Below are 222,494 nucleotides of genomic sequence, written 5' to 3' on the forward strand. Positions count from 1 at the left end.
GCCGCCAAAATCCTGCACGCCGCTGCCCGGCACGGTGCCGAAAAACCGGTCCATCCTGCCGCTGCTGCGCGCAGTGCCGAAATCGACATCCAGCTGCGCATCCCCGATCAGCACCAGCTGTTGCGCGCCTTCCACGCGCAGGGTGGCGAAACCGGCAAATTGCACGCCGCCCGCCACCGGCAGCGCGCCCGCGGTGGGGGCCATGCCCATGGCCCCAGCCTCTGGATCGCCCAGCACCCTGATGCGTTGGGATTCATAGATATCCAGCCGCGCCAATCGCGGGTCAATGCCGCTGCCCGGATTATCGCCCCCGCCCCCGCCGCCACCGCCACAGCCCGACAGGATCACGCAGATCGTCCACCATCCTGCCCTGAAACCCATTGCGCCGCCTTTCCGCACCATCCTAGCGCGCAATCGTTTATCTTGCGTCAAGACAGGCCGACACATTGCCCTTTCGCAGCGAAACGCCTAAAGCGTGACGCCATGACAAACCGCCCCGCCTTGCCGCCTGAAATCGCCCGCCGTCGCACCTTTGCGATCATCTCGCATCCCGATGCGGGCAAGACGACGCTGACCGAAAAATTCCTGCTTTATGGTGGCGCGATCCAGATGGCCGGACAGGTCCGCGCCAAGGGCGAGGCGCGGCGCACGCGGTCCGATTTCATGCAGATGGAAAAGGATCGTGGCATTTCGGTCTCGGCCTCGGCCATGTCATTCGATTTTGGCAAATACCGCTTTAACCTTGTCGATACGCCGGGCCATTCGGACTTTTCCGAAGACACCTATCGCACGCTGACGGCCGTTGACGCCGCCGTGATGGTGATTGACGGGGCCAAGGGCGTCGAAAGCCAGACCCGCAAATTATTCGAGGTCTGCCGCTTGCGCGACCTGCCGATCTTGACGTTTTGCAACAAGATGGACCGCGAAAGCCGCGATACTTTCGATATTATTGACGAAATTCAGGAAAATCTGGCCATCGACGTGACCCCTGCGTCATGGCCCATCGGGGTGGGCCGCGATTTCATCGGCTGTTATGATATCCTGCGCGACCGGCTGGAATTGATGGACCGCGCCGACCGCAACAAGGTCGCTGACAGTATCCAGATCAACGGGCTGGATGATCCCAAACTGGCGCAGCATGTGCCTGCCGACCTCTTGGCCAAATTTCGCGAAGAGATCGAGATGGCCAAGGCATTGCTGCCCGCGCTTGACCCTGACAGCGTGCTGAACGGGTCGATGACGCCGATCTGGTTCGGCTCTGCGATGAATTCTTTCGGGGTCAAGGAATTGATGGAAGGTCTGGCAAGCTATGGGCCGGAACCGCAGGTCCAATCGGCCCAGCCCCGCAATGTCGCCCCAGAAGAGACGACCGTCGCCGGTTTCGTCTTCAAGGTGCAGGCCAATATGGACCCCAAACACCGCGACCGCGTGGCCTTTGTGCGGCTGGCCTCGGGGCATTTCGAACGCGGTATGAAACTGACCCATGTGCGCAGCAAGAAACAGATGGCGATCACCAATCCGGTGCTGTTTCTGGCCGCCGACCGCGAATTGGCCGAAGAGGCCTGGGCCGGCGATATCATCGGCATCCCCAACCACGGCCAGTTGCGTATCGGCGACACATTGACCGAGGGCGAGGCGATCCGCGTCACCGGCATCCCGTCATTCGCACCCGAATTGCTGCAGACCTGCCGCGCGGGTGATCCGATGAAAGCCAAGCATCTGGAAAAAGCCCTGATGCAATTCGCCGAAGAAGGTGCCGCCAAAGTGTTCAAACCGACGTTCGGGTCGGGGTTCATCGTCGGCGTCGTGGGGGCCTTGCAATTCGAGGTGCTGGCCAGCCGGATCGAGCTGGAATACGGCCTGCCCGTGCGGTTCGAAAGCTCGCAATTCACCTCTGCCCGCTGGGTCGCGGGGGACAAAATGGCGGTGGATGCCTTTGTCGCGGCCAATAAACAGCATATCGCAACCGATAACGACGGCGACACCGTGTTCCTGACCCGCCTGCAATGGGACATCGACCGCGTCGGCCGCGATTATCCCGCCATCACCCTGACCGCGACCAAGGAAATGATGGTCTGAACGGCGGCGGCGTTAACGCGATCTTTACGATACCGCGCTGACATGCGGCATGATGTGGCGCGCGTTGATCTTATGTTTTCTGCTCGGCGCCTGCACCGCGCCACAGGCGGTCGTCAGTTTCCATGACGATTGGACCGGGATCAACATGATCACCACCCGGGAACAAGAGATTTTCCGCGATCGCCAAGGGGTCATGCTCGTGCGGCCCGCGATCACCTCGCGCGGGGGACAATACGCTTTTGGCATCGTGACCCGCATATATCGGCGCGTGCCGAACGGACCAATCATTGAAAAAATTGAAAGCAATGGCACGCCGCTGCGCTATAAAAGGACGGACCGGCTGCTGACGCAATGCACCGACGCCTGCCGTCGCACGGAAATTGGGGTCATTCACCTGACCGAGGCAGAGTTTCGGAACGCAGCCAGATCGGGCCTGCCGCTGCGGGTCTTTGGCAGGCGCGGGCGCTACGCGGGCTTTGTGCCGCCAGAGCCGTTGCAAAGGCTTTTGGCGCAAAGTGATGCAGCCAAGGCGCTTGCCACGCCATGATCCCCGACCTTGACGATCAGCCGCATTTCCCTAAGCTGCGCTGCAAGGCCAGATCGCGCCTTGGTTGTGCATGATAAAGAATAAGCGATTGGTCATGATATCCCCCAAGATCTTAGGCCCGCTGGTCGCCTGCCTGTGCTGCAAGGCGCACAAAGGATGATCGACAGGCCCGCCACCCGCTGTCCTGCGCTTTGCACAAACGGGATGTGACAGCATGAAACCCGCAACATCGGCCACGCTGATCACCTGCCTGCGCGACGAGGGGCCATTTTTGATCGAATGGCTGGCCTATCACCGGGCCATCGGGTTTGACCGTTTCATCATCGGTGCGAATGATTGCACCGATGGGTCGCATGAGATGCTGACGCGTCTGGCCGCGATGGGCGAGGTGATCTATCTGCCCTTTTCGCGCGACCCCGCAGGCAAAGGGCCGCAATATCAATTCGCTGATCTGTTGGCGGCCACAGGCCAGATCAAGGATGGCGACTGGCTGGCATGGCTGGATCTGGATGAATTCCTGCTGGTCCATCGCGGGGATGGCAGCGTGCAAAGGCTGATCCACGATCTGGGCAAGGCGGACGGGATCCGGATCAATTGGCGGTATTTTGGCGTGCCGCCCGGCGTGGCTTGGCCCGGACGGCAAATCCACCCCGCGCTGTGCCGCTGCGCGCCCGCAGATTTTACGCGAGAGGTGGGGCTGGATCACCGGACGTTCAAATCCCTTTACAGGCATCGTGATGGTCTTGCCTTCTTTGCGCATGGGCCGATTTACACTGCCGCATCTCTTGAACGGCAACCTGACTGGCGCGACGGCAAGGGCAAAACCCAACGTCGCCGCGCATGGCCGCGCAAACGCTTGAAAATCCCGGCGGGTGTGGAATTGGTCACGACAAGCCTGATCCAGCATGATTGGGCGCAGATCAACCATTACGCCACGCGCCATCCGGCATTCGCGCAGATGCGCCGCCAGCGCGGCCGTGGCAGCGCCTTTGTCCCCACAGACCCGACCGATCCCTTTTATCAGGATTTCGCCGCCCGCCATTCCGACGCTTATTTCGCCACCTACAACCAGCACAGCGACCATGACCCACGGATCCTGCGGCACCTGCCGGCCATTGATGCACAGATGGGGCGGCTTCTGGCGGATCAGACGCTGCGGCACTGGCATGACCATGCGCTGCGCCAGCTGCCGCCAGAAGCGTTGGCCAAAGCGCTGGCCAAAGCGCTGGCCGCGCCTTTGCCTTGACGATCAGCCGTATTTCCGATACCCGCCCCACAAGGGCTTGATCGGCCCATGACGCCGGGACGCCGGAAATTCGCGTCCTTTCATTTCTTGCGGACCGATCCGCAACCACAGGACGCATATGACAAAATTCTCCGATTTGAACCTTGACCCCAAGGTTCTTCAGGCGGTGGCCGAAACCGGCTATGACACCCCGACGCCCATTCAGGCCGGCGCAATCGCCCCCGCGCTCGAAGGGCGCGACGTGCTGGGGATCGCCCAGACCGGCACCGGCAAGACCGCGGCCTTTACCCTGCCGATGATCACGCTGTTGGGCCGTGGCCGCGCGCGCGCACGGATGCCGCGGTCCTTGGTGCTGGCCCCGACCCGCGAATTGGCGGCACAGGTGGCCGAAAACTTTGACACCTATGCCAAATATACGAAATTGACCAAGGCGCTGCTGATCGGCGGCACCTCTTTCAAGGATCAGGACAAGCTGATCGACAAAGGCGTCGATGTGCTGATCGCGACCCCCGGTCGCCTGCTGGACCATCTCGAACGCGGCAAGCTGATCCTGACGGATGTCAAGATCATGGTGGTGGACGAAGCCGACCGCATGCTCGACATGGGGTTCATCCCCGATATCGAGGAAATCTTCAAACGCACGCCTTTCACCCGCCAGACGCTGTTTTTCAGCGCCACGATGGCCCCCGAGATCGAACGGATCACCAACACCTTCCTGTCGAACCCCGCCAAGGTCGAAGTCGCCCGCGCCGCCACCACCAATGTGAATATCAAGCAAGGCGTCGTGATGTTCCGCGCCAGCGCCAAGCCGCGCGAGGCGACCGAGAAACGCGCCCTGTTGCGCGCGCTGATCAGTGCCGAGGGTGACGCCTGTTCCAATGCGATCATCTTTTGCAACCGCAAGGCCGATGTCGATGTCGTGGCCAAATCGCTGAATAAATACGGCTATGACGCGGCCCCGATCCATGGCGATCTGGACCAAAGCCACCGCACGCGGACGCTGGAATCCTTTCGCGACAACAAGCTGCGCTTTCTTGTGGCCTCTGACGTGGCCGCGCGCGGGCTTGATATTCCTGCCGTGACCCATGTGTTCAACTTCGACGTGCCCAGCCATGCCGAGGATTACGTCCACCGGATCGGGCGCACTGGGCGCGCGGGCCGGTCGGGCGTGGCGATCATGATCTGTTCGGGCCGCGATGAAAAGAACCTCGAAGATGTCGAACGGCTGGTGCAAAATCCGATCCCGCGTCTGGATAATCCGCTGGGCGTGACCGCCCCCCAGCCCGCAGAAGAGGCCAGCACCACCGACGCGGCCCCCAAGCGCAGCCGCAGCCGCAGCCGCCGTGGTGCGGCCAAGGACATGCCCGCCGCCAACACCCCGGCCCCGGTCGCGGAACAAGACGTGCAAAGCCCCGAAGCTGTGGCCACTGCACCAACGCCCGCGACACAGAAGGCCGCCGAGAAGGCCCCAGATCAAGTTGCTGATAAAGCCGCTGATAAAGCCGCGCCGCGCCCGGCCCGCCAGCCGCGCGAGACAGCCAAGCCCGCGCGCGACGATCAGCCAGCGCGCCCGCGCTATCAGGACCGCCGCGACAATGGCCCGCGCATCATCGGCATGGGCGATGATACGCCCAGCTTTATCGCGAAAAGCTTTGAAGAACGCGCCAAAGGCTAGGGCTCATCGGGCGGAAACCCGACCGAGGCAATGCAAAAGGCCCCTGCGCATGCAGGGGCCTTTTGCATAGGGCGGGCTTCAGCCCGCCCCCCCCTGAATTCACGCCAGCCGGCTGATGATCACGGTGACTTCGGGCTTTTTGCCGATCTCGCCCTGTGCGGATTTGCGCGCGATCATCTTGATCTCTTTTTCCAGCTTGTCATCATCGGCCAATGTCTTGGCATGGGCGCGCCCGATGAATTGGGCCAGATCCTCTTCGACGACATCGACCAGCGGCACAGCGTTGCGCCCTACCTCTGGCAGGCCCATGATCTCGACCCAGGGATCGCCCAGCATATCGCCCTCTTCATCGATGATCAGCGTCACGATCATATGGCCGTTCAGCGCCATGCGGATCCGGTCCCGCACCACGCCATCCAGCGCGCCGACCTGCACCGACCCGTCCAGATAGGTGCGGCCGGTCTCGATATATTCGGCGACCTTGGGGCGGTTGCCCGACAGATCAAGCATCATGCCATTGACCGCGACAATGCCGGTCATGCCGCTGGCCTCGGCCAATTTGGCATGTTCGCGCAGATGGCGGTGTTCGCCATGCATCGGGATCAGCACCTGCGCCTTGATGATCTGATGCATCCGCACCAAATCGGGGCGGTTGGCATGGCCGGACACATGATATTTGCCGCCCGCATCATCCACGACATCGACGCCCAATTCGGACAGCTGGTTCATGATCTTGATCACGCCGCGTTCATTGCCCGGAATGGTTTTCGAGGAAAACAGGAACGTATCGCCTTCCTTCAGCTTCATCCCCAGATAGGACCCCTGCGCCAGCTGCGCCGAGGCCGCACGCCGTTCGCCTTGCGATCCGGTGACCAGCAGCATCAGGTTCTGGCGCGGCACCGACAGCGCATCCTCGACCGAGATGACGGCGGGGAAATCAATCAGCAGCCCTTCTTTTTGGGCGGCATCCACCATCGCGCGCATCGCGCGCCCCAGCAGCACGACCGACCGGCCCGCGGCCTTGGCGGCCGTGGCCAGCGTCTGCAACCGCGCCACGTTGGACGCGAAAGTCGTCGCCACCACCATGCCGGTTGCGGCCTGCATCATCTCGGTGATCGCGGGGGCCAGCGTGCTTTCGGACCGGCCCTCGTTTTCGGAAAAGACATTGGTGCTGTCACAGATCAGCGCCTTGACGCCGGGCTTGGCCACCTCTTCCCAGAGCGCGGCATTCCACGGATCGCCCACCACGGGGTTTTCGTCGATCTTGAAATCGCCGGTATGCACCAGCCGCCCATCCGGCGTGTCGATCAGCAGACCGGCACTTTCGGGGATCGAATGGCTGATCGGCAGATAGGACACTTTGAACGGCCCACAGCTGATGACATGCGGATAGGGGTCCACGACCTTGACCACATTGGGTGAGCCACCATGTTCTTCGAGTTTGCGCCGCGCGATATTGGCGGTGAAAGGGCGCGCATAGACCGGTGCGCCCAGCTGCTGCCAGCAATGGCCGACAGCGCCGACATGGTCTTCATGCGCATGGGTGATGAAAATCCCGTCGATCTGGTTGCGCCGCGCGATCAGCCACGAAATATCGGGCAGGATCAAATCCACCCCCGGCGTGCCATCCATATCGGGAAAGGTGACGCCCAGATCGACCACGATCAACCGCTCTTTGCCGGCAGGCCCATAGCCATAGACATAGGCGTTCATGCCGATTTCACCGGCACCCCCAAGGGGCAAATAGATCAGGCGGTTGGCGGTCTTGGCGTTGCTCATGCAATTTCCTTGTTATGGCGGTGGATGACGGTCAGGCCGTGCATCGTCAAATCATCTTCGAACGCGTCAAACAGGGTCTCGGTCTGCTGAAACAGGGCCGCGAGGCCACCTGTTGCGATCACCGACATGTCACTGCCGCGTTCTGCTTTTATCCTTGCGCATATCTCACGGACCAGACCGATGTAACCCCAAAAGACGCCCGATTGCATGCAGGCGACAGTGTTGGTGCCGACCACGGATTGCGGCTTGGTGATATCGACATGCGGCAGGGCGGCGGCGGCATTATGCAACGCCTCTAGGCTGAGGTTCACCCCCGGCGCGATCACCCCGCCGACATAGGCGCCATCGGTTTCGACCACATCAAAAGTGGTCGCAGTGCCGAAATCCACCACGATCAGATTGCCGCCATGCCGGTGATAGGCCCCTGCGGTATTGACCAGACGGTCCGGCCCGACCTGGGTGCCGATATCGACGCGCGGCGGCACCGGCAGCGCGCAATCGGGCTTGCCCACCACCAGCGGGCGGCAGTTGAAATAGCGATCCGCCAGAACCCGCAGATTGAACACCACCCGCGGCACGGTGGAACTGATGATCACCGCATCGATGCTGACATCGACATTCTGCAACCGCATCAACGTGGTCAGCCAGACGTAATATTGATCTGCCGTGCGCTGCCATTCGGTGCTGGTGCGCCATGTGGCCAGAAATGTATCGCCGTCCCAGATCGCAAAGACGGTATTGGTATTGCCGCAATCAATCGCCAAAAGCATGGCCTTCCCCCCCCTAGAAATAGATATCCGCCGCCGCGATCACGCATCGGCCCGTGCCCGTGATCAGCACCAGATTGCCATCATCGTCGATCGTGTCAAAGGTGCCGGTGATCTCGTCGCGCATGGTGCGGGCGGTGATGATTTCGCCCAAACGCGCGGCATGGGCCAGCCAATCGGCCCTGATCTGGGCAAAGCCCATCTGGGCCAGCCGCTGTTCCTGGGCGGCATAGGCCGTGGCCAGCGTGGTCAGGAAATCCAGCGGATCGACCTGCCAGCCGCCCATCTGTGTCAGGCTGACCGGGGCAAAGGCCGCATCGGTCACACCCTCTGGCGCATGGCGCAGGTTCACGCCCAGGCCGATGGACAGCCAATCGATCCGCCCCCCCTGCCCGCTGCTTTCCAGCAGGATGCCCGCCACCTTGCCCCCCGACAACAGCACATCATTGGGCCATTTCAGCGCCAGCTGTTGCGCAGGCACATAGATCGACAAGGCCGCAAACAGCGCATTGGCCGCCAGAAAGGACCGGCGCGCGGCCGCGGCGGGGCTGGCGTCAGGTTTGAAGATCAGCGTCGCATTCAGATTGCCCGCAGGCGCCTGCCAGACGCGGCCGCGCCGCCCGCGCGCGGCGGTCTGGGTCTGCGCGATGATCCATGTCGGCCTGTCGATCTGTGGCGCGCGGCGCGCGGCCTCGGCCATGGTGCTGTCCACGCGGTCAAGCATGATCCGGTCATAGCCTGCGGGCCAAGGCCCGTGGCTGCTGGCGTCAGTTGACAAGCGTCGCAGCCGCCGCAGCCGCCATCGGGTTCAACCCGAAGAGGTTGACACCCGGCACCCAAGCCAGCCCCACGATCACCGCCGCAACCACCGCTGTCAGCCACAAGACCGGCGGCATCCGCCCGTCCAGCGCCTGCGTATCTTCGCCGAAATACATGTAATAGACGATGCGCAGGTAATAAAACGCGCTGATCACCGAGGCGATCACACCCGCCACCGCCAGCCAGGCCAAACCGCCTTCATAGGCGGCCAGCAGCACGGCATATTTGCCAAAGAACCCCAGCATCGGCGGCACGCCTGCAAGGCTGAACATCATCACCAGCATCACCAGCGCCATCAGCGGCTGGCGCTTGGCATGGGATTTCAGCGCCGTGACATCGGTGACGGGCCGTCCATCCTTTTCCATCGACAGGATCAGGGCAAAGGTGCCGATATTCATCGTCACATAGATCACCATATAGATCAGCATCGCCTGCACGCCGCCAACGGTGCCCGCAGCCAGCCCCATCAGCGCGAAACCCATATGCGAGATCGAGGAATAGGCCATCAGCCGCTTGATATTATTCTGCCCGATAGCCGCAATCGCCCCCAGAAACATCGAGACCAGCGCAAGGAAGGCCACGATCTGCTGCCAATCCCCGACGATCCCGCCAAAAGCGTCATGCACCACGCGGGCAAACAGCACGACCGCTGCCACCTTGGGCGCTGTCGCCATAAAGGCGGTGATCGGGGTTGGCGCGCCTTCGTAAACATCGGGCGTCCACATGTGGAACGGTGCGGCCGAGACTTTGAACGCGAAACCCGCGATCAAAAAGACCATGCCGAACAACAGCCCCAGCGATGCCCCACCTTCGGCCGCCGCGATGATGCCCGCGAAAAGCGTCGTGCCAGCAAAGCCATAGGTCAGCGAGGCGCCATAAAGCAGCAGACCCGATGACAGCGCGCCCAGCACGAAATATTTCAGACCGGCCTCGGTCGATTTGGCGCTGTCGCGACGCAGCGATGCGATGACATACATCGCCAGCGATTGCAGTTCCAACCCCATGTAAAGCGCCATCAGATCGCCCGCGCTGACCATGACCATCATGCCCACGACGGCCAGCGTGATCAGCACCGGATATTCAAAGCGCAACAGCCCGCGCCGCAGCATATAGCCTTCGCTGATCAGCAGCACGACAGCGGCCGAGATCAGGATGGTGATCTTGGCGAAACGGGCGAAACCGTCATCGACGAACATGCCGCCAAAGGCGATATGCGTGCCCTGCCCGTTCACCCCGATGGCGATGGCGACCAGCACGAACAGGCCCGCCGTCATCCATGTCAGCAAGGATGCGGCCCCGTCCTTGGTCGTATAGACCGCCCCCAGCAGGGCCGCCATCGCATAGACCGACAGCACGACCTCGGGCATCAGGATCTGGATATCAGCGCCAATCATGGTCAGCTTCCCTCATTCGCAGCGACTTGGCTGGCAGCGTCAAAAGCCGCCAAGGCCGCGTCATAATTGTCAATCAGCGCCGCAACGCTTGGCCCGATCATATCCAGCACCAGCGCGGGATAGACCCCCAACAGCAGCGTCATCACCACCAGCGGCGCAAAGATCATGCGTTCGCGCCCTGTCATATCGGTGATGGAACGCAGGCTTTCCTTGATCAGATCGCCCAGCACCACGCGGCGATAAAGCCACAGCGCATAGGCGGCCGAAAAGATCACGCCCGATGTCGCCACCAGCGCCACCCAGGTATTGACCTGGAACACGCCAAGCAGCGTCAGGAATTCACCCACGAACCCAGATGTGCCGGGCAGGCCCACATTGGCCATGGTGAAGAACAGGAAAATCAGCGCATAGGCGGGCATCCGGTTCACCAGACCGCCATAGGCATCAATCTCGCGCGTATGCATCCGATCATAGATCACACCGACACAGAGAAACAGCGCGCCAGAGATGAAACCGTGGCTGATCATCTGGAAAATCGCCCCGTCCAGACCCTGCTGGTTAAAGGTGAAAATCCCCATGGTCACGAACCCCATATGGGCGACGGATGAATAGGCGATCAGCTTTTTCATATCGGCCTGCACCAGCGCCACCAAGGATGTATAGACAATCGCAATGGCCGACAGCCACAGCACCAGCGGGGCCATGACCTCTGACCCGACGGGGAACATCGGCAGGCTGAAGCGCAGGAAACCGTAACCGCCCATTTTCAGCAGGATCGCCGCCAGCACGACAGACCCGGCCGTCGGCGCCTGCACATGGGCGTCAGGCAACCAGGTATGGACCGGCCACATCGGCATCTTGACCGCGAAACTGGCGAAGAACGCCAGCCACAGCAGCGTCTGCATCCCGCCCAGGATCTGCACGCCCAGCAGGCTGAACGTCTCGGTGCCGAATGTATGGGTCATCAGTACCGGGATATCAGTGGTCCCCGCTTCGCTGAACATCGCCACCATGGCGACCAGCATCAGCACAGAGCCAAGGAAGGTATAAAGGAAGAATTTGAAGGACGCGTAGATCCTATCCTTGCCGCCCCAGATGCCGATGATCAGGAACATCGGGATCAGACCGGCCTCGAAGAACAGGTAGAACAGCACCAGATCCAGCGCCAGGAACACGCCCAGCATCAGCGTTTCCAGGATCAGGAAGGCGATCATATATTCCTTCACCCGTGTGGTGACGGTCCAGCAGGACGCGATCACCAGCGGCATCAGGAAGGTCGTCAGCATCACGAACAGGATCGAAATCCCGTCCACGCCCATCTTGTATTGCAGCCCCATGATCCAATCGGCGGTTTCCACCATCTGGAAATCGGTGTTGTTGGGGTCGAAATTCGTCAGGATGAACAAAGAACAGATAAAGGTGACGATTGTCGTGACCAGCGCCACCCATTTGGCATTGCGCTGGGCCGCCGCATCATCGCCGCGCAGCCCAAGTGCCAGAATGACCGCGCCCAGCACGGGCAGAAAGGTCGTCAGCGTCAGGATATTGCCCATCAGTTCCACCCTCCGCTGAGGGTGACAATGGTCAGCAGCACCGTGATCCCCAGCACCATGGCGAAAGCATAGGTGAACAGATAGCCCGATTGCGCCCGCCCCGCGAGCCGGGTGAAGAACGGGATGATCCCCATGGCGATGCCATTGATCCCGCCGTCAATCGTTTTGGTATCGCCCTGTTTCCACAAGAAGCGGCCAAGCGCCAGCGCGGGCCTTACAAAGATGACCTGATACAATTCGTCAAAATACCATTTGTTGAGCAGGAAGTTATAAAGCGGGGCCTGTTGCCGCGCCAGCTGTGCGGGCCATTCGGGCCGCCGGATATACATCTGCCAAGCCAAAGCCAGCCCGCCCAGCATTGCAAAGAACGGGGCCAGACGGACCCATGTGGCAACCTCATGCGCATCATTGAGCACATGATTGCCCTCGCGCGCATGGATCGCACCCTCGCCCGGCGCGCCGACCAGGTTGTAATGCGGATAGGCATGCGGATCAGCGCTTTCCTCGGCGGCATAGGGCACGCCGAAAAAGGCCCCGACCTTGGCATTCGAGCCAAAGAAACCGCCATACCAGACCATGCCGCTGAAGATCGCCCCAATGGCCAGCACATAAAGCGGCACCAGCATGCTGCGGGGCGCGTCATGCGCATGGTCATGCGTATGTTTATCGCCGCGCGGCGTGCCGAAAAAGGTCAGGAACATCAGCCGCCAGCTGTAGAAACTGGTCATTGCCGCGGCCATCACCAGCATCCAGAACGCATAGCCGCCCGCGGTGCCGGCATAGGCGCTCTCGATAATCGCATCCTTGGACACGAAACCGGCAAAGCCGATGGGAAAGCCCACATAAAGCAGCGGAATCCCCACGCCGGTGATCGCCAAAGTGCCGACCATCATCATCCAGAAAGTCTGCGGGATCTTGTGCCGCAGCCCGCCATAATTGCGCATATCCTGTTCATGATGCATCGCATGAATGACCGACCCGGCCCCAAGAAACAGCATCGCCTTGAAAAACGCATGGGTCAGCAGGTGGAACATCGCGACCGAATAGACGCCAAGGCCTGCGGCGACAAACATATAGCCCAGCTGCGAACAGGTCGAATAGGCGATGACGCGTTTGATGTCATTCTGCACCAGACCCACGGTCGCGGCAAAAAACGCGGTCGTGGCACCCAGGAAAACAACGAAAGACATCGCCTCGGGCGCATATTCCATCAACGGCGACATGCGGCAGACAAGGAACACCCCCGCCGTGACCATGGTCGCGGCATGGATCAGCGCGGAGACAGGCGTCGGCCCTTCCATCGCATCGGGCAGCCAGGTGTGCAGGAACAATTGCGCCGATTTGCCCATCGCGCCGATGAACAGCAAGAAAGCGATCAGATTGGCGGCATTCCAATCCCGCCACAGAAAGGTGATCGTGGTGTCGGCAATCGTTGGCACGGCGGCGAAAATATCGTCAAACTTGATACTGTCAGCCAGCAGATACAGCCCGAAAATCCCCAACAGAAAGCCGAAATCCCCCACCCGGTTGACCACGAAAGCCTTGATCGCGGCGGCATTGGCGCTGGGTTTGCGGTAATAGAACCCGATCAGCAGGTAAGACGCGACGCCCACACCTTCCCAGCCGAAAAACAGCTGCAACAGATTGTCCGCCGTCACCAGCATCAGCATCGCAAAGGTGAAGAACGACAGATAGGCAAAGAACCGTGGGCGATAGCTTTCGTGTTCTTTGAAATTCTCGTCATGGGCCATGTAGCCGAAGGAATACAGATGCACGAGCGCCGATACCGTCGTGATCACGACCAGCATGATCGCGGTCAGCCGGTCCATGCGGATCGCCCAATCCGATGTCAGCGTGCCACTGTCGATCCAGCGCAGGATCGACACGCTATAGCGGCCATTGTCATGCAGCGACGGATCGAAGGTCAGGAACAGGACCCAGGACAGGATCGCGGCCAGAAACAACAGGCTGGTGGCGGTCCATTGGGCGGTGGTTTCGCCAATGATCTTCCAGCCAAAGCCGCAAAGGATCGCACCGACCAGCGGGGCAAAAAGAATGATACTTTCCATCTGGTCAGCCCTTCATCACGTTGACGTCTTCAACGTCGATGGTCCCGCGGTTGCGGAAGAAACACACAAGGATCGCAAGCCCGATCGCAGCCTCGGCGGCCGCAACGGTCAGCACGAAAAGCGTAAAGACCTGCCCCACCAGATCACCCAGAAAGCTGGAAAAGGCGACAAGGTTGATATTCACCGCCAGCAGCATCAATTCGATGCTCATCAGCAGGATGATCACATTCTTGCGGTTCAGAAACAGCCCGAAAATGCCGATGATGAACAGCGCCGCCGCCACCGTCAGATAATGTTCAAGTCCGATCATGCCGTCACCTTTGCCGCAGCGTCAGGGACAAGAAATTTTGACAAAATTTCTTGTCGCGCCAAAATTTTTCGCGAAAAATTTTTCATCACAGCCCCTGTCCCGGCTTGACGTCGCGCAATTCCATCGCCTTGGCGGGATCGCGGTACATCTGGTTCAGCACATTCTGGCGCTTGATATCGACGCGGTGGCGCAGGGTCAGCACGATCGCCCCGATCATCGCCACCAGCAGGATCAGCCCCGACAGCTGGAACAGCAGGAAATACTGGTCATAAAGCAGCATCCCCAAGGCGCGGGTATTATCCAAATCGCCCGCAGGGGCGGCGATCCGGCCTTCGACGCCTTCGGAAAAGCCCCAGACCCCCAGCGCCATCGCCAGCTGCATCAGGATCACAACGCCGATCAGCAGCGCCAAGGGCAGGTATTTCGTCATTTCCGCCTTCAACCCGGCGAAATCCACATCCAGCATCATCACCACAAAGAGGAACAGCACCGCGACCGCGCCGACATAGACGATGATCATCAGCATGGCGACGAATTCCGCCCCCAGCGTCACGAACAGCCCCGCCGATGATAGAAACGCCAGGATCAGCCACAGCACCGAATGCACCGGATTGCGGCTGATCACGGTGAACAGCCCGCCGGTGACGGTGCTGATCGCGAAAAGGTAAAAGGTGAAGGCGAACACACTCATGCGTCATCGTCCTTTTGCAAGACTTCATTGGCCAGTTCCATGGCCTTGGTCATCGCCGGCACGCCCGCGAACATGCCCATCTGCGCGATGGCTTCGGCGATTTCCTGTTTGGTGGCCCCGGCCTCGACCAGATGGCGCACGGTCAGGCGGATCTGCGCCTCGGCCTGCGCGCCCAGCACGATCAGCCCCGCCAGCGTCAGCAACAGCCGCGTCTTGGCGTCCAATCCATCGGGGTTGATACCTTTGCCAAAGAACATCTCCATCGCGTCCTTGGGCATGGTGGGCCAGAGATTTTCAAAGCCTTTGGGGGTAAAGGCCTCCATGTCGAAATTCATCGACTTGGCCCAATCCTGGCTCATCTTCATCATCGCTTCAAAAGGGTTCTGATCGCTCATCTGTAGGGCGCGTCCAAGGCGAGGTTGCGCGCGATCTCTGATTCCCAGCGGTCGCCATTTTCCAAAAGCTTGGCCTTGTCGTAATACAATTCTTCACGGGTTTCCGTGCTGAATTCGAAATTCGGCCCTTCGACGATGGCATCCACGGGGCAGGCCTCTTGGCAGAAACCGCAATAGATGCATTTGGTCATATCGATGTCATAGCGCGTCGTGCGGCGCGATCCGTCATCGCGCGGTTCAGCGTCGATGGTGATCGCCTGCGCGGGGCAGACAGCCTCGCAGAGCTTGCAGGCGATGCAGCGTTCTTCACCATTGGGATAGCGGCGCAGCGCATGTTCCCCGCGAAAGCGCGGCGATAGCGGGCCTTTTTCATGCGGATAGTTCAGCGTCGCCTTGGGCGCGAAAAAGTATTTCATCCCCAGCTTGAAGCCGACCCAGAAATCCTGCAGCAGGAAATACTTGGCCGCGCGGGTGTAATCCATATTGGTCTTGGACATATCTTAGCCTCCGATCGTCCAGCGGGCCCAAAAGCCCCCCAGCACTTCGTATTTCGCCAGAAACGACACCAGCACCACCCAGCCCAGCGACAAGGGCAGGAACACTTTCCAACCGATCCGCATCAACTGGTCATAGCGGTAACGCGGGGTGATCGCCTTGACCATGGCAAAGGCGAAGAACACCAGCATCATCTTGCCCACCATCCACAGGATGCCATCGGGCAGGCCGGGGATCGGTGACAGCCAGCCGCCAAGGAACAACAATGTGACCAGCGCGCACATCAGCACCACGGCCATCAATTCGCCGATCATGAACAAAAGGAACGGGGTGGATGAATATTCGACCTGATAACCTGCCACCAGTTCGGATTCAGCCTCTGGCAAATCGAACGGCGGGCGGTTGGTTTCGGCTAGCGCCGAAATGAAGAACAAAAACAGCATCGGGAAATGCGCGATCAGATACCAGTTGAACAGCCCCGCATTGCCGCGCTGCGCATTCACGATATCGGTCAGGTTCATTGATCCGGTGGAAATGATCACGCCAATGATGATCAGGCCGATCGACACCTCATAGGAAATCATCTGTGCCGCAGACCGCAACGACCCAAGGAACGGATATTTGGAGTTGGACGCCCAACCACCCATGATGATGCCGTAGACACCCAAGGACGAGATCGCGAGGATATAGAAAATCGCGATATTGATATCGGCCAGCACCCAGCCATCGTTGAACGGGATCACCGCCCAGGAAATCACCGCCACGACGAAGGTGATCATCGGGGCGAGGAAAAACACGAACTTATCCGCCCCCGCAGGGACCACGATTTCCTTGACGATATATTTCAGGAAATCCGCAAAGGATTGCAGCAACCCGAACGGCCCCACGATATTCGGCCCCCGCCGCATCTGGACCGCGGCCCAGACCTTGCGGTCGGCATACATCAGGAACGCCAGCGCCAAAAGCAGCGGGATCAGCACCAGCAGCGATTGCCCAAGGATCAGCAGGACAATCCCAAGGTTGGTATTGGTGAAGAATTCGACCATGGTGTCGTCCTTATTCACACATAAATGTGGGTTCGCGGAAGCCATCCACAATCCAGTCGTCACCAGATCTCGTTGCAGTGAGTGTGTACAGACATGACTGTGAATACGGTGTGTAGGTTGTGGTATTTGTCGTAATTGTTGCCCAACCACCAGACCCGTAAATATTGGACGTTGTTGGCGTAGTCATCGGTATTACACCGGAGGTGTTCATTTGCCATTGAAACGCTCTTCGATCCGGCCCCAGATCAAAAACATTTGTGGGCCTGCCGTAATCAAGCATCGGCTCCGTGATTGACTTACCAACATAGCTTTCAAGGATCGCTGAAGCGCATCCCGCAAGTATCACAAGAGCTCCAAGAACGAAATTTTTCATCACGAGCTCCTTATTCCGCAGCCAGCGGTGTGGTTTTGCGTGCCTTGGCATTGGCGCTGAGTTCGGCCATCAGGCTGGACGCACGCGCAATCGGGTTGGTCAGATAGAAATCACTGACAGCCAGCACAAAATCGGCCTTGCCGGGTTTGGCAATCGGCAGTGGTTGCCAATCGTTTTCGGCAACCTCGTCGATATTTGCCAGATGCGGATGCGCCGCAACCAACGCCTGCCGCAATTGCGCGATGCTGTCATAGGGCAGTGTCGCCCCCAGTTCGGCGGACAAGGCCCGAAGGATCGCCCAGTTTTCCTTGGCATCGCCCGGTGGGAAACTGGCGCGCAGCGCAAGCTGTGGGCGCCCTTCGGTGTTGACGAACAATCCGCCTTCTTCGGTATAGGCGGCGGCGGGCAGAATGATATCGGCGCGATGCGCACCACGGTCGCCATGGCTGCCCTGATAGATCACGAAAGCGCCCGGTTTGATCTCAACCTCATCGGCACCCATGTTATAGATGACCTCGGCCCCATCCAATGCAGCGTCCATGCCACCATCCGTGACAGCGCCCACATCCATCGCACCGACACGCCCAGCGGCGGTGTGCAGCACAAGGAAACGCGATTTGGTCTTGTCGGCCAGCGCCATCGCTTGGGATAGCACCGCCTCACCATCAGCTTCGCGCAGCGCACCCATGCCGATGATGACGAGGCTGTCGTGATCCGCGACCTTGGCCTTGGCGGCCGCATCGATCAGCGCCTGACGGTCACTGCCAAGATGGGTCACATCATAGGTCAGATCGACATGCGGCCCGATCAGCCCGACATTGGCACCGCGCGCCCAGGCCTTGCGAATCCGCGCATTCAGCACGGGGGCTTCATTGCGCGGATCGGTGCCGATCAGATGGATCATCTGCGCGCTGTCGATATCTTCAATCGCCGCCGTGCCGACATAGGCCGACCGGTTGCCAATGGGCAGTTTCGCGCCATCGGTGCGGCATTCGACGCGTCCGCCCTGCCCTTCGATCAGCTGTTTGAGGGCAAAGGCGGCCTCGACCGGGGCCAGATCACCGACCAGGCCTGCAACCTTCTTGCCCTTCATCGCGGCGGCGGCGGCGGCCAATGCTTCGGGCCAGGTGGCTTTGCGCAGCTTGCCAGCCTCGCGGATATAGGGCGTGTCCAGACGCTGCTTGCGCAGGCCGTCCCAGACGAAACGGGTCTTGTCGGAAATCCATTCCTCGTTCACGCCATCATGGTTGCGCGGCAGGAAACGCATGACTTCGCGGCCCTTGGTATCGACGCGGATATTGGACCCCAGCGCATCCATCACGTCGATGGATTCGGTCTTGGTCAATTCCCAAGGCCGCGCGGTAAAGGAATAAGGCTTGGAGACCAGCGCCCCGACAGGACACAGATCAATGATATTGCCCTGCAAATTGCTGTCGAGCGTTTCGCCCAGATAGCTGGTGATCTCTGCATCCTCGCCCCGGCCGGTCTGGCCCATCTGGGAAATGCCCGCGACCTCGGTGGTGAAACGCACGCAGCGGGTGCAGGAAATGCAGCGCGTCATATGGGTTTCGACCAGCGGGCCAAGGTTCAGATCCTCGGTCGCGCGCTTGGGTTCGCGGTAGCGCGAAAAATCCACGCCATAAGCCATCGCCTGATCCTGCAGATCGCATTCGCCGCCCTGGTCGCAGATCGGGCAATCCAGCGGGTGGTTGATCAGCAGGAATTCCATCACGCCTTCGCGGGCCTTTTTGACCATCGGGCTGTTGGTTTTCACCACGGGGGGCTGGCCTTCGGGGCCGGGGCGCAAATCCTTGACCTGCATCGCGCAGGATGCGGCGGGTTTCGGCGGGCCGCCCACCACCTCGACCAGACACATGCGGCAATTGCCCGCGATGGTCAGACGTTCGTGATAGCAAAAGCGCGGGATTTCGATACCCGCGATTTCACAGGCCTGGATCAGGGTCATTGCCCCGTCGACCTCGACCTCGGTTCCATCGATGATGACTTTGCGCAGATCAGACATGGCGTGCCTTCTTGTTCCCGTCGCGCCATGTGCCGCATTAGGGGTAGGCGCGTTCAGGGCGTTCTAACCCGCAAGCGACCACGACGCCAGTGCGATCGGTAAAAAAGACGCCAATTTGTGATCCATGTCGATCCGTTAGCGTAGAAGCCAGCCAACCCTTGTATTTGCGGCGATTTGGGCCTGCCCGACACGGCAGTAACTGGCCGGATCGGCCACAACAGCCCCCAAAGCGGCCAGCTGCGCGCGCGCGATATCTTCGAGCCGCTGCTTTTCTGCGCGGTCGTCGATATAGGCGTCGATTTCGGCCTCGCTATAGCCCAGGTTGCGCGCCGTATTGCGCAAAGATTGCAGATAGGTCAGGCCACGCAATGTCCGGGCGCGGATATTGTCGCATTTTTGAGCAATCTCATAGGCCATGCCGACATAGATGATGCCGTCGCGCACCCTGGGTTCATCGCGCAGCTGCGCTTGCGCCGATAGCGACCCTGCCAGACCGATCGTGGCCAGCAACACCACCATGATCGCGATTGTTGTTCTTGTCATCTTGTGCCTCTTTTGCGGATGCTCGGGGCGGCATCCTTGCATCCCAGATTGCGACGACAGGCTGGTTATACAATATCACCCGCGCCAGAGCGGGGATTTTCCGCCCATCGCCGCCATCATCGCAGCAAAAAACCCCGCGCCAAGGCCGGCAATTTTTCAAAAGCGTCACAAATTGTCAGCAGATCGTCAGAGAGGCACCAGCAGCGCGCCAAGCGCCGAGCCTTGCAGGATTTCCGCATCAGCGGCGGGGCAAAGATCCGCGCCCTGCAAGGTGACCCCGTGTTTGGCCATGAAACTGCGCTGGCTGACATCAGTTTCGACGGTGATCGCGCTGCGCTGTGCATGGGCCGATAATGACCCGTGCCCCAAAGCATTGCGCCGTTCGTTCATCAGGGAATCAAGTTCCGCATCATAGCGGTAGCGCGCGCAATTCTGCGCCACCTGCGCGGCAAGCGTCAGCGTTGCGTAATATGCGGGCGTTGGCATGATCAGCAGGCGCTGCACGGAAGGATCAGCCAGATCACGCGCGGGGCCCTTGCCTGTTGCACAGGCGGCCAGTGCCAGCGCGCAAACCAGCGCCCCGCTGCGGATCATCATTCCGCGGCCAGCCCCGCAAGGCGTTTATGCTTGATCCGGTCTTCGATCTCGTCGCGGAAATTCTTGATCAGCCCCTGGATCGGCCAGGCGGCCGCATCGCCCAGGGCGCAGATCGTATGACCCTCGACCTGTTTGGTCACATCCAGCAGCATGTCGATTTCCTCGACGCTTGCATTGCCTTCGACCAGCCGCGCCATCACCCGCATCATCCAGCCGGTGCCTTCGCGGCAGGGCGTGCATTGGCCGCAGCTTTCGTGTTTGTAGAATTTCGACAGCCGCCAGATCGCCTTGATCATATCGGTGGAATTATCCATCACGATCACGGCTGCGGTGCCAAGGGATGATCCTTTTTCCTTCAAAGCATCAAAATCCATGATCGCATCGCGCATGTTTTCACCGCGCACACAGGGCACGGAGGACCCGCCGGGGATCACCGCCTTGAGGTTATCCCAGCCGCCACGGATGCCGCCGCAATGCTTGTCGATCAATTCCTCGAAGGGAATCGACATTTCTTCTTCAACCACACAGGGGTTGTTCACATGGCCCGAGATCGCGAACAGCTTGGTGCCCGCATTATTGGGCCGGCCAAAGCCGCTGAACCAGGCGCCGCCACGGCGCAGGATCGTCGGCACCACGGCGATGGATTCGACGTTGTTCACCGTCGTCGGGCAGCCATAAAGCCCGGCACCTGCGGGAAACGGCGGTTTCATCCGCGGCATGCCCTTTTTGCCTTCGAGGCTTTCCAGCAGCGCGGTTTCTTCACCGCAGATATAGGCCCCCGCCCCATGGGTCAGGTAGATGTCGAAATCCCAGCCCGATTTGGCGGCGTTCTTGCCGACCAGACCGGCGGCATAAGCCTCGTCAATGGCGGCCTGCAAAGCCTCTTTTTCGCGGATATATTCGCCGCGGATATAGATATAGCAGGCATGGGCATTCATCGCGAAAGACGCGATCAGGCAGCCTTCGACCAGCGTATGCGGATCGTGGCGCATGATTTCGCGGTCTTTGCAGGTGCCCGGTTCGGATTCGTCGGCATTGACCACCAGATAGGCCGGGCGACCATCGCTTTCCTTGGGCATAAAGGACCATTTCAGACCGGTGGGGAACCCTGCCCCGCCGCGCCCGCGCAGACCAGAGGCTTTCATCTCGGTGATGATCCAGTCGCGGCCTTTCTTGATGATATCAGCCGTGCCATCCCAATGACCGCGCGCCTGCGCGCCTTTCAGACTGCGGTCATGCATCCCGTAAAGGTTGGTGAAAATCCGGTCTTGATCCTTGAGCATCAGTTCTCGCCCTTGTCATTCCGGCGCATACGCCAGAGTTGAAACGTCTTCCACAGCGCAAAGCCGAAACCGGCCAGCGCTGCAAGGTCAAATATGAAACGGGTCCGGTTGGACCAGCCATATTCGGACCCGATCATCGTGACCAGCGCCCACAAGCCACCAACGGCGGCGACCGTCAACGCGACGCGTTGTCCGGCCTTTGCCTGTGCTGTGTCGCCGTGCCGGGCCATGCTGTCCTATGCGCCTTCGGCCAATGCCTTGGCCTGCGCGACCCAGCCATCACGGCTGGCGCGGCCTTTGAACCCTTGCAGATTGGCATCCATCCAGGCCAGTTCCTGCGGCCCCCAGGCTGCGATCTGGTCAAAATGAAAGATCCCCATGCCATGCAGGGTCTGTTCCAGCTTGGGGCCAACACCGCTAAGTTGCTTGAGATTGTCAGGCTGGCCATTCCTTGCGGCAGCCAGCATCTCGGGCTTTTTGCCCTCGGCGGGGGATGCGACAGGTGCTGCGGGTGTGGCAGGTGCAACCGCTGCAGCAGGTGCCGCAGGTGCAACCGGTGTGGCCGGAGCAGCGGGTGCCGCCGCCGCGTCATTGCGCGCCGGACGCCAGCCAAGCGCCAGCGCCAGTCCCGCGCCGCCCGCCACGATAACGGCCACGAAAACCGCGCCATTCAGGCCCAGATCAAAGAGGATATAGGCCACGCCAAGCGCAATCACGAAGACAAGGCCCGCAATCGCGGCAATCCCCATCCAGATCGGTGCAGTATTGTTCATCTTTTCAAATCTCCTCTCAGCTGGTCGGCCATGCGATCGCGCATCGGGTTGGTCCGGTTTTGCGTCACATGATCACGGCATGGCCCCGCCTGCAACTTTTACCCTCAAATGGCGGCTTTGCGTCAATATTTTGTGCTGAATGCCGCTGAATGCCCCGGCTTGCCCGCCCAAAACGCCTAGGTCTTGGGCTTTTTCGGGGCGCGTGTGGCGCGCGGCTTCGGTGCCACGGCCTTTTCCTCGGCTCCGGCGGGTTCGGGGTTGGATTTCGACACCGGCCGGCCCTTGGAGGCGGCGCGGGCTTCTTGTTTGGTCACGCCGCTGGAATCAGGGGGCACATCGGCCGAAGGTTTGGGGTCTTTGCGCGGCTTGGCGGCGGCGGGTTTCTTGGGCTTTGGCGGCTGTTGGATCCAGGGCGTCAGCAAGGGCACCTCGGTGCCATCGATCCGCTTGACCGTGTCGCCGATATCGACGGCGGCCTGCGCGCTGGCGTTATATTGCGCCTTGCCAGAGGTGAAATCCTTCAGCGTGGTCAGCCCGCTTTTGGGTTCCGCCGCGAAACGGCCATTCTGCGGCCCCGGCGTCGGCACCCGGCCTGCGGCCAATTCGTCGATGATTTCGCCCAGCCGTTCGGCGGTCAGGTCTTCATAATAATCCTTGCCGATCTGGGCCATCGGCGCATTGGCGCAAGACCCCAGGCATTCGACCTCTTCCCAGGAAAACTTGCCATCCGCCGACAGCACATGCGCCTTGGGGGCGATCTTGTCCTTGCAGACAGCGATCAGGTCTTCGGCGCCGCAGATCATGCAGGACAGCGTGCCACAGACCTGGATATGGGCGACCGCGCCCACCGGCTGCAATTGGAACATGAAATAGAATGACGCGACTTCAAGCGCGCGCATATAGGCCATATCCAGCATCTGCGCGACATATTCGATGGCGGGCCGTGTCAGCCAGCCTTCTTGTTCCTGCGCGCGCCACAGCAGCGGAATGATCGCCGAGGCCTGACGCCCTTCGGGGAATTTTTTCATCTGCGCCTCGGCCCAAGCCAGATTGGCATCGGTAAAGGCAAAGGTCGCGGGCTGGTCGTGGTAAAGGCGGCGTAGCATCAGGTCATCCCGGTCATCATGACAGCGCCGGTTCGCGGCGCAAACAAAGCGGCGGAACGGATCCCGCCAAGGTTCAGCCCAGTCATTAGCACACGCACGCTTGCGAGCAAGCCGATTGACATCACAAACAGGCCCCCGTCGTCAGGCGGAAGGACCGGCCATCGGCCCCGATCTCGCCGCGGCCCTCGGCGCGCAATTCGGTCATGATCCGGGCCATATCCTGTTGCGACAGGGTCGCGCTGGCCAGCACAAGCTGGGTATTGGCGCTGGTCAATTCGCAGCCATTGGCCGTGACAGAGGCGATGAACCGATCCTTGGAAGACCCCGGATTGACCGCAGGCGGCGGGGTTTGCGGCGCGATTGTCGTGGTCGGGTAAGGTGCCGGTGTCATCATCGGATAGGCACATGCGGATAATGCGACAAAGGCGATCAAGGGCAGCTGGCGGATCATAATGTCTCTTTCTGGTCAGGGGTCGCGGCAGGCGAGGCCCGGAATCATTGGGCCATCACCGCCGTATCGCGACCGGCCACTTCGGTCAGCCCATAGCTTAATATTGCGACGGATAAAGCAATCCCCGCCACGCCACCAAAGATGATACCGGCAACAGGCCGCCGAAACCAGCGCGACACGGCCGCCGACAGGAAGAACCCCACCGCGACCGCCGCCCCAAGAACGACCTGGTCCATGGTCATCTGTCGATTTCCCCGAACACGACATCCATCGTCCCGATAATCGCCGCCACATCGGCCAGCTGATGGCCCGAGGCCAGATAATCCATCGCCTGCAGATGCAGATAGCCCGGCGCGCGCAGCTTGGCGCGATAAGGCTTGTTGGTGCCATCGGCCACCAGATAGACGCCGAATTCGCCCTTGGGCGCCTCGACCGCGGCGTAAACCTCGCCTGCGGGGACGTGGAAGCCTTCGGTATAAAGCTTGAAATGATGGATCAAGGCTTCCATCGAGGTTTTCATCTCGCCACGCGTCGGCGGGGTCATCTTGCCGCGCGCCATGACATCGCCCTTTTCCACGCGCAGTTTTTCGCAGGCCTGGCGGATGATATGGGTGGATTGGCGCATTTCCTCCATCCGGCACAGATAGCGGTCGTAACAATCGCCATTCTTGCCGACAGGCACCTGGAAGTCGAATTCGTCATAGCATTCATAAGGCTGCGCGCGGCGCAGATCCCAGGCCAGACCCGACCCGCGCACCATCACACCGCTGAAACCCCAATCCTGGATATCCTGTTCGGTGACCACGCCGATATCGCAATTGCGCTGTTTGAAGATCCGGTTCTCGGTCAGCAGGCTGTCGATATCGTCAAGCACTTTGGGGAAAGTCACGGCCCAGGCGTCGATATCCTCGACCAAGGCATCGGGCAGGTCCTGATGCACACCGCCGGGGCGGAAATAGGCCGCATGCAGCCGCGCCCCGCAGGCGCGTTCGTAAAAGACCATCAGCTTTTCGCGTTCCTCGAACCCCCACAGCGGCGGGGTCAGTGCGCCGACATCCATCGCCTGGGTGGTCACGTTCAGCAGATGCGACAGGATGCGCCCGATTTCGGAATAAAGCACGCGGATCAGCTGCGCGCGGCGCGGCACCAATGTGCCGGTCAGCCGTTCAATCGCCAGGCACCAGGCATGTTCCTGGTTCATCGGGGCGACATAATCCAGCCGGTCGAAATAGGGCAGGTTTTGCAGATAGGTCCGGCTTTCCATCAGCTTTTCGGTGCCACGGTGCAGCAGGCCGATATGCGGATCGCAACGTTCGACGATCTCGCCGTCCAGTTCCAGCACCAGCCGCAACACGCCATGCGCTGCAGGGTGCTGCGGGCCAAAGTTGATGTTGAAATTGCGGATCTTCTGTTCGCCGGTCAGCGCGTCGGATGACCCGTCGTCATAGGCGCTTGGCCTGATATCACCGTCCATCATGCTGTCATCCTTACACAATTGTCCTGCCAGTTCTGCGGCAAGGGGCCGACATTGCGTGCGACCCAATCATATTGTTCAAAAACCAGTTTCTGCGCCCGCGGGCGTAGTTTTTCAAGCATCAACACCGGCCTGCCGTCATGCACGGCCTGGGCGGGCACATCAACCGGCGCGATCCCCAGAAAGGCGCAGACCCGCGCCAGCCCTTCGGGCGTCAGCAGGGTTTCGGCAAAGGCCACCATCAGCCTGTCCGCCGGCACGACGCGGCGCAGCTTTTCGATCACGCCCGCATAATCGCCGCGTGCAAGGATATGCGTTTCCTGCCCCCGGTTCAACATGCGGAACAGGATGTTATTGGCCTTCTTTTCATAGATCTCGTGGCTTTGGCGCTGCCGATGCGCCTGCATGCGGATATGCGACCAAAGCCGGTCGAGCGGGTCGCGGATCAGATAGATCACCTTGGTCAGAGGCGATGCCGTGACCATCCGTTCCAGCTGCGCATCTGGCAAAGTCGCGTAATTGGGGGTCATATCGGCATAAAGCCGCGCTGTGCCGCGCCCTTGCGTCAACCAGTCCAGATAGGCCACATCATCGCGCCGGTCCCCCGCCAGCACCGCGATCAGCCCGGTCATATCGGCGATCCGGCGGTCCAGATTGCGGATCTGCCAGCCCCGATCCGCCGCCACAGCCTCGGCCCTGGCGGCGCGCAGCTCTTGCAGGCGCAGATCGAAAGCGGCCAATTGCTTGGCACGATCCGCGGCGGCGAATGTGTCCCAATAATGCGCCTCTTTCACGGCGGGCAGCGCGCAATCGGGATGATCATGCAGCAGCCGGTAAAACCACGAGGTCCCCGCCTTGGTCGCGCCGACGCAATAGAGAATGGCCGGGTCCGGCACTAGCCCTTCGCCTCTGGCTTGGTCTTTTCATCGCCGGGCAGGACGTATTTCGCGCCTTCCCAAGGCGACATGAAATCGAATTGCCGGTATTCCTGCACAAGGCTGACCGGTTCATAGACGACGCGTTTCTGCACCTCGTCATAGCGGACCTCGGTATAGCCGGTGGTCGGGAAATCCTTGCGCAACGGATGCCCACGAAAACCGTAATCCGTCAGGATGCGGCGCAGGTCGGGATGGCCCGAAAACAGGATGCCGAACATGTCAAAAACTTCACGCTCGAACCAGTTGGCAGAAGGATGCACAGCGATGATCGAGGGCATCATATCCTCTTCACGGGCCTGCACCCGCACGCGGATACGCTGGTTTTGATACATGCTCAGGAAATGATAGATGACATCAAAGCGCTTGGCGCGGCTGGGGTAATCCACCGCCGTGATATCGACCAGCGACGAGAACAGGCAATTGGCATCACTCTTGAGGAATTCGACAAAACTGACCAGTGACGATGGCGCGACCGTCACGGTCAATTCACCATGGGCGACATCCCAGGACTGCACGCAATCGGTGCGCTTAAGGTCCAGATGCGCGCCCAATTCTTGCAAGGCTTCGGTCATGTCTTGTTCCTTCAGCGCGTGATGGTGCCGGTGCGGCGCATTTTGCGCTGCAATTGCAGGATGCCGTAAAGCAGCGCCTCGGCGGTGGGGGGGCAGCCGGGGACATAGATATCCACGGGCACGATCCGGTCACAGCCGCGCACCACCGAATAGCTGTAATGATAATAGCCGCCGCCATTCGCACAGGACCCCATAGAGATCACATAGCGCGGTTCAGGCATCTGGTCGTAGACCTTGCGCAAGGCCGGCGCCATCTTATTGGTCAGCGTGCCGGCGACGATCATCAGATCCGACTGGCGCGGGGATGCGCGCGGTGCGGTGCCGAACCGTTCCAGATCATAGCGCGGCATTGAGGTATGCATCATTTCAACCGCGCAACAGGCCAGCCCGAAGGTCATCCAATGCAGGCTGCCGGTGCGCGCCCAATTGATGATATCGGCGGTGCTGGTCACAAGGAAGCCCTTGTCCTGCAATTCCGCATTCAGCAATTGCGCGCCATGTTCCTTGTCGGCCCCGACGGCCGTGCCGGTCATCACTCCCATTCCAGCGCCCCTTTCTTCCATTCATAGGCAAAGCCGATGGTCAGCACGCCCAGGAAAATCATCATCGACCAAAAGGCCGTCATGCTGATGTCCCCAAAGGCCACGGCCCAGGGGAACAGGAACGCCACTTCCAGATCGAAGATGATGAACAGGATCGAGACCAGATAGAACCGCACGTCGAATTTCATCCGCGCATCATCGAAAGCATTGAACCCGCATTCATAGGCCGAGACTTTTTCAGGGTCCGGGTTGCGCACGGCCACGATGGCCGCCGCCAGGATCAGGATCAGGCCAAGCGCGATGGCCAGCCCCAGGAAAATCATGATCGGCAGATAATTGGACAGGATATCAGGCAAGATGCGTTCCTTTCAAAAAGCCGCGCAGCCCGGCGCGCCCTTTGGTGGCTTGCCTCCACATACCGCCGCACCCTGCAAGGGTCAACCGAATGCGGTGTCGCAACCGCGTGACAAGACCCATTTTCCCCGCGTCAGCCCAGCCCCGGCCAATGCGGCGGGCGCTTGTCGAAAAAGGCGGCGATCCCCTCGGCCGCCTCGGGGCCATCCCAACAGGCCAACAGCGCCGCGACGGATTGCGCGATCACGCTGTCGTCGATCACTGGCCCCAAGGACCGGGCATAGCGCTTGGCCGCCGCAACCGCCGCTGGTCCGCAAGACAGATAGGGGGTGATTTCGGCGTCAACCGCCTCGTCCAGCGCGGCAGGCGGCACAGCGCGCGCCAACAGATCCAGCGCCACGGCCTCTGACGCGTCAAAGACCCGCCCCGACATGAAAACGCGGCGCGCCTTGGCCTCGCCCATCCGGGCCAGCACATAGGGGCCGATGGTCGCAGGGATAAGCCCCAGCCGTGTCTCGGTCAGGCCAAAGCGCGCGCCCTGCACGCCAATCGCCACGTCACAGATACAGGCCAGCCCGATGCCGCCGCCAAAAGCATTGCCCTGGATACGCCCGATCACCGGCTGCGGCAGCTGGTTCAGCGCGCCCAACATCCGCGCCAGCGAAAAAGCGGCCGCGCGCCGCGTCTGGCGATCCGCCGCCATCTGGTCGCGCATCCAACCCAGATCGCCACCGGCGCAAAATGTCGGCCCCTCCGCCGCCAGCACGACAACACGGATGCGGCTATCGGCGGCGATAGTTGCGGCGGCCTGCGTCAGCGCGTCGATCATCGCCTGCGACAGCGCATTATGCTTGTCTGCGCGCGCCAGCGTCAGCCGCGCCACCCCGCGCCCATCCACCACCAGATCAATCATCGCATCCCCCTTGCCAATATTGCGGCCTCGGCAATGACCGCGGGGTCAATACCGGTCTCAAACCCCGCGCCCTGCAACAGCGCCAGCACCTTTTCAGTCGCCACATTGCCCGGCGCGCCCGGCGCATAGGGGCAACCGCCAAGCCCGCCCACAGCCGAATCAAAGGCGCGCAGACCTTTGTCCAGCGCGGTCTCGATATTCGCCAGCGCCTGCCCGCCGGTGTCATGGAAATGGCCAGCCAGCTGATCGGCCGGGACAACCTGCAAGATCGCATCCAGCATCGCCGCAACCCGCGCGGGCGTGGCTTTGCCAATCGTATCGCCCAGCGACAAAGGCATCGGCGCCAGCGCGCGCAACAGGGCGGCCACCTTGGCCACCGCCTCGGGTGCTATCGGCCCGTCAAAGGGGCAATCGGTCACGCAGGAAATATAGCCGCGCAACGCCACCCCCGCCGCCTGCGCCGCCGCCACGACCGGGCGCAGCTGTGCAATCGACTCCGCGACCGTGCAATTGAGATTGCTGCGCGAAAACCCCTCGGAGGCGGCAACGAAGACCGCCACCTCATAACAGACCCCCGGCACACGGGCCGCCATGAACCTTTCCCAGCCGCGCAGATTGGGCACCAGCACGCCATAGCGCAGCCCCGGCACAGCTGCGATCTGCGCCATGACCTGCGGCGTGTCGGCCATCTGCGGCACCCATTTGGGGCTGACAAAACTGCCGATCTCGATATCGCGCAGGCCGGACCGGCCCAGAAGGTCGATCAAGGCCACTTTGGCGGCCACCGGAATGACGCGCTTTTCATTCTGCAACCCGTCACGCGGGCCGACGTCATGCAGCCTTACAAATGGCACGGCCTCCTCCTCATCTTCCGAGCCCAAATATCCCGGGGTCGGGGGCAGCGCCCCCTGCCTCAGATCGGGGCAAGGGCCACCATCAGATCGCCTGCCGCGACCTGATCGCCGGAGGCGACGGACACATCGGCCACCAGGCCATCGCGCGGCGCGCGCAGCACATGTTCCATCTTCATCGCCTCCAGCACCAGCATCCGGTCGCCCTGCGCAACCTTGTCGCCTTGCTGCACCGCAACCGCGCGCACCAGCCCCGGCATCGGGGCCAGCACCACATCGCCCCCGGCCGTGACAGAGCCGCGATCAAGCGGATCGACAATGCGAAAAGTCACCGTCTGCGCGCCAAAGACGCTGACCTGCCGCAGCCCGTGGCGCAGCGCCCGCAGGCCCCAATCGCCCCCCTGCCGGTGCAAATTTATCTGCACCCCGGCCACATCGGCGCTAACATGATCGGGGCCAAGCATCTGCAAGATCACCCGATGCACCACCTCGCCCTGCGCCAGCAGGACCTGCCGCGCCAGCGGCTGCCATAGGGTGAACCCCACCAGCGGGCCCGCCGGAATATCAGCGGCAACCAGCGCCGCCACGGCGATCACCTGCGCATCCGGCACAGGCAGAGCGCAGAGCCTGCCCTGCCCGCGCGCGATCAGACCGGTATCGACCTCGCCCGCAATAAAATCCGCATCCCGCGCCAAAAGCCGCAGGAAATCAAGGTTCGTCACCGTGCCGGCCACTTCGGTCGCATCCAGCGCCGCCTGAAGCTTGCGCAAGGCGCTGGCGCGGTCGGGGCCATGGAGCGTGATCTTGGCGATCATCGGATCATACCAGGGCGAAATCTCGGATCCTGCCACCACGCCGCTGTCGATACGCGCGCCATGCGGAAAGGCCAGGTGATCCAGCCTGCCGGTGGCGGGCAAAAACCCTGCCGGCACATCCTCGGCATAAAGCCGGGCCTCGAAAGCATGGCCCGTGATCGCCAGCTGGTCCTGCCGCAAAGGCAAAGCCTCTCCCGCCGCGACACGCAGCTGCCATGCCACCAGATCGACGCCGGTGATCGCCTCGGTCACCGGATGTTCGACTTGCAAGCGGGTGTTCATTTCCATGAACCAGAACCCATCCGCGCGCAGCCCGCCCGCGCCATCGACGATGAATTCCACCGTGCCCGCACCGGCATAGCCGATGGCCTTGGCCGCTGTCACCGCCGCCTGCCCCATGGCCGCGCGCAATTCAGCGGTCATGCCGGGGGCGGGCGCTTCCTCGATCACCTTCTGGTGGCGGCGTTGTAGCGAACAATCCCTCTCGAACAGATGCACGGCATCGGTGCCATCCCCGAACACCTGCACCTCGATATGGCGCGGGGTGGTGATATATTTCTCGATCAGCACGGCGGGATTGCCAAAGGCATTGCGCGCCTCGGCCTGGGCCGATGCCAGATGTTCGGCAAAATCGGCAGGGTTTTCGACCAACCGCATCCCCTTGCCGCCGCCGCCCGCCACCGCCTTGATCAGCACCGGATAGCCGATCTTTGCGGCCTCGGACGCCAGTTGCGCGGCATCCTGATCCGCGCCGTGATAGCCCGGCACCACCGGCACACCGGCCTTGACCATCAGCGCCTTGGCGGCGTCTTTCAGCCCCATGGCGCGGATCGCAGCCGCATTTGGCCCGATGAACACCAGCCCCGCCTGCGTCACCTGATCCACGAAATCGGGGTTTTCCGACAAAAATCCGTAACCCGGATGGATCGCCTGCGCGCCCGTATCCAAGGCGGCCTGAATGATCAGATCACCGCGCAAATAACTGTCGGCGACAGGCGCAGGGCCAAGCCTGACCGCCTGATCCGCCTGCTGCACATGCAAGGCACCGGCATCGGCATCCGAATAGACCGCGACACTGCGCACACCCATCGCGCGGGCGGTGCGGATGATCCGGCAGGCAATCTCGCCCCTGTTGGCAATGAGGATCTTGGTGAACATCACATCCGGAACACGCCGAAGCGTGTCTCCTCTATGGGCGCATTGCAGGCGGCGGCGAGTGACAGCGCCAGCACCTCGCGGGATTTGCGCGGGTCGATGATACCGTCGTCCCAAAGCCGGGCGCTGGCATAAAGCGGGTGTGACTGCTGCGTGAACATATCGATCGTCGGCTGTTTGAAGGCGGCTTCCTCCTCGGCTGACCATTCGCCGCCGCTGCGTTCAATCGCATCGCGTTTCACCGTCGCCAGCACACCTGCGGCCTGTTCGCCGCCCATCACCGAAATCCGCGACGTGGGCCATGACCACATGAAATGCGGGCTGTAAGCCCTTCCGCCCATGCCATAATTCCCCGCACCAAAGGATCCGCCCACGACCATCGTGATCTTGGGGACTTTCGTTGTGGCCACCGCTGTCACCATCTTGGCGCCATGCCGCGCGATGCCTTCGTTTTCATATTTCTGGCCCACCATGAAACCGGTGATATTCTGCAAGAACACCAAGGGGATACGGCGTTGGCTGCAGAGTTCCACGAAATGCGCGCCTTTCTGGGCGCTTTCCGAAAACAGCACCCCGTTATTGGCGATGATCCCGCAGGGCCAGCCGTCGATATGGGCAAAGCCGGTGACCAAGGTTTCGCCAAAGCGCGCCTTGAATTCGTCAAAGCGTGATCCGTCCACGATGCGGCGGATCACCTCGCGGATATCGTAGGGCGTGCGCAGATCGGCGGGGATCACGTCAAACAGGCTCGCCGGGTCCAGCGCCGGAGGTTCGGCAGGCAAGCGTTTGACGTTGCAGGCATTTCGTACCGCGCAGGATGCCACTGCCTGCCGCGCCAGCGCCAGCGCATGGGCATCATCCTCGGCCAGATAATCGGCGACACCAGATAGGCGGGTATGCACATCGCCGCCGCCCAAAGCCTCGGCTGTCACCACCTCGCCGGTTGCGGCCTTGACCAGGGGTGGCCCCGCCAGAAAGATCGTGCCTTGATCCTTCACAATGATCGAGACATCGGCCATCGCTGGCACATAGGCCCCACCGGCGGTGCAGGACCCCATCACCACGGCGATCTGCGGGATGCCAAGCGCCGACATCTGCGCTTGGTTATAAAAGATGCGTCCGAAATGGTCGCGGTCGGGGAAAACCTCGTCCTGATTGGGCAGGTTCGCGCCGCCGCTATCGACCAGATAGACACATGGCAGGCGGCAGGCTTGGGCGATTTCCTGCGCGCGCAAATGTTTCTTGACGGTCATCGGGTAATAGGTGCCGCCCTTCACGGTGGCGTCGTTGCACACGACCATGACCTGCACACCGCCCACCAGCCCCACGCCCGCGATCACGCCCGCGCAGGGGGCGGCCCCGTCATAAAGCCCATGCGCCGCTGTCGCCCCGATTTCCAGAAAGGGCGATCCGGGATCAAGCAGCCCGGCCACCCGGTCACGCGGCAGCATCTTGCCCCGCGCGATATGGCGGTCGCGCGCAACCTGCCCGCCACCAAGGGCGGCAGCGGCGGCCGCGTCGCGGACCTGTGCAAGGGCCGCTTCATGCAAGGCGCGGTCGGTCATGTGGCGGGTCCTTGAGGTGGGGGCAGCGCCTCTCCGCGCGGGCCGACGTAGAACGTCGTGGTCAGCCCGCTGGGGTTGGCGCAATTGATGACCATGCGAATGGCCGGATCGGGATGAATGGTGGCGGCGCAATCGGTCGGCGCAGCCCCGTCACCGGCCATGGCGACATAGGTGGCGGCATAGCGGGTGATGATCTCGGTCTCGCCGGGGACCTGCCCCATGCGATAGCCGATGATCCCTGCCACCACGACCAGCCCCGCAACGGGGATGAAGAACATCCAGCGCATCATGGCAGGCTATGGTAATCGCGCAGGACAAAGCTTTGCGCGGCGGTCATCTGCAACAGGCAATCTGCCGCTGCGATCCGGCGCATGGAACCCGCCCCCCAAAGACCATGTTGCATGGCGCAATTGGCATCACGAAAGGCGATCCATGCGCGTTGCGCCGCCTGCACCTGATCGGCACGCTGGGCATATTCGGGGAAAAGCGTGGCATCATCGGCATCCATCGCGCGGGCAAAGTCGCGGGCGGCGGCATATTCCGTATTCAGCAGCACATCCCAAGCACCGGCTTCGCCTGCCAGACAATCCGAGATGCCCATCGTCGTATCGCCTTGGGGTTCCTCGGCCATGCAAAGCGATGCAGCCTCGCCGATACAGGCCTGCGTGCCGCTGTCCAGACAGCGGGCGACCATGGGCGCGTAAAGCCAATCGTCCTGCGCGATTGCTGCACAGGGCAGCAGCAGCGCAATGGCCGCGATCTTCATCCCATGGCCCCCATCAATTCGCGGCCCACCAGCATGCGGCGGATTTCCGACGTGCCGGCGCCGATCTCCATCAGCTTGGCGTCGCGGAACAGGCGTGCTGTGGGCGCATCGGCCAGAAACCCTGCCCCGCCCATCGCCTGCACGGCCTGATGGGCCTGCTTCATCGCCTCTTCAGAGGCATAAAGACAGCAGGCCGCCGCATCCTGACGGGTGACCGTGCCGCTGTCGCAGGCTTTTGCCACCGCATAGACATAGGCGCGCGCGGAATTCATCGCCGTATACATATCGGCAATCTTGCCCTGCATCAGTTGGAAATTGCCGATGGGCTGGCCGAATTGTTTGCGGCTGGCCAGATAGGGCATGATTTCATCCAGACAGGCGGCCATGATCCCCAGCCCGATCCCCGCCAGCACGACGCGTTCGTAATCAAGGCCGGACATCAGGACCGCGACGCCGCGCCCTTCCTCGCCCAGCACATTGTCAAACGGGACCGCGACATCGTCAAAGATCAGCTCGGCGGTATTGGACCCGCGCATCCCCAGCTTGTCGAAATGGGGCGAGGTGCTGAAGCCTTTCATGTCCTTTTCGATCAGAAAGGCGGTGATGCCTTTGGACCCCGCGTCAGGATCGGTCTTGGCATAGACCACCAGCGTATCGGCGTCAGGGCCATTGGTGATCCAGTATTTATTGCCGTTCAGGCGGTAATGATCATTGCGCTTTTCGGCGCGCAGCGACATCGACACCACGTCGGACCCGGCGCCTGCCTCTGACATGGCCAAAGCACCGACATGATCGCCCGAAATCAGGCGCGGCAGGTATTTCGCTTTTTGCGCCTCTGTTCCGTTCAGCTTGATCTGGTTGACGCAAAGGTTGGAATGCGCGCCATAAGACAGGCTGACCGAGGCGCTGGCGCGCGCGATTTCCTCGATCGCGACGGTATGGGCCAGATAGGACATGCCCGCGCCGCCATAGGATTCGTCCACCGTGACGCCCAGCAACCCCAGATCGCCCATTTCGCGCCAAAGGGCGGCGGGAAACAGGTTGTCACGGTCGATTTGCGCGGCCATCGGTTTGACACGGGCCTGCGCCCAATCATGGACCATGTCGCGCAGGGCGTTCACATCCTCGCCCAGATCGAATGTCATGGAGGCGTGAAACATTGGCCTGCTCCTGCGGTTAATTGAACGCTTGTTCAGTTGTAGCCATGGCAGACCCGCCCTGTCGAGTCATTTCTGCACATATAAAAGGCGCTATCCGATCAGCCGTGCCACAACACCGGGCAGGTCCGCGAAATCGTCAATGATCGCGTCGGCCTGCAACGCCAGCACCGTTTCTCTGCCCTGCCCGAAGCTGACCAGCACCGATGGCACGCCCGCATTGCGCGCCGTGTCGCGATCGGTGACCGTATCGCCCACCAGCAAGGATCGCGCGGGGTCGCCACCTGCGCGCAAAACCGCCTCGATATGATGCGCGGGGTCAGGTTTGCGCACTTTGAGCGTATCGGCCCCGATCAGCGATGCGAAATGGTCGCGCACGCCCAGACTGCGCATCAGCGCCTCGGCCAGGGCGGCGGGTTTATTGGTGGCGATGCCGACGGCGTAACCGCTGGATTTCAGGGCCATCACCGCCTCCATCGCGCCGGGATACAGCACAGTATGGATGTCGATGGCCTGGGTATAAGCCTCTAGCAGCAGGGGATATTGGCGATCCACCTCGTCTTCGTCGATGCCTTGCAGCCGCGAAAACCCCAGCCGCAGCATGGCCCGCCCACCGCAAAGGGCGGTCGCGGCATCGGTCGCGGGGTCAAGCATGTCACCCAGTCCCAGATCGCGGAAACAGGTATTGGCGGCGGCGATCAGGTCGCCGCTGGTATCGGCAAGCGTGCCGTCGAGGTCGAAAATCACACTGCGCATGGGCGGCCTTTCGTGCTGCGGTGCCGCCATCTGTAACGCGCTGTAAACTGATGTGAAGCCCCTGCCCTTGTGATAATCGAAAAGGCCAGTAGAACGCAGGCAACAATGAATGGGGCAAAGATGGCAAACGCAGTGATTATTCTTGGCGCGGGGCTTGGCACGCGGATGAATTCGGACCTGCCCAAGGTGCTGCACCCGATCGCGGGCGCGCCGATGCTGGTGCATGCGATGCAGGCCGCGATGGTGCTGGACCCCCTGCGCTGCGTGGTTGTGGCGGGGTATGAGGCCGCACAGGTCGAAAAGGCCGCGTTGGCCCATGATCCCGATGTGACGGTCGTGGTGCAGGGTGAACAGCTGGGCACGGGCCATGCGGTGGCGCAGGCGCAGGCAGCGCTGGCGGATTTCGACGGCGATGCGCTGGTGCTTTATGGCGACACGCCCTTCATCCGCCCCGATACGCTGGAAGCGATGATCGAGGCGCGCCAGAGTCATGACATCGTCGTGCTGGGCTTCGAGGCGGAAGAGCCGGGGCGCTATGGCCGCTTGATCGTGAAAGATGGCCAGCTGGACCGGATCGTCGAATACAAAGACGCGAGTGAGGATGAACGCGCCGTGACCCTGTGCAATTCGGGTGTCATCGCCGCCGATTGTGCCACGCTGTTCGATCTGGTCGCCGCTATCGGCAATGACAATGCGGCGGGCGAATATTACCTGACCGATATCATCGCCATCGCGCGGGCGCGCGGATTGACCGCTACCGTGGTCGAATGCGCCGAGGCGGAAACGCTTGGCATCAATTCGCGGTTTGAACTCGCACAGGCAGAGGCCGTTTTCCAAAACGCAGCCCGGATGACAGCGCTTGACGATGGCGTCACGCTCGTGGCCCCCGAAACCGTCTATTTCGCCTATGACACCGTGATCGGGCGTGATGCGGTGATTGAACCCAATGTGGTCTTTGGCCCCGGTGTAACGGTCGAATCCGGTGCCATGATCCGCGCCTTTTCGCATCTCGAAGGGTGCCATGTATCGCGCGGGGCCATCGTCGGCCCCTATGCCCGCCTGCGCCCCGGTGCGGAACTGGCCGAAAACACCCGCATCGGCAATTTCGTCGAGGTCAAGAATGCCGTGATTGCCGAAGGGGCCAAGGTCAACCACCTATCCTATATCGGCGATGCCGAGATCGGGCCGCGCAGCAATATCGGCGCGGGCACGATCACCTGCAATTATGACGGGGTCTCCAAGCATCAGACCAGCATTGGCGCGGATGTCTTCATCGGATCGAACACAATGCTCGTTGCCCCCGTCAATGTGGGCGACGCGGCGATGACCGCCAGCGGATCGGTCATCACCCGCGATGTGCCGCCGGGCGATCTGGCGGTGGCACGCGCGCGGCAGGACAATAAGGCAGGATTTGCCCTGCGGCTGTTCGAAAAGCTGCGCGCGCAAAAGACGAAGGGTCAGTAAGATGTGCGGTATTGTTGGCGTTCTGGGCAATCATGAAGCCGCCCCCCTGCTGGTCGAGGCGCTGAAGCGGCTGGAATATCGCGGCTATGACAGCGCGGGCATCGCCACAATCAACGGCGCAACGCTGGACCGCCGCCGGGCCGTGGGCAAGCTGGTGAACTTGTCCGATCTGCTGGTCCATGACCCGCTGGCGGGCAAGGCGGGCATCGGCCATACCCGCTGGGCCACCCATGGCGCGCCGAACGCAGGCAATGCGCATCCGCATAAATCGGGCGCTGTCGCGGTCGTGCATAACGGGATCATCGAGAATTTCCGCGAACTCCGCGCCGATCTGGCCGCCCATGGCATCGCGCATGAAACCGATACCGATACCGAAACCGTGGCCTTGCTGGCCAATCATTATATCAGCGAGGGTCTGTCGCCCGCCGATGCCGCCAAGGCCACCATCGCGCGGCTGCACGGGGCCTATGCTTTGTGTTTCCTGTTCGAAGGCCATGACGATCTGCTGATCGCCGCGCGCAAAGGATCGCCGCTTGCCATCGGGCATGGTGATGGCGAGATGTTCGTGGGATCAGATGCCATTGCGCTGGCACCGATGACCGACCGGATCACCTATCTCGAAGAAGGCGATTTTGCCATCGTCACGCGCGCCAGCCTGGAAATCCGCGATGCGGCGGGCAAGCTTGCCAATCGTGACCTGCGCCAGATCCATATCGACGCGGCACAGGTGGACAAGGGCGGCTATAAGCATTTCATGGCCAAGGAAATCGCCGAACAGCCACAAGTGCTGCAAGGCGCGTTGAACCATTACATCAACGCCGATGCGACCGCCATGACCCTGCCCCAAGGCTTGGATTTCACCGCCGTGAACCGGCTGACCATGGTCGCCTGCGGCACGGCCTTTTACGCCTGTATGGTGGCGAAATATTGGTTCGAGCAGCTGGCGGGCCTGCCGGTCGAGGTCGATGTCGCCTCCGAATTCCGCTATCGCGAACCGCCGGTGACGGATGGCACCATGGCGATCTTTGTCAGCCAATCGGGGGAAACGGCGGATACGCTTGCCGCGCTGCGCTATATGGCGGGCAAGGCGATGCAAATCGTCTCGGTCGTCAATGTCCCCGAAAGCAGCATCGCGCGCGAAAGCGATGTCGCGCTGCCGATCCTTGCGGGGGTGGAAATCGGCGTCGCCTCGACCAAGGCGTTCACCTGCCAGCTGACGACGCTGGCCACGCTGGTGCTGCATGCCGCGCGTCAGCGGGGCCGGATCGACGATGCCGCCCTTGCGGATAAACTGGCCGCTTTGCGTGCCTTGCCGGGGTTGATGAATACCGCGCTTGGGATCGAGGATCGCACCGTCGCACTGTCCCGCGATCTGGCCGAGGCGCGCGATATCCTGTTTCTGGGGCGCGGGGCGATGTATCCGCTTGCGCTGGAAGGCGCGTTAAAACTGAAAGAAATCAGTTATATACATGCCGAAGCTTATGCATCGGGAGAGTTGAAACACGGCCCCATCGCGCTGGTCGATCCGCATGTGCCGGTGATCGTCATGGCGCCGCGCGACAGCCTGTTCGAAAAGACCGTGTCGAATATGCAAGAAGTCATGGCGCGCGGCGGCAAGGTCTTGTTGATCACCGACAGCCAAGGCGCGGCAGAGGCAGGCGACGGCGTCTGGCAGGTGCTGTTGATGCCCAGCATCGACCCTTTCCTTGCGCCGATCCTTTATGCGCTGCCTGCGCAGCTGCTGGCCTATCACACGGCCATCGCCAAGGGGACGGATGTGGACCAACCGCGCAACCTTGCGAAATCGGTGACAGTGGAATGACAAAGACTGATCTTGGAACAGGCGCAAAGACGGGCATGACAGTGGACGACGCATTGGCCGCCCTTGGCAGTGACCCTGACAAAGCCGCCGAAATGGCGCGGCATCACAAGGTGGGCCGCGCCTATCTGGGCGTGACCACTCCCGCGATCGAGGCTGTCGCCAAAACCTGGCGCGAGACACTGGATCTGGATGCGCGGCTGGCGCTGGCGGCTGACTTATGGGCCAGCGATGTGCATGAAGGCCGGATCGCGGCGGCGAGACTGCTCACGCAAGCGCGGATCAGGCCCGATGACAGCGCCGCATGGGACATGATCACCGCGTGGGTGCCTGCATGTGACGGGGCGGCGATTGCCGAACAGGTCGCCATCGCGGGCCAGAAACGGCTGGTGGCAGAGCCTGCCCGGTTTGATGCGCTGGCCGATTGGGTCACAGCGGATCATCTATGGACACGCGCCGCGGTGCTGGCCTTTACCCTGCCCTGGACCAAGCAGAACAACCCCAAACCCGCCGATCTGGCGCTGCGCGACAGGGCGCTGGATTGGGCGGGCAGATTGGCCGGTGATCCGCATAAGGTGATCCAGACCGCGCTGGTGGATTGGCTGGCCAGCCTTGCCAAACATGACCCCGCCATCGCGCAGGCCTTTGTTGACCGGTACGGGGCGGCGATGAAACCCTATGCGCTGAAATCCGCACGCCACAGGCTGGGCTGATCAGGTGTCGCCCCGCCACCTGCGCAAAGCGCCGGATCACGCTTGCGCAAGGCGTCGCCCATCTTTAGCGTGGCGCGCATGATGACACCATTGATCGACCCATTCGCCCGCGCCATTTCTTATCTGCGGGTTTCTGTGACGGACCGCTGCGATTTTCGCTGCGTCTATTGCATGTCCGAGAACATGACCTTTTTGCCCAAAAAGGACCTGCTGACGCTGGAAGAGCTGGACCGGCTCTGTTCGGCCTTTGTGCGGCTGGGTGTGAAAAAGCTGCGCATCACCGGTGGTGAACCGCTGGTCCGGCGCGATATCTTGACATTTTTCAACGCCATGGGCCGGCATCTAGACAGCGGTGCGTTGCAGGAACTGACGCTGACCACCAATGGCAGCCAGCTGGAAAAATACGCCACAGACCTTTATGCCGCCGGTGTGCGGCGGATCAATGTCTCGCTCGATACGCTGGACGAGGCGAAATTCGCGCAGATCACCCGCTGGGGGAAATTGCCCCAGGTCCTGCGCGGGATCGACGCGGCCCAGGCGGCGGGGCTGCGGGTCAAGATCAACACCGTGGCGCTGAAAGGCTTTAACGAGGACGAACTTTTCACCCTGACCGATTGGTGCGCCAGCCGCGACATGGACCTGACCTTTATCGAGGTCATGCCGATGGGCGATATCGGCAATGAGGACCGGATCGGCCAATATTGGTCGCTGAACGATCTGCGCGCGCGGCTGGCGGAACGCGGCACGCTGACCGATCTGCCCGACCGCACCGGCGGCCCTGCCCGTTACCTGCGCGTGGATGCCACCGGCCAGAAGATCGGGCTGATCACGCCGCTGAGCCATAATTTCTGCGAAAGCTGCAACCGTGTGCGGATCACCTGCACCGGCGAGATCTATACCTGTCTGGGCCAGGAAGGCCATTCCGACCTGCGCGCGCCGCTGCGCGGATCAGAGGCGGATCTGGATCTCGAAAATGCGATCAGGGCCGCGATCGCGCTGAAACCCAAGGGCCATGATTTCGATTATTCGCGCCAAAAGGTCGATGGCCAGGTCAGCCGCCATATGAGCCATACCGGCGGCTGACCCACAGGCCGCCCAGATCAGACCGCCCAGATCAGGCCGCAGTGATCAGACGGGTGGCGATGGCTGCGGTTTGGTGGCGATGAAATCGATCAGCGCGGCAGGGCCGACATGGCCACTGCCCGCCTGCTGGTCGCGTTCATAGGCGGCGCAACGCGCGATATGCCAGCCTGCAAAGGCCGTGCGCAGCATATCCTCGGTATACATGTTTTCCACGAAGGGCGGCCCACCCGTGCCGCGCCCGACCTGTTCGGGGCGGTAGCCATGCAGCACCAGCCGCCCGCCGGGGCGCAGGGCGCGGGCCATATCGGCGAATTGACGCGCGCGCAGATCGGGATCGGCGAATTGGATAAAGATCCCGGCGATCATGTCGAAAGGCTGCGACCAATCCCAATCATCCCAGCCCGCAACATGGGTCTGCACCGCGACACCGGCCTGCTGCGCCAGCGCTTGCGCGCGCGACACGGCGGTGGGCGACAGATCAAAAGCGGTCACATCCATCCCCAGCTTGGCCAGATGCACCGCATTGCGCCCCTCGCCATCGGCCACGCACAGCACGCGCTGTCCGGGCAGGGCCAGCCAGGGATTATCCGCCAGCACCGCCGCAGGGGCAGTGCCGAACAGGTAATCATCGCTGGCGCTGTAACGGTCTTCCCACATCAGGCGGCGGGCATGCGTTGTTCGACGATCCCCGCCCACCAGGAACAACCGGCCGGGATGACATCATCGTTGAAATTATATTCCGGATGGTGGACCGAGGCCCCGTCCCCATTGCCGACAAGGATATAAGCGCCGGGGCGTTCTTCGAGCATGAAGGCGAAATCCTCGCCGCCCATGATCAAGGGGGCTTCGGCGCAATCGCCCGCGACCGACCGCGCGACCTCGGCTGCGAAATCAGTCTGTTCGGCATGATTGACCATGCAAGGATAGCCCCGGTAATAGGTCACCTCGGCCACAGCACCAAAGGCGCCTGCCGTGCCGGTGCTGATCGCGCGCAGCCGCGCCTCGGCCAGATCGCGCATCTCTTTGGACATGGTGCGCACAGTGCCTTTCATATGCACGCGCTGTGCGATGACATTGAACGCCTTGGAAGAGGATTCAATCGCCGTGACCGAGACCACGACCTGATCGACAGGGTCGGCATTGCGGCTGGCGATGGATTGCAGCGCGGTGATGACATGGGCCGCAACCAGCGTGCTGTCCACGGTTTCCTGCGGCTTGGCGGCATGGCCACCCTTGCCTTCGATCACGATCTCGAACTGGTCGGTGGCGGCGAAAAACGCGCCCGGCCGGATCGCAAAGCTGCCCGCCGGACGGCCCGGCCAGTTGTGCATGCCGTAAACTTCGTCGATCTGCCAGCGGTCCATCATGCCATCGGCGCACATCTCGCGGCCGCCGCCGCCGCCTTCTTCGGCGGGCTGGAAGATCACGACGACCGTGCCGTCGAAATTGCGCGTCTCGGCCAGATATTGCGCCGCCCCCAGCAGCATCGCCGTATGGCCGTCATGGCCGCAAGCATGCATCGCGCCGGGGGTTTTCGACGCATAGGGCAGCCCTGTCGCCTCATGGATCGGCAGCGCATCCATATCGGCGCGCAGGCCGATCACCTTGCCCGATGTCGCCGCCTTGCCCTTGATCACGCCGACAACGCCGGTGCGCCCGATGCCGGTGACGACCTCGTCACAGCCAAAGGCGCGCAGCTTTTCCGCGACCAGCGCCGCGGTGCGGTGGGTCTCGAACAGGATTTCGGGGTTTTCATGCAGATCACGCCGCCATGCGGTGATTTCGGGCAGCAATTCGGCAAACCGGTTCTTGACGGGCATTATCTTCTCCACATGTGTGTCGGCCAGCAGCGCGGCGCGCGGGGGGCGGAATGGCAGCCACTGCCAGCGCAGTCGGCAGCGCCATCTTTCCCCGATTTGCGCCCATGTGCAACGTCGCCCATGCGGTCGCCAATGACAATCTGTCACAAGGCGGGCTGTCACAAGGCGGGATCAGGGCTTCGTGATCGGGGGATGATTGACATAGCTGATAAAAATAATCAGTTATTGTCCGACATCCAAGAGTATCGCGCCATGGCCAAAACCCCATCCCCCTGTATCGACGTCTGCAAATTCCGGCGTGAAGGCCATTGCATCGGCTGTTCGATGACCAAGGCGCAGAAATCCATGTTCAAGGCGCTGAAAAAGCCCGCCCAGAAATCGGCCTTTGTGACCATGCTGATGGCGCAGCAGGCGGTCATGGGCAAATATAGCCATTGGCGGCGCGCCTACGAAAAAAAATGCGCCAAGAAAGGCGCATCTTTTCCCGCAGAGGCCGGTTGATCACGCCAGATGCGCGCGCAGCATCCAGGCAAATTTTTCATGGGTCTGACCGCGCGCGATGCACAGATCCTCGGTCAAGGCATCGCCATGTTCGGCGGCCAGTTCGCCCGCAGCGGCCAGCGTGGCGGCCAGCGTTTCCTCGGCCTGTTGCAGCGTCTTGATCATCATGCGGTCATCGGCCTCACCTTCGAATTCGGCGACCTTGGACCGTTTGATCATGCCGGCCAGCGTGCCTTCGGCATGGCTGTCCAGCGCCCTGATCCGTTCGGCCAGATCGTCCTGACCGGTGAAATGATCCTCATAGATGGTCTGGAACAAAGCATGCAAAGAGCCAAAGGCCATGCCTGTCACGTTCCAGTGGAAATTCTGCGCCAGCATTGTGGTCACCGCGGTTTCGGCAACGCATTGGTTCAGCGCATCGGCGATGGCGGCTTGGGCGGTTGGGCTTAGGTCTGTGGCAGTCTGTGTCATATCAATTCTCCTTTGACGTGTAACCTATGCATTCCGCCCGACAATTCAACCGGACGGCTGCGACATATGGGCGGCTTTGCAGACAAGAAAATGCAGCGCCGAGGCTTTTTCCCGCGACATCCGGCTGAGCAGCGCAAAGCGGTAACGCGCCGCATCGCCCTGACGCACGGCATCGAACAGGTTTTCCAGCCAGATTTCGTCAAAGGACTTTTCGGCGGCCATGGGTTCATGGAACCGCAGGCGTCGCCCCAGCGCCTTGGGCAGGGCAGATAGCAGGTCTTGCATCGGATCGCCCGTGGTCACACCGCTGAGCCGGGCCTTGCGGCCTGCTTTGCGCAGGGCCTGCGGCACCGGGGCTGGGGCTGGGGCTGGGGGCGTCTGGATACGGGCGGCGGATGCGGACATGAATGACCTCCTATTCCCGACAAATATAGTAAGTCAAATCGCATTTGGCAAGCCGGACCCGCGCGCCCGCCTGCCCCCAAATGCAAAAGGCCCGCCGTGATGGCGGGCCTTTTCCTGTCTGGCGGCAAGATCACTCGATCTTGGGCAGCAATTCATCCAGCGACTTTTTCGCATCGCCATAAAACATCCGCGTGTTTTCTTTGTAGAACAGCGGGTTCTCGATCCCGGAATAGCCGGTGCCCTGCCCGCGCTTGGACACGAAAACCTGCTTGGCCTTCCAGCATTCCAGCACCGGCATACCGGCGATGGGGCTGTTGGGGTCGTCTTGGGCTGCGGGGTTCACGATATCGTTGGACCCGATCACGATGGCCACATCGGTGGTGGGGAAATCCTCGTTGATCTCGTCCATTTCCATGACGATATCATAAGGCACCTTCGCCTCGGCCAGCAGCACGTTCATATGGCCCGGCAGACGGCCTGCCACGGGGTGAATGGCAAAACGCACATTCTTACCCTTGGCGCGCAGCTTGCGGGTCAGTTCGGCCACGGTCGCTTGCGCCTGCGCCACCGCCATGCCGTAGCCGGGGATGATGATGATGCTATCAGCCTCGTTCAAAGCCGCCGCGACACCGTCGCTGTCGATGGCGATCTGTTCACCCTCGACCGCCATCTGTTCACCGGCAGGGCCGCCAAAACCGCCCAGGATCACCGACACGAAGCTGCGGTTCATCGCCTTGCACATGATATAGGACAGGATCGCGCCAGAAGACCCGACCAGCGCGCCGACCACGATCAGCAGGTCATTGCCAAGGCTGAACCCGATGGCCGCCGCAGCCCAGCCTGAATAGCTGTTCAGCATCGACACGACGACAGGCATATCCGCCCCGCCGATCCCCATGATCAGATGATAGCCGATGAAAAGCGCCGCCAGCGTCATGATGAACAGCGGCACAAAGCCCCCGGTGCTGAAATACCAGATCAGGCAAAGCACCGAAATTGCGGCAGCCGCCGCATTCAGCATATGCCCGCCCGGCAGTTTCGCAGCGGCGGTATTCACCTTGCCCGCCAGCTTGCCATAGGCGATGACCGATCCGGTAAAGGTGATCGCACCGATGAAGATGCCCAAGAACAGCTCGACCCGCAGGATATTGATCTCGACCGGCGTCTTATAGGCCAGCAGGGCGGCGAAACCGTCAAGGCTGGCGCGGGCGATGGCATCCATCTGCGCCACGCGGCCCAGTTCGAAATGCGCGATGAACCCGACCAGAACGGCGGCCAGACCCACAAGGCTGTGCATCGCCGCGACCAGTTCGGGCATCTGCGTCATCTGCACTTTGGTCGCCAGTTGATAGCCGATGATCCCGCCCGAGCCGATCAGCACCAGCGACAGCAGCCAAAGCCCGGCCCCCGGACCAACCAGCGTGGCGCAGACGGCCAGTGCCATCCCCGCCATGCCATACCAGACCGCGCGTTTCGCGCTTTCCTGTCCCGACAGACCGCCAAGCGACAGGATAAAGAGAATTGCCGCGACGACGTAAGCCGCTGTTGTGAAACCGTATTCCATGTCTCTTGACCCCTTTACGACTTCTGGAACATGGCAAGCATGCGCCGTGTCACCAGAAAGCCGCCGAAAATATTGATGCCGGTCATGAATACCGCCAATGCGGCCAGCCCCACGACAAGCCATGACCCCGACCCGATCTGCGTCAGCGCCCCCAGAATGATGATGCTCGAAATCGCATTGGTCACCGCCATCAGCGGCGTATGCAGGCTATGCGCCACGCCCCAGATGACCTGAAAGCCCACGAAAACCGCCAGCACGAAAACGATGAAATGCTGCATGAAACTGGCAGGCGCCACCAGACCGACGCCCAAAAGCAGCACCGCACCAACCGTCAGCAAGGTCACCTGATTGCGGGTCTGCGCCTTGAAATCTGCGGTTTCCTTGGCGCGCTTTTCCTCGGCGGTCAATTCCTTGGGCTGGTTCTTTTTGGCAACCTGCGCGATGGCATTGATCTTGGGCGGCGGCGGCGGGAATGTGACCGCCCCCTGATGGGTCGCCGTCGCCCCGCGGATCACGTCATCTTCCATATTATGGACCGGCTGGCCATCCTTGGCGGGGGTCAGATCGGTCATCATATGGCGGATATTGGTGGCATAAAGCGTCGAGGCCTGCGCCGCCATCCGGCTGGGGAAATCGGTATAGCCGATGATCGTCACGCCATTATCGGTGACGATCTTTTCATCCTTGACCGTCAGCTTGCAATTGCCGCCGCGTTCAGCGGCAAGGTCGATGATCACCGATCCGGGCTTCATCGCGGCGACCATATCGGGGGTCCACAGTTCCGGCGCATCGCGGCCAGGGATCAGCGCCGTGGTGATGACGATATCCATCTCGGGCGCGATCTCGCGGAATTTGGCCAGCTGGGCCGCCGCGAATTCGGGGCTGGAAACCGAGGCATAGCCTCCGGTTTTGGCGCCATCCTGCTGTTCTTCCTCGAAATCAAGGAAGACGAATTGCGCCCCCATCGATTCGACCTGTTCGGCAACCTCGGGGCGCACGTCAAACGCATAGGTGATCGCACCCAGCGATGTGGCGGTCCCGATCGCGGCCAGACCGGCAACCCCGGCCCCCACGACCAGCACCTTGGCGGGCGGCACTTTGCCAGCGGCGGTGATCTGGCCGGTGAAGAAGCGCCCGAAATTATTGCCCGCCTCGATCACCGCGCGGTAACCCGCGATATTGGCCATCGAGGACAGCGCATCCATCTTTTGCGCGCGGCTGATGCGCGGCACCATATCCATGGCGATCACGGTGGCGCCCTTGGCGTTGGCGGCCTCCATCAGATCCTTGTTCTGCGCCGGATAGAAGAAGGAAATCAGCGTCTGCCCCTCGCGCAGGCGCTTGACCTCGGCCTCTTCGGGGGGGCGGACCTTGGCGATGATATCGGCGGCCTTGTAAAGGGCGGCCGCGGTCTTGACGACCTCGACACCGGCCTCTTTATAGGCCTGATCCGTGAAACCCGCCGCCACGCCCGCGCCGGTTTCGATCACGCAATCATAGCCCAGTTTTTGCAGGTCTTTCGCCGAAGCAGGCGTCATTGCGACGCGGTCTTCGCCAGCAAATATCTCTTTTGGTGTGCCGATTTTCACGGACCATCCCCCATATTTGTGTCAGCAGTCACAGCGGACTTATCCTGCGAAAGATTGTTTCACAAGACAACGGCTGCAAAGTCCTTTCCTGTCGTGCGCTAACAGTCACAGCCAGCGGCGGGTCTTTTCGCAATAGCGCGCAAAATCGGCGCGGAACTTGCGGCGCAGGCGGTCTTCTTCGGGCAGGATGAACCGCTGGGTGATCGTCGCCATGAACAAAGGCACCAAGAGCAGCGCAACAGGCGCATCCCAGCGCAGCGCCAGCCCCGCAAGGATCAAGGCATCGCCCAGATAGATCGGATTGCGGCTGCGTGAAAACACCCCCGTGGTGACCAGCGCATCAGCCTCGCGGTGGGGAATGAACGTGGTCTTGCGGCGGCGCATCTCGGCCAGGGCCAGCAGCATCAGCACCAGACCAGCGCCCACCAGCAGCCCGCCCAGCAGATCCAGCGCCGGATGGCTGATCGCCAATGCCGCCGGTTGCAGCCGGCTGATCTGCCAGGCCATCACCAGCGCCAGCGCCAGCCAGACAGGGGGAAGATCGATCCATTTCATGCCAGGTCTTGTGCCGTGCCGCTTTGCGCTTGTCCATGCCTGCCTTGCAGGTAGCATGGGCGCAAGGATCGGAGGGGCATCATGGAACATGCAGGCAAACACGCGCTGGTCACGGGCGGCGGATCAGGGATCGGCAAAGGCATTGCGCTGGCCCTGGCCGCGGCGGGCGCCGAGGTCACCATCACCGGGCGCAATGGCGACCGGCTGGCGCAGGTCGCAGCCAGCCATCCGCGCCTGCATGTGTTGATCATGGATGTGGATGACGAATCCTCCATCCGCGCGGGCATCGCCGCTGCCGCCGCCGCGCGCGGGCCGGTGCAGATTTGCGTCGCCAATGCGGGCATCGCCCTTGGCGGGCCTTTCGCGCAAACCTCGCTGGCGGCCTGGCGGCAGACGATGACCACCAATCTGGACGGCGTGTTCCTGACCTTTCAGGCGGCGCTGGAAACCCTGCCCGCCGACCTGCCCGCGCGAATGATCGTCGTCAGCTCTATCGCCGGTCTGCGGGGGCTGAAAAACGCGGTGCCCTATACGGTCAGCAAACATGGCGTGATCGGCTTGATCCGTGGCTTGTCCGAAGAATATATGCGCCGCCCCATCACCTTTAACGCGCTTTGTCCGGGCTATGTGGACACGGCCATCGTGCGCAACCAATTGCCCGGCCTGATGCAACGCTTTGATCTGGATGAGGCCGGTGCCGTGGAGCTGATCGCCAAGGGCAACCGGCACCGCCGCCTGCTGGAGGTGGATGAAACCACCGCCGCCGCGCTCTGGCTCTGTTCGGATGGCGCGCGCAGCGTGAACGGGCAGACGATCCAGATTTCAGGAGGCCAGGTATGACCAAGACCATGATCCGCGACTTTTCCCAGACCAAGGCGATGTTCCAGATGCCCGCCGACATGATCTATCTGGACGGCAATTCTCTTGGCCCGCTACCGCGCGCCGCCGCCGCAAGAATCGCTGATTGCGTGACCCGCGAATGGGGCGAAATGGTCATCACCGGCTGGAACCGCGCAGGCTGGATGGCGCAGCCCACGACCTATGCCGACCGGATCGGGCGGCTGATCGGGGCGGAGCCGGGGCATATCGTTCTGGGCGATACGCTCTCGGTCAAGGTCTATCAGGCGCTGGCCGCCGCCCTTGACCTGGTGCCCGACCGGCGGGTGATCCTGACCGATAGCGGCAATTTCCCCTCCGATATCTACATGGCCGAAGGGCTGATCCGGTCACTGGACCGCGGCTATGAATTGCGCGTGGTCGCCCCCGAGGATGTCGCCGATCACATCGACAGCGATCTGGCCGTGCTGATGCTGACGCAGGTCGATTACCGCACCGGGCGGATGCATGACATGGCGGCGCTGACGCAAAAGGCGCATGATGCCGGGGCCATCGCGATCTGGGATCTGGCGCATTCCGCAGGTGCCCTGCCCGTGGATGTAGCAGGCTGCGGTGCCGATTTCGCGGTGGGTTGCACCTATAAATACCTCAACGGCGGACCGGGCGCGCCCGCCTTCATCTATGTGGCCCCCCGCCATATCGCCCGCTGCCAACCTGCGCTGTCGGGCTGGCTCGGCCATGCCGCGCCTTTCGCGTTTGAACCCGGCTACCGCCCCGGCACCGGGATCGAACGGATGCGCGTCGGCACGCCGCCGGTGCTGCAACTCGCCGCCCTTGATGCCGCGCTCAATATCTGGGACCAGGTTGATCTGCATGACATCCGTGCAGCCTCTGTCGCGCTGACAGACCAATTCATCGCAGGGATAGAGGCCAGCTGCCCGATGCTGATACTGGCCAGCCCCCGCGATCCCGCAGCGCGCGGGTCACAGGTCTCGTTCCGTTTCGCCGATGGCTATGCCGCGATGCAGGCCTGTATCGCGCAAGGCGTGGTCGGCGATTTCCGCGCCCCCGATATCATGCGCTTTGGCTTCACGCCGCTGTTCATCGACGCAGGCGATGTGGCCCGCGCGGTGGCGATCATCGCCAAAGTGATGAATGACCGGCTCTGGGACAGGGCGGAATTCCAACAAAAGGCGGCCGTGACGTGACACCCTCTTCCGAGTAAAAATATCCCCGCCGGAGGCACCGAGGCCCGCAAGGGCCCGGTCCGCTAATCCGCCGCAGGCGCTTGGGCGGGATTGCCATGCACATGCATATTCAGCGCCGCGCCCAGCAGGATCAGATAGGCGCTGACATAAAGCCACAGCATCATCCCGATCACCGCCCCGATGGATCCGTAAACCTCGTTATAGCTTGCGAAATTGGTCAGGTAGAACGACAGCCCCGCCGAGGCCGCGATCCAGAGCACGATCACCACCAGCGCCCCCACCGTCACCCAGCGCCCACGGCTTTCAATCCGCACCGGGCCAAAGCGGTAAAGCAAGCCCAGCGCCGCCAGCAAGACCCCCAGCGCCACCAGCCAGCGCAGCCCTTCCAACAGCCAGGCGGTGCCAGCGGGGACCTGGAACACAGCCATCACGATCGGCAGCACGATCACGACATTGACCGCGACAATCGCCAGAAACACCAGCGCAAAGGTCAAAAGCAGCGCCACGATCACCTGCCGCAGCCCGCTGCGCTGTTCCTGTCCGGCAATGGCGTTCAACCCGCCGATCAAGGCACCCACAGCCGCCCGGCAGGACCAGAGCGCGACAAGGATCGACACCACGCTGGCCCAGCCCAGCGCCTGCGAGGGCGCATTGACCAGCCCGTTCACCTGCGTTTGCAACAGGCGGAACGCATCCGCAGGAATGATATCTTCCATCAGCGTCAATTGCTCTGCGATCACTGCCGGATCCGCCATCAGCCCGAAAATCGCGATGATCGCCGCCAGCCCCGGAAAAATCCCGAACATGCCGAAAAACGCCACCCCCGCCGCGATCAGCCCAAGATGCGTCTCGCTGGCTGTCTGCAGCACGGCGCTGCCTTTCTGCCAGATTGTCCTGAACGCGGCCATGACCCTTTTCCCCCGGATGATTGCCGATTTGCAGCGCGCGGCGCAGATCGGCCTGTCACGCTAACATAGCGTTTGCCAAAGGCAAAGGTTCCGCCGCCTGCCCGGCTCAGGGGGAAATCGGGGGCGGTTTGCGCCTTTTGCCCGATAGCGCATTGCCCGCAATCGCCGCCAGCAGGACCGCGCCGCCAAGCAAGGTATTGCGCCCCGCCGCCTCGCCCAGAAACAGCCAGACCCAGAACGGGCCCAGCAGGACCTCGGCCAGTGACAGCAGGGTCAATTCGGCGGCAGGCAGGCTTTTTGATCCCAGCGTGTAAAGGATCAGCCCGGCGCCGACCTGAAACACCCCCATCCCCATGGCCAGCCCGCCATCGCGCGGCGACAGCACCAGCGGCAGGCCTAGCGCGAGGCAGATCACCCCCATCACCGCGATCCCCAGCAGCCCCGAGACGAATACCGCCGGCAACATCTCGGCCGCCCTGCCCCGGCGCAGCGCCACGGTAAAGACCGCAAAGCCCAGCGCGGACCCCAAGGCCGCCAGCGATCCATGCAGCGTGACATCGCCGGTCTGATCCGCGACCATCACCGCGATCCCGATCAGCGCCACGCCGATCGCGCCCCATGTCGCGCGGCGCACGGTCTCGCCCAGAACCAGCCGCCCCAGCACCGCCGCCATGAAAGGGGATGTGGCAAACAGCAGCATCGCATTGGCCACCGATGTGGCCTGAATGGCATAGATCCCCCCCGCATAGGCCGCCACCAGCGCCAGCCCGCCGATGGCTCCGGCCCAACCGCAGGCCCTGACCTGCGCCCAAACGCCCTGCGGGCTGCGCCAGCGGATCACCAGATAAAGGAACACAGACAGGCTGACAGACCGGTAAAACAGGATCTGCCAGACCAGCGCATCCTCGATCAACCGCACGCCAAGGCCGACGGTGGACCAGAGCACGCCAGCGGCAAAGACCAGCAGCACACCTTGGCGATGCGCGGCCAGATCGCGGGCAAGCGGCGGGGCGACAGACAAAGGGCAATCCTTGATGATCAACGACAGGCCCAGCCTAGCGCCCGCCCCGGCCCCCAGATCGCCCGTTTGCGACGCTTTCACGGCGCTGCTGGCACCGGTCCTAGCGCGCTTTGGGGCCTTGTTGCGCTGCGCGTGGTCGCCGCCGGGACAGCAGCACCCAGACCCCCGGCAGGCTTGCCACCAAGATCACAAGACCAAAGGCGATGCTGGCCGCGATCCCGGCCTCTGCTGGGGCGGCCAGCACCGGCCAAAGTGCTGCGGCGGCCCCCTCGCGCAGCCCCCAGCCACCCACCGACAGCGGGATCATCATCGCGGTCAGGATCAGCGGCAGGATCGTCACCGCCGCGACAAAGCCCAGATCAGAGCCGGTGGCCGCCGCACAAAAGGCAAAGCTGCCCAGATTGCAGGCCAGGATCGCGATACTCAGCCCCATTTGCCGCGGCCAGACTCCGCGCGCCAGAACCGCGCGCCGCAGCGCCGCCAGAAACCCCGCCGCCGCGCGCGCCACCGGCCCGCGCAGCTGCATCAGACCCGCGCCAAGCCCCGCCAGCGCGATGACACACAGCGCCAGACAGCCGACAAGATCATTGACCCAGCCCGGCAGATAAAGCCCGCCCGGCACGATGACCGCCCCGATCACCCCGCAGAACATCACCGCGAAAAGCGTCATCTGCCCGACCAGCCGTTCCAGCACCACCGCCTGGGCCGCGCGCAGCATCCCGGCCTGATGGCGCTGGCGCAGGGCGCGGCCCGCATCGCCCAGCACGCCGCCCGGCACCGCCAGATTGATGAATTGCGACAGGTAATATTCGCCGATCGCATCCGCTTTGCGCAGCGGCTGGTCCAGCTGCGCCGCTGTCAGCCGCCAGCGCAACGCCGATAGCAGCACCTGCCCATGCGCCATGGCCAAAGCCGCCAGCAACCAGGGCCATTCCACCTGCGCCAGCAAGGCCAGCACCTGCGGCCCATCGGTCAGATGCCACAGCAGCCCAAGCAGGACCAAGGTGACGCAGATCCGCAGCGCAGCCCAGACATGCCTGCGGGGCGGCGCAGGATCGGGAACGCGATCAGGATCAGGGCGTTGGGACATGGGGCGCGAGATATCCGCCGCTTGCATGCAATTGCAAGCGCTTGTCTGCGCGCCCCGGCCTGTCGCTGGACCTCGGCGCTGCGGCCCCTATGTTTACTGGATGCCCGATGTCTAAAGGATCAATGTGACCATCGCAGAGCCGCAACCCGCCCCAAGACAAGCCACCCCGCCGCAAGGGGCAAGGCTGCGCCTGTCTGGCCGGTTCGTCCCATCTGTCCGCCCCCGACACCCGACCCCCGAACACCCGACCCCCGAACACCCGACCCCCGAACACCCGACCCCCGCCCCCGCCAATGCCCCCGCCAATGCCCCCGCCAATGCCCATCGCGTCCTCGTGGCGCTTGGCCTGCGTCTGGTCTGATCACTTACCAAAAGGAGTTTTCCCAATGCGTCGCACCCTTGCCTTTCCTTTATCCGCCGCCCTTGCGCTGACCGGCGCGGCGGCTGTCGCGCAGGATCTGATCACCCGCGACCGTGTCGGCCCTGCGGATGCGCCCAATGTCATGACCTTCCGGCTGACGGGCTTTGATCTTTATTCGTCTGACCCTGCCACGCGCGCCTTTTTCGAGACGCAATTTCTGGACCTGATGGCCGATTACCCCGATTGGCGGATCGCGACGCAGCTGCAGACCGACAATATCGGGCAGGAACAGGCGCGGATGCTGGAACAGGTGCGCGCCGGGCGCGGCCCCGATTGCGCGATGATCGACAGCTCTCAGCTGGGGCTGTTCAAATCAGCGGGGGTTCTGTCGCCGATGAACGCGCATTTCAGCCAGGACCAGATCGCCGATCTGTTTCCCTTCGTGCGCGACGCTGTGACCGATGCGGATGGCAATCTGCTGGCCTGGTGGTGGTTCACCAGCTTGCAGGTGCTGTATCGCGACACATCCCTGGTGCCTGACGCCCCCGCCACCTGGGACGATCTGCAAGCCGCCGCCTTGACCACGGTCGCGGCTGGCCGCGAAGGCGTGCTGTTCAACGGCGGCCGCTGGGAAGGCACGGCCTTTGACTGGCTGCCGAATTTCTGGGCGCAGGGTGGCGAATTGGTCGATGCCGAGGGCCGGCCGGTGTTCAACCAAGGTGACAACCGCGCCAAGATGCTGGCCGCGATCACTTATTACAAAGACCTGGTCGAGAGCGGGGCCGCCCCCTCGCGGGTGGTCACGATCATCAATTACGATGAATTCAACGCCGCCGCGGCCGCTGGCACCGCCGGTCTGTTCATCGGCGGCAATTGGCAATATGGCCAGCTGCGCGGCACGCTGCCTGCGGATCAATTCGCCAATTGGGAACTGAGCGAACTGCCCGGCCCGACGCCTGACCAGCGCGCGACCGGCACCGGCGGCTGGACCATCGGGGCGTTCAGCGATGATCCGACCGCGGTCGAGATCTGCGCCCGCATCGCCTATGAGATCTACGCGACCGAGGGCAATGCTTTCCAAGGGCTGCTGCCCACCTCGGCCGGTATCTATGACGCCTATGATGCCTTTGACGGGCCGGAATATGATGCTTTTGCCGCAGCTTTGGTGAACGGTGTCGCCCGCCCCGGTGCCGCGATCTACCCCGAGATCAGCAATCAATTGCAGATCCTGCTGGGTGATGTGCTGTCGGGGGCCGCCACGCCCGAGGATGCGCTGGACGCTGCGGCTGCCGCCGTCGATGCGGCCTATGCGCGCCAATAGCGGATGACCGGCGACCGGCGCATCTGGCTGTGGTTCATGCCGGTCCTTGTGGTGCTGGGCCTGGTCTTCGCGGTGCCCGTCGCGGATGTGATCCGGCTCAGCTTTAGCGATGCGACGCTGCTGCGCCCGGTCACGGGTTACGGGTTGGGCGGGTATCGCGCGGCCTATGGCGACAGCAGCCTGCCTGCGATCCTGCGCAATACGGCGCTGTTCACCCTGCTGAGCGTGATCAGCCTGCAAGCCGTGGGCTTGGCCATCGCGCTGCTGTTAATGCGCGGCGACAGGCGCGGGCTATGGGGGATGGGCCTTTTGCGGACCATCGTGCTGGCGGCTTGGGTGATCCCCGGCATCGCCAATGGGCTGATCTGGCAGATGCTGTTCTCAGAGGCTCCGTTCGGTGCCATCAATTCCGCCCTGCGCCTGATCGGGCTGGCCCCTGTCGCCTGGCTGTCGGACCCTGCCAATGCCATGGCCTCTGCGGTGATCGCCAATGTCTGGCAAGGTGCCGCCTTTTCGATGATCGTCTTCTATGCCGCGCGGCGCGCCATTGATCCGGTGCTTTACGAGGCCGCCGCCCTGGACGGGGCCAGCGCGCCTGCGCAATTGCTGTTCATCACCTTGCCGCAGATGCGCGGGGCGATCTTGGTGAATACGGTGCTTGTGACGATCCAGACGCTGAACACATTCGACACGATCCTTGTGCTGACCGGCGGCGGGCCGGGCCGGGCGACCGAAGTGCTGTCGCTCAATATCTTCAACCGCGTGTTCTATAGCTATGATCTGGGCGGCGGCGCGGCGCTGGCGGTGCTGTTGCTGGCGATCAGCATGATCCTCACACTGGTCTATCTGGCGATCCTGATGCGGCGGGGCGCGCGATGAGCCCGCGCATCGGTGATCTGCTGACCTATCTGGCGGGCATCGCGCTGGCGGCCTTGTTCCTGATGCCGCTTTTGTGGCTGGTGTCGCTGTCGCTGCGCACCCCGGCAGAGGTTTATCTGGGCGCTGCGCGTTTCATCCCCGAGGCCCCGACCCTGGCCAATTTCCGCCAGATCCTGACCGATGGAGCGTTCGGCATCTATCTGTGGAACGCGGTCAAGCTTTGCGCGCTGGGGGCTTTGGGGGCGGTGGTTGTCGCCACCCCTGCGGCCTATGCCGCGTCACGGTTCACATTCCACGGCAAGGGGCCGCTGATGGTCGGCATCTTGATGGTGCAGATGATTTCGCCCTTGGTCGTGATCATCCCGCTTTACCGCTATCTGGACCGGCTGGGGCTGTTGGAAAGCCATGCATCGGTGATCGCGGTCTATATGGCCATCGGCCTGCCTTTGTCGGTCTGGCTGATCAAGGTCGGCTTTGATGCGATCCCGCAAGCATTGGAAGAGGCCGCCGCCATCGACGGCTGCAACCGCGCGCAAATCCTGTGGCGGATCACCCTGCCGCTCGCGGCACCGGCACTGGCCTCGGCCTTTATCCTGAACATGATCATGGGCTGGTCGCAGTTTCTGGTGCCTTTCATCCTGCTGACCCGCGACGGGCAATTGCCCATCGCCGTGGCGATCTATAATTTCGCGGGGTCAAGCTCGGCCTCGACCACGCAGCTGCTGGCGGCGGCCTGTCTGGTGGCGGTGGTGCCCGCGCTGGCCGCGTTTCTGGCGCTGCAACGGCTGATCCTGCGGGCGATCATGGCGGGGGCGGTCAAAGGCTAGCGCGCGGCAGAGAGGGCCCGAATCACGGCGCGCGACGCTATCTTAAGATATCACGCAGTCGTGCGCTTCACCATGCGACATTGTGCTGATATCAAATGCGCTGCGTGATTGCATCGGCAAGCGCGCGGCGCAGCGAGGTTGCGAATATGACGGCAAAATCCCCCTTTTCGATCACTGGACGCATCTGCCTTGCGGTGACCGGCCTGGCGCTGCTGTCGGCCTGTATGGGCGGTGGCGCAGCGCAAAGCACAATGCCGCCTGCGGGTGGGGCTGCCGGGGTCACCGGATCGAACGCCGGGGTCTATTACAGCTGGATACAGCCCGAGATTCAGGCGGCATGGGATCAGGGCTATCTTGGCCAGGGCGCGCAGATCACCATCATTGATGATTTCACCTCTGGAGATAAGACATTCGGGCGGCTGACAGATGAAAGACAGCGCCTGCGGCATGGTGAATGGGTTGATCTGCAAACCGCGCTGATGGCGCCTGATGCCACACGCGTCACGCAGGATTTCACCGCGACCCAATCGGTGCAGCTGGGCGCGGGCATGCTGAATGTGCTGAACCTGAGCTATGGGATGTTCGCCCCCTCTGGTCTGAGCGATGCGCAGATCGATTGGACCGCACGCGAAAGCTCTGTCATCGACCATGCAGAAAACGGGGCGGCGGTTGTCGTCAAATCCGCAGGCAATCATGCGATCGCGATGGGCGGCGTCAATTCCAGCGGCGAGGTTGATTACCTCGACCGGGCCTTGATCGGGGCTGATACGGCGATTTTCGTCGGCGCGCTGGTGGGGCATGGGACCGAGGCAAACCCTGTCAGCCTTGCCTCTTTTTCGAATTTCGCGGGCAGCGATCCCGTGGTGCAGAACCAATATCTGGCGGTCGGGCTGCGCTCTGACCTGACCAGCCTGAACGGCACATCCTTTGCCGCCCCCATCGTCAGCGGCTATGCCGCCGTGCTTGGCAGCAAATTCACCACGGCAACGCCGCGCCAGATTACCAGTCAATTGCTGCAAAGCGCGCGCACGGATACGATCCTGAATTACGACCCCGCCCTGCATGGCCGGGGCGAGGCCAGCATTGCACGGGCGCTTGCGCCTGCCTCTATCAGATAGCCACCGCTAAAAGCGGATTTCATAGCGCAGCGAAAAAGTCGTTTCGATGCTCCCCGGTTCATTGACCAGAAATTGCAGCGTGTCCTGGGGCGGCAATGTGGATGCGGCAAGCCGGCAATTCACCTGGGTGAACGCGTCCAGAATGGTGTAAAAGGCCACGCAGGGCCGTTCCTGCATCGCCCCGCCCAGAAGGGTCCGGGCGGCGAAGGTCAGAACCTGATTTTCCGCCAGCTCGGCGCGGTAGAAGACCCCCAGCCAAAGCCCCGGATCAATGCGGTATTTCTGGCCGGTCTCGCCGGTGCTGATCCCCCAGATAAGGGCAAAAGAAGGCTCTAGCTCGGTCAGGAACAGGATGTTCAGATCGGTGACCCGTGGCCGGTACCAGTCGAACAGATCAACCATTGTGCCGTCTTCAAGCGCATAACGCCCCGCCGATAGATCGCGCGCAAGATCGGACCGGACCGATCCGGCGCGCAGATCCAGCAAAGAGGTTCTTTCCCACAGCCCCTGCCCCCAGGCGGCTGTCGCGGGGATCAGGCCCTGAAGGACCAGCAGGATCAGCCCGACCCAGCTTTGCAGATGATGAAAACGCTTAATCGCGGGCATCCTTGCGTTCATGCCATCCTGCCGCTGGGCAGATGGCGAAATTCTACGACCAGATTACTCGGGAACAAAACCGACAATGCGGCGGCGCCAGCGGGCGCGTGCAGATCACGGCGCGGCATGTCTTGGGCCAGACATAACATGCATCGGCGCGGCGTCCATATCTGTGGCCATTTGCACAGGATCAGCTGCCCCAGACCGGGACTGCACCCTCGCCAAGCCGGACCGGATCGGCTATAGCGCGCAAAGAGCCTGACAGGATAGCGCGTGGACCATTCGCCCCCAGCATCAGCGACGCCGGATCAGACCGCCTTTGGCGATGAGGATCCGCAGATCGGGTATAACCGGTTGTTTTTCGCGCTGATGCGGGTCAATCGCACGCTGGTGCCGCCGATTGCCAAATCGCTGCGCCGCATCGGGATCGCGGATCCGATCTGGTATGAAATCCTGCTGGCCACCGAAGAGGCCGGGCCAGAGGGGCTTCAGATGATCGCGCTGGAACGGCGTTTGTGCCTGCCGCAATATGCGCTGTCGCGCCATGTCAGCCGGATTGAAAAGGCCGGGCTGATCCGCCGTGACGCGCTGGCCGGTCCGGGGCGCGGTGCCGGACGCGCGCAGGTCTTGCGCGTGACCGACAAGGGCAAGGGCCTGCATCAACAGGTCTGGCAGATCTATGTCGCCGAGATCCAGTCATCGCTGTCCGGACGGCTGAGCCCGCAAGAGGCCTATGCGCTGACGCGGATGCTGAACCGGCTTTACGACTGACCCGCTGCCCCCCGGATCACCGCCGCCGCAGGCCTAAAAGCTCAGGCCCGCCGTCACCGCCAAGGTCCGCCCCGGTTCATAAAGCGGGGTCAGGCTTGCGAAATCGGCCCCATAGGTCGCGCGGTCGGTATAGCTGGCGTCAAAGACGTTATCGACAGCGGCGCGCACCACCAGCCCGTCGATGCCGGCGGGGCGATATTCAGTGAACAGGTTCAAGACCGCATAGCCCGCAAGCGTCTGATCCGCGAAACCCTCTGTCTTGGTGTAATCCTGCGCCGCCGCGACGCTGCCGCCATAGGTGAAGGCGCTGCCAAGCGGGGTATGCTGCGCCTCGAGCGCCAGCACACCGCCCAAAGGCGTGCCCAGATCCAAGGCAGTGAAACTATCCGCCCCGGCCCCGTTCACCTCTAATGCGCTATAGGCATAGCTGGCGCGCAGGAAACCGCCCTGCCAGCCATAGCCCAGACCAAGGTTGAACCCTTTGGTTTCAAGATCGCCATTGGCATTGGCGGCATAGCTGCTGACACGGGCATCGTCGATCTGCGTCAAAAAGATCTCGGCCTCCAGCTGCAAGGCGCCGCTGTCATGCGTGGCCCCCAAGGTGTAATTCGTGGCCCGTGCCGGTTCCAGCGCCTCATAGGCCCAGCCGGGGTTGAAGATGAAATTATCCTCGATGCTTAACCCGCCAAAGACCGATGACACCCCTGCCCGCAGGGTCAGCCTGTCGGTGACGTCATAGGCCACCGATATATTGCCGCTGGCACCTTCGTAATCCTGCGCAAACCCGGAGGTGCCGGTAAAATCCTGCTGGTCCCAGCGCATCCCGAATGACAGCGACAGCGCCGTGGTCGGGTCCAGCCGTGCTTGGGCATAAAGACCCAGATTGCGCGCGCTTTCGGTGATGGCGGCGGTGCTATCGTCGCGGTAACGGCTGGTGCGGTCATAGAAATCCAGCCCTGCGGTCACCGTATCGGTCGCGCCCAGATGGAACCGGTTCTCGATCTTGCCGGATTGGGTTTCGGTGGTGCCCCGGCTGACCCCCAACGCCGGAGAGGTCGGCTGATCCACGCCGATCCTGACATCGGATTGCCCAAAGACGATACGCGGGTCCCAAAACCCGCTGGCTTGGGTGTTTTCATAGCTGAACCCGGCGCTGCGCCGCTGGGTATCATAGCGGCGCAGCGGGCGCGCGGCACCATCGGCGATGAAATTCGCCCGGAACGGCCGCAGCGCATCATCCAGCATCTGCTGGCCCGAGAGCGTAAAGCGGTGCCCGGTATCGGATTCATAGGCCAGTTTCAACAGGGAAGTGGCCAGATCGGCCGCACTGCCTTGGACGACAAGCCCCGCACCGGTTTCGTAATCCGCGCCGGTGACGCGCTTGCCATAGGCCAGCAGCTCGAACCCCTCATGCTGGGTGGCCAGGGTCAGCGACCGCCCAAAGTTTTCGCCGTTATCGCCATAAGACAGCCGCGCATTGCCGCCGGTTTGCTGCCCCGGCGCAAGGATATCGCGCGCATCGACGGTTTGCATCACCACTGCACCTGCCAGCGCATTCGGCCCCGCATCGGCCGGGGCAGCACCCGCATCGACACGCACGGATTTCAGCAGCCCCGGATCAAAAGCATTGGCAGAAACATGGTGGAACAGCCGGTTATTCTGCGCCACCCCATCGACGCTAACCGCAAGGTTCAGCATATCCACGCCATTGACAAAGATCTTCTGCGCAATCGGGATGCTGCCCCCGACCGAGACCGAGGCGATGCCGCTGAACAGATCCTTCAGATCCCCCATCCGCGCGCGGTCCAGCTCGGCCTCGGCGACATATTGGCTATTGCCCCGATCCGCCGCATTGCCGTCGGGATCAAGCGCGCGCATCACGGCCGGGTCCAGCAGCAAAGTGCCCAGCAAGGCCGGATCGCCGCTTTCTTGCGCGAAAAGCGGGGGCGCCAGGCACAGCGCCAGCGCAGTGCTGCAAAACAGGCAAGACAAGGACAAAGAGGGGCGCGCATGCGCAGACAGGACAGCCATTTTCTACTCCGGGCAGTGATTTCTGGCTGAGAGATCGTCCTGGCTATGCGCGGCAGATAGCATGGCAGCACTAAACATGCAACTGCATGAATTATGCCGCCAGCAGCACCGGTGCTGGCGGCAGGGTCTGGGTCAAAAGAGTATCGCCCGGATGATCAGCGCGACGATGGTCAGCGTGCCGACACCCGCCAGCCAGAACCCCACGAACCACAGCGATTTGCGCAAGACCGGCGGCATCAGTGATAGCCTCCGGCCGGATCGACCTTGCCGCGAAACACCCAATAGGCATAGCCGGTATAGGCCAGGATCATCGGCACCAGCACCAAAGCCCCCGCCAGCAGGAACCACAGGCTTTCATCCGGCGCCGCGACATCCCAGATCGTCAGCGAGGGTGGCACCATATAGGGATAAAAGCTGATCCCCAGCCCGATGAAGGACAGCACGAATAGCGCAACCGTGGCCAGAAACGGCCAGGCGTCGCGATTGTCCCGCAGGCCTTTGATAAAGACCAGCATCGCCGCCAGGATCGCCGCAGGCACAAAGACGCTGAACAGCACATTGGGAAAGCCGAACCAGCGGTCCAGGTAAAGCGGGTTCAGGAAAGGCGTGATCAGGCTGACCAGCCCGACCAGCGCGATGGTCACCGCACCGGTCCAGACCGCCATCCGCCGGGCCGCCGCGCGCAGCGGGCCATCGGTTTTCATCACCAGCCAGCTGGCCCCCATCAGCGCATAGCCCGCCACCAGCGCCACGCCGGTCAGGATGGAAAAGGGCGTCAGCCAATCCCAATTGCCCCCGGCATAGGCGCGGCCCTCGACCGCGATCCCCTGCACCAGCGCGCCCAGCGCGATCCCCTGCGCAAAGGCGGCCATGATGCTGCCAAAGGCAAAAGAGATATCCCACAGGAACTTGCCCCGCTGCGTGCGCCAGCGGAATTCAAAGGCGACGCCGCGAAAGACCAGCGCCAGCAACATCACGATGATCGGCACATAAAGCGCGGGCATCACCACCGCATAGGCCAGCGGAAACACCGCGAACAAGCCGCCACCGCCCAGCACCAGCCAGGTCTCATTGCCATCCCAGACCGGGGCGACCGTGTTCATCGCAAGGTCTTTGTCGGCAGTGCTGCGCAGGAAGGGAAACAGGATCCCGACACCAAGGTCGAACCCGTCAAGGATGACATAGGCCAGCACCGCAAAGGCGATCAGCCCGGCCCAGATGAATGCAAGATCAAGGATCATAATGGTTACTCCACCGGAATGAATTTATCATCGACCGCCGGGGCCGGGGTGATCCCTGCCGTGCGGATCGGGCCGATGGATGTCAGCGGGATACGATCCGCCAGCCGCTTGTTCATCAGCCGCAGGATGTAATAGGTCCCCGCACCGAACAGCATGAAATAGACCAGGATAAACGCCACCAAAGAGGATGCGACCGCCGCCGCCTCGACCGGTGCGACGCTGTCATTGGTCGACAGCAGGCCATAGACCGTCCAGGGCTGGCGGCCGACCTCGGTGGTGATCCAGCCCGCCAGCACGGCAACAAAACCGCTTGGCCCCATCACGATCGCGGCGCGGTGCAGCCATTTGCGGTCATAAAGATTGCCGCGCATCCGCGCCACCAGCGCCCAGATCCCCAGCCCCAGCATCGCAAAGCCCAGCGCCACCATGATCCGGAACGACCAGAACACGATTGCCACGGGCGGGCGTTCATCGACGGGGAAATCCGCCAGCCCTGGCAAGGGCGATGTCAGGTCATGCGTCAGGATCAGCGAGGACAGATAGGGGATCTGGACTGCGTAATCGACGGTCTCGGTGGCGGCATTGGGCAGGCCGAACAGGATCAGCGGCGCGCCGCCCTCGGGGTGGCTTTCGAAATGCCCTTCCATCGCGGCGATCTTGGCGGGCTGGTGTTCGAGCGTGTTCAGCCCGTGGAAATCCCCTGCCAGGATCTGCAAGGGGGCGACGACGATCAGCATCCCCATCGCCATGGCAAACATCACCCGCGCGCCCTGGTCCATCCGGTCGCGCAACAGATGCAGCCCGCCCACAGCCCCCACCACCAGCGCCGTGGTCAGATAGGCCGCCAGCACCATATGCACCAGCCGGTAAGGGAAGGACGGGTTGAACACGATTGCCCACCAATCCAGCGGGATGAACTGGCCGACCTCGTTGATGCCATGCCCCTGCGGGGTCTGCATCCAACTGTTGACCGACAGAATCCAGAACGCCGAGCCCAGCGTGCCAATCGCCACCATCAGCGTGGCAAAGAAATGCGCGCGCGCCCCGACCTTTTCGCGGCCAAAGAGCATCACGCCCAGAAAGCCCGCCTCGAGAAAGAATGCCGAGAGCACCTCATAGCCCATCAGCGGGCCGATGACCGGGCCGGCCTTGTCCGAAAACACCGACCAATTGGTGCCGAATTGATAGGACATCACGATGCCGGACACCACGCCCATGCCAAAAGCCACCGCAAAGATGGTTTTCCAATAGTTGAACAGCCGCAGATAGATGTCCTTGCCGGTCCATAGGTGCAACCCGTTCAGCACCGCCAGATAGCTGGCCAGCCCGATTGAGAAGGCTGGAAAGATGATGTGGAACGATACGGTAAAGGCAAACTGGATGCGCGCCAGCTCTATCGCGTCAAGACCCAACATGGATTGACCTCATTCATATTGATACATTACAAATATATCTTTAGCGATGGTTTTGCATTCTTGCAAGATCGGATTAGGTGGCGTGATGCCACATCCTGCCGGAGATACCCGTGAAGCTGACGAATTATACCAATTATGCGCTGCGCACCTTGCAGATGGCCGCGATCCGCGCGCCGCATCTGGTGCGCATCGACGAGGTCGCCAAGGCCCATCGCATCAACCGCGCGCATCTGACCAAAGTGGTGCATCAGCTGGCGCAGGCAGGCTTTATCGAAACGGTGCGCGGCCCCAAGGGCGGGTTGCGGCTGGCGCGTGCGGATAGCAAGATCATCGTGGGCGATGTGGTCCGCCTGACCGAAGGGCCGCTGGATCTGGTGGAATGTTTCAACCCCGTGACCAATAGCTGCAAGCTGCGCGGCATCTGCAAATTATCCGCCGCGCTGCATCAGGCGACAGCGGCGTTCATGGCGGTGCTGGATGATCTGACCGTGGCTGATATCGCGGTCAACCGCGCCGATCTGCTGGCCCGGCTTGGCCTGCCCGCCGTGGCCCCCGCCCCCGTGCCTGCCCCAGTGCCAGCCCCTGCGCCCTTGCCCCAAGACAGCTATAGCTGACCAGAACAGATCAGGCGATCAGCGCGCCACCACCACCGGCCTGCCCGCATGGGTCAGCACATCAAAGGGCGTATCAAAGACCCCGCCCAGGATCTGCGGGGTCAGCAGCGCGGCGGTGCGGTCATGCGCCAGGATGCGCCCATCCTTGAGCGCGACAATCCGGTCGGCCCAGCCCGCAGCGGCATTGATATCATGCAGCACGATGACAACGCTGCGCGCGGCATTGCGCGACAATCCATGCAGCCGCGCCATCAGATCGCGCGCATGGCGCGGGTCAAGCGCGTTCAGCGGCTCATCCAGCAGCAGCCAGGGCGTGTCCTGCGCCCAGGTCATCGCGATAAAGGCGCGCTGGCGCTGGCCGCCCGAAAGGGTCTCTATCTGGCGGGTGGCCAGATCCTCCAGCGCGAAGGCCGCCAGCGCCTCGGCGACGATCTCGGCGTCGCGCGCCGTTGCCCGGCCGCGGTGATGCGGCCAGCGGCCAAAAGCGACCAGCTCGCGCACGCTTAACCGGCTGACGACCATCGGGGATTGCTGCAACAAGGCGACACTGCGCGCGCGCTGGACGCCGGGCGCGCGCAACGGGTCCAGCCCGTCGATGCGCACCTGCCCCGCATGCGGGCGCAACAGCCCCGCGATACAATGCAACAAGCTGGATTTGCCCGCGCCATTCGGCCCGATCAGCGCGGTGATCCCGCCTTTTTCAAGCCGCAGATCGATGTCATGCAGGATCGGCGTGGCACCGGCGCGCAGGCTGAGTTTAGCGATCTCGATCATGCACGGACCTTTCGTAGAACAAGTGCCAGGAACAACAGCCCGCCCAAAAACTCGACCACCACGGCCAGCGCCGATTGCTGGCCCAGCAGCCGCTCGAAGATGAATTGCCCCGCGACCAGGATCAGCGCCCCGATCAGCGCCGCCGCCGGGATCAGCACGGCATGGCGGTGGGTATCGGTGATCTGGCGCGCCAGGCTTGCCGCCAGCAGCCCAAGAAAGCTGATTGGCCCGACCAGCGCGGTCGAGACCGCCACCAGCACCGCGATCAGCATCAGCGTCACCCTGACCAGGCGGTCATGATCAAGCCCCAGCCCCCGCGCAGCCCCGCGCCCCAGCCCCGCGACATCCAGCGCCGGTGCCATGCGCAGCGCAACGAAAAGCGCGCCCCCAAGGCACAATATGGCGGCCGTCAGCTGGTCGGCGGGCACCCGCCCGAAAGAGGCGAACATCGCCTGTTGCACCACGGCGAATTCCGATGGATCCAGCAGGCGCTGCACCATGCTGGCCAGCCCGCGCAGCAACACGCCAAGGATCACGCCGGTCAGGATCATCCGGGTGATATCACCCGCATCGCGCCGCAGCAAAATGCCGAAGAGCGCGCTGGCCGCCCCGACCAGCACGGCAGCTTCCAGCCCAAAGCGGATTGTGCCGGGGATCTGCGCCAGCCCGACACCGCCCAGCGCGGCCACCAGCAGCGTCTGCATCAGCACGAACAAAGCGTCGAAACCGACGATGCCGGGCGTCAGCAACCGGTTCATCGCGATGGTCTGGAACAGCACTGTCGCTGCCCCCGTCGCCGCCCCCACACAGATCAGCGCCAAAAGCTTTTGACCGCGCAGCACCAGGATCACATCCTGCGGCGCGCGCAATTGCCAGGCCAGAAACCCCGCAGAGACCAGCCCAAGCGCCAGCCAAAGCCACAAGTTGCGCCGGTCAGCCATGTGGCGCGCGCTCTGCTGCTTTGCGCAGCAGCCACAAAAAGACCCCCGCCCCCAGCACCGCAAAGACCGTCGCGGCCGGTATCTCGAACGGATAGCGGATCACCCGCCCGATCACATCGGCCCCCAGCACCAGCATCGCCCCCAAAAGCGCCACAACAGGCAGGTTGGCGCGCAGGTTGTCGCCACGCCAGCGCGATACAAGGTTCGGCGCGACCAGCCCGACGAAAGGAAAGGCCCCGACCGTCACCAGCACCAAGGCCGTCAGCGCCGCCACGATCACCAGCCCCAGCGCGCGGGTCTGGCCATAATCCAGCCCCAGCGCGCGCGCCTGCGTCTGGCCCAGCCCCAGCAGCGTGATCCGGTCCGCCAGCACATAAAGCAGCCCCGCCAGCAAGGCCACCGACCAGAGCCATTCATAGCGCCCGATCATCACCCCCGAAAACTCGCCCAGCATCCAGATCCCCAGATATTGCATCAGATCCGCAGACCAGGCGAACCAGGTCGCCACCGCCCCCAGAATGCCGCCATAGACAAGCCCGACAATCGGCAACAGCATCGGGTCCTGTCGCGGCACCCGGTCCGCCAGCATCAAGAACCCGCCCATCCCCACCAGCGCCGATGCCGCCGCCACCAGCATCTTGCCCGCCACCGCCATGCCCGGCGCGATCAGGGTGACCACCAAAAGACCCAGCATACAGGCCTCGGGCGTGCCGGTCAGCGAAGGTTCGACCAGCCGGTTCTGCACCGCCTGCTGCACCACGACCCCCGCCAGCGCCAAGCCCGCCCCCGCCAAAAGCGCCGCCAGCGTGCGCGGGATGCGGCTGACCATCAACAGCCAGCCCGCATCCTGCGACAGCGAGGCCGCACCCAGCGCCAGGCTGATCAGGATCAGCCCCGCCAGGATCGGGATCAGCCAGAGGCGGGACAAGCGCTTTAGCCTTCGACCTCGGCGGCGAAGGCCGCGATGATCTCGTCCAGCGTCTGCATTACCGCATTGGCCCCGCCCCCCGCGATATAAAGCGGCGTTGCATCCAGATAGATGATGCGCCCGTTCTGCGCCGCCGCCGTCCGCGCGATCAGCGGGTTATCAAGCGTCGCAACCGCCGCTTCGGCCTGCGCGCCAATGGCCGCGCCGCGATCCACCACCACCAGCCAATCAGGATCGGCCTCGGCGACGAATTCAAAAGACACCGATTGGCCATGGGTTTCATCATCCAGCCCCGCGACCGCCTCTGGCAGGCCGATCTCTGTATGAAGCCAGCCAAAGCGGCTTTGGGATCCATAGGCCGAGATCTTGCCGCCATTGGTCAGCAGGATCAGCGCATTGCCCTTGCCTGCAACCGCAGCGCGTGCGGCGGCGATCTTGGCCTCCAGCGTCTGGGTCAGCCCCTGCGCGGCCTCTTGGGCGGAAAAGAGCAGCCCATAGGCCGCGATCCGCGCGCGCGCCTGATCCAGCAGCCCTGCGCCCCAGATCGTCATATCGATGGTGGGCGCGATCTCCGACAGTGCCGCAACCTGCGTGGACGACCGCCCACCCGCGATGATCAGATCGGGCTGCATCACGACAAGCGCCTCGAAATCGGGTTCGAACAAAGTGCCGATCACCTGCGCCTTTGCCGCGACAGGGGCGAGGCTTGGCAGATAGACCTTGTCGGTCACCCCAGCAACGTCGATCCCCAGCGCGGTCAACGTGTCCAAGGCGGCAATATCGAAAACCGCGATCTTCTGCGGATTGGCCGCAAGCGGGACCGGGCCAATGGCCGTGTCAATCGTCACTGTCTGGGCCGCAAGAGGCGCGGCGAGGGCGAGGGCCAACAGGCCGCCGAGAAAGGTTTTGCGCATGAGGGGCTCCTTGGTGGTCACAAGCGTGGGTGTTCACAGGCGTGGGTGGTCACAGGCGTGGGTGTTCACAGGCGTGGGTGGTCACAGGCGTGGCTGGCCCTCATGGCGTGGCTGCGCGGCATCAGGCGGGACATACGGATTGCATCCCCTGCGCGCAAGCCTTATTCTGACTAAAACGCTCAGAAAGAATCCCCCCTGCAAAGGAAAACCCGATGCCGATGATTGCAAAGGCCCGTTTCGAGACCGCGCATGGATCAAAATACCTGCAACAGCTTTGCAAGCATTTTGCCCATAAGCTGGCGGTCGAGTTTGACGAATGCGCAGGCCGGATCGCGCTGCCCACCGGCCCTGCGGTGCTGAGCGCCAGCCCTGCGGCTTTGTCGATCACCATCACCGCCGATGACGCGGCTGGCGTGATCCGCGCGCGCCAGATCATCGACGACCATCTGCGGCGTTTCGCCTTTCGCGAAGGGTTCGACACGATGGATTGGCAGCCCGCCTGACAGCCTTTCAGCGGGGGTTTTTTCGCGGGGCCGCCCGGCACGCGATCGTCAGCCGGTTATTGCTGGCCTGCTTCCTGCAGGAACATCACCGCATTGGCGACGGATCGCGCGCTGCTCTCGGGGCGCCACAGGCAGCCAAGCGGCGCCAGCGGCTGGGTCAGCGCGCTGTCGATCTCGACCAAGACACCGCTTTGCAGCCACGGCAGCATGACAGAGCGCGGCATCAGTGACAGCCGCGTGCCAGCCATCAGCAATTCGCGTGTCAGTTCGGGGATATGCGCATTGATCCGGCATAGCGTCAGCTGCGGCCAGCCATGGCGTGTTGCGGCATCTTCCAGCCGCGCGCGCGCCACCGATCCGACCCGGTGCGACAGCCAGACCGCATCGCCCAAGGCCGCAACCGGCACCCGGCCGCCCTGCGCCAGCGGATGCGACGGATGGCAGATCACCGTCAAACGGTCAGCGACACAATCGTGAAACTGCCATCCCGCAGGCACCACAGCCGGCTTGCGGGTGCAATGGATGTCATAATCCCCAAGAGCGCCGCCCGCCGCGACCATATCGGGGCTGGGATCGACGATATGCAGATGGGTATCGGGGAACCGCTGGTGGAAATCATCCAGCCGCCCCTGCAACAAGGCACCCGCCGCCGCCGGGCTGGCGGCGATGCGGATGACGCCTGCGCCATATTGCAACCGGCTTGACATCCGCTCGGCGGCATCATCGAGGCTGGCGAGGATGGATTGCGCTGCGGGCAACAGCTCGCTTGCGGCGGCGGTCAGCGTCACGCCGCGCGCATGGCGCTGGAACAGCGCGGTTTCGACAAGGCGTTCCAGCTCGGCCACCATCTGGGAAATCGCAGGCTGCGTCATGCCCAGCGCACTGGCCGCGCGGCGCATGCTGCCCAGCTCTGCCAGCGCGATCAGCACCTGCATATGGCGGAACTTGGCCCGCAGGGTAAAGCGGTTGCGCAAGATGGTGGCGCTTAGGGGCAAGACATGCAACTTTCTTATCGAGTGTTTTTATAAGTAATCGGCAAAACCCCATCCTGCAATGGTGCAGTTTCGGCAGATCCGCTATCGCTGGGCCAGATAGCAGCCAAGGGACGAACGCCAGATGATACGCCGGGGAATTGCGCCTTTCGTTGCGGCCTGTCTCGCCGCAGCCCCGCTGCAGGCCCAGGATATGGCCGAGGCCGAGGCCCAAGCGCGCATCGGGCTGGCGGCGGCGGCGGATTTTCCGGGCTATGCCAGTCTGTGTGATCTGCAGGCGCGTATCCGCGACGTCAACGCCCCGCGCGCGCCACGGCCTGCCACTGCGACCGGCGCGGCCCAGCAACAGCGTCAGGGCAATGCACCACAGCCGATTCCGCCGACGCAGCTCTTTGACAATCTTTGGGTGCTGGGCACCGAATCGGTGACGGCCTTTCTTTATGGCACGCCCGCTGGCTATATCCTGATCGACGGGCTGAACACCGATGCCGAAGCCCAGAAATTCGTGTTTGACGGGCTGACGGCAGTAGGGATCGACCCGCGCGCGATTACGGCGGTGCTGGTCACGCATGGGCATGGTGATCATTACGGCGGCGCCGATCTGGTTGCCGAAAGGCTGGGTATTGATGTGCTGATGACGCAGGAAGATTGGGATCTGGTCGCCAGCCTGGGAACCCATCCGCGTTTCGGCCCGCCACCGCAGCCCGGCGGCACCGTCACCGATGGCCAGGTGCTGCGCTTTGGCGAGTCGACGCTGCGCATCTTTGTCACGCCGGGGCATACGCCCGGCACGATCTCGCCAATCCTGGATCTGCGTGACGGGGACAGCGTACACCGGGCGCTGCTGTGGGGGGGAACCGGGTTCAATTTCGGCCGGTTTCCCGGCATTTTCCGGCAATATGCGGCCTCGGCGCGCCGGGCGGGGGCGCTGGCAGATGCCGAAGGGGTCGATGTGCTGCTATCGGCCCATCCGCGCCGCGACGGCACGCTGGACAAACTGGCCGCGCTGGCCAGCCGTGCGCCCGGTGCGCCGCATCCTTTTGTGGCAGGCGACAGCGGGCATGCGCTGTTCACCGTGCTGGAACATTGCGCGCTGGCCCAGGCTGCGCGGATCACGGCCGCCGTGCAAAGCGATAAGCAAAACCCATGATCTGGCATGGCAATTAATAGATCAGACCGGCGCTTGCGCTTGATATGGCGCGCGCCGCTGCGCTAGGCAGCGCGCAACCGTCCAGGCACCGCCCTTTGCGCGCATCACCCAGACATCTCATGCCTTATCAAGGGATCTCTTATGCGCATTGCCACCATCTCTACCTGCAAAACCCTGGCCAGCCTGCTGCTGTGCCCCCTGCCCTATGCCGCGCTGGCGCAAGAGCCTGCGCCCTTCGATCTGGGGTCCTTGATCCTGTCAGCGGCCGGCATCGCGGTTGATCCGCTGACCGCGCCCGCCAGCGTGACCGTCGTCACCGGCGCAGAGCTGGAAACAGCCGGGGTCAGCGATCTGACCGATGCGCTGCGCGGCGTGCCCGGTGTGGCGGTCGCGGGTGGCACCGATGCCGAGAATATCCTGATCCGCGGGATGCCCGCAGAATACACGCTGCTGCTGGTCGATGGGCAAAGGCTGAATTCGCGCCAGTCGCGCACCAATGGCAGCGGCGGTGTGGACCAATATTTCATCCCGCCCGTCGCCGCGATCGCGCGGATCGAAATCCTGCGCGGCCCGATGTCGGCGCTTTATGGCTCTGATGCGATTGGCGGTGTGATCAATATCATCACCAAGCCCGTGGCCCCGGTCTGGACCGGCTCTGTCACGGTCGAAACCATGGCCCCGGTCGAATCCGACGACAGCGCCCAGACCCAAGGGACCTATTACCTCAGCGGGCCATTGGCGGGCGAGACGCTGGGCCTGCAGCTTTGGGGGCGCAGGCTGGACCGTGCCGGATCAAGCCGGCTGGAAAACGGGTCTGTCGTCGGGGCGGATGATCGCGATGTCACCGATCACACCGCACGGCTGACATGGGCGCCTTGGGCCACAGAGACGTTTTTCCTGCAATTTGGCGGCACCGATATGCGCCGATCCGGCGATGCGACCGAATTCGACGACCGCCGCCGGACCGCCGCGCTGGGATATGAGGGCGCACGGGGCGGCTGGGATCTGACAACGCTGCTGGCGCAGGAAGAGGCCCAGCGCGAAACATCGACCTCGCGCACCGGACGCGCGCCCGAGATCACCACCACCAGCTTTGATTTCAAGGCATCCGGCACCGCCGGGGCGCAGGGCAACCACGGCTTGACGCTGGGGCTGCAAATCCTGGACACGGCGATCCGCGACCAGAACCTGGGCCTGGGCGAGACCGAGACGACCCGGTTCGACAACCGCCAATGGGCCGTCTTTGCCGAAGATGTCTGGGATCTGACCGACCGCGTCACGCTGACCTTGGGGGCGCGCTATACCGATGACGCCACTTTCGGCGGCGCGCTGACGCCGCGGGCCTATGCGACCTATGCGATCACCGATCATCTGGTGCTGGCGGGTGGGGTCTCGACCGGCTATAAAACGCCAGAGCTGCGCGAGACCACGCAAAGCTATTATTCCTGCACCGGCGGCAGCTGCGCGCGCGCTGTCGTGCCCGGCAATCCCGACCTGGAACCAGAGGAAAGCACCAGCTATGAGCTGGGCCTGCGTTATGAAACCGGCCTGACCACGGCGGCGATCACCGCCTATAAGACCGATTTTCGCAACCGGATCGACAGCCGTGACACCGGCACGCAATTCAGCGGCACCACCGATCTTTATGAATGGTTCAACATCGGCAAGGCCGAGACCGCAGGCGTCGAAATCACCGCCAGCCATTTTGTCACAGCACGCGTCAAGATCGGCGGCAGCTATAGCTATACCCATTCCGAACAGCTGACCGGTGATCTGCAAGGCGAGCCGTTTTCGCGCACGCCCAGCCATCAGGCCAGCCTGCGGTTTGACTGGCAGACTGCGCGGCCAGGTCTCGATCTCTGGGCGGCGGCCAATTACATCGGTGACAGCAGCACCGCCAGCATCTCGCGCGGGGCCAAGGTCGTCACCGAATATGACGGCTATGCCACGCTGGATATCGGGCTCAGCTATCCGCTCAATGACCAGCTGACCCTGCGCGGTGCGGTCTTCAACCTCACAGACACCGCGATCACCCAAGAGGATCAGGGCACAGCCAAGAACGGGCAGACCCTGCAGCTGGGCCTGACCGCCACATTCTAGCCCCGTGATAGGCGCTTGGCTTGGCCATAGATCAGCGATCTTACCCGGCCCTGTCTGATCCTGTCTGGCAATGCTGTTTTCCGCTTGTGCTATGTAATGTTATAACATAACGATCCGTGCCAGACAGAACGCCCCGGCGGGGGCGGATCACTCTTTCACCTATGACGGGAAACACCATGACATTGTTCAAATCCACCGTGATGACCGGCCTTATGGCCCTGGCACTGGCTGCACCGGTGCGGGCGGATAACGTGCTGGATGTCGTGGCCCCGTTTGAAATCCAATCGCCCGAACCCGCGACCAGCGGCCATATCTTTACCCGTATGGGGATTGCCGAAACCTTGGTGGATGTCGATGATCAGGGCCGGTTGCGGCCGGGGCTTGCGACGGCTTGGGCGGTGTCGGACGACGGGCGCAGCTGGCGTTTCGTGCTGCGCCAAGGCGTGCGCTTTCACGATGGCAGCCCGATGACCGCCGCAGCGGTGGCCCATGCGCTTGAGATTGCCCAAGGCAAACCCGGCCCTGTCGCGGATCTGCCGATCGCGGCCATCAGCGCCGAGGAGGATGCGCTTGTCATCACCTTGACCGAACCGCGCGCCGCCCTGCCCGCCTTTCTGGCCGAAAGCCGCACGCAGATCCTGGCGCCGGCCGCTTATGGCGCGGATGGGCAGGCGCTGGCGGTGATCGGCACCGGCCCTTATCAGCTGACCGCATTGGTCCCGCCGCTCAGCCTGCGCGCCAGCGCCTTTGCCGATTACTGGGGCCAGCCTGCGCATGTGCCAGAGGTCACCTATACCGCCATCGGCCGGGCGGAAACGCGGGCCTTGATGGCGGAATCGGGCGATGCGGATATCGTGTTCAATCTTGACCCCGCCAGCGTCACCCGGCTGTCGCAATCGGCGGCGGTGCAGGTGCTGTCGGTGGCGATTCCGCGCGCCCTGCTGGTCAAGGTCAATGCCGCGCATCCCTTTATGGACACAGCCGAGGCCCGCCAGGCCCTGAGCCTTGCGATTGACCGCGCGGGCATCGCGCAGGCGGTGCTGCGCTATCCGCAAGGGGCTGACCAGCTCTTTGCGCCCGCCATCAACGGCTGGCATAACAGCGCGCTTGCACCGCTGGCCTATGATCCGGCGGCAGCAAGGGCGCTTTTGGCGGCGCAGGGCTGGGAGGCCGGACCCGATGGCATCTTGATGCGCGCAGGCCAGCGGTTCGCGCTGACGCTGACCACCTATCCCGACCGGCCCGAACTGCCGCTGGTGGCGGCGGTGCTGGAACAGCAATTCCGCGCCATCGGGGTCGCGGTCACGATCAATAGCACCAATTCCTCGGAAATCCCCGCAGGGCATCAGGCCGGCACGCTGGACCTGGGCCTGCTGGCGCGGAATTTCGCGCTGATCCCCGACCCGATCGGCACGGTGCTGTCCGATTACGCGCCGACCGGCGATTGGGGCGCGATGGGCTGGGACAATCCCGAGATCGTGGCGCTGGCACAGGCGCTTGCACGCGGTGACGCCAGCGTCAGTGAGGATGACGGCGATGCCGCGCGCGCAAGGATCAGCGCGATCCTGCAGGCCGAGCTGCCGGTGATACCCATCGCCTGGTACCGGCAGACGCTGGCCGTGGCGGCCGGGATCGACGGCGCGACCATCGACCCATGGGAGCGTGATTTCGGGCTGGCGCAGCTGCGGTTCGCCGAATGAACATGCTGGTCGCGCGTCTGGTGCAGGCGCTGGCGGTGGCGCTGCTGGTGGGCGCGGCCACATTCGCGATGATGCGCAGCCTGCCCGGCGATGCCGCCTGGCGGATCGCTGCGGGGCGCTATGGCTATGACAATGTCACGGCCGCCGCCGCCGATGCGGTGCACGCCGAATTGGGGCTGGGCGGGCCATGGCTGCCCGCCTTCGCGCAATGGATGGGCGATCTGCTACGGCTTGATTTCGGGGTGTCGCTGGTCTCTGGCCAGCCGGTGCTGCAAGAGATCGCGCATCAATTGGGCGCATCGCTTTGGCTGGCGCTGGCGGCTGTGGGGCTGTCATTGCTGATCGGGCCGCCTTTGGGCATTCTGGCGGGGCTACGTCCGGGGGGCTGGCTGGACCAGAGCCTGCTGCTGGTCTCGACCGCGCTGAAGGCTGTGCCACAATTCCTGATGGCGCTGATCTTGATCCTTGTGCTGTCGGTGCAATGGGGCTGGCTGCCTGCGGCGGGCTATGGCACGGCGCGGCATTTCATCCTGCCCGCATTGGCGCTGGGGCTGGGGCTGGCGGCGGTCAATGCACGGATTGCGCGCGATGCGATGGCCCGTATCGCGGCGATGCCTTTCTATCATTTCGCCCGGTGGAAAGGGCTTAGCCGCCGTCAGGTGCTTTGGCGGCACGGGCTGCGCAATGTCGCGGTGCCGCTGCTGACCTATCTGGGGCTGCAATTCGTCCTGCTGGTCGAAGGCGTCGTGGTGATCGAATCCATCGTCGGCTGGCCGGGGATCGGGCATGCGCTGGTCCATGCCGTCTTTTCGCGTGATGTGCCGATGGTGCAGGGCACGGCCTTGGTGCTGGGGCTGGGCTTTGTGCTGGTCAATGCGCTGATTGATCTGGCCCTCGTGCGGATCGACCCGAGGAAAGCGCAATGACACAGAGCCCAAGACATCGCTGGCCGCACTGGCCGCTTGGGCGCAGCATCGGGGCGGTTCTTTTGGTGATGATCGCGCTTTTCGCCATTTGGGGGCCAAAGCTGGTGCCGGGCGATCCTTTCGCGCAATCCTTGATGGCATCGCTGGCCGGGCCTGACGCGGGCGCGCCTTTCGGCCATGACCATCTGGGGCGGTCGCTCTGGCACCGGCTGGCCGCCGCCCTGCGGCTGTCGCCCTTGATCGCGCTGGCCGCAGTGGCGACGGCGGCTATGGCGGGGCTGGGGCTTGGCATGCTGGCCGCCGCCTGTGGCGGCTGGACCGAGCGCGCGCTGGTGATCCTGGCCGATGCGCTGATGGCGCTGCCGGGGCTTTTGCTGGTGCTGATCGTGCTGGCGATCATGCCGGGCACGGCGACAGGGTTCTGGGCCGGGCTATCGCTGGTTTTATGGGTGGAATTCTTCCGCCTGACCCGCGCCAGCGCCCGCAGCGTCCTGGCCAGCCCCGCGGTGCAGGCGGCGCGGCTTTTGGGATTTGGCTGGGCCTATATCTTTCGCACCCATCTCTGGCCGGAAATGGCCCCCATGATGCTGACCACCGCCGCCTTTGGCACGGCAACCGCGATCATGGCGATTGCGGCATTGGGCTTTGTCAGCGTCGGAATGACCGCGCCGACACCGGAACTGGGGCTGATGATGGTCGAATTGCTGCCCTATTGGCGCGAGGCCCCGCTGGCCTTGCTGACCCCGGTGCTGGCCAGTTTTGCGCTGCTGCTGGGCCTGACCTTGCTGGCGGGGGGGCATCGCGCATGAGCCTGTTGCAGGCCGAGGATATCGCCGTTTTCGATGGCCAGACCCGGCTGGTCGCGCCGGTCTCGTTGCGGCTGGACCCCGGCGCGCCGCTGATCATCCTGGGCGAGACCGGATCGGGCAAAAGCCTTTTGGCGCAGGCGATCATGGGCATTCTGCCCGCGCCCTTGCGCGCCGAAGGGCAGGTCCGGATCGCGGGGCTGACCCTGCGCGCGCGCGACCCCGCGGGGTTTCGCGGGCTGTGGGGCCGCCAGATCGCAGTGCTGCCGCAAGAACCCTGGCTGTCGCTTGATCCGCTGATGCGCGCAGCCCCCCAGGTGGCCGAGGCGCATCAGCTGGTGGGCGGCCTGCCCCCTGCCGCCGCCCGCCTGCAAACGGCGGTCGATCTGGCCGCGCTTGGGCTGACAGATGCCCAGGCGCATTATCCGCATCATTTGTCCGGCGGTATGGCGCAGCGTGTGGCCATTGCCGCAGCGCGCGCAGGCGGCGCGCCCGTGGTGATCGCGGATGAACCGACCAAGGGGCTTGATGCGGCCCGCCGCGATGATGTGGCGGCGCTGCTGCTTGCGGCCATGGCGCAAGGCGGCGGATTGCTGGTGATCACCCATGACCTTGCGCTGGCCCGCAAGATCGGCGGCCAACTGATCGTGCTGCGCGCAGGCGCGGTGGTGGAAACCGGCAGGACGGCGGATGTTTTCGCAGCCCCCCAAGCCGCCTATACAAAAGCTTTGATCGCAGCCGACCCCGCCTTCTGGCCCAAAGCCGCGCGCAGGACGACCCCCCAAGCCAGCAGCGGCGAGATATTGTTGCAGGCGCAGGATTGCAGCTTGTCGCGCGGCACCAAGAACCTGATGCAGGGGGTCAACCTGATGCTGCGCGCGGGGCAGATCCTTGGCATCACCGGCCCGTCGGGCTGTGGCAAATCCAGCCTTGGCGATGCGCTGCTGGGGCTGTTGGCACCCGATCAGGGCCGGATCATCCGCGCGCCGGACCTGGCCCGCACGGCATTTCAGAAATTATATCAAGACCCTGTTGCGGCCTTTGCGCGCAAACGGCTGTTGGGCCAGACGCTCGCCGATGTCGCGCGGTTGCATCACGCGCCTGCGGGGCAGATCGACGCTCTTTTGGCGCGGCTCAGGCTTGATCCGGTCTTGCTGACGCGCAGGCCGGATGCGGTCTCGGGCGGCGAGCTGCAACGCCTTGCGCTGTTGCGCGCGATGCTGGCCCGGCCCCGCGCGCTTTTCGCGGACGAGCCGACCTCGCGGCTGGATCCGATCACCCAGCGCGATGTCATGGCGCTGATCTGCGATCTGGCGCGCCGTGACGGCCTTGCGCTGGCGCTGGTCAGCCATGACGCCGCCCTGATCAATGCCGTGGCCGATGATGTGTTGGCGCTGCCTGCGGCGGTGCAGCCGTCCGGCCCGCCCGCTTTTGCCAGATCAGCAGCGCCGCCGCGACCGCCAGCCCGCCAAGATCGGTCAGCAGACCGGCCTTGAGCATGCCCAGCGCGCTGGCCACCAGCAGCACACGCGCGGGCCAAGCGGCCTTGCCAAAGAACCAGCCGATCACGCCGCAGGACAACAGATAGATCCCCAGCAGCGCAGAGGCCACGACATGGATCGTCGCAACCGGCCCGCCCTGCAACAGCAAAGCATCCGAGAAAAAGAACATATAAGGCACCACGAAAGCCGCCAGCCCGATGCGGAACGCCTCGACGCTGGTCTTCATCGGGTCCGATTGCGCCAGCGCCGCACCGGCATAAGCCGCCAGCGCCACCGGCGGCGTGATGGCGGACATGACCGCAAAGTAAAAGATAAAGAAATGCGCGGTCAGCGGTGCGATCCCCAGATTGATCAGGCCGGGCGCGATCACGCTGGCGGCCACCGCATAGGCCGCCGTGGTCGGCATGCCCATCCCCAGCACGATGGCAACCAGCATGGAAAACACCATCGCCAGCAATTGCGATTGATCCGCAATACCCAGCAAAAGCGCCGAAAACCGCGTGCCGATGCCGGTCAGCGCGATCACCCCCACGATAATCCCCGCCGCCGCGCAAACCGCGACCAGCTGAAAGGTCATCCTTGCGCCGGTATCTAGCGCGTTGAACAATTGCCGTGGCCCCATCCGATGCGGTGTCAACCAAGAGACGACAGCCGCCGTCATCATCGCCAGAGTGCCGCAGCGGATCACCGAATAGCCCATGTAAAGCGCGCCGATCAGCACGATGATCGGGGAAAACAGATAGGCTTGTTTCATCAGCCCCGCCAGATTGGGCAACGCCGATCTGGGCAGGCCCATCATCGCGAATTTCTGCGCCATCAGATCGACCATGAAATAGATCGATGCGAAATAAAGCACCGCCGGGATCAGCGCGGCCCAGACGATATCCATATAGGGGATGCCGGTGATCTCGGCCATGATAAAGGCCCCTGCCCCCATGATCGGCGGCATGATCTGCCCGCCCGTAGAGGCCGCAGCCTCGATTGCCGCGGCGGTCTGGCGCCGATAGCCGACCTTTTGCATCAGCGGGATGGTCAGGCTGCCGGTCGCGACCACATTGCCCGCCGAAGTGCCGTTGATCATGCCCATCAGCCCCGAGGAAAATACCGCCACCTTGGCCGGGCCGCCGCGCCTATGGCCCGCCATGGCAAAGGCCACATTGACGAAATAGGCCCCGACCCGCGTGGTCTGCAAAAAGGCGGCAAAGACCACGAACAAGATGATATAGGTCGAGGAAATCGCGATTGGCGCGCCAAGGATGCCGTTATCGGTGAACAGATAGGAAAAGAACCGCTTGGGCGCGTAACCGCTATGCGCCAGTATCCCCGGCAGCCAAGGCCCTGCAAAAGCATAGCCGACAAAGACCCCCGCGATCACCACCAGCGCCAGCCCCGCCATCCGGCGCACCGCTTCGAAAATCAGGATGATCGCGGTGATCGCCGCCCACATATCCGAGGGCAGCGCCATCGGCATGCCGGCGCGCATCTGCAAGGCGCGCACGAAAAAGATAAGATAGGCCATCGCCGCCACTGTCGCCAAGGCCAGCAGCACATCGGACCGGGCAAAGCGGTCATTGCGCCGGGCGCGGAATATCCAGCCATGCAGCACCGCCAGCGCAGTGCCGATGGTCAGCGGCAGACCGAAACTGGTCATCGCCCAGCCCGGTGCGGCGGCACTGCCGAAAATCCACCAATTCCCCCAGATCGCCGCAATCGCGGCCAGCCCGTAAAACACGCCCGCCCCCGCCAGACCAAGCAGCGCAAGATCGCCCGCCCCGCGCCTTTTGCCAGGGATCGTTCCGGGGATCGTTCCGGGGATCGTTCCGGGGACCGGATGCGCGCCGAACAGCAAAAAGCCCAGCGCCAGCCCGCCGGCCAGATGCAACAGCCGGTAGGTCCAGCTTTCCAGCGGATAAAGGTTCATCACCGCCAGGTGAAACAGCGTATAGCCCGCGCAGGCGGCGGCAAAGACAAGGTGCCGGCTGCCGGTGAAACTGCGCTGATTGCTGGCCGGCAGATCCTCATCCACCGCGACGGCGACAATCGGCGCATCGCTGTCGCCTTGGGCCTGCGCTGGGGGCATGTCACCGCGAACGGGTTGTGTCATGGGATCACCGGCAAAGAGAGGATAAGACAGCAGCGGGCAGCGGCATGCTGCCCGCCTGATCAGCGCGCCACTGCGGGGTTAGCGCAGGTTTTCGGGGATATTGATGCCGATTTCGGTGTAATATTGCACCGCACCGGGATGGAACGGCATGAAATTGTTCCGGTCCCAGTTTTCCGCCAGCGTCTCGATCGCCGAGGCGTGGATCTGCACCATGCGGGCGTTATCCTCGAGCGCCAGCTTGGTGATCTCATAGGCCAGACTGTCGGGAAGCGTCGCATTGGCAATGGCGAAATTCCACATCGACACCGTGGCGACATCATTGTCCTGACCGCTGTAGGTGCCTGCCGGAATGGTAAAGCGCGCCATTGACGGCACCGCATCCAGAAAGGTCTGGATGTTGTCATCGCTCATCGACAAAAAGACCACATCCTGTTCCACGGCCAGCTGGCTGAAAGCACCGGTCGGCAGGCCCGCGGCAAAAACGAACGCATCGATCAACCCGTCGCCCAATTGCCCTGCCGCATCGGATGCGCCTGCAAAGCTTGCATTGACGTTCATCCCGGTGGCGTCGAAATAGCGCTGCCAATAGGTGGCAGAGGTCCCCGCCGCAGGGCCCATATTGACCCGCTTACCGGCCAGATCCTCAAAGCTGGTGATCCCGGATGCGGTCAGCACCGCAGCCTGCAACGGGGTCTGATACATCGGGAACAGCGCGCGCAGCTGATCCGCCGCAACGCCGGGCATCAATTCGCTTTCGCCATTCATGATTTCTTGGGCGGGGCCGGTGGTGGTGAACCCCAAAAGCGTCTCGCCGGTCTCGACCAGCACGACATTCTGACCGGGGCCGCCGGTGACTTCGACGCTGGTCGACAGGCCCAGCCTTTCGCCGATCATCGCCCCCAGCCCCGAGCCCCAGACGAAATAGGCCCCGCCCTGCGATCCGGTGGAAATGCTGAGGCTGTTGGGCCAGCCGTCACGGTCCTGGGCGGCGGCAGGAAGTGCCAGCATGGCACCGGCGACAAAGGTTGCGGCAGCGTTCAGTTTCATGGTGTTTCTCCTCCCATGGGTTCCTCGGGCATCGCATTCCTCGTTTTGCGATGGCCGTTGATGAACCTTGCAAGCTGCCGCCAGACCGCTCAATGCGCCGAAAATTATATTCAATTTCGTTATGATCAGGCGCTGTCTTCGATCTCTTTCAAATGATCATCCAACGTGGCCAGCAAGGCGTCGCGCTGCGCATCCCTTGTGCCACGGGTCCAGGCCGCCGCCAGGATCAGTTTCGACAATGTCCGCCCCGGTGCCACCTCGAGCGGCACAAAGCTGACGCCCGGCACCGAGATCCGCGCCGTCCAGCGCGGCACGATGGCAAGGCCGGTGCCGGTCGCGACCAGATTGACAATCGTGTGTTTTTCTTCCGCCACCTGCGCGATCCGCGCGGTCAGCCCGGCATCAAGGAACAATTTGATCGTCAGGTCATGCGAATGCGGCCGCGACCGGCGGTCCGGCACGATCAGGGGCGCATCCGCCAGATCGGTGATCGCGATCCGGGGTTGGCGCGCCAGCGGATGATCGGTTGGCAAGGCGACCACGGCCGTTTCAAAGAACAATGTGCGAAAGGTGATGCGCGGGTCGCGGATATCGGGGGGCCTGCAAAACACGATATCCAGGCTGCCGCTAAGCAGTTTCGGCAAAAGATGGATGGTCTTTTGTTCGACAAGCTGCACCTCGATCGCGGGATGCGCCGCGCGCAGATGCTGCAACAGCTGCGGCATCAGCCCTGCCGCCGCGCTGTCGATGGCCCCGACTTTCAGCACCGGCGTCTGGCGTCGGCGCAGCCCGCGCAAACGCGCGTCCAGCCGGTCGGCCTGCGCCACCAGCGCGCGCGCATCCTCGAGGATGGCGGCCCCCGCCTCGGTCAAAGCGACCGACCGCGTGGTGCGCAGGAACAGCCGCGTTTCCAGCCGGTCTTCGAGAATGCGGATCTGGCGACCCAGCGAGGCGGGCAGCATATCCAGCGATTGCGCCGCGCGCCCGAAATGCAGCAGATCGGCGACAGCCAGAAAGCAGCGCAATTGATGCGTATCCATGATGCGGGTCCTTCCCCTTGGCGCATTATTTCATTTCTGTATATAATTCATTGCAAATTGAGCCGTCCAGCCCCTTGCCCCTAATCTGGCGCTGTGACTGCCGGACGGCATCGCGGGGGGACAGCAGGCAAGGGGCAAGCGCACCGCCTGGGGTCTGCGCTGCGGCCGGCTGGAAAACGCGACGGGAAACGGGCCGCAAAAGGATATGATCGCCATGAAACATTACAAGATAGCTGCCATCCCCGCCGATGGCATCGGCCCCGAAGTGATCGCCGCCGGTCTTCAGGCGCTTGACGCCTTGGCGCGGCGCGATGGCGGTTTTGCGCTGGATGTCACCCAGTTTGACTGGGGGTCAGAACGCTATCGCCAGACCGGCGCGATGATGCCTGCGGATGGGACCGCGCAGCTGCGCGCGTTTGATGCGATCTTTTTCGGCGCGGTGGGCGCGCCCGATGTGCCTGATCACATCACGCTATGGGGCCTGCGCCTGCCGATCTGCCAGGGCTTTGACCAATATGCCAATGTCCGCCCCACCCGTATCTTGCCGGGGATCGTGTCACCGCTGGCCAATATCGGGCCGGGCGATCTGGATTGGGTGATCGTGCGCGAAAATTCTGAAGGCGAATATTCCGGCCATGGCGGGCGCGCCCATAAGGGCCTGCCCGAAGAGGTCGGCACCGAAGTCGCGATCTTTACCCGTGTCGGCGTGACCCGAATCATGCGCTATGCATTCCAGCTGGCCCAATCGCGCCCGCGCAAATTTCTGACCGTGGTCACGAAATCCAATGCGCAAAGGTTTGGCATGGTCATGTGGGATGAAATCGCCGCCGAAGTCGCGCAGGATTTTCCCGATGTGACCTGGGACAAGATGCTGGTCGATGCGATGACGGTGCGGATGGTGAAAAACCCGCGCAGTCTGGACACGATCGTGGCGACCAATCTGCATGCGGATATCCTGTCCGATCTTGCCGGTGCGCTGGCCGGCAGCCTGGGGGTCGCGCCCACGGCCAATATCGACCCCGAACGCCGCTATCCGTCGATGTTCGAACCGATCCATGGCTCGGCTTTCGATATCACCGGCAAAGGCATTGCCAATCCGGTGGCGACTTTCTGGACGGCAGCGCAGATGCTGGATCACCTGGGCGAACCCGCCGCCGCCCAAAGGATGATGCGGGCGGTCGAAAAGGTCTGCGCCGAGAGCGTGATGACCCCCGATGTCGGCGGCACCGCCACAACGCAAGAGGTCACCGACGCCGTCTGCGAAGCGATCCGCGCCGAGAATATCTGACGCGGTGATGCCCGCCTGCCGCCGGGGATGACGATTCGACCGGGCGGGGATCAGAGCCGTATCACGGGCGCGCATGATGCGCGGCCCGCCGCGATGTCATGAATGCCACCGCCACCGGGCAGATGCTGGCAGGCCCTTGTTTTCAGGGGGTTTCAGCCCGTATTCGGCGCGTTTATGACCCTCGCGGCAGGGCCGAAAAAACAGGCAAATGGCCGCTTTGTCATATTGCTGTTACAAAACTGAAACAAGAGCGTCACCTGAGAAGATTAGGCACCGGCCCAGGGCAACGCATGTCCTAGCTAAATTTCAGGAGAAGCCATGTTCAATCTCAAAGTTTCCGCGTCGGTCCTTGCGATCGCCGCCGTTTCCGCCACTGCAGCGGCCGCCCGTGACGAAATCCGCGTTGTTGGTTCGTCCACAGTATTTCCTTACAGCCAAGCCGTTGCTGAACAATTTTCCAATATGATCGGCGCGCCATCGCCCATCGTCGAATCCACCGGCACCGGTGGCGGCATGCAGATTTTCTGCGGCGGTATCGGTGAACAGCATGCTGACATGACCGGCGCATCGCGCGCCATGAAATCGGGTGAATTCGAATTGTGCCAGACCAATGGCGTGACCGATATCACCGAGATCTATTTCGGCTCTGACGGCCTGTCGATTGCCATGTCGCGCGCGGCAGATTTTGACTGGGACCTGACCCTGACAGAAATCTTCCTGGCGCTGGCAGCGCAGGTTCCCGTTGATGGCGCATGGGCCGATAACCCCTATACCACATGGAACCAGATCAACCCCGATCTGCCCGAAGTCAGCATTCTGGCCTATGGCCCCCCACCAACATCGGGCACCCGTGACGCCTTTGTCGAACTGGCGATGCATGCCGGTTGCGAAGAGCTGGATTTCGTCAAGGACGGCGGTTTCGACAGTGATTGGGTCAGCGCAAATTGTTCGCGCATGCGCACCGACGGGCCATTCGTCGAAGCCGGCGAAAACGATAACCTGATCGTGCAGCGCCTGCAGGCGGATGCCAATGCCATGGGTATCTTTGGTTATTCCTTCCTGTTCGAAAACACCGATACGCTGAAAGCTGTCCAGATCGGCGGCGTCGAGCCTTCGGTGGATACAATCGCATCGGGTGATTACCCCGTGTCGCGGCCGCTGTTCGTTTACGTCAAGAACGCCCATCGCGGCGTGATCCCGAACCTGCAGGAATTCGTCGAAGAATTCGTGTCGGAAGATGCAATCGGTTTTGGTGGTTACCTGTCCGAGCGTGGCCTGGTGCCATTGGCCGATGCCCGCCGCGAACAGACCCGCGACGACTCGATCAATGCCGTGACCTTCACGATGGAATAAACGCCATCTGGCGACAGACTGCCCGGCCAAGGTCGGGCAGTTTTTACTTTGACTTCGGGTGATACCATGACCTTGACCGCCTTTGTGATCCTTTTCGTGCTTGCCGCTCTGGCCTATGTGCTGAACCGCCGCGCGGCTGCTGCGATCGTCTCTGGGGGGCAAAGGTTACATTCGTTAACCCAATTCCACGGGCTTTATGCCCTGCTGACCGTGCTGGTGCCGGTCTTTGTTATTTTGTGCCTTTTCATCGCGCTGAAAACCACGGCCATCAATGCGATGGTGATGGGCGGTTTGCCCGATGGCGTGCTGGACGGTCTGGATACCGGCGGCGTGCAATTGGTGCTGGCAGAGATCCGGTCCGTGTCGCGCGGCCAGATCTTTGGCACGCCCGAAGCCTGGAAAATCGCCGCGGCGGACCGGCTGGTCGCTTTGTCCTATAACGCCGATATCTTGCTGGTCGTGCTGGTGGGGGCAACCGCGCTGGGCTTGTTGCTTTTCGCGCGCTGGCGCGTCAGCGCAGAATTCCGCGCCCGCCAGGCCAGCGAAGGCATCGTGCTGGGGCTGATGATCGCCTGTTCGCTGGTGGCCATCCTGACCACGATCGGGATCGTTTTCGCGCTGGTCTTCGAGGCCTATCGGTTTTTCCAGATGGTCTCTTTCACCGAATTCCTGTTCGGCGTGAATTGGGAACCGCAAATCCCGATCCGCGCCGATCAGATCGCGGCCGAGGGTGCTTTTGGCTGGTTGCCGGTGATCGTCGGCACGATGGTCGTGGGCACGGTGGCCATGGTGCTGGCAACGCCGGTCGGGCTGTTGTCGGCGATCTATCTGAATGAATTCGCGCCGCGCAAAGTGCGGTCCGTGGTCAAGCCTTTGTTGGAAATCCTCGCCGGGATCCCCACCGTGGTCTACGGCTTTTTCGCGATCCTTGTGGTGGCGCCTGCGCTGCGCAGCGGCGGGGCCGATCTGGGGCTGGATATTTCGCCCAATACCGCGCTGGCGGCGGGCGGTGTGATGGGGATCATGCTGATCCCGTTCATTTCATCCTTTGCCGATGACGCGCTGGCCGCCGTGCCGCGCAGCCTGCGCGACGGGTCCATCGCCTTGGGGGCGACGCGCGGGGAAACCATGCTCAAAGTGCTGTTCCCTGCCGCCATTCCGGGCATCGTTGGCGGCATTCTGCTGGCGATCAGCCGCGCCATCGGCGAGACGATGATCGTGGTGATGGCCGCCGGCCTGATGGCCAAGATGACGATCAACCCGCTGGATTCGGTGACCACGGTGACCGTGCAGATCGTCACCTTGCTGATCGGCGACACCGCCTTTGACAACCCCAAGACGCTGGCCGCCTTTGCGCTGGGTCTGATGTTGTTCATCCTGACATTGGGCATCAACGTGCTGGCCCTGCGTATCGTGCGCAAATACCGCGAAATCTATGATTGAGGCTTTGATCAATGGCTGACACCACCCATAGCGGCGCACCCGTCCCGCAGCGCACATCCCTGACCGAGACATCGGCCGCAATCACCAAGCGCAAGCGCAAGGATCTTGTGTTGCAGGGCTTTGGCCTGACCGCGATCTTCATCGCCTTTTCGGTGATGTTCCTGCTGTTCGCTTCCTTGATCAGCAGCGGCTATACCGCCTTTGTGCAGACCCATGTGACGCTGGATGTCTATATCGACCCCGAAGAGGTCAGCGTCGAGGCCCTGCCCCGTGGCGGGTTCCAGGATGTGCTGCAAGCCGCCATTCTGGCCAAAGTGCCCAGCGCCGACCCGCAAACCGATGCGCGCAATCTGCGAGGCATCCTGTCCAATGGCGCGCAATTCTATCTGCGCGACAGGGTCGTGGCCGACACCAGCCTGATCGGCCAGACGATTTCGATCACGGTGCCGGTATCGGACCCTTATGACCAGCTGAACAAGGGCAATATCGACCGCGCCACCCCGGAATCCCAGCGCCGTCTGGATGATCAGGCCGTCGGATGGTTTGACGAATTGATCGCCGCTGGCGCGATCTCCAAGCCGCTGAATTTCGCGCTGCTGACCAATGCCGACAGCCGCTTTCCGGAACTGGCGGGGCTGCGCGGCGCCTTGGTCGGCACGTTCTGGGCCTTGCTGGTCTGTTTCGTGATTTCCTTTCCCATCGGGATCGGTGCGGCGATCTATCTGGAAGAATTCGCGCCCAAGAACAAAGTTTCCGATTTCATCGAGGTGAATATCAACAACCTTGCCGCCGTGCCATCGGTTGTCTTTGGTCTGCTCGCCCTCGCGGTATTCCTGAATTATTTCGGCATGCCGCGATCGGCCCCTTTCGTGGGCGGGTTGACGCTGGCGCTGATGACCATGCCCACGATCATCATCGCCACGCGCGCCGCGCTGAAGGCCGTGCCGCCGTCGATCCGCGAAGCGGCGCTGGGTGTGGGCGCGTCCAAACAGCAGGTGGTGTTCAACCATGTGCTGCCCCTGGCGATGCCCGGCATCCTGACCGGCACGATCATCGGTCTGGCCCAGGCCCTGGGGGAAACCGCGCCTTTGCTGCTGATCGGGATGAATGCCTTTATCACCTCGGCCGCCTCTTCGCCCTTTGACGCGGCGACCGCCCTGCCCACCCAGATCTTCATCTGGGCCGACAGTCCCGAACGCGGCTTTGTCAGCCGGACCTCTGCTGCTATTCTGGTCTTGCTGACCTTCCTGATCTTCATGAACGGGATCGCCATCTACCTGCGCAGCAAATTTGAACGCCGTTGGTAAAGGACAGCATCATGGATGACCTCAGACGCATTGAAAGAACCACCGACATGAGTGACACAAAGATTTCCGCCAAAGGTGTGCAGGTCTATTACGCCGAGACACATGCGATCAAGGATGTCAGCGTCGATATCGGCGACAAGACCGTGACGGCCTTTATCGGCCCCTCGGGCTGCGGCAAATCCACCTTTCTGCGCTGCCTGAACCGGATGAATGACACGATCGACATCTGCCGCGTGCAGGGCAGCATCACGATGGATGGTCAGGATATCTATGATCCGCGCGTCGATCCGGTGCAATTGCGTGCCAAGGTCGGGATGGTGTTCCAGAAACCCAACCCTTTCCCCAAATCAATCTATGACAACGTGGCTTATGGCCCCAAGATCCACGGGCTGGCCCGCACCAAGGCCGATATGGACCAGATCGTCGAAGCGTCGCTGCGCCGCGCCGCGCTGTGGAACGAGGTCAAGGACCGGCTCGACGCGCCCGGCACCGGCCTGTCGGGGGGCCAGCAGCAGCGCCTGTGCATCGCCCGCGCTGTCGCCACCGCCCCCGAGGTGCTGCTGATGGATGAACCCTGTTCGGCGCTTGACCCGATTGCCACCGCCCAGATCGAGGAATTGATCGACGAATTGCGCCAGCAATTCTCGGTGGTGATCGTCACCCATTCGATGCAACAGGCCGCCCGCGTCAGCCAGAAAACCGCCTTTTTCCACCTGGGTCATCTGGTCGAATTCAACGAGACCGACCAAATTTTCACCAACCCCCAAGACCCGCGCACCGAAAGCTATATCACCGGCAGGATCGGGTAAGGACCATGACCATGAACGACAATCATATCGTCGCCTCTTTTGACCGTGACCTTGAAAGCATCCAGGCCACCATGATCAAGATGGGCGGCCTTGTCGAACAGGCGCTTGCGGATTCCGCACAGGCGCTGCGCAAGCGTGACGATGCGCTGGCGCAAACCATCCGCCGGGGCGACAAGGTGATCGACGATCTCGATATCGTGCTGAAATCGGATGCGGCCCGCCTTTTGGCGCTGCGCTCGCCGACGGCCAAGGATTTGCGTCTGGTGCTGGCCGTGATGGAGATCAGCTCGCATCTGGAACGCTGCGGCGATTACGCCAAGAATATCGCCAAACGCACCATCGCCATGTCGGGTGCCCCGGCGATAGAGGGCACGCTATCGGATATGGCGCGGATGTCGGCCTTTGTCGAAACCATGGTCCGCGACGCGCTGGACGCCTTTATCCAGCGCGACCCGGTCAAGGCGGCCGAAATCATCGCACGCGACGCCGAAGCGGACCAGATTTACAACACGCTGTTCCGGTCCTTCCTGACCCATATGATGGAAGACCACAAGAATATCACCGTGGGCATGCATCTGCATTTCATCGCCAAGAATATCGAACGCGTGGGCGATCATGCGACGGGGATCGCCGAACAGACGATCTATGCCGTCACCGGGGCTTTGCCCGAGGATGACCGCCCCAAACAGGACAATACCACCTCGGCGCTTTTGGAAAGTGATGTCTGATGGCCGATCTGCAACCATCTGTTCTGGTGGTCGAGGATGAACCCGCACAGCGCGAAGTGCTGGCCTATAACCTCGAAAGCGAAGGGTTTCGCGTGATCAAGGCCGCCGATGGCAGCGAGGCCTTGCTGCTGATCGAGGAAGAACAGCCCGATCTGATCCTGCTGGATTGGATGCTGCCCGGCACATCGGGCATTGAAATCTGCCGCCAGATCAAAAGCCGCCCTGCCTTTCGGATGACGCCGGTCATCATGCTGTCAGCACGGTCCGAAGAGGTGGACAAGGTCCGCGGTCTGGAAACCGGTGCCGATGATTACATCTCCAAGCCTTATTCGATCATCGAGCTTCTGGCGCGGGTCAAGGCGCATCTGCGCCGGTCGCGTCCTGCCACGATGGGCGAAAGGCTGGTCTATCACGACATCCTGCTGGATTCCGAGACCCACAAGGTGTTTCGCGGCGAAAAGGAATTAAAGCTCGGGCCGACCGAATTTCGCCTGCTGACCACTTTCATGGAAAAGCCCGGCCGCGTCTGGAGCCGGGATCAGCTGCTGGACCGGGTCTGGGGGCGCGATATCTATGTCGATACGCGCACCGTCGATGTCCATGTCGGCCGCTTGCGCAAAGTGCTGGGCAGCCATGGCGGCGAGGATCTGATCCGCACCGTGCGCGGCGCGGGATATGCGCTTGGCTAGACCATAGCGCCCGGCTGGCCTGCCCCCGCCGCCAGCGCATGCATGACCCCGCGCAATTCGGCCAGCCCGCGCAGCCGGCCGATCAGCGGATAGCCCGGCACAAGATCGCGGTCGAAATCGGACAGCAGCACATGGCCATGATCCGGCCGGAACGGGATCAGGTGATCGGCGCGCCCTGTCGCGCGGCGCCGGGCCTCTTCCGCCAGCAAGACGCCGATCAAGGCCACCATATCGGTGTCACCCTCCAGATGGGCGGCTTCTTCGAAACTGCCATCGGGGAATTTGCGCACATTGCGCAGATGCACGAAATGGATGCGCCCTGCGACCATGCGCGCGATGGCAGGCACGTCATTGGCCGGATTGGCCCCCAGCGATCCTGAACAAAGCGTAAAGCCATTGGCCGGATCATCAAAGGCCTGCGCGATCCAGGCCAGATCATCGCCATCCGACACGATCCGGGGCAGCCCCAGAATATCGCGCGGCGGATCGTCGGGATGCACGCACATGCGGATGCCCAGATCGGCGGCGGCGGGGATCACCTCGGCCAGAAAGCGCTGGTAATTGGCGCGCAGGGCGGTGCGGTCGATCCCGTCATAGGCCCGCAGCGCGCGCCGCAGCCCGTCGATATCATAGCGGTCAAACGCCCCCGGCAGGCCGGACATGATCGCCTTGAGCAGATCATCGCGATCCTGCTGGCTGGCCTGCTGAAACCAGATCGCCGCCCGGGCGCGGACATCTTCGGGGTAATCATCGGCTGCGGCGGCGCGCCCCAGCATATGCAATTCAAACGCGGCCATCCGGTCGGCAGAAAACCGCAGGCAGCTGCCGCCGCGCGCGACCGGCGCGGCCAGTTCGGTGCGGGTCCAATCCAGCAACGGCATGAAATTGTAACAGACCACCTGCACGCCTTCGGCCGCCAGATTGGCCAGCGACTGGCGGTAATTGGCAAAGAGGCGGGCCAGATCGCCGGTGCCGCGCTTGATATCTTCATGCACGGGCAGGCTTTCGACGACGGACCAGCTGAAACCGGCCTGGTCGATCTGCGCCTTGCGCGTGGCAATCGCGTCCCGTGGCCAGACCGCGCCATAGGGGATTTCATGCAGCGCCGTCACGATGCCTGCCGCCCCTGTCTGGGCAATCTCGGGCAGGGTGATCCCGTCGAATTGTCCATACCACCGCCATGTTTCAAGCATGTCTCACCTGTCTTTTCGCTATCTGCATTACATTACCGCGCCGATCTGCCAGGGCAGGAATTCATGATCGCCAAGCCCCAGCATTTCCGATTTGCTGGGCGCGCCAGAGGCGGTGGCGATGATCAGATCAAGGATCGCCGCCCCCTTTTGCGACAGGCTGACGCCGCCTGACACCACGTCGCCGCAGTTCAGATCCATGTCATCTGTCATGCTGGCGAACAGCAGGTCATTCGTCGCCAGCTTGATCGTCGGCGCAGGTTTGGACCCGAATGCCGACCCCCGCCCCGTGGTAAAGACGATGATCTGCGCGCCCCCCGCGATCTGGCCAGTGGCCGAGACCGGGTCATAGCCCGGCGTATCCATGAAGACAAAGCCAGGCGCGCGCACCTTTTCGGCGTAATCATAAACCGCCATCAGCGGGGTCGCCCCGGCCTTGGCCACCGCGCCCAGGGATTTTTCAAGGATCGTCGTGATCCCGCCCTGTTTATTGCCCGGAGAGGGATTGTTATCCATCGACCCGCCGCCCTGGGCTGCGTAATCTTGCCACCAGCGCAGCTGGTCGATCAGCTTGCGCGCCACCGCATCGCTGCTGGCGCGGCGCAGCAATAATTGCTCGGCGCCGTAAATCTCGGGGGTTTCGGACAGGATCGCAGTGCCGCCCAGCCCGACCAGCAGGTCCGAGGCCACCCCGAGCGCCGGATTGGCGGTGATCGCGGAAAACCCGTCCGACCCGCCGCATTGCAGCCCCACACGCAGGCTGGCGACCGGACAGGGGCTGCGCCGCGCCTGATTGACCTGCGGCAGGATCGCGCGCAGATGCGCCTTGATCCGGTCGATGGTGGCACGGGTGCCGCCGCTATCCTGAATGGTCAGCGCATGAAACCGGTCGCTGCCGGCATCGCCCGCCTTGGCGCGCATCCGCGCGATCTGCATCACCTCGCAGCCCAGCCCGACAAAGACGGCCGCCCCCACATTGGGATGGGTCGCATAGCCCCAGAGCACGCAGTCCAGAATATCAAACCCCGGTCCCGCAGCCGCCATGCCACAGCCGGTCCCATGTGCCAGCGCGATCACCCCGTCGATATTGGTGTAACCCTGCAGGCTGCCTTCGGCCTCGATTTCCGCCGCAGCCCGGCGGATCACGGTGGCCGAACAATTCACCGTGGCCAAAAGCGCGATGTAATTGCGCGTGCCGACCTGCCCATCCGCACGGCGGTAGCCGTCAAAGCTGCGCGGTGCACAGACCGGCACCATGGCCTGCGCTGCTGCCAGATCGGCCCCTATCGCGTAATCCTGATCATGCGCGGAAAAGGCGCAATTATGGCTATGCACATGATCGCCCAAGCCGATATCGGCGGTGGCCTGCCCGATCACCTGGCCGAATTTGCGCAGCGCCGCGCCGCGCGGGATCGCTTGGGTGGCCAGCTTATGCCCCGCCGCAATCGCGACAGCCAACGGGCGTCCGCAACCCAACGGATCAGCGCCCGCCGCCGCGCGCGCGGTCAGCACCGCGACATTATCCGCAGGATGCAGACGCAGGGTCGGTGCTGCGGGTGTCATGCCACTACACTTTGCGCACATGCGGCCACCGCCTGCTTTGCCCCATGCCGCGCGAGGTCTTCGGCGGCAGCGATCACGGGGCCCTCGATCCGCGCGGCAAGCGTTGCGGGAAACACGGCCCTGACCGCGAGCAACCCACGCACCCTGTCGGCGGGGCTGTCGGCGGCATCGCAGATCGCGCGCAGCTGCGCGGCCAGCGGGTCTTTGACATCAATCGCCGCGCCTTTTTCATCTTTGCCCGCGACATAATGCATCCAGCCCGCCACCACGAGGCAGAGCCCCGGCGCCGCGCGCCCGGCATCGAGATTGGCCGCCAGCGTGCCCAAGATCCGCTGCGGCAGTTTCTGGCTGCCATCCATGGCGATCTGCCATGTCCGGTGCCGGATCGCGGGATTGGCATAGCGTTCAAACAGCGCCTCGGCGTAATCAGGCAGGCTGACGCCTGCGGGCGCATCGACGACGGGCGCGATTTCATCGGCCCAAAGCGCGCGCAGGAAAGCCGCGAAATCGGGGTCCGCCACGGTTTGGGCAATCGTTTCATGCCCCGCCAGATAGCCCAGATAGGCCAGCGCCGAATGGGTGCCGTTCAGCATCCGCAATTTCATATGTTCATAGGCGGTCACATCCGGCACCAGCGCGGCCCCGGCGGCGGCGAAATCGGGACGCGCGCCCCCGACGAAATCATCCTCGATCGCCCATTGGCGGAAATCTTCGTGCAACACCGGGGCCGCGTCATGGCGGCCGGTCAGGCGGGCCACGCGCGCGATATCGTCTTGGGTTGTCGCAGGGGTGATCCGGTCCACCATCGTCGCCGGAAACCGCCCCTTTTCGGCGATCCAATCGGCCAGGGCCGGGTCGATCAGCCGCGCGAGATCCAGCACGACACCGCGCACCAGCTTGCCGTTTTCGGGCAGGTTGTCGCAGGTCAGCACGGTAAAGGGCGCATGGCCCGCCAGCCGCCGCAATTGCAAGGCGCGCACGATATACCCCGGCGCAGAGCGCGGCAGATCATGCGCCAGATCGTGGATGATATCAGGATGATCGCGGTTCAGCGCCCCGGTGGCAGGCGCATGGCAATAGCCTTTTTCGGTCACCGTCAGCGAAACGATCCGCACGGCGGGATCGACCATCGCGCGCAGCACGGCGGCGGGGTCTTCGGGGGCGACCAGCACATGGTCCAGCACCTCGATCACCTGGGCCAGATCGCCTTCGGGGCGCAAGGTCACCGACGTATAGGCCCAATCCTGCGGGGCCAAAGCATCGCGTGTGCCGGGGCTTTGCAATGAAACACCGATCACGCCCCAATCGCCGCCTGCGGCCTGCATCGCCTCGGCCACATAGATGGCACCAAAGGCGCGGTAAAACGCCCCCAGCCCCAGATGGACGATGCCGACACCGGGGCGCGGGGTCTTGCTGCGGGTCAGACGATTATCGTGCAAGCCAGCCTCCATCGACATTCAATATCGCGCCATGAACATAGGCCGCCGCAGGCGTGCACAGATAAACCGCCGCCCCCGCGATATCGGCAGGATCGCCCCAGCGCCCGGCGGGGATACGGTCAAGGATCGCCTGATTGCGGTCGGGATCGGCGCGCAAAGCCTCGGTATTATTGGTGGCGATATAGCCGGGGGCGACGGCATTGACGTTGATCCCCTTGGCCGCCCATTCATTGGCCAAAAGTTTCGTCAGCCCCGCGACCCCATGTTTGGACGCCGTATAGGACGGCACCCTGATGCCGCCCTGAAACGACAAAAGCGAGGCGATATTGACCACCCTGCCCTGCATCTGCCGCGCGATCAGGTCGCGCGCAAAGGCCTGGGTGGTGAAAAACAGCGCCTTGAGATTGACATCCATCACCGAGTCCCAATCATTTTCGGTGAAATCGACGGCATCGGCGCGGCGGATGATGCCCGCATTATTGATCAAGATGTCATAATCCTGGCCTGCGAACAGGTCTTGGCCCGCCATCGGATCGGTGAAATCGACCAGCACCGATGATGCGGACCCACCTGCGGCCGTGATCAGCGCTTCGGTGTCGTCACAGGAGCGACGCCCGGCGCAGACCACCGCGGCCCCGGCCTGTGCCAGACCAAGTGCAATGGCCTGCCCGATGCCGGTATTGGCCCCGGTCACCAGCGCGCGGCGGCCTGTCAGGGAAAATGCGCCATTCATAACGCCCGTCACAGCAGGGCCTCGGCGGGCAGCATATCCATGTCCTTGTAATCGATATTATCGCCCGCCATCGCCCAGATGAACGTATAAGACCCGATCCCCGCCCCCGCATGGATCGACCAGGGCGGCGACAAGGCGCCTTGTTCATTGGCGATGAACAGATGGCGGGTCTCGGTCGGGGCGCCCATCAGATGCAGGACGCGCGCCTCGGGGGTCATGCCGAAGTAAAGATAAGCCTCCATCCGGCGGTCATGGACATGGGCGGGCATCGTGTTCCAGACCGACCCGTCCAGCAAGGTGGTATAGCCCAAAACCAGCTGGCAGCTTTCCATCACCAGCGGGTGGATGAACTGGCGGATGATGCGTTTGTTGGATGTCTCGGTCGCGCCCAGATTGACCTCGACCGCATCTTCTACGGTGATCAGCCGGGTCGGACAGGCCCGATGCGCCGGGGCCGAGGTGATATAGAACCGCCCCTGCCCGCCAAAGGTGACAGGCCCCGACCCCATGCCCAGATACAGCACATCGCCTTTGTTCATCGCATGGGTTTGGCCTGCGGCGGTGACGCTGCCCGTCGCGCCGATATTGACGATGCCCATTTCGCGGCGGTCCAGAAACGAGGGCGTGCGGGTTTCATCGACATGATCCAACGTCAGATCCGCGCCATCGGGCACCGCACCGCCCATCACGAAACGGTCGTAATGGGTATAGACCAGCCGGATCTGGCCTTGCTGAAACATATCCGGCGTCAGGAAATGCTGGCGCAGCGTCGCCGTATCCATGCCTTTGGCGTGGTCTTGGTGGATGGCGTGGCGGGTTTCGACATGCAGCATGGGATGGATCCTTTATAGAAAATCGTCGCGGCGGGGGGTGAAGCTGTCGATCAGCTGACCGGGGTCCAGACAGACAACCCCGTGCGGGGTCTCCGAGGGGATGATGAAACTGTCGCCCGGCCCGACCTCTGTCACGCTGTCGCCGATGGTGAACCGGAACCGGCCAGAGGCAACATAAGTCGCTTGCAGATGCGGATGCTGGTGCATCGCGCCAGCGGCACCGGCCTTGGCAAAGCGGAAGGCCACCACCATCAGATCGGGGGCATCCGCCAGCACCTGCCGGGTCACATCGGGGCCTGTGGGGATCACGGGGAAAGCTGTCATCATCTTTTCACCGGAATTGCGCGGGCAGCCAAAGCGACAGCGCGGGAATATAGGTGACCAGCATCAGCGTCACCAAAGCGGCCAGATAGAACGGCCAGATCGTGCGCACGGCCTCCCAGATGGAAATCCGCCCGACCGCGCAGCCGACAAACAAGACCGCCCCCACGGGCGGTGTGCAGAGGCCGATGCCAAGGTTCAGGATCAAGATGATCCCGAAATGCACCGGATCGACCCCGAAAGCCTGCGCCACCGGCAAAAAGATCGGCGTGGTGATCACGATCAGCGGCGACATATCCATGAAGGTGCCCAGCATCAGCAGGGCCAGGTTGATCATCAGCAGGATCAGGATCGGATTGTCCGAGACACCTTGCATGAAATCGACGATCGCGGTCGGCACTTTGAGATAGGCCAGCAACCAGGCAAAAGACGCCGCACAGCCGATCACCAGCAGCACCATCGCCGTTGTGCGCACCGCCCCCATCGTCGCGGCGACAAATTCGCCCCATGGCAAAGAGCGATAGACGAAAAGCGTGATGAACAGCGCATAGACCACCGCGATATTCGAGCTTTCAGAGGCGGTGAACACCCCCGAGCGCACCCCGCCAAAGATGATCGCCACCAAGATCAGCCCCGGCAGCGCCGAAACGAAAAGAACCCCCAGCATCCGCAGACCGGGGAAAGGCTCGGTCGGATAGCCGCGTTTGCGCGCCACGATCCAGGCCGCTACCATCAGCGACAGCGCCAGCAGCAGGCCGGGGATGATGCCGGCGGTGAACAGATCCGCGATAGACAGCCGCCCCCCCGCCGAGATCGAATAGATGATCAGGTTATGCGAGGGCGGCAGCATCAGCGCGATAATGGATGAAACAACCGTGATATTGACTGCATAATCAGCGCCATAGCCGCGTTCCTTCATCTGCGGGACCATCAGCCCGCCCACCGCGGATGCATCAGCCGCCGCCGATCCCGAAACGCCGCCGAACATCACCGAGGCCACGATATTGACCTGCCCCAGCCCGCCGCGCAGATGCCCGATCAGCGCGCCTGCCAGCGCCACCAGCCGCCGCGCGATATCGCCGCGCACCATCAGATCGCCCGCATAGATGAAAAACGGGATCGCCATCAGCGCAAAGACCGAAATGCCCGAATTCAGCCGCTGGAACACCACCAGGGGCGGCAGTCCCAGATAGACGACCGTCGCGAAAGACGCCACGCCCAGACAAAAGGCGACCGGCGTGCCGATCAGCAAAAGAAAGACGAAAGTGCCGAATAAGACGTAAAGTTCCATCTGCTATTCCTCTGTCACTTCGTCACCGAAACGCGCGGTTTTCAGGCCAGCGGCCCGCCGCGCCAGCCGTTCGGCCGAAAAGATCACGATCAAGACCCCGCTTAGGGTCAGCGGGATGAAGGCGACACCGCCGGGCAGGCCCAGCGTCGGCATGCTGGCGGTCCATGTGCGGGTCAGCAGCTCAAAGCCGAACCAGGCCATGCCCGCGCCAAACCCCGCAACCACCAGATCCGACACCGAATGCAGGACCCGCACGATCCGCTGCGGCAGCACCATCAACAGCACGTCAAAGCTGAGGTGATAGCCTTCGCGCGTGCCGACCGCCGCACCCAGCAGGATGAACCAGCCCATCAACAGGATCGAGGTCGGCTCGGTCCATGTCAGCGGCGCGCCGACGACATAGCGCGCAAAAACCTGCGCTGCGACCAGCGCTGTCATCGCGACCAGCGCAATCCCCGCAACCCAAAGCGCGCCGCGCGCCAAAAGGCCCAGCAGCCCCGCGATGCCGATCATCCGTTGCTGCATGACGCGGCCCCGCTGAACGCGATGTGATCTTGGCCCATCTTGTGAAATCCCTGTCTGCCGCACCGCTGTCTGGCCGCGCCGGATTTGTCGCCTATCTTGCGCCCTGGCACGAAAGGGTTTCCCCGCCCGTGCCAGGGCCTGTCAACCTGCCTGTGGCAAGCGCTTATTCGGTCGCCTGAATCCGCATGACCAGATCACGCAATTCATCCGAGGTCACATGCTTTTCATAGACCGGCACCATGGCTTCGATGAACGGGGTCTTGTCGATATCGGTGATGATCTGCACACCCGCCGCGCGCACCTGGTCTTCGGAGGCTTTTTCCCGTGCGGCCCACATCTCGCGCATCACCGGCACTGAATCGCGCGCCGCCTGGCGCACCAGCGCCTGGTCATCAGCGGATAGCCCGTCCCAGCTTTGCTTCGACATGACCAGCACTTCGGGGACGATCAGATGTTCGTTGAGCGTGTAATAGCCCGCAACCTCGTAATGGCCCGAGGATTCGAACGAGGGCCAGTTGTTTTCCGCGCCGTCGATCACGCCGGTCTGGATCGAGGAATAGACCTCGCCATAAGGCAGCGGCGTGGCGCTGGCGCCCATCGCGGTCATCATATCCACGAAGATATCCGATTGCATGACGCGGATCTTCAGACCGGCCATATCCTCGAAGGATTCGATGGGGCGCTGGCTGTTGTAGAAACTGCGCGACCCGCCGTCGAAATAGGCCAGACCGATCAGGTCATGCGGTTCAAACGCGGCCAGGATTTCGTCACCGATCGGGCCATCCATGACCCGGTGCATGTGATCCACCGACCGGAAGATAAAGGGCAGCGACACGACCTTGGTCTGTTCGACAAGGTTGTTGAACGGCCCCATGCTGACGCGGTTCAAATCGATCACGCCAAAGCGGGTCTGTTCGATCGTGTCGCGTTCCTCGCCCAGCTGCGCGGAATGGAACACTTCGATGCAGATGCGCCCGTCAGAGCGGTCTTGCAGCAAGGCCCCCATATGTTTGACGGCCTCGACCGTGGGATAGCCGTCCGGATGCGTATCCGACGACCGCAAGGTGATTTCGCAGGCCGCAGCCGCCTGGCCGACAAAGGCCACGCTGGCCAGCAATGCGGCGGTCAATGTCTTGGTGATTGTCATGGTCTCTCCTCCCGTTGATGGCCCTGTCAGAGCCGATAGGCTTGTTTGGCAAGCCGGTATGCGAGGTCATGGGCGACCTCGAATGCGTCCTCCTCGACCATGCGTCCGCTGGCGCAGAGCGTGGCGAGATAGGCACAATCCACACGCCGCGCCACATCATGGCGGGCGGGGATCGAACAAAAGGCGCGGGTATCGTCGTTAAAGCCGACGGTATTATAAAAGCCCGCGGTTTCCGTGGTCAGTTCGCGGAACCGGCGCATCCCTTCGGGGCTGTCGAAAAACCACCAGGGCGGCCCCAGTTTCAGCGCGGGATAGACCCCCGCCAAAGGCGCCAATTCGCGCGACAGCGTGGTTTCATCCAGCATGAACACGATCACCGACAGGCGCGGGTCGGTGCCATAGGCATCCAGCAAGGGTTTCAGGTTGCGCACGAAATCGGTGCGCGTCGGGATATCAAAGCCTTTGTCGCGCCCGAAAGCGGCGAACATCGGGGCGGAATGGTTGCGCCATGCGCCGGCATGGATTTGCAGGACCAACCCGTCATCAAGGCTCATCCGGGCCATTTCGGTCAGCATCTGGCCCCGGAAAGCATCGGCCTGTTCGGCTGTGGCGCGGCCGGTCTTGACGATATCGAACAGCGCCGCCGCATCCTGTGCAGACAGGTTTTCGGTGCGCGCGGTCGGATGGCCGTGATCCGAAGACGTGGCCCCGAAACCGATGAAATAGGCGCGCCGCGCGCGATGCGCCGCCAGATAGCCCGCCCAGGTCATCGCATCCTCGCCGGTCAATTCGCCCAGACGGGTCAGATTGCCGACAAAACCATCAAATTCCGGATCAACCACCGCATCGGGCCGATAGGCGGTGATCACCCGCCCCTGCCAGCCGCTGTCGCGGATCATCCGGTGCCAGCGCAGATCATCCAGCGCGCTTTCGGTGGTGGCCAGAACCTCGATATTGAACCGCGCGAACAAGGCGCGCGGCCGGAATGCGGGTTGCGCCAGGCTATCGGTGATCCGGTCATAAAGCGCATCGGCATTCTGGGGCGTCAGCCGGTCGTGGATGTCAAAGACCTCGGCAAAAGCATGGGTCAGCCAGATCCATGAGGGCGTGCCGCGCAACAGGTGGAAATTCTGCGCGAACAGCCGCCAGATCGCGCGCCCGTCGCGTTGCGCGGCATGGCCATCGGCCCGTGGCACCCCCAGCGCATCCAGATCGACACCTTGGGAAAACAGCATCCGGAACACATAATGATCCGGCGTCACAAAAAGCTGCGCCGCATCGGCAAAGGCCGCATCCTCGGCAAACCAGCGCGGGTCGGTATGGCCATGCGGGCTGATGATCGGCAGACCGCCGATCTGGTCATAAAGCGCGCGCGCCAAGCCTCGGGCGCTGCCTTCCAGCGGGAAAAGACGGTTCTGGTCCAGCAGCATGACACGATTCCCCAGCCTGCAAGCGGCCTCCCCGCCGCGTCCGATAGACTAATATTCTAGATTACCAACCTTGTCAACGCGGGTTCTTTGCCGCTAAACTGCAAAAGACAGAAAAGCGGAGATCGTCCCATGGCAGCCTCATCGGCATTGCGGGCCCTGGCCCCACCTGACCGGCCCACGATTGCGGATCAGGTCTTTGAAAGCCTGCAGGCCGGCATCTTGTCGCTGGAACTGCCCCCCGGCGCGAAATTGTCCGAGATCGATGTCGCCAGCCAGATGGAAGTGTCGCGCCAACCGGTGCGCGACGCCTTTTACCGGCTGTCGAAACTGGGGTTTCTGGTGATCCGGCCGCAGCGGTCCACCACTGTCAGCCTGATTTCGGAATCGGCCGTTTTGCGCGCCCGCTATATCCGCACCGCGATCGAGGTCGAAAATATCCGCACTGCGGCCACCCGCCTGACGCCCGCCGATCACGCAGCCCTGGCAGATCTGCTGGCCGCCCAGCAACAGGCCCATGCCGCACAGGACAAACGCCTGTTCCACCAGCTTGACGACCAGTTCCACCATGAAATCTGCCAACGCTCGCATGTCGGGTTCGCCTGGGATCTGATCAATGAAAACAAGGCCCATATGGACCGCGTGCGGATGCTGTCGCTCAGCTTTGCCTCGCCGCAGGTGATCAAGGATCATGGCGATATCCTTGACCATCTGATCCGCCGCGATGCGACGGCAGCGGCCGATGCGATGCGTCTGCACCTGTCGCGGATTGCCGATTTGATCGACCGGCTTCGGTTCGAAAAACACGCCTGGTTCGAAAGCGAACCCAGCGCATGACCCGCATCGTCGCGATTGGCGAGGCGATGGTCGAGCTGGCCCCTGCGGGGGCGGATGATCTTTACCGCGCGGGTTTTGCCGGTGATACGCTGAACACGGCCTGGTATCTGCGCAAGCTGCTGCCCGCCAGCGATCAGATCGCCTATTTCACCGCGCTGGGCCAGGATGCCCTGTCGGATAAACTGCTGGCGTTCATCGCTGCTGCGGGGCTGGACACGGCCCATATCGCGCAGCGCGACGACAGCAGTGTCGGGCTTTACATGATCAGCCTGACCAATGGCGAACGCAGTTTCAGCTATTGGCGCGGGCAAAGCGCGGCGCGCCGGATGCTTGCGGATGACAGGGCTTTGCGCGCGGCCTTGCAAGGGGCGGATCTGGCCTATCTGTCGGGGATTACGCTGGCGATCCTGCCGCCAGAGGCCCGCGCGCGCCTGTTCGATCTGCTGCGCGATTTTCGCCAAGCGGGGGGCAAGGTCGCCTTTGACCCCAATCTGCGCCCGCGCCTTTGGCCCGATCCCAAAACCATGACCGAGACGGTGATGCAGGCCGCCGCACTGAGCGATATCGCGCTGCCCTCGTTCGAGGATGAGGCGGGCTGGTTCAATGATCCGACCCCAGCCGCCACCGCGCGCCGCTACCGCGAGGCGGGCGTGGCGCTGGTCGTGGTCAAGAACGGGGCAGACCCGATGATCCTGGCAACGGCGGATCAATCGCTGACGCTGACCCCGCCCCGCGTGACCGATGTCGTGGACACCACCGCCGCAGGCGATAGTTTCAACGCGGGCTTTCTGGCCAGCTATCTGCAGCAGGGCGATCTGGAACAGGCAGGCCATGCCGGGGCCAGCCTTGCCGCAGCCGTGATCGGCCAGATCGGGGCGCTGGTCGCCTTGGACCACGACGCCTGACCACAGCGCCGCGCGCGGCACCCCATCCGCGATGCAAAACGCCTGTCAAAGCACCCGCAGGTCCGACACCCGCGCCACAACACGGGTGCCGCTGTTTTCGCTATTGGCCGAAATCGCCACCGCGACAAGCTGTTGCAGATCCTGTCCGAAAACCCGTGGAAAATCCTGCGTCAGATCGACCTCTTCGAAAAACTGTCCGGGCTGGGCCGGACGCGTGATCAGATTGCGCAGACGCTGCGGCGCATGCGGGCTGGGCACGATCGTGCCGGGGGGCTGGCCACCGCCCCAGGTATACATCAGCACCTGCGCTGCGGAATGCAGCATCATCCGGCGGATGCTGGTGTCGGGGCGGATTTTGGCGGCGGCCTCGGGGGGCATGCTGACAAAGAACATGCCCAGATTGCGGTCATCATTGCCGATCTGCGACAGATCAGAGGGCGGCACCGATTGGTCTACTGCCCAGGACCATGTGGCGCGCCGCGCGCGCCGCAAATCCACCGGCAGCACCCGGTAGAGGATCGAGGACGACCGATCCGCGACCACATCAACATTTGTGCCCCGCAGGGTAAATTGGTTCGGCGTCAGGCGCCGAAAGGTCAGATGCTCCCATGCCGCATCAAAAGGCACCGGCGTCGCTGCCGCGCGCCCTGCTGTCAGCAAGCCCGCAGCACCGGCAGCCAGCCCAAGGCCGCTGACAAGCGCCCGGCGACGGGTGAACAAAGCGGTCATGGATCACTCCTTTCGCAAAAATACAATTATGTCTTTATCAGATACGGCCAGCGCCGCAGGTGCGTTTCATGCAAAACGTCACTTTGCCGTGATCTGCGACATGACAGAACCGGCCCCGCCGGACACAAGTTGGTGAGTTTCCGAAGCCTTTTCGCGGTTTTGCTTTGCATGATAGGGTCGGTATGCCAGCGGTGGCACCGGGCGCGCCGCCGCCCGCCCCGCCCACCAGCGCAGGATGGATCATATCGCGATGCAGGATCAAGACCCGCCCTTGCAGAGGCCGCCCTTGCACAGGCCCCCCGCAGGCAGGCCCCCCGCAGGCAGGCCCACCGCAAACAGGCAAAGCTGGCTGGTCACCGGGGCCAGCGCGGGGATCGGGCTTGCGATCTGCCGGGCCTTGCATGATGCGGGGCATGAGGTGACAGGCTTTGGCCGCAGGCAAGCGCAGGACCTGCCCGCCGATTTCCCCGATATCGCCTATCACCCGGTCGATCTGGCGACGGCGCAGGGCTGCCAGCTGCTGGCTGCGCGCGCGCCTGCGCGGCTGGATATGGCGCTGCTGAATGCCGGCATTGGCCATTACCGCCCGCTCTGCCGCGAAACGCCCCAGGCGATCAGCGATGTGCTGGCGGTCAACCTGCTGATGCCGATGCTGACGGCACAGCTGCTGTTTGCGGCTTTGCAGGCGCGGCGGGGGGTGCTGGGGCTGGTCGGCTCTGTCGCCTATCGCGGGGCGGCGGGCATGCCGGTCTATGCCGCCAGCAAGGCCGGGCTGGACGGTTTTGGCCGGTCGCTGCGCAGCGAATGGCAAGGCCGCGTCGATGTGCGCGTGATCCATCCCGGACCGACCGCAACCGGCATGGCCGGGCGCGCGGGGCTGACATCGCCGCTGGCGCTGCGGATGATGCTGCCGGTCGCTTCGGTCGCGGCAGGCATCATTGATGCGATGCAGGGCCAAGGCCGGATGCGGCGGCGCGTCTCTTTTGGCGCGGTGATCCGGCAAAAGATCACGGGCCGCGCGGCATGAGGGCGCTGATCACCGGCGGCAGCGACGGGCTGGGCGCGGCGATCGTGCGCGCGCTGCGCAGCAAGGGGGCCGCGCTCTGGATCATCGACCAAACCGTGCCGCAGACAGGCGCAGATCAGCAATTTGTGCCCTGCGATCTGGCGCAGGCCGATGCTGTCGCGGCTTTGCCCGCCAGATTGCACGGCGCAGGCCCGTTCGATCTGGTCGTGATGTGCGCAGGCATCAACGCCGTCGGCCCGTTCGAGACCATGCCCCCGGCCATGATCCGCAAGGTGCATGACATCAATTGCGCGGCCCCGATCCTGCTGGCGCAGGGGCTGCTGGCGCGCGGGCTGATCGCACCGGGCGGGCGGGTGATCTTTATCGCCTCGGTGTCGCATTACACGGGCTATCCGGGGGCCAGCACCTATGCGGGCGGCAAGGATGCGCTGGTCGCCTTTGCGCGCGCGTTGCGGCCGGCGCTTTGGCGCGATCACCGGATCATTGTGCAGGTCGCCACCCCCGGCCCGATGCAGACCGCCCATGCCGCGCGCCATGCGCCTTTGGGCAGCAGCGGCCGTGGCCGGGCCTGCCCCGACCGTATCGCCCGCCGCATCCTGCGCAGCAGATGGCGCAGCATCATCGTGCCGGGGGCCGCGTCACAGGCGATGGCCCTGTTCGGGCGGCTTTTCCCCGCGCAGGCAACAAAGACGATGCGCAAATTGCTCTATGAGCGGCTGCCATGAAGCGGCTTGTCCTGATCGGCGCCGGTCTTGCGCATCTGGAGGTGCTGCGCCGTCTGGCCATGACGCCTTTGCCCGAGACAGAGATCATCCTGATCACCAAGGATCGCCAAGCCGTCTATGCCGGCATGTTGCCCGGCGTCGTGGCGGGCCATTACGCGCCCGCGCAGATGACGGTGGATGCCGCCGGTCTTGCCCGCGCTGCCAAGGTCGGTTTTCGGCAAGGCGCGATCAGCGGCCTTGATCTGGCCAGATCAGAGGTCATTCTGGATGATGCCACCCGGCTGGGTTTCAGCATTCTCAGCCTCAATACCGGGGCATGGCCGCGCGATATCGGGCTGGACCGCAGCCTGCCGGTCCTGAAAATAAAGCCCGCCCCGGCCTTTGTCGATGCGTTGCAGGATTGGGAAGATCAGGTCAGTCCGGGCGCGCCTGTTGGCGTGGTCGGCGGCGGTGCGGCGGGGATCGAGCTGGCGCTGGCGCTGGCGCATCGCTGGGGCGACAGCCGCCCTGCCCCGATCCTGATCGAACGCTCGGGCCTGCGGCTTGACCGGATCCCCGCCGCCGCGCGCCGGCCCCTGCGCCGGCATCTGGCGCGCGCGGGCATTGCCGTGCATACCGCCGCCACCGCCCCGCACCTTGCGCTGGCGATCAATGCGGCAGGCGCGGCCCCGCCCGATTGGCTGGCGCAAACCGGGCTTGCGCGCAATACGCTTGGCTATCTGGCGATCGGCCCGAGCTTGCAGGTCGCGGGGCAGGACCATATCTTTGCCAGCGGTGACGTGGCCAGCATGGCCGATCATCCGCGCGCCAAGGCCGGTGTTTTCGCCGTCCGCCAAGGGCCGGTGCTGTTTGCCAATCTGCAACGCGCGCTGGCGGGGGAACCCTTGCTGGCGCATCGCCCGCAGAGTGATTGGCTGAGCCTGATCGGCACCGGCCCCAAACATGCCATCGCCACGCGCAACGGCATCGCGCTGCAAGGGCGCTGGGCCTGGCGGATCAAGGATATCAATGATCGCAGCTATCTGGCGCGCTACCGCGCCTTGCTGGAAAAGGACATGCCATGACCGCACCGCCCCCCGCCCCGCCGCGCAAGTCCCGGCTGCTGCGCTTTGCCCCGCTTGTGGTGATCCTTGCCGCCCTTGGCGCGATGTATGCGGCTGGCTTGCAAGAGATCTTCAGCCTCGACTGGCTGGCAGCCCAACGCGGCAGCCTGCGCGCGCTGATCGCGGATCATTATGCGCTCAGCCTGATCAGTTTCGCGCTGATCTATGTCGTGGCGGTGGCGACGGCCTTTCCGGCGGCATCCATGCTGACGATCAGCGGCGGGTTCCTGTTTGGCTGGCTGGTGGGCGGCAGCGTCGTGGTGATCAGCGCCACGCTGGGCGCATCGCTGTTGTTTCTGGCGGCGCGCACATCCTTTGGGGCGGGGCTGCGCGCGATTGCGGGGCCGCGCGTGAACCGCCTGGCCGAAGCGTTCGAGAACAACGCCTTTGCGACGCTGATCGTGCTGCGGCTTGCGCCGATCTTTCCGTTCTTTGCGATGAATATCGCGCCTGCGCTGTTCCGGGTACCGCTATCGACCTATATGCCCGCGACGCTGATCGGGATCGCCCCCGGCACCTTTGCCTTTGCCTATCTGGGGTCGGGCATCGACAGCGTGCTGGCCAGCGCCGCCGCCGCAGGGCAAAGCGTGCAGATCTCCGATCTGGTCACGCCAGAGCTGACCATCGCCTTTGGCGCGCTGGCGCTGGTCGCGGCAATCCCGCCGGTGATCCGCAAACTCTATCCAAGGCGCACGCCAAAGCCGTGACGCTAGCTGATCCGCCCCTCTTGCAAGGCGTGACAGGCGACACCGGCCAGAACCTGCGGCACCTCACGCTTGCAGCGCTCATTGGCAAAAGGACAGCGCGGATGGAACGCACAGCCCGAGGGCGGGTCGATGGGCGATGGAATTTCGCCTTCGACCTGTTTGCGTCGGCGGCCTGTCATCTCGATATCAGGGACCGCATCCAGCAACATGCGCGTATAGGGGTGTTGTGGCGCATCGAACAGCGCGCCCGCCTCGGCCACTTCGGCCAGACGGCCCAGATAAAGCACGCCGATATCATTCGCCATATGCCGCACGACCTGCAAATTATGCGAGATGAAGACATAGGTCAGGCCGAAATCCTTTTGCAGGTCTTTCATCAGGTTCAGGATCTGCGCCTGAACCGAGACATCAAGCGCGGATGTCGGCTCGTCACAGACGATGAAATCGGGGTTCGCGGCCAAGGCGCGCGCAATCGCGATACGCTGGCGCTGGCCCCCCGAAAACTGATGCGGGAATTTCACGCCATCTTCGGGGGCAAGGCCCACCAGCGTCAGCAATTCGCCCACGCGCAGGCGCTGGTCACGGCTGCTCATCCCGCGTTCAAAGACGCGCAAGGGTTCGGCCACGATATCCACGACCCGCCAGCGCGGGTTCAGGCTGGCCAGCGGGTCCTGAAAGATCATCTGGAACCGGCGGCGCAAGGCGCGCGCCTTGGCCCCGCGCAACCCGTCCTTGAGAGAGGTGCCGTCAAAGACGATATCCCCCTTGCTGGGGGTCAGCAGGCCCACGATCAGCCGCGCAATGGTGGATTTGCCCGACCCGCTTTCGCCGACAAGGGCAAAGGTTTCGCCCTGTTTGACGGTGAAACTGACGTCATCGACAGCGTTGACATAAAGCTTGCCGGTGCCTTCGATCTTGCGGTTCAGCCAGGGCTGCGACACGTCAAAGCGGCGCGACAGGCCGCGGACATCCAAAAGCGTCTTGGTCATTCTGCGGTCAGCCTTTCTGCGGATGCGGTCGTGGCGTCCTGCGGCGGGTAAAGCCAGCAGGCCACACGGCGACCGGGGGCTGTTTGCACGGCCTGCGGTTGGTCCACGCGGCATTTGTCCATCACATGCGGGCAGCGCGGGTTAAAGGCGCAACCACGCGGGATGGCCGACAGGCGCGGCATTGATCCGGGGATCTGGGTCAGCCGGTCCAGATTGGCCCCCAGACGCGGGATCGCCCCCATCAGGCCGGATGAATAGGGATGCTGGGCGTCCTTGATCACATCACGCACCGGGCCGATTTCGGCGATCCGGCCCGCATACATCACCGCGACACGGTCGGCGGTTTCCGCGATCACCCCCATGTCATGGGTGACCAGCATGATCGAGGCGCCATTTTCGGCGCAAAGCCGTTTCATCACATCAATGATCTGCGCCTGCACTGACACATCAAGCGCGGTCGTCGGTTCATCCGCGATCACCAGATCAGGCCCCGCGCAAAGGGCCAGCGCAATGACCACGCGCTGGCGCATACCGCCCGAAAACTGATGCGGATAATCGTCGATCCGGCGGCTGGCATCGGGGATGCCCACATCATCCAGCAATTGCACGGCCTTCTTGCGCGCCTCTGTCACCGACAATGGCAGATGGGTGCGGATCGTCTCGATCAGCTGTTCGGAAATCCGGTAAAGCGGGTTCAGCGATGTCAGCGGGTCCTGAAAGATCATGCCGATCTTGCGGCCACGGATCTTGCGCATCTCGGCAGCGGGCAGATTGTCGATGCGGCGGCCTTGCAAGATCACCTCGCCCTGCGCGATCCGGCCGGGACGGTCGATCAGCCCCATGATGGCAGAGCCGGTCATCGACTTGCCGGCACCGGATTCCCCCACCACGCCCAGCACCTCGCCGGGCATGATGTCAAAGGAAATATCCTGCACCGCGGTCAGGATGCCACGGCGCGTGGGGAATTCCACCGTCAGGTTGCGGACAGACAATAGCGGTTCGGTCATAGCGCGTCCTATCGCAATTTGGGGTTCAGCGCATCGCGCAGCCAGTCACCCAGCAGGTTGACCGACAGCGCCAGCGCGATCAGCGTGACGGCGGGAAAGAACAAGATCCACCATTCGCCCGAGAACAGGAATTGCTGGCCAATACGGATCAGCGTGCCCAAGCTTGGCTGCGTCGGCGGCACACCGACCCCGAGGAAGGACAAGGTCGCCTCTTCGATAATGGCCAGCGCCAATGAAATCGTCCCGATCACCAGCACCGGCCCCAGCACATTGGGCAGCACATGGCGCAGCAAGATCAGGATCGGATGCACGCCCATGATCCGCGCGGCGGAGACGTAATCCTTTTGCCGTTCCACCATGGTCGCGCCGCGCACCGTGCGCGCGAATTGCGCCCAATTCGACAGACCGATCGCCAGGATCAGCACCCAGACGGCCATGCTTTCCTGCTGGCTGGGCGGGATCAGCCCGCGCGCGATGCCAAAGATCAGCAGCGCGATCAGGATCGCGGGAAAGGACAGCTGGATATCGGTGATCCGCATGATCACCGCATCAATGGTGCCCCCGTTATAACCCGCGACCAACCCCAGCGACACGCCCAGCGTCATCGCGAACAGCGTCGCAAGGATACCGACGAATAGCGACACACGGCTGCCATACATGATCGTGGACAGCACATCGCGGCCTTGGTTATCGGCGCCCATCAGGAAATAATTATCGGTAAAGGCCCCGGTGCTGGCCGGCGGGGTGAACCCGTCCATCAGGTTCAGGCTGGCGGGGTTGAACGGGTTATAGGGCGCGATCAAAGGCGCGAAAACGGCCATCAGGATCAGCGCCAAGGCCACGAAGGTCGCAACCACCGTCACCGGCGAGGTCCGCCAGGAATAAAAGATATCGCTGTCCAGCGCGCGCGCTATCCGGCCCTCGGCACGGACCGGCACGATCATATCCTCGGCGGGGATGTCTTTGACAAATTTGCGGTTTTCCATGGTTTACTTCCCTGCCCCGCCATCGACGCGCAGCCGCGGATCGACAACGTAATACAGAATATCGACGACCAGATTGATCAGCACGAAGACCAGCGCGATGAACATCAGATAGGCCGCCATCACCGGCACATCGACCACCTGCACCGAGACGATGAACAAAGACCCCACACCCGGCCATTGGAACACGGTTTCGGTGACGATGGCAAAGGCGATGACCGACCCCAGTTGCAGGCCGGTGATGGTGATCACGGGCACCATCGTGTTTTTCAGCGCATGGCCGAAATTGATGGCGCGCTGGGTCAATCCGCGCGCCTTGGCAAAGCGGATGTATTCGGTGCGCAGCACTTCCAGCATCTCGGCCCTGACCAGACGCATGATCAGCGTAAGCTGGAACAGCGACAGCGTGATCGCGGGCAGGATCAGCGATTTCAGCCCGCTTTCGGTCAGGAAACCGGTGCGCCACCAGCCCAGATCGACGACCTCGCCGCGCCCGAAAGACGGCAGCCAGCCCAGTTCAACCGCGAAAATATAGATCAGCCCGATCCCGATCAGGAATGTCGGCAGGCTGACACCCACCAGCGACAAAGCCATGATCCCCGCCGAGGACCAGGCCTTGGGCCGCAGCGCGGTATAGACGCCAAAGATCACCCCAAAGATCAGCGCGATACTGGCCGAGACCAGCGCCAATTCGATTGTCGCGGGCAGGCGGCTGAGGATCAGCTCGGTCACGGGCTGTTGCAGGCGATAGGAAATGCCGAATTCGCCTTGGGCGGCATTGGCGATGAAACGGGCGAATTGCACGATGACGCTGTCGTTCAGCCCCAGCCTTTCGCGCATGATTTCCTGATCTTCCAGCCGCGTATCGACGCCGACCATGCTGGCGATCGGGTCACCCACATAGCGAAAGACGATGAACGCGATCAGCGCCACGAACAGCATGACAACGACGGATTGCGCAAGCCGTCTGATGATGAAGGCCAGCATCGGGCGACCCCTTTTTGAATGAAAGAACCGCCTTGCGTCGGAAGCCCGAGACAAGGCGGTTCATGGTAACGTGACGGATCAGTCTGCGAAGGTGACGCTGGTCATCAGCGGCTGGTTCTCAGGATGAACCGGCAGGGTGATACGGTCGTTCATCGCATAAGCCAAGACCTGATTATGGATCGGCAGCAGCACACGGTCCGCCTTCACCACGTCCCAGATTTCGGCAACCGTCGCGGCGCGGGCTTCCAGATCGGTTTCCGTGCCCAGCGATTTGATCATCGCGTCCAGTTCGGGGTTGGAATAAAGACCGCCGTTATAGGCGCCATAGCTGCCTTCTTTGGAATGCACCAAGTCGTTGAAGACATAGGCGGAATCGAATGTCGGCACGCCCCAGCCCAGCATGTAGAAATCAGTCTCGTTGCTGGTGACCAGCGGCGAATGCTGCGCCACAGGGCGCGAGGCCAGCGTGACATTGATCCCGATCCGGCCCAGCATGCCGACAACGGCCTGGCTGATCGCCTCGTCGTTGACGTAGCGGTTGTTGGGGGTATCCAGCGTCACGCTGAACCCGTCGGGATAGCCCGCTTCGGTCAGCAATGCGCGCGCGCGGTCCAGATCGACGGCGGGATAGGCGTCCAGCTCTGGGGTCCAGCCCGCGACGAAAGGCGGGTTCGGAATGCCTGTCGGGATCGACTGGCCGCGCATCACGACCGCCTGGATCGCTTCGCGGTCGATGGCCAGTTCCATGGCTTCGCGCACCAGCGGGTTGTTGAACGGGTTGCTGTCGGTGACATTGGACGAGGCCAGCGGTTCATCACCGAATTTATAGCCAAAATAGATCACCCGGTTTTCAGCGCCGGTTTCGATCTTGATCCCGTCGGTGCCGCTGAGGCGTTCGATATCCTGCACCGGCACGTCCTGCACGATGTCAACCTCGCCCGACAGCAGCGCGGCAACGCGTGTCGCGGCATCCGAAATCGGCAGATAGATGATTTCCGTCACGGCAGGGGCGGTGTCGGCCCAGTGGTTTTCGTTCACGGTCAGGACCGAGCGCACATCGACTTCGCGCGATTGCAGGATATAGGGGCCGGTGCCATTGGTGTTGCGCACGGCGAAATTATCCTCGCCTGCGGCGTAATCCTGCACTTCGACGACGTTATTGGCCTCGGACCAATCCTTGTCCATGATGAACGTATTGGTCAGGTTATTGGGATAGAGCGGCGACGGGCCGGTCATGCGGACTTCGACGGTGTAATCATCAACGGCGGTGACTTCGGCCACATCGACATGCAGCTGGCGCATGTTGGATTTTTCCGACCGCGCGCGGTCCAGCGAAAAGACCACATCCTCGGCGGTGAAAGCCGCGCCATCATGGAAGGTCACGCCTTCGCGCAAGGTAAAGACCCAAGTGTCGGGGGATCCGTCCTTGATCGCCCAAGATGTCGCCAGACGTGGCGTCAACGTGCCTTCGACATCGCGGTCCATCAGCGTTTCATAGACATGATGGGCAAAGTTATGCGTCGGCCCCTGGTTTTGCGAATGCGGGTCCAGCGTCAGGGCATCGGATGCCCGCGCCCAGCGGATCGTTTCGGCCGATGCCTGCGACACGATCAGTGTCGAGGACAGTAACATCGCAGAAAGACTAAGGATTTGTCTGGTCATGTCGGGAACTCCATTCCTTGATTTTCGGGCATGCAGCCGTGCTGCATCGCGTCCTGCCCGGCAACAGAGATGATTCATCCATCTTTTGCAATGGCCAAGACGCGGCCCGCCCGACAGAGCGGCGATCTGGCGCCAAGTGTTCGCAATGGCAGCCTGGCTGCACAAAAGCTGGGCAGACCATGGCGCGCGCGCAGGGATCAGCCGTCAGGGACGCCCGACAAATTCAAAGCTGAACGTGGTCTGCGCGCCTGCGGGCGGGGCCGGAAAGGGGGCCGCGCGGCGGATATGGTCCAGCGCCAGCCGGTCCAGCGCGGCAGAGCCAGAGGATTGCGCCACGCTGACATCGCCAAGCGCCCCCGAGGCCGCAATCGCAAAGCGCACCACGACGCTGCCGCGCGCGGGGGCGTTCTGACGCCGGACGCGGGTGATCTGGCGCAGCACCTGCCCGGGATAGCTGGCCGCTGCGGCCTGCCCGCCGGTGCTGTCGGGTGCCGGTGCCGCCCCCGATGCGGCCGCCTGCCCCTGCGGGCGGGCCTGTGTGCTGCCACGGGTGGCATCGGTTGATGCCGTGCCTGCCTGGCGTGGCGGATTGGCCTGTGGGGTGGGTGCAGCTTGCCGTGCGGGGCGCGCAACGGGGCGCAGCGATGTCGCGGGGGCGCTATCGGGCAGCGCATGGGTCGGGTCGGGCGCTGCTTGCGCGGCGGTTTCACGCGGGCTGACCGGGGGCGCGACCGTGCTGGCAACCGGCGCGCTGGTGGCCGGCGCGGGGGCCACGGGCACCGCCAGATCAGCGACCGCCGATGCAGGCAGCGCAAGGCTGCGCGCGGTGACAGGCTGCGCCACGGGGGGCTGCGCTGGCGGGGTGACAGGTGTTGATCCAGCCACGAAATCCGCGAAAGCCGCCCCCAAGGCCGCGTGATCCGGCGCGCCGCCGCCTGCGATCTCCAGCCGCTGCGGCGCTGGCACCGCGATCAGCAGCCCCGCCGCATGCAAGCCCCCCGACAGCGCCAGCGCCAGCAATCCGCCCCCCAAGGCGCGCAGCCGGATCATGGCGCAAGCCCGGTTTGCGTCACCAGCCGCAGGTCCTGCCCGGTTGCGCTGCGCAGGGCGGCGGCGAGAGCGATCAGTTCACGCGCGGGCAGATTGCGATCCGGCAAAAGCCGCAAGCCACCGCTTTGATCCGCTTGCGCGGCGGCGAATGCGGCAGGTGTCGTCACTTCGGCGCGCCATAACAGCGTGCCATCCGCCAGCACCACCAGCGCATCATCCGGCACCCGCGCGGCGGCGATATCCGCATCGACCAGCTGCATGTCACGTTCCAATGGCTGGGCCACCTGCCCTGCGATCAAAAAGAACACCAGCATCAGGAAGACCACGTTGATCAGCGCGATTGTCGGTTCAGGCTTGGCGCGGGGCGGCGGGGCAAGACGCATCGGATCACCCGCCGATCAGGCGCAGGCTGATCCCCGGCACGGTTTGCGCGACCACCAGCACATCGACCAGCCGCTGGGCTGTGACATCCGCAGCAGGGGCGACCAGCACCAGCCCGCCATCCAGCGCCGTCATCGCGGCGGGCAGACCGGCCAGGGTGATCTCGGCCACGTTCAGCGTGATCGCATCGGCGGTGATGCGCAAAAAGGCAGGCGGCGCGCCCGAGCCAGCGGCCCCGGCTGTCGCCGCGATGAAGGGCAGATCGCCAAAGCGGGTAAAGGTCGATGACAGCATGAAAAACAACAATAGCAGAAAGATCACATCAATCAGCGATGTCAGCGACAGCCGCCGTCTGCGCAGCGCGGGCCTAACCATGGGCCAGACCGGGGTGCAAAGCGCCTTCGATCAGCGTCTCGGCGATGCGGCGTTCATGGGCCATGCGGCCCTCGAACCAGGACAGGATCGCGGTCAGCGGCATTGCCACGGCCAGCCCCGCCGCCGTGGTCATCAAGGCCACCCAGATCCCGCCCGCCAGCACGGATGGATCAACGCTTTGCCCGGCCTCTTGCATCGCGCGAAAGGCCGCGATCATGCCCAGCACGGTGCCGAACAGCCCCAAAAGCGGGGCGGTCTGCGCCACGGCATCAAGCAGGCGAAACCCGCCTTCCAGCCGGGCCAGCCGCGTCTCGGCCAGCGCATAAAGCCGGTCGCGCGCATCACGCGCCTCTAGCGCCAGCGCCAGCACCGGTCCCAGATGCGATTGCGCCGCTTCGGCCAGGGCCAGCGCGCGGGCCTGCTGGCCTGCATCAGAGGCCGCGAGTGCGGCCAGCAAGGGCGCATGCCGCCCGACCCCTGCGGCATAGAATTGCGCCAGTTTCCACAGCACCACGGCCCCCGACAGCACCGACAGGCCGATCAGCAGCGCAACGACCCAGCCGCCCAGATCAATGAAAGCGACCAGCGCATCGCGCGCCTGCAAAAGATGGATCATTGCATTACCTCGACATCATCCACAGAAACCGTGACATGCAGCGCCTGCGCACAGGCGGAATCCTGCACCGCCTCGCCGGTGCAGGAGGCGACGCCGTTGATCAGCAGCTGGGCGATCTCTGGGCAGGCGATCCCGGCCACATCGAATTGGCGCACGCGGCGCGCATCCACGGGCAGCGCGCCGAAATCAAACAGCGTCAGCGCAGCGACCCGGCCCGCCTGATCGAAAAGCACCGTTTCCAGCGCCAGCGTGGTCAAAGGCGCCAGCGCATTATCCGCGACGAAGGTCAGCCGGCAGGCATTATCCACAGGATCAAGCCGGTTCAGATCGACCGCGATCCCGCCCGCCTGCTGTGCCGCCGCAGGCCATGCGAGCGCCAGAACAAGAACGGGCGCAAGAACAGGCGCAAGCACAGGGGCAAGAACAGGCGCAATGATCCCTGCCCTTACCATGTCAGGCTCCGCGCCAGGCTGATCTTGAAGGTCCGTCCACGGCCTTGGTCCAGCGACAGGTTGTTGCGATAGGCCGTATCTTGCAGGTTTTCGACCGCCAGCTGCAGATCGAAGCCTGCGAGCGCGCCGTCATCGGGCCGCCATGTCACAAAGACATCCTGCGTGGTATAACCTGCAAAAGACGTATCGGTGACCACCCCGGACGTCACGTTGCGGGTCGATGTCGTGATGTCATCGACGAAAGTGCCGCGCCAGCCGAATTCAAGCCCCCGGTCGGGCAACCGCCGGCCCAATGTCACTGCGGCCTGATCGGCGGGTGTCGTGGCCAGCGTATAGCCGAAATCACCATCGGTGCCGCGCACGCTGGACAGCGCCAGCCGCCCGAACAGATTATGCGCTTCATACCCGGCCTCGATCTCGGCACCTTCGAAATCGGCCTGCGCCAGATTGCGGAAGAACACCGTATCGCTGCTGGGGGTCACGGTCACAAAATCGTCGATCCGGTTGCGAAAGGCGGTCAGTTTCAATTGCAGGTTATCGCCCGCCGCGAACAACCCGTCGCGGCTATAGGTCAGGCCGAGTTCGACATTGGTGGCCTCTTCCTTGTCCAGATCAAGCGCTGCGGATTTGGTCCCCGAAAAGGAATAAAGCTCGTCCAGCGTCGGCAGCCGTTCGGTCCGCGCGACCGAGCCAAAGACCGCCAGATCATCGGTCACGTCATAAAGTGCCGCCAATGTCAGCGCGCTTGCCTCATCGGTGACGGTGGCGCCATTGGGCACTTCGGCGCCCGGTTCGCGTTCGGCAAAGTCGATACGCGCGCCGGGGATCAGGGTCAGCCGGTCACCGATCACGATTTCGGCCTGCGCATAGACGCCGATCTTGCGGTCGCTGCCCTCGGGGTGGAAGCCCAGCAGCCCGGCGCTGTCGGCGACGCGGTCCTGCGTGGTGGCCTGCATCCCGAAGGTCAGGAAATTATCCCAGCCTGCCCCGCTAAAGGCGGCGGTATTCTCGGCGGTCAGCATCGCGGTGCGATAGGCATAGGTCACATCGCAGAAGACATTGGCATTCGAGGCTGTCGGCAGACAGGTCTGCGGCGCCCCCGAGGTGCTGCGCGCGTTGGATTGCTCGACCGTGGTGTCGGAATAGGACAGCTGCACGCGCGGATTGAACCAGCCGCCCCCCGCATGATCCCAAGCGATGCTGAACGTGTCATCCGTCACCGACCGGTCCACCGTGCCAAAGGCATTGGTGATCGCATCACCGCCACCGGTCTGCGCCAGCGAGGCATTATCGGCATCCGATGAAAAGCGCTGCGCCGACAGCCGCAGGGTCTGGAGATCGCCCAGCTGGAACGTGCCTTTCAACAGGGCCGAGGGGGCCTCGAATCCGCTGCCCGCCACGGTGGCACCTGCGCCGTCGTCATAATCATCGGCGCGGCGATAGCCCAGCGCGGCCAGAAATTCGGCCCCCTCGACGGGGCGCGCGGCATAGATCATCGACCCCAGATGGCCGTTGCCATTGCTGTCATAGCCATATTTCAGCCGCAGCGCGCCGCTGCCATCCTCGGGGATGAAATCGCTGGCATCCTTGGTCTCGAACCGGACCACGCCGCCGATGGCACCCGATCCGTAAAGCGTGGCCGAGCCCGGCCCGCGCAAAATCTCGACCCGGCGGTAAAGCTCGGGGTCCGAAAAGAACGACCCCATGCGATATTGTTCATAGAATTTCGGCACGCCATCGACATTGACGATGATCCGCGCCTCTGATGCGGATTGTTCCGTCGCCCCGATCCCGCGGATGTTGAAGGCAAAGCCCAGGGGCCGGTCCGATCCCGCCGTCTGCGCACCCGGCACATTGCGCAGGATCTGGCCCACATTGGCCGCCTGTTCGCGGTCGATATCTTGCTGGTCCAGCACGCTGACCGCCTGCGGCGTGTCAATCGCGACCTTTTGCTGGCCGGCACCAAAGATCAGCCGCCCCAGAAAGGTGCCGCTGTCCACTTGGGCCTGTTGGGCCGTGGCCATGCCTGCGGCCAGGATTGCTGTTGTTGTCAAAAGGCAGGCCAGGCCCAGCCTGCGAGGACGTATGCGCATCGTCATGACCGATTCTCCATCCGGATTTAAGGTTTCGGCTGGCTGTCACGCTGGCATGCATCAAGGTGTCTTGACCCCCGACGACGGGCGTTCTAGTTATTCCGACACAAACAGTCAAGTACTGCGCCTGATCTTCCAGCCAAGCCTTTGGGGCCATGCCAGATCCGGGACCTCGCGCGTCCATCCCCGCTGCCAGCGGGGCAACCAGAGGTCAAACCGATGATGATTCTATCCCCCGACCGTGCTGCGGAAATTGCGTCCATCCGCGCCGAAAAGCCGAAACTGCGCGCGCGTGATCTGGCCGATATGCTGGGCATCCGCGAGGCCGAGATTCTGGCCGCCGACCTGGGTCATGGCGTGCGCAGGATCCAGGCCCATCCCGACCAGCTGATGCCGCGCATCGCCGCGCTTGGCGATGTGATGGCGCTGACCCGCAATGATTTCTGCGTGCATGAACGGCGCGGGCGCTATCTGGATTACCGCGCGGGCGCCCATGCGGGGATGGTGCTTGGCCCCGATATCGACCTACGGATTTTCCCCAGCCATTGGGTCCATGGTTTCGCGGTCGACAGCACCGGGCCGGATGGCACAAGACGCAGTTTGCAGATCTTTGACGCGGCCGGTGACGCGGTCCACAAGATCCATCTGCAACCCGCATCAGACCTTGCCGCCTATGACGCCCTGGTCGCTGATCTGGCCCTGCCCGATGATGCGCCTTTCGACCTGGCCCCGCGCGCCTTGCCAGAGCCTGTCCGCATCAACGAGGCGAAATGCGACGAATTGCGCAGCGGCTGGGAAAAGATGACCGATACCCACCAGTTTCTGGCCATGACCAGCCGGCTGAAATTCGACCGGCTGGGGGCCTATCTGTCCATCGGCGCGCCCTGGGCGGTGCCGCTGCCGGTCAATGCGGTCGAACAGGCGCTGCGGCAGGCCGGGGCGCAGGCCGTGCCGATCATGGTCTTTGTCGGCAATCGCGGCTGTATCCAGATCCATTCTGGCCCGGTCGAAAAGCTGGAACCGATGGGCCCTTGGTTCAACGTGCTTGACCCGCTTTTCAACCTGCATCTGCGCGCAGATAAGGTCGATCAGGTCTGGTTAGTGCGCAAACCCACCAAGCGCGGCGATGCGATCTCGGTCGAGGCGTTTGACAAACAGGGCCGCTTGATCCTGCAAATCTTTGGCAAACGCGCCGAGGCCGCGACGGATACAGGCGCCTGGGATGCGCTGGCCAAGGGGCTGACGGCCGAGGTGATGGCATGATCCGCCAGATCGCAGCCAGCCTTGCGGCCGTGGTGGTTTTGGCCCCCGCAGCCTTTGCCGAGACCCCGTCACGCGTGATTGCGGCGGGCGGGTCCGTTGCTGAAATCATCCATGCTTTGGGGGCCGGTGACCGGCTGATCGCCCGCGATACCACGTCATCCTTTCCGCCCGAGGTCGCGGCCTTGCCCGATATCGGCTATGTCCGCGCGCTATCGGCGGAAAACCTGATCGCCATGACCCCCGATCTGGTCATTGCCGAACATGACGCAGGACCGCCCGAAGTGCTGGAGCTGTTGCAACGCTCGGGCATCGGGTTGGTGATGGTGCCACAGGCGCTAGATCCAGAGGGCGTGATGGCCAAGATCGCCACGGTGGCCACGGCGCTGGATCTGCCGCAGGCCGGGGCCGCCTTGCAGGCGCAGGTCGCGGCACGGCTGGAACAGGCCCGCGCCGCCGGGGCGGCCTTGCCCGCGCCACCACGGGTCATGTTCATCCTGTCGATGCAGGGCGGGCGGTTGCTGGTCGGCGGTCAGGGCACATCGGCCGAGGCGATGATCGCACTGGCCGGTGGCACCAATGCCGTCACGGCGCTGGAAGGCTATAAGCCGCTGACCGACGAGGCCGCGATTGCCGCGAACCCTGACCTGATCCTGATGATGGACCGGGGCGGTGATCATGCCGTGACACTGGCCGATATTGCCGCCCATCCCGCCCTGGGGCTGACCGATGCGGCCATTCACCAGCATGTTGTCACCATGGACGGGCTTTATCTGCTGGGCTTTGGCCCGCGCACGGGTGATGCAGCGCTAGAGCTGAACACCCATCTGCGCCGCCTGAGCGATGCGGTAAAAGGCTGATGGTCGCCCTTGCCGATAGCCCCGCAATGGCGGGCGACCGGTCCCAGCGCGCGCGGCGTGTGGCCTTTGGGCTGGCGGCGCTGCTGGGGCTGACGGGCCTGCTGAGCCTGTCGCATGGCGCATCGGGCGTGCGGCTTGATCTTGTGGCGCAAAGCTGGCTGGCGGGCCATGATGTGCCAGCGCGCGACTGGCTGATCTTGTGGGAAATCAGGCTGCCACGGATGCTGACCGGCGTGCTGGTCGGTGCCTCGCTGGCGGTGGGCGGTGCGGTGATGCAGGGGCTGTTTCGCAATCCTTTGGCCGATCCGGGGCTGGTCGGTGTCGGCGCGGGGGCCGGTCTGGGGGCTGTGCTGGCCATCGTGCTGGGCGGACAGGCGCCGGCATGGGTCGCGGCTTGGCTGGGCTGGAACATGGTGCCGGTTGCGGCTTTCATCGGGGGCTGGCTGTCGACCATGGTGCTGTACCGCGTCTCGACCCGCGCGGGGCGGACATCGACCGCGACGATGCTGCTGGCGGGGATCGCGCTTGGCGCGCTGGCGGGGGCGGCGACAGGCATCCTGGTCTATGTCGCCGATGACCGGCAATTGCGCGATCTGACCTTCTGGGGGCTGGGGTCGCTGGGCGGGGCATCCTGGCCCAAGATCGCGGCGGCAGGCCCCGTGATGCTGCTGGCGCTGCTGGCCGCACCGTTCCTTGCGCGCGGGCTGAACGGGCTGGCGCTGGGCGAGGCTGCGGCCCATCACATCGGGCTGCCGGTGCAACGGGTCAAACATGTGGCGATCCTGACCGTCGCCGCCGCAACAGGGGCCGCCGTGGCGGTATCGGGCGGCATCGGGTTTATCGGGATCGTGGTGCCGCATCTGCTGCGGCTGGCGACGGGGCCGGACCACCGTTATCTGCTGGTCAATGCGGCCTTGCTGGGGGCCACGCTTTTGTTGCTGGCCGATCTGATCGCGCGCAGCATCATCGCCCCCGCCGAATTGCCCATCGGGATCGTCACGGCGGTGATCGGCGCGCCGGTGTTCCTGTGGATCCTGCTGCGCCGCCGTGGCTTGGTGGATTTGTGATGCTAAGCATTCGTTCCTTACGCGCCGCATTGGGCCGCACGCCCGTCTTGCACGGGATCACCGCCAGTGCCAGCGCCGGCCGGATCGTCGCCGTGATCGGGCCGAACGGGTCGGGCAAGACCACGCTTTTGCGCGCTATTTCGGGCGATGTGGGCTATGACGGGCAGATCGCGCTGGACGGCGATGATCTGGCCAGCCTCAAGCCTTGGGAATTGGCCGCGCGCCGCGCTGTGCTGCCGCAGGCCGCGAGCCTGGCCTTTCCCTTCACCGTGGCCGAGGTGGTGCGCCTTGGGCTGACAAATGGCACGCAGGCCGACCGGTCCGATCTGATCGGGCGCGCCTTGGCCGAGGTTGATCTGGCGGGCTTTTCAGGACGCTATTACCAGGAATTATCCGGCGGCCAGCAGGCGCGGGTGCAATTGGCCCGCGTGCGCACGCAGGTCTGGGACCCCGTGGTGGCGGGCCGGCCGCGCTGGTTGTTTCTGGACGAGCCTGTCGCGGCGCTGGATATCGCGCATCAGATCGGCGTGATGCGGGTGCTGCGCCGCTTTGCCGATGCCGGTGGCGGGGTGGTCATCGTGCTGCATGACCTGAACCTTGCCGCGATGGTGGCCGATGATATCTGGCTGATCCATGACGGGCTGCTGCTGGATGCGGGATCGCCCGCGCGGGTGATCGGCGGCCCTGCCCTGGCCGAGGCTTATGGCTGCCCTATCGTGGCCAACCGGCTGCCCGGCCCAAAGGCGACCTTTGTGCTGCCGCATGGGTTATGGGCGGCTGCGGGCTGAACGGCGCAAACTTGGGCGGGAACCTGTGGCAGGGGCTTGCGGTTGCAAGCCATCATGGCAGCCCAAGACCAGACCAGCCCCAAAACCCGCCTGCAGACCCGGCTGCGCGGATTTCTGAACAGCCTTGCCCGGCCCCGGCGCGAGCTGTTGCGCATCGCCTTGCAGACCGGGGCGGCGACCCTTGCGACCTATCTGCTGGTCGCAGGCCTGGGCGGGCTTGATCTGTCATGGGCCATCATCTCGGCCCTGCTGACCATCGGGATGAGCGCGGATCTATCCTATACCTATGCGGTCAACCGCACCGCTGGGGCCTGTCTTGGGGCGCTAATCGGGCTGGCGCTTGCGGTCTTGATCGGCGGTCCCGCGATCTATGCGCTGCTGGTCGCGGTGATCCTGGCCAATATGGTCGCCACGATCTGGCCAAGCCTGCAATATGGCGCTGTCACCGCCGCCATCGTCGCGCTGGAACCGGACCCCGAACTGGCGGCGGCGCTGTCGCGCACCGGGGCCATTGTCGCGGGCAGCTGCATTGGCGCGGTGGCAAGTTTCCTGATCTGGCCGATGCGCGGCCGTGACCGTGCCGAGATCGGGATATTGGACACATTGCACGATTGCCAGGACATGCTGACGCTGATCAACCGCGGCGTCAGCACCGACGAACATGACAGGCGCGACGCGCTGCATCGCCGGTTTCTGCAACATCTGGATATCGCCCGGTCGCGGGTGGCGGAATCGCGCTTTTCGCCCGCCTTGAAAACCGGTGCCGATCTGCGCTCTGCGGTGCGCGGCGTCGAGACCTTGTGGCATGCGCTGGTGATCCTCGACCGGGCCGTGACCACCGAACGCGGCGATATCAGCGCTGCGGCATTGGACCGGCTGGCCCCTGCTGTCGATGCCGTGCAGGACAGCGCAAAACGCCAGATTGATCGCATCATCGCCATGGTCAAAGGCACGCGCGACACCGCCCCGCCGCACGATGATCTGCACAGCGTGGTGGCACGGGCGCGCGATCAGGCGACCGATCTTGCCCAAGAGGCCGCGACGGATTGGCCCGGACAGGCGCGCGCGCTGCATAGCGTGATTTTCGGATTGAACGAAACCGAACGCCAGCTGGACCAGATCAGCAAGATCTTGGCGGTGCCCGATGACAGGCCCGATGACGCGCGCGGCGTCACCTGATCGGCAAAGCCGCCGCAGCGCATCTGTGATCGGGGGCATCCTTTCATCCTGATCACAGATCCAGCAGACCGCCTTTTTGGGGATTGATCGGGGCGCGCGATGGCCGCCCATATCCGCCGGGTTGCGCCTGATATGACAGGAACCATATCGCCCAGCGCGCGTTTGCAACCTATATCGCCCGGCCAGCTGGCGGCCGTGTCGGACCATAACAGGAGAATGATATGACGCAGGTCGCGCAGGATGAAAAACGCTATCGCTGGATCGGGGCGGCGGTCGCCCTTGTGGCGCTGGCGGGATGGTTGGTCGCGCTTTATTTCTGGTCTGCCGCCGGCGAGGCCCGCGACAGGCTGGCCCAGCATGTGACCCTGCATGGCACGACCCAAGAGCTGGAACAGCAGATCACCACCCTGCGCGCGCAAACCCAAGAGGCCCGCACGATGCGCGATACCGCCTTTGGCGAGCGCGACACGCTCAGCACCGAGCTGGACCAGATGCGCCGCGATTTCACCACGCTGGACCAAGACAGCACCGCCTTGCGCAGCAGCAACGCTAGCCTGCAAAGCGCCTTGGACGAAGGCCGCCAGAACCTGTCAGAGATCACCGCCGCGCTGTCCGAGACCCAAGACCGCGCGACCGAGGCCACGCAGGAATTATCCGATATCGGCGCAAGGCTTGAAACCGCGCGCGCGCAAGAGGCCGCCTTGCGATCCACCCTGTCGGCACTGAATGCGCAAGCCGCAAGCCTGACCGCGCAGGCCGCAGATGCCGAGGACCGCATCCAGGCCGCCCGCGACGCCGAAGCCACGCTGGAACAGCGCCAGCAAAGCGCGCGTGACGCGCAGGCCGAGATTGAAAGCACCCGCGCCCGCTTGCAGGCGGCGGTCGCGCGGCTGTCGCAGCAGCGTGATGCGCTGGTCGATGATGCACAAGCCGCCCGCGCGCAGGTGCAGGCGCTGCATGGCGTGACCCGCGATTTGGCAGCACTGCTGGCCCGGCGCAGCGATGATCTGCAAACTATCGAAGCGCGGATCAGCAGTACGCAGCAAGTCTCTGGTCTGGCGCTGGCCACGGCCTATGCGCATGACAACATCCGCATCCGCTTTGCGCCAGACGGGGCTTTTACGATGCGCAACACCAGAACTGGCCGCGCCGTGACCGGCGACTATACCCTGTCCGCGGGCCAGATCACCTTTGACGGGGTTGCGGGCGATACCGGCTCTGCCGCTTTTCCGATGCGCTGCGCGCTGTCGATCCGCCAAGACGGCTTTGCGCTGGCAGATGACGACGGGTCTTGTGCGCTGCTGGACGGGATGGATTTCACCCGCGCCGAAGGCTAGCGCCCCGCGCGCCCGCCCCGGTCAGCGCGGGCTGAGGTAATCAGCCGAGACATAGCCCGTCACCCCCGGCGCATCCGCCAGCGTCACCCGGCACCAGCGCTGCCCCAATTCGGTCACGCAATCCTGCTGCGTCAAGGCGGTGCCATCGGGCAGGCCCATGATGACCGTGAACCCCAGCCCCGGCCCTGCCCGCAGTTTGAGCATATCATCAGGCCCGGCCCCCGCGACAACCACATTGCCGCCGCTGCATCCGGCGACCAATATCAGGGCGGTAACGGCAAGAACGCATATCCGGTGCATCAGCTGACCTTTGCTTGGTGGCGGTTATCTGGTGTTATCGCATCCGCCTTGGCGCGGGTGAAGCCCAAAACGCGCGCCCCGCGTGATTACCAGCGCAGCAGCCAGCGGCCCGATACGGCCCCCAGCAGCGCAACCGACAAAATCGCCGCCCCATAAGCGGGCAGCACGAAAAGCACGGCATCCTGATTGCAGTAAAATGAATAGAGCGCCGCCGCAGCCCCGCCTGCGGCCAGCCCCGCCAGCGCGCCCGCCAGCTGCGGCCGCAGCACCGCCCCGGCGCGCAGCGACCACAAAAGCGCCGCCAGCAATGGCAGGCCCAGCATCGGCACGCTGATCAGGCAGACCCACAGGCTGGGGATCGCCAGCGCCTCGGGCAGCGCGGCCAGCCCCAGGCGGTGCAGATGAAAGGCAAAGACCGCCAGCAGCGATGCTGCAAAGACCCCCAGCAGCGCCCAGCGCCAGCCCGCCGTCATCCCCGGACGGGCCAGGCGGATCACCACACCAAAGGCCAGCCCCGCCAGCGCCGCCGGCAGGATCGTTTTCAGCACCGGCACAGACCCCAGCGCCGTGCCGATATCCGCGCGCATCCCCCACAAAGCACCAAAAGCCACCAGGCAGATCGCCAGCGCCACGGGCAGCGCGCGCACCAGCCGCGCCGCGATGCCGGGCTGGCGCAAAGTATCGGCGGCAAGTGCCGCGATCAGCGCGTCGGTCTTCATTCGATCATCCTTTCACGCAATTGCGCCAGCGCCCGCAGCCCCCGGTGCAAGGCCACCCGCACAGCGCCTTCGCTCATGCCCAGACGCGCCGCCGTCTCGGCCGTGGTTTCCCCGCGCAGGCCAAAGCCGCGCAGGATATCTGCCGCGCGCGGCTCTAGCGCGCCCAACAGCTTTTCCATATCGCGCCCCGCCATCGGGTCCGGCCCCTGCGGCGCGGCAAGCCCCTGCGCGAAATCCTCGATCGCAACCTCGACACGGCGGCCACGGGCGCGGAAAGCATCCACCACCTTGTGCCGGGCGATGGCATAAAGCCAAGGGCGCAGCGGCGCGGTTTCGACCCATGTATGCCGCTTGGTATGGATGGCCAACAGCACATCCTGGACCACATCCTCGCAGGTCTCTGGCCCAAGCCCCGCCCCCCGCGCCTGCACAACGCGGCGCAAAACCGGCGTGATCGCCTGCAACAGATGGCGGTAAGCCACCGTATCACCGGCATTGGCGGCGCGCATCAGATCATCCCAAGGGGCGTTTTTGTCCAAGTCATGATCCCTGTTCGTCCCGCCTGCGGCAAATGTTACAGCCATGCGCCGCCGCTTGCCCAGAAACAAATGGCTGGGCTTTCAGCGGTTCACATGGACGTGAGCGGCGTAACACAGGGCCGCAATGGCGCGAATTGCTTTGCGGGACTGCATTGGCGCAGCCCATCAACAGGAGTGATCTTCATGACGACCAAAACGCTTTCGCTTTCTCTTGCTGCTTCGCTGGCCTCGGCGCTGACCCTGTCCGCCGGAGCCGTCAACGCACAACAAGCCACGATGGAAAAATGCTTTGGCATCTCGCTGGCCGGGGCCAATGATTGCGCCGCCGGTCCTGGCACCACATGCGCGGGCACATCCACCGTCGATTACCAGGGCAACGCCTGGACGCTGGTCGCCACCGGCACCTGCACCGAGATCACCTTGCCCGCCATGGCCGATGGATCCGCGCGCATGGGCGCGCTGCAGGAACTGGACCGCGATCTGCCCCCGGCATGATCTGCCCTCACCTGATCTGAACGCAGGGGCGGGGATATCGCCCCGCCCTGTTATCGAAAGGATTTTGTCATGCCCGCATTGCCCCGCAGGCCCGGATTGGGGTTCAAACCGCAGCATTTCGCGCAGATGATGGCCACCGACGCCATCGGTTTCATCGAGGTTCATGCCGAGAATTACATGGGCGATGGCGGCGCGCCCCATGCGATGCTGGCCGCCTTGCGTGACCGCCATGCCCTGTCCATACACGGGATCGGCCTGTCGATCGGCAGCGCGCAGGGGCTGGACCGCGCCCATCTTGCACGGCTGCGCGCCTTGATCGCGCGTTATCAACCGCATAGCTTTTCGGAACATCTGGCCTGGTCCAGCCATGGTGCGGCCTGGCTCAACGATCTTTTGCCCCTGCCCTATACGCCCCAAAGCCTGGCCACGATCTGCGCCCATGTGGATCAGGTGCAGGACAGCCTGGGCCGCCAGATGCTGCTGGAAAACCCCGCCACCTATGTGACCTTCGCCAGCTCGACCCTGTCCGAGACCGATTTTCTGACCGAATTGGTGCGCCGCACCGGCTGTGGGCTGCTGCTTGATATCAACAATGTCTTTGTCTCTGCCACCAATCACCGCTTTGATGCGCGTGCCTATCTGGACGATTTTCCACTCTTTGCCGTGGGTGAAATCCACCTGGCCGGGCATGATAGCGAAGATTTGCCATCCGGTCCGCTGCTGATCGACAGCCATGGCGCGCCCGTGGCCGCGCCTGTCTGGGCGCTTTATGCGCAGGTGCTGGCCCGCACCGGCCCTTTGCCCACGCTGATCGAATGGGACAATGACCTGCCCGATTTCGCCACCCTGTTGGCCGAGGCCAACCGCGCGCAGGCGATCTTGCAGGATGCGCAAAGGCAGCAGACCAATGCAGCCTGACAGCCACGGCGCCCTGCAAGCGGCGTTTGAGGCCGCCTTGTGGCAGCCGGACCCGCCTGCCGGGCTGCGCGCACCGGTGATGGACGACCTGGCGCAGCGTTTCGCGGTTTACCGCAACAATGTGCAGCACAGCCTGACGCGCGCACTGGCCGCGCGGTTCATCGTGGTGGAACACTTGGTCGGCCCCGCGTTCTTTGCCGCGATGGCGCGGGTCCATATCGCGCAGAACCCGCCGCAAAGTCCTGTTTTGCTGGCTTGGGGGGGCGATTTTGCGGATTTTCTGGATGGCTTTGCCCCGGTCGCGCATCTGCCGTTTCTGGGCGATGTGGCGCGGCTGGAATATGCGCGCGGCCTTGCCTATCACGCCGCGGATGCGCTGCCGCTTGACGCAGAGGCGCTGGCCGTCACCCCGCCCGAGACCTTGCAGCTGGCGCTGCATCCTTCGGTGCAGCTGTTCACATCGGCGCATCCTGCGCTGCAAATCTGGCAGGCCCATCAGCCCGGCGCGGCGCGCGGCGCGCTGCGCGCCGGACCCGACCATGCGCTGATCGCGCGCGCGCCGGATTTCAGCATCCTGACCACCGCGCTGGACCCGGGCACAAATGCTGTCCTGCGCGCCTTGGCGGCCGGCGAGACATTGGCCACCGCCGCGCGCCATGCTGACCCGACGGCCGCGCTGACCCTGCTTTTGCGCCACGGTCTGATCACCGCAATCACCACAGGAGTATCCTCATGACCCTCATCACAGCCCTGCGCGACCGCATCGGGCAGATCAATGCGCTGGCCGATCATCTGCCCCAGGATGCCGTGGCTTTGGCCGCACGGCTGTTTCCGGCTGTTGTTTTCTGGCAATCGGCGCGCACCAAGGTCGATGGAATCACGATCAAGGAATCGACCTATTTTTTGTTCGAACAGGTCTATGCGCTGCCCCTGATCGCGCCCGCAACCGCCGCCCAGCTGGCGACATTGGCCGAACATCTGCTGCCGCTGCTGCTGGTGTTTGGGCTTTTTGCGCGGCTTGGCGCGCTGGGGCTGCTGGTGATGACGGCGGTGATCCAGATTTTCGTCTTTCCGGCGGCCTGGGTGACGCATGGGCTCTGGGCGGCGGCGCTGCTGGTGGTGCTGGCGCAGGGGCCGGGGCGGCTGTCGCTGGATCACCTGCTGGGGCTGGATCATGGCCGCGCGCGGCCCAAGCCGCTGTCCTAAGGTCAAGGCCTGGGACATTTTTGCGCCAGCGCCGCCAAGGGATTGACACCCAAAGGTTGTTGTTGCCTATCGTAAAACCTTAACCACGTTCAGGATGGGTGGCGGTGGATGGCGATCGAGCAAAGGGGCGGATATCAGGCAGTGCATGGAAGCGCGGCCAGACCCTCTGACAGGTTCCGTGGCGAGATCCGGCTGCTGGCGCTGGCGGCGCTGCTGATCTGGCTCGTTCTGGGGCTGGTCGTGGTGATGATGGGCAAAAAGGAATGGGACGGGATCACATCGACCGTGCAATCCAATGCGACCACCGTCGCCCGGCTGCTGGCGGTGCAATCGGACCAATTGCTGCTGACGGCGGATGTGACGCGCGATCACGCCGCGCGCGTGCTGGGCGATGCGGGGCCATTCATCGCGGACCGCGCCGCACAACAGGCGCTGGCGCAGATGATCACCCGCAGCCAGACCATCGTGTCGATCTGGGTCGGCGACGCGCGCGGCGATGCCGTGCTGACAACGCGCGAATACCCCACGCCGGACCTGAATGCCGCCAGCCGCGACTATTTTACCACCGTGCGCGATGATCCGACACGGCTGTTCGTCGGCAATCTGATCGATAGCCAATATCCGGCCGAGGCTTTGCTGATCAACACCAGCCGCCGCCTGTCGCATCCTGACGGGACGATGCGGGGGTTCATCCAGATCTCGCTTGATCCGGCGACGATCAGCCAGACCTTCCAGCATGTCGAAATCGGGTTTGATGCGGCGCTGTGGTGGATCGGTCCCAATGGGCGGGCCTTGATCCGCGACCCTGCCCTGCCCCCCCAAGAGCTTGACGCGCGCATGCCCCCCGGTGCCCGTGATTGGCCGCGCAATTGGCCGGGTGACGGCGGCCCTGGTCCGGCCGAGGCGCTGACCGGACAATCCGGCATCGACGGCACCGAACGGCTGTTTTTCTGGAGCGATGCCCCCCTTTACGGCAGCCGCATCATCGTGGGCGTGTCACGCGCGGCGATGGTGGACCGCTGGATGGTGCAGATGATCTGGGCCACGGCGCTGGCCTTTGCGGTGGGTCTGGCGGGGATGGCCATTCTGTGGCTGCTTTATCGCTCGCGCCAGCGCGGTGCGATCTATGCGGCGCAGCTGGAAAATGACGTGCGCGACCGGACCCAGGCGCTGGCGCTGGCGATCGCGCAAAAAGACGTGGTGATGCAGGAATTGAGCCACCGGGTCCGCAACGCCTTTGCGACGATCCTGGCGCTGACCCGGCTGATGCTGCGCTCTAGCGACACGCTGGACAGGCTGCGCCACGATTTCCCGCCCCGGCTCGAAGCATTGGCGCGCAGCCATCTGGTGCTGGTCGATGCACAGGTGCGCGACAATGCGCAGATCAATGATCTGGTGCAGGCCTCGCTGGCGCCCTATGAAAACGACGAGACGCGGGTCGTGCTGACAGGTCCGGCGGTGGAATTATCGGCAAATGCGACGCTGGGGGTCGGGTTGATCCTGCATGAGCTGGTCACCAATGCCGTCAAATACGGCAGCCTTTCGGTGCCGGGGGGCACGATCAGCGTGCAATGGCAGGCGCAGCCCGAGGCGATCCAGCTGATCTGGCAGGAATCCGGTGGCCCTGCCGTCACCCCCCCGTCAGAGCGCGGATCAGGCTCGATGATCATCGACCGCGCGGCGTCTTTGTTCGGCGGGATCTTCACGCGCGATTTCGCCACGGATGGCGTGCGCGCGGAACTGACGATCCCTGTCGCATGACCCGCAAACCGCCGCCCCGATGACCAGCTGGCTGCATCAGGACCGGCTAGAGGCCGTGCTGGCCGCGATCAGCGCCAGCGGCGCGCGGCGCGTGCTGGATCTGGGCTGTGGCGACGGCGATCTGTTCGTGCATCTGGCCGCGATGCCGGCGCTGAATGCCGTGGTCGGGATCGATATCTGCAACGCCTCGCTTGACCGGCTGCGCGCGCGATTGGCCCGGATGAAGGTGACCGCCGCCAAGATCGATCTGCGCCACGGGTCGATGACCGAGCCCGCCGCCGATCTGGCAGGTTATGATTGCGCGGTGCTGCTAGAGACGATCGAACATATCGACCCCGATCAATTGTCGCGGCTGGAACGCGCGCTGTTCACGGTGTTGCGCGCGCAGACGATCATCATCACGACACCCAATGCGGAATTCAATCCGCTATTGGGCGTGCCAGCGCATCGGATGCGCCACCCCGACCACCGTTTCGAATGGGACCGCCGCCGGTTTCGCACATGGTGCGCGCGTGCGGCCAAGGCGGCGGGCTATGCCGCCACCTTTCACGATATCGCCGGTGCGCATCCCACGCTGGGCGGCGCAAGCCAGATGGCGGTCTTTACCCGGCCCGCAGGCTAGGCCAGCGCGGCGCGCACCGCCTCTGCCAGCGGGGTGGTCGGCCTGCCGATCAGCTGACGCAGGCTGCCAGAGCGATCGGCCAGCCAGCCATCGCCGGCTTTTTGATCCACATCGACCAGCAAAGCCGCGAAACCCGCAGGCAGGCCGATGCTTTGCAAAATGCCCTGATACACATCGCCGGGCAGATCGTTATAGGGGATGGTCTTGCCGGTCTGGCGCGACACTTCGGCGGCGATATCGGCCAGCGTGATCGCGGCATCACCGCCCAGCTCATAGACCTGTCCGGCATGGGCCTCATCCGCCGCGACCACCGCCAGCGCCTGCGCATAATCGGCGCGGGTGGCGGGGGTAAAGCAGGCCTCGCCCGCAGCGCCGATCATGGCGCCCGCGCTGATCGCCGCATCCAGCGTGCCGGTCCAGTTTTCGGTATACCAGCCATTGCGCAGGATCGTGGCGGTCAGGCCTGCGTCCTTGATCGCAGCCTCGGTCGCGCGGTGATCGCAGGCGATCAGCAGCGGCGAGCGATCGGCCTGCAGGATCGAGGTATAGACGATCCGGCCCACGCCCGCCGCCTTGGCCGCGTTGATGACATTGCGGTGCTGGCCGACGCGGTCGTTGAAATCGCTCGATGAAATCAGCACCAGCACATCGACGTCTTGCAACGCAGCCCCCATCCCCTGCGGTGCGGTATAGTCAAAGGCGCGCGCGGCAAAGCCAAGATCCGTCGCTTTGCCCAGATCGCGGACAAGGGCTGTAATCTGGGCAGGATCGACAAGCGTTTTGAGATGGGCAAGCGCCAAGCCGCCCAATTGGCCGGTGGCACCGGTGATGGCGATGGTCATGAAAGGCTCCGTTCGTTGATGTTGACGGGGCAGAGATAAAGGGATACGCACGAAAAGGAAGTACACACATTTTTGTAAGTATCAAAAACATGGCAGAAGACCTGATCCCCGATGTTTTGAACGCCCGCTGCCCGTCGCGTGCGGTGCTGAACCATGTGACCAGCCGCTGGGGCCTGCTGATCCTGATCGCCTTGCAGGACGGCACTTTGCGGTTCAGCGCGCTGCGCCGCCGGATCGGGGGCGTGTCCGAACGGATGCTGGCGCAATCTTTGCGGCTGCTCGAAGATGACGGCTTTGTCCGGCGCAGGGCGCATCCGGTGGTGCCGCCGCATGTCGATTACACCCTGACGCCACTGGGGTGCGAGGTGGCGGCAAAGGTGCATGCCTTGGCCAAGCTGATCGAGACCAATCTGGGGCAGATCATCGCCCAGCGCAAAAGCTGAGCACCTGCGCTGCGGTTGAAACTTGGGCATTGATCAGCGCATAAGCAGCAAAGCAGCGACAGAACAGGCAGGACAGCATGACCAGAACAGCCATCATCACGGGCGGATTATCAGGCATGGGGCTGGCCACCGCGCGCCGGCTGCATGCGCAGGGCGTAACAGTCTGTATCGGCGCAAGACGCGGCGCGGATGAGGCCGCGATCAAGGCCCTGCACAAGGCCATCGGTGCGCCGGTGATGACAGGCGCGCTGGATGTGCGGTCCACCGACAGCGTGGCGGCGTTCGTCGCGGCGGTCGAGGCCGCGCATGGCAAGGTCGATATCCTGATCAATACCGCAGGCGTCTATGAAGAAGCACCGGTGATCGACCATCCTGACGCCATGTGGGATGCCACGATCGACACCAATCTGACCGGCACGTTCAAGATGATCCGCGCCGTGCTGCCCGGCATGAAGGCGCGGCACTGGGGGCGGATCGTCAATCTTGCCTCGGTCGCGGCCCATCAGGGCATGGCGAATAACGCGGCCTATTGCGCGTCAAAGGCGGGGCTCTTGGGCTTGGGCCGCTGCGTCAGCCTGGAAGGCGCGGCCTATGGCGTCACCTGCGTCAGCATCAGCCCGACATGGGTCGAGACCGAAATGCTGCGCCAGTTCATCGATCAGGAAATCGCCGATACCGGTGCAGACCGCGCCGCCGTGCGCGCCAAATACGAGGCCTCTAACCCCCAAGGCGCGCTGGTCCAACCAGATGAAATCGCCGATCTGATCGCCTTTCTGGTCAGCGATGCGGGCCGCGCGATCACGATGGAGGATATTCAGGTCAATGCCGGGTCTTTGTGGTGACGCGCCGCCGCGCCCAGCCGTGCCTGGATCAGCGCGGCAGGGTCTGACAGCGCTTGGCATGGCAGGCCGCTGATCTGCATCCACATCGCCTGCGCGGCACCATGATCCAGCGTTGCGCGGGCGTGCAGCACTGACAGATCACTGGCGATCAAGGCGCGCTCGGCCTCGGACAAGGGCGCATCACGCAGCCAATCCGCGACGGGCAAGGCCGTCATGCCCTGCGGCGGGCTGGTATAGATATCGGGGGTCAGGTTGTAATAGGCCAGCCCCGCTGGCGCGCGCAGCCCTGCCAGAAACTGTGCGGCGGCAGCCACATCGATCATCCGGAACGTCAGCCCCTCTGGCACAGCTTGCATCCGCGCGCAGGCCGCCATGATGATTTCATAGATATCATTGGGGTTCGGCGCATGCAGGTCATAAAGCGAGGGCAGCCGCACGATGGCCGCCGGCACGCCTGATGCCGCGATCTGCGCCTCGGCGGCGATCTTGGCCGCGCCATAGCCGGAACATTGCGGGTAGATGGTGGTGGCCGCTTCGGGATAGCGGCCGCCCTGATCGGGGAAAACCGCCGATGAGGATGAAAACCGCAGATCGGCCCCGGCCTCCTGGCAGAATTGCACGATTGTGGCGATGCCCGCCTTTGACCAGCTTTCCATATGGTCGCGATCCACCGCCAGATTGACCATCGCCGCGCAATGGATCACCTGCCGGGTACTGTTGGCCAAGGCGGCGTAATCGGCATCGCACAGCCCAAAACGCGGCGCGTCAATGCCCGCAGGCACCAGCACCAGCCGCGCAGGATCGACGCCCTGCGCAGCGGCGATAGCATGCAGCCGGTCCAGCGGGTCGCGGCGTTTGGGGCGGATCAGGCAATAGATCACCTCGTCCTGCGGCAAGATCTGGGCCGCCGCCGCCAGCACGCGGCTGCCCAGAAACCCCGTCGCCCCCGTCAGCAACAGACCGGGGCGGTCGAACCGGCCCTGCGCCTGGATCTTGGGGGCCGTGTCGGACAAAAGGGCATGCAAACGGCCCAGAGGCACGTTCAGCGCGAAATCGAAATCGACCGCGCGGCCGTAATGCTGTTCCAGCGCCAGCAGAAAGGTCACCGCCATCAGCGAATCGCCGCCCTGGTCATGAAATGACAGATCCGGGTCAAGCGCCGCTGTCTCGCAGCCCATCACCAAGGCCGCCTGCGCCATGCTCGCCCGTGGATCGGCCCCGCCCGCATCCTGCGTCACAAGGCCGGTAATCGGCGGCAAGGCCTTGTAATCATATTTGCCCGACACCGGATGCAGCGGCATCGCCTCCAGCCGCACCAGATAGGCAGGCACGCAATAGGCGGGCAATTCCGCGCGCAAAGCCTGCGACAGCCCCGCAGGCATCCGCACCTGCCCTGCGCCGATCCCCCAGCGCGCGCGGTTCGCCGCAGATTGGTCAGCATCAGCGCAATAATAGAACACCAGCGCCTTGCCCTGCCCCGGCACATCCTGCACCCAAGGCAAAGCCGAGGCGCAATCCACAAAGCCGCGCAAGGAGTCTGTCAGCTCGCGCGTCTGGATCGAATGACCCCGCAGTTTGAGCATATGCGCCACGCGACCCATGACATGGATCATGCCATCCGCCGTCACATAGCCTTGGTCGCCGGTGTCATAAAGCCGCGTCGCCTGCCCCGCGATGGTCACTGCGCGAAACCGCAGCGCGGTTTCCTCGGGCCGGTTGACATAGCCGGGGCCCAGCATCCGCGCGCCTTCGAAATGCAGCAGGCCGGGGGTGCCGGGCGGGCAAGGCTGGTCGTGATCATCCAGCACCACGGCGCGCAGATAGGGCATGGCCCTGCCCACGGCACCGGCGTTGCGCGGGTCGGACTGGCCCGATACCTGCGTCATGCAGATATCATGCGTTTCGCAGATTGAATAAAGATTCCATAATGTTGCATCCGCAAGCTTGGCTTGCGCCGCCGTGATCAGCGCGTCAGTGACCACCTCGCCGTTCAGGATCACGCGGCGCAGGGCCAGACCGGCGGCCGCCTTGGCCGTCCAGCCTTGCAGCATCTTGTCAAAGGCCGAAGGGGTGAACAGCATCTCGGTCACGCGGTGGCGGATCAGGAAGGCCAGCAGCGCCTCGGGGTTCATCAATTCGGCAAAGCGCGGGATGCAAAGCTGCGCGCCATCGCGCAAAGGCCGGAACATTTCCCAGATCGCGAAAATATAGATGCCGACGATCTGGTCCGGCCCATAAGGCGTATAGGCGTCGCGCCACAGATAGGACAGATAGGCCGCATCCTGCGTGACGGGGATGCATTTGGGCTTGCCCGTCGTGCCCGAGGTCGCGACCAGATAGATGATGTCATCGGGCGCCACATCGGCGGCGCGGATCGGCGCGGGCGGCGCATCGGCAAAGCCCGCGATGACCTGCGCCACATCAATGTTTCGGATATGCGCGGGCAGCTGGGCTGGACCGGCAGGCTCTGCCAGCAGCACCAGATCGATGCCAAGTTCCGACAGGATGTTGCCCAGCACCTCTTGCGGCATGGCCGGGTCCAGATGCACGAAAGGCCGCCCCAGCACGACGCAGGCCGTGACCGCCGCCCCGAACAGGGTGCCGGGTTTGCCAAAGACCGCGACCGGCCCGTCAGGCAGATGCGCGCCAATCCGCTGGATGCAATCGGCCAGCTGGCCATAGGTCAGCGATAGATCGGCATCGGTGATCGCCTTGCGCGCGCCATGCGTCTGCAAGGCAAGGGCAAGCTGCGCAGGCACGGTCGTTATCGGCTTTTCATGCATCAAAAACGCCTCTTTCCCTGCCATTTGCGACGATGCCCCGGTATCGGGCCAGCGCTGCGGAAGGTCAAGTCACGTTCAGCTGCGCTTGAGGGTCAAAAGCGCCAGCAAAGCGGCCAGCCCGATGGTGGCCGTCAGCCAGACCGCATTGACGCCCCAGCCTGTCAGCGCCGCGCCAAAGATCAGCGGTGCCGCCGCCTGGCTGATCCGCGCGGGCGCATTCAGCCAGCCCAGCCGCTGGCCGTAACCCGCCGCCCCGAACAGCGACAGCGGCAAGGTGCCTTTGGCGATGGTCATGATCCCGTTGCCCGCCCCGTGCAGCAGCGCAAAGACATAGGCCGCCGGTCCGCCGACAGAGATCAGCGCCACCGCCGCCACCGGATGCGCCGCCGCCGCCAGCCGGGTCGAAACCAGCGGATGAAACCGCTGCAACAGGCCGAATTCCAGCAGCCGCGCCGCGACTTGTGCCGGCCCGATCAGCGCGCCGGCCGCGATGGCGACAGCGGTGCTGGCCCCCGCCGCCTGCAACAGCCCCGGCAGATGCGCGGCCATGGCGGTGGCATTGAACCATGTCGCGGCAAAGACAAAGGCCAAAAGCCACAAAACGCGCCGCGATGGTGGCGGGCCTGCGGGTTCAGGCGTGGCGGGTTTGGGCAAGGATTCGCTGCCGCGCGGCAGCCAGGCGTTCAGCGGCAGCGCCAGGGTCAGATGGATCAGCGCCCAGCCCAGACAGGCCTCGCGCCAGCCCCATGTCGCCAGCATCAGCCCCGACAAGGGCCAGCCCACAGTGCTGGCAAAGCCCGCGATCAGCGTGATCCCGGTGATCGCGCCGCGCGCATCCTTGCCATAGATGCCCGCCAGCGTGGCGAAACCGGCCTCGTATAATCCGATCCCCATGCCGAACCCCACGACGGCCCAGCCAAGATAGAGCATCCCCGGCACCGGTGCCGCCGCCAGCAGGCATAGCCCCAGCGCAAAGATAAGGTTCGACAGCATCAGCACGCCGCGCCCGCCCTTGCCATCGATCCGCGCCCCCGCCCAAGGCCCGACAATGGCCGAAACCACCAGCGCCATCGAAAAGGCGCCAAAGACCCAGACCGGCGACACGCCAAAGCTGTCGGCCATCGGCACGGCCAGCACGGCGGGGATATAATAGCTGGACGCCCAGCCCACGGTCTGGGACGTGCCAAGCGCTGCAATGGTCAGGCCGCAGCTGCTGGCCGGCAATCTGGCAATCACCGGCTGACACCGACGCAACATTGCGCTGTCAGAAACCCGACCAGCCGGTTCATCGCCGCGAAATCAACATGGTTAAAGACCTCGCGCCCCTGCTTGTCCTGTACCACCAGCCCCGCATCGACCAAGCTCGACAGGTGATGCGCCAGCGTCGAGGGTGCAATGCCCAGATGATCACCAATCTCGCCGACGCGCAGACCGTCATGTCCGGCCTTCACCAGCAGGCGAAAGATCGACAGGCGGGCATCATGGCCAAGGGCCGCCAGCGCGCGGGCATGGGGATTCGTATCAACCATGCGGGCAACATACCTATAAAATTAGTTTTATAAATATTTTATTTCAGCAAGTCGCGATAGGGACAGACATCATCCGCGAATGGCACATGACGCTTGCGGAATGTGTGCCCTGCGACGATCTCGGGCTGGCTGATCCGGTCCATCCGGAAATGCCGAAATCCGTCGCGCGCCGGGTCCCAAGCGACCAGATACCACAGCGGTGTCAGGATCAGCACCGCCTGCGGTTCGACCTCGCGCGCGGTCTTCACACCCTGCGCGTCGCGGTACTGAAAGCGGAGTGGTGAGCGCTGCAAAAAGGCCGTCTCGAAAGCGGGCAGCACCGCGGGGGCAATCGGCCGCACATCCGACAGGTCCTGTTCCGGCGACAGTTTCCCGACATGCAGGCAATCCAGAAACCGGCGCAGGTCGCGCACCTTTTCGGGCGGCAGGGCCTTTTCGATCTTGGCAAGACCAGCATCGGCAAGGGCTGCAAAAGGCAGGTTTCCGTCAGCCCGCATGGCCGCGACGCTGATGAGCAGGGCGAACACTTCGGGCACAGACAGGCGCGGGCTGGTCTGGACCGAACTGGGATCAAGCTGCACACCGCCCCCCGGCCCGGCCTCGGCGTGAATGATGAAACCCTGCGCGCGCAAGGCGGCAAGGTCGCGCAGGATCGTGCGCCGTGACGCACCGACCATGCTGGCGAGCGCGCCGACAGTCAGCATCCCGTTGCGGCGCAAGCTGCGCACGATGGCGTCATGGCGAAGAACGATGGTCATGGTGCGATCATAGCATGATTGGTGACAAATTTTGGCACCATTTAACCCCAAAGAGGTGATGCAAATGTCAACAAAAGGAGAAACCGACAATGCAACGCATCGCTGTCAACCCGTGGGACTGGTCGCTCGCGCTAGGCTACTCTCAGGGCGAGATCGTCACCGGGATATCCCGCCACCTTGTCTGTGCAGGTCAGACGGCCGTGAACGCAACGGGTGCGCCACAACACGCAGGCGACATGCGGGGGCAGATCGGGCTGACGCTCGACAATCTGGAAAACGTGCTGGCCAAGGCAGGCATGGGTTTGGGCAATGTCATCCGCCTGAACGTTTACGCAACCGACGTCGATGCCGCCTTGCAGAACTTCGACCTGCTGGGCGCGCGCTTTGGCCCGACCGGAAACGCGCCGCCGATGACCCTGCTGGGTGTCACGCGCCTTGCGATCCCGACGCTCATGATCGAGATCGAGGCGACTGCCGCCGACTGACCGGCGCGACAGACCCTGCCATGCGCGCTTTCGCATGGCAGGGACTTCGTTCTCAGACCGCCTGCTTGCGCCGGACCAGCGATTGGACCGCATAGACAAGGATCGCCGCCCCCACAGCGCCCATCACCGCGATGCCGAGAAAGACGATCAGGTCCACCGGCCCGCCCAGATCGCGCATGGTCGAATTGGTGATCGCCAACACGAAAACGACAGCCGCCACCGCGCCAAAAGGCATAGCGATCTGCGCCACCAGAAACTTGCGCATCGACAAGGCGCGGTCGCGGATCAGCACATAAAGATAAAAGCCCGTGACCAGCGCCGCCGCCACGACCAAGGCCCAGAACAGGCCACGGCCGAACATTTCCTCGAAAACGGCGATCATCGTGCCGAATGTCAGTTCTTCCATTTGCTCTCTCCCTCAGGCTTTGCCACGCAACATGGCGTTATAAGTGGCTTTCAAGGCGACTTCTTTCATCAGCCAGCTGATCCACAATTCTTCGAGCGGAGCGATCAGGCCGGGGAAAGAGGGCACCAGATTATTGTTGTAATCGAATTCGATCAGCATCGCGCGCCCGACACGGGTGATCAGCGGGCAAGAGGTATAGCCGGTATAGCTGGCGGTGCCTTCGCGGCCCTGAATGGCGGCGACCAGATGATCCTCGACCACGGGAACCTGCCATTTCACGGATGCGGCGGTCTTGCCCTTGGGCACACCGGCGACATCGCCCAGCGCGAAAATCTCGGGGTAACGCAGATGGCGCAGGGTCTGCATATCGCATTCGACCCAGCCCTGATCGGTCCATTTATCCGCCCAGCTGAGGCCCGATTGGCGGATCACCTCGGGGGCGCGCTGGGGCGGGATGACATGCAGGTAATCATAGGGCAGTTCGGCATCGCCATCGGGCGTGGTAAAGGTCGCCCGCTTGCGGCCCGGATCAATGGCGCGCAAAACATGGTTGTAATGCGTTGTGATCTGGCGTTCGCCGAACAGCATCCGCAGTTTTTCCGCGACAATCGGCACGCCGAACAAGGATTGGTTATTGGCGGCATAATGCATTTCATGCTTGCCGCGCCCTGCGGTGCGGATCGCGATATCATCGACCAGAAACGCATGTTTCAGCGGCGCGCCGGCGCATTTCATTTCCGTGGCCGGACGCGTGCCCAGACCGACGCCGCCTTCTTCGGCGAAACGCGCCACGGCGGACCATGTCTTGGCGGCATATTCCGGCCCGGCATAAAGCGCGCCGATCCCGTTTGCCCCCACCATATCAAGCGAGAATCCCTCGATCGCGTCGTGATCCAGCACCAGACCGGGGGCCACGACCAGGAAATCATAGGCCAGAGTTTCGCCGGTTGTCGTGTCCACGGTCTTGGTGATCGGGTCGATGGCTGCGGCGGCAGCGGCGACATGGGTCACCCCGCGCGGCAGCCAGTCGGTGGTCATGGATTGGGTATAAGAGGCGGGTTTCAGCCCCGCGGCAACCAGCGACAGGCCAGGCTGGTACCAATGTTCGACCCTTGGGTCCAGAATGGTGATCTGCGCGCCTTCCAGCCGCTCGACCAGCCGGTTGACAAGCGCTGTCCCCGCAGCCCCCGCCCCGATGATGACGATGCGGGCCTGTGTCTGCACCATGGCCGCACGGGCGGGCTGCACGGCGGCGGCTGTGGCCAGCCCACCGGCGAAAAGCCCCATGAATGCGCGGCGTGACGCGGTGATGTGACGTTCGTTTTCCAACTCGATCCCTCCCTGAATTGGCTGTGTTCAGATTGCCATAAACATTTCTACATAACAATATATAAATGTATACAGCGGTCGACCGGCCCGGACGTTGATCTGGATCAAGCCTTTGCGCAGGTCCGAGCGCCGGACAAGGCAAAGCCCCGGCCCTGTCGTCAGGGCCGGGGCTTGGTTGGTTACGCGGCAGCCACCAGCGTGCCGGTCGCGGCGGGCTGGCCGAAATGCTGCCGGTTCAGCCGGATCACCAGCGCGATCATCAGGATCTGCGCGGCGATGGCCAGGGCGGTCAGGCTCCAATAAACCATGCCGAACTTGGCGATCAGACCGGCGGCCACCAGCCCCTTGTTCACGAAGAACTGGATCATGACCGACAAGGCGACCCCCGGACAGACCAGCGCATAGGACCCGGGCGAGGTTTTACCGCCCAGCACGAAATCGCTGAAATAGCCCTGCTTGCGCAAAACCAGCAGGCCCAGCAGCACGAAAAGCACCTGCACAGCCAGAATCCGCGCCATGAACATCATCGTCTCGGCCGCATGGGTCACCGTGTCAAAGCCCATATGCAGCCCATGCGATTGGCGCATCGACAGGATGCCCAGAATGGTCAGCAAAGGCACGACGACCATCAAGGTGGGCGCAGCCTCGCGCGCGGTGCCATGTTGCAGCATCGCGGACATGCCGGTGATGGCGGCAAAGATCGCATAGACGACGGCAGCCACCCCAAAGAAGCTGGACAGCATCAGCGCGATCCCGACAACGGCGGCATTGCCGCTCATTGCGGCGGGGGCGGCAAGGCCGACAGCGACCATGGCCAGCGCGAAGGCAGGCAGCATCTGCGCAAAGGAATTATGCGCCTTGATGTCAAACCCTTCGGGCTGCGACAGCACCCGGCCCAGAAAATCGCCGATCAGCCGCAAGGCCCAGATGCCCACAGCCAGAAAGGCCAGCATCGCGAAGGGGAACAGGTATTCCACCACGTTCCACAGCCCCGGCACAAAGACCAGCCCGACGATGAACAAGCCGTTGATCGTCATCGCGACAGCCAGCGGCGCGGCCAGCAGCGCGCTTTGCGCATTTGAGGCGCGCAGCGCGGCATAGGCCGGGGTCTGGCGGAACCGCGCCAAAGCGCCCAGGTTCCAGACCAAAAGCTTGATATTGAAAAACGCCATCACCGCGATCCCCGCCATGGCAATGGCCACGGCGATCTGCAATGCCAGCGGGCCAGAGGCGAAAACCGCCGCCAGATCCTCGAACACCGGCACCGGGCGGCCCGAGAATGGCACCCAGAACATCAGATACATGAAAAAGGTGACGGACAAGCCACCCGCCCCAAGCGAGGCCAGAAAGTATAGCGGCGAATAGCTGTCCGCTGGTCTTGTGCGTGTCGTGGTCATGATGACATCTCCGATATTGAATTGCGCTGCCCCTCAATACATTTCATTTTTGGAATGTTTCTTTGATCTGGATCAATCCCGCCCGCAAAGTGTTGCAAGAAACAGGTCGCGCCGTCGCGGCAACCGCGTTAGGTTTGGAAAAATGCACCAAGAACCGACAGGCAAAGCTTTGACCATCGTGACACGCCACGTCCATGATCTGGCCGATATGCTGCTGGGCCGCGCTGCGCCGCGCCTGATCGTGGCGGTTGCGGGCGCGCCGGGATCGGGCAAATCGACCTTTGCGGCGGAACTGGCGCGCAGGCTGGGCGCGCGCGGCAAACGCAGCGTCGTGGTGCCGATGGATGGCTTTCATCTGGATAATGCGTTGCTGGAGGCGCGCAGCCTGCTGGCCCGCAAAGGCGCGCCCGATACATTCGACGCGCAGGGCTTTGTCCGGCTGATCCGGGCGATCAAGGCGCAAGAGGATGTCGTCGCACCCAGCTTTGACCGGATGCGCGATCTGTCGGTCGCAGGGGCAATTGCCGTCCCCGCCCAGGCCCCTTTCGTGATCGTCGAGGGCAATTACCTGATGTTCGACCAGGCCCCCTGGGCCGATCTTGCCGGTCTTTGGGATGTCTCGGTGCGGCTGGACGTGCCGCTGCCGGAATTGCGCGCGCGGCTGATCCAGCGCTGGCTGAGCCAGAACCTGTCGCGCGCCGCCGCCACCCGGCGGGCCGAGAGCAATGACATTCCCAATGCCCAGCATGTCATCGCAAAGGCCCTGCCCTGCGATTTCACCTTTGACGGACAGCAAGCGCGGGTCTGACCCCCGCCAAGAGGTATCAAATGCACATCCGCGAGATTGCGACAGCGCCCATTTCGGGGCAGAGGGCAGGCACTTCGGGCCTGCGGCGCAAGACCCGCGCCTTCATGGCGCCGCTGTTTTTGGAAAATTATGTGCAGGCCATTGTCGACGGCACCGGCGGTGCGGCGGGCAAAACCTATGTGCTGGGCGGCGACGGGCGCTATTTCAACGCCGCCGCGATCCAGATCATCCTGCGCATTCTGGCGGGCAATGGCGCAGCACGGGTGATCCTTGGGCAAGGCGGGCTGTTATCCACGCCCGCCGCCTCGCATCTGATCCGCAAGACCGGCGCGGATGGCGGTTTCATCCTGTCGGCCAGCCATAATCCGGGCGGGATCGAGGCTGATTTCGGCCTCAAATACAATATGGCCAATGGCGGGCCCGCGACCGAAGGCGTGACCGCCGCCATCGTTGCGGCCAGCGAAAAGATCAGCCGTATCCGCATCGCCGACAGCGCCGATATCACGCTGGATGCTTTGGGCGAGGTGACACTCGGCGCGATGCAGGTCCGCGTGATCGACCCTGTGGATGATTATCTGGCGCTGATGGAAGAATTGTTCGATCTTGACGCCATTGCCGCGCTGATCGCGGGCGGCTTTACGCTGCGGTTCGATGCGATGCATGCCATCACCGGCCCCTATGCGCGCGCGCTGCTGGTGGATCGCTGCGGCGCCAGCCCCGAGAGCGTGATGAACGCAACACCTCTGCCCGATTTCGGCGGCGGCCATCCCGATCCCAACCCGATCTGGGCGGCGGATCTGATGGGGCTGATGATGGGGCCTGATGCGCCGGATTTCGGCGCGGCAAGCGATGGCGACGGGGATCGCAACATGATTGTCGGGCGCGGCTGTTATGTGACGCCCTCTGACAGCCTGGCGCTGATCGCGGATCGCGCGCATCTGGCCAAAGCCTATCGGGTCGGGCTGGCGGGGGTGGCGCGGTCGATGCCGACCTCGGGCGCGGTGGACCGGGTGGCGGCGGCCAAGGGCATCGCCTGCCACGAGACGCCGACGGGCTGGAAATATTTCGGCAATCTGCTGGATGCCGGGCAGATCACGCTGTGTGGCGAAGAAAGTGCCGGCACCGGATCGGACCATATCCGCGAAAAGGACGGGCTCTGGGCGGTGCTGATGTGGTTGAACATCATCGCCGTGTCCGGACAATCGGTGGCCGATCTGATGGCCGCGCATTGGCAGCGCTATGGGCGCAATTATTATACGCGCCATGATTACGAGGATGTGGATAGCGCTGTCGCCGATCAGCTGATGGCGGATCTGCGCGCGCGGCTGGACAGCTTGCCGGGCCAGCGCTTTGCAGGGCTGCGGGTGACGCAAGCCGATGATTTCGCCTATGCCGATCCTGTCGATGGCAGCCTGAGCACCGGCCAGGGCCTGCGTCTTTGTTTCGCGGATGGCGCGCGCGCGGTCCTGCGCCTGTCCGGCACCGGCACCAGCGGCGCGACCTTGCGCATCTATCTTGAACAGCTGGTCACAGCGCCCGGTGACCTGCATCATGATGCAGGCGACGTGCTGGCCCCGCTGGCGGCAGCGGTCGATGCTGTCGCGGGGATTACGGCGCGGACGGGACGGTCAGCGCCGGATGTGAGGACGTAAAAACTTTTATGCCTCCGGCGGGGATATTTGGGCTCGGAAGATGGGCTAGATCAGGATTAGGGTGATGATCGGGAAGATCAGCAGGATCACGACGCGGATGATGTCGGAAGCCACGAAGAACAGCACGGCGCGATAGGTCGCGGTGATTTTCGTGGTCCGGTCCATGCTGTTGATGATGAAGAGATTCATCCCCACAGGCGGCGTGATCAGACCGACCTCGACCACGATCAGCACCAGGATGCCGAACCAGATCGCCAGCTGATCGGGCGTCATGCCGAAATCGAGCGTCGCGACCACCGGCCAGAAGATCGGCACCGTCAGCAGGATCATCGACAGGCTGTCCATCAAACAGCCCAGGATCAGATAAAAGACCAGGATCATCAGCATGATCATCATCGGGCTGAACCCCTGCCCTGCGACCCAGGCCGAGAGTTCTTGTGGCACTTGCGTCAGCGCCAGAAAGCCGTTGTAGAAGCCTGCCCCCAGCACGATGAAAAAGATCATCCCGGTGCCGGTCGCGGTTTGCAGCAGGCTGTCGCGCAGCGCCCCCCAGCCGAGCCTGCCCGCCGCCAGCGCGATCAGCCCCGTCCCGGCCGCGCCGACCGCCGCCCCTTCGGTGGGCGTGAACCAGCCATTGTAGATCCCGCCCACTACCAGCCCGAAGACCAACAGCACCGGCCAGACCGGCAGCAGCGCCTGCAAGCGGTCGCGCATCGGCATCCGGTCTTGTGTGCCGGCCTGATCGGGATAGATGCGCACATAGATCGCGATGGTCAGCATATAGCCCAAAGCCGCCAGCAGCCCCGGAATGATGGCTGCGGCGAAAAGCTTGGCGATATTCTGTTCGGTCAGGATCGCATAGATCACCAGGATCACCGAAGGCGGGATCAGGATGCCCAGCGTCCCCCCCGCCGCCAGCGTTGCCGTGGCGAACCCGCCCGCATAGCCCGACCGGCGCAATTCGGGCAGCGCCACTTTGCTCATGGTTGCCGCCGTTGCCAGCGACGAGCCGCAGATCGCGCCGAACCCCGCGCAGGCCCCGACGGCGGCCATGGCCATCCCGCCTTTGCGATGCCCCAGAAACGCCCCTGCCGCGCGAAACAGGGCCTGCGACATCCCCGAATGGCTGGCGAATTGCCCCATCAGCAAAAACAGCGGGATGATCGACAGGCTATAGCTGGAAAAGGTCGAATAGGTTTCGGATTTCAGCCGCGCCATGAAGACCATCGTCCCATCTGTCGCCAGCCACAGCCCGCCGATCCCGCAGATCAGCATGGCAAGCCCGATCGGCGCGCGCAGAAAGATCAGCCCCAGCAGGACCGGAAAGGACAGAAAGCCCAGGGCAAGATCGCTCATTCCGCGCGCTTTCCGGTCAGGCTCAGCGCTGCGCAATAGAGGCTGACGATACAGGCGATGCAGGCCGCCACAAGGCAGGCCGCATAGGCCCACCAGACCGGGAATTGCAACAAGAACGTGGTCTCGCCGTAGCGCAGCTTGTCTTGCAACCCCGCAGCCAGCCGCCATGTGATCAGCAAGATCACCAGCGCCATCACCACCGCCCAGAAAGCGGACAGCGCCGCATTGGCGCGCGGCCCCAGCCCGGCGGTAAAGATATCGACCCGCGCATGGGCCCCGGTCAGTTGTGTCAGCGGCAAAAAGCTGAAGACGGCAAAGGCCATCCCCGCCTCGACCAATTCATAATCCCCCGTGACAGGGCCAATCCCGGCGCCGCGCACCAGATCACCAAAGCCCGCCGCAATCGCCAGCGCGCCGGTTTCGCGCCCCAGGATACTGGCACAGACAAGGCAGACCAGCCCGATCAGCACAAGCCCGCCCAAAAGCGCGCTGCCCTGGGCCAGCCGGGTAATCAGCAGATGAAACAAGAGACACCCCCGCGGTGAAAACGCCCCCGCTGTCTAGTCGGTGCCTGCGTGCTTGGCAATCAAGGCAGTCGCCGCCGTATAAAGCCCGGTGCCGTCAATGCCTGCGGCGTCAGCCTCGGCAATCCAGGCGGCGGTTGTGGCGGCAGCCGCATCGCGCCAGGGGGCGGTCTGTTCGGGCGTCAGGGTGATGATAAGATTGCCCGCCGCTGCGGCCAGGGCGCGGGCATCCGCATCACCCGCCTGTTGGGTGCGTCCGGCGAAAGCGGAAAACTCAAGGCCGGAATTGGCGTCGATCACCGCCTTCAGATCATCCGTCAAAGCGTTGTAACTATTCGTATTCATCGCCAGAATAAAGGTCGCGGCATAAAGCGCCTCACCGGCGAATTCGGTGTGGTTGGTGACCAATTCCTGCACCCGGATCGAGGGGGCGACTTCCCACGGGATGACCGCACCATCGATCACGCCGCGCGACAGGGCCTCGGGGACGGCAGGCACCGGCATGCCGACAGCGGTGGCGCCCAGATCGGTCAGCAGGTTGGTGATGACCCGGGTCGGGCCGCGCAATTTCAGCCCTTCAAGATCCGCAATCGCGGCCACGGGGCGGTTGGCATGGATCACGCCGGGACCATGCACCCAAAGGCCAAGGGGTTTGAAAGCGGCGAAATCGCTCTCCATCATCCGTTCCTCGGCCAGGTCCCAAAAGGCACGCGATGTGGCTTCGGCATCGGGCGAGATGAAAGGCAGCTCAAAGACCTCAAGCTGCGGGAAACGGCCCGGCGTATAGCCCGGCAGCGTCCAGACGATATCGGCGACACCGTCGATCACCTGATCGATCAGCTGCGGCGGCGTGCCGCCCAATTGCATCGACGGAAACCGGTCGATCTTGATACGGCCGTTGCTGTCAGCCTCGACCCTGTCAGCCCAGACATCGAGGATATTGGCGGGGACATTGGCCTGCGCGGGCAGGAATTGATGCAGGCGCAGCGTCACCTCTTGCGCGCTGGCGGCCGCGCCGATGGCGGCAGCGGCAAGGCCAGCGAAAAGACGGCGGGTAATGGTCATGAAAGCCTCCCTGAAAACCTTGGCGCAGCTTTGCGTCAAGCCTTGCTGCGGCGCAAGCGCAATGACGTCACACCACCCGCGCGACAACGGGGGCCAGATCACCGATGCGGCCTTCCATCAGATCGCCGCGCCGCACCGGGCCAACACCGGCCGGCGTGCCGGTCATGATCAGATCACCGGGCAAAAGCGTGTAAAGCGTGGACAGATCCGCGATGATCTCGGGCACCGACCAGATCATATCGGACAGATGCGCGCTTTGGCGGACCGCACCATTGACCGACAGCGTGATCGGCAGGCTGGCCAGCGCCGGCACATCAGCCGCAGGGGTGATCGGCGCGATGATCGCGGCATTGTCGAAATCCTTGCCGGTGTCCCAGGGGCGGCGCTTGTCCTTGGCGGCGGCCTGCAGATCGCGGCGGGTCATATCCAGCCCGCAGCCATAGCCCAGCACGACCTCCAGCGCATCGGCCAGCGCGATGTCGCGCGCCTGCGCACCGATCGCCACGACCAATTCCATTTCATGATGCAGATCTTCGGTGCGCGGCGGATAGGGCATATCCTGGCCCGACTGCAGCAGGGCATGGGCGGATTTGGTGAAATAGAATGGCGCCTCGCGGTCAACCTCATGGCCCATTTCGGCGGCATGGGCGGCGTAATTGCGGCCCACGCAAAAGATGCGGGCCACCGGAAAACCCGCAGCCCCCGTCACGGGAACGACAGGTGCAGGGCGCGGCGGAAACAGGGTTTCGGTCATGATTCTCTCAAATTGGCAATAAAGTGCTGCGGCGCGCAAAGACCTGCCACCGCCGGGACAGGATCACTCTTTTGACGGTAAAAAGGCAATGCTGCGCGACGCAATAATCCCGATTACCGCCCCGCCCAATTATCGCGCCCCCCTTGGCGATCACCCGCATCATCTTTCGAGCCTCAATATCCCCGCCGGAGGCCGCCACTGCGTCGCAGACGCAGGCAGCCCAAAGAGCGCAGGGCAAAACACCGGTTCCGCCCATTTTCACACCGCGATCAGCGCAGGCCGATCCGATCCAGCCCGCGACATGCCCGACAGCCGCCCGGACAAACCCGGCATACGCTTTTCACAAATTGCCGGATGCCCGGCCATGACGCATAATCATTGCGCTTTTTGGGTCTGTTTGCGCAACATGTCGGTTTTGTCGCGAAAAGGGGCCCTTTCGCGTTGCATCTCGGGGCTTGCGGCGTTTTAGTTAGTGAAAATAAATAGCCAAAACCGGGGAGGTTTGGGATTGCAACAAGTCAAGAACGACGAAGCTTTCGTCGCGTTCGAACGCGTGCAAAAAAGTTATGACGGCGAGACATTGGTCGTCAAAGATTTGAATCTGACGATACCCAAGGGTGAATTTCTGACCCTGCTTGGCCCGTCGGGATCGGGCAAGACGACCTGCCTGATGATGCTCGCCGGATTCGAAACCGCAACGCATGGCGATATCCGGCTCGATGGTGTCTCGGTGAACAATATCCCCCCCCATAAGCGCGGGATCGGCATGGTGTTCCAGAATTACGCGCTTTTTCCGCATATGACGGTGGGGGAAAACCTGTCCTTCCCGCTCGAAGTGCGCAAAATGGGCAAATCCGAACGCGAGGCAAAGGTCAAACGCGCGCTGGATATGGTGCAGATGGGCGATTTCGCCGCCCGCCGCCCCGCGCAGATGTCCGGCGGACAACAGCAGCGCGTCGCCCTGGCCCGCGCGCTGGTCTTCGAGCCGGAACTGGTGCTGATGGATGAACCGCTGGGCGCGCTGGACAAGCAATTGCGCGAAACCCTGCAATTCGAGATCACCAATCTGGCGCATCAGCTGGGCATCACCGTGGTCTATGTCACCCATGACCAGACCGAGGCGCTGACCATGTCGGACCGTGTGGCCGTGTTCAACGATGGCCGGATCCAGCAATTGGCCACGCCTGACGATCTGTATGAACGCCCGCAAAACAGTTTCGTGGCGCAGTTCATCGGCGAGAACAACACCATGACCGGCGTCGTCCAAGAGATTTCGGACGCCCGCTGCACCGTGCGGCTGGACAGCGGCGATGTGATCGATGCGATGCCCGTCAATGTCGGTGCCGTGGGGGATCGCACCAAAGTGTCGATCCGTCCCGAACGCGTCGAGATCGACAAGACCCGCCTGCAGCCCGGGGCGCATACGCTCAAGGCCGAAGTGCTGGAATTCATCTATATGGGTGACATTTTCCGCACCCGCCTGCGGGTCGCCGGCATGGATGATTTCGTGATCAAGACCCGCAACGCCCCCGATCAGGTCCGGCTGACCCCCGGCACCCAGATCGACATCGGCTGGCTGGCACAGGATTGCCGCGCGCTCGACGCGTGACGGCTTTTGCAGGGCCACCGCCGCCCGGTGGGTGGCCCTCATGACAAGACGAACCGGGCGTGACAACGGGAGTTTAAAAAATGAAATTGACCAAAGCAATGATGGCAACGACAGCGCTGACGCTGGCCGGAACCACCGCCTTTGCCGATGGCCATATGGCCAATGACATGACCATCGTCAGCTGGGGCGGCGCCTATCAAGCCAGCCAGGACAATGCCTATCTGCAACCCTATCTGGCCGCCAACCCCGATGTGCGTGCATCTTGGGACGAAAGCTCGCCCGAGGCCGTGGCAAAACTGCGCGCCATGGACGAGGCCGGCAACCTGACCTGGGACCTGGTCGATGTCGTGGCCGCTGATGCGATGCGCCTGTGCGACGAAGGTTTGGCGATGGAAGTCGATCATGACGCGATCCTGGCGGCTGCCCCCGATGGCACACCCGCAAGCGAGGATTTCGGCGACCTGATCATCTCGGATTGCTTCATTCCGCAGATCGCCTATTCGACCACGAACGCCTATCGCACCGATGTGGCCGCCTGGAATGGCGCGACACCATCCGATATCTGCGCCTTGTTCGATCTGGAAAATTTCCCAGGAACACGGACCCTGCAGCGTGTGCCGCTTGATAACCTTGAATGGGCGCTGATCTGTGATGGCGTGCCTTTCGCAGAGGTCTATGACACGCTGGAAACCACCGAAGGCCAGGACCGCGCCTTTGCCAAGCTGGACACGATCAAGGACAGCACGATCTGGTGGACCTCTGCCGCCGAAAGCATCCAGTCGCTGGCCGATGGCGAAGCCGTGATGGGCTCGTCCTACAATGGCCGTTTCTTCTCGGCGATCGTGGAACAGGACCAGCCGCTGGAAATGCTCTGGGACGCACAGGTCTATGACCTTGACGGCTGGATCATCCCCGCCGGTCTGCCCGAGGACCGTCTGGCCCGCGTGCTGGATTTCGTCTACTTCGCGACAGACACTCAGCGTCTGGCGGATCAGGCCAAGTTCATCTCTTACGGCCCGGCACGCGCCTCTTCGGCACCGCTGGTATCCACCCATGCGACATTGGGCATCGACATGGCACCACATATGCCAACCGATCCGGCAAACTCATCCAATGCCTTCGTGCAGAATTACATGTGGTGGGCGGATTACCGCGACGACCTGGATGCACGTTTCCAGGCCTGGCTGGCACAATAAAGCGCTGATGGCAGGGGCGGGGAAACCCCCGCCCCATGCCTGACACAAAGGCCGGCCGTAGCGGTCGTGCCCAAAGGTAGGGCGGGGTTGACCCCGCCTTACGCCCCCAACCAAAGGTCCCGTCCCATGGCAGAACAGATGATGGCCGCCGATGGCCGCACGCTCAAATCCAGCCTGAACCGTGCATTGCGCCGCCAGAAACTGCGCGCGCTGCTGCTGATCGCGCCGCTATTGCTGTTCATCCTGATCACCTTTGTTATCCCGATTGGACAAATGCTGTTCCGCTCGGTCGAAAACCAGATTGTCAGCGACACGATCCCGCGCACGGTTGATGCGCTGGCCGATTGGGATGCCGCGGCCGATCAGCTGCCTGATGAAGACGTGTTCCGCGCTTTTGCCGCCGATATGATGGTGGCGGTCGAAGAGCGGATCCACACCCGCCTTGGATCGCGCCTCAATTACGAAACCGCAGGGATTTCCTCGCAATTCCGCCGCTCAGGCCGCGATGTCGAAGACATGGGCGAAGATCTGACCGCGCAATTCACCGCACTTGACCCCGCATGGGCCGACCCCGCCACCTGGGTGGCGCTGATGGCGGATCCTGACTGGATCGCCGCGCGCGCCGGGGCCGCAACAGAGCCTGCGTTCATCGTCTCGGAATCGGCGCGCGCCGCCCTGCCCCGCAGCGCGGATGTCTATGCCGATTTCGCCCGCGTCACGCAGCAGACCAATAATGACAGCCCGACCGAGGAACAGCCTTGGAACGTGGTCTATATCGCGCTTTACGAGGATCTGCTTGCCGATCCCGCGCCCCGGATCGCCGGCGCCGCCCCCAATGACATGCTGGCCGCCGCAGGTGCCGCCGTCGCCGGTTTCGCGGCCCCCGATATCCGCGCGGCCTTTGTCGACAGCGATCGCGGCTGGGGCGAGACCCAAACCTGGCAGGTCATCCAGACCTATAGCCCGGCCTATACGGCCAGCTATTTCCTGAATGCTGTCGATCTGAAACAAACCCCCGAAGGCATCCAGAGCGCGCCTGAAAACCAGCAGATCTATGTCAGATTGTTCATCCGCACGCTGATCATGTCGCTGACGATCATGGTGTCCTGTATCCTGCTGGGCTATCCGGTCGCCTGGATGCTGGCCAACCTGCCATCGCGGCAGGCGAACCTGATGCTGATCCTGGTGCTGCTGCCGTTCTGGACCTCGCTGCTGGTGCGCACATCGGCCTGGAAAGTGTTGCTGCAACAGCAAGGGGTGATCAACGACCTGCTGGTCTGGGTCGGGCTGGTCGCCGATGAAAGCCGCCTGACCATGATCAATAATGCCACCGGCACGATCATCGCGATGACGCATATCCTGCTGCCTTTCATGATCCTGCCGCTTTATTCGGTGATGAAGACGATCCCGCCCAGCTATCTGCGCGCGGCAAAGTCACTGGGGGCCACGAATTGGACCGCGTTCTGGCGGGTCTATTTCCCGCAATCGGTGCCCGGCATCGGGGCGGGGTCGATCCTCGTATTCATCCTGTCGATCGGCTATTACATCACGCCGGAAATCGTGGGCGGCACTTCGGGGATCTTTATCTCTAACCGGATCGCCTATCATATTTCCAGCTCGCTGAACTGGGGGCTGGCGGCGGCGCTGGGGACGATCCTGCTGGTCGTCGTGCTGGCGCTTTATTGGGCCTATGACCGGATCGTCGGTATCGACAACGTGAAACTCGGAGGATAACGCCATGGCCTCGCTGCCCATCTACGCCACCACGGGCCAGAAGATCTGGCATTATACATTCCGCGTCATTGTCGGGCTGATCCTGTTCTTTCTGGTCGCCCCGATCGTGATCATCATCCCGCTGTCGTTCAACGCGGAAAGCTTTTTCACCTTCACGCCGGAAATGCTGGCGCTGGACCCCGCGGGCTATTCGCTGCGCCATTACCGCGACTTTTTCACCAATCCTGACTGGATCAGGCCCTTGCAGAATTCGCTGATCATCGCGCCTTTTGCGACGCTGTTGTCGGTCAGCCTGGGCACGCTGGCGGCCATCGGCCTGTCGCAATCGCATGTCCCCTACCGGCGCGCGATCATGGCGATCATGATTTCACCGATGATCGTCCCCTTGATCATTTCCGCCACCGGCATGTTCTTTTTCTACAGCCAGCTGGGTCTGTGGATGGAAAGCGCGCTGGGCTTTTCGCGGTCCTTCACCGGCTATGTCAAGGTGATCCTGGCCCATGCGGCATTGGGTATTCCCTTTGTCATCATCACCGTGACCGCAACGCTGGTCGGGTTTGACCATTCGCTGACCCGCGCCGCCGCCAATATGGGGGCGACACCGACGCAGACGTTTTTCAAGGTGCAGATGCCGCTGATCCTGCCCGGTGTGGTGTCAGGTGGGCTCTTTGCCTTCATCACCTCTTTTGACGAAGTCGTGGTGGTGCTGTTCGTCGGGGCGGCGGCCCAGAAAACCCTGCCATGGCAGATGTTCACCGGCCTGCGCGAGCAGATCAGCCCGACGATCCTGGCAGCGGCAACCGTGCTGGTGGCGATCTCGATCGTGTTGCTGGCCACGGTGGAAATGCTGCGCCGCCGGTCAGAACGGCTGCGGGGACTGTTACCAAGCTAGGGCAGCACCGCAAGCCAGCCCCAGACCGTCAGGATCGACAGCCCCGTCGCCAAAAGCACCGAGGATGCGGCCACCCGCCGCGCCCGCCCATACATATTGGCAAAGATATAGGCGTTCACACCGGGCGCCATGGCCGCGGTCAGCATCGCCGACCGCGTGCCGGCAACCCCCAGCCCACCGGCCTGCGCCAGCACCCAGACGATGACCGGATGCAGCAGCAGCGACACGGCGACCACATAAAGGATGGTGCGCATATCGCCTTCGGGCCGGTAGCGATAGAGCACGCCCCCCAGCCCAAAAAGCGCCGCAGGCAAGGCCGCCCGCGCGATCAGGTCCAATGCATCGGTCAGCACGGCGGGTGCTGGAACCCCCGACAGGTTCACCGCAAAGCCCAAGGCGATCCCGATGATCAGCGCATTCTGGAACATCGCCCGCAGCACCTTGCCCGGCAAGGCCGTCAGCGCCGCGCCCCGGTTGCGCGCGACTTCCATCGCGGTGATGCCGATCCCGTAACAAAACGGCGAATGGATCGCGATAATGGCGTAATTGGCTTCCAGCGCCCCTGCCCCATAGGCCCGTTCCGTGATCGGCAGCCCCAGCAGCAGCGAGTTCGAGAATAGGCAGCAAAAGCCGATGGCCACGCTGTCTTCCCAATCGCGCCCAAAGATGAACCGCGCCCCCAGCAGCCCCGCCAGAAACCCCGCGAAAGCCCCTGCGTAAAAGCTGCCCAGCAGCACCAGATCAAGGTTCTGTTGCAGATCCAACGTCGAGATCGCCCGGAACAACAGGCACGGAATGGCGAAATTCTGGGTGAATTTCATCAGCCCATCAACGCCAGCGTCGGTGAAATAGCCTTTCCAGACCGCCAGATAGCCAAAGCCGATCACGAGGAAGACAGGCAGGATGACGTCGATCAGCGCGGCCATTGGCGGATTCCTTGAAAAACTTCGATGCCTCCGGCGGGGATATTTAGGCTCTGAAGATGGGGAAAGTCAGGGTCAGGCCGTCATGGGCGGGCACGACATGGGCCGGCGTTTCGGCGGCGATTGTGGCGTAATCCAGATCGACATGCATATTGGTCAGCACCGCCTGCGCGGGGGCGCATTTGGCGATCCAGTCCAGCGTCTTGTCCAGATGCGCATGGCTTGGGTGCGGTTTGCGGCGCAAAGCATCGACGATCCAGCACTCCAGCCCTGTCAGCAGCGGCCAGACAGTCTCGGGGATATCCGAGACATCGGGCAGATAGGCCAGATCGCCGATCCGGAACCCCAGCGCGTCGATATTGCCATGCGCGACCTTGAACGGCGTCAGCGTCACCGGCCCGCCTGCGCCCGCGATGGTCACATCGCCGTCGATCAAGTTCAGATCGCAGATCGGCGGGTAATCCGACCCTGCCGGCTGGACGAAGGCATAGCCGAACCGCGCCAGCAGCGCGTCGCAAGTATCGCCATCGGCCCAGACAGGCAGCCTTTTGCGGGTCTGGAACACGATCATCCGCAGATCATCGATGCCGTGGACATGATCGGCATGGGCATGGGTATAGACCACCGCATCCAGCGTGCCGACGCCTGCATCGAGTAGCTGGCTGCGCATATCGGGCGAGGTGTCGATCAGCACGCGGGTGGTGCCTTGCGGCCCCTGCCGCGTGATCAGCAGCGAACAGCGCCGCCGTGCGTTGCGCGGATCGGCAGGGTCGCAATCGCCCCAATCATTGCCCAGCCGCGGAACCCCGCCCGAGGACCCGCAGCCAAGGATGGTAAAGCTGATCATATCGCTCATGCTGCTGCTTTCCAGAAAAGCCGGTCGAAATTGGCATTGGTCGCGGCGGCGAAATCGGCATAATCCAGCCCAAAGACCTCGGCCCCCACAGCCGCGGTATGGGCGGTATAGGCCGGTTCATTGCGCCGCCCGCGATGCGGTGGTGGCGCCAGATAGGGGCTGTCGGTTTCCAGCAGCACGCGGTCAAGCGGGGCAGCGGCAAAGATATCGCGCAGGGCGCTGCTTTTGGGAAAGGCCGCGATGCCCGACATCGACAGATAGAACCCCAGATCCAGCGCCGCTTTGGCCAGTTCCGCCGAGCTGGAAAAGCAATGCATCACGCAGCTATAGGCCCCGTTGCGATATTCCTCGGCCAAGATGCGGGCCATATCGTCATCGGCGTCGCGCGCATGGATGATCAGCGGCAGGCCGGTGTCGCGGGCCGCCGCGATATGAAGCCGCAGGCTGGATTGCTGGATCGCCTTGCTGTCGGCGGTGTAATGGTAATCAAGGCCGGTTTCGCCGATACCCACGAATTTGGGGTGCTGCGCCAGTGCCACGAGGTCATCCACCGCCACCGGCGGGTGGTCGGCGGCTGACATCGGATGCACACCGGCGGCATAATAGACCGGGGCATAGCGTTCCGCGATGGCGCGCACGGCGGGTTCGTTTTGCAGCTTTGTGCAGATCGTCACCATCCGCGTCACCCCGGCCGCCAGCGCGCGCGCGATCACAGCGTCGCGTTCGGCATCGAAATCGGGAAAATCCAGATGGCAATGGCTGTCGGTAATCGGATGGGCGGCAATCAACGGGCTTTGGGTCATGGCGCGGCTTTCAGGCTGCGGCGACGCCTTGCGCCGTCTCTTCGATCTTGAAGATCATATCAAGGATCAGCGCGGCAGGGTCAAGGTTCACCGCGCGCCCGTGGCGTGACCTTTCGGACAGGTCCTGTTGCAGCTGCGCCCAGGCCTGCGCCGCGCGCGGGTCGGGCGCGATTTTCGCCAAGAGCAAAGCCTCGCCCGCCGCCCCTTGGGTCGCAGGCGCGCCCAGCAAGCCCGCACGCGCCGCACGCGCCAGGAACAGGTCGATCAGGTCAAGCGTCAGGCCAAAGCGGGTTTCCGCCCCCCGCCCGCTGCAGGCCTCGGCCAAGGCCAGCGCGGCCTGCCGGTCGATCCGGGGCAGATTACCGAACAGCCGGATCAGATCGGCGTAAAGTGCCATGCCACCGCTGCCCAACAGCCGGATCGCGTCACCGACCGACCCAGCCGCAAGCGCGGCAAGGCCGGCTGCATTGTCGCTGCTATGGCCTGCCTGGGCCAGCGCGCGCGCCAGATCCTCAGGCGTGAGCGGGCCACAGCGCAATTCGCGGCAGCGCGACCGGATCGTGGGCAAGAGCCTTGATGGTTGATGCGCCACCAGCAGGATCACAGCCCCCGCGGGCGGTTCTTCCAATTCCTTGAGGATCGCATTGGCGGCGTTGCGGTTCATCTCGTCGGCGGCATCGACGATCACGACGCGCCGCCCGCCATCGGCAGATGACATCTGGAAGAAATGTTTCAGATTGCGCACCGCATCCACGGTGATTTCGCCGCGCAGCTTGCCTGTCTTGTCATCCCAGGGCCGCCGGATCAGCGCCAGACGCGGATGCGCGCCCGCTTGCACCAGCCGCGCATCCGGGTGATCCGGTGGCACGGCCAGCGTCACCTCGCCCAGCATGTCGGGGGGCGCATCGGCCAGCAGGAAGGTCGCGATCTTCCATGCCAGCGTCGCCTTGCCCACGCCGCGCGGGCCGGTGATCAGCCAGCCCGAATGCATCCGCCCGGCGCGGAACGCATCGACAAAGGCCGCTTCGGCGGGCTGCTGGCCATAAAGCACCGGCGTTTCGCGCGGATGCGGTGCGCCGTCCAGACGGTCGGGTTCGGGGATGATGTCATCGCTCATAGATGGGCGGCCACGTCGCTGGCGATCTGGTCCATGCTGCGGTTGCCATCGATCAGCACGCAGCGCTGCGGTTCCGCACGCGCCAGCGCCAGAAACCCGTGGCGGAGCGTTTCCTGAAACGGCAGGCCGAAATCCTCGAACCGGTCCTCGCCCGAGCCGCGGGCAAGGCCGCGCTGCAAGGCGGTGGCCGGGTCCATATCGATGATAAAGGTCAGGTCCGGGTCACGCCCGATCATCAATTGATGCAGCGCATCGACCTTGGCGCGCAGATCGCCGCGCGTCGCCCCTTGATAGATGCGGGTGCTATCGGCGAAACGATCACAGACCACGATCTTGCCCGCGCGCAGCGCCGGCAGGATCGTCTTTTCCAGATGGTCGCGGCGGGCGGCGGTGAACAGCAGGATTTCAGTTTCTGCCGACCAGCGGTCGGGATCGCCGGTCAGCAAGAGCTGGCGGATATCCTCGGCGCCCGGGCTGCCGCCCGGTTCACGGGTCAGGATCACATCATGGCCCTGATCGCCCAGCCATTGCGCCAGACGGCGCGCCTGTGTCGATTTACCCGATCCGTCTATCCCCTCGAAGGTGATGAACATTGATTTGGTCATGCGCCCTCTGGCTCTGCGCCAAGGGTCGGGCCGTATTTCGCCCAGAGCACATTGGCCGCCGTGCGCAATCTGGCGCTGAACCCGCCCAGCGCCACATCGGCATCCGCGACCAGCGGCACGCGCTTTTCGGGCAGACCGTCCAGCGTGATGATCAGCTCGCCCACCTGCTGACCGGCTGTCACCGGCGCTTGCAACGGGCCGTCAAAGACCACCTGCGCGTCAAGCGCGCCGTCATGCAGGGTCGGGACCAGCAGGCGCAGGTCTTCGGCCAGGGTCAGGCCCACGCTGGGCGCTGCACCCATCCAGACATCGGCGCTGGCGATCCGGGTTCCGGCCAGCGCGACATCGCGTTCGGCGAATTGGCGAAAGGCCCAATTGACGATACGTTCCGATTCCTGCGCCCTGTCGCGGGCTGTCTGCAACCCGGTCACGACAAAGATCACCCGGCGGTTGCCCTGCATGGCCGACCCCGCCAGCCCGTAACCGGCCTCTTGGGTATGGCCGGTCTTGAGCCCGTCTGCCCCGATCCCCATCGCCAAGATCGGGTTGCGGTTTTGCGAATTGGACGGCACCCGGTTGTCAAAGGCGAATTCGGTTTCCGCGAACAAAGGATAGAATGTCGGGAAATCGCTGATCAGGCGGCTGGACAGGATGCCCAGATCACGCACCGACATCCGGTGCCCGGCGGCAGGCCAGCCACTGGCGTTGACAAAGACCGATTGGGTCATCCCCAGCTGGCGGGCGCGGTCGGTCATCATCCGCCCGAACCCGGCCTCGGTGCCATCGGGCGACAGGGCCTCGGCCAGCACCACGCTGGCGTCATTGCCGGACAGAACGATCACGCCGCGCAGCAAATCCTCGACACGGACACGGTCGGTCGTGTCCAGAAACATCGACGAGCCACCAAAACTGGCGGCATGGGCCGAGACCGGCAGCACGTCATCCACCGACAGGCGGCCATCGGCAATCGCCTCAAACGCCATGTAGATCGTCATCAGTTTCGACATAGAGGCCGGCGGCAGCGGGATATCGGCATCCTTGGCCAGCAGGACCGTGCCGGTGGTCTGGTCATAGACATAGGCGGCGGGGGCGCTGGTCTCAAATGTCTGCGCAGGCAGCGCGCTGGCGCAGAGGGTCATGAGACCGGCAATCAGAAGGCGTCTTGCGATTTTCATGGGCTGTCCTTTTGTCATTCACCGGTCAGCACATAGGCATCCGCGAAACCCAGCGCCCTGACCCGCGCAAGGGCCTGCTGATCCGGCACCGGCCCCGCAACCACGCGCCAGAGGCTGCGGCCACCGGCCTGTTGATTGGTGACGCTTACCCCGAAGCCCGCGCTTGTCAATGCGACGGCGGCGGCATCGGCATTGTCGCGGATGCTAAAGACCCCGACCTGCGCCAAGGGGGATTGGGGCAGCGGCATCGCACCAGTGTCTATGTCTGTGGCCGTGGCCGTGGCTGGCACCACCGCGACCGAGGCCAGACCCGCATCATTGGCCTGATCTGTGGCCTGTTCGGTGACCGGATCGGCGGGCGGCTCGATTGCGGCGGGCGGCGCGACCACGATCTCTTGGCGGCGCAGCACGACGACGTTCAATTCGGTGGGCGCCCCCGGCAGAACGCCCAGATCCTCGGCCGCATCAGAGGATAATTGCAGCGCCGGCCCCGGATTTTCCCGTTCGCGCCGGAACAAGGCCCCCACCGTCGATTGCCCGTTCACGGCATTGCGGATCACGACGCGTTCGGGGTCGCGCACATCGGGATGCGCCACCCAGATCCCCCCCAGCGAGGGGCGGCCATCCCACAGGCCCTGATCCGTGACCTCGAAGATATCGGGCCGCTCGACATCCTGCGTGCTCGCGATACGCGCGGATGCGGCGCCATTCACCTGCGTCATGGGGCCAGCGCCGCCCGGGTCAAGCGGCGCACAGGCGGCCAGCAGCACCGCATAGCCAAGCGCATAGGACAATCTTGCCCCGCGCCCACGCCTTTGACCGTCAGCTTTGCCTGCCATCTTCGCTCCCTCTCATCCGCGTCTTGCGCGCGAATATCAGCCTTTGTGCGGTCTTGCGCGGGGACATGCAGCACCGGGCGGACCGGCCCCAGCCCCGCGACACAACCCCCGCATGATTTTGCCAAAGGATAGCGGCCTGCGGCGGACAATGAAAGTGTCTAGGCCCGGGCCGGCAAAATTTTCGCCACCGCCGAACGCGCTTTTCGAATCGTTGCACAGCCGCTAACAGGACCCGGTCGGAGGAGTGGCAGAGTGGTTGAATGCACCGGTCTTGAAAACCGACGTAGGTGAAAGTCTACCGTGGGTTCGAATCCCACCTCCTCCGCCAGATGGCCATTGATCAAGCGTTCTCGCGACACGGATGCGGCCAGAGGTCGTTTCTGATATTAAAGGGTTATGCGGACATGCTGTGCCCTGGCCTGCGCGCGAAGAGGTCCGGAAGCGGTCTTTCAAAGCCGGTATTGTCCTGACCTCAAAACTGCACTGATTTGGTGAAGTTTCAGCAAGGCATCGGCCGGCGCCCAGCTTTCGGCGCCAGCGTGGGATCATGTGGCGCGATCAGCGTCAGCAGCCGACCCCAAGGCACAACCGCACCCATCTCCGCCTCAAACTGCTCGGGCCGCGTGAGGTTCTTATTCATCGCATCACGACGCGAGGGAAAGGCAGGGTGTTTTGGGATCGCAAAAGCGCCTGGCAGATGTTGTCCAAGTTGACCAGATCAGGCCGAAAGCGGCGGTTTTTCAGAGGTTTGTTTAGATAATCATAGCGTAGGTGGTGTGTTGATCCACAAGACCTGCGCGACGCTTTCACTGGTGTTCCGGTATCCATGCGGTAGCGCCGATGAAAAGTAGATGACATCTCCCTGACGCAGGAAATGCGATCTCTGATCGACGACAACTTCAAGCTCTCCCTTGATCATATAGCCAAACTCTTCTCCTTCATGGGTGACAAACGAGTTGGTGCTCGCCCCCTCGGGGATGTTGAGAATATTGGCTTGCAGCAATCCGGACCTGTGGATTGGCAAGATCCGCTCGAACCAGGACCCTGCTTGTTCAAGCTCTGGTTCAACTTGGAAACGCGCCCTGCGGTCAGCGCGAAAGACCGTAACGCCAGAATCAAAAGATGAATTTTCAGCTTCAAGGAAAAGCTCGGCAATACTGGTGTCGAGCGCCGCGGTCAGGCGGTGCAGCATCGAGATAGACGGTGCCAGTTTATCGTTTTCGAGCTTCGAGATCATACTCTCTGAACAATCCACGATCTGTGCCAGTTGCCGCAGAGTATAGCCTTTGACCAATCTGGCATGCTTTAGCCGCGCTCCCGTTCGTGGTGCCTGATTTTTCCCGCTGGCATTGGCCTTCTCGGAGCCGTTGGGTTCTCGCTGGGGTGATGTGACAGCAGAGCGACGAAGCGATTTCGACTCTCGGATTGGCGCCCGTTTTTCCAACTTAACTTTCCTTTCCGCGTTCTTTTTACTCAAGCAACATGCCACATGGTCAATATTTAGACAACATGCGCGGCAAAAAATTGCAATTTAGTCAAGTCACTTGATCAACAGTCAAATCGCTGTTGTGATCAACTCAACCGGCACCAGAACATTGGTGAATGGTTCGCGCAGCAGATGACAGCAGTCGCAGGCCCCAATTGTTATCTCGTCGCTTACCATCCGCTCGTCTGCAGGCCTCCCAAATGGGTTTCCTCAAGGATGCCCGCAGCTTGAGAAGGAAACCGTCAAATGAAGGACCAGGATACTGGCGCGCGTCAAGAGTTTCAGCTTGAAGAAGCGACCATAGACCAAATGCAGAGTGCTATTTGCGCAGGACAGATCACCTGCGTAGAGATTGTACAGCATTACATCGACAGGGCGCGTGCCTATAACGGTGTCGCCAGCATGCTGATAACAGAAAATGGTGAGGCTGTAGATCCTGCTCCGGGTACATTGCGCGCCGGCGCAGCGCTGCGTTTTCCTACAAAAACCATCAAGGCTGCGGACCTTCTTCCCGATCTTGACCGCTACAAGGGCAAACCGCTTGAATTCGGGCGTATGGAGCCGACGGCGTCTGACCCCGACGTCATGCAACAATATGGTATGATTACCGGCATCGAAAACGGTACGCAGGTCAACGCACTTGGTACGCTCAACATTCGTGGTGAACGATCGGTCACCTGCAAAGGCGATTTTGACAGGCATCCAGATGACGGACCGTTGCCCGAAGGCGCACCTGCGGTTTGCGAGATCTTCCGCAAACTTCCGGATGCGCTTGAAATCGCGGCAGAAATGGATGCGCAATGGGGCACCTCTCCGGACCTTGACGCGATGCCACTCTATGGCGTCGTTTTCTCGTTTAAGGATCCGTTCGATACCAAGGACATGCGGTCCACCGGTGCCGCGGATGCCCGCTATGACATGGACGCGCCGGCGCGTGACCATCAGCTTGTCGACCGACTGCGCCGGAAAGGGGCGATCATCTTCGCCAAGGCGATTAACACCGAGTACAATGGTCGCGGCGGTGATCCGGGCGGTGCTTATACTGCGGACAAGGTCCTGCCTTCGACACTTGGATACCAGCGTAGCAGCTGGGGAGGCAATCCCTGCAACGTTTATGACACCACCCGGTCAGCCTCGCTTGGGTCCAGTTCCGGATCGGCCGTCTCGGTCAGTGCGAACCTCGTCATGGCGAGCCTTGGCGAGGAAACCCGCGCGTCATGCCGGGGTCCATCCAACCACAATTCCGTCGCGCTCATCTTGCCGCATAAGGCGATGATCGGTTTCGATGGCGGCGCGATTGGTGCTGATATCTACTGTGACCGAACGGGCATTCACGCCCGCAAGATCGCTGATGCGGCCAAGATCCTTGATGCGCTCGCAGGGCCTGATGAATCGACATATGACCCCCGCGACGTCTTTACAACGGTGCCACGCAGCACGGTTCTGAAGACCGGTTATCTTGAAGCTGCGCGCAGGCTTGGCGCAGAAGGATCGCTGAAGGGCAAGCGGATCGGCATCATCCGCGAGTCCATGTTGCGGACCGGGTTGAAGATGACACAGCCGATCGTTGATGCAGCAGATGCCGAGATCAGGACAGTGCTGGGGGATCATCTGGGCGCGACGTTGGTGGAATCCCGTGCCGCCGGGTGGAATGGCGACAGTGGGCTGGAACAGATGAGCGTGGATTTCACCACCGCGCTTTGCAGGCTTGTACCCGTCTTCATGCCGGAGATCCTTTTCCGCCTGACAGCATCCGGTGAGCCGCTTTTTCCGGATTTTGCGGCCGCCATCGCGCCGACAGAATTCATGCCCGGCAAGACCTTCGGGTCCGGAACGCTTGCCCCGATTGACTATTGCATCAAGCTCGCCGAGGGGCTGATCCCTCCGCCGTCGAACCTGAACATTGCGACCATTCAGCCACAAGAACTCGCGATGGCCTTCCGGTTCCACATCCCGCAATACCTTGTGCGGCGCGCTGCGGACTGGGCGGAACTTGGGGTCAAGGAAACGCTGGTCGATTTCAAAAGTCTCAACGCAAGATCCAAATTCTGGGGCGACGACCAGCGCGCCGCATTCAAGAACTGGGAAGAAGTAACCGACCTGCGCAATCCGCTAGACCAGCGTCAGGGCGTGAACGAGCGGATCATGCTGCGCGAGCTTCTGCGCCGCGTCGACATGATGGTCATTCTGGAAAACGAGCTTGATTGCTTTGTGCGACTGCACACGCCGCTTGCCCCCGGCAAGATTGGGGGAGCCGCAGAACCTGGCGCACGTCACAATATGCGCGGCGAGGCGTTCTATGGCCCCAATGCGGGCCTGACCGAAGTGTTGATCCCGGCGGGATACGTGCGGACTGTCTATGATCCGGTATTCCGGCTGAGTGATGACGGGACCGAATACATCAGCGATTACAGCGATGAACCGACCATTGTCGCAGAGCCGGGAATGCCGTTTTCGTTGGTCTTCCGGGCAGAACCCGGGATGGAGGACACGATCCTCGATGTGGCCTCTGCATATGAGAACGCCTCGATGCGACGGGTGATGCCGCCCAGCTTCCCGCCGATCCCAAAGAGCTGACATGGCAGGCGGCCATGCCTGCGCAAGACATGGCCGCCGATGTTTTGACCTGCACGCGAAAGGGAAAGAGAAATGATCGATCGAATGCCAGATCGCGGAGGGCCCCAGCAGCCGTTGCTGATAGCCCGCGGGCTTACCAAGCATTTCCCGCTGTCAAAATCGCTTATGCGGCGGCACGAAGTCGTGCAGGCAGTCGATAACATCGATTTTTCGGTGATGAAGGGCGAAACGCTTGGAATTGTGGGCGAGTCCGGTTGCGGCAAGTCGACTGCATCGCGCCTTATCATGCAGCTGATCGCACCTACGTCGGGAGAAGTCATCTTCGATGGCGAAAGCATCGGACGCAGCGGCCTGTCGCTCCAGAAATATCGAAGACAGGTGCAAATGGTCTTTCAGGACAGCTATTCGTCGCTCAATCCCAGACTGACCATAGAAGAATCCATCTCTTATGCCCCGATGGTCCACGGGGTTCCCAAATCCAAGGCCATTTCCCGCACACATGAATTGCTTGAAGCGGTCGGACTTGCGCCGTCGCAATACGCGCGCCGCTATCCGCACGAGCTTTCGGGAGGACAACGGCAGCGGATCAATATTGCGCGTGCCCTTGCGTTGCATCCCCGGCTTATCGTTCTGGACGAGCCTGTCTCGGCACTCGACAAGTCGGTCGAAGCGCAGGTGCTGAACCTTCTGATCGACCTGAAGAAACAATTCGACCTGACATATATTTTCATAAGTCATGATCTGAACGTGGTCGAACATGTCGCGGACCGGGTATTGGTGATGTATCTTGGGAAGATCGCAGAAATCGGACCGGTCGACTCGCTGTTCTCTGATCCTGCACATCCGTATACGCAGGCACTGCTTGACAGCCGTCCCTCCATGGATCCCTCGCGCCGCCGGACCGAGCCACCCTTGTTTGGCGATCCGCCCAATCCGATCAATCCCCCCTCGGGCTGCCGTTTTCGCACCCGATGCCGCAAGGCTTGGAGGCTTTGCGCCGAGCAGCCGCCACCTTTCCACCAGATCAAACCGAACCATTCGGCATCATGTCATGCAGTGGCACTTGACGCAGAAAGGGTTTCAGAATGAACATGTCGTCCCCAGCAACGGCCGTATCACGACCGCCACTGGTGCGCGCCAGGGATCTCTGCGTCAGCTTTGCCGCACCGCGCGCGACCGTCAACGCAGTCAACGGGGTCAATCTGGACCTGGCGCAAGGCGAGTCGCTCTGCATTCTTGGCGAAAGCGGTTCGGGGAAATCTGTCACCCTTCGTGCGATGATGCGCCTCAATCCCCCCAAACGCACAATGGTCACGGGTGAACTGAGCGTTGCGGACCAGGATGTGATGCAAATGACGCAAGCACAACTGTCGCAATATCGCGGGCCAGTTGTCTCGATGATTTTTCAAGAACCGCTTTCGGCATTGGACCCGGTCTTTACCATCGGCCACCAGATCGCTGAAGCGATTGTCCGACACGAGGGGATCAGTCGCAAGGCAGCCCGCGCCCGTGCGCTAAGCTTGCTGGAAATGGTCCAGATCCCGTCAGCAGCGCGCAGGCTTGGTGCCTATCCGCACGAGCTGTCAGGCGGGCTACGCCAAAGGGCCATGATCGCGATGGCGCTGTCGTGCAATCCCCGGCTGCTACTGGCCGACGAACCGACGACCGCGCTAGATGCCACAGTGCAAATTCAGATCCTGCTTTTGCTGCGGAAGTTGCAGCAGGAACTTGGCATGGGCGTGATCTTTGTCACCCATGATATTGGCGTGGCAAGCGAGATCGCAGACCGCGTAGCAGTCATGTACGGTGGCCGGGTTGTCGAAGAGGCCCCGGTAGAAACCCTGATCTTCGCACCGCGGCATCCCTATACCTGCGGATTGCTGGGCGCGACGGTGCATGCTGGCACCCGCGGGTCGCGATTGACAACAATTCCCGGCGCCCCGCCAGACCTGGCCAAGCTGCCAGCAGGGTGCGCTTTCGCGCCCCGCTGCACCCGTGCGGAAGCGCGATGTCACCAGGCTCTGCCGCCCCTGCTGGAAATATCCAAAGGCCATCGGGTCCGCTGTCCTGTCGTCTGCCCGCCCCAAAGCCAGGCCCCGATCAATGTGTGACGAGGCGGTTCGCGCGCTTGCAGGCGCATCCATTTCAAACCCCCGCCCCCGCCCCCGCCCCCGCCGAGGATGATTGACATGCTAGAGTACACGTTAAAGCGGATTGCCTACACGATACCAATTGGGTTGGCTGTCAGTCTGGTATGTTTCATGCTGGTGCATATTTCACCAGGAGACCCAATCGACGCCATCGTTCCGCCTGACACCTCCACAGAAGTGATAGAGCAAATCAGGGCAGAATACGGTTTGGATCGACCGTTGCCAGTGCAATACGGATTGTGGTTGTCGCGCGCAGTTCAGGGTGATTTTGGTGTATCAATCGCAAAAGGCCGACCGATAGGGCCAGACCTGTGGGTCGCCACGAAAAACAGCCTGATGCTGGCGGCATTCGGTGCGACATTGGGCTTTTTTATGGGCTGCGTGCTTGGCGGGGTCGCCGGTGCATTCCGAGATAGCTGGATTGACAGAATCTGTCTGGGCATCGCGCTCTTTGGGGTATCCGTGCCACATTACTGGCTCGGAATGGTGCTGGTGATCGTCTTCAGCGTCCAGTTGAACCTTCTGCCATCGATGGGGATGGGACCAACCGGGCCCTGGGCCTGGGACTGGGATCACCTGCGCTTCATGGTTTTGCCGACCATCACACTTTCGATGATCCCGGCCGGTCTTGTCACCCGAACGGTTCGCGGGCTGGTCAGCGATATCATGGGCCAAGATTATATCACGACCCTGCGCGGCAAAGGGCTGCGTACCAGCGGCATCGTGCTGCATGTCATCAAGAATGCAGCCCCCACAACGCTGGCCGTGATGGGATTGCAGCTGGCATCACTGCTGGGAGGGTCCATCCTTGTCGAGGCTGTATTCGCCTGGCCCGGGACCGGGATGCTGCTGAACAATGCAATCTTTCAGCGCGATTTGCCCGTGCTTCAGGCGACCACTCTCGTTTTGGCTTTCTTTTTCGTTTTTCTGAACCTGATCGTCGATCTGGCTCAGACCGCTCTTGACCCAAGGATGCGCCGGACATGAAAAACATCACTCGCTCACCCATGGGAATGCCGGAACCGATTGGGGTGACCCCAGCCCATGTCGCCGATGGATACTGGCGTGGCGTGATAGGTCGGTTGATGCAGGACAGGCTAACTGTCCTAAGCTGCGGTATCTTGTTGATAATGCTGATCGTGATCGTCTTCGCGCCGGTTTTTGCGCCCTATAGTCCGATAGACGGGAGCATCGCGCGGCGGTTGCGGCCGGTTGGCACACCGGGCCATTTGCTGGGAACAGACGAGCTGGGCCGCGACATGCTGAGCCGGATGATCTATGGCGGCAGGTTTTCATGGTTCATCGGGATCACACCGGTCGCTTTGGCGCTTGTGATCGGGGGCGGTCTTGGGATCATTGCCGGCTTTTTCGGCGGAACGACCAATATGGTCATCATGCGCGTGACGGATGTGTTCTATGCCTTTCCCTCGGTTCTTCTTGCCGTTGCAATAAGTGGCGCACTCGGGGCTGGTCTTGGAAACACCATCCTGTCCCTGACGATCGTGTTCATCCCGCCCATCATCCGGGTTGCAGAAAGCGTGACCACCGGTGTCCGCAACCTTGATTACATCGAAGCCGCCCGCGCAAGTGGTGCATCGGCAAGCTCGTTGGTCAGGATCCAGGTGCTGCCGAATGTGCTTGGGCCGATCTTCGTTTATGCGACCGGGCTGGTCAGCATCTCGATGATTATCGCGTCAGGTTTGTCCTTTCTTGGTCTGGGCGTCACACCGCCCAATGCCGAATGGGGTCTGATGCTCAATACGCTGCGGTCTGCAATCTATTCGCAACCTCTCATCGCGTCGCTTCCGGGGCTGTGCATCTTTGTGACCAGTATTTGCTTCAACCTCGCCAGTGATGGTCTGCGCACCGCGATGGATGTGCGGGCCTGACCAAACTACCCCGAAACTGTTTCAGATTAACGCATGACCTGCCCCAAACTAGAGGACGAAAACGATGAAGATACTTCTTGGACTGACAGTCGCTAGCACGCTGGCCTTGGCACCAATTGGCTCACTTGCCGATACGCTCCGGATTGCGATGACAACCACCGACGTACCAACGACCGGCGGAATCCCGGACAATGGCAGCGAAGGCGGTCGTTTTGCCGGCTATCCCATTTTCGATGCGCTTGTGAATTGGGATTTCACCGATACGTCTGGGCCAGCGGGCCTGACCCCCGGCCTTGCGACAAGCTGGAGCATCGACCCTGACGACCAACGCAGGTGGATATTCAACCTGCGCGAAGGTGTCACGTTTCACGATGGAACCTCTATGACCGCGGATGATATCATCTGGAATCTGGACCGGCACCTCAATGAAGATGCCCCGCACTACGACAGGGTTCAGGCGCCAACCTACCGGACCTATACAGGCCAGATCGCGAGCTATGAAAAAATAGACGACTTCACGGTCGCGATCGTGACGCATGAGCCGTTCAGCATGCTCGACTATTTGATATCGCGCGTCTTCATCGTCAGCCCAACCCGGTTCGAAGAAATCGGCGATTGGGTAGAGTTCCAGTCGTCCCCGGCCGGGACAGGGCCGTTCATCGTCGAGACGGTCACACCGCGCACCTCGATCGAGTTGGTCCGAAATGAGAACTATTGGGATGAAACCCGGATTCCAAAGGTTGAAAGACTTGTCCTCTTGCCGATCCCGGACTCGAACACACGCACTGCGGCACTGAGGTCTGGACAGGTCGATTGGATCGAGGTTCCAGCACCGGATTCCATTCCGTCCCTGGTTGGCGCAGGCTTCAATATTGTCACCAAACCCTATCCGCATGTCTGGTCCTGGCGCATGAATACGACCGAAGCCTCGCCATTGCATGACGTTCAGGTGCGCCGGGCCTTGAACTACGCGATTGATCGCGATGCAATCGTAGAATTGCTGAACGACACGGCAATTCCGGCGATTGGCATCTATCCGTCCGACAACCCCTACTTCGGTTCTCCTGAACATATTTACGGCTACGATCCCGAACGTGCGACGGAAATGTTGCGCGAAGCAGGGTATGGTCCGGACAACCCGCTTCGCCTTGTTGTGAACTTGCCGACCGCCGGTTCAGGCAACATGGTGCCGCTAGCCATGAGCGAACTTGTGCAGCTTTACCTTGCCGAAATCGGTGTCGTTGTGGATTATGAAGTTGCGGATTGGGGTGTGGTCCTGCGCAACATGCGCACCGCCGCCGGCACCGAGGGCGAACCACACCGCGATGCGATCAACCACGGGCAACCGTTTGGCGACCCGACCAATCTGTTCCGCAGCCATGCCTCGAGCCAGTTTCCACCTGTCGGCGGCAACTGGGGCCTGCACAAAAATGCCGAGATCGACCGCAATCTGAACGAGTTGATCACGATTTTCGATCCGCAAGAGCAAATTGAAGTCATCGCAAAGGCGCATCAGGCCATTGTCGACGAAGCACCACGTCTCTTTGTTGTGCATGATCTGAACCCGCGTGCAATGAGCCCGAAGGTCATGGGCTTCGATCAGGCACAAAGCTGGTATCAGGATTTCACGCAGATCTGGATAGAAGAATAAGCAACGGCCCGATGCCTGGCAGATAGCGCATCCCTGCGCCGTCTTTGTGGGCGCAGGCGGAAGACAAAAGTCGCGGCCCGTTCCGTTAGAGAGCCGGGCCGCGACCGATCGCGACGACCCCTCATGAAAAACAGGAACGAGCATGGCACAATCCAGCTTTCTGCGGCCCAATTCGCTGCTTTACAATATCGAGTTCCGTTCCTTTCTGACGGCAAACTCACTTTTTCACTTCTGCTCTTCCTCGTTGACGATCATGTTGGCGTTTCACATCTACAGTCTCCGAAACAACCCGTTGGATATCGCGGCGCTCGGTTTTGTTCAGGTGATCCCGGCCTTGACCATGGCGCTGCATGCAGGCGACCTTGCGGACCGGGTTGCCCGCAGGTTTCTTGTCGTGCTCACTGTCGGCGGCATCGCATTGCTGGCGGCATTTCTTGCGCTGATGGCAGCGCTTGATATGGTTACCGTCTGGTTGATCCTTTTCATCGGTTTCGTCTCGGCATCGCTGCGCGCTTTCGAGAATCCAGCCAATATCGGCCTTGAAGCGCAGGTGATCCCGGTCAACCAGATCCTGCAAGGCGTTCCCATGGTCGCGACAGTATCGCGTGTCGCCGACATGTGCGGGCCCGTCGTCATGGGGTTCATCTGGGCATGGGGCGGCCCGACAAGCACATATGGCACGATGGCTGCCATTCTCTTCATAGCGACTTTGGTATTTCGTTTCAGGATCAGCTTTAAGCCTGCGCCGGGCAGCAAGAATGCGCTGCCACCCCTTTCCCGGATCAAAGAAGGGCTGCAATTCGTCATGAAAAGTCAGGTCTTGCTGGGATCGATGATTCTGGACCTGTTTGCCGTTTTCTTCGCGGGGGCTGCGGCTCTCTTGCCGATCTTTGCGACAGAAATTCTTGATGCTGGTCCAGAGGGCTTCGGCCTTATGCGCTCCGCCATTGCTGCTGGCGCATTGACCTCGGCGGTCTATGCGATCCGTTTCATGCCTGCAGCATCGGCAGGGCTGGCACTGCATTTGATCGTCGCGGGGTTTGGCCTTTCCATGGTCGTCTTTGCTGTTTCGACAAACTTTTATCTTTCGCTATTGATGCTTTTCATCGCAGGTATCTGCGACGGCATGAGTATGGTGATCCGGCATGCAATACTCAGGCTGGCGTCTCCTGATCATATGCGCGGCAGAATAGCCGCGGTCCGCATGGTGTTCGTCGCATCTTCAAACGAACTTGGCGCAGTCCAAAGCGGCACAATGGCAAGCCTTTTGGGGCCTGTACGTGCCGTTGTTGCCGGCGGGTTGCTAACAGTGATCGTCGCAGCTGTTGTCGCCCAGAAAATGCCGGTCCTTCGCCGCCTTGATCTGCTGAACTTCGGATCGAACGCAGATCCTGTTCAACCGGTGAAATGAGGGAAAAACGCGATGCGGGCAGTGATTACCAGCGGTGCGCGTTTCCGCTATAATGCCGTGAAAGAGATCTTTTCACTGCGGGTCTTTGCAATTTATCAATTTGGTCATTTTGCATCCACAATCGGCTTTTGGATGCAACGCCTCGCGATCGGCTGGATCACTTGGGAAATGACCGGGTCAACGTCTTGGCTGGGCTTGGTGGCTTTCGCAGAGTTGTTTCCGTCCATTCTGACAGGGATCTGGGGTGGTGTACTTGTCGACAAAAGTTCCTCGGTCAGGGTTATGCTCGGCGGGACTGTTGTCGTGGCATTCGTCTCGCTGTCATTGGCCGTTTGCGAAGCCCTGGACCTGCTGACACCTTGGTTGATTTTGGCACATATGCTTGTGATTGGCGCGATGACTGGCCTTGTCCTGCCAGCGCGGCTGGCGATGGCGTCACATCTGGCACCAGCAAGCATGCTGCCTGCAGCCATTGCCGTGAACTCGACCGGCTTCAATCTTTCGCGCTTTCTGGGTCCAGCAATCGCAGCGGCGATCATGGTCGTTGGATCGGTTGCGGCGGTATTGTTTATTTCCGTGCTGCTTTATGCGTGTTTTCTACTTTGTCTCTATCGATTGCGTCGCACACCGCATAACGCGGACCAAGCCTCTGGGGCGCTTGACATCGCATCCATGGCCACTATCGAAGTCGTGCCGACCAGAAAGGTCATTCTTGGCCTGATATCGATACCGCTGATCTTTGCAGTCATCTTGACCCAACTTGTGCAAGGTTTGCTTCTAAGACCGGCGTCAGAGCTTTTCCCAGCTTTCGGAGAGATCGTTTTTGGGATGGGGGTCACAGGTCTGGGAATGCTGAACGCGGCGCTAGGTATCGGTGCCATATTAGGCGCGTTGATGTTTCCATCAGTCGGCACGCAACGCAGCTCTATGCATCAGCTGGTTATCGGCACTGCAGTTTTTGCTTTGACCCTTCTTGCCTTCTCGATGTCATCTTCGTTTTCGGTCGTCCTTGTCATCCTCGTCATCCATGGCGCAACGATGACCTTTTCCAACATTGTCGCAATGTCATTCGTGCAGCTGAATACGCCGCGTAACCGTCTTGGCCGCGTACTCAGCGTTTACGGGATAGTGTTTCGTGCCGGCCCCGCCATAGGCACTGTTGCGTTCGGAGTGAGTGCAGATCTTGTCGGCTTGGCTGCCACCGGGATTGCATTCGCGCTCGCAGCTTTGGCTTGCCTTGCGGCCATAGGGCTTGTGATTATCCGGCCCAACCTATGATCGCCTATTGTCGTGCCGGCCAATGTCTTTGGAAATGCCGCGCACTTTCTTTCACATCCTGTGCAAAGACACCGCGCGAAACAGGTATCCCAAAACAGATATGCTGCACGGCTGCTGTTGTCTGATACCAAGAGTGCGATGCTGCAAGCTCAAAGCCGGCAAACCATAACCGACATGTTTGGACCGGCGTTACTTGGGCCTAAGCCAACAAGCGAACCAACATACCGAGGCGAACAGCTGATCACTGCTGATCTGCAATAAACGCTGTCTGGGCATAAGATGACCTGTCAGTCATCTTGCGCCTGACGCGCTGCGCCTTTCGCGGCGGCGGTCGTCCTAGAACACCCGCCGTCCCGCGCTATAGGTCTGTTGCACCATCGCGGTATCGCCAAGCAGGCTGAAAACAACCAGATCGGCGCGTTGGCCGCTGTGGATCGTGCCGCGGTCTGTCAGACCGACAGCGCGCGCTGGCGTCTTTGTGACCGTGCCGATCCCGCGCGCCAGATCGTCCCAGATCAGCCCCAGCCGCACCGCGGCCAGCAGCAGCGAGGCCGGGACATAATCCGAGGACAGGATATCCAACCGGTCGCGCGCGGCAAAATCGGCAGCCGCCACATTGCCCGAATGCGACCCGCCCCGGATCAGGTTTGGCGCGCCCATGATCGTGGCAATGCCCCGGCTATGGCAGGCATCTGCCGCCGCAACACTGGTCGGAAATTCCGCCAGGCTGACGCCATGGGCATGGCTGGTCGCGACCTGGTCGGCTGTCGTGTCGTCATGGCTGGCCAGCACCGCGCCAAGACGGCTGGCTGCGGCCACTGTCGCCGCCTCATGCGCGGTGCCGTATTCCGCCTGGAGCGCAGAAAGAAAATCGACATAGCCGCGGAAATCCTCGGCGCTGAAATTATGCTTGCCGCGCACATAGGTTTCGAATTTGGCAATATCGGAAAACTGCCGCTGGCCGGGCGTGTGATCCATCATCGAGACGATCCCGATCCGGTCGTCTTGGGAAAATTCGGCCAGCTCGGCGGCCAAAGTCTCGGAACAGATCTCGGCGCGCAGATGCAAATGATGGCTGATCCGCAGATGGCCCGCCGCGCGCATGGCCAGAATTTCATCCGCCATCAGCCGCGCATATTTGCCATAGCGCTTGCCGCCGCCCGACAGGATCGAGCCGACCCTGATCGCATCATAAACGGTCGTGATCCCACAGCCCGCCAATTCGCGGTCATGCGCCATGATCGCCGCGCGGTAGGGCCAATCCACCTTGGGACGCGGCGACAGATGCCGTTCCAGATTGTCGGTATGCAATTCCACCAGACCGGGGGCCAGGTAATCGCCGCCCAGATCGACGGCACCGTTCGGCACAGCAGCACCTTGGGCGATATCGGCGATCAGACCGTCCTTGATGGTCAATGCACCCCTGATCACTTCGCCCGCAAGGATCAGGCGGGCGTTGGCAAGAATAGTCTGGTTTGTCATGTCAGTGTCACGATACTTTTGCTAAGAGTTTGGCCATGTTCGAAAGATTTGCGATATTCTACACGCCCACCGGCCCGCTGGCCGATTTCGGCGCGGCTTGGCTGGGCTGGGATTCCGCTGCGGGCTGCGCCGTGCCGCATCCCCAGATCGCGGGGATCGATGTGGCAAAGGTGACGGCGACACCGCGCAAATACGGGCTGCATGCCACGATGAAAGCACCGTTCCGCCTGTCCGCCGACAGCGGCCCTGCCACGCTGCAACAGGCTGTGGCGGATTTCGCGGCGCGGCATCGGGCGGTTGATATCGGGCCTCTGGCCTTGGGGCAGGATCACGGCTTTGTCGCTTTGCGCCCCGTCGCCGCCCCCCCTGCCCTGCAGGATCTGGAACGCGCCATCGTGACGGAACTTGACCCGCACCGCGCGCCCTTGACCGCGGCTGATATTGCCCGCCGCCGCAAAGCGCCGCTGACCCTGCGGCAGGACCGGCAGATGCTGGACTGGGGCTATCCCTATGTTTTCGAAGATTTCCATCTGCATCTGACGCTGAGCGGGCCATTGCAAGCGGCGCAGGCGGCCCAGATCCTGACCGCCTTGCAGCCCATGGTCGCGCCGCTGATTGCAGCGCCTTGCATCATCGATGCGGTCACGTTGATGGGGCAGGATGTGGCGGGGATGTTTCACCAGATCCACCGCTATGCCTTGACCGGGTAAAGCAGGCGCAAGACCGCCTTGACGCAGCTGTCCAGATCACCGCTATTGTCGATGGTCTGGGCCGTGATCCCCACAGGCAGCGCATAATCGGCACGCGCCAACCGGCGCGCGATATCCTGTGTGGTTTCGCGCCCGCGCGCGGCAAGGCGCTGCGCCAGCACATCGCGGCGCGCGGTCAGATGGATGGTCACGAAAGGATCGAATTGCGCCTTGGCCGCCGGCAAGGCCCCGCGCGACAGGTTCGCCAGCATATCCCGCCCTGCCGCCAGATCGGCGCGGACCGTCGCGGGGATGCCATAGCGCAAGCCATGCGCGCCCCAATGCAGCGCAAAGCCGCCTTGGGCCGCCATCGCATCAAAGGCCGCATCATCCACGCCGTCAAAATCCTCGCCCCCCGCCGTGCTGGGGCGGGTGATCACCCGGCGCACCAAAGACAGCCGCGCGTCACGCGCCCCAAGCGCTGCCATCACCGAATCCTTGCCGACACCGGACGCCCCGACAATGGCGATGAACCGGCCTGTCATGCCGCAAGGCCGGGGGTAAAGCGGGTCACATCCACCTGCCGGTCGCATAAAGCCTCGCGCGCGGCATGGTCATGGAAAATCCCGATGATCGCGGCCCCGCGCGCCTTGGCCTCTTGCACCATGGCCAGCACGGTGGCGCGGTTGACAGGGTCAAGGCTGGCGGTCGGTTCATCCAGCAACAAAGCGGGATAGGGGAACGCAAAGCCGCGCGCGATATTCACCCGCTGCTGTTCGCCCCCCGAAAAGGTCGTGGGGCTAAGCGCCCAGAGCCGTTCGGGGATGTTCAGCCGTGCCAGCAGGGCTGCGGCCTGCGCGCGCGCCTCGTCAGGCGCGGTGCCCGTCAGCAGCAAGGGTTCAGCCACCACATCAATCGTCGGCACGCGCGGGACCACCCGCAGGAACTGGCTGACATAGCCCAATGTCCGGCGGCGCAGCGCGATGATGTCACGCGGCACAGCGCTTGCCACATCGACCTCGCCCACCATGATCCGCCCCGCGGCGGTCAGGTAATTGCCATAGATCATCCGCATCAGCGTGGATTTCCCCGCCCCCGAGGCCCCGACCAAGGCGACACATTCGCCCGCAGCCACCTGCAGGCTGGCCCCCGCCATCACGGGGATCTCGGTGCTGCCCTGATTGTGCAGGGTAAAACTTTTCGACACGTTTTCGACATTGATCATTTTCACACCTGCAAGACAGAAGACACAAGAAGCTGGGTATAGCCATGCTGCGGATCATCCAGCACCTGATCGGTCAGGCCGGTTTCCACGACATGGCCATCCTTCATCACCATCAGCCGGTCGGCCAACAACCGTACGACGGCCAGATCATGGGTGACGATGATGGCACTTAACCCCATATCGCGCACCAACCCGCGCAACAGGTCCAGCAACCGCGCCTGCACGGACACATCAAGCCCCCCTGTCGGTTCATCCATGAACACCAGACGCGGCCCCGTGACCAGATTGCGCGCGATCTGAAGGCGTTGCTGCATGCCGCCGGAAAAGGCCGTGGGGCGGTCGTCGATCCGGTCCTCGGTAATCTCGACCCGGCCCAGCCAATCGATAGCCTGTGCGCGAATATCGCCGTAATGCCGCGCATTCACGGCCATCAGGCGTTCGCCGACATTGCCGCCCGCGCTGACATTCATGCGCAAACCGTCGCGCGCGTGTTGATGGACAAAGGCCCAATCGGTGCGCCCCAGCATCCGGCGTTCCGGTTCGGACATGGTGACGGTATCGCGCAACCCGTCGCTGCGGGTGGCAAAACGCACCGCCCCATGATCGGGTTTCAGATGCCCTGCCAGACAATTCAGCAAGGTGGATTTGCCTGACCCGCTTTCGCCGACGATGCCCATGACCTCGCCGGGGTAAAGGTCAAAGCTGACATCCGCGCAGCCGATGCGCGCGCCGTAATATTTGGCCAGGTTTTCAACCTGCAACAGGGGGGTCATCCGGCATTCTCCACACGGGTTGCGCAATAATCGGTGTCCGAACAGATGAACATCCGCCCGCCCGCATCATCGGTGATCAATTCATCCAGATAGCTGGTGGTCGATCCGCACAGCGCGCAGGCATGATCGGCCTTGCTGGGCAGGAACGGGTAATCGTCGAAATCCAGACTGACGACTTTCGTATGGGGTGGCAGCGCATAGATGCGCTGTTCGCGGCCCGCGCCGAACAGCTGGATCGCGGCCATGTCCAATTTGGGATTGTCGAATTTCGGGATCGGGGACGGGTCCATGACATAGCGCCCCTCGACCTTGACCGGATAGGCATAGGCGGTGGCGATGGCCCCGTGCTGGCTGATATCCTCGTAAAGCTTTACATGCATCAGCCCGTAATCTTCCAAAGCATGCATCTTGCGGGTTTCCACCTCGGAAGGTTCCAGAAAGCGCAAAGGTTCGGGGATCGGCACCTGATAGACGATGATCTGCCCCTCGCGCAAAGCCTGTTCGGGAATCCGGTGGCGGGTCTGGATCACGCTGGCTTCACCCGTTTTTTCGGTCACGGCGACACCGGCGGTGCGCTGGAAAAACCGGCGGATCGACACGGCATTGGTGGTGTCATCGGCACCCTGGTCGATCACCTTGAGCGTATCATCCGGCGTCAACACGGCGGCTGACACCTGCACACCGCCGGTGCCCCAGCCATAAGGCATCGGCATTTCGCGGCTGGCGAAAGGCACCTGATAGCCGGGGATGGCCAGACCTTTCAGGATCGCACGGCGGATCATCCGCTTGGTCTGTTCATCCAGATAGGCGAAATTATACTCTTTCATTCCGCAGCCTCCTGCAATGGTGCCGCCTCACGGCGCAATTTGCGGATCAATTCCAGTTCGGACTGGAAATCGACGTAATGCGGCAGCTTGATATGTTCCAAAAAGCCCGTCGCCTGAATATTGTCGCAGTGATACAGCACGAATTCCGCGTCCTGCGCAGGCGCGCCAAGGTTATCCTCGCCCAGTTCTTCCCAGCGCAGGGCGCGGTCGACCAGCGCCATGGAAATCGCCTTGCGTTCACTCATGCCGAACACCAGACCATAACCCCGCGTGAATTGCGGCGGCTGGGTTTTGGAGCCTTGAAACTGGTTGACGGTTTCGCATTCGGTCAGGGTGATCTCGCCGATCTCGATGCTGAACCCCAGTTCGGGGATATCCATTTCCACCGCGACACTGCCGATCCGCAATTCCGCAACAAAGGCGTGGTTGCGCGCGTAACCGCGCTGCGTGGAATAGGCCATGCCAAGGGTAAAGCCTTCATCCGCGCGGGTCAGCGCTTGCAGGCGCAGCGCGCGGTTGGCGGGCAATTCCAGCGGTTCGCGGGTCAGATCGGGGGGTATCGCCGCGCCCGCAGGTTCGGGCTGGATCAGATCCTCGCGGTCCAGAAACCCCATGATATGCGGGGTCGGGCCTTGCAGCGGGGCGGCTTCGGCCACCTGCCCCGCTTCGCCATCAGCGGCAAGTTTGAAATCCAGCAAACGGTGCGTGTAATCAAAGGTCGGCCCAAGCACCTGCCCGCCCGGCGCATCCTTGAACGTGGCCGAGACGCGCCGGTCGCAGGCCATCGCCCCGGTATCGACAGGGTGCGATGCGCCAAAACGCGGCAACGTGGTGCGATAGGCGCGGATCAGGAAAATCGCCTCGATCAGATCACCGCGCGCCTGTTTGATCGCCAAAGCGGCCAGATCGGGGTCATAAAGCGAGCCTTCGGCCATGACGCGGTTGACGGCCAGCGCCATCTGTTCGCGGATTTGCGCGACCGACAGGTCCGGCACCGCCGGATCGCCGCGCCGTTCCTCGGCCAGCCAGGCATGGGCATTGTCGATGGCGCGTTCGCCACCTTTGACGGCAACATACATCAGCCGATCCTCGTGCTGCGCGGCAAGGCGGCCAGCCGGTCGCCGCAGGTAAAGATGAAATCCAGCCCGCGCGGAAACAGTGCCGCATTGCGCTGGAACGGGGCGATATCGGGCAAGGACAGATGCGCCTGATCCTTGATCCCCGGCCCGCGCAAAACAGCACCTGAATTGGTCAGTTCTGGCAGTTCAATGATCAAGGTGGCGGATCTGTCGGGATATTCCGATGTGCCCAGCGCAAAGGCATCCAGCGGCAAGGCATCCCATGTGCCATAGGCGAATTGCGCCTTATCCGCCGCCACGCATGCCGCGCCACAGTGAAAGGTGATCCAGTCGCGCAAAGCTTGCGTGTCATGCCCGCCCCCCAGAAAAAGCGGCGTTTCAGGGTCACACAGCGTCAGCAAGGCGACACCGGCCGCGACGGAGGTTGGCGCAGGCGGCACAGCACCCGTCACCGACATGATCATGCCAGGCTGCGCCATCGCGGTCATGATCGCGCGAAAGGCATGGGCCGCATCCAGCGGCGCTGTGGCGAAGCCACCGTCAAGCACTTGGCTCTGCATCAATCCTCTCCTCTGGCCATGGTAAAGAAATCGACCTTGGTGGCGGCGGCCTTGGCGGCGCGGGTGGCTTTGCGCGCGGCGGCAGCGTCACGCAAAGGGGACAGTATGGCGCGATCCACCTGCCCCGCCGCATCCGTCTGCATCAGCGCATCGATCAGCGCTGTCTGCAGCGCATGGGTCCGGTCGCGGCCCTGCACATAGCCATGCCCGACAGGGCCATCGGCCAGCCGGATGGATGCGCGGGTCACCGACATTTCGCCCAGATTGAAGGCGGCACCCACCGCCCCCGCACGTCCGCGCAGCATGACGGCCCCGATTTCAGGCGCGCGCAGCACGCGATAGGCGGGATCAAGACCCGCCGCCGCCCAAAGCTTGGCCAGCTCCCCGGGGGGGCCTTGGCCAGCAGGCTCAGCCTGTCTTTGCGGGCTGTTTCGGAATCGTCTGTCATCTGCATCTAGACACCTGCGGTCGGTTACTATACAACTAGACAAATGATAGCCGAACCACCCCCGCCTGCCAATCCCTGCAAATGTGAAACTTCCATGACACGCACCCCGATCTGGAAAGCCATCGCCACCAGCCTGCGCGACGAGATCGCCGATGGCATCCACCGCCCCGGTGACAAACTGCCGACCGAAGCCGCCCTTGCCACGCGTTTCGGCGTGAACCGCCACACGGTGCGCCAAGCGCTGGCGGGGCTGGCTGCCGAAGCCTTGGTGCGCCCAAGGCGCGGTGCCGGTGTCTTTGTCACAGCCACCCCCACCGATTACCCGATCGGGCCGCGTGTGCGATTCCACCAGAACCTGCGCGCCGCAGGGCGCAGCCCCACCAAACAGGTGCTGGCGCTGGATACCCGCGCGCCCAGCCCTGCCGAATGCGCGGCCCTTGGCATCGCGGATGGGCCTGTGCATGTCTATGAAGGCCTGTCGCTGGCCGATGGTCAGGTGATCGCGCTGTTCCGCTCGGTCTTTGCGGCGGCGCGGTTTCCCGACCTTCTGACCCATCTGCGCGCTGATCCCTCTGTCACCGCCGCCCTGCGCGCCTGTGGCATCAGCGATTACACCCGCGCCAGCACGCGGATCACCGCCAAACTGGCCAGCGCGACCCAGGCGCTGCATCTGCAAATCAGCGAAGGCGCGCCGATCCTGCGCACCAGCAGCATCAATATCGACGCCACGGGCACCCCAATCGAGGCCGGGCTGACATGGTTCGCAGGCGACCGGGTCACGCTGACCTTATCGGATCATGAAACGTCACAAGGGTGACATACTCGGACGCTATCAGCGACAAAAGATTTCAGCTTGAGCAGTAAAATGGCACCCATGCATATGATGCGCCTGACCGGGGCGCAGGTTCTTTCCGACGGCGGCTTTGGCCAAGACGATCTCTGGGTCGACGGGCCGCTGCTGGCGCAGCCCGCCGCCGCCCCTGACCGGCAGATCGACCTGTCGGGCTATCTGGTGCTGCCCGGCATCATTGATCTGCATGGCGATGCGTTTGAACGGCATCTGGCCCCGCGCCCCTCGGCCCCATTTCCGGCCCAGATCGGCCTGCAATCGGTGGATCGTGATGCGGCATCCAGCGGTGTGACAACGGCCTGGATGGCGCAAAGCTGGGGCTGGGAAGGCGGCGCGCGCAGTCCCGATTTCGCGGTGCAATTCATGCGCGATCTGGCGGCTTACAAGCCCCGCGCGCTGACCGATCTGCGCATCCAGCTGCGCTGTGAAACCTATACCGTGGATACCGCCGACCAGCTGATCGCCGCGCTGCGCGCCTATGGAATCGATTACGTCATCTTCAACGATCATCTGGGCGAAGCTTTGGACATGATCAAGACCGACCCCGAGGCGCTGTCGGTCTGGGCCAAACGCGGCGGGCGTGATCTGGCGGGGTTCATCCGGCTGTTGCAGGACACCAAGGCGCTGTCGGCCCGGGTGCCACGCTACCTTTGCACGCTGGCGGCAGCCTTTGACGAATGCGGCGTCAAATACGGCAGCCATGATGACCATGATGCCGCAACGCGCGATTATTACGGCATGATCGGCGCGAAAATCTGCGAATTCCCGACCCGCCATGCGCCTGCCAGCGTGGCCAAGGCCAATGGCGATCCGGTGCTGATGGGCGCGCCCAATGTCGTGCGCGGCGGGTCGCAATCGGGCAATATCGCCGCGACCGACCTGATCCGCGCGGGGCTTTGTGATGCGCTGGTGTCGGATTACCATTACCCGTCACTGGCCAATGCGGCCTTTACGCTGGCCGATAGCGATATCCTGCCCCTGGGCCGCGCATGGGAGATGATCTCGACCAATCCCGCCCGCATCATGGGGCTGGAGGATCGCGGCGTGATCGCCCCCGGCAAACGCGCCGATCTGGTGATCTGCAACGCCCAGACCCGCATGATCGAAGGCACGCTGGCCGCAGGCCGCTGGTCGCATCTCTGCGGGGATCTGGCCGACCGGATCAGCAGCGCACCCGCGCGTATGGCCCATGCGGCCGAGTGATCATTCGTAACGGTCGAGGAACTCTTCGGCGCGCAGCTGGCGGAAATCATCCAAAGCCGCGCGCAGCCGGTCATGCGGCCAGTCCCACCAGGCCAGCGCCATCATCCGGTCGGCGATGGCATCGCTGAACCGCGCGCGCAATGGTGTCGCAGGGATGCCCGCAACGATCATGTAAGGGGCCACATCCTTGGTCACGATGGCCCCGCTCGCGACAACCGCGCCATGGCCGATCGTCACCTCGGGCCGGATCTGCGCGCCATGGCCGATCCAGGTGTCATGGCCGATCATTGTGCGGCGGCTGCGCCTATGGGCGAACCAATCGGCATCATCAGCCGCATCGTCAAAGTAAGACGCGGACCGATAGTGAAAGTGATGCAGGCTGGCCTTGTCCATCGGGTGGTCGGTGGCGCCGATCCGCACAAAGGCCGCGATATTGGCGAATTTGCCCAAGGTGGTATTGGCAATGTCGGCAAAGCGGTCGCAATAGCTGTAATCGCCGATACTGCTATGGGCGATGCGGCTACCCTGCCCGATCTCGACATAGGCGCCGAAACTGGCATCATTGATGCTGCAATCCGCATGGATGAAGGGCGCATCCGCTGTCAATCTTGCCATCAATGTCCGCCTTCATCGCCTTTGATCAGCTTGCGCCGCAGCCAGCCTGAAACGGTATCCATCACCATCACCATGATCACGATCAGGATGATGTAATAGGTCACCTTTTCCCAATCGTTCTGGGTCTGCATCGCCTGTGTCAAGAACAACCCGATCCCGCCGCCGGTGATCGCGCCGATGATCGTGGCGCTGCGGGTGTTGGATTCAAAATAGTAAAGGATCTGCGATAACAGGATCGGCGTCACCTGCGGGATCACCCCGAAACGATAGCGTTGCACAGGTTTTGCGCCGGTGGATTGCACGCCTTCGATCTGCTTTTCATCGACGTTTTCCAAGGCTTCGGAAAAGCTTTTGCCGAAACTGCCGGTATCCGTGACAAGGATCGCCAGCGCCCCGGTCAAAGGGCCGGGCCCAAAGGCGCGGCTGAGGATGATGGTCCAGATCAGCCCGTCCACCCCGCGCACGAAATCGAACACCCGGCGCACCGCAAAGCGCAGCGCCACGACCGGCGCAAAGTTCTTGGCCGCCAGAAAGGCCAGCGGCAAAGCGATGATCGCCGCGCCAAAGGTGCCAAGGAAAGCCATCAGCACGGTTTCGCCCAAAGCCCAGATCACATCCGTGTGCCGCCAGAGCGTGTTATTCCAGAAATCCTGCCATGCGCCCGCGATATTGCTGCGCGCGGGGTCGATCTGATCGCCGAACAGGATATCACCCAGCCCTGCGCCGTGATACGGGCTGGTCAGCGTGAAAAAGAACAGCTCCCATCCGGTGGAATAGCGGAACACCTCGGCCTTGGATCTTGTATAGGTCAGCCGCCCCGCATCGGTGGTGATCGACACGCGGGTGTCAGAGGCATTGACCCAGTCAGGGGCCGGATCGGGCAGGTTTGTCACCACCACGCCATCCACCAGCTGCAAGGTGATCGTGTCGAAATCGGGGCTTTCAAAGGTGACCCGCGTATCATCAAGATAGCGCACAAGGTTCCCGCCGCCGAGGTCCACCACCATATTGGTGCCATCGACGCTGACCCAATCGGGATATTCCCCTGCCGGATAGGTGCCAGCCCGCGATCCTTCGATGGCAAAGGACAATTCCGCATCGCGGTTGTCGCGCACGACATGGGTCTTGTAGCTATAGGCATCGGCCACCAGCGTGCGGGCATTGTCCATCCGCGCGCGATCGGCCAGACCCGCCACGTCGAAGGCGATGAAGACATAGACGAAATAGGCAAAGATCACGGCCGGCACGGCAAGGGCCACACGTTTCTTGCGGGCGAACAGATCGGCGGTCTGCGCGCGCAGATCGCCATTGGTGGATAGCATCGTCATGCCTGATACCCCTTGACCAATCGGTTACGGTAATGGCTGGAAATCTGGTCGAAAAACACGATCGTCAGGAACAGCAGCACGAAAATCGCCGCCGCCAGGTCGAACCGGCCCATGCCGAATGTCATCGCATTGCGCAGCTCGTAGCCGATACCGCCCGCCCCGACAAAGCCAAGGATGGCCGAGGCGCGGATGTTGATTTCAAACCGCATCAATGTGTAGCTGAGGTAATTGGGCGCCACCTGCGGGATCACGCCCAGCAGCATCCGCTGTGACCAGTTCGCCCCGACCGAGGCCAGCCCCTCGACCGGTTTGAGATCGGCATTTTCGGCGACTTCGGAAAACAGCTTGCCCAGCGCGCCTGCGGTGTGAAAGGCAATCGCGATCATCGCGGGGATCGGCCCGCCGCCAAGAATGAAGATCAGCACCAGCGCGATCACGATTTCAGGCAGCGCGCGCATGATATCCATGATCCGGCGGAACAGCGGGATCAGCCGGGGCCATTTTGCAAGGCCACGCGTCGACAGCAGCGACAGCACCAGCCCCAGCAAGGCCCCGACCAGCGTCGACACAGCCGCGATATTGATCGTCTCGATCAGCGCGGGGAAATAGGTGGCCAGATTGGCAGGCATCCGGTCGATCCGGTCCCAGGCTTCCGAGATCACGCCGATGGGAAAGTCGAAAACGCGCGGCAGCCCTTCCCAGAAACCGCCAGCGCTGCGCGCATCCACGGTCTGAAAGCCCGTGACCATCAAGACAATAAAGATCGCCAGAATAATCCCGCCATAGGCGCGTCTGCGGCGCGTCATCGCCATGTAATTGTCACGCATCGACTGCGTGCCCAAAGAAGTGGATGCGGAAAGTTCTGCCATGTTTCTGCCTTGTCATAAAAAAGGCGGGCCCGGCTGCTGCCGGACCCGCTTTTGATAGCTTTGGTCTTAGTTCATCTGGCTGCGACGAACCGCGATGATGGTCTCATAGGCCTCATGGCCGATGGGGGTGAAACCGGCGGTTTCGCCAGCGGCCACACCATAAGCGCAGGCCTCGTCATTGGCATGCAGATTGGCGGTCAGCTCAAACATCGTCTGTTTGACATCCTCAGGCAGCGCGCTGCGCAGGACAATCGGGCCTTCGGGGATCGGTTTGGATTTCCAGATTTCGACCAGATCGTTCATATCGACCAGACCGGCATCGGATGCACGGCGCAAAGCACCCGAATTATAGCCGTCTTCCCAGTCACCCAGACCGTCAGCCCAGGTCACGCCGCCCGCGATATCGCCATTGGCGACAGCGACGATGGTCTGTTCATGGCCACCCGTGAACACCACGTCAGAGAAGAATTCACCCGGCTCCATCGGGTAACCGGCGGCGGGAATTTCCACCAGCGGGATCAGATAGCCAGAGGTCGAATTCGGATCACCGAAACCAAAGACCTGACCTTCCATATCATCCAGCGAGGTGATGCCGCTGTCAGCGCGGGCAAAACCGATGGAATGATAGGTGAAAGACCCGTCAAGGTTGGTCTTCACCAGCACGGGTTCGACCGCATCGGGGTCTTCGACATAGACGGCGGCATAGGCAGATGCGCCCAGCCAGGCCATGTCCAGCGTGCCACCGATCAGGCCCTGGATGACGCCGTTGTAATCAGCGGCGGTGAACAGGCGGGTCGGCACGCCCAGCGCTTCTTCGGCATAGGCGCGGAAACATTCGTTGGATGCCAGACGGTCCTGTGCGTTTTCGCCGCCCAGCAGGCCGATGCGGAATTCGCTGATCGTATCCTGCGCAAAGGCAGGGGCTGTCAGGGCAGTCGTCATCAAGGCAGTTGCAATCAACTTTTTCATATCAGTCTCTCTTGGTTGGATGCGCCCCGTGGCGGGGCACGGGGGGAAAGGTCACAGAGCGGCGGCTTTTTCCATCAAGGCCGCAGCCGCAGCGCTTTGTTCGATCTGGGTCGAGGTCATGCTTTCGGAAAAGCTGTCATCGGCCCCGTAAATGTCGCGGGCCACGCCGGTGGTCAGCTGCTCGGGCGTGCCGTCAAAGACGATCCGCCCGTCGCGCATCCCGATCACGCGGTCGCAGTAACGCCGCGCGGTATCCAGCGTATGCAGGTTGGCGATGACCATGCGCCCGTCTTCTTCGTGAATGTCGCGCAGGGCCTGCATCACGACCTGCGCATTCATCGGGTCCAGCGACGCGATCGGTTCATCCGCCAGAATGATCCGCGGGTCCTGCATCAGCGCGCGGGCAATGGCGACGCGCTGCTGTTGGCCACCCGACAAAGCCTCGGCCCGTTTGGGCGCATGGGCGGCCATGCCAAGACGGTCAAGGATATCAATCGCCTTATGGATATCGGGGGTTGGATAAAGGTTGAACATCGTGGCCAGCGTGGACTGCCGGTTCAGCGTGCCATGCAGCACGTTGGACACGACATCCATGCGCGGCACCAGATTGAACTGCTGGAAAATCATCGCGCATTGCGATTGCCAGCTGCGTTTGGCCGCGCCGCGCAGGGCGGTCACATCCAGCCCGTCAAAGGTGATCTGCCCCGATGTCGCATCCGACAGCCGGTTGAGGATGCGCAACAGCGTCGATTTACCCGCGCCGGACCGCCCGATGATGCCGATCATCATCGGCTTGTCCACGGTGAAACTGGCCGCGCTGACAGCCGTGTTCGCACCGAAAGTCTTTGTCACTTTGTCAAATTTCAGCATGTCCAACCCCTGTTGTCTGGCGGTGGGATAGTGCTGCTGGGATTCACATTTGTGTCGCTTTCACGAAGTTTATGTAACGCGCGCGCCAAGACAGCCCCGCGCTGCTGTCGCAAAGACCGTTGCCCCGGGCGCGGCTTTGCCCGATGTTGGGGCAGGCAACCGCAGGTAAGACCCGATGAAACGTATCACGATGACCCTGGATGATGATCTTTTGGCGGCGCTTGATGCGCATATGGATGCGTCGGGTGCGACCAACCGTTCAGAGGCGATCCGCGATCTAGTCGCGCGCAGCCTGTCGCCAGAGGCCCCCGATGACGCGACCTGCCTTGGCATTGCCAGCTATACGATCGAACCCGATATCCGCGATCTGGGGCGCAAAGTGCCGCAGGTCCGGCAGGATCATCACGACCGTTTCGCCGCCGCCCTGTCGGTGCCGGTGGATCATTCCACCTCGCTCGAGGTTGCGGTGCTGAAAGGGTCAGTGGCCGAGGTCACAGCCATCGCCAATGCCTTGTTTCTGGAACGCGGCGTGCGCCACGGGCGGTTGGCGCTGGTGCCGGTGGTGGTCGAGGATCACAGCCACGCCCATGGCAATGGCGCGCCACATCGCCATGCCAAGGTGGTCAACCGGTTTCAGTGACGATCCAGCCTGCCTGCCGCCAGCGCCGACAGCGCCACCATCACCGCAGCCATGCCCAGCATCAGCGCCAGACCGCCCGCCTGATAGGTCAGCCCTGACAGCAAAGTGCCGATCAACCGCCCTGCGGCATTGGCCATGTAATAGAAGCCCACATCCATCGTGACCCGTTCGGTCTTGGTAAAGGACAGGATCAGATAGGAATGCAGCGCGGAATTGACCGCAAAGATCGCGCCAAAGATCAAGAGCCCCAGCACCAGCGTCACCGTCAGCCAGCCCTGCGGCCCCTCTGCCAGCAGCGCCGCCATGGTCAGGATCGCAGGCACCGCTGCCAGCCCCCAGGCCCAGCGCCGCGCCGCCCCGATCAGGTCCGAAGCGGGCCGCCTATCCGCGCGCAGCAGCTTGGGTGCCGCCGCCTGCACCGCGCCATACAGGATGATCCAGACCGCCATGAAACTGCCGATCATGAAAAACGCGGTCCGGTTACCCGCGACACTGCCATCCGACAACACCGCATAGAAATAGATCGGGATGCCCACGACAAACCAGATATCGCGCGCGCCGAACAGGAACACGCGCGCCGCGCTGAGCCAGTTGACGTTATGGGATTTGGAAAAAACGTCCGAGAATTTGGCCCCCTTGCGCCCTTTGGGCAGGCCCGCAGGCATGAAGGCCAGCACCGCGCAAAGGATCACCCCCAGCAATGCCGCCATCACCAGCACCGCGCTTGTGAACCCCAGCAGCGCCAGCAATGCCGCCCCCAGCAGAAAGCCCAGACCCTTGACCGCATTCTTTGATCCGGTCAGCAAAGCGACCCAGCGGAACAGACCACCCTCGGGGGCCAGGATCTTGACGGCGGATTTGGATGCCATCTTGGCCAGATCCTTGGCCACACCGCTGGCCCCTTGCACCAGCATCACAAAGATGACCGATGCGCCGATGGCCCAGCTGGGATCAAGCTGCGCCAGCGCCAGCAAAGCTGCGACCTGTAACCCCAATCCTGCATAGAGCGTCGATGTCAGCCCGAACCGCGCCGCGATCCAGCCTGCCGACAGGTTGGTGACGATGCCCGCGATCTCATAAAGGACAAACAGATAGGCCAGCTGCACCGGCGAAAAGCCCAACGTGTGAAAATGCAGCAGCACCAGCATCCGCAGCGCGCCATCGGTCAGCATGAAGGCCCAATAAGACGCGGTGACAGCGATATAGGCGTTCATCCCCGCCGCGCGCGCGGTCACAGCGCGGCACCCACCATCAAGGCCACATCAACCAACCGATGCGCATAGCCCATTTCATTGTCATACCAGACGTATAGCTTTACCTGCGTGCCGTTCACCACCATGGTGGACGGCGCATCGACAATCCCCGACCGCCTGTCATTGGTGTAATCGGCCGATACCAGGGGCCGGTCTTCATAGCCCAGGATGCCTTTGAGCGGGCCATCGGCGGCGGCTTTCATCAAGGCGTTGATTTCCTCGACAGAGGTCGGGCGCGGCACTTCGAACACGCAATCGGTCAGTGATCCGTTCAGCAAAGGCACGCGCACCGCATGGCCGTTCAGCCTGCCGGCCAGTTCGGGATAGATCAGCGTGATCGCGGTCGCGCTGCCTGTGGTCGTCGGGATCAGCGCATTCAGCGCGGACCGCGCGCGGCGCAAATCCTTGGCGGGCCGGTCCACGATGGTCTGGGTATTGGTGACATTATGGATCGTCGTGATCGACCCATGCGTGATGCCGATCCCTTCCAGCAGCACTTTGACCACGGGGGCAAGGCAATTGGTGGTGCAGGATGCCGCCGTGATGATCTGGTGCAATGCCGGATCGTAAGTATCAGAATTGACGCCATAAACGATATTCGCCGTTGGCCCGTCCTTGACCGGCGCAGAGACCACGACCTTTTTCACCCCCGCTGCGAAATAGGGGGCAAGCTTGGCCGCTGTCTTGAACATGCCGGTGCAATCGATCACCACATCGACCCCGTCCAGCGGCAGGGCGGCAATATCCTTGGTCCCGATAAAGGGCAGCCGCGTGCCGTTGATCGTCAGGCTGTCCGCGTCATGGGCGAAATCGGCATCCCAGCGGCCATGCACCGTGTCGAATTCCAGCAGATGCGCCTGCATCGCCGGATCGCCCACGGCATCGTTGATCCATGCGATCCGCGCGCCCTTTTCCAACAGCGGCCGCAAGGCGAGCTTGCCAATCCGGCCAAGGCCGTTGATCGCATAGGTGGTCATCATCATATCTCCGACGGGGATTGCGCGATCTGATCGACCGCCTTTTGCAGGGCCACCCGGTCAAGGCTGGCGATGGGCAGGGCCGCAAACAGGCTGATCCGGTGGGCAAGCCCGTCATAGGTCCGCTGGAAAGACAGGCTTTGCGCGGCATCCGTGCCAGTGGCTTTGACCGGATCGGGCATCCCCCAATGGGCGCTGACGGGTTGGCCTTGCCATGTGGGGCCATCCTCGTTCGCGGCTTGATTGCAGACGGTAAAGACGAAATCAAAGGCAGGCGCATCGGGACCGGTAAAGACGGTGACGTTCTTGGCGGATAGAGCCGCGATATCATGCCCTTTGGCGCGTAACATGTCGCGCGCGACCGGGTGCAGCGCGGACCGGGGCAAGGTGCCGGCCGAATAGGCGTTGAACCGGTCACCTGCGTGGTTGCGCAGGATGGATTCGGCAAGGATCGAGCGGGCGGAATTCCCGGTGCAGATGAAAAGCACGTTATATTTGGGCGATGTTACCGGATTTTTTGCAAAAAGCGCGGGGGTGCAAAGCTCTGGCCTGCCCCGACAGCAATCGTTGAAAAGATAGTCAACGGTCTGGCTGACTGCCCCCATCGCGACGCGATATTGCAGCGATGTGGCGATGCGGTCCTGTGTCACCAGCCCCGCCTGCATCAGCGCCGACAGATAGGCCGACAGGGTTGATGGCTTGATATCCAGCGCCTGCGCCAATTCGCCCGCAGGCACACGGTCGGGATAGCGCCGCATCAGCAGGCGGAACAGGGCCAGCCGCTGGGGGTGGCCAAGGGTGGTCAGGCGGGTGCAGATCTCATTTTCCATATTTCACGAATATATGAAATAATGATCCTGCCAAGCCGGTTTCGGCGGTTTTACAAAAACTTCACATGACCCCTGTCAGGCGATCCCCAGCACCCAATCGGCCATGGCAGGCAGCAGCGCATCCAGCAGCGCCTGAAACCCCGCGACAAGCGCGGCAGGGCTGTCATTGGCGACCGGCACCGATTGGGTGAACCGGCGGGTTGCCAGAACGCGCTGGTCGCGGTCGTTCAGCACGGTCAGCGTGATGTCGATGGTGGCGACGGGGATGCCATCGGCACCGACGGTCACATCAAAGGCATCAACCCGCGTCAAAAGCGCGCTATCGGGGACCGGCCCACCCTCGGCAGGGCCGACATAGCCGATCCGGCCGCTGCCCGAGATGCTGCGCACCAGCAGCGATTGCACAACGCGGGGCAATTCGGCGGTCCAGCGCGCATCGGGCAGATAGGTGATCGCGGCGGCATTGGGCCGGACCAGAATCCGGTCGCTATTGATCGCCGCCGTGGTATCGGGCAGCGCGACCAGCAGGGTCCGCCGGGTCTGGCGCCCGGTGGTGCTGGCGCTGCGCGGGATCAGGTCATAGGTGGCGCGCGCGGTGCCCGCCGCATTCAGCGCGGACACGGCGCTGCATCCGCCAAGGGCGACGGCCCCGCCAAGAATGGCCAATCGGCGCGACAATTGGATTGGGGTCATGATGTCATCTCCGGTATTCGGGAACGCGGTTGTCTAGGATGAACCCCGCAGGGTCGTTTTCGATCCGCCGCGTCAGGCCGTTCAGCGTGGCGATCAGGCCGCGCGCCTCGGTCGCAAGGCGGCTGAGTTCGGTCAACCCGCCGGTGGAAAAATCGCTGATCCCCGGCGCCGATTGGGCGACGGCATCCTGCACCTGCACCACGACCTGATCGGCCCGCGCGATCAATGCGCGCAGATCGGCGGCAATGGCTGGCACATCGCTGGTCACATCCTCGACCGCCGTGCTGATCCGGTCAGCCGAGAGCCGCAGATCGGATAGCACCGGCCCGATATCGGTCTGCAACAGGTCATTGGCGCTGTCAAAAGTCGTCTGCGCCGATCCCAGCGCGCCATCGACCACCCCCAGCGTGGTGTTCAGCGCCGCAAGGGATGTCTGCGCCTGCGCGATCAGCTCGGTGGCAGAGGTGATCGCCATCTGCGTATCATCGGCCAAAGGTGTCAGGCGGCTGGTGAAACCTGTCACATCGGCGGCCACATCCTCGACCGCGACCGCCGCTGTCTGCACCGCACGCCGCACATCCGAAACGATCAGCGGCAGGTCGGTATTGACCACCGTTTCAATCGTGGCAACGGCGGCGCGTGCTTCGGTGATGAAGGCGGCACCGTCACCTTCGACCAGCATTTCGAGGCTTTCAGAGGCGGTGGTCACGGCATCAAAGGCAATCGTTGCATCGGCCAGCGTCGTTTCCAGCTCGACCAGCCGCGCATTCAGCAGGCTGGCGGTATCGCTGAACCCGTCCAGCGTCTGGCCGGTGCGCAGCTGGATATCCTGCACCGCCGCATAGGTCTGCGCGACGGTATCGGACACTTGCGCAAGGATCGCGGGGATCTGGTCGCGCAGCAGGTCTTCGGCCAGCCCAAAGGCCCCTTCGGCGCGGTCCAGCATCGGGCCGGTCGTGTTCAGCACCACATCGGCGGACACAAAGGCCTGTTGCACCGCGACCAGCGCGCTATCGGTGCTGCGCAGCGTGACTTCCACCGCCTCGCCGATCGTGTCCAGCCGTTCGGTGAACTGGGTGATCTGCGCGGTCGCATCCCGCACGGTGCCGCTGATTTCGGAAAAATCGTTCAGCGCCTGATCCAGCCGCCCAGTGGTGCGCGACAGGTTGCGCAGGATATCCGCGACCAGCGCCTGATTTTCCGCCCCTGCAAAGCCCTGCACCTGTTGCAGCAACAGCCGCGCCTCGGCCAGAAGGTTCGGCGCATCCTCGACCAGCGCCTGCACCGTAGAGCGTTTGGACTCGATGATCGGCAGGCCACCTGCGATTGTCGTGATCGGCGCGGCCGCCACATCCCTTGCCGACAAAGAGATGAAAGCCACCCCCGTCACCCCTTGCGATTGCAGCTGCGCAATCGTGGCCGTGCTGATCGGCGTGGCGGCATCAACCTCGATCGTGGTAAAGACCTTGGACGGGTCATCCTCGAAAATGCGCAACCCGATGACAGAGCCGACCGCGATGCCGTTATAGGTGACCGCACCTGCGGCATCCAGCCCGGACACATCATCCAGCAAGATCCCATAGGTCATATATTGCCGGTCCAGCTGCACCGCGGCAAGCCAGATGAAAAACCCCAGCGTGCCCAGTATCGCCGCCAGCGTGAACATCCCGATCAGAACGAAATTGGCACGGGTTTCCATCACTCGGTCTCTTTCGGCTTGGCCACCGGGGTGGCGGCCCTTGCGCGGGGCCCGTGGAAATATTCATGCACCCAAGGGTGGTCGAGTGCCAGCATCTCTTGCATCGTGCCAACGGCAAGCACTTTCTTATCGGCCAGCACCGCGATCCGGTCGCAGATCGCATGCAGGCTGTCCAGATCATGCGTCACCAGAAACACCGTCAGCCCCAAGGAGGATTGCAATTGCTTGATCAATGTATCGAAAGCCGCAGCGCCGATCGGGTCAAGCCCCGCCGTGGGTTCATCAAGGAACACAATTTCGGGATCAAGCGCGATCGCGCGGGCAAAGCCGGCCCTTTTGCGCATCCCGCCCGATAATTCCGACGGGTAATTATCCTGCGCCTTGTCGGGCAGCCCGACCATGCGGACCTTGATCCCCGCCAGCAAGGCGCGCAGGTCATCGTCAAGATCCAGCTGTTCGCGCATCGGCGCTTCGACATTCTGGCGCACGCTGAGCGAGGAAAACAGCGCGCCATCCTGAAACATCACACCCCAGCGCCGCCGCAATGCGCGGTAATCATCGGCATCGCTGTCACGCACGCTTTGGCCAAAGACGTCGATCTGGCCTTCGGCGGGTTTCAGCAGCCCGACGATAGAGCGCAGCAGCACCGATTTGCCGGTCCCCGACCCGCCCACGACGCCGATGATCTCGCCGCGCTTCACGTCCAGGTCCAGCCCGTCATGCACCAATGTCGCGCCAAAGCGCGTCACAAGGCCGCGCACGCGGATGATGGCATCATCGCTCATCACACCCCCACAATCGCGAAAAAGATCGAAAACAGCGCATCCGCGACGATCACCATGAAAATCGCCATGACCACCGAGGCCGATGTCTGCCGCCCCAGGCTTTCGGCATCGCCGCCGACCTTCATGCCATGATAACAGCCGATCACCCCGATGATCAGCGCAAAGAACGGTGCCTTGATCATGCCGACATTGAAATGCCACACATCGGTATTGCTGACCAACCGCGCGTGAAAGACGGCGGGCGAGACGTCAAGCTCGACCCAGGACATCAACGCGCCGCCCAACAGCCCCGCCATATTGGCGATCAGCCCCAGCGCGGGCAGCATCACCACCAGCGCCAGAACGCGCGGCACGATCAAGATCGCCACCGGGTCCAGCCCCAGCGTGCGCAACGCGTCGATTTCCTCGCGCATTTTCATCGAGCCGATGGCGGCGGTAAAGGCCGAGCCCGACCGCCCCGCGACGATGATCGCGGTCAGCAGGATGCCCAATTCGCGCAGGATCGAGATGGCGATCAGGTCCACGACAAAGACCTCGGCCCCGAATTGGCGCAATTGCGCAGAGCCTTGGAACGCCAGCACCACCCCGATCAGAAAGGCCATCAAGACCACGATGGGCACCGCCTGCAGGCCGACTTGCTGGCAATGATGCACCACTGAGGTCAGCCGCAGCGCGCGCGGATGCCGGATCACATACCCGATTGTCGCGATGACCTGTCCGAAAAACGACAGCATTTCCAGCCCATTGCCCGCAGCGCGCATGACATTGCGCCCCAGCCTGTCAAGCTGGTCCAGCAACTGCGCCGGCGGCTGTGCATCCGCATCTTTTGGGGGCAGGTTCTGGCGGACGGTCTCGATCAGCTGGGCCTGCGCCGCGCTGGCGCCGGTGATCTCGGCCTTTGCCTGCTGGGCAAGCTCCAGCACGAACCAGGCGCCTGCGGTATCCATATGCGCCAGCTGGGCGATATCAATCGCCTTGGCCCCTGCCGCCTGTTGCCGGATCGCGGCGCGGTCCAGATGTTCGAAACTGTCGATGGTCAAGCGCCCCTGCACCGACAGCCCAGCGCCATCGCTGTCAAAGCGGGGCTGGCCGGACATATCCGGTGCGGTTTGCAATTGGGTGGCGGACATGTTTCCTCGGATCAAAGGCGGCGGGCGGCGCGTCCCTTGGGTCGCATATCGCCACGACCTGGGCAAGCGCGGGCTGCACTTCAGGTTGATTTGCGTCAAGGCAGCCCCCCCGCCGATCTGCGATGCATAAGGAACGTGCGACAATGTCGCGCGCTGCAACATAAAGGAAATCACCATGGACCGTTTGACAGCCCTGATCGTCGTCGATGCCGCCTGTTCCGACGACCGCATCCGCCATTATATCAGCAGCCTGCCCGCAGATGGCGTGCATCTGTCGGTGCTGGTGGTCGGCGCGGCCCCGTCGCTGCCGATGTGGGCCTATGGCTCGGCACCTTACGGGCCGATCATCTTTCCCGAAAACTGGCATGAAACCTATCAGGCCGGCGGCAGCGAAGTTGCTGATCGCGCCGATGTGATCGAAAAACTGTTACAGGCGGCCGGTGTGGCCGGTGATGTCACCTCTGCCTATGGCGAAATCTCGGTGCTGGATGACCAGATCGCGGCGCGCGCGGCGCTGTGCGATGTGGTGCTGATTGATCCGGCTTTGGCACAGGCAGAACTGACGTTTCAGCAAGCGCTCGAAGGGGTGTTGTTCAAGACGCCGGTCGCTGTCGCGCTGAATGCGGCGGGGGTTGATGGCGTGGTGCAGGCCAAGCATCCGATGCTGGCCTGGGACGGCAGCCTGCCTGCGCTGCGTGCGCTGCACCGCGCCTTGCCGATCCTGCGCCAGGCCGCACAGGTCACGGTGCTGGTCATCGATCCCGACCCGCATGGTCCCGAAGGCCAGAACCCCGGCAGCGATGTCGCCACCTGGCTGACACGGCATGGCTGCAACGTCACCTTGCAGCAATCGCCCAGCGCGGGGCAGGATATCGGCCATTGCCTGCTTGCACGCGCCGCCGAGATCGGCACGGATCTGATCGTGATGGGCGCCTATGTCCATTCGCGCGCGCGCCAGCGCATCCTGGGCGGCACCACGCAGATCATGGTCAGCCAGACAGACCGCGCCGTCCTGCTGGCGCATTGACGGATCAGCGCCGGGTCTTGCGGCCCGGCGCAGCCCCTGGCGCTAGTCGGATTTGGCGGCGTCAGGATGCAGCTCTGCGGCCATGCGCCCTGCTGCCGTGATCAGCTTGCCGGTCTCGGCCTGATATTGCGCAAAGGCCTTTTGCAAGAACGCAGCCTGCAGATGCTGGGCCTCGGCCAGCGATTTGCACTGCAACAGGGCCTGCTGCAGATCAAGATCTTCCTTGAAACGCAGCGCGACAAAGGATGCCAGATTGCTGCCCAGCTCGGTCATCGCGTCGATCCATACAGGGGTCATCCAGGATGCGGCAGGCGCCATGGCAGCAAGCGTGTCCAGCACATCGGGCGCAAATCCGTCTTTGGTGGTATCTTGTGTCATCACGGGTCCTCCTTGGCCATCGGGATGCGCGATCATGACATCAATCGCGCGGCTTGGCCTTGACCTGCGTCAATCAGGCCGCGCGGTCAAAGCGCACATCGCCCCAGATCGGCAGGTGATCCGAGGCCAGCAGGCTTTGCCTTGTCTGCACCACGCCCCCATCCGTCAAAGCGATATCGCGGCTCAGCGCGATCCGGTCCAGCGCGGCCATCGGCATCGCGGCATGAAACGACTTGCCCGGCGCATGCACCGTGAAAGCCGCGCGCAAGCAATCCAGCCCGCGCGTCGGCGACCATTCGTTGAAATCCCCCAGGATCGCCGTGGGCCGCCCGTCGGTGGCCAAGGCCGCGCTGATCGCGGCCAGCTGGCGCTGGCGGTGAAACCGGGTCAGCCCCAGATGCGTGGCGATCACGCTGAACGGGCCACCCATGTCAAGATCGACGCGCAGCGCGCCGCGCGGTTCCAGCCCCGGCAGGATCAGCGGTTTCACATCCGTGACAATGCTGCCGCGCCGCACCAGCACCGCATTGCCATGCCAGCCCAGACTGTCGCCCTGCCGCGCCAGCGGAACCAGATCGTAATCCGTGTGTTGCCTGATCATATCGGGCGACAAGGCCCCCGGCCTGCCGCGCCAGCGGAAATCAGCCTCTTGCAGGGCGATGACGTCGGCCTCGAGCCTTGCCAGAATATCGACGATCCGGCCCGGATCATAGCGCCCGTCAACGCCTTTGGCCTTGCGGATGTTGTAAGACGCCAGCCGCAAGGGTCGTGACTTGTGAGAAAGGCTTGTCATGGCCATGATATAGGAACGCCCCGCGCGGATGAAAGAGACAGACCAGTGAGCAAGGCTTCAAAATACAACAACACACGCATGCGGCTGCTGGCCCCGCTTTGGGTCGCGCTGGTGCTGGCCGCGCTTTGGGCCGCATGGGAAGGCTGGTGGCCGCTGGCCGCGATGTCGACGCTGGCCGCGATCCTGTCGATGGCCCCGATCCTGCTGGCGTCGCGCTATAATATCGCGCTGCCGCTGCCGTTTCTGGTCGCGACGGTTGTTTTCATCATCGCATCGCTGATCTTTGGCGAGGTTTTCGACATCTATTACCGGATCTGGTGGTGGGATATGGCGCTGCATGCCTCCTCGGCGGTGGCTTTGGGGATGATCGGCTTTTTGTTCATCTACATGCTGTTCGAGGGTGATCGTTTCGCAGCCCCCCCCGTCGCCATCGCGTTTTTATCCTTTACCTTCGCCTTAAGCATCGGTGCGCTTTGGGAAATTTTCGAATATGCGATGGACCAATCCTTTGGCACCAATATGCAGAAAAGCGCGAATGACACGATGATCGACCTGATCACCGATGCCATCGGCGCCGCTGTCGGTGCGCTGGCGGGCTTTGCCTATCTCAAAGGCCGCTCGGCCGGATTGCTGGGGCGGCTGATCCGCGACTTCATCACGCTGAACCGGCATCTTTATGCCAAAGGCCGGTCCCGCGACGATAAATAGCCTAAAGGTTGCTGCGATCAGCCCAGCCCGCAAAGGTCTTTTCCAGCGCGACCACGATGTAATAAAGCAAGATCCCCAAGAGCGCCAAAGCGATCAGCACGGCAAACATCAGCGGGTAATCCGAATTGGTCTTGCCGCTGTCAAACAGCGCCCCCAGCCCGCGCCCATGCGGCGAGACGATTTCCATCAAATTGGTCCCGATAAAGGCCAGCGTGACCGAAACCTTCAACGCACCAAAGAATTCGGGCAGCGTTTTGGGTAGGGCGATTTTCCAGAAAATCGTGGATTGCGACGCCCCCAGTGACCGCAGGATATCGCGGTATTCGGGTTCCAGCGTCGAGAGGCCGATAGAGACCGACACCGCGATGGGAAAGAAGCTGATCATGAAGGCGATCAACACGGTGTTGAAATCATGCCAGCCCACGAACATCAGCGCCACGATTGGCACCACGGTCGCCTTGGGCACTGCGTTGAACCCCACCAGCAGCGGATAGAGCGCATCGCGCATCGTGCGCGAAAAGCCCATGACCATGCCCAATGCCGTGCCAAAGACGACGGCCAGCAACAGACCCGCCACCGTGCGCCAGAGCGTCTGCCAGCCCATGGTCAGGAACAATTCCCAATATTTGGCATAGGCAGGCGGCAGATCACTGGGCGCGGCCATCTTGAAAGTGGGCCAGCCCATGATCCAGACCAAGGCTTCCCATGCCGCCAGAAAGATCAGCAAAGCCGCGACAGGCACATAGATCTGACGGGCATTCATGCGGCGTCTCCGGCGGGCACGCGGCCTTGGGCGACCTCGATCTGGTGGCGCAGGATGTTCAGCATGTTTGCGGCCTCGGCTGTGTAAAGATGGTCCAGCGTGCGCAGGCCGGTATCGGGGATATCCAGCACATATTGCGTGCGCGCAGGCCGGCCCGACAGGACCACGACCTGATCGGCCAGAAAGATGGATTCGCGCAGATCATGGGTGATCAACACGCCGGTAAAGGGTTCCTCGGCCTTTACCCGGTGCATGATCTGCCACAGATCCTCGCGGGTGAAAGCATCAAGCGCGCCGAAAGGTTCGTCCAGGATCAACACCTCTGGCGCATGGATCAGCGCACGGCACAGCGACGCGCGCTGTTTCATACCGCCGGACAATTCGGACGGGCGCTTGTTCTCGAACCCTTCCAGACCGACCAAAGCCAGCAATTTGCGCGCGCGGTCCTCGCCTTGCGCCTTGGTCAGCTTGGTCGGGACGATTTCCAAAGGCAGCAGCACGTTTTGCAAAATGGTGCGCCATTCCAACAGCACCGGGTTCTGGAAAGCCATGCCGACATTCGACCGGGGTGCGGTGATGCGGGTGCCATGGACCCGCACCTCGCCCTGATCGGGGATCAACAGCCCTGCAATCAGCCGCGTCAGGGTGGATTTCCCACAGCCCGACGGGCCGACCACAGCGACAAAGCCGCCTTCGGGCACCGACAGTTCCAGACCGTCCAGCACCGGCAAAGGACCAGAGGCGGTGCGATACGCATGCCGCACCCCCTTGATATCAATCAGATTCTCCAAGGTCATTCGGCCAGGCTGAATCCGCCCTCGGGCAGATAGACGCTGGTGAAATACAAGGACGCATCCGGTTCGTTGACGAATTCATAGGTCGTCGCGATCTGGTCGATCGCATTGGCCATCCGCGCCGCGTCGATGATGCCAAAGCCGTTTGCCATGACCCAATCGGTGGCGACATTGTCCTGAATGGACAATTGCAGGCGGCGCAGCTCAAGGCCGGCATCGGCGGCGGGGTTGCGCTCGATCAACAGCGGGATCACGGCCTCGGGATCGGCAATGGCGCTGGCCCAGCCTTCGGCGACACCTTGCAGGAAGTTGCTGATCACGGCCGGGTTGGCGGCGGCGAAATCGGTGTTGACGATGATGACATTGCCATAAAGATCAACGCCGTGATCGGCCATCAGCAAGGTGACCAGATCATCCTCTGGCACGCCCAGACGGGCGGTGTTAAGATAGGATGTGAAGGAAAAGCCGGTGATCGCGGCGACATTGCCTTCGGCCAGCATCGGTTCGCGGGTCGGAAAGCCCACGGGTTCGACGGTGATCATCCCCATATCCAGCCCGTTTTCAGCCGCAAAGATCGGGAATTGCGCCCAAGCGCCATCGGGTGGCGGCGCGCCAAGGATCTTGCCTTGCAAGCTTTGGGGCGTGTCATCAATGCCCAGCGACCGCCGCCCGATCACCGCGAAAGGCGGCTTGTCATAGATCATCATCGCGCCGATCACGGGCGCGCCGGGGTTCTGGTCAAGGAATTTGATCAGGCTGTTGATATCGGCCATGCCCACGGGAAAAGCGCCTGTCGCCACTTTGGGGATCGCGTCCAGCGAGCCGTCACCGGCAGAGACAGTCACGTTCAGATCAAGCGCTGCGAAATTGCCATTGTCGATGGCTGCGAAATAAGGCGCCGCCGGCCCTTCGAAACGCCAGTCGAGCGTGAAAGGCAGATCTGTCTGCGCATGGACGGCCGATGCCCCCGACAGCGCGACGGCCAGAATGATACGATTGAACATAGTTTTTCCCCGTTGGTGGTTTGATCCTGTCGGACCCAGATTTCCCCTGCGCCAGACAAAGACGCCAGCCGCGCTGGCGCCGCGTGATCACGTCCGCGCCATATCGACAATGATTTGCCCGATTGTTGTGCAGTTTGCCACAAAAGCAAGCGAAAATTCAGCAGACCGCCAAACCACGCCCCCCGAGAAAAAACCAAGTTGTTGTCCGGGTGCTGTTGCGCATCGCGAAAGGTGATGCCACTCACGCATCAGCCAAAGGGCCTCTGGCCCAGCATAACTGGAGAATACAGATGAATATTCGGTCAAAACTGCTGCTGTTGGCAGGCCTGTCCCTGACGGCCTGCGCCGAACTGGCAACGACCGGCACCGCGCCAAACGGGTCTCGTTTTCTGGCAAGCCTGCCTGACTCGGTGCTGGCGGTGGCCGCACCGCATCAGAACCTCGACCGTGTGGTGTTTCTGGAAGAGGATAATTGCTATTGGTACGAACATGCAGGGCCGGTTGAAACCACCCTGCTGCCGCTGCGTACCACGCGCGGCAATATGATCTGCGCCGAACCGCCCCTGCCAAGTGAAAGCTGACGCGCCCGGCTGCGCCGCAACGGGCGCAGCCGCCTAGCTGCGGGCGGTGATTTCGTTTTCCGTGGGATAAAGAATCGCGCTGACGCCGGTGTTCACCTCTTCATAAAGCCCGATGATATGGGCCATCACCATGCGCACGCAGCCCGAACTGGCGCGTCCACCAATCGAGCGCGGGCTGGGCGTGCCGTGAATACGCAGATAGGTGTCGCGGTTGCCGTCGAACAGATAAAAGGCCCGCGCCCCCAAAGGATTTGACGGCCCGCCATCCATGCCATTGGCATGTTGTTCATAGGTTTCAGGCTCGCGCGCGATCATCGCATCGGTCGGCCGCCATGTCGGCCATTTCGCCTTGCGGCGGATCGTATAGGTGCCGGGTTCATAAAGATTACCCCGCGCGATGGCCACGCCATAGCGCATCGCGGTCCCGTCGCCGCGCACATGATAAAGATAACGCGCCACCGCATCGACATGGATATCACCGGCGCGCAAACCGTCATTGGCCTGCACCAGCGTCGGCAGGAACCGGGGGTGAAACCCCCAAGGGTTCGATGTCATCGGATCATAATTCGCAGGCGTCACGCGCCGGTCCCAGATCGGCCACATCTCGGGCGGAGAAACGGGCGGCGGCGGTGGCGGCAGATCTGCAAATTCGGGCAGATCGGGTGCGACCGGATCCTGTGTCAGCGGGTCGATCACGGGATCGCCCAAGGTCTGCGCCGCAATCGGCTGCGAAAACAAGGCAGCGCCTGTCACGATGAAATGGCGGCGGTTCAGCATGGTTTATGTCCAACTCTGGCGTCAAAGATCAGCCCATGTCTAGGCAGGGGCCAAGACCCTGACAAGGGTTTTACGGCACAAGTCTTTACACAGCCTTGCGCCGTGGTCTTCGTGGAACACTACGCGATCAGAATTGTTCCAGCACGATCTTGCCCTTGGCGGTGCCGGTTTCGATCATCGCATGGGCCTTGCGCAGGGTCGCCGCATTGATCGGGGTCAGCACGATATCCAGCGTGGTCCGCAGCCGGCCTGCGTCGATTTCATCCGCCACATAGCTAAGCAGATGGTGCTGCGCGATCATATCGGGGGTCTGGAACATCGCACGGGCGAACATGAATTCCCAATGCAGGCTGGCGGCCTTGGTTTTCATCGCGGCCATCGGCAGCGGCACATCGGTATTGTCGATCGACACGATCCCGCCTTGCGGGCGGATCAGTTCCACCGCCGCCTCCCAATGGCGCATATCGTTGAAGACAGCGATATGATCGACATAATGCATCCCCAGCGCGCGGATCTGTGCGACCATATCGCCGCGATGGTCGATCACATGATCAGCCCCCAGCGCGGTGACCCAAGCGGTGGTTTCAGGCCGTGACGCGGTGGCGATCACCACCAGCCCCGCCGCTTTGGCCAGCTGGATGCCGATGGACCCGACACCGCCCCCTGCCCCGATGATCAGCATCGTCTGGCCTGCATCCGCGCCGTCCCGGTCGATGCCCAACCGGTCGAAAAAGCATTCATAGGCGGTGATCGTCGTCAAGGGCAGCGCCGCCGCCTGCGCAAAGCCCAAGCTGGCAGGTTTGCGCCCCACGATGCGTTCATCCACCAGCTGGAATTCCGCATTCGCGCCTGACCGCGTGATATCGCCGGAATAATAAACCTCATCACCCACCGCAAAAAGGCGCACATCCGGCCCCACGGCCGCGACCACGCCGGCGGCATCAAAGCCCAGCACGCGCGGGGGGTTTTCGACCACATCGGCACCTTTGGATTTGCGCAGCTTGGTATCGACCGGATTGACCGACACCGCCTTGACCGCGACCAGAATATCGCGCCCGGTTGGCACAGGTTTGGGCAGATCGACATCGACAAAACAGGCAGGGTCAGTCACCGGCAGGTAACGGGTCAGGGCGACGGCTTTCATCGGGTGCTCCTTTGGTCAATCATCCAGCGACAGCGGGCCAAGGATCTCTTGGCTATCCTGCCCGCAATGCGGCGGCGGCAGGCGGTAGCTGACCGGCGTGCGCGACAGTTTCAGCGGATTGCCCAGCAGGCGGACCTGCCCTTTCTGGACATCCGCGCGCGGCATCGCCACGACCATGTCGCGCGCCTGCGCCTGATCCGACCCCAGCGCCAGATCAATCGTATTGACCGGCCCGACGGGGACTTTGCAGGCCTCTAGCCCCGCGATCACGGCGGCCAGGGGGCGCGCGGCAAGCCTTGGGCCAATCACCGCCAGCAAGGCATCGCGGTTCTGCGTCCGCGCCAGATTGGTCGCGAACCGCGCATCCTGCACGATCTCGGCGCATCCAAGATAGTCGCAGAACCGCGCGAATTGGCTGTCATTGCCCACCGCGATGATCGCATGGCCATCGGCCACGGCGAAAACGTGATAGGGCACGATATTGGGATGCCCGTTGCCGCGCCGCTGCGGCAGATCACCTGATTCAAGGTAATTGGTGCCTTCATTGATCAGCCAGGCCAACTGGCTATCCACCAGCGCGATATCGATATGCTGGCCTTCGCCGGTGCGTTCCTTATGGCGCAAAGCGGCAAGGATGCCGACTGTCGCATACATGCCGCACATCACATCTGCGATGCCGACGCCCACCTTCATCGGCGCGCCATCGGGTTCGCCGGTCAGGCTCATGATACCGCCAAAGCCTTGCGCCATCAGATCATAGCCGGGCTTGTCGCGGTTCGGTCCGGTCTGGCCGAAGCCCGAGATCGAACAATAGATCAGCCCCGGCTGCCGCGTCAGCAGGTCATCCGGCCCCAGCCCGTATTTCGCCAACCCACCCGGTTTGAAATTTTCCACCACGATATCGGCACGCCGGGCCAGCGCGCGGACCTGCTGTTGGCCAAGCTCTGTGCTGATATCGATACTGACGGATTTCTTGTTGCGGTTGGCGGCCATGAAATAGGCCGACAGATCCGTGGGTTGACCGTCCGTGTCGCAGACATTGGGTGGCCCCCAGCCGCGCGTGTCATCGCCACCCGTCGCGGGGTTTTCGACCTTGATCACCTCTGCGCCCAGATCGCCCAGCAATTGGGTGCAGGTCGGCCCCGCCAGAATGCGGGTCAGGTCCAATATCGTGATCCCGTCGAGTGCGCCCGCCATGCCTATTCCTCCGCTGCGATCTATCCGGGGCGACTGTCTTTGGCGGGCAGAGCGGCGTCAAGGGCTGGCGCGTCATGACCGGCGCTATCAAGCAGGCTCGCCAGTGCGGCTGCGACAGCCCGGCCAATGGCGGCGGCGCTGAACCGGTCTTGCACCCATGCCTTGCCATTGCCTGCCAGCCTTGCGGCCAGCCCCGCGTCGCGCATCACTTGCAGCGCGGCGTCCACGTATTGCGCATCCGTCTCTGCCATTAGGTAATGGTGTCCGGGGACAAGGCCGATCCCCTCGACCGCTTTGGCGCTGGCGACGATGGGCAGGCCGACGGCCAGCGCTTCAAGCACTTTGAGCCGCGTGCCGCCGCCTTCGGTCAGCGGGATCACCGCAACCGAGGCGGCGGCGTAATGCGGGGCCAGATCGACCGGATCGGCATGCAGCGTCGCCTTGGGGGTCGCCGCGGCCAGCGCGCGCAGCTTGGGCTGGGGCATGCGGCCGCAGATATCAAGCGCAGCATCCGGTGCGGCAAGGCGGATCGCCGGAAAAATCCGCGTCAGCAAGCGTTTGGCGGCAATGATATTGGGCGCATATCCCAGATGGCCGACGAACAGGATCCTGTTCTGTGCCGGTGCGGTCATCACAGGCAAAACCCGGTCCTGACACCATCCCGGAACCGGATTGGGCACGACATGAAACACGATGTCACGGCCCGCCAGCGCCATCGCACGCTGGCCGTCCTGATCAGAGCATCCGATCACACGCAGAGCGCCGCGGATCACGGCGGCTTCGGCGCGGGATGCGTCCTGCCAGCGGCGGCGATAGCGGATAGGCGCCCAGCGGCCACGCTTGGCCCGGTCCATCTGTCGGCGCAAATCCGATTCCACATTATGCATATCCAGCACATAGCCCTGCCCCACCGCCATCAGCCCATAGGCGATATCGGCCAATGCGACGCCTTCCAGCACGATCAGCGCGGGCGCCAAAGCCTGCACCTGCGCCACGACGCTCTTGACCGTGCAGGCAGGCAGATCCGCTTCGATCACGGAACGTTTGCAGGGCACAATCGCGCTGCCCTGGGGCAGAAAATCATCGACCGCCACCAAAACCACGTCACCCAGCGCGGCCAGCCCCTGATGCAATGCGGTATTGCGCAGATCTGCGCCGGTGCCCTGCGGATCGGGCCGTGTGGGGACGATGTGAACGATCTTGTGGGACAAGGTATTTTCTTTCGCTGCAGGCTGGCCAAAGCCGTGGATCGGGGCCGGATAGCCAATACAACCCATCCGTGTTTTCGTCCACTGACCTGGCGGCAGGATTGGGCATGGCGCCGATCACGGGCACAGAGACCGCGCCCGGGCAGGCAGACCGGCACAAGCGCAGATCACCGCCGGTCAGCCCATCATCCTGCGCGCCAAAGATTCGCCGCAATTTGCCATATTTTAGCCATATTTTAACGCTTTATCCGATGGCTCACCTGTGTCGGTGCCGTGACACAGCGTCACTTTTGCGAAACCTGTCCTTTAGGCAAGGTTTCCGGCAAGGCATGGACGAAAGACATTGACCGACCGAAAATGGATGTCGTAAAACACAACCAAGCCGCGTGTGTCAGTTTATTTTTTATTAAGTTTTGCGGAATGCGGGCGCCGGATCGGTGACTGCTGATTTGCTGGCAGGACCTGGTCTTGCCAGCAAAATTTTCACCCCGATATCTGCTAAAGACCGACCACTTGCGCCGATATCTCTGGCGATTGCGGCAGGGTGACCACCTGCCCTGTCCGCGCGCTTTGCTGTGCGGCCATGCCGATGGCGACGGCCTTGGCCCCGTCTTGGAGCGTCACCTCCACCCGGCCTTCGCCGCGCAGGACGGCATTGAACCTTTGGTGCTGATAAAAGGTCGATCCGTTGTGATCGCCCGCCTCTAGCAAGGTGGGATCGACCGGAATTTCAGAGGTGAACGGCCCTTTGGGGTGACGCGGGCTGATGATCAGCTGCGGCACGGGCGGCGCGCCCAGTTTTTGCGGCCAGAACCGGCCCGGACCGGGGACCAGCGCCTCGATCTTGCCAGATGGTCCCACGGCGCTAATCTCTTCTTGATAGCGCGCGCCTTCGGCAAACATGCATAATTCCAGCATCGCGCGCGCACCGCGCGCAAAATCGACGATCACATAGCCATTGTCCCAGATATCGGGGGCCTGCCCGTCATAGCGTTCGTCCAGATGGTTGACCGCCTGCCCCGCGCTGGCCATGACGCGGACCGGTTCATCCTGCAGGATCAGGCGCATCAGATCAAAGAAATGGCAGCATTTTTCGACCAAAGTGCCGCCGGTCTTGGCGTTGAACCGGTTCCAATCGCCGACCTTGGGCAGAAACGGAAAGCGATGTTCGCGGATCGTCAGCATCTTGACGCCACCTGTCGCGGCCTCGGCCTGCGCGATCAGCGCGGCAACGGGGGGCATATAGCGATATTCCATCGCCACCCAGACCGGATGCGGATAGCCCGCGAACAGGTCTTCGATCAGCGCCGCCTCGGACGGGTTGGTGAACAGCGGCTTTTCGCACAGGATCGGCAAGGGGCGCGTCGCCACGATCTGCTGCAATTGCGGGACATGCAGGTAATTGGGGCTGACGATGACCACGGCATCCAGATCGGGATAGGCCAGCAGCGCCGCAAGACTATCCGCCACCTGCGCGCCCCCCGCCAGCACCGATGCCGCCTGCGCCAGTTCCGGCACCGGATCATAGACCACAGACACCCGCCCATGCGGTAACAGGTTGATATTCATGATATGTTCGCGGGCCATCATGCCGCAGCCGACCAGCCCGTATTGCACCATTTGCACGTCGTTCACCCTTTTCCCATGCGCGAGATATAGCGCGCCCGGTCCGCATCGAACCAAGTGCGCGAAAATTCGACAGGCACGCGGCCTGCCAGATATGAATTGCGTTCGATATAGCCCGTGACCGCACCTGCGCGCAGATGAAATTCGGGCGGCGTCCAATCGGGCAGATCGGCGACCCCGATCCGGTCCTCGGCCATTGTGATCACCAGCCCCAGCCGGTCGCGGTAAAACAGATAGAGCGATTCGCGCAGATCCGCAGGCCCGATGGTGGCCGCCTGCCCCGCGTCGAGCCAGATTTCCTCCAGCCCGATCAACACCCCGCCCAGCCAGCGCAACCGCCTGATCCGGTGGCCCTGCGGATGGGTGCCAAAAGGCGGCGCATCGGCAGGTTTGGGCAACAGATCGACCGACAAGACCTGTGCGGTGGGCAGACCGCCGCCGCGTTTCAGCTCTAGCCGAAAGAACGCATAGACCGAATCGACCGCCTCTAGGCGGCGCACATAATTGCCCGACCCTTGCACCCGTTCCAAGAGCCCCTTGGCCGCGACATCGGCCAGCGCCTTGCGCAATGTGCCGACGGCAACGCCCAAAGTCTCGGCCATCTCGCGTTCGGGGGGCAGGCGCGCGCCATCGGCCAGATGCCCGGCGGCGATTTCGCGGATCAGCATTTCGCTTAGCTGCACGAATTTCGGCAAGGCAGAATGTGTCGCCATGGCCCTGCCCCTCCCCGGCGCGGCACATAATTGATACACTATTGTTGCACATAACTCTCCATGCTACGCAAGTGCAATCAGCAAGTCCTTGGGAGGGGAATCAATGAGCGTCGTGCCCGTCACCAGCGCCGATCTTGATGCGGCAGAGGTGTCCTGGTTTTCCGCCCTGTGTTCAGATGATTACCAATTTCTGGGCGTGCCGGATGGCGATCTGCGCTCGTCCTGGGACCATTGCCGCGACATCGCGCTGACGGCCGAAGCGCAAGGGTTCCGCAACATCCTTGCGCCCTCTTCCTATCAGGTGGGTCAGGATACATTGTCTTTTGTCGCGGGCATGGCGCCCTTGACGGACAAGATCAATTTCCTCGCCGCGATCCGCTGTGGCGAGGTGCAGCCAATCATGCTGGCGCGCACCATCGCGACGCTGGATCATATGCTGCAGGGGCGGCTGACGCTGAATATCATCAGCTCTGATTTCCCCGGCGAGGTTGCCGATAGCAAATACCGCTACAAGCGCAGCCATGAAGTCGTGGAAATCCTGCGCAAATGCTGGACCCAGGACGAGGTCAGCCATGACGGCGAGATCTACCAGATCAGCAAGCTGCCCACCGACCCCGCCCGGCCCTATCAGCAAAACGGCGGCCCGCTGCTCTATTTCGGCGGCTATTCGCCCGATGCGCTGGAACTTTGCGGGGCGCAATGCGATGTCTATCTGATGTGGCCCGAGACCCGCGATGTGCTGGAACAGCGGATGAAAGACGTCCATGCCCGCGCCGCCGCCCATGGGCGCACGCTGGATTACGGGCTGCGCGTCCATATGATCGTGCGCGACACAGAGGCCGAGGCCAAGGATTACGCCGATTACATCGCCAGCAAGCTGGATGACGAATATGGCAAACTGATCCGCGACCGCGCCCATGACAGCATCAGCCTTGGGGTGGCGCATCAATCGCGCGCGCGCGAACTGGCGGATCAGTTTGGATACACCGAACCGGGGCTTTGGACGGGGATTGGCCGCGCACGGTCGGGCTGCGGTGCCGCATTAGTGGGCTCGACCGACCAGATCCTGTCCAAGATCGAGGATTACCAGAAAATGGGCATCCGCGCCTTCATCTTCTCGGGCTATCCGCATATCGCCGAGGCCGCACATTTCGGCGCGCGGGTGATGCCGCATCTGAAAACCTGCTCGCTGCCGCATGAATACGGGCGCGTGCCTTCCGCAACACCAGCCACGCCCTTGGGCACAGGACAACGCCGCTAATGCAACGTATCAAGATCACCGACGACCTGTCCTTCAGCCGCATCGTTTACGGCATGTGGCGGCTGGGCGATGATGCCGACACCAGCCCCAAACATGTCCAGACCAAGATCGAGGCCTGTCTGGCCCAAGGCATCACCACGATGGATCAGGCCGATATCTATGGCGGCTATATGGCCGAGGAAATCATGGGCAATGCGCTGCGCGCCGCCCCGGCCCTGAAAGACCAGATCGAGATCGTCAGCAAATGCGATATCGTCATCTCTGCGGGGCGCTATGCGGGTGCGGGCGTGAAATATTACGACACATCGGCCGCGCATGTGACCGCCTCGGTCGATCATTCGCTGCGGCTGATGGGGGTGGACCGGATCGACACTTTGCTGATCCACCGGCCCGATCCGCTGATGGATCACCATGCAACAGGGGCAGCGCTTGATGCGCTGGTCGCATCGGGCAAGCTGCGCAGCGTCGGCGTGTCGAATTTCAAACTGCATGATTGGACCCTGCTGCAATCGGCGATGCAGACAAAGCTGATCACCAACCAGATCGAATTGTCACTGGCGGCCCATCAAGGGTTCACCAATGGCGATGTCGCCTATCTGCAGGAACGCGACGTGCCGATCATGGCCTGGTCGCCCTTGGGCGGCGGCGCGCTGATGACGGGCACGGGACCGGTGCAGGATGCGCTGGCCGCCGTCGCCACCGAACAGAATCTGGACATGGGGGCGGTCGCCGTTGCATGGTTGCTGGCGCATCCGGCGCGGATCATGCCGGTCATGGGCACCAATGCGCTTGACCGGATCAAGGTTCTTTCTGCCGCATTGCAAGTCACGATGGACCGTGAAACCTGGTTCAAGCTCTATACCGCAGCCCTTGGCCAGGAAGTCCCCTAATGCCCCAGACATTCGACCCGCAAACCGACAGCAGCCGTTTTCGCGCGGCGCTTGGCAGCTTTACGACCGGCGTGACCATCATCACCACCGACAGCCCCGAAGGGCCGATCGGGATCGTCGCCAACAGCTTTGCCAGCGTCTCGCTCGACCCGCCGCTGGTGCTGTGGTCGCCGGCAAAATCCTCTAAACGCTTCGCACATTTCGCCGGCGCGCGGCGCTTTGCCATCCATGTCATGGCCGCCGATCAGCGCGATATCTGCACAGCGATCCTCGGCTCCAAAACCGCGATCCGCAATGTGCCGACGCATCTGTCGCATTGCGGCATGCCGATCATCGCAGGCGCGCTGGCGACATTCGAATGCAATCTTGAAACCAGCCATGATGCGGGCGACCATCTGATCATCATCGGCCGCGTCACCAAAGCCCATCACACCCAAGGCCAGCCCCTGACCTTTCATGGCGGCCAATACGGCACATTCGCAGCACAGCATCCATCTTTCGAGTAAAAATATCCCGGGGGAATTGCCCCCCAGGGGCAAGGGGGCAGAGCCCCGAAAGGCGCAACAAAACAGGGGAGGAGCCGATGTCGGTCCTGTTTGGTATCTTGTGGCCGCTCGAGCGGTTCAATACCGCCGTGCTGGCGATCGGCAAGCTGATTGCCGTGGTAGCACTTGGCGTGATGGTGGCCTTGATCCTCGGGCAGGTGTTTTTCCGCTATCTGCTGAATGCCGCGCCGAACTGGACCGAAGAGGGCGCGCGGTTCGGCATGCTCTGGATGACCGGGCTGATGGCGCCTTTGGCCTACCGGATGGGCGGGTTCGTGGCGATCGATATGCTTGAACGTGCCCTGCCCCGGATGTTGGCGGGGCTGTTGTCGCTGTTCTTGCTGGCGATCACGCTTTGGGTGCTGGTGATCGCCTGGGAAAGGGGGCTGAACAACCATCTGCTGACCCTGTCAGGGCGCGGCTGTTCCTCCTCGCTGCGCTGGCCTTTCGGGATCGAGATCGGCAAATGCGGCGCGCGGTTCCAGAATAATTACCAATATGCCTCGCTCTGGGTCGGGGTGAACCTGCTGATCGCGGTCAATATCGAATTGATGCTGCGGCAGCTGATCACGCTTTTCGGGCAAGGCGACCGGCTGCGGGCATTGCGGCAACATGATATGGCGGGGGCAGAATAATGCTGATCCTGTTCCTGCCGCTGTTTTTGATCCTGATCCTGATCGGGATGCCGGTGGTCTTTGCGCTGATGGCCTCGCCCTTTGCGATGATCATGGCCGAAGGCGATAGCCGCAATGTCGTGGCAGGGCTTTACCGCAACCTTTACAACGGGATGGATTCTTTCCCGCTGATGGCGCTGCCGTTTTTCATGCTGGCAGGCGAGATCATGAACCGGGGCGGCATCACGCTGCGGCTGGTCGAATTCGCCCAAGCCTTCATGGGCCATCTGCGCGGCGGGCTGGCGCATGTGAACATCCTGTCCTCGATGCTGTTCGCGGGCCTGTCAGGATCGGCCGTGGCCGATACATCCGCCATCGGGTCCACCATGATCCCGGCGATGGAAAAGAACGGCTATACAAGGCGTTTCGCCGCCGCGATCACGGCGGCCAGTTCGGTGATCGGGCCGATCATCCCGCCTTCGGGGATCATGATCATCTATGCCTATGTGATGGGCGAAAGCGTGGCCTCGCTGTTTCTGGCGGGGATCGTGCCGGGAATTCTGGTCGGTGTCGGGCTGATGGTCATGGTCCGGCTGATGGCCGACCGCTATGACCTGCCCAAGGCGGAACGGATCGTCAGCAAGGACCAGACGATCACGCCGGTGGAATATTGGGTCAGCTTCGTGCTGCTGCGGATCAATCTCGCGGGGCTATTGATCGCGCTTTATACGCTGATCGCGCGGCCTGTGGGGTTGGCCAGCCGCGATGACGCGGGCGATATTGTCCATGCGCTGAACCTCTGGGTGGTTTTCGTCGCCCTGCTGGTGGCGTCGCATTACCTGCTGATGGGCTATCGCAAGCGGGTCACCAGCGATTTCCGCATCGTGTGCAAAAAGGCCGTGGCCCCGCTGCAGACGCCAATCATCATTCTGGGCGGCATCCTTGTCGGCGTCTTCACCCCGACAGAGGCCTCGGCGGTCGCCGTCGCCTATGCGCTGATCGTGTCCTTCTTCGTGCTGCGATCGATGAAACTGCGCGATCTGTCAGGCGTGCTCACGCGCTCTGCCATCGCGACATCCGCGGTGCTGCTGCTGGTGGGTGCGGCGGTTGCCTTCAAGACTGTCGTGGCCTTGTCATATGCGCCGCAGATACTGTCGGATTATATCCTGTCGCTGTCCGAAAACCCGCTGATCTTGCTGTTTTTGATCAATATCCTGTTGTTCATCGTCGGCATGTTTCTGGATGCGGGTCCGGCAATCATCATTCTGGGGCCGATCCTTGGACCAATCTTCGTCGACATGGGCGTGCATCCCGTGCATTTCGCCATCATCATGAGCGTGAACCTGACCGTGGGTCTGGCCACGCCCCCGATGGGGCTGGTGCTGTTCGTGGCCTCGACCGTGTCGGGCGAGCGTGTGGAAACCATCGCCAAGGCCATCCTGCCGTTTCTGGCGGTGGAAATCCTCGTGATCTTCCTGATCACCTATATCCCCGCCATTTCGATGACGGTGCCTTACCTTGCAGGCTTTCTGGGCTGTGCCCCGGATGTCGGCTTTTCCGCCTGTATCAGCCCCGCGCCGATACAGTAATCAACAGCATCCATAGGGAGGATAAAATGCTGAAAAAACTGACCCAACTGGCCGTGACAGCCGCCGTGCTGGTGACGCCGATGGCCTTGGCCGCGCAGGATTTCACGATCCGCGCGACGGCCAATTCCAACACAGATGACGAAGATTACGACGGTCTGGTCGTGTTCAAGGATTATGTCGAGGCGGCATCGAATGGCCGCATCGCGGTGGAACTCTTCATCGGCACGCAGCTGTGCGCCACCGGCGAGGAATGCCTTGAAGGCGTCTCTGAAGGATCCATCGATGTCTATATCTCGACCTCGGGCGGGGCTGCGGGGATTTTCCCTTATGTGCAGGTGCTTGACCTGCCCTATCTGATGTCCTCCGACCGCGTGGCCGAGGCCGTGCTGCAGGGCGATTTCGTGCGCATCATGCGCGACCGCGCGCTGGAAGACAGCGGCAACACCATCCGCCTGATGACCATCGGCAATACCGGCGGCTGGCGCAACTTTGCCAATACAGAACGCCGGGTGCAGACCCCCGCCGATCTGCAAGGGCTGAAACTGCGCACCGTGGTCGCCGACCTGCCGATCCAGCTGGTCGAGGCGATGGGCGCCTCCGCCACCCCGATCCAATGGCCCGAACTGTTCACATCGCTGCAAACCGGCGTTGTCGAAGGCACCGCCAACGGCATCACCGATATCATGAACATGAAATTCCCTGATGCCGGCCTGCAATATCTGACGCTGGACGGCCATTCCTATATGGGGGCGTTGTGGTGGATGAACAACGACGCTTTCCTGGCCATGCCAGAGGATCTGCGCCGCGTCGTGGTCGATGGCTTTGCCGCCCTGCAACAGGCGACTTTCGCCTCGCCCAAGCGCAAATCCATCGCCGCCTATGAGGCGTTTCTGGCCGGTGGCGGCGACCTTTACGTGCCGACACCTGCGGAAAAGGCCCTGTTCGCCGAAGCCGCCCAGCCGGTTTATGAATGGTTCGCCGCCAACGTCCAAGGCGGCCCCGACATGCTGGCGGCCCTGCAAGAGGCCGTGGCCGAAGTCGAGGCCGAGATGGCGGCAGGATATGAAAGCGATCTGAACTGATCTTTGTCCGGACGGCGGGGTGAACCCCGCCCTACGGTGTTGTCCGGATGGCGGGGTGAACCCCGCCCTACGGTGCCAAGTTGCGTAGGTCGGGGTTATCCCCGACCTATTTTTTTACGAGCGGCTATGCCAAAACCCCCTGCACCGCGTCATATTGCGACAGGAATACCTTGCCCGTCAGCTGGTGCAGGAAATGCTGTTCGGCCAGACGGTCCATCACCGGGCCTTTCACCTCGGACAGATGCAGTTTCACATCCATCTCGCGCAGCCTTTCGTTGATCGCCTCCAGCGATTCCAGCGCGCTGAAATCGATCTCGTTGATCGCCGCGCATTGCAAGATGACGTGGCGCACGTCCTTGTCCCCCGCGACACGCGCCTGAATCCGGTCTTCCAGATAGCGGGCATTGGCGAAATAAAGGCTTTCATCCACCCGCAGCGTCACGATGCTGGGATGGGTGATGACGTCATGGCGCAGGATATTGCGGAAATGTTCGGTGCCCGGCACTTGGCCGACCTCGGCGATATGCGGCTTGGACGAGCGGTAAAGATGCAGCAGCACCGATAGCAGCACGCCTGCGGAAATCCCCACCTCGACGCCCAAGGCCAAGGTCAGCAGGATCGTCGTGGCAACCGCCGCGAAATCACCGCGGTTATAGGTCCAGCTGCGTTTGAGGATCGAGAAATCCACAAGGCTCAGCACCGCCACGATGATCGTCGCGGCCAAGGTCGCGGTCGGCAGGAAATAGATCAGCGGCGTCAGCGCCAGTGCCGCAATCGCCAGCCCCACAGCCGTGAACGCCCCCGCCGCCGGTGTCGCCGCCCCCGCATCGAAATTCACGACTGACCGCGAAAACCCCCCCGTCACCGGAAAGCCCCCCGTCAGCGATGCGCCGATATTGGCAGCCCCCAGACCGATCAATTCCTGATCGGGATCAATCCGCTGGCGTTTCTTGGCGGCAAGCGTTTGCGCCACGGAAATCGATTCCACGAAACCGATGATCGAGATCAGGAAGGCGGGCAGCAACAATTGTCCCAGCAAAGCGGGCGAAAAGGATGGCAGCGTGAAAGGCGGCAGGCTTTGCGGCACCTCGCCCACGATCTTGACGCCGCGCGCGTCCAGCCCCCAATACCAGACCGCCGCCGTGGTCGCCACGACCACTACGATGGGCCCAAGTTTCACCAAAAACCCCGTCAGCCCCGCGCCAAGGCCCAGCTTGGTCAGGACCGGTTTCAGCCCCTTGCGCACCCAGAACAAAAACCCCGTCGCCAGCACCCCGATCAGCGCGGTGATCCAGTTGATCCCGCCCAGATTGCTGCCCAGCGACAGCACCAATTCGGCCAGGTTATGGCCGTCGGCACTGATGCCCAGAATATGTTTCAACTGGCTGGCCGCGATGATGATCCCCGAGGCCGTGATGAACCCCGCAATCACCGGATGCGACAGGAAATTCGCCACGAACCCCAGCCGGAACAGCCCCATGGCCAGCAGGATGATCCCTGACAGCCCCGCCAGCGACAGCGCGGCCACCGCATAGCCCATCGTGCCTTGTTCGACGATATTGCTGAGTGCGGCCGCCGTCATCAGCGACACCACCGCCACCGGCCCCACGGCCAGACTGCGGCTGGTGCCGAAGACGGCATAAAGCATGATCGGCACGATCGAGGCGTAAAGCCCCGCCTCGGCCGGAAGCCCCGCCAGCAGCGCATAGGCAAGCGATTGCGGGATCAGCATGATCGTCACGATAAAGGCGGCGGTCAGGTCATTGCCAAGATCGGCACGGGAATAATCCCGCCCCCATGACAGGATGGGCAGGAAGCGGGTCAAACGGCTATTCATATTTTTTCGACCAATTGGGCCGCGTGCACAGGCGGCAAGCGGACAGGTTTATCGCAGATCAGGCCTTGCAGGTGCGCATGCCCAGAATGGTATAAAGCGGGCAAGACCGCGTTGCGGCAACCGCCAGCATCACCAAGCCTATCACGACCGATATGATCGTGGCGAGCGTGCTGTCGAACAGCGCCATGCCACTGACGAAAGGCAGCGCCAGCAAGACGATGCCCAGAATGCCACGGATCATCCGGTCCAGAGTGCCAACATTGACTGTCATTTCAAAGGCTCCTTCATATAGCTGACCCCGAACCTAGCACCGGCGCGCGGCCCCTGTCGGTGATATTGTCACAGACAGCCATCAGCCGTGATGGCGCGCCACCGCCGCAAGCCCGCTGCGATCCGCGATCATCACCGCGCCCCGCGCCTGCGCGATCCAGCCGCGCCGTTGGAATTCCTGCAATTGGCGTGACACGACTTCGCGCGCGGTGCCCAATTCGACCGCCAGTTTCTGATGGGTGGTGGCGACCCGGTCATCGCCATGCGACAATTTCAACAACTTATCCGCCAGACGGACGTCGATGCGCTGGAATGCGACCTCGTCGATCATCAAGAACAGGTCGGTGATCCGCTTGGAAAAGGCGGCAAAGACGAAATTGCGAAAGGATTTCGACTGCGCCACCAGATCGTCAAAGACATCGCGCGGCACGGCGGCGGCCTGCACATCGGTTTCGGCAATCCCGGTGGCGGCGTAATCATCATAGGCCAGCAGGCAGGCGGTGGTCAGCACGCAGCTTTCGCCCGCCTCGATCCGGTACAGCACGATTTCATGGCCGGTTTCCGAGACCTGCTGCACCCGCACCGTGCCCGACAGCAAGAACAGCATGTTTTCCGGCGATTTGCCGGGGCCAAACATCACACTGCCTGCCGGGGCTGTCACAACCGCGCTGCGCGCCAAAAGCTGGGCCTTGATGGCCGGTTCCAGCCGCGCCAGCCCGGCAAACCTGTCCAGCCAGATGCTGTCCTGCGCCATCAATCCTGCCTCGTTTTGTTGCATATCGGCCCTGTCAGAGCCATCATTCCGCCCGGATCATCACGCCCAGATCGGCGACATTGGTACCGGTGGCCCCGGTCACCAACAAAGCATCCGCCTGCGCCAAAGCGGCATGGCTGTCATTATTGGCCAGCAGCGCGTCGATATCCGTGATCCGCCCAAGGCTGTCTTGATCGACGATCCCGCCTGCGGCCTCTGTCGGCCCGTCGCGCCCGTCGCTGCCCGCTTGCAGGCAGGTCCATGCGCGCCAGCCGCGCTTTTTGGCCTCGATGGCGATGCGCAGCGCCAGTTCCTGATTGCGCCCGCCACGCCCATTGCCTTGCAGCACGACCGTCGTCTCGCCCCCCCAAAGGGTGACGCCCGGGCGCGCCTGATCGCAGATCAATTGCGCAGCCTCGGCCACGTCGCCGGTGACAGGCTCGCGGATCACAAAAGCCGGCCCCGCCGCCTGCGCCATGGCGGCCAGGCTTTGCCCGTTCGAGCCGATCAGGATATTGCGTGCCGCAGGCAGCGCGGGCGCGGGGGCCGCCTGCGCCAGATGCGCGCGCACCGCGGCGGGCAAGCGGTCCCAGAGGTCCGCATCGCGCAACATTGCCGCCGCTTGTGCCGCCGTGCCAATGGGCGGGGCGGTCGGGCCGCTGGCAATCGCGCTCAGGTCATCGCCGACGACATCGGACAGGATCAATGCGGTCATCATCTGCGGAGCGGCATGGCGCAGGAACCCGCCGCCTTTGAGATCGGACAATTGCTGGCGGATCAGGTTCATGGCGCGGATGTCCAACCCCGAGGCCAGCAGCAGATTATTCACCGCGATCTTGTCGGCCAATGTCAGCGCGCCTGCGGGGGCGGGCAGCAAGGCCGATCCACCGCCGGAAATCAGCGCCAGCACCGGGCCTGTGGCCCCGCGCAAAGCCGCGATCACCGCCTGCGCTGCCTGTGCGCCGTTCGCATCGGGGACCGGATGGCCAGCGGCATGCACCACCGCGCCATCCAGCGGCTGCGCGTTTTCGTAATTGGTCACGACGATGGTCGGCACGCCTGCAAAGCGGTGCAGCGCCGCCTGCGCCATGCCGCGGGCCGCCTTGCCAACCGCCACGATCAGCGCCGGGGCGGGCACATCCCCCAGATGCCGCGTCACAGCCGCCGCCGGATCAGCGGCCTGCACGCCCGCTGCAAAAAGCCGCCGGGCGGTGCTGTGCATATCGTTCATGTCGGACCTCTTTCGCCATCAGTAAGGTGGATCATGATCCACCTTACCCGCCGGGTTTACAAGGTCACAGGTAGCGGTTCACCAGATTTTCCAACCGTTCCTGACGGCCCGAGCGTGGCGCGGGGTTGATCCCTTCGGCCATGACCTTGGCGGTGATCGCATCCAGATCGCTGGACAAGAGCGCCTGGCCCGCCTCTGTGTCCCAGCCTGCGTAACGGGCATCGCGCGCGGCTTCGAGCTTGCCATCCTCCAGCATCGCGGCGGCGGCTTTCAGGCCCGCCGCACAGGCATCCATCCCGCCGACATGGGCCAGGATCAGATCCTCGGCATCAAGGCTCTGGCGGCGCAATTTGGCGTCGAAATTGGTGCCGCCCGTGGTGAAACCGCCCGCGCGCAGCACCTCGTAATAGGCCAGCGCCATTTCGGGCACGTTATTGGGAAACTGATCAGTGTCCCAGCCGGATTGGTAATCATTGCGGTTCATGTCGATGGACCCGAAAATCCCCAATTCCCGCGCCATCGCCAATTCATGTTCGAACGAATGGCCCGCCAGAATGGCATGGCCCTGTTCGATGTTCATCTTGACCTCGCCTTCCAGCCCGAATTCTTTCAAGAACCCGTAAACCGTGGCAACATCGTAATCATATTGATGCTTGGTCGGTTCCTGCGGCTTGGGTTCGATCAGGATCGCGCCTTTGAAGCCCATCTTGTGTTTGTAATCGACGACCATCTGCAACATCCGTCCCGCCTGCGCGCGTTCGCGGCCCATGTCGGTGTTCAGCAGGGTTTCATAGCCTTCGCGCCCGCCCCACAGGACATAGTTTTCGCCGCCCAGTTTCATGGTCGCATCCATGCAGGTCTTGATCGTGGCGGCCGAAAACGCGAACACATCAGGGTCAGGGTTCGTCGCCGCCCCCGCCATGAACCGGCGGTGCGAGAACAGATTGGCCGTGCCCCACAGCAGCTTGACGCCGGTCGCTTCCATCTTGGCCGCGAAATATTCGACGATTTCTTCCAGATTGCGGGTGTTTTCGGCAAAGCTGTTCCCTTCGGGGCGCACATCGGCGTCGTGGAAACAGAAATAGGGCACGTTCAGGATCTGGAACATCTCGAACGCGGCATCGGCCTTCATGCGCGCCGCATCCATGCTGTCGCCGAACCAGGGCCGGTCGAAAGTCTGCCCGCCGAACGGGTCGCCACCCGGCCAGGCGAAAGAATGCCAATAGGCGGCGGCGAAACGCAGGTGATCCTTCAGCGTCTTGCCCATCACGACCTCGTCGGGGTTGTAATGACGGAAAGCGAAATCATTGTCGCTGTCCGGCCCCTCATAGGTGATGGCGGGGATGCCTTTGAAGAAATCGGTCATGATAGTCCTTTCAGAGCTTTATAGCTGGCGCGATAGCGCGCATGGGCCTGCGCGAAGGCCGCGGTCAGTTTGGTATCGGGGTCGATGGTGCGGGCGATCTTGGGGGCGCTCGCCACGTCGGCCCCTGCCCCCGTTGCCGCCATCAGCCCAAGGCGGGCCGCCCCAAAGGCCCCGCCGAAATCACCCGCGACAGGCAAGGCGATGGGCAGGTCCAGCGAGGTGGCAATCGCCTGCACCCAGTAATCCGACCGCGACCCGCCGCCCACGGCAATCAGGCGGTTGATCTTGGTGCCGGTGCTGGTCAGCGCGTCATGGCAATCGCGGATCGCATGGGTGACACCTTCCAGCACGGTCCGCGCCATCGCGGCAGTATCGGTCGCATGGTCCAAATGCAAAAACGCACCACGGATGGCCGCGTCATTATGCGGCGTCCGTTCGCCGCCCAGATAGGGCAGGAACAGCGGCTTGCCGGGGGCTTGCAGCGCGCCCAGATCACCGGTCAGCGTGGCGGCGGGTTTGTCGGCAAGCTTGGCGAACCAGTTCAGCGCATCGGCGGCGGCCAAAATCACGCCCATCTGGTGCCAAGTGTCGGGCAAGGCATGGCAGAACGTATGCACGGCACTGGCGGCGTCAGGATTGTAGGCGTCGCTTGCGGCGAACAGCACACCGGACGTGCCGAGCGAGACAAACGCATCCCCCGCCTTGACCACACCCACACCCACGGCGCTGGCGGCATTGTCGCCACCACCGCCCGCGACCACGACGCCGCGCGGCAGACCCCAGCGGCTGGCCAGCGCATCGCGCAGCTGACCCGACACTTCGGACCCTTCCACCAGTCGCGGCATCTGTGCGCGGCTAAGGTTCGTGGCGGCCAGCAGATCATCCGACCAATCGCGTTTGGCGACATCCAGCCAGCTGGTGCCAGCGGCATCGGACATTTCGGCCACAGCCTCGCCGGTTAGCCAGAGCCGCAGGTAATCCTTGGGCAAGAGCACACGGGCGACACGGGCGAAAATCGCGGGTTCATGCGCCGCCACCCAAGCCAGTTTCGGCGCGGTAAAGCCCGCAAAGACGATATTGCCGGTCAGCGCGCGAAACTTTGGATCGGCGTCCAATGCGGCCGCTTCAACCGCGGACCGGGTGTCATTCCACAAGATACAGGGGCGCAGCACCTGATCGGCATCATCCAGCAAGGTCGCGCCATGCATCTGGCCCGACAGACCAATCGCCTTGACCCCCGCCAGCGATACCTGCGCGCCCAGCGCGCGCATCACGGCATCGGCGGCGTCAAGCCATGCGGCAGGCGCCTGTTCGGACCAGCCGCTTTGTGGGCGCATCACCTCTAGCGGGGCGGAAGCCTCGGCCAGAATGGCCTGATCCACGTCGATCAGAACCCCCTTTAGCCCAGAGGTCCCCAGATCAAGCCCGATATACATCAGGCTGCCTGTTTGGGGTTCTTGCCCAGAATGATCATCGACAGGATATCATCCTCGGTCACATCCTCGACCCGTTCGGTGCCGACGACCTGCCCGTTCTTCATCACGGACACACGGTCGCAAAGTTCCATCATCTCGCGGGTGTCATGGCTGATCAGGAAAATACCCAGACCTTGGGCTTTCAATTCCTTGATCAGATCGGCGACCATCTTGGTTTCATGCACGCCCAAGGCGGCGGTCGGTTCATCCATGATCAGGATCTTGGCCTTGAAATAGACCGCCCGCGCAATGGCGACCGATTGGCGCTGACCACCCGACAGGGCCGAGACAGGTTCTTTCAGCTTTTTAAAGTTCGGGTTGAGCCGCGCCATGATCTTGCGGGTTTCGGCCTCTTGCCGCCCGTCATCGACGAAACCGAAAGGCGTGGTCAATTCGCGGCCCAGAAACAGGTTTGACGCCGCATCAAGGTTATCGGCCAACGCCAGCGTCTGGTAGATCGTCTCGATATTATGGTCGCGGCTGTCGCGGGGGGATTGGATATTGGCCTTTTTGCCATCAATCCAGATCTCGCCGGAATCCATCTTATAGGCGCCCGACAGGATCTTGATCAGGGTCGATTTACCGGCACCGTTATGGCCCAAAAGACCCACGACTTCACCGGGGTAAAGATCGATACTGACGTGATCCACCGCCTTGACCCCGCCGAAGGAGATCGAGACATCTTTCATCTGCACAAGGGGTGTCATCATTTCGCTCCCGAATATTTGCGGTACTGGATGTCGATCCAGACGGCCAGGACCAGCACAAGGCCCACCACGATGTTCTGATAAGGCGCATCGACCCCGACCATCGCCATGCCCGATTGCAGCGATTGCATGATCAGCGCGCCGATGATCGCGCCATAGATCGTGCCGATCCCGCCCGCCAGCGCCGTGCCGCCAATGACAGCCGCCGCAATGACGCGCAATTCGTCCAGCGTGCCGATATCATTGGTGTGATACCCCAGCCGGGCAGAGGCGACGATACCGCCCAGCGCACATAGCATGCCGACCATGGCGAAGATTTTGACGGTCAGAAGCTTGGTATTGATCCCCGACAATTCCGCCGCATCCGGGTTGCCGCCCGTGGCAAAGATATAGCGGCCCAGACGCGTGCGCTGCGCGATCACGGTCATCACGATTGCGACGGCAATCAGCAGCAGCACCGAATAGGGGATACCATATCCCGCGGTGCAGGTTTCGGCGGCCGCACAGCCCCAGCGTTCGAATTCCCGCGCGATCACACGATCAGGGACGGCATAGGCGTTCAGCACGGCGACAAAACCAAGGATCGCGGCGATAACGACGCCGATCACCACCATTTCGGCCCAGATCGGTTTGACCGCAAAGCCATGGCCAATCTTGGTGCGGCGGGCCATCAGCAGCCCGGCGGCGGCGGCGGCGGCGGCGATCAGGCCGACAACCCAGCTCCAGAAGATGCCAAGCGTGCCGTTGATCCCGCCAAACAGCATATAGGTCTGATCCAGCGGCCCGATGGTCTGCCCGTCGGTCAGATACCAGGCGACGTTGCGCCAGATCAGCAAACCGCCCAGCGTGACGATAAAGGCGGGGATCATCTGATAGCCGACCAGATAGCCTTGGAAGGCCCCGATCAGCGCGCCGGTCAGGATGCCTGCGACAATGGTGATCCAAGGGATCATCGGATGCCCGATCTCCAGCCCGAAGATCTGCGGCAGGATCTGCGTCTGCGTGATCGCCATCACGGCGGTGGTCGTCGCCAGCAGCGCGCCCACCGACAGGTCGATATGGCGGGTGACGATGACAAACACCATGCCGGTCGCCATGATCGCCACGGATACGGTCTGGATCGACAGGTTGAAAATATTGCGCGGCGTCAGGAACCGCAGGTCCGACCAGAGATGAAACACCACCCAGATCAGCAGCAGCGCCCCGATCATTCCCAAAAGGCGGGTATCCACCTCGAGCGTTTTGAGCAGGGACCGGCGCGCAGCGGGCGCTTTGGTCGCGGTTTGATCAGACATAGCATTGCTCCATCGCAGCCAATTGCGCAGGGTCAGCGACCAATTGTTTGCTTGAATAAGAAAAGCGGGACCCTGCATCGCGGCAGGGTCCCTGAAAGGGGCGGCAGCGCCGCCACCTGCGACTTAGTTACAAGGTGCCGGGCCGTCGGTCACGCCCTGGCAGAGCGATTCAACGGTGATCCAGCCAGCGTCGGTGACATCTGTCAGATTATCCGCAGTGATCGGCAGCGGCGCAAGGAAGATGGCCATCATGTCGGTGCCCGAAGGCGAGGTCCATGTGCCGGCCCCTTCGACCGCAGCCATATCGCCGTTCGACCCGGCCAGCGCGACCGCGATCTCTGCGGCGGCGCGGCCCAGATCACGGGCGTCTTTCCAGACCGAAACCGTCTGCGTGCCAAGCGCCACACGGTTCAACGCGGCATGATCGCCGTCCTGACCCGAGACGGGAATACCTTCCATCCCCTGCGCGGTCAGCGCGGCCACAACACCGCCAGCGGTGCCGTCGTTGGACGCGACAACAGCGTCAACCGCATTGTCATTGGCGGTCAGGATCTGTTCCATGTTGCGCTGTGCATTCGCAGGCAACCAGCCATCTGTATAGGCCTCGGCCACGATGGTGATCGCGCCGCTGTCGATGGCCGATTGCAGGACTTCCTGCTGGCCGCCACGCAGGAAATCTGCGTTCGGGTCAGTGGGCGAGCCTTTGATCATGACGTAATTGCCGCTTGGCATCTGTTCCAGCACGGCGCGGGCCTGCATCCGGCCAACCTCGACGTTGTCGAAAGTCAGGTAGAACGCGCGCGGATCTTCGATCAGGCGGTCATAGGCGACGACGGGGATGCCTTCATTGGCAGCAGCTTCGACTGCTGGGCCGATGGCCGCGCTGTCTTGTGCCAGGATGATCAGCGCATCAACGCCCTGGGCGATCAGGCTTTCGACATCGGACAATTGCTTGGCCGATGACGACTGCGCATCGGCGGACACATAGGTCGCACCAGCCGCGTCAAGTGCGGCACGAATCGCGGCTTCGTCGGTCTTCCAGCGTTCTTCCTGAAAGTTGGACCAGCTGACGCCGACCGTCAGGTCCTGCGCCAAAGCGGCAGAGTTGAAGCCAGCGACGGCAATCGCGGCAGCGATAATGGATTTATGCATGTTTTCCTCCCAGAAATGCGGCCCTCATGCAGTGAGGGTGTGGGCTTACGAACCCTACGGCGTTCAAAATGCCAGATTAAATTCACTTGTCAAAATAAAAATCGCACGATTTCGGAAAAAATAGGCTTGATACAGCTGAATAATCGGGCAGTCTGTGAATACCTCGGGTTTTGGCGCGCCTATCGCCCGTTTATAATTCAAGGGTTGAACTATGTATGACGAAATAGCGGCCGATGGCGACGAATCGTCAATGGTGTCAGGCTGTGGCCCATTGTTGCCTACGGCCAGCGCCTCTGCAAAGCCTTTGCGCCAGCAGATTTTCGAACATGTGCGCGGGGCCGGCCGTGCGGCGCGCACCGATGTGACCCGCGCGCTGGGAATCAGCGCAGGATCAGCCACGACACTGACCGCAGATCTGATCGGCGCGGGCTTTCTGCGCGAGGTCGAGGGCCTGCCCCGCGAAACCGGGCGCGGCCGCCCGCCTGTCGCGCTCGAAGTGGTGTCCGAGGCCTGCCATGTCATCGGCATCAAGCTGTCGGACGAGGTGCATTCCGCCGTTCTGACCGATTTTTCCGGCCAGATGGTCGCCGATGCAAGCCTGCCCACCCCGCCCACGCGCAAAAGCCTGGATGATCTGCTGGATGAAATCGGCGTGCTGATCGCGGCGGTCCTGCAAGACAGCGGCAAGGATATCACCACGATCGCCGCCGTGGGGATCGGGCTGTCGGGGATCGTGGATCACCATACCGGCACCGTGCCCTGGTCGCCCCTGCTGGCGGACCGCGACATGGATATCGCCACCGCCTTTGGCGCGCGTTTCGGCGTGCCGCTTTATCTGGACAATGATGCCAATGTGCTGACGCTGGCGGAATTATGGTTCGGGGCGGGCCGGTCGATGACGGATTTCGCGGTGGTGACCATCGAACATGGCGTTGGCATGGGGCTGGTGCTGGACAACCGGCTGTTTCGCGGATCGCGCGGCATGGGGCTGGAACTGGGCCATACCAAGGTGCAGCTTGACGGCGCGCTGTGTCGCTGTGGCCAGCGCGGCTGTCTAGAGGCTTACCTGGCCGATTACGCCCTGGCCCGCGAGGCCGCGACCGCCCTGCACCGCAACCCGCGCAACCTGCAAAGCCCCAATGCGATGCTGGATGCGCTGTTCACGCAGGCCAAGGCCGGCAACGAGGCCGCGCGCACCATCTTTCGCCGTGCCGGGCGCTATCTGTCGGTCGGGCTGGCCAATGTGATCCAACTGTTTGATCCCGAACTGATCATCCTGTCCGGCGAACGGATGCAATATGATTACCTTTATTCCGACGAGGTGCTGGCCGAGATGCGCAAGCTGACCCTGAACCACGGGCGCGAGGCCTGCCGGATCGAGATTCACGCCTGGGGCGATCTGGTCTGGGCGCGGGGCGCATCCGCGCTGGCGCTGGCGGCGGTCACCGACAAGGTCATGGGCGAGGCG

The 222,494-nt window shown here is 62.7% G+C and carries 221 protein-coding genes, 1 tRNA gene and 3 pseudogenes (2 of these 225 cut by a window edge); 82 read left to right on the forward strand and 143 right to left on the reverse strand.

Annotated features, from left to right (window positions below; genetic code table 11):
* Window positions 1-381, reverse strand: the 5' portion of a protein-coding gene (locus LOKVESSMR4R_RS08830) for a hypothetical protein (protein WP_157898177.1). Its footprint begins 243 nt before the window's first position; 381 of the gene's 624 nt are visible here — the first part of the coding sequence; it begins with the start codon at window positions 379-381; the stop codon falls past the left edge of the window.
* Between the two features lie 102 nt (window positions 382-483).
* On the opposite strand from LOKVESSMR4R_RS08830, the gene LOKVESSMR4R_RS08835 reads away from it, so the two are divergent.
* The 4 genes from LOKVESSMR4R_RS08835 (at window position 484) to LOKVESSMR4R_RS08855 (ending at window position 5,547) form a co-directional block, all read left to right on the forward strand.
* On the forward strand, window positions 484-2,079 hold the full coding sequence (locus LOKVESSMR4R_RS08835; protein ID WP_087207617.1) for a peptide chain release factor 3: 1,596 nt from the start codon (window positions 484-486) through the stop codon (window positions 2,077-2,079).
* Between the two features lie 49 nt (window positions 2,080-2,128).
* A complete protein-coding gene (locus tag LOKVESSMR4R_RS08840; protein WP_087207619.1) occupies window positions 2,129-2,626 on the forward strand; it encodes a hypothetical protein in 498 nt (165 codons plus the stop codon).
* Window positions 2,627-2,840: 214 nt separating this feature from the next.
* Complete coding sequence (locus tag LOKVESSMR4R_RS08850; RefSeq protein ID WP_087207623.1) at window positions 2,841-3,872, forward strand: glycosyltransferase family 2 protein; 1,032 nt, start codon at window positions 2,841-2,843, stop codon at window positions 3,870-3,872.
* Window positions 3,873-3,990: 118 nt separating this feature from the next.
* On the forward strand, window positions 3,991-5,547 hold the full coding sequence (locus LOKVESSMR4R_RS08855) for a DEAD/DEAH box helicase (RefSeq protein WP_087207625.1): 1,557 nt from the start codon (window positions 3,991-3,993) through the stop codon (window positions 5,545-5,547).
* Between the two features lie 99 nt (window positions 5,548-5,646).
* Here the strand turns inward: LOKVESSMR4R_RS08855 and LOKVESSMR4R_RS08860 are convergent, their stop codons facing one another.
* From LOKVESSMR4R_RS08860 to LOKVESSMR4R_RS09025, 34 genes and pseudogenes are all read right to left on the reverse strand, one after another.
* Window positions 5,647-7,326, reverse strand: coding sequence for a ribonuclease J (locus tag LOKVESSMR4R_RS08860; RefSeq protein WP_087207627.1), 1,680 nt, complete (start codon window positions 7,324-7,326; stop codon window positions 5,647-5,649).
* Window positions 7,323-8,096, reverse strand: coding sequence for a type III pantothenate kinase (locus tag LOKVESSMR4R_RS08865; protein ID WP_087207629.1), 774 nt, complete (start codon window positions 8,094-8,096; stop codon window positions 7,323-7,325). Before LOKVESSMR4R_RS08865 ends, LOKVESSMR4R_RS08860 begins: the two co-directional genes overlap by 4 nt.
* 13 nt (window positions 8,097-8,109) lie before the next feature.
* Window positions 8,110-8,871: a biotin--[acetyl-CoA-carboxylase] ligase gene (locus LOKVESSMR4R_RS08870; RefSeq protein WP_237331943.1), complete on the reverse strand. Its 762-nt coding sequence runs from the start codon at window positions 8,869-8,871 to the stop codon at window positions 8,110-8,112.
* Window positions 8,861-10,306 carry an NADH-quinone oxidoreductase subunit NuoN gene (gene nuoN / locus LOKVESSMR4R_RS08875; protein WP_087207632.1) on the reverse strand — a complete coding sequence of 482 codons (1,446 nt, stop codon included), beginning with the start codon at window positions 10,304-10,306 and terminating at the stop codon, window positions 8,861-8,863. The genes LOKVESSMR4R_RS08870 and nuoN overlap by 11 nt, the downstream gene beginning before the upstream one ends.
* A gap of 2 nt (window positions 10,307-10,308) precedes the next feature.
* Complete coding sequence (locus tag LOKVESSMR4R_RS08880; protein ID WP_087207634.1) at window positions 10,309-11,859, reverse strand: NADH-quinone oxidoreductase subunit M; 1,551 nt, start codon at window positions 11,857-11,859, stop codon at window positions 10,309-10,311.
* Window positions 11,859-13,928 carry an NADH-quinone oxidoreductase subunit L gene (nuoL, locus tag LOKVESSMR4R_RS08885; RefSeq protein WP_087207636.1) on the reverse strand — a complete coding sequence of 690 codons (2,070 nt, stop codon included), beginning with the start codon at window positions 13,926-13,928 and terminating at the stop codon, window positions 11,859-11,861. The genes LOKVESSMR4R_RS08880 and nuoL overlap by 1 nt, the downstream gene beginning before the upstream one ends.
* A gap of 4 nt (window positions 13,929-13,932) precedes the next feature.
* Window positions 13,933-14,238, reverse strand: a complete 306-nt coding sequence (gene nuoK, locus LOKVESSMR4R_RS08890; RefSeq protein WP_007205169.1) for an NADH-quinone oxidoreductase subunit NuoK — start codon at window positions 14,236-14,238, stop codon at window positions 13,933-13,935.
* An 85-nt stretch (window positions 14,239-14,323) separates the two neighbouring features.
* Window positions 14,324-14,929, reverse strand: a complete 606-nt coding sequence (locus LOKVESSMR4R_RS08895; protein WP_087207638.1) for an NADH-quinone oxidoreductase subunit J — start codon at window positions 14,927-14,929, stop codon at window positions 14,324-14,326.
* On the reverse strand, window positions 14,926-15,324 hold the full coding sequence (locus tag LOKVESSMR4R_RS08900; protein WP_087207639.1) for a carboxymuconolactone decarboxylase family protein: 399 nt from the start codon (window positions 15,322-15,324) through the stop codon (window positions 14,926-14,928). The genes LOKVESSMR4R_RS08895 and LOKVESSMR4R_RS08900 overlap by 4 nt, the downstream gene beginning before the upstream one ends.
* Window positions 15,321-15,821: an NADH-quinone oxidoreductase subunit NuoI gene (gene nuoI, locus LOKVESSMR4R_RS08905; protein ID WP_087207641.1), complete on the reverse strand. Its 501-nt coding sequence runs from the start codon at window positions 15,819-15,821 to the stop codon at window positions 15,321-15,323. The genes LOKVESSMR4R_RS08900 and nuoI overlap by 4 nt, the downstream gene beginning before the upstream one ends.
* A gap of 3 nt (window positions 15,822-15,824) precedes the next feature.
* On the reverse strand, window positions 15,825-16,865 hold the full coding sequence (gene nuoH / locus LOKVESSMR4R_RS08910; RefSeq protein WP_087212909.1) for an NADH-quinone oxidoreductase subunit NuoH: 1,041 nt from the start codon (window positions 16,863-16,865) through the stop codon (window positions 15,825-15,827).
* Window positions 16,866-16,875: 10 nt separating this feature from the next.
* Entirely contained in the window at window positions 16,876-17,238 is a 363-nt protein-coding gene (locus LOKVESSMR4R_RS08915) for a hypothetical protein (protein ID WP_087207644.1), read from the reverse strand.
* A gap of 10 nt (window positions 17,239-17,248) precedes the next feature.
* Entirely contained in the window at window positions 17,249-19,261 is a 2,013-nt protein-coding gene (nuoG, locus tag LOKVESSMR4R_RS08920) for an NADH-quinone oxidoreductase subunit NuoG (protein ID WP_087207646.1), read from the reverse strand.
* A 135-nt stretch (window positions 19,262-19,396) separates the two neighbouring features.
* The gene (locus LOKVESSMR4R_RS08925) at window positions 19,397-19,804 is read right to left on the reverse strand and encodes a DUF5333 domain-containing protein (RefSeq protein ID WP_087207648.1); all 408 of its coding nucleotides are present in this window, start codon (window positions 19,802-19,804) and stop codon (window positions 19,397-19,399) included.
* A 186-nt stretch (window positions 19,805-19,990) separates the two neighbouring features.
* Window positions 19,991-20,401, reverse strand: coding sequence for a hypothetical protein (locus tag LOKVESSMR4R_RS08930; RefSeq protein WP_087207651.1), 411 nt, complete (start codon window positions 20,399-20,401; stop codon window positions 19,991-19,993).
* Window positions 20,398-21,684, reverse strand: coding sequence for an NADH-quinone oxidoreductase subunit NuoF (gene nuoF / locus LOKVESSMR4R_RS08935; RefSeq protein ID WP_087207653.1), 1,287 nt, complete (start codon window positions 21,682-21,684; stop codon window positions 20,398-20,400). The genes LOKVESSMR4R_RS08930 and nuoF overlap by 4 nt, the downstream gene beginning before the upstream one ends.
* Window positions 21,684-21,914 (reverse strand): DUF5337 domain-containing protein, encoded by a 231-nt coding sequence (locus LOKVESSMR4R_RS08940; protein WP_087207655.1) that lies wholly within the window; start codon window positions 21,912-21,914, stop codon window positions 21,684-21,686. Before LOKVESSMR4R_RS08940 ends, nuoF begins: the two co-directional genes overlap by 1 nt.
* Before the next feature lie 6 nt (window positions 21,915-21,920).
* Entirely contained in the window at window positions 21,921-22,457 is a 537-nt protein-coding gene (locus LOKVESSMR4R_RS08945; protein WP_087207657.1) for an NADH:ubiquinone oxidoreductase, read from the reverse strand.
* Window positions 22,458-22,645: 188 nt separating this feature from the next.
* Window positions 22,646-23,563, reverse strand: a pseudogene (nuoE, locus tag LOKVESSMR4R_RS08950) (NADH-quinone oxidoreductase subunit NuoE); the annotation flags it as partial.
* A gap of 121 nt (window positions 23,564-23,684) precedes the next feature.
* Window positions 23,685-24,014 (reverse strand): hypothetical protein, encoded by a 330-nt coding sequence (locus LOKVESSMR4R_RS08955; RefSeq protein WP_087207662.1) that lies wholly within the window; start codon window positions 24,012-24,014, stop codon window positions 23,685-23,687.
* 44 nt (window positions 24,015-24,058) lie between these two features.
* The gene (locus tag LOKVESSMR4R_RS08960) at window positions 24,059-24,256 is read right to left on the reverse strand and encodes a hypothetical protein (protein WP_087207665.1); all 198 of its coding nucleotides are present in this window, start codon (window positions 24,254-24,256) and stop codon (window positions 24,059-24,061) included.
* Complete coding sequence (locus LOKVESSMR4R_RS08965) at window positions 24,253-25,491, reverse strand: NADH-quinone oxidoreductase subunit D (RefSeq protein WP_087207667.1); 1,239 nt, start codon at window positions 25,489-25,491, stop codon at window positions 24,253-24,255. The genes LOKVESSMR4R_RS08960 and LOKVESSMR4R_RS08965 overlap by 4 nt, the downstream gene beginning before the upstream one ends.
* Complete coding sequence (locus LOKVESSMR4R_RS08970) at window positions 25,488-26,384, reverse strand: sulfotransferase (RefSeq protein ID WP_087207671.1); 897 nt, start codon at window positions 26,382-26,384, stop codon at window positions 25,488-25,490. The genes LOKVESSMR4R_RS08965 and LOKVESSMR4R_RS08970 overlap by 4 nt, the downstream gene beginning before the upstream one ends.
* Window positions 26,384-26,998, reverse strand: coding sequence for an NADH-quinone oxidoreductase subunit C (locus LOKVESSMR4R_RS08975; protein ID WP_087207674.1), 615 nt, complete (start codon window positions 26,996-26,998; stop codon window positions 26,384-26,386). Before LOKVESSMR4R_RS08975 ends, LOKVESSMR4R_RS08970 begins: the two co-directional genes overlap by 1 nt.
* 11 nt (window positions 26,999-27,009) lie before the next feature.
* Complete coding sequence (locus tag LOKVESSMR4R_RS08980; protein ID WP_026352491.1) at window positions 27,010-27,540, reverse strand: NuoB/complex I 20 kDa subunit family protein; 531 nt, start codon at window positions 27,538-27,540, stop codon at window positions 27,010-27,012.
* On the reverse strand, window positions 27,531-27,863 hold the full coding sequence (locus LOKVESSMR4R_RS08985; protein WP_420645912.1) for an NADH-quinone oxidoreductase subunit A: 333 nt from the start codon (window positions 27,861-27,863) through the stop codon (window positions 27,531-27,533). Before LOKVESSMR4R_RS08985 ends, LOKVESSMR4R_RS08980 begins: the two co-directional genes overlap by 10 nt.
* Before the next feature lie 164 nt (window positions 27,864-28,027).
* Window positions 28,028-28,807, reverse strand: coding sequence for a crotonase/enoyl-CoA hydratase family protein (locus LOKVESSMR4R_RS08990; protein WP_087207678.1), 780 nt, complete (start codon window positions 28,805-28,807; stop codon window positions 28,028-28,030).
* Window positions 28,804-29,661, reverse strand: a complete 858-nt coding sequence (locus LOKVESSMR4R_RS08995) for a hydroxymethylglutaryl-CoA lyase (protein WP_087212912.1) — start codon at window positions 29,659-29,661, stop codon at window positions 28,804-28,806. The genes LOKVESSMR4R_RS08990 and LOKVESSMR4R_RS08995 overlap by 4 nt, the downstream gene beginning before the upstream one ends.
* A gap of 59 nt (window positions 29,662-29,720) precedes the next feature.
* On the reverse strand, window positions 29,721-31,631 hold the full coding sequence (locus tag LOKVESSMR4R_RS09000; RefSeq protein ID WP_087207680.1) for an acetyl/propionyl/methylcrotonyl-CoA carboxylase subunit alpha: 1,911 nt from the start codon (window positions 31,629-31,631) through the stop codon (window positions 29,721-29,723).
* A complete protein-coding gene (locus LOKVESSMR4R_RS09005; protein WP_087207682.1) occupies window positions 31,631-33,193 on the reverse strand; it encodes a carboxyl transferase domain-containing protein in 1,563 nt (520 codons plus the stop codon). Before LOKVESSMR4R_RS09005 ends, LOKVESSMR4R_RS09000 begins: the two co-directional genes overlap by 1 nt.
* Complete coding sequence (locus LOKVESSMR4R_RS09010) at window positions 33,190-33,483, reverse strand: hypothetical protein (protein ID WP_087207684.1); 294 nt, start codon at window positions 33,481-33,483, stop codon at window positions 33,190-33,192. The genes LOKVESSMR4R_RS09005 and LOKVESSMR4R_RS09010 overlap by 4 nt, the downstream gene beginning before the upstream one ends.
* Window positions 33,480-33,959, reverse strand: a complete 480-nt coding sequence (locus LOKVESSMR4R_RS09015) for a lysozyme inhibitor LprI family protein (protein ID WP_087207686.1) — start codon at window positions 33,957-33,959, stop codon at window positions 33,480-33,482. Before LOKVESSMR4R_RS09015 ends, LOKVESSMR4R_RS09010 begins: the two co-directional genes overlap by 4 nt.
* Window positions 33,956-35,119: an isovaleryl-CoA dehydrogenase gene (locus tag LOKVESSMR4R_RS09020; RefSeq protein WP_087207688.1), complete on the reverse strand. Its 1,164-nt coding sequence runs from the start codon at window positions 35,117-35,119 to the stop codon at window positions 33,956-33,958. The genes LOKVESSMR4R_RS09015 and LOKVESSMR4R_RS09020 overlap by 4 nt, the downstream gene beginning before the upstream one ends.
* A 90-nt stretch (window positions 35,120-35,209) precedes the next feature.
* Window positions 35,210-35,872: an HAD-IA family hydrolase gene (locus LOKVESSMR4R_RS09025; RefSeq protein ID WP_087207690.1), complete on the reverse strand. Its 663-nt coding sequence runs from the start codon at window positions 35,870-35,872 to the stop codon at window positions 35,210-35,212.
* Between the two features lie 120 nt (window positions 35,873-35,992).
* Here LOKVESSMR4R_RS09025 and glmU point away from each other — a divergent pair, with 120 nt between their 5' ends.
* The 4 genes from glmU (at window position 35,993) to moaA (ending at window position 40,951) form a co-directional block, all read left to right on the forward strand.
* Entirely contained in the window at window positions 35,993-37,336 is a 1,344-nt protein-coding gene (glmU, locus tag LOKVESSMR4R_RS09030; protein WP_087212914.1) for a bifunctional UDP-N-acetylglucosamine diphosphorylase/glucosamine-1-phosphate N-acetyltransferase GlmU, read from the forward strand.
* Between the two features lies 1 nt (window position 37,337).
* Window positions 37,338-39,158: a glutamine--fructose-6-phosphate transaminase (isomerizing) gene (gene glmS / locus LOKVESSMR4R_RS09035; protein WP_087207692.1), complete on the forward strand. Its 1,821-nt coding sequence runs from the start codon at window positions 37,338-37,340 to the stop codon at window positions 39,156-39,158.
* A 35-nt stretch (window positions 39,159-39,193) separates the two neighbouring features.
* Window positions 39,194-39,868 carry a DNA alkylation repair protein gene (locus tag LOKVESSMR4R_RS09040; RefSeq protein ID WP_087212916.1) on the forward strand — a complete coding sequence of 225 codons (675 nt, stop codon included), beginning with the start codon at window positions 39,194-39,196 and terminating at the stop codon, window positions 39,866-39,868.
* A gap of 78 nt (window positions 39,869-39,946) precedes the next feature.
* Entirely contained in the window at window positions 39,947-40,951 is a 1,005-nt protein-coding gene (moaA, locus tag LOKVESSMR4R_RS09045; RefSeq protein WP_087207694.1) for a GTP 3',8-cyclase MoaA, read from the forward strand.
* A 45-nt stretch (window positions 40,952-40,996) separates the two neighbouring features.
* Here moaA and LOKVESSMR4R_RS09050 read toward each other — a convergent pair whose 3' ends face one another.
* Complete coding sequence (locus LOKVESSMR4R_RS09050; RefSeq protein WP_087207696.1) at window positions 40,997-41,608, reverse strand: SAM-dependent methyltransferase; 612 nt, start codon at window positions 41,606-41,608, stop codon at window positions 40,997-40,999.
* Window positions 41,608-42,771: a M20 aminoacylase family protein gene (locus LOKVESSMR4R_RS09055; protein WP_087207698.1), complete on the reverse strand. Its 1,164-nt coding sequence runs from the start codon at window positions 42,769-42,771 to the stop codon at window positions 41,608-41,610. Before LOKVESSMR4R_RS09055 ends, LOKVESSMR4R_RS09050 begins: the two co-directional genes overlap by 1 nt.
* Before the next feature lie 252 nt (window positions 42,772-43,023).
* Here LOKVESSMR4R_RS09055 and LOKVESSMR4R_RS09060 point away from each other — a divergent pair, with 252 nt between their 5' ends.
* Window positions 43,024-43,272 (forward strand): DUF1289 domain-containing protein, encoded by a 249-nt coding sequence (locus tag LOKVESSMR4R_RS09060; protein ID WP_087207699.1) that lies wholly within the window; start codon window positions 43,024-43,026, stop codon window positions 43,270-43,272.
* On the opposite strand, the gene LOKVESSMR4R_RS09065 is transcribed toward LOKVESSMR4R_RS09060, so the two are convergent.
* From LOKVESSMR4R_RS09065 to LOKVESSMR4R_RS09085, 5 genes are all read right to left on the reverse strand, one after another.
* The gene (locus LOKVESSMR4R_RS09065; RefSeq protein ID WP_087207700.1) at window positions 43,273-43,743 is read right to left on the reverse strand and encodes a Dps family protein; all 471 of its coding nucleotides are present in this window, start codon (window positions 43,741-43,743) and stop codon (window positions 43,273-43,275) included.
* Window positions 43,744-43,788: 45 nt separating this feature from the next.
* Complete coding sequence (locus LOKVESSMR4R_RS09070; protein WP_087207702.1) at window positions 43,789-44,148, reverse strand: hypothetical protein; 360 nt, start codon at window positions 44,146-44,148, stop codon at window positions 43,789-43,791.
* Window positions 44,149-44,278: 130 nt separating this feature from the next.
* Entirely contained in the window at window positions 44,279-45,712 is a 1,434-nt protein-coding gene (locus LOKVESSMR4R_RS09075; protein WP_087207704.1) for an NAD(P)(+) transhydrogenase (Re/Si-specific) subunit beta, read from the reverse strand.
* A gap of 14 nt (window positions 45,713-45,726) precedes the next feature.
* Window positions 45,727-47,301 carry a Re/Si-specific NAD(P)(+) transhydrogenase subunit alpha gene (locus tag LOKVESSMR4R_RS09080; protein ID WP_087207706.1) on the reverse strand — a complete coding sequence of 525 codons (1,575 nt, stop codon included), beginning with the start codon at window positions 47,299-47,301 and terminating at the stop codon, window positions 45,727-45,729.
* Window positions 47,302-47,406: 105 nt separating this feature from the next.
* Window positions 47,407-47,856, reverse strand: coding sequence for a methyltransferase family protein (locus tag LOKVESSMR4R_RS09085; protein ID WP_087207708.1), 450 nt, complete (start codon window positions 47,854-47,856; stop codon window positions 47,407-47,409).
* Between the two features lie 81 nt (window positions 47,857-47,937).
* Here LOKVESSMR4R_RS09085 and LOKVESSMR4R_RS09090 point away from each other — a divergent pair, with 81 nt between their 5' ends.
* Both LOKVESSMR4R_RS09090 and kynU read left to right on the forward strand, forming a co-directional pair.
* Complete coding sequence (locus LOKVESSMR4R_RS09090) at window positions 47,938-48,696, forward strand: SDR family NAD(P)-dependent oxidoreductase (protein WP_087207710.1); 759 nt, start codon at window positions 47,938-47,940, stop codon at window positions 48,694-48,696.
* Complete coding sequence (kynU, locus tag LOKVESSMR4R_RS09095) at window positions 48,693-49,901, forward strand: kynureninase (protein WP_204248748.1); 1,209 nt, start codon at window positions 48,693-48,695, stop codon at window positions 49,899-49,901. The genes LOKVESSMR4R_RS09090 and kynU overlap by 4 nt, the downstream gene beginning before the upstream one ends.
* A 62-nt stretch (window positions 49,902-49,963) precedes the next feature.
* Here the strand turns inward: kynU and LOKVESSMR4R_RS09100 are convergent, their stop codons facing one another.
* The 3 genes from LOKVESSMR4R_RS09100 to LOKVESSMR4R_RS09110 form a co-directional block, all read right to left on the reverse strand.
* Window positions 49,964-50,809, reverse strand: coding sequence for a YihY/virulence factor BrkB family protein (locus LOKVESSMR4R_RS09100; RefSeq protein ID WP_087207712.1), 846 nt, complete (start codon window positions 50,807-50,809; stop codon window positions 49,964-49,966).
* A gap of 106 nt (window positions 50,810-50,915) precedes the next feature.
* Entirely contained in the window at window positions 50,916-51,830 is a 915-nt protein-coding gene (locus tag LOKVESSMR4R_RS09105) for a DMT family transporter (protein WP_204248772.1), read from the reverse strand.
* 100 nt (window positions 51,831-51,930) lie between these two features.
* The gene (locus tag LOKVESSMR4R_RS09110) at window positions 51,931-52,920 is read right to left on the reverse strand and encodes a lysylphosphatidylglycerol synthase transmembrane domain-containing protein (protein ID WP_087212924.1); all 990 of its coding nucleotides are present in this window, start codon (window positions 52,918-52,920) and stop codon (window positions 51,931-51,933) included.
* A gap of 124 nt (window positions 52,921-53,044) precedes the next feature.
* Between LOKVESSMR4R_RS09110 and LOKVESSMR4R_RS20145 the strand changes: the two genes are divergently transcribed.
* The 5 genes from LOKVESSMR4R_RS20145 (at window position 53,045) to LOKVESSMR4R_RS09130 (ending at window position 57,426) form a co-directional block, all read left to right on the forward strand.
* Window positions 53,045-53,281, forward strand: coding sequence for a hypothetical protein (locus tag LOKVESSMR4R_RS20145; protein WP_157898178.1), 237 nt, complete (start codon window positions 53,045-53,047; stop codon window positions 53,279-53,281).
* A 25-nt stretch (window positions 53,282-53,306) separates the two neighbouring features.
* Window positions 53,307-54,602 carry an extracellular solute-binding protein gene (locus LOKVESSMR4R_RS09115; RefSeq protein ID WP_087207714.1) on the forward strand — a complete coding sequence of 432 codons (1,296 nt, stop codon included), beginning with the start codon at window positions 53,307-53,309 and terminating at the stop codon, window positions 54,600-54,602.
* A 3-nt stretch (window positions 54,603-54,605) separates the two neighbouring features.
* Window positions 54,606-55,481: a carbohydrate ABC transporter permease gene (locus LOKVESSMR4R_RS09120; protein ID WP_087207716.1), complete on the forward strand. Its 876-nt coding sequence runs from the start codon at window positions 54,606-54,608 to the stop codon at window positions 55,479-55,481.
* Window positions 55,478-56,308 carry a carbohydrate ABC transporter permease gene (locus tag LOKVESSMR4R_RS09125; protein WP_087207718.1) on the forward strand — a complete coding sequence of 277 codons (831 nt, stop codon included), beginning with the start codon at window positions 55,478-55,480 and terminating at the stop codon, window positions 56,306-56,308. The genes LOKVESSMR4R_RS09120 and LOKVESSMR4R_RS09125 overlap by 4 nt, the downstream gene beginning before the upstream one ends.
* Before the next feature lie 146 nt (window positions 56,309-56,454).
* On the forward strand, window positions 56,455-57,426 hold the full coding sequence (locus LOKVESSMR4R_RS09130) for a S8 family serine peptidase (protein WP_237331944.1): 972 nt from the start codon (window positions 56,455-56,457) through the stop codon (window positions 57,424-57,426).
* 6 nt (window positions 57,427-57,432) lie between these two features.
* Here the strand turns inward: LOKVESSMR4R_RS09130 and LOKVESSMR4R_RS09135 are convergent, their stop codons facing one another.
* The gene (locus tag LOKVESSMR4R_RS09135; protein WP_157898179.1) at window positions 57,433-58,032 is read right to left on the reverse strand and encodes a hypothetical protein; all 600 of its coding nucleotides are present in this window, start codon (window positions 58,030-58,032) and stop codon (window positions 57,433-57,435) included.
* Window positions 58,033-58,296: 264 nt separating this feature from the next.
* Here LOKVESSMR4R_RS09135 and LOKVESSMR4R_RS09140 point away from each other — a divergent pair, with 264 nt between their 5' ends.
* The gene (locus LOKVESSMR4R_RS09140) at window positions 58,297-58,794 is read left to right on the forward strand and encodes a MarR family winged helix-turn-helix transcriptional regulator (RefSeq protein ID WP_087207725.1); all 498 of its coding nucleotides are present in this window, start codon (window positions 58,297-58,299) and stop codon (window positions 58,792-58,794) included.
* A 33-nt stretch (window positions 58,795-58,827) separates the two neighbouring features.
* On the opposite strand, the gene LOKVESSMR4R_RS09145 is transcribed toward LOKVESSMR4R_RS09140, so the two are convergent.
* The 4 genes from LOKVESSMR4R_RS09145 to LOKVESSMR4R_RS09160 form a co-directional block, all read right to left on the reverse strand.
* Entirely contained in the window at window positions 58,828-60,825 is a 1,998-nt protein-coding gene (locus LOKVESSMR4R_RS09145) for a TonB-dependent receptor plug domain-containing protein (RefSeq protein ID WP_087207727.1), read from the reverse strand.
* Between the two features lie 132 nt (window positions 60,826-60,957).
* Entirely contained in the window at window positions 60,958-61,062 is a 105-nt protein-coding gene (locus tag LOKVESSMR4R_RS09150; protein WP_087207729.1) for a DUF2474 domain-containing protein, read from the reverse strand.
* Window positions 61,062-62,066, reverse strand: a complete 1,005-nt coding sequence (gene cydB, locus LOKVESSMR4R_RS09155; protein WP_087207731.1) for a cytochrome d ubiquinol oxidase subunit II — start codon at window positions 62,064-62,066, stop codon at window positions 61,062-61,064. Before cydB ends, LOKVESSMR4R_RS09150 begins: the two co-directional genes overlap by 1 nt.
* Before the next feature lie 5 nt (window positions 62,067-62,071).
* Window positions 62,072-63,481: a cytochrome ubiquinol oxidase subunit I gene (locus tag LOKVESSMR4R_RS09160; protein WP_087207733.1), complete on the reverse strand. Its 1,410-nt coding sequence runs from the start codon at window positions 63,479-63,481 to the stop codon at window positions 62,072-62,074.
* A gap of 110 nt (window positions 63,482-63,591) precedes the next feature.
* Between LOKVESSMR4R_RS09160 and LOKVESSMR4R_RS09165 the strand changes: the two genes are divergently transcribed.
* Complete coding sequence (locus LOKVESSMR4R_RS09165) at window positions 63,592-64,095, forward strand: RrF2 family transcriptional regulator (RefSeq protein ID WP_087207735.1); 504 nt, start codon at window positions 63,592-63,594, stop codon at window positions 64,093-64,095.
* A gap of 18 nt (window positions 64,096-64,113) precedes the next feature.
* On the opposite strand, the gene LOKVESSMR4R_RS09170 is transcribed toward LOKVESSMR4R_RS09165, so the two are convergent.
* From LOKVESSMR4R_RS09170 to LOKVESSMR4R_RS09185, 4 genes are read right to left on the reverse strand one after another with little or no spacing between them, the layout of a single operon-like run.
* Window positions 64,114-64,869, reverse strand: a complete 756-nt coding sequence (locus LOKVESSMR4R_RS09170) for an ABC transporter ATP-binding protein (protein WP_087207737.1) — start codon at window positions 64,867-64,869, stop codon at window positions 64,114-64,116.
* Window positions 64,866-65,810 (reverse strand): iron chelate uptake ABC transporter family permease subunit, encoded by a 945-nt coding sequence (locus tag LOKVESSMR4R_RS09175; RefSeq protein WP_087207739.1) that lies wholly within the window; start codon window positions 65,808-65,810, stop codon window positions 64,866-64,868. The genes LOKVESSMR4R_RS09170 and LOKVESSMR4R_RS09175 overlap by 4 nt, the downstream gene beginning before the upstream one ends.
* Window positions 65,803-66,738 carry an ABC transporter permease gene (locus LOKVESSMR4R_RS09180; protein WP_087207741.1) on the reverse strand — a complete coding sequence of 312 codons (936 nt, stop codon included), beginning with the start codon at window positions 66,736-66,738 and terminating at the stop codon, window positions 65,803-65,805. Before LOKVESSMR4R_RS09180 ends, LOKVESSMR4R_RS09175 begins: the two co-directional genes overlap by 8 nt.
* A 5-nt stretch (window positions 66,739-66,743) precedes the next feature.
* Window positions 66,744-67,652, reverse strand: a complete 909-nt coding sequence (locus LOKVESSMR4R_RS09185; protein ID WP_087207743.1) for a siderophore ABC transporter substrate-binding protein — start codon at window positions 67,650-67,652, stop codon at window positions 66,744-66,746.
* 218 nt (window positions 67,653-67,870) lie between these two features.
* On the opposite strand from LOKVESSMR4R_RS09185, the gene LOKVESSMR4R_RS09190 reads away from it, so the two are divergent.
* Window positions 67,871-68,155, forward strand: coding sequence for a DUF2218 domain-containing protein (locus tag LOKVESSMR4R_RS09190; protein ID WP_087207746.1), 285 nt, complete (start codon window positions 67,871-67,873; stop codon window positions 68,153-68,155).
* Between the two features lie 56 nt (window positions 68,156-68,211).
* Here LOKVESSMR4R_RS09190 and LOKVESSMR4R_RS09195 read toward each other — a convergent pair whose 3' ends face one another.
* Window positions 68,212-69,150 (reverse strand): LysR family transcriptional regulator, encoded by a 939-nt coding sequence (locus tag LOKVESSMR4R_RS09195; protein WP_157898180.1) that lies wholly within the window; start codon window positions 69,148-69,150, stop codon window positions 68,212-68,214.
* Window positions 69,151-69,271: 121 nt separating this feature from the next.
* Here LOKVESSMR4R_RS09195 and LOKVESSMR4R_RS09200 point away from each other — a divergent pair, with 121 nt between their 5' ends.
* The 6 genes and pseudogenes from LOKVESSMR4R_RS09200 to LOKVESSMR4R_RS20570 form a co-directional block, all read left to right on the forward strand.
* A complete protein-coding gene (locus tag LOKVESSMR4R_RS09200; RefSeq protein ID WP_087207751.1) occupies window positions 69,272-70,297 on the forward strand; it encodes an MBL fold metallo-hydrolase in 1,026 nt (341 codons plus the stop codon).
* A gap of 141 nt (window positions 70,298-70,438) precedes the next feature.
* Entirely contained in the window at window positions 70,439-72,397 is a 1,959-nt protein-coding gene (locus tag LOKVESSMR4R_RS09205; protein WP_087207753.1) for a TonB-dependent receptor domain-containing protein, read from the forward strand.
* Window positions 72,398-72,573: 176 nt separating this feature from the next.
* Window positions 72,574-74,097, forward strand: coding sequence for an ABC transporter substrate-binding protein (locus LOKVESSMR4R_RS09210; protein ID WP_087207755.1), 1,524 nt, complete (start codon window positions 72,574-72,576; stop codon window positions 74,095-74,097).
* The gene (locus LOKVESSMR4R_RS09215) at window positions 74,094-75,023 is read left to right on the forward strand and encodes an ABC transporter permease (protein WP_087207758.1); all 930 of its coding nucleotides are present in this window, start codon (window positions 74,094-74,096) and stop codon (window positions 75,021-75,023) included. The genes LOKVESSMR4R_RS09210 and LOKVESSMR4R_RS09215 overlap by 4 nt, the downstream gene beginning before the upstream one ends.
* Window positions 75,020-75,832, forward strand: coding sequence for an ABC transporter permease (locus LOKVESSMR4R_RS09220; RefSeq protein WP_087207760.1), 813 nt, complete (start codon window positions 75,020-75,022; stop codon window positions 75,830-75,832). The genes LOKVESSMR4R_RS09215 and LOKVESSMR4R_RS09220 overlap by 4 nt, the downstream gene beginning before the upstream one ends.
* Window positions 75,829-77,079, forward strand: a pseudogene (locus tag LOKVESSMR4R_RS20570) (ATP-binding cassette domain-containing protein); the annotation flags it as partial. The gene LOKVESSMR4R_RS09220 and the pseudogene LOKVESSMR4R_RS20570, both read left to right, overlap by 4 nt.
* Before the next feature lie 115 nt (window positions 77,080-77,194).
* Here the strand turns inward: LOKVESSMR4R_RS20570 and LOKVESSMR4R_RS09230 are convergent.
* From LOKVESSMR4R_RS09230 to LOKVESSMR4R_RS09240, 3 genes are all read right to left on the reverse strand, one after another.
* Window positions 77,195-79,435: a TRAP transporter permease gene (locus LOKVESSMR4R_RS09230; RefSeq protein WP_087207765.1), complete on the reverse strand. Its 2,241-nt coding sequence runs from the start codon at window positions 79,433-79,435 to the stop codon at window positions 77,195-77,197.
* Window positions 79,436-79,513: 78 nt separating this feature from the next.
* On the reverse strand, window positions 79,514-80,482 hold the full coding sequence (locus tag LOKVESSMR4R_RS09235; protein WP_087207767.1) for a TAXI family TRAP transporter solute-binding subunit: 969 nt from the start codon (window positions 80,480-80,482) through the stop codon (window positions 79,514-79,516).
* A 125-nt stretch (window positions 80,483-80,607) separates the two neighbouring features.
* Complete coding sequence (locus LOKVESSMR4R_RS09240) at window positions 80,608-81,522, reverse strand: LysR family transcriptional regulator (RefSeq protein WP_087207769.1); 915 nt, start codon at window positions 81,520-81,522, stop codon at window positions 80,608-80,610.
* A 214-nt stretch (window positions 81,523-81,736) separates the two neighbouring features.
* Here LOKVESSMR4R_RS09240 and LOKVESSMR4R_RS09245 point away from each other — a divergent pair, with 214 nt between their 5' ends.
* From LOKVESSMR4R_RS09245 to phoB, 7 genes are all read left to right on the forward strand, one after another.
* Window positions 81,737-82,810 (forward strand): tartrate dehydrogenase, encoded by a 1,074-nt coding sequence (locus LOKVESSMR4R_RS09245; RefSeq protein ID WP_087212926.1) that lies wholly within the window; start codon window positions 81,737-81,739, stop codon window positions 82,808-82,810.
* 318 nt (window positions 82,811-83,128) lie between these two features.
* Window positions 83,129-84,163, forward strand: coding sequence for a substrate-binding domain-containing protein (locus LOKVESSMR4R_RS09250; protein WP_087207771.1), 1,035 nt, complete (start codon window positions 83,129-83,131; stop codon window positions 84,161-84,163).
* Window positions 84,164-84,229: 66 nt separating this feature from the next.
* A complete protein-coding gene (pstC, locus tag LOKVESSMR4R_RS09255) occupies window positions 84,230-85,606 on the forward strand; it encodes a phosphate ABC transporter permease subunit PstC (RefSeq protein WP_087207773.1) in 1,377 nt (458 codons plus the stop codon).
* 11 nt (window positions 85,607-85,617) lie between these two features.
* Entirely contained in the window at window positions 85,618-86,913 is a 1,296-nt protein-coding gene (pstA, locus tag LOKVESSMR4R_RS09260; protein WP_087207775.1) for a phosphate ABC transporter permease PstA, read from the forward strand.
* Between the two features lie 47 nt (window positions 86,914-86,960).
* Window positions 86,961-87,722, forward strand: a complete 762-nt coding sequence (gene pstB / locus LOKVESSMR4R_RS09265; RefSeq protein WP_420645913.1) for a phosphate ABC transporter ATP-binding protein PstB — start codon at window positions 86,961-86,963, stop codon at window positions 87,720-87,722.
* An 11-nt stretch (window positions 87,723-87,733) separates the two neighbouring features.
* A complete protein-coding gene (gene phoU, locus LOKVESSMR4R_RS09270) occupies window positions 87,734-88,450 on the forward strand; it encodes a phosphate signaling complex protein PhoU (protein WP_087212928.1) in 717 nt (238 codons plus the stop codon).
* Window positions 88,450-89,139: a phosphate regulon transcriptional regulator PhoB gene (gene phoB, locus LOKVESSMR4R_RS09275; protein WP_087207779.1), complete on the forward strand. Its 690-nt coding sequence runs from the start codon at window positions 88,450-88,452 to the stop codon at window positions 89,137-89,139. The genes phoU and phoB overlap by 1 nt, the downstream gene beginning before the upstream one ends.
* Here phoB and uxuA read toward each other — a convergent pair.
* The 10 genes from uxuA to uxaC form a co-directional block, all read right to left on the reverse strand.
* Window positions 89,136-90,332, reverse strand: coding sequence for a mannonate dehydratase (uxuA, locus tag LOKVESSMR4R_RS09280; RefSeq protein WP_087207782.1), 1,197 nt, complete (start codon window positions 90,330-90,332; stop codon window positions 89,136-89,138). The two genes, phoB and uxuA, sit on opposite strands and share 4 nt — an antisense overlap.
* Window positions 90,333-90,359: 27 nt before the next feature.
* Entirely contained in the window at window positions 90,360-91,892 is a 1,533-nt protein-coding gene (locus tag LOKVESSMR4R_RS09285) for a UxaA family hydrolase (protein WP_087207784.1), read from the reverse strand.
* A complete protein-coding gene (locus tag LOKVESSMR4R_RS09290; protein WP_087207786.1) occupies window positions 91,889-93,343 on the reverse strand; it encodes a mannitol dehydrogenase family protein in 1,455 nt (484 codons plus the stop codon). Before LOKVESSMR4R_RS09290 ends, LOKVESSMR4R_RS09285 begins: the two co-directional genes overlap by 4 nt.
* Window positions 93,321-94,064, reverse strand: coding sequence for a 2-dehydro-3-deoxy-D-gluconate 5-dehydrogenase KduD (gene kduD, locus LOKVESSMR4R_RS09295; protein WP_087207788.1), 744 nt, complete (start codon window positions 94,062-94,064; stop codon window positions 93,321-93,323). Before kduD ends, LOKVESSMR4R_RS09290 begins: the two co-directional genes overlap by 23 nt.
* An 8-nt stretch (window positions 94,065-94,072) precedes the next feature.
* A complete protein-coding gene (gene kduI / locus LOKVESSMR4R_RS09300; RefSeq protein ID WP_087207790.1) occupies window positions 94,073-94,897 on the reverse strand; it encodes a 5-dehydro-4-deoxy-D-glucuronate isomerase in 825 nt (274 codons plus the stop codon).
* Between the two features lie 12 nt (window positions 94,898-94,909).
* A complete protein-coding gene (locus LOKVESSMR4R_RS09305; protein ID WP_087212930.1) occupies window positions 94,910-95,221 on the reverse strand; it encodes a cupin domain-containing protein in 312 nt (103 codons plus the stop codon).
* 7 nt (window positions 95,222-95,228) lie between these two features.
* Window positions 95,229-96,509 carry a TRAP transporter large permease gene (locus tag LOKVESSMR4R_RS09310; RefSeq protein WP_087207792.1) on the reverse strand — a complete coding sequence of 427 codons (1,281 nt, stop codon included), beginning with the start codon at window positions 96,507-96,509 and terminating at the stop codon, window positions 95,229-95,231.
* A gap of 3 nt (window positions 96,510-96,512) precedes the next feature.
* Window positions 96,513-97,034, reverse strand: a complete 522-nt coding sequence (locus tag LOKVESSMR4R_RS09315) for a TRAP transporter small permease (protein ID WP_087207795.1) — start codon at window positions 97,032-97,034, stop codon at window positions 96,513-96,515.
* A 163-nt stretch (window positions 97,035-97,197) separates the two neighbouring features.
* On the reverse strand, window positions 97,198-98,181 hold the full coding sequence (locus LOKVESSMR4R_RS09320) for a TRAP transporter substrate-binding protein (protein ID WP_204248749.1): 984 nt from the start codon (window positions 98,179-98,181) through the stop codon (window positions 97,198-97,200).
* A 26-nt stretch (window positions 98,182-98,207) separates the two neighbouring features.
* Window positions 98,208-99,611 (reverse strand): glucuronate isomerase, encoded by a 1,404-nt coding sequence (gene uxaC, locus LOKVESSMR4R_RS09325; protein ID WP_087207797.1) that lies wholly within the window; start codon window positions 99,609-99,611, stop codon window positions 98,208-98,210.
* A gap of 129 nt (window positions 99,612-99,740) precedes the next feature.
* On the opposite strand from uxaC, the gene LOKVESSMR4R_RS09330 reads away from it, so the two are divergent.
* Both LOKVESSMR4R_RS09330 and LOKVESSMR4R_RS09335 read left to right on the forward strand, forming a co-directional pair.
* A complete protein-coding gene (locus LOKVESSMR4R_RS09330; protein WP_087207798.1) occupies window positions 99,741-100,445 on the forward strand; it encodes a GntR family transcriptional regulator in 705 nt (234 codons plus the stop codon).
* Window positions 100,442-101,350 carry a sugar kinase gene (locus tag LOKVESSMR4R_RS09335; RefSeq protein ID WP_087207800.1) on the forward strand — a complete coding sequence of 303 codons (909 nt, stop codon included), beginning with the start codon at window positions 100,442-100,444 and terminating at the stop codon, window positions 101,348-101,350. Before LOKVESSMR4R_RS09330 ends, LOKVESSMR4R_RS09335 begins: the two co-directional genes overlap by 4 nt.
* A gap of 45 nt (window positions 101,351-101,395) precedes the next feature.
* Here LOKVESSMR4R_RS09335 and LOKVESSMR4R_RS09340 read toward each other — a convergent pair whose 3' ends face one another.
* On the reverse strand, window positions 101,396-102,079 hold the full coding sequence (locus LOKVESSMR4R_RS09340) for a DUF3047 domain-containing protein (RefSeq protein WP_087207802.1): 684 nt from the start codon (window positions 102,077-102,079) through the stop codon (window positions 101,396-101,398).
* A gap of 250 nt (window positions 102,080-102,329) precedes the next feature.
* Here LOKVESSMR4R_RS09340 and LOKVESSMR4R_RS09345 point away from each other — a divergent pair, with 250 nt between their 5' ends.
* Genes LOKVESSMR4R_RS09345 through LOKVESSMR4R_RS09360 form a run of 4 tightly spaced genes read left to right on the forward strand, consistent with a single transcriptional unit; the run spans window position 102,330 to window position 105,641 of the window.
* Window positions 102,330-103,106 carry an SDR family NAD(P)-dependent oxidoreductase gene (locus LOKVESSMR4R_RS09345; protein ID WP_157898181.1) on the forward strand — a complete coding sequence of 259 codons (777 nt, stop codon included), beginning with the start codon at window positions 102,330-102,332 and terminating at the stop codon, window positions 103,104-103,106.
* Complete coding sequence (locus LOKVESSMR4R_RS09350; protein WP_087207806.1) at window positions 103,103-103,831, forward strand: SDR family NAD(P)-dependent oxidoreductase; 729 nt, start codon at window positions 103,103-103,105, stop codon at window positions 103,829-103,831. Before LOKVESSMR4R_RS09345 ends, LOKVESSMR4R_RS09350 begins: the two co-directional genes overlap by 4 nt.
* Window positions 103,828-104,895 (forward strand): FAD-dependent oxidoreductase, encoded by a 1,068-nt coding sequence (locus LOKVESSMR4R_RS09355; protein ID WP_087207808.1) that lies wholly within the window; start codon window positions 103,828-103,830, stop codon window positions 104,893-104,895. The genes LOKVESSMR4R_RS09350 and LOKVESSMR4R_RS09355 overlap by 4 nt, the downstream gene beginning before the upstream one ends.
* Window positions 104,892-105,641, forward strand: coding sequence for a TVP38/TMEM64 family protein (locus LOKVESSMR4R_RS09360; protein ID WP_087207810.1), 750 nt, complete (start codon window positions 104,892-104,894; stop codon window positions 105,639-105,641). Before LOKVESSMR4R_RS09355 ends, LOKVESSMR4R_RS09360 begins: the two co-directional genes overlap by 4 nt.
* Window positions 105,642-105,643: 2 nt before the next feature.
* Here the strand turns inward: LOKVESSMR4R_RS09360 and LOKVESSMR4R_RS09365 are convergent, their stop codons facing one another.
* The 11 genes from LOKVESSMR4R_RS09365 to LOKVESSMR4R_RS09415 form a co-directional block, all read right to left on the reverse strand.
* On the reverse strand, window positions 105,644-106,630 hold the full coding sequence (locus LOKVESSMR4R_RS09365; protein WP_087207812.1) for an ABC transporter ATP-binding protein: 987 nt from the start codon (window positions 106,628-106,630) through the stop codon (window positions 105,644-105,646).
* Window positions 106,627-107,637, reverse strand: a complete 1,011-nt coding sequence (locus LOKVESSMR4R_RS09370; protein ID WP_087207813.1) for an ABC transporter ATP-binding protein — start codon at window positions 107,635-107,637, stop codon at window positions 106,627-106,629. The genes LOKVESSMR4R_RS09365 and LOKVESSMR4R_RS09370 overlap by 4 nt, the downstream gene beginning before the upstream one ends.
* An 8-nt stretch (window positions 107,638-107,645) precedes the next feature.
* Window positions 107,646-108,581 (reverse strand): ABC transporter permease, encoded by a 936-nt coding sequence (locus tag LOKVESSMR4R_RS09375; protein ID WP_204248776.1) that lies wholly within the window; start codon window positions 108,579-108,581, stop codon window positions 107,646-107,648.
* Window positions 108,582-108,626: 45 nt separating this feature from the next.
* A complete protein-coding gene (locus tag LOKVESSMR4R_RS09380) occupies window positions 108,627-109,607 on the reverse strand; it encodes an ABC transporter permease (protein ID WP_087207817.1) in 981 nt (326 codons plus the stop codon).
* A 78-nt stretch (window positions 109,608-109,685) separates the two neighbouring features.
* The gene (locus LOKVESSMR4R_RS09385; protein ID WP_087207819.1) at window positions 109,686-111,269 is read right to left on the reverse strand and encodes an ABC transporter substrate-binding protein; all 1,584 of its coding nucleotides are present in this window, start codon (window positions 111,267-111,269) and stop codon (window positions 109,686-109,688) included.
* A gap of 204 nt (window positions 111,270-111,473) precedes the next feature.
* Window positions 111,474-112,319: a TonB family protein gene (locus LOKVESSMR4R_RS09390; RefSeq protein ID WP_087207821.1), complete on the reverse strand. Its 846-nt coding sequence runs from the start codon at window positions 112,317-112,319 to the stop codon at window positions 111,474-111,476.
* Window positions 112,316-112,702, reverse strand: coding sequence for an ExbD/TolR family protein (locus LOKVESSMR4R_RS09395; RefSeq protein ID WP_087207823.1), 387 nt, complete (start codon window positions 112,700-112,702; stop codon window positions 112,316-112,318). The genes LOKVESSMR4R_RS09390 and LOKVESSMR4R_RS09395 overlap by 4 nt, the downstream gene beginning before the upstream one ends.
* A 4-nt stretch (window positions 112,703-112,706) precedes the next feature.
* Entirely contained in the window at window positions 112,707-113,075 is a 369-nt protein-coding gene (locus LOKVESSMR4R_RS09400) for a biopolymer transporter ExbD (RefSeq protein ID WP_087207825.1), read from the reverse strand.
* Window positions 113,068-113,691: a MotA/TolQ/ExbB proton channel family protein gene (locus LOKVESSMR4R_RS09405; protein ID WP_087207827.1), complete on the reverse strand. Its 624-nt coding sequence runs from the start codon at window positions 113,689-113,691 to the stop codon at window positions 113,068-113,070. The genes LOKVESSMR4R_RS09400 and LOKVESSMR4R_RS09405 overlap by 8 nt, the downstream gene beginning before the upstream one ends.
* On the reverse strand, window positions 113,688-114,143 hold the full coding sequence (locus tag LOKVESSMR4R_RS09410; protein ID WP_237331945.1) for a hypothetical protein: 456 nt from the start codon (window positions 114,141-114,143) through the stop codon (window positions 113,688-113,690). Before LOKVESSMR4R_RS09410 ends, LOKVESSMR4R_RS09405 begins: the two co-directional genes overlap by 4 nt.
* Window positions 114,137-116,242, reverse strand: a complete 2,106-nt coding sequence (locus LOKVESSMR4R_RS09415; protein WP_087207830.1) for a TonB-dependent receptor domain-containing protein — start codon at window positions 116,240-116,242, stop codon at window positions 114,137-114,139. The genes LOKVESSMR4R_RS09410 and LOKVESSMR4R_RS09415 overlap by 7 nt, the downstream gene beginning before the upstream one ends.
* Before the next feature lie 216 nt (window positions 116,243-116,458).
* Here LOKVESSMR4R_RS09415 and LOKVESSMR4R_RS09420 point away from each other — a divergent pair, with 216 nt between their 5' ends.
* The 6 genes from LOKVESSMR4R_RS09420 (at window position 116,459) to LOKVESSMR4R_RS09445 (ending at window position 122,727) form a co-directional block, all read left to right on the forward strand.
* The gene (locus LOKVESSMR4R_RS09420; protein WP_087212935.1) at window positions 116,459-117,499 is read left to right on the forward strand and encodes a ChuX/HutX family heme-like substrate-binding protein; all 1,041 of its coding nucleotides are present in this window, start codon (window positions 116,459-116,461) and stop codon (window positions 117,497-117,499) included.
* Window positions 117,496-118,356, forward strand: a complete 861-nt coding sequence (locus LOKVESSMR4R_RS09425) for a heme/hemin ABC transporter substrate-binding protein (protein WP_087207833.1) — start codon at window positions 117,496-117,498, stop codon at window positions 118,354-118,356. The genes LOKVESSMR4R_RS09420 and LOKVESSMR4R_RS09425 overlap by 4 nt, the downstream gene beginning before the upstream one ends.
* The gene (locus tag LOKVESSMR4R_RS09430) at window positions 118,356-119,423 is read left to right on the forward strand and encodes a FecCD family ABC transporter permease (RefSeq protein WP_087207835.1); all 1,068 of its coding nucleotides are present in this window, start codon (window positions 118,356-118,358) and stop codon (window positions 119,421-119,423) included. Before LOKVESSMR4R_RS09425 ends, LOKVESSMR4R_RS09430 begins: the two co-directional genes overlap by 1 nt.
* Window positions 119,423-120,211, forward strand: a complete 789-nt coding sequence (locus LOKVESSMR4R_RS09435) for a heme ABC transporter ATP-binding protein (RefSeq protein WP_087207837.1) — start codon at window positions 119,423-119,425, stop codon at window positions 120,209-120,211. Before LOKVESSMR4R_RS09430 ends, LOKVESSMR4R_RS09435 begins: the two co-directional genes overlap by 1 nt.
* Before the next feature lie 42 nt (window positions 120,212-120,253).
* On the forward strand, window positions 120,254-121,390 hold the full coding sequence (locus tag LOKVESSMR4R_RS09440; RefSeq protein WP_157898182.1) for an FUSC family protein: 1,137 nt from the start codon (window positions 120,254-120,256) through the stop codon (window positions 121,388-121,390).
* Window positions 121,391-121,611: 221 nt separating this feature from the next.
* Complete coding sequence (locus LOKVESSMR4R_RS09445) at window positions 121,612-122,727, forward strand: hypothetical protein (protein ID WP_087207839.1); 1,116 nt, start codon at window positions 121,612-121,614, stop codon at window positions 122,725-122,727.
* Window positions 122,728-122,748: 21 nt separating this feature from the next.
* On the opposite strand, the gene LOKVESSMR4R_RS09450 is transcribed toward LOKVESSMR4R_RS09445, so the two are convergent.
* The 3 genes from LOKVESSMR4R_RS09450 to LOKVESSMR4R_RS09460 all read right to left on the reverse strand — a co-directional run bounded on the left by LOKVESSMR4R_RS09450 (window position 122,749) and on the right by LOKVESSMR4R_RS09460 (window position 124,285).
* Complete coding sequence (locus LOKVESSMR4R_RS09450; protein WP_087207841.1) at window positions 122,749-123,027, reverse strand: SH3 domain-containing protein; 279 nt, start codon at window positions 123,025-123,027, stop codon at window positions 122,749-122,751.
* An 86-nt stretch (window positions 123,028-123,113) separates the two neighbouring features.
* Entirely contained in the window at window positions 123,114-123,746 is a 633-nt protein-coding gene (locus tag LOKVESSMR4R_RS09455) for an NrsF family protein (RefSeq protein ID WP_087207843.1), read from the reverse strand.
* On the reverse strand, window positions 123,743-124,285 hold the full coding sequence (locus tag LOKVESSMR4R_RS09460; RefSeq protein WP_237331947.1) for a sigma-70 family RNA polymerase sigma factor: 543 nt from the start codon (window positions 124,283-124,285) through the stop codon (window positions 123,743-123,745). Before LOKVESSMR4R_RS09460 ends, LOKVESSMR4R_RS09455 begins: the two co-directional genes overlap by 4 nt.
* A 183-nt stretch (window positions 124,286-124,468) precedes the next feature.
* Here LOKVESSMR4R_RS09460 and LOKVESSMR4R_RS09465 point away from each other — a divergent pair, with 183 nt between their 5' ends.
* From LOKVESSMR4R_RS09465 to LOKVESSMR4R_RS09490, 6 genes are all read left to right on the forward strand, one after another.
* Window positions 124,469-124,780: a DUF2282 domain-containing protein gene (locus tag LOKVESSMR4R_RS09465; protein WP_087212941.1), complete on the forward strand. Its 312-nt coding sequence runs from the start codon at window positions 124,469-124,471 to the stop codon at window positions 124,778-124,780.
* 69 nt (window positions 124,781-124,849) lie between these two features.
* Window positions 124,850-125,698 (forward strand): DUF692 domain-containing protein, encoded by an 849-nt coding sequence (locus LOKVESSMR4R_RS09470; protein ID WP_087207844.1) that lies wholly within the window; start codon window positions 124,850-124,852, stop codon window positions 125,696-125,698.
* On the forward strand, window positions 125,688-126,434 hold the full coding sequence (locus LOKVESSMR4R_RS09475; RefSeq protein WP_237331948.1) for a DNA-binding domain-containing protein: 747 nt from the start codon (window positions 125,688-125,690) through the stop codon (window positions 126,432-126,434). The genes LOKVESSMR4R_RS09470 and LOKVESSMR4R_RS09475 overlap by 11 nt, the downstream gene beginning before the upstream one ends.
* Complete coding sequence (locus LOKVESSMR4R_RS09480) at window positions 126,431-126,904, forward strand: DoxX family protein (RefSeq protein ID WP_087207848.1); 474 nt, start codon at window positions 126,431-126,433, stop codon at window positions 126,902-126,904. The genes LOKVESSMR4R_RS09475 and LOKVESSMR4R_RS09480 overlap by 4 nt, the downstream gene beginning before the upstream one ends.
* A gap of 108 nt (window positions 126,905-127,012) precedes the next feature.
* Complete coding sequence (locus LOKVESSMR4R_RS09485; RefSeq protein ID WP_087207850.1) at window positions 127,013-128,665, forward strand: HWE histidine kinase domain-containing protein; 1,653 nt, start codon at window positions 127,013-127,015, stop codon at window positions 128,663-128,665.
* Between the two features lie 19 nt (window positions 128,666-128,684).
* On the forward strand, window positions 128,685-129,287 hold the full coding sequence (locus LOKVESSMR4R_RS09490) for a methyltransferase domain-containing protein (RefSeq protein WP_087207852.1): 603 nt from the start codon (window positions 128,685-128,687) through the stop codon (window positions 129,285-129,287).
* Here LOKVESSMR4R_RS09490 and LOKVESSMR4R_RS09495 read toward each other — a convergent pair.
* Window positions 129,284-130,129, reverse strand: a complete 846-nt coding sequence (locus LOKVESSMR4R_RS09495) for an SDR family oxidoreductase (protein WP_087207854.1) — start codon at window positions 130,127-130,129, stop codon at window positions 129,284-129,286. The genes LOKVESSMR4R_RS09490 and LOKVESSMR4R_RS09495 overlap by 4 nt on opposite strands.
* Window positions 130,130-130,218: 89 nt before the next feature.
* Between LOKVESSMR4R_RS09495 and LOKVESSMR4R_RS09500 the strand changes: the two genes are divergently transcribed.
* Together LOKVESSMR4R_RS09500 and LOKVESSMR4R_RS09505 are read left to right on the forward strand one after the other, a co-directional pair.
* Window positions 130,219-130,572, forward strand: coding sequence for a winged helix-turn-helix transcriptional regulator (locus LOKVESSMR4R_RS09500; protein ID WP_087207856.1), 354 nt, complete (start codon window positions 130,219-130,221; stop codon window positions 130,570-130,572).
* Window positions 130,573-130,649: 77 nt separating this feature from the next.
* Window positions 130,650-131,414: an SDR family NAD(P)-dependent oxidoreductase gene (locus LOKVESSMR4R_RS09505; protein WP_087207858.1), complete on the forward strand. Its 765-nt coding sequence runs from the start codon at window positions 130,650-130,652 to the stop codon at window positions 131,412-131,414.
* Here the strand turns inward: LOKVESSMR4R_RS09505 and LOKVESSMR4R_RS09510 are convergent.
* From LOKVESSMR4R_RS09510 to LOKVESSMR4R_RS09525, 4 genes are all read right to left on the reverse strand, one after another.
* Window positions 131,387-134,197 carry an AMP-binding protein gene (locus LOKVESSMR4R_RS09510; RefSeq protein ID WP_087212946.1) on the reverse strand — a complete coding sequence of 937 codons (2,811 nt, stop codon included), beginning with the start codon at window positions 134,195-134,197 and terminating at the stop codon, window positions 131,387-131,389. The genes LOKVESSMR4R_RS09505 and LOKVESSMR4R_RS09510 overlap by 28 nt on opposite strands.
* 75 nt (window positions 134,198-134,272) lie before the next feature.
* Entirely contained in the window at window positions 134,273-135,433 is a 1,161-nt protein-coding gene (locus LOKVESSMR4R_RS09515) for an MFS transporter (RefSeq protein ID WP_087207859.1), read from the reverse strand.
* Window positions 135,430-135,726, reverse strand: a complete 297-nt coding sequence (locus LOKVESSMR4R_RS09520) for an ArsR/SmtB family transcription factor (RefSeq protein WP_087207861.1) — start codon at window positions 135,724-135,726, stop codon at window positions 135,430-135,432. The genes LOKVESSMR4R_RS09515 and LOKVESSMR4R_RS09520 overlap by 4 nt, the downstream gene beginning before the upstream one ends.
* Window positions 135,727-135,764: 38 nt before the next feature.
* On the reverse strand, window positions 135,765-136,484 hold the full coding sequence (locus tag LOKVESSMR4R_RS09525; RefSeq protein ID WP_087207862.1) for a helix-turn-helix transcriptional regulator: 720 nt from the start codon (window positions 136,482-136,484) through the stop codon (window positions 135,765-135,767).
* 89 nt (window positions 136,485-136,573) lie between these two features.
* Here LOKVESSMR4R_RS09525 and LOKVESSMR4R_RS09530 point away from each other — a divergent pair, with 89 nt between their 5' ends.
* Complete coding sequence (locus tag LOKVESSMR4R_RS09530; protein ID WP_087207864.1) at window positions 136,574-136,969, forward strand: RidA family protein; 396 nt, start codon at window positions 136,574-136,576, stop codon at window positions 136,967-136,969.
* A gap of 52 nt (window positions 136,970-137,021) precedes the next feature.
* On the opposite strand, the gene LOKVESSMR4R_RS09535 is transcribed toward LOKVESSMR4R_RS09530, so the two are convergent.
* The 3 genes from LOKVESSMR4R_RS09535 to LOKVESSMR4R_RS09545 form a co-directional block, all read right to left on the reverse strand.
* A complete protein-coding gene (locus tag LOKVESSMR4R_RS09535; protein WP_087207866.1) occupies window positions 137,022-137,375 on the reverse strand; it encodes a DUF5368 domain-containing protein in 354 nt (117 codons plus the stop codon).
* Window positions 137,376-137,387: 12 nt separating this feature from the next.
* Window positions 137,388-138,704, reverse strand: coding sequence for an NAD(P)/FAD-dependent oxidoreductase (locus LOKVESSMR4R_RS09540; RefSeq protein WP_335673960.1), 1,317 nt, complete (start codon window positions 138,702-138,704; stop codon window positions 137,388-137,390).
* Window positions 138,705-138,883: 179 nt separating this feature from the next.
* Window positions 138,884-140,101 carry a TsoY family (seleno)protein gene (locus LOKVESSMR4R_RS09545; RefSeq protein ID WP_087207868.1) on the reverse strand — a complete coding sequence of 406 codons (1,218 nt, stop codon included), beginning with the start codon at window positions 140,099-140,101 and terminating at the stop codon, window positions 138,884-138,886.
* A 169-nt stretch (window positions 140,102-140,270) separates the two neighbouring features.
* Here LOKVESSMR4R_RS09545 and LOKVESSMR4R_RS09550 point away from each other — a divergent pair, with 169 nt between their 5' ends.
* Window positions 140,271-140,909: a sugar transporter gene (locus LOKVESSMR4R_RS09550; RefSeq protein WP_087212952.1), complete on the forward strand. Its 639-nt coding sequence runs from the start codon at window positions 140,271-140,273 to the stop codon at window positions 140,907-140,909.
* A gap of 20 nt (window positions 140,910-140,929) precedes the next feature.
* Complete coding sequence (locus tag LOKVESSMR4R_RS09555) at window positions 140,930-142,561, forward strand: alpha-D-glucose phosphate-specific phosphoglucomutase (RefSeq protein WP_087207870.1); 1,632 nt, start codon at window positions 140,930-140,932, stop codon at window positions 142,559-142,561.
* Window positions 142,562-142,606: 45 nt separating this feature from the next.
* Here the strand turns inward: LOKVESSMR4R_RS09555 and LOKVESSMR4R_RS09560 are convergent, their stop codons facing one another.
* From LOKVESSMR4R_RS09560 to LOKVESSMR4R_RS09575, 4 genes are all read right to left on the reverse strand, one after another.
* Window positions 142,607-143,917 carry a TRAP transporter large permease gene (locus LOKVESSMR4R_RS09560; RefSeq protein ID WP_087207872.1) on the reverse strand — a complete coding sequence of 437 codons (1,311 nt, stop codon included), beginning with the start codon at window positions 143,915-143,917 and terminating at the stop codon, window positions 142,607-142,609.
* Window positions 143,914-144,444: a TRAP transporter small permease gene (locus LOKVESSMR4R_RS09565; RefSeq protein WP_087207875.1), complete on the reverse strand. Its 531-nt coding sequence runs from the start codon at window positions 144,442-144,444 to the stop codon at window positions 143,914-143,916. The genes LOKVESSMR4R_RS09560 and LOKVESSMR4R_RS09565 overlap by 4 nt, the downstream gene beginning before the upstream one ends.
* A gap of 33 nt (window positions 144,445-144,477) precedes the next feature.
* Complete coding sequence (locus tag LOKVESSMR4R_RS09570) at window positions 144,478-145,506, reverse strand: TRAP transporter substrate-binding protein (protein ID WP_087212955.1); 1,029 nt, start codon at window positions 145,504-145,506, stop codon at window positions 144,478-144,480.
* A gap of 67 nt (window positions 145,507-145,573) precedes the next feature.
* Window positions 145,574-146,260, reverse strand: coding sequence for a fumarylacetoacetate hydrolase family protein (locus LOKVESSMR4R_RS09575; RefSeq protein WP_087207877.1), 687 nt, complete (start codon window positions 146,258-146,260; stop codon window positions 145,574-145,576).
* A gap of 508 nt (window positions 146,261-146,768) precedes the next feature.
* Between LOKVESSMR4R_RS09575 and LOKVESSMR4R_RS09585 the strand changes: the two genes are divergently transcribed.
* From LOKVESSMR4R_RS09585 to LOKVESSMR4R_RS09600, 4 genes are all read left to right on the forward strand, one after another.
* Window positions 146,769-147,869, forward strand: coding sequence for an ABC transporter ATP-binding protein (locus LOKVESSMR4R_RS09585; protein WP_087212958.1), 1,101 nt, complete (start codon window positions 146,769-146,771; stop codon window positions 147,867-147,869).
* A gap of 80 nt (window positions 147,870-147,949) precedes the next feature.
* Window positions 147,950-149,065: an extracellular solute-binding protein gene (locus LOKVESSMR4R_RS09590; RefSeq protein ID WP_087207881.1), complete on the forward strand. Its 1,116-nt coding sequence runs from the start codon at window positions 147,950-147,952 to the stop codon at window positions 149,063-149,065.
* A gap of 126 nt (window positions 149,066-149,191) precedes the next feature.
* The gene (locus LOKVESSMR4R_RS09595) at window positions 149,192-150,799 is read left to right on the forward strand and encodes an ABC transporter permease (protein ID WP_087207883.1); all 1,608 of its coding nucleotides are present in this window, start codon (window positions 149,192-149,194) and stop codon (window positions 150,797-150,799) included.
* A gap of 4 nt (window positions 150,800-150,803) precedes the next feature.
* On the forward strand, window positions 150,804-151,691 hold the full coding sequence (locus LOKVESSMR4R_RS09600; protein ID WP_087207885.1) for an ABC transporter permease: 888 nt from the start codon (window positions 150,804-150,806) through the stop codon (window positions 151,689-151,691).
* On the opposite strand, the gene LOKVESSMR4R_RS09605 is transcribed toward LOKVESSMR4R_RS09600, so the two are convergent.
* From LOKVESSMR4R_RS09605 to LOKVESSMR4R_RS09635, 7 genes are read right to left on the reverse strand one after another with little or no spacing between them, the layout of a single operon-like run.
* The gene (locus LOKVESSMR4R_RS09605; RefSeq protein ID WP_087207887.1) at window positions 151,688-152,617 is read right to left on the reverse strand and encodes an AEC family transporter; all 930 of its coding nucleotides are present in this window, start codon (window positions 152,615-152,617) and stop codon (window positions 151,688-151,690) included. The two genes, LOKVESSMR4R_RS09600 and LOKVESSMR4R_RS09605, sit on opposite strands and share 4 nt — an antisense overlap.
* A gap of 43 nt (window positions 152,618-152,660) precedes the next feature.
* Entirely contained in the window at window positions 152,661-153,470 is an 810-nt protein-coding gene (locus tag LOKVESSMR4R_RS09610) for an MBL fold metallo-hydrolase (RefSeq protein WP_087207889.1), read from the reverse strand.
* Entirely contained in the window at window positions 153,467-154,273 is an 807-nt protein-coding gene (locus tag LOKVESSMR4R_RS09615; protein ID WP_087207890.1) for a TatD family hydrolase, read from the reverse strand. The genes LOKVESSMR4R_RS09610 and LOKVESSMR4R_RS09615 overlap by 4 nt, the downstream gene beginning before the upstream one ends.
* A gap of 10 nt (window positions 154,274-154,283) precedes the next feature.
* Complete coding sequence (locus tag LOKVESSMR4R_RS09620; protein ID WP_087207891.1) at window positions 154,284-155,390, reverse strand: DNA polymerase III subunit delta'; 1,107 nt, start codon at window positions 155,388-155,390, stop codon at window positions 154,284-154,286.
* Window positions 155,387-155,995, reverse strand: a complete 609-nt coding sequence (gene tmk / locus LOKVESSMR4R_RS09625) for a dTMP kinase (RefSeq protein ID WP_087207893.1) — start codon at window positions 155,993-155,995, stop codon at window positions 155,387-155,389. Before tmk ends, LOKVESSMR4R_RS09620 begins: the two co-directional genes overlap by 4 nt.
* Window positions 155,992-157,170 carry a D-alanyl-D-alanine carboxypeptidase family protein gene (locus tag LOKVESSMR4R_RS09630; RefSeq protein WP_087207895.1) on the reverse strand — a complete coding sequence of 393 codons (1,179 nt, stop codon included), beginning with the start codon at window positions 157,168-157,170 and terminating at the stop codon, window positions 155,992-155,994. The genes tmk and LOKVESSMR4R_RS09630 overlap by 4 nt, the downstream gene beginning before the upstream one ends.
* A gap of 14 nt (window positions 157,171-157,184) precedes the next feature.
* Window positions 157,185-158,009, reverse strand: a complete 825-nt coding sequence (locus tag LOKVESSMR4R_RS09635) for an SPOR domain-containing protein (RefSeq protein ID WP_087207897.1) — start codon at window positions 158,007-158,009, stop codon at window positions 157,185-157,187.
* Between the two features lie 238 nt (window positions 158,010-158,247).
* On the opposite strand from LOKVESSMR4R_RS09635, the gene LOKVESSMR4R_RS09640 reads away from it, so the two are divergent.
* Window positions 158,248-158,337: transfer RNA gene (locus LOKVESSMR4R_RS09640), tRNA-Ser, on the forward strand.
* Between the two features lie 432 nt (window positions 158,338-158,769).
* Here LOKVESSMR4R_RS09640 and LOKVESSMR4R_RS09645 read toward each other — a convergent pair.
* Complete coding sequence (locus LOKVESSMR4R_RS09645; RefSeq protein ID WP_157898183.1) at window positions 158,770-159,453, reverse strand: cupin domain-containing protein; 684 nt, start codon at window positions 159,451-159,453, stop codon at window positions 158,770-158,772.
* A 288-nt stretch (window positions 159,454-159,741) separates the two neighbouring features.
* On the opposite strand from LOKVESSMR4R_RS09645, the gene LOKVESSMR4R_RS09650 reads away from it, so the two are divergent.
* The 8 genes from LOKVESSMR4R_RS09650 to LOKVESSMR4R_RS09685 all read left to right on the forward strand — a co-directional run bounded on the left by LOKVESSMR4R_RS09650 (window position 159,742) and on the right by LOKVESSMR4R_RS09685 (window position 170,451).
* Window positions 159,742-162,072, forward strand: coding sequence for an amidase family protein (locus LOKVESSMR4R_RS09650; RefSeq protein ID WP_087207901.1), 2,331 nt, complete (start codon window positions 159,742-159,744; stop codon window positions 162,070-162,072).
* Between the two features lie 72 nt (window positions 162,073-162,144).
* Window positions 162,145-163,161 carry an ABC transporter ATP-binding protein gene (locus tag LOKVESSMR4R_RS09655; protein ID WP_204248653.1) on the forward strand — a complete coding sequence of 339 codons (1,017 nt, stop codon included), beginning with the start codon at window positions 162,145-162,147 and terminating at the stop codon, window positions 163,159-163,161.
* On the forward strand, window positions 163,158-164,183 hold the full coding sequence (locus LOKVESSMR4R_RS09660) for an ABC transporter ATP-binding protein (RefSeq protein ID WP_237331756.1): 1,026 nt from the start codon (window positions 163,158-163,160) through the stop codon (window positions 164,181-164,183). Before LOKVESSMR4R_RS09655 ends, LOKVESSMR4R_RS09660 begins: the two co-directional genes overlap by 4 nt.
* Window positions 164,184-164,261: 78 nt before the next feature.
* On the forward strand, window positions 164,262-165,209 hold the full coding sequence (locus tag LOKVESSMR4R_RS09665) for an ABC transporter permease (protein ID WP_087212969.1): 948 nt from the start codon (window positions 164,262-164,264) through the stop codon (window positions 165,207-165,209).
* On the forward strand, window positions 165,206-166,111 hold the full coding sequence (locus LOKVESSMR4R_RS09670) for an ABC transporter permease (RefSeq protein ID WP_335673961.1): 906 nt from the start codon (window positions 165,206-165,208) through the stop codon (window positions 166,109-166,111). The genes LOKVESSMR4R_RS09665 and LOKVESSMR4R_RS09670 overlap by 4 nt, the downstream gene beginning before the upstream one ends.
* A gap of 64 nt (window positions 166,112-166,175) precedes the next feature.
* Window positions 166,176-167,762, forward strand: coding sequence for an ABC transporter substrate-binding protein (locus LOKVESSMR4R_RS09675; protein WP_087207905.1), 1,587 nt, complete (start codon window positions 166,176-166,178; stop codon window positions 167,760-167,762).
* Window positions 167,763-167,904: 142 nt separating this feature from the next.
* Complete coding sequence (locus LOKVESSMR4R_RS09680) at window positions 167,905-169,173, forward strand: MFS transporter (protein WP_087207908.1); 1,269 nt, start codon at window positions 167,905-167,907, stop codon at window positions 169,171-169,173.
* A gap of 12 nt (window positions 169,174-169,185) precedes the next feature.
* Window positions 169,186-170,451: an MFS transporter gene (locus LOKVESSMR4R_RS09685; RefSeq protein ID WP_087207910.1), complete on the forward strand. Its 1,266-nt coding sequence runs from the start codon at window positions 169,186-169,188 to the stop codon at window positions 170,449-170,451.
* 336 nt (window positions 170,452-170,787) lie between these two features.
* Here LOKVESSMR4R_RS09685 and LOKVESSMR4R_RS09690 read toward each other — a convergent pair whose 3' ends face one another.
* Window positions 170,788-171,933 (reverse strand): alpha-D-ribose 1-methylphosphonate 5-triphosphate diphosphatase, encoded by a 1,146-nt coding sequence (locus LOKVESSMR4R_RS09690; RefSeq protein ID WP_087207912.1) that lies wholly within the window; start codon window positions 171,931-171,933, stop codon window positions 170,788-170,790.
* A 35-nt stretch (window positions 171,934-171,968) separates the two neighbouring features.
* Here LOKVESSMR4R_RS09690 and LOKVESSMR4R_RS09695 point away from each other — a divergent pair, with 35 nt between their 5' ends.
* Window positions 171,969-172,643: a DUF1045 domain-containing protein gene (locus tag LOKVESSMR4R_RS09695; RefSeq protein ID WP_087207914.1), complete on the forward strand. Its 675-nt coding sequence runs from the start codon at window positions 171,969-171,971 to the stop codon at window positions 172,641-172,643.
* Here the strand turns inward: LOKVESSMR4R_RS09695 and phnN are convergent.
* From phnN to phnG, 7 genes and pseudogenes are all read right to left on the reverse strand, one after another.
* Entirely contained in the window at window positions 172,625-173,167 is a 543-nt protein-coding gene (gene phnN, locus LOKVESSMR4R_RS09700; RefSeq protein WP_087207916.1) for a phosphonate metabolism protein/1,5-bisphosphokinase (PRPP-forming) PhnN, read from the reverse strand. The two genes, LOKVESSMR4R_RS09695 and phnN, sit on opposite strands and share 19 nt — an antisense overlap.
* The gene (gene phnL / locus LOKVESSMR4R_RS09705) at window positions 173,164-173,847 is read right to left on the reverse strand and encodes a phosphonate C-P lyase system protein PhnL (RefSeq protein WP_087207918.1); all 684 of its coding nucleotides are present in this window, start codon (window positions 173,845-173,847) and stop codon (window positions 173,164-173,166) included. The genes phnN and phnL overlap by 4 nt, the downstream gene beginning before the upstream one ends.
* Before the next feature lie 2 nt (window positions 173,848-173,849).
* Entirely contained in the window at window positions 173,850-174,620 is a 771-nt protein-coding gene (phnK, locus tag LOKVESSMR4R_RS09710; RefSeq protein ID WP_087207921.1) for a phosphonate C-P lyase system protein PhnK, read from the reverse strand.
* Entirely contained in the window at window positions 174,617-175,447 is an 831-nt protein-coding gene (locus LOKVESSMR4R_RS09715; RefSeq protein WP_087207923.1) for an alpha-D-ribose 1-methylphosphonate 5-phosphate C-P-lyase PhnJ, read from the reverse strand. Before LOKVESSMR4R_RS09715 ends, phnK begins: the two co-directional genes overlap by 4 nt.
* Window positions 175,444-176,526, reverse strand: a complete 1,083-nt coding sequence (locus LOKVESSMR4R_RS09720; RefSeq protein ID WP_087207925.1) for a carbon-phosphorus lyase complex subunit PhnI — start codon at window positions 176,524-176,526, stop codon at window positions 175,444-175,446. Before LOKVESSMR4R_RS09720 ends, LOKVESSMR4R_RS09715 begins: the two co-directional genes overlap by 4 nt.
* The gene (gene phnH / locus LOKVESSMR4R_RS09725; RefSeq protein WP_087207928.1) at window positions 176,526-177,086 is read right to left on the reverse strand and encodes a phosphonate C-P lyase system protein PhnH; all 561 of its coding nucleotides are present in this window, start codon (window positions 177,084-177,086) and stop codon (window positions 176,526-176,528) included. Before phnH ends, LOKVESSMR4R_RS09720 begins: the two co-directional genes overlap by 1 nt.
* Window positions 177,086-177,540: pseudogene (gene phnG, locus LOKVESSMR4R_RS09730) on the reverse strand (phosphonate C-P lyase system protein PhnG). The gene phnH and the pseudogene phnG overlap by 1 nt, the downstream one beginning before the upstream one ends.
* 88 nt (window positions 177,541-177,628) lie before the next feature.
* Here phnG and phnF point away from each other — a divergent pair.
* Together phnF and LOKVESSMR4R_RS09740 are read left to right on the forward strand one after the other, a co-directional pair.
* Complete coding sequence (phnF, locus tag LOKVESSMR4R_RS09735; RefSeq protein ID WP_087207930.1) at window positions 177,629-178,351, forward strand: phosphonate metabolism transcriptional regulator PhnF; 723 nt, start codon at window positions 177,629-177,631, stop codon at window positions 178,349-178,351.
* 63 nt (window positions 178,352-178,414) lie between these two features.
* Entirely contained in the window at window positions 178,415-179,587 is a 1,173-nt protein-coding gene (locus LOKVESSMR4R_RS09740; protein WP_420645914.1) for an alpha-D-ribose 1-methylphosphonate 5-triphosphate diphosphatase, read from the forward strand.
* Here LOKVESSMR4R_RS09740 and LOKVESSMR4R_RS09745 read toward each other — a convergent pair whose 3' ends face one another.
* From LOKVESSMR4R_RS09745 to phnC, 5 genes are all read right to left on the reverse strand, one after another.
* A complete protein-coding gene (locus LOKVESSMR4R_RS09745) occupies window positions 179,588-180,202 on the reverse strand; it encodes a chloramphenicol acetyltransferase (protein ID WP_087207934.1) in 615 nt (204 codons plus the stop codon).
* A complete protein-coding gene (gene phnE / locus LOKVESSMR4R_RS09750; RefSeq protein ID WP_087207936.1) occupies window positions 180,202-181,530 on the reverse strand; it encodes a phosphonate ABC transporter, permease protein PhnE in 1,329 nt (442 codons plus the stop codon). The genes LOKVESSMR4R_RS09745 and phnE (LOKVESSMR4R_RS09750) overlap by 1 nt, the downstream gene beginning before the upstream one ends.
* Complete coding sequence (gene phnE / locus LOKVESSMR4R_RS09755) at window positions 181,527-182,399, reverse strand: phosphonate ABC transporter, permease protein PhnE (RefSeq protein ID WP_087207938.1); 873 nt, start codon at window positions 182,397-182,399, stop codon at window positions 181,527-181,529. The genes phnE (LOKVESSMR4R_RS09750) and phnE (LOKVESSMR4R_RS09755) overlap by 4 nt, the downstream gene beginning before the upstream one ends.
* A 66-nt stretch (window positions 182,400-182,465) precedes the next feature.
* Complete coding sequence (gene phnD / locus LOKVESSMR4R_RS09760) at window positions 182,466-183,368, reverse strand: phosphonate ABC transporter substrate-binding protein (RefSeq protein WP_087207940.1); 903 nt, start codon at window positions 183,366-183,368, stop codon at window positions 182,466-182,468.
* Window positions 183,369-183,419: 51 nt separating this feature from the next.
* Window positions 183,420-184,238, reverse strand: coding sequence for a phosphonate ABC transporter ATP-binding protein (phnC, locus tag LOKVESSMR4R_RS09765; RefSeq protein ID WP_087207942.1), 819 nt, complete (start codon window positions 184,236-184,238; stop codon window positions 183,420-183,422).
* Window positions 184,239-184,413: 175 nt separating this feature from the next.
* On the opposite strand from phnC, the gene nikR reads away from it, so the two are divergent.
* Entirely contained in the window at window positions 184,414-184,878 is a 465-nt protein-coding gene (gene nikR, locus LOKVESSMR4R_RS09770) for a nickel-responsive transcriptional regulator NikR (RefSeq protein WP_087207945.1), read from the forward strand.
* Here the strand turns inward: nikR and arsJ are convergent.
* The 7 genes from arsJ to LOKVESSMR4R_RS09805 form a co-directional block, all read right to left on the reverse strand.
* Complete coding sequence (gene arsJ / locus LOKVESSMR4R_RS09775; protein WP_087212971.1) at window positions 184,872-186,092, reverse strand: organoarsenical effux MFS transporter ArsJ; 1,221 nt, start codon at window positions 186,090-186,092, stop codon at window positions 184,872-184,874. The two genes, nikR and arsJ, sit on opposite strands and share 7 nt — an antisense overlap.
* Before the next feature lie 17 nt (window positions 186,093-186,109).
* Window positions 186,110-187,108 carry an ArsJ-associated glyceraldehyde-3-phosphate dehydrogenase gene (locus tag LOKVESSMR4R_RS09780; RefSeq protein WP_087212975.1) on the reverse strand — a complete coding sequence of 333 codons (999 nt, stop codon included), beginning with the start codon at window positions 187,106-187,108 and terminating at the stop codon, window positions 186,110-186,112.
* A 2-nt stretch (window positions 187,109-187,110) separates the two neighbouring features.
* The gene (locus LOKVESSMR4R_RS09785; protein WP_087207947.1) at window positions 187,111-187,938 is read right to left on the reverse strand and encodes a helix-turn-helix domain-containing protein; all 828 of its coding nucleotides are present in this window, start codon (window positions 187,936-187,938) and stop codon (window positions 187,111-187,113) included.
* 75 nt (window positions 187,939-188,013) lie between these two features.
* A complete protein-coding gene (locus tag LOKVESSMR4R_RS09790; RefSeq protein WP_087207949.1) occupies window positions 188,014-188,631 on the reverse strand; it encodes an ABC-type transport auxiliary lipoprotein family protein in 618 nt (205 codons plus the stop codon).
* A 4-nt stretch (window positions 188,632-188,635) separates the two neighbouring features.
* On the reverse strand, window positions 188,636-190,330 hold the full coding sequence (locus LOKVESSMR4R_RS09795; protein ID WP_087207951.1) for an MlaD family protein: 1,695 nt from the start codon (window positions 190,328-190,330) through the stop codon (window positions 188,636-188,638).
* Window positions 190,330-191,115 carry an ABC transporter ATP-binding protein gene (locus tag LOKVESSMR4R_RS09800; protein ID WP_087207953.1) on the reverse strand — a complete coding sequence of 262 codons (786 nt, stop codon included), beginning with the start codon at window positions 191,113-191,115 and terminating at the stop codon, window positions 190,330-190,332. Before LOKVESSMR4R_RS09800 ends, LOKVESSMR4R_RS09795 begins: the two co-directional genes overlap by 1 nt.
* Entirely contained in the window at window positions 191,115-192,245 is a 1,131-nt protein-coding gene (locus LOKVESSMR4R_RS09805) for an ABC transporter permease (RefSeq protein ID WP_087212977.1), read from the reverse strand. The genes LOKVESSMR4R_RS09800 and LOKVESSMR4R_RS09805 overlap by 1 nt, the downstream gene beginning before the upstream one ends.
* Before the next feature lie 175 nt (window positions 192,246-192,420).
* On the opposite strand from LOKVESSMR4R_RS09805, the gene LOKVESSMR4R_RS09810 reads away from it, so the two are divergent.
* Window positions 192,421-193,272: a universal stress protein gene (locus LOKVESSMR4R_RS09810; RefSeq protein ID WP_087207955.1), complete on the forward strand. Its 852-nt coding sequence runs from the start codon at window positions 192,421-192,423 to the stop codon at window positions 193,270-193,272.
* 42 nt (window positions 193,273-193,314) lie between these two features.
* Here the strand turns inward: LOKVESSMR4R_RS09810 and LOKVESSMR4R_RS09815 are convergent, their stop codons facing one another.
* Together LOKVESSMR4R_RS09815 and LOKVESSMR4R_RS09820 are read right to left on the reverse strand one after the other, a co-directional pair.
* On the reverse strand, window positions 193,315-193,650 hold the full coding sequence (locus LOKVESSMR4R_RS09815) for a phasin family protein (RefSeq protein WP_087212980.1): 336 nt from the start codon (window positions 193,648-193,650) through the stop codon (window positions 193,315-193,317).
* Between the two features lie 73 nt (window positions 193,651-193,723).
* Window positions 193,724-194,443, reverse strand: a complete 720-nt coding sequence (locus tag LOKVESSMR4R_RS09820; RefSeq protein ID WP_204248654.1) for an endonuclease/exonuclease/phosphatase family protein — start codon at window positions 194,441-194,443, stop codon at window positions 193,724-193,726.
* A gap of 45 nt (window positions 194,444-194,488) precedes the next feature.
* Between LOKVESSMR4R_RS09820 and LOKVESSMR4R_RS09825 the strand changes: the two genes are divergently transcribed.
* Complete coding sequence (locus LOKVESSMR4R_RS09825; RefSeq protein WP_087207960.1) at window positions 194,489-195,151, forward strand: hypothetical protein; 663 nt, start codon at window positions 194,489-194,491, stop codon at window positions 195,149-195,151.
* Window position 195,152: 1 nt separating this feature from the next.
* Here the strand turns inward: LOKVESSMR4R_RS09825 and LOKVESSMR4R_RS09830 are convergent, their stop codons facing one another.
* Genes LOKVESSMR4R_RS09830 through LOKVESSMR4R_RS09840 form a run of 3 tightly spaced genes read right to left on the reverse strand, consistent with a single transcriptional unit; the run spans window position 195,153 to window position 197,712 of the window.
* On the reverse strand, window positions 195,153-195,914 hold the full coding sequence (locus tag LOKVESSMR4R_RS09830; protein ID WP_087207962.1) for an ABC transporter permease: 762 nt from the start codon (window positions 195,912-195,914) through the stop codon (window positions 195,153-195,155).
* A complete protein-coding gene (locus LOKVESSMR4R_RS09835; protein ID WP_087207965.1) occupies window positions 195,911-196,711 on the reverse strand; it encodes an ABC transporter ATP-binding protein in 801 nt (266 codons plus the stop codon). The genes LOKVESSMR4R_RS09830 and LOKVESSMR4R_RS09835 overlap by 4 nt, the downstream gene beginning before the upstream one ends.
* On the reverse strand, window positions 196,708-197,712 hold the full coding sequence (locus tag LOKVESSMR4R_RS09840; RefSeq protein ID WP_087207968.1) for an ABC transporter substrate-binding protein: 1,005 nt from the start codon (window positions 197,710-197,712) through the stop codon (window positions 196,708-196,710). The genes LOKVESSMR4R_RS09835 and LOKVESSMR4R_RS09840 overlap by 4 nt, the downstream gene beginning before the upstream one ends.
* A 290-nt stretch (window positions 197,713-198,002) precedes the next feature.
* Between LOKVESSMR4R_RS09840 and LOKVESSMR4R_RS09845 the strand changes: the two genes are divergently transcribed.
* Window positions 198,003-198,293, forward strand: coding sequence for a hypothetical protein (locus tag LOKVESSMR4R_RS09845; RefSeq protein WP_087207970.1), 291 nt, complete (start codon window positions 198,003-198,005; stop codon window positions 198,291-198,293).
* Window positions 198,294-198,326: 33 nt separating this feature from the next.
* Here the strand turns inward: LOKVESSMR4R_RS09845 and LOKVESSMR4R_RS09850 are convergent, their stop codons facing one another.
* From LOKVESSMR4R_RS09850 to LOKVESSMR4R_RS09875, 6 genes are all read right to left on the reverse strand, one after another.
* A complete protein-coding gene (locus LOKVESSMR4R_RS09850; RefSeq protein WP_087207972.1) occupies window positions 198,327-199,070 on the reverse strand; it encodes a L,D-transpeptidase in 744 nt (247 codons plus the stop codon).
* 127 nt (window positions 199,071-199,197) lie between these two features.
* On the reverse strand, window positions 199,198-200,214 hold the full coding sequence (locus LOKVESSMR4R_RS09855) for a zinc-binding alcohol dehydrogenase family protein (RefSeq protein WP_087207974.1): 1,017 nt from the start codon (window positions 200,212-200,214) through the stop codon (window positions 199,198-199,200).
* 15 nt (window positions 200,215-200,229) lie between these two features.
* Window positions 200,230-201,411 (reverse strand): CaiB/BaiF CoA transferase family protein, encoded by a 1,182-nt coding sequence (locus LOKVESSMR4R_RS09860; protein ID WP_087207976.1) that lies wholly within the window; start codon window positions 201,409-201,411, stop codon window positions 200,230-200,232.
* Between the two features lie 20 nt (window positions 201,412-201,431).
* Window positions 201,432-202,622, reverse strand: coding sequence for a glycosyltransferase family 4 protein (locus LOKVESSMR4R_RS09865; RefSeq protein WP_157898184.1), 1,191 nt, complete (start codon window positions 202,620-202,622; stop codon window positions 201,432-201,434).
* A 495-nt stretch (window positions 202,623-203,117) separates the two neighbouring features.
* On the reverse strand, window positions 203,118-204,239 hold the full coding sequence (locus LOKVESSMR4R_RS09870) for a Gfo/Idh/MocA family protein (RefSeq protein WP_087207980.1): 1,122 nt from the start codon (window positions 204,237-204,239) through the stop codon (window positions 203,118-203,120).
* Between the two features lie 11 nt (window positions 204,240-204,250).
* A complete protein-coding gene (locus LOKVESSMR4R_RS09875) occupies window positions 204,251-204,958 on the reverse strand; it encodes a GntR family transcriptional regulator (RefSeq protein WP_087207982.1) in 708 nt (235 codons plus the stop codon).
* 103 nt (window positions 204,959-205,061) lie between these two features.
* Here LOKVESSMR4R_RS09875 and LOKVESSMR4R_RS09880 point away from each other — a divergent pair, with 103 nt between their 5' ends.
* The 6 genes from LOKVESSMR4R_RS09880 (at window position 205,062) to dctP (ending at window position 210,939) form a co-directional block, all read left to right on the forward strand.
* Entirely contained in the window at window positions 205,062-206,219 is a 1,158-nt protein-coding gene (locus LOKVESSMR4R_RS09880; RefSeq protein ID WP_087207984.1) for an LLM class flavin-dependent oxidoreductase, read from the forward strand.
* Window positions 206,219-207,109 (forward strand): aldo/keto reductase, encoded by an 891-nt coding sequence (locus LOKVESSMR4R_RS09885; RefSeq protein ID WP_087207986.1) that lies wholly within the window; start codon window positions 206,219-206,221, stop codon window positions 207,107-207,109. Before LOKVESSMR4R_RS09880 ends, LOKVESSMR4R_RS09885 begins: the two co-directional genes overlap by 1 nt.
* The gene (locus tag LOKVESSMR4R_RS09890) at window positions 207,109-207,615 is read left to right on the forward strand and encodes a flavin reductase family protein (protein ID WP_087207988.1); all 507 of its coding nucleotides are present in this window, start codon (window positions 207,109-207,111) and stop codon (window positions 207,613-207,615) included. Before LOKVESSMR4R_RS09885 ends, LOKVESSMR4R_RS09890 begins: the two co-directional genes overlap by 1 nt.
* Before the next feature lie 77 nt (window positions 207,616-207,692).
* The gene (locus LOKVESSMR4R_RS09895; RefSeq protein WP_087207991.1) at window positions 207,693-208,289 is read left to right on the forward strand and encodes a TRAP transporter small permease; all 597 of its coding nucleotides are present in this window, start codon (window positions 207,693-207,695) and stop codon (window positions 208,287-208,289) included.
* Window positions 208,289-209,857, forward strand: coding sequence for a TRAP transporter large permease (locus tag LOKVESSMR4R_RS09900; protein WP_087207993.1), 1,569 nt, complete (start codon window positions 208,289-208,291; stop codon window positions 209,855-209,857). The genes LOKVESSMR4R_RS09895 and LOKVESSMR4R_RS09900 overlap by 1 nt, the downstream gene beginning before the upstream one ends.
* Window positions 209,858-209,883: 26 nt before the next feature.
* On the forward strand, window positions 209,884-210,939 hold the full coding sequence (gene dctP, locus LOKVESSMR4R_RS09905) for a TRAP transporter substrate-binding protein DctP (protein ID WP_087207995.1): 1,056 nt from the start codon (window positions 209,884-209,886) through the stop codon (window positions 210,937-210,939).
* A gap of 124 nt (window positions 210,940-211,063) precedes the next feature.
* Here dctP and LOKVESSMR4R_RS09910 read toward each other — a convergent pair whose 3' ends face one another.
* The 9 genes from LOKVESSMR4R_RS09910 to xylF all read right to left on the reverse strand — a co-directional run bounded on the left by LOKVESSMR4R_RS09910 (window position 211,064) and on the right by xylF (window position 221,026).
* Complete coding sequence (locus LOKVESSMR4R_RS09910) at window positions 211,064-212,776, reverse strand: SulP family inorganic anion transporter (protein WP_087207997.1); 1,713 nt, start codon at window positions 212,774-212,776, stop codon at window positions 211,064-211,066.
* Window positions 212,777-212,834: 58 nt separating this feature from the next.
* The gene (locus tag LOKVESSMR4R_RS09915; RefSeq protein ID WP_087207999.1) at window positions 212,835-213,047 is read right to left on the reverse strand and encodes a YgaP family membrane protein; all 213 of its coding nucleotides are present in this window, start codon (window positions 213,045-213,047) and stop codon (window positions 212,835-212,837) included.
* Window positions 213,048-213,128: 81 nt separating this feature from the next.
* Window positions 213,129-213,824: a Crp/Fnr family transcriptional regulator gene (locus LOKVESSMR4R_RS09920; RefSeq protein WP_237331757.1), complete on the reverse strand. Its 696-nt coding sequence runs from the start codon at window positions 213,822-213,824 to the stop codon at window positions 213,129-213,131.
* A 19-nt stretch (window positions 213,825-213,843) separates the two neighbouring features.
* On the reverse strand, window positions 213,844-215,031 hold the full coding sequence (locus LOKVESSMR4R_RS09925; RefSeq protein ID WP_087208001.1) for a glycerate kinase type-2 family protein: 1,188 nt from the start codon (window positions 215,029-215,031) through the stop codon (window positions 213,844-213,846).
* Window positions 215,032-215,095: 64 nt separating this feature from the next.
* Window positions 215,096-216,397, reverse strand: a complete 1,302-nt coding sequence (gene xylA, locus LOKVESSMR4R_RS09930) for a xylose isomerase (protein ID WP_087208003.1) — start codon at window positions 216,395-216,397, stop codon at window positions 215,096-215,098.
* Window positions 216,394-217,833 (reverse strand): xylulokinase, encoded by a 1,440-nt coding sequence (xylB, locus tag LOKVESSMR4R_RS09935; protein ID WP_087208005.1) that lies wholly within the window; start codon window positions 217,831-217,833, stop codon window positions 216,394-216,396. The genes xylA and xylB overlap by 4 nt, the downstream gene beginning before the upstream one ends.
* Complete coding sequence (locus LOKVESSMR4R_RS09940) at window positions 217,833-218,582, reverse strand: ATP-binding cassette domain-containing protein (RefSeq protein WP_204248655.1); 750 nt, start codon at window positions 218,580-218,582, stop codon at window positions 217,833-217,835. The genes xylB and LOKVESSMR4R_RS09940 overlap by 1 nt, the downstream gene beginning before the upstream one ends.
* Window positions 218,579-219,874 carry a sugar ABC transporter permease gene (locus LOKVESSMR4R_RS09945; RefSeq protein WP_087212990.1) on the reverse strand — a complete coding sequence of 432 codons (1,296 nt, stop codon included), beginning with the start codon at window positions 219,872-219,874 and terminating at the stop codon, window positions 218,579-218,581. The genes LOKVESSMR4R_RS09940 and LOKVESSMR4R_RS09945 overlap by 4 nt, the downstream gene beginning before the upstream one ends.
* Before the next feature lie 123 nt (window positions 219,875-219,997).
* The gene (gene xylF, locus LOKVESSMR4R_RS09950; protein ID WP_087208007.1) at window positions 219,998-221,026 is read right to left on the reverse strand and encodes a D-xylose ABC transporter substrate-binding protein; all 1,029 of its coding nucleotides are present in this window, start codon (window positions 221,024-221,026) and stop codon (window positions 219,998-220,000) included.
* Between the two features lie 211 nt (window positions 221,027-221,237).
* On the opposite strand from xylF, the gene LOKVESSMR4R_RS09955 reads away from it, so the two are divergent.
* Window positions 221,238-222,494: the 5' portion of an ROK family protein gene (locus LOKVESSMR4R_RS09955; RefSeq protein ID WP_204248656.1), read on the forward strand. It continues 9 nt past the right edge of the window; the window shows 1,257 of its 1,266 coding nt (coding positions 1-1,257); the start codon lies at window positions 221,238-221,240; its stop codon lies off the right edge, out of view.

It is taken from the genome of Yoonia vestfoldensis (assembly GCF_002158905.1).
Classification (GTDB): Bacteria; Pseudomonadota; Alphaproteobacteria; order Rhodobacterales; family Rhodobacteraceae; genus Yoonia; species Yoonia vestfoldensis_B.

Bases quoted from the DNA above. Each gene is read 5' to 3' on its own strand.
- LOKVESSMR4R_RS08835 (WP_087207617.1), top strand. From the start codon at position 484: ATGACAAACCGCCCCGCCTTGCCGCCTGAAATCGCCCGCCGTCGCACC.
- LOKVESSMR4R_RS08840 (WP_087207619.1), top strand. From the start codon at position 2,129: ATGATGTGGCGCGCGTTGATCTTATGTTTTCTGCTCGGCGCCTGCACC.
- LOKVESSMR4R_RS08850 (WP_087207623.1), top strand. From the start codon at position 2,841: ATGAAACCCGCAACATCGGCCACGCTGATCACCTGCCTGCGCGACGAG.
- LOKVESSMR4R_RS08855 (WP_087207625.1), top strand. From the start codon at position 3,991: ATGACAAAATTCTCCGATTTGAACCTTGACCCCAAGGTTCTTCAGGCG.
- LOKVESSMR4R_RS08860 (WP_087207627.1), bottom strand. From the start codon at position 7,326: ATGAGCAACGCCAAGACCGCCAACCGCCTGATCTATTTGCCCCTTGGG.
- LOKVESSMR4R_RS08865 (WP_087207629.1), bottom strand. From the start codon at position 8,096: ATGCTTTTGGCGATTGATTGCGGCAATACCAATACCGTCTTTGCGATC.
- nuoN (WP_087207632.1), bottom strand. From the start codon at position 10,306: ATGATTGGCGCTGATATCCAGATCCTGATGCCCGAGGTCGTGCTGTCG.
- LOKVESSMR4R_RS08880 (WP_087207634.1), bottom strand. From the start codon at position 11,859: ATGGGCAATATCCTGACGCTGACGACCTTTCTGCCCGTGCTGGGCGCG.
- nuoL (WP_087207636.1), bottom strand. From the start codon at position 13,928: ATGGAAAGTATCATTCTTTTTGCCCCGCTGGTCGGTGCGATCCTTTGC.
- nuoK (WP_007205169.1), bottom strand. From the start codon at position 14,238: ATGATCGGACTTGAACATTATCTGACGGTGGCGGCGGCGCTGTTCATC.
- LOKVESSMR4R_RS08895 (WP_087207638.1), bottom strand. From the start codon at position 14,929: ATGAGTGTGTTCGCCTTCACCTTTTACCTTTTCGCGATCAGCACCGTC.
- LOKVESSMR4R_RS08900 (WP_087207639.1), bottom strand. From the start codon at position 15,324: ATGAGCGATCAGAACCCTTTTGAAGCGATGATGAAGATGAGCCAGGAT.
- nuoI (WP_087207641.1), bottom strand. From the start codon at position 15,821: ATGTCCAAGACCAATATGGATTACACCCGCGCGGCCAAGTATTTCCTG.
- nuoH (WP_087212909.1), bottom strand. From the start codon at position 16,865: ATGGTCGAATTCTTCACCAATACCAACCTTGGGATTGTCCTGCTGATC.
- LOKVESSMR4R_RS08915 (WP_087207644.1), bottom strand. From the start codon at position 17,238: ATGAAAAATTTCGTTCTTGGAGCTCTTGTGATACTTGCGGGATGCGCT.
- nuoG (WP_087207646.1), bottom strand. From the start codon at position 19,261: ATGTCTGATCTGCGCAAAGTCATCATCGATGGAACCGAGGTCGAGGTC.
- LOKVESSMR4R_RS08925 (WP_087207648.1), bottom strand. From the start codon at position 19,804: ATGACAAGAACAACAATCGCGATCATGGTGGTGTTGCTGGCCACGATC.
- LOKVESSMR4R_RS08930 (WP_087207651.1), bottom strand. From the start codon at position 20,401: ATGATGATCCGCAGCGGGGCGCTGGTTTGCGCGCTGGCACTGGCCGCC.
- nuoF (WP_087207653.1), bottom strand. From the start codon at position 21,684: ATGCTCAAGGATCAAGACCGGATTTTCACCAACCTTTACGGGATGCAT.
- LOKVESSMR4R_RS08940 (WP_087207655.1), bottom strand. From the start codon at position 21,914: ATGGCCCGGCACGGCGACACAGCACAGGCAAAGGCCGGACAACGCGTC.
- LOKVESSMR4R_RS08945 (WP_087207657.1), bottom strand. From the start codon at position 22,457: ATGAACAATACTGCACCGATCTGGATGGGGATTGCCGCGATTGCGGGC.
- LOKVESSMR4R_RS08955 (WP_087207662.1), bottom strand. From the start codon at position 24,014: ATGATCCGCCAGCTGCCCTTGATCGCCTTTGTCGCATTATCCGCATGT.
- LOKVESSMR4R_RS08960 (WP_087207665.1), bottom strand. From the start codon at position 24,256: ATGACCATGGACCAGGTCGTTCTTGGGGCGGCGGTCGCGGTGGGGTTC.
- LOKVESSMR4R_RS08965 (WP_087207667.1), bottom strand. From the start codon at position 25,491: ATGATGGACGGTGATATCAGGCCAAGCGCCTATGACGACGGGTCATCC.
- LOKVESSMR4R_RS08975 (WP_087207674.1), bottom strand. From the start codon at position 26,998: ATGACCGAAGCCTTGCAAGAATTGGGCGCGCATCTGGACCTTAAGCGC.
- LOKVESSMR4R_RS08980 (WP_026352491.1), bottom strand. From the start codon at position 27,540: ATGGGAGTGATGACCGGCACGGCCGTCGGGGCCGACAAGGAACATGGC.
- LOKVESSMR4R_RS08985 (WP_420645912.1), bottom strand. From the start codon at position 27,863: ATGATTTTCCTGGGGCTGGCCATCGCGCTTGGCCTGATCCTGATCCTG.
- LOKVESSMR4R_RS08990 (WP_087207678.1), bottom strand. From the start codon at position 28,807: ATGATTGATCTGGTGGTGGATGGGCGCGGGGTGGCGCGGCTGACGCTG.
- LOKVESSMR4R_RS09000 (WP_087207680.1), bottom strand. From the start codon at position 31,631: ATGTTCACCAAGATCCTCATTGCCAACAGGGGCGAGATTGCCTGCCGG.
- LOKVESSMR4R_RS09005 (WP_087207682.1), bottom strand. From the start codon at position 33,193: ATGACCGACCGCGCCTTGCATGAAGCGGCCCTTGCACAGGTCCGCGAC.
- LOKVESSMR4R_RS09010 (WP_087207684.1), bottom strand. From the start codon at position 33,483: ATGATGCGCTGGATGTTCTTCATCCCCGTTGCGGGGCTGGTCGTGGTG.
- LOKVESSMR4R_RS09015 (WP_087207686.1), bottom strand. From the start codon at position 33,959: ATGAAGATCGCGGCCATTGCGCTGCTGCTGCCCTGTGCAGCAATCGCG.
- LOKVESSMR4R_RS09020 (WP_087207688.1), bottom strand. From the start codon at position 35,119: ATGTTTCACGCCTCCATGACATTCGATCTGGGCGAGGATGTGAACGCC.
- LOKVESSMR4R_RS09025 (WP_087207690.1), bottom strand. From the start codon at position 35,872: ATGCGCAGTGTGATTTTCGACCTCGACGGCACGCTTGCCGATACCAGC.
- glmU (WP_087212914.1), top strand. From the start codon at position 35,993: ATGGCAAACGCAGTGATTATTCTTGGCGCGGGGCTTGGCACGCGGATG.
- glmS (WP_087207692.1), top strand. From the start codon at position 37,338: ATGTGCGGTATTGTTGGCGTTCTGGGCAATCATGAAGCCGCCCCCCTG.
- LOKVESSMR4R_RS09040 (WP_087212916.1), top strand. From the start codon at position 39,194: ATGACAGTGGACGACGCATTGGCCGCCCTTGGCAGTGACCCTGACAAA.
- moaA (WP_087207694.1), top strand. From the start codon at position 39,947: ATGATGACACCATTGATCGACCCATTCGCCCGCGCCATTTCTTATCTG.
- LOKVESSMR4R_RS09050 (WP_087207696.1), bottom strand. From the start codon at position 41,608: ATGTGGGAAGACCGTTACAGCGCCAGCGATGATTACCTGTTCGGCACT.
- LOKVESSMR4R_RS09055 (WP_087207698.1), bottom strand. From the start codon at position 42,771: ATGCCCGTCAAGAACCGGTTTGCCGAATTGCTGCCCGAAATCACCGCA.
- LOKVESSMR4R_RS09060 (WP_087207699.1), top strand. From the start codon at position 43,024: ATGGCCAAAACCCCATCCCCCTGTATCGACGTCTGCAAATTCCGGCGT.
- LOKVESSMR4R_RS09065 (WP_087207700.1), bottom strand. From the start codon at position 43,743: ATGACACAGACTGCCACAGACCTAAGCCCAACCGCCCAAGCCGCCATC.
- LOKVESSMR4R_RS09070 (WP_087207702.1), bottom strand. From the start codon at position 44,148: ATGTCCGCATCCGCCGCCCGTATCCAGACGCCCCCAGCCCCAGCCCCA.
- LOKVESSMR4R_RS09075 (WP_087207704.1), bottom strand. From the start codon at position 45,712: ATGGAATACGGTTTCACAACAGCGGCTTACGTCGTCGCGGCAATTCTC.
- LOKVESSMR4R_RS09085 (WP_087207708.1), bottom strand. From the start codon at position 47,856: ATGAAATGGATCGATCTTCCCCCTGTCTGGCTGGCGCTGGCGCTGGTG.
- LOKVESSMR4R_RS09090 (WP_087207710.1), top strand. From the start codon at position 47,938: ATGGAACATGCAGGCAAACACGCGCTGGTCACGGGCGGCGGATCAGGG.
- kynU (WP_204248748.1), top strand. From the start codon at position 48,693: ATGACCAAGACCATGATCCGCGACTTTTCCCAGACCAAGGCGATGTTC.
- LOKVESSMR4R_RS09100 (WP_087207712.1), bottom strand. From the start codon at position 50,809: ATGGCCGCGTTCAGGACAATCTGGCAGAAAGGCAGCGCCGTGCTGCAG.
- LOKVESSMR4R_RS09110 (WP_087212924.1), bottom strand. From the start codon at position 52,920: ATGTCCCAACGCCCTGATCCTGATCGCGTTCCCGATCCTGCGCCGCCC.
- LOKVESSMR4R_RS09115 (WP_087207714.1), top strand. From the start codon at position 53,307: ATGCGTCGCACCCTTGCCTTTCCTTTATCCGCCGCCCTTGCGCTGACC.
- LOKVESSMR4R_RS09120 (WP_087207716.1), top strand. From the start codon at position 54,606: ATGACCGGCGACCGGCGCATCTGGCTGTGGTTCATGCCGGTCCTTGTG.
- LOKVESSMR4R_RS09125 (WP_087207718.1), top strand. From the start codon at position 55,478: ATGAGCCCGCGCATCGGTGATCTGCTGACCTATCTGGCGGGCATCGCG.
- LOKVESSMR4R_RS09130 (WP_237331944.1), top strand. From the start codon at position 56,455: ATGACGGCAAAATCCCCCTTTTCGATCACTGGACGCATCTGCCTTGCG.
- LOKVESSMR4R_RS09135 (WP_157898179.1), bottom strand. From the start codon at position 58,032: ATGCCCGCGATTAAGCGTTTTCATCATCTGCAAAGCTGGGTCGGGCTG.
- LOKVESSMR4R_RS09145 (WP_087207727.1), bottom strand. From the start codon at position 60,825: ATGGCTGTCCTGTCTGCGCATGCGCGCCCCTCTTTGTCCTTGTCTTGC.
- LOKVESSMR4R_RS09150 (WP_087207729.1), bottom strand. From the start codon at position 61,062: ATGCCGCCGGTCTTGCGCAAATCGCTGTGGTTCGTGGGGTTCTGGCTG.
- cydB (WP_087207731.1), bottom strand. From the start codon at position 62,066: ATGATCCTTGATCTTGCATTCATCTGGGCCGGGCTGATCGCCTTTGCG.
- LOKVESSMR4R_RS09160 (WP_087207733.1), bottom strand. From the start codon at position 63,481: ATGTTGGGTCTTGACGCGATAGAGCTGGCGCGCATCCAGTTTGCCTTT.
- LOKVESSMR4R_RS09170 (WP_087207737.1), bottom strand. From the start codon at position 64,869: ATGATCGAGATCGCTAAACTCAGCCTGCGCGCCGGTGCCACGCCGATC.
- LOKVESSMR4R_RS09175 (WP_087207739.1), bottom strand. From the start codon at position 65,810: ATGGCTGACCGGCGCAACTTGTGGCTTTGGCTGGCGCTTGGGCTGGTC.
- LOKVESSMR4R_RS09185 (WP_087207743.1), bottom strand. From the start codon at position 67,652: ATGCGCAAAACCTTTCTCGGCGGCCTGTTGGCCCTCGCCCTCGCCGCG.
- LOKVESSMR4R_RS09190 (WP_087207746.1), top strand. From the start codon at position 67,871: ATGATTGCAAAGGCCCGTTTCGAGACCGCGCATGGATCAAAATACCTG.
- LOKVESSMR4R_RS09200 (WP_087207751.1), top strand. From the start codon at position 69,272: ATGATACGCCGGGGAATTGCGCCTTTCGTTGCGGCCTGTCTCGCCGCA.
- LOKVESSMR4R_RS09205 (WP_087207753.1), top strand. From the start codon at position 70,439: ATGCGCATTGCCACCATCTCTACCTGCAAAACCCTGGCCAGCCTGCTG.
- LOKVESSMR4R_RS09210 (WP_087207755.1), top strand. From the start codon at position 72,574: ATGACATTGTTCAAATCCACCGTGATGACCGGCCTTATGGCCCTGGCA.
- LOKVESSMR4R_RS09215 (WP_087207758.1), top strand. From the start codon at position 74,094: ATGAACATGCTGGTCGCGCGTCTGGTGCAGGCGCTGGCGGTGGCGCTG.
- LOKVESSMR4R_RS09220 (WP_087207760.1), top strand. From the start codon at position 75,020: ATGACACAGAGCCCAAGACATCGCTGGCCGCACTGGCCGCTTGGGCGC.
- LOKVESSMR4R_RS09230 (WP_087207765.1), bottom strand. From the start codon at position 79,435: ATGACACAACCCGTTCGCGGTGACATGCCCCCAGCGCAGGCCCAAGGC.
- LOKVESSMR4R_RS09235 (WP_087207767.1), bottom strand. From the start codon at position 80,482: ATGAAACTGAACGCTGCCGCAACCTTTGTCGCCGGTGCCATGCTGGCA.
- LOKVESSMR4R_RS09240 (WP_087207769.1), bottom strand. From the start codon at position 81,522: ATGGATACGCATCAATTGCGCTGCTTTCTGGCTGTCGCCGATCTGCTG.
- LOKVESSMR4R_RS09245 (WP_087212926.1), top strand. From the start codon at position 81,737: ATGAAACATTACAAGATAGCTGCCATCCCCGCCGATGGCATCGGCCCC.
- LOKVESSMR4R_RS09250 (WP_087207771.1), top strand. From the start codon at position 83,129: ATGTTCAATCTCAAAGTTTCCGCGTCGGTCCTTGCGATCGCCGCCGTT.
- pstC (WP_087207773.1), top strand. From the start codon at position 84,230: ATGACCTTGACCGCCTTTGTGATCCTTTTCGTGCTTGCCGCTCTGGCC.
- pstA (WP_087207775.1), top strand. From the start codon at position 85,618: ATGGCTGACACCACCCATAGCGGCGCACCCGTCCCGCAGCGCACATCC.
- pstB (WP_420645913.1), top strand. From the start codon at position 86,961: ATGAGTGACACAAAGATTTCCGCCAAAGGTGTGCAGGTCTATTACGCC.
- phoU (WP_087212928.1), top strand. From the start codon at position 87,734: ATGAACGACAATCATATCGTCGCCTCTTTTGACCGTGACCTTGAAAGC.
- phoB (WP_087207779.1), top strand. From the start codon at position 88,450: ATGGCCGATCTGCAACCATCTGTTCTGGTGGTCGAGGATGAACCCGCA.
- uxuA (WP_087207782.1), bottom strand. From the start codon at position 90,332: ATGCTTGAAACATGGCGGTGGTATGGACAATTCGACGGGATCACCCTG.
- LOKVESSMR4R_RS09285 (WP_087207784.1), bottom strand. From the start codon at position 91,892: ATGACACCCGCAGCACCGACCCTGCGTCTGCATCCTGCGGATAATGTC.
- LOKVESSMR4R_RS09290 (WP_087207786.1), bottom strand. From the start codon at position 93,343: ATGGAGGCTGGCTTGCACGATAATCGTCTGACCCGCAGCAAGACCCCG.
- kduD (WP_087207788.1), bottom strand. From the start codon at position 94,064: ATGAATGGCGCATTTTCCCTGACAGGCCGCCGCGCGCTGGTGACCGGG.
- kduI (WP_087207790.1), bottom strand. From the start codon at position 94,897: ATGCTGCATGTCGAAACCCGCCACGCCATCCACCAAGACCACGCCAAA.
- LOKVESSMR4R_RS09305 (WP_087212930.1), bottom strand. From the start codon at position 95,221: ATGACAGCTTTCCCCGTGATCCCCACAGGCCCCGATGTGACCCGGCAG.
- LOKVESSMR4R_RS09310 (WP_087207792.1), bottom strand. From the start codon at position 96,509: ATGGAACTTTACGTCTTATTCGGCACTTTCGTCTTTCTTTTGCTGATC.
- LOKVESSMR4R_RS09315 (WP_087207795.1), bottom strand. From the start codon at position 97,034: ATGCAGCAACGGATGATCGGCATCGCGGGGCTGCTGGGCCTTTTGGCG.
- LOKVESSMR4R_RS09320 (WP_204248749.1), bottom strand. From the start codon at position 98,181: ATGACAATCACCAAGACATTGACCGCCGCATTGCTGGCCAGCGTGGCC.
- uxaC (WP_087207797.1), bottom strand. From the start codon at position 99,611: ATGCTGCTGGACCAGAACCGTCTTTTCCCGCTGGAAGGCAGCGCCCGA.
- LOKVESSMR4R_RS09330 (WP_087207798.1), top strand. From the start codon at position 99,741: ATGGCAGCCTCATCGGCATTGCGGGCCCTGGCCCCACCTGACCGGCCC.
- LOKVESSMR4R_RS09335 (WP_087207800.1), top strand. From the start codon at position 100,442: ATGACCCGCATCGTCGCGATTGGCGAGGCGATGGTCGAGCTGGCCCCT.
- LOKVESSMR4R_RS09340 (WP_087207802.1), bottom strand. From the start codon at position 102,079: ATGACCGCTTTGTTCACCCGTCGCCGGGCGCTTGTCAGCGGCCTTGGG.
- LOKVESSMR4R_RS09345 (WP_157898181.1), top strand. From the start codon at position 102,330: ATGCAGGATCAAGACCCGCCCTTGCAGAGGCCGCCCTTGCACAGGCCC.
- LOKVESSMR4R_RS09350 (WP_087207806.1), top strand. From the start codon at position 103,103: ATGAGGGCGCTGATCACCGGCGGCAGCGACGGGCTGGGCGCGGCGATC.
- LOKVESSMR4R_RS09355 (WP_087207808.1), top strand. From the start codon at position 103,828: ATGAAGCGGCTTGTCCTGATCGGCGCCGGTCTTGCGCATCTGGAGGTG.
- LOKVESSMR4R_RS09360 (WP_087207810.1), top strand. From the start codon at position 104,892: ATGACCGCACCGCCCCCCGCCCCGCCGCGCAAGTCCCGGCTGCTGCGC.
- LOKVESSMR4R_RS09365 (WP_087207812.1), bottom strand. From the start codon at position 106,630: ATGACCAAGACGCTTTTGGATGTCCGCGGCCTGTCGCGCCGCTTTGAC.
- LOKVESSMR4R_RS09370 (WP_087207813.1), bottom strand. From the start codon at position 107,637: ATGACCGAACCGCTATTGTCTGTCCGCAACCTGACGGTGGAATTCCCC.
- LOKVESSMR4R_RS09375 (WP_204248776.1), bottom strand. From the start codon at position 108,581: ATGATCGTGCCGGTCCGTGCCGAGGGCCGGATAGCGCGCGCGCTGGAC.
- LOKVESSMR4R_RS09380 (WP_087207817.1), bottom strand. From the start codon at position 109,607: ATGCTGGCCTTCATCATCAGACGGCTTGCGCAATCCGTCGTTGTCATG.
- LOKVESSMR4R_RS09385 (WP_087207819.1), bottom strand. From the start codon at position 111,269: ATGACCAGACAAATCCTTAGTCTTTCTGCGATGTTACTGTCCTCGACA.
- LOKVESSMR4R_RS09390 (WP_087207821.1), bottom strand. From the start codon at position 112,319: ATGATCCGGCTGCGCGCCTTGGGGGGCGGATTGCTGGCGCTGGCGCTG.
- LOKVESSMR4R_RS09395 (WP_087207823.1), bottom strand. From the start codon at position 112,702: ATGCGTCTTGCCCCGCCGCCCCGCGCCAAGCCTGAACCGACAATCGCG.
- LOKVESSMR4R_RS09400 (WP_087207825.1), bottom strand. From the start codon at position 113,075: ATGGTTAGGCCCGCGCTGCGCAGACGGCGGCTGTCGCTGACATCGCTG.
- LOKVESSMR4R_RS09405 (WP_087207827.1), bottom strand. From the start codon at position 113,691: ATGATCCATCTTTTGCAGGCGCGCGATGCGCTGGTCGCTTTCATTGAT.
- LOKVESSMR4R_RS09410 (WP_237331945.1), bottom strand. From the start codon at position 114,143: ATGGTAAGGGCAGGGATCATTGCGCCTGTTCTTGCCCCTGTGCTTGCG.
- LOKVESSMR4R_RS09415 (WP_087207830.1), bottom strand. From the start codon at position 116,242: ATGACGATGCGCATACGTCCTCGCAGGCTGGGCCTGGCCTGCCTTTTG.
- LOKVESSMR4R_RS09420 (WP_087212935.1), top strand. From the start codon at position 116,459: ATGATTCTATCCCCCGACCGTGCTGCGGAAATTGCGTCCATCCGCGCC.
- LOKVESSMR4R_RS09425 (WP_087207833.1), top strand. From the start codon at position 117,496: ATGATCCGCCAGATCGCAGCCAGCCTTGCGGCCGTGGTGGTTTTGGCC.
- LOKVESSMR4R_RS09430 (WP_087207835.1), top strand. From the start codon at position 118,356: ATGGTCGCCCTTGCCGATAGCCCCGCAATGGCGGGCGACCGGTCCCAG.
- LOKVESSMR4R_RS09435 (WP_087207837.1), top strand. From the start codon at position 119,423: ATGCTAAGCATTCGTTCCTTACGCGCCGCATTGGGCCGCACGCCCGTC.
- LOKVESSMR4R_RS09445 (WP_087207839.1), top strand. From the start codon at position 121,612: ATGACGCAGGTCGCGCAGGATGAAAAACGCTATCGCTGGATCGGGGCG.
- LOKVESSMR4R_RS09450 (WP_087207841.1), bottom strand. From the start codon at position 123,027: ATGCACCGGATATGCGTTCTTGCCGTTACCGCCCTGATATTGGTCGCC.
- LOKVESSMR4R_RS09455 (WP_087207843.1), bottom strand. From the start codon at position 123,746: ATGAAGACCGACGCGCTGATCGCGGCACTTGCCGCCGATACTTTGCGC.
- LOKVESSMR4R_RS09465 (WP_087212941.1), top strand. From the start codon at position 124,469: ATGACGACCAAAACGCTTTCGCTTTCTCTTGCTGCTTCGCTGGCCTCG.
- LOKVESSMR4R_RS09470 (WP_087207844.1), top strand. From the start codon at position 124,850: ATGCCCGCATTGCCCCGCAGGCCCGGATTGGGGTTCAAACCGCAGCAT.
- LOKVESSMR4R_RS09475 (WP_237331948.1), top strand. From the start codon at position 125,688: ATGCAGCCTGACAGCCACGGCGCCCTGCAAGCGGCGTTTGAGGCCGCC.
- LOKVESSMR4R_RS09480 (WP_087207848.1), top strand. From the start codon at position 126,431: ATGACCCTCATCACAGCCCTGCGCGACCGCATCGGGCAGATCAATGCG.
- LOKVESSMR4R_RS09485 (WP_087207850.1), top strand. From the start codon at position 127,013: ATGGCGATCGAGCAAAGGGGCGGATATCAGGCAGTGCATGGAAGCGCG.
- LOKVESSMR4R_RS09490 (WP_087207852.1), top strand. From the start codon at position 128,685: ATGACCAGCTGGCTGCATCAGGACCGGCTAGAGGCCGTGCTGGCCGCG.
- LOKVESSMR4R_RS09495 (WP_087207854.1), bottom strand. From the start codon at position 130,129: ATGACCATCGCCATCACCGGTGCCACCGGCCAATTGGGCGGCTTGGCG.
- LOKVESSMR4R_RS09500 (WP_087207856.1), top strand. From the start codon at position 130,219: ATGGCAGAAGACCTGATCCCCGATGTTTTGAACGCCCGCTGCCCGTCG.
- LOKVESSMR4R_RS09505 (WP_087207858.1), top strand. From the start codon at position 130,650: ATGACCAGAACAGCCATCATCACGGGCGGATTATCAGGCATGGGGCTG.
- LOKVESSMR4R_RS09510 (WP_087212946.1), bottom strand. From the start codon at position 134,197: ATGCATGAAAAGCCGATAACGACCGTGCCTGCGCAGCTTGCCCTTGCC.
- LOKVESSMR4R_RS09520 (WP_087207861.1), bottom strand. From the start codon at position 135,726: ATGGTTGATACGAATCCCCATGCCCGCGCGCTGGCGGCCCTTGGCCAT.
- LOKVESSMR4R_RS09525 (WP_087207862.1), bottom strand. From the start codon at position 136,484: ATGACCATCGTTCTTCGCCATGACGCCATCGTGCGCAGCTTGCGCCGC.
- LOKVESSMR4R_RS09530 (WP_087207864.1), top strand. From the start codon at position 136,574: ATGCAACGCATCGCTGTCAACCCGTGGGACTGGTCGCTCGCGCTAGGC.
- LOKVESSMR4R_RS09535 (WP_087207866.1), bottom strand. From the start codon at position 137,375: ATGGAAGAACTGACATTCGGCACGATGATCGCCGTTTTCGAGGAAATG.
- LOKVESSMR4R_RS09545 (WP_087207868.1), bottom strand. From the start codon at position 140,101: ATGACCACGACACGCACAAGACCAGCGGACAGCTATTCGCCGCTATAC.
- LOKVESSMR4R_RS09555 (WP_087207870.1), top strand. From the start codon at position 140,930: ATGCACATCCGCGAGATTGCGACAGCGCCCATTTCGGGGCAGAGGGCA.
- LOKVESSMR4R_RS09560 (WP_087207872.1), bottom strand. From the start codon at position 143,917: ATGAGCGATCTTGCCCTGGGCTTTCTGTCCTTTCCGGTCCTGCTGGGG.
- LOKVESSMR4R_RS09570 (WP_087212955.1), bottom strand. From the start codon at position 145,506: ATGACCATTACCCGCCGTCTTTTCGCTGGCCTTGCCGCTGCCGCCATC.
- LOKVESSMR4R_RS09575 (WP_087207877.1), bottom strand. From the start codon at position 146,260: ATGACCGAAACCCTGTTTCCGCCGCGCCCTGCACCTGTCGTTCCCGTG.
- LOKVESSMR4R_RS09590 (WP_087207881.1), top strand. From the start codon at position 147,950: ATGAAATTGACCAAAGCAATGATGGCAACGACAGCGCTGACGCTGGCC.
- LOKVESSMR4R_RS09595 (WP_087207883.1), top strand. From the start codon at position 149,192: ATGGCAGAACAGATGATGGCCGCCGATGGCCGCACGCTCAAATCCAGC.
- LOKVESSMR4R_RS09600 (WP_087207885.1), top strand. From the start codon at position 150,804: ATGGCCTCGCTGCCCATCTACGCCACCACGGGCCAGAAGATCTGGCAT.
- LOKVESSMR4R_RS09605 (WP_087207887.1), bottom strand. From the start codon at position 152,617: ATGGCCGCGCTGATCGACGTCATCCTGCCTGTCTTCCTCGTGATCGGC.
- LOKVESSMR4R_RS09610 (WP_087207889.1), bottom strand. From the start codon at position 153,470: ATGAGCGATATGATCAGCTTTACCATCCTTGGCTGCGGGTCCTCGGGC.
- LOKVESSMR4R_RS09615 (WP_087207890.1), bottom strand. From the start codon at position 154,273: ATGACCCAAAGCCCGTTGATTGCCGCCCATCCGATTACCGACAGCCAT.
- LOKVESSMR4R_RS09620 (WP_087207891.1), bottom strand. From the start codon at position 155,390: ATGAGCGATGACATCATCCCCGAACCCGACCGTCTGGACGGCGCACCG.
- tmk (WP_087207893.1), bottom strand. From the start codon at position 155,995: ATGACCAAATCAATGTTCATCACCTTCGAGGGGATAGACGGATCGGGT.
- LOKVESSMR4R_RS09630 (WP_087207895.1), bottom strand. From the start codon at position 157,170: ATGAAAATCGCAAGACGCCTTCTGATTGCCGGTCTCATGACCCTCTGC.
- LOKVESSMR4R_RS09635 (WP_087207897.1), bottom strand. From the start codon at position 158,009: ATGGCAGGCAAAGCTGACGGTCAAAGGCGTGGGCGCGGGGCAAGATTG.
- LOKVESSMR4R_RS09650 (WP_087207901.1), top strand. From the start codon at position 159,742: ATGAAGGACCAGGATACTGGCGCGCGTCAAGAGTTTCAGCTTGAAGAA.
- LOKVESSMR4R_RS09655 (WP_204248653.1), top strand. From the start codon at position 162,145: ATGATCGATCGAATGCCAGATCGCGGAGGGCCCCAGCAGCCGTTGCTG.
- LOKVESSMR4R_RS09660 (WP_237331756.1), top strand. From the start codon at position 163,158: ATGAACATGTCGTCCCCAGCAACGGCCGTATCACGACCGCCACTGGTG.
- LOKVESSMR4R_RS09665 (WP_087212969.1), top strand. From the start codon at position 164,262: ATGCTAGAGTACACGTTAAAGCGGATTGCCTACACGATACCAATTGGG.
- LOKVESSMR4R_RS09670 (WP_335673961.1), top strand. From the start codon at position 165,206: ATGAAAAACATCACTCGCTCACCCATGGGAATGCCGGAACCGATTGGG.
- LOKVESSMR4R_RS09675 (WP_087207905.1), top strand. From the start codon at position 166,176: ATGAAGATACTTCTTGGACTGACAGTCGCTAGCACGCTGGCCTTGGCA.
- LOKVESSMR4R_RS09680 (WP_087207908.1), top strand. From the start codon at position 167,905: ATGGCACAATCCAGCTTTCTGCGGCCCAATTCGCTGCTTTACAATATC.
- LOKVESSMR4R_RS09685 (WP_087207910.1), top strand. From the start codon at position 169,186: ATGCGGGCAGTGATTACCAGCGGTGCGCGTTTCCGCTATAATGCCGTG.
- LOKVESSMR4R_RS09690 (WP_087207912.1), bottom strand. From the start codon at position 171,933: ATGACAAACCAGACTATTCTTGCCAACGCCCGCCTGATCCTTGCGGGC.
- LOKVESSMR4R_RS09695 (WP_087207914.1), top strand. From the start codon at position 171,969: ATGTTCGAAAGATTTGCGATATTCTACACGCCCACCGGCCCGCTGGCC.
- phnN (WP_087207916.1), bottom strand. From the start codon at position 173,167: ATGACAGGCCGGTTCATCGCCATTGTCGGGGCGTCCGGTGTCGGCAAG.
- phnL (WP_087207918.1), bottom strand. From the start codon at position 173,847: ATGATCAATGTCGAAAACGTGTCGAAAAGTTTTACCCTGCACAATCAG.
- phnK (WP_087207921.1), bottom strand. From the start codon at position 174,620: ATGACCCCCCTGTTGCAGGTTGAAAACCTGGCCAAATATTACGGCGCG.
- LOKVESSMR4R_RS09715 (WP_087207923.1), bottom strand. From the start codon at position 175,447: ATGAAAGAGTATAATTTCGCCTATCTGGATGAACAGACCAAGCGGATG.
- LOKVESSMR4R_RS09720 (WP_087207925.1), bottom strand. From the start codon at position 176,526: ATGTATGTTGCCGTCAAAGGTGGCGAACGCGCCATCGACAATGCCCAT.
- phnH (WP_087207928.1), bottom strand. From the start codon at position 177,086: ATGCAGAGCCAAGTGCTTGACGGTGGCTTCGCCACAGCGCCGCTGGAT.
- phnF (WP_087207930.1), top strand. From the start codon at position 177,629: ATGACACGCACCCCGATCTGGAAAGCCATCGCCACCAGCCTGCGCGAC.
- LOKVESSMR4R_RS09740 (WP_420645914.1), top strand. From the start codon at position 178,415: ATGATGCGCCTGACCGGGGCGCAGGTTCTTTCCGACGGCGGCTTTGGC.
- LOKVESSMR4R_RS09745 (WP_087207934.1), bottom strand. From the start codon at position 180,202: ATGGCAAGATTGACAGCGGATGCGCCCTTCATCCATGCGGATTGCAGC.
- phnE (WP_087207936.1), bottom strand. From the start codon at position 181,530: ATGACGATGCTATCCACCAATGGCGATCTGCGCGCGCAGACCGCCGAT.
- phnE (WP_087207938.1), bottom strand. From the start codon at position 182,399: ATGGCAGAACTTTCCGCATCCACTTCTTTGGGCACGCAGTCGATGCGT.
- phnD (WP_087207940.1), bottom strand. From the start codon at position 183,368: ATGAAAAAGTTGATTGCAACTGCCTTGATGACGACTGCCCTGACAGCC.
- phnC (WP_087207942.1), bottom strand. From the start codon at position 184,238: ATGCTGAAATTTGACAAAGTGACAAAGACTTTCGGTGCGAACACGGCT.
- nikR (WP_087207945.1), top strand. From the start codon at position 184,414: ATGAAACGTATCACGATGACCCTGGATGATGATCTTTTGGCGGCGCTT.
- arsJ (WP_087212971.1), bottom strand. From the start codon at position 186,092: ATGAACGCCTATATCGCTGTCACCGCGTCTTATTGGGCCTTCATGCTG.
- LOKVESSMR4R_RS09780 (WP_087212975.1), bottom strand. From the start codon at position 187,108: ATGACCACCTATGCGATCAACGGCCTTGGCCGGATTGGCAAGCTCGCC.
- LOKVESSMR4R_RS09785 (WP_087207947.1), bottom strand. From the start codon at position 187,938: ATGGAAAATGAGATCTGCACCCGCCTGACCACCCTTGGCCACCCCCAG.
- LOKVESSMR4R_RS09790 (WP_087207949.1), bottom strand. From the start codon at position 188,631: ATGACCCCAATCCAATTGTCGCGCCGATTGGCCATTCTTGGCGGGGCC.
- LOKVESSMR4R_RS09795 (WP_087207951.1), bottom strand. From the start codon at position 190,330: ATGGAAACCCGTGCCAATTTCGTTCTGATCGGGATGTTCACGCTGGCG.
- LOKVESSMR4R_RS09800 (WP_087207953.1), bottom strand. From the start codon at position 191,115: ATGAGCGATGATGCCATCATCCGCGTGCGCGGCCTTGTGACGCGCTTT.
- LOKVESSMR4R_RS09805 (WP_087212977.1), bottom strand. From the start codon at position 192,245: ATGTCCGCCACCCAATTGCAAACCGCACCGGATATGTCCGGCCAGCCC.
- LOKVESSMR4R_RS09810 (WP_087207955.1), top strand. From the start codon at position 192,421: ATGGACCGTTTGACAGCCCTGATCGTCGTCGATGCCGCCTGTTCCGAC.
- LOKVESSMR4R_RS09815 (WP_087212980.1), bottom strand. From the start codon at position 193,650: ATGACACAAGATACCACCAAAGACGGATTTGCGCCCGATGTGCTGGAC.
- LOKVESSMR4R_RS09820 (WP_204248654.1), bottom strand. From the start codon at position 194,443: ATGACAAGCCTTTCTCACAAGTCACGACCCTTGCGGCTGGCGTCTTAC.
- LOKVESSMR4R_RS09830 (WP_087207962.1), bottom strand. From the start codon at position 195,914: ATGAATGCCCGTCAGATCTATGTGCCTGTCGCGGCTTTGCTGATCTTT.
- LOKVESSMR4R_RS09835 (WP_087207965.1), bottom strand. From the start codon at position 196,711: ATGACCTTGGAGAATCTGATTGATATCAAGGGGGTGCGGCATGCGTAT.
- LOKVESSMR4R_RS09840 (WP_087207968.1), bottom strand. From the start codon at position 197,712: ATGTTCAATCGTATCATTCTGGCCGTCGCGCTGTCGGGGGCATCGGCC.
- LOKVESSMR4R_RS09845 (WP_087207970.1), top strand. From the start codon at position 198,003: ATGAATATTCGGTCAAAACTGCTGCTGTTGGCAGGCCTGTCCCTGACG.
- LOKVESSMR4R_RS09850 (WP_087207972.1), bottom strand. From the start codon at position 199,070: ATGCTGAACCGCCGCCATTTCATCGTGACAGGCGCTGCCTTGTTTTCG.
- LOKVESSMR4R_RS09855 (WP_087207974.1), bottom strand. From the start codon at position 200,214: ATGAAAGCCGTCGCCCTGACCCGTTACCTGCCGGTGACTGACCCTGCC.
- LOKVESSMR4R_RS09860 (WP_087207976.1), bottom strand. From the start codon at position 201,411: ATGGCGGGCGCACTCGACGGGATCACGATATTGGACCTGACCCGCATT.
- LOKVESSMR4R_RS09870 (WP_087207980.1), bottom strand. From the start codon at position 204,239: ATGGTGCAATACGGGCTGGTCGGCTGCGGCATGATGGCCCGCGAACAT.
- LOKVESSMR4R_RS09875 (WP_087207982.1), bottom strand. From the start codon at position 204,958: ATGGCGACACATTCTGCCTTGCCGAAATTCGTGCAGCTAAGCGAAATG.
- LOKVESSMR4R_RS09880 (WP_087207984.1), top strand. From the start codon at position 205,062: ATGAGCGTCGTGCCCGTCACCAGCGCCGATCTTGATGCGGCAGAGGTG.
- LOKVESSMR4R_RS09885 (WP_087207986.1), top strand. From the start codon at position 206,219: ATGCAACGTATCAAGATCACCGACGACCTGTCCTTCAGCCGCATCGTT.
- LOKVESSMR4R_RS09890 (WP_087207988.1), top strand. From the start codon at position 207,109: ATGCCCCAGACATTCGACCCGCAAACCGACAGCAGCCGTTTTCGCGCG.
- LOKVESSMR4R_RS09895 (WP_087207991.1), top strand. From the start codon at position 207,693: ATGTCGGTCCTGTTTGGTATCTTGTGGCCGCTCGAGCGGTTCAATACC.
- LOKVESSMR4R_RS09900 (WP_087207993.1), top strand. From the start codon at position 208,289: ATGCTGATCCTGTTCCTGCCGCTGTTTTTGATCCTGATCCTGATCGGG.
- dctP (WP_087207995.1), top strand. From the start codon at position 209,884: ATGCTGAAAAAACTGACCCAACTGGCCGTGACAGCCGCCGTGCTGGTG.
- LOKVESSMR4R_RS09910 (WP_087207997.1), bottom strand. From the start codon at position 212,776: ATGAATAGCCGTTTGACCCGCTTCCTGCCCATCCTGTCATGGGGGCGG.
- LOKVESSMR4R_RS09915 (WP_087207999.1), bottom strand. From the start codon at position 213,047: ATGACAGTCAATGTTGGCACTCTGGACCGGATGATCCGTGGCATTCTG.
- LOKVESSMR4R_RS09920 (WP_237331757.1), bottom strand. From the start codon at position 213,824: ATGCAACAAAACGAGGCAGGATTGATGGCGCAGGACAGCATCTGGCTG.
- LOKVESSMR4R_RS09925 (WP_087208001.1), bottom strand. From the start codon at position 215,031: ATGAACGATATGCACAGCACCGCCCGGCGGCTTTTTGCAGCGGGCGTG.
- xylA (WP_087208003.1), bottom strand. From the start codon at position 216,397: ATGACCGATTTCTTCAAAGGCATCCCCGCCATCACCTATGAGGGGCCG.
- xylB (WP_087208005.1), bottom strand. From the start codon at position 217,833: ATGTATATCGGGCTTGATCTGGGGACCTCTGGGCTAAAGGGGGTTCTG.
- LOKVESSMR4R_RS09940 (WP_204248655.1), bottom strand. From the start codon at position 218,582: ATGATGACACCCCTTGTGCAGATGAAAGATGTCTCGATCTCCTTCGGC.
- LOKVESSMR4R_RS09945 (WP_087212990.1), bottom strand. From the start codon at position 219,874: ATGTCTGATCAAACCGCGACCAAAGCGCCCGCTGCGCGCCGGTCCCTG.
- xylF (WP_087208007.1), bottom strand. From the start codon at position 221,026: ATGCATAAATCCATTATCGCTGCCGCGATTGCCGTCGCTGGCTTCAAC.